The organism is Pseudoclavibacter sp. RFBA6, from assembly GCF_002931575.1.
In the GTDB taxonomy this organism is placed as follows: Bacteria; Actinomycetota; Actinomycetes; order Actinomycetales; family Microbacteriaceae; genus Pseudoclavibacter; species Pseudoclavibacter terrae.
The window spans coordinates 55797-241956 of the sequence record NZ_PSUA01000013.1 but is presented as its reverse complement, the minus strand read 5'-3'; the positions used below and the strand labels follow the sequence as shown (position 1 = coordinate 241956).

The 186160-nt window shown below is 67.9% G+C and carries 181 protein-coding genes, 1 tRNA gene, 4 pseudogenes and 2 riboswitches (1 of these 188 running past the window's edge); of the genes and pseudogenes, 131 read left to right on the top strand and 55 right to left on the bottom strand.

What is annotated here, in order from left to right; all coding sequences use genetic code 11:
• The first annotated feature begins 281 nt into the window (after positions 1-281).
• Positions 282-1361: a hypothetical protein gene (locus tag C5C17_RS14615; RefSeq protein WP_104254084.1), complete on the top strand. Its 1080-nt coding sequence runs from the start codon at positions 282-284 to the stop codon at positions 1359-1361.
• Positions 1362-1479: 118 nt separating this feature from the next.
• On the opposite strand, the gene C5C17_RS14610 is transcribed toward C5C17_RS14615, so the two are convergent.
• From C5C17_RS14610 to C5C17_RS14600, 3 genes are read right to left on the bottom strand one after another with little or no spacing between them, the layout of a single operon-like run.
• Positions 1480-2253 carry a DNA-formamidopyrimidine glycosylase family protein gene (locus tag C5C17_RS14610; RefSeq protein WP_104254083.1) on the bottom strand — a complete coding sequence of 258 codons (774 nt, stop codon included), beginning with the start codon at positions 2251-2253 and terminating at the stop codon, positions 1480-1482.
• A complete protein-coding gene (locus C5C17_RS14605; RefSeq protein ID WP_104254082.1) occupies positions 2240-2932 on the bottom strand; it encodes a pentapeptide repeat-containing protein in 693 nt (230 codons plus the stop codon). The genes C5C17_RS14610 and C5C17_RS14605 overlap by 14 nt, the downstream gene beginning before the upstream one ends.
• Before the next feature lie 30 nt (positions 2933-2962).
• Positions 2963-7885: a DEAD/DEAH box helicase gene (locus C5C17_RS14600; protein WP_104254081.1), complete on the bottom strand. Its 4923-nt coding sequence runs from the start codon at positions 7883-7885 to the stop codon at positions 2963-2965.
• 126 nt (positions 7886-8011) lie between these two features.
• Between C5C17_RS14600 and C5C17_RS14595 the strand changes: the two genes are divergently transcribed.
• Positions 8012-8191, top strand: coding sequence for a PspC domain-containing protein (locus tag C5C17_RS14595; protein WP_104254080.1), 180 nt, complete (start codon positions 8012-8014; stop codon positions 8189-8191).
• 22 nt (positions 8192-8213) lie between these two features.
• Here the strand turns inward: C5C17_RS14595 and C5C17_RS14590 are convergent, their stop codons facing one another.
• Positions 8214-8912: an alpha/beta hydrolase gene (locus C5C17_RS14590; protein ID WP_179556209.1), complete on the bottom strand. Its 699-nt coding sequence runs from the start codon at positions 8910-8912 to the stop codon at positions 8214-8216.
• 31 nt (positions 8913-8943) lie between these two features.
• On the opposite strand from C5C17_RS14590, the gene C5C17_RS14585 reads away from it, so the two are divergent.
• The 14 genes from C5C17_RS14585 to C5C17_RS14520 all read left to right on the top strand — a co-directional run bounded on the left by C5C17_RS14585 (position 8944) and on the right by C5C17_RS14520 (position 22500).
• Positions 8944-9480: a DUF4916 domain-containing protein gene (locus C5C17_RS14585; protein ID WP_104254078.1), complete on the top strand. Its 537-nt coding sequence runs from the start codon at positions 8944-8946 to the stop codon at positions 9478-9480.
• Between the two features lie 27 nt (positions 9481-9507).
• On the top strand, positions 9508-10044 hold the full coding sequence (locus tag C5C17_RS14580) for an EVE domain-containing protein (protein ID WP_104254077.1): 537 nt from the start codon (positions 9508-9510) through the stop codon (positions 10042-10044).
• Between the two features lie 91 nt (positions 10045-10135).
• Complete coding sequence (locus tag C5C17_RS14575) at positions 10136-10825, top strand: GntR family transcriptional regulator (RefSeq protein WP_258066229.1); 690 nt, start codon at positions 10136-10138, stop codon at positions 10823-10825.
• A 150-nt stretch (positions 10826-10975) separates the two neighbouring features.
• Entirely contained in the window at positions 10976-12175 is a 1200-nt protein-coding gene (locus C5C17_RS14570) for a branched-chain amino acid ABC transporter substrate-binding protein (RefSeq protein WP_104254075.1), read from the top strand.
• 57 nt (positions 12176-12232) lie between these two features.
• The gene (locus C5C17_RS14565) at positions 12233-13123 is read left to right on the top strand and encodes a branched-chain amino acid ABC transporter permease (RefSeq protein ID WP_068479389.1); all 891 of its coding nucleotides are present in this window, start codon (positions 12233-12235) and stop codon (positions 13121-13123) included.
• A 4-nt stretch (positions 13124-13127) separates the two neighbouring features.
• Positions 13128-14258, top strand: coding sequence for a branched-chain amino acid ABC transporter permease (locus C5C17_RS14560; RefSeq protein WP_104254074.1), 1131 nt, complete (start codon positions 13128-13130; stop codon positions 14256-14258).
• Complete coding sequence (locus C5C17_RS14555) at positions 14255-15256, top strand: ABC transporter ATP-binding protein (RefSeq protein ID WP_104254073.1); 1002 nt, start codon at positions 14255-14257, stop codon at positions 15254-15256. Before C5C17_RS14560 ends, C5C17_RS14555 begins: the two co-directional genes overlap by 4 nt.
• Entirely contained in the window at positions 15253-15963 is a 711-nt protein-coding gene (locus C5C17_RS14550) for an ABC transporter ATP-binding protein (RefSeq protein WP_104254072.1), read from the top strand. Before C5C17_RS14555 ends, C5C17_RS14550 begins: the two co-directional genes overlap by 4 nt.
• Positions 15964-16050: 87 nt before the next feature.
• On the top strand, positions 16051-17235 hold the full coding sequence (locus C5C17_RS14545) for an FAD-binding oxidoreductase (protein ID WP_104254071.1): 1185 nt from the start codon (positions 16051-16053) through the stop codon (positions 17233-17235).
• The gene (locus C5C17_RS18780) at positions 17232-17510 is read left to right on the top strand and encodes a (2Fe-2S)-binding protein (protein WP_104254070.1); all 279 of its coding nucleotides are present in this window, start codon (positions 17232-17234) and stop codon (positions 17508-17510) included. Before C5C17_RS14545 ends, C5C17_RS18780 begins: the two co-directional genes overlap by 4 nt.
• Positions 17507-18985 (top strand): NAD(P)/FAD-dependent oxidoreductase, encoded by a 1479-nt coding sequence (locus C5C17_RS19095; RefSeq protein WP_104254069.1) that lies wholly within the window; start codon positions 17507-17509, stop codon positions 18983-18985. The genes C5C17_RS18780 and C5C17_RS19095 overlap by 4 nt, the downstream gene beginning before the upstream one ends.
• On the top strand, positions 18982-19923 hold the full coding sequence (locus tag C5C17_RS14530; protein ID WP_104254068.1) for a dihydrodipicolinate synthase family protein: 942 nt from the start codon (positions 18982-18984) through the stop codon (positions 19921-19923). The genes C5C17_RS19095 and C5C17_RS14530 overlap by 4 nt, the downstream gene beginning before the upstream one ends.
• Before the next feature lie 38 nt (positions 19924-19961).
• Positions 19962-20969 (top strand): proline racemase family protein, encoded by a 1008-nt coding sequence (locus C5C17_RS14525; protein WP_104254067.1) that lies wholly within the window; start codon positions 19962-19964, stop codon positions 20967-20969.
• Positions 20970-20982: 13 nt separating this feature from the next.
• Positions 20983-22500: an aldehyde dehydrogenase (NADP(+)) gene (locus tag C5C17_RS14520; protein ID WP_104254109.1), complete on the top strand. Its 1518-nt coding sequence runs from the start codon at positions 20983-20985 to the stop codon at positions 22498-22500.
• A gap of 18 nt (positions 22501-22518) precedes the next feature.
• Here the strand turns inward: C5C17_RS14520 and C5C17_RS14515 are convergent, their stop codons facing one another.
• The 6 genes from C5C17_RS14515 to C5C17_RS14490 all read right to left on the bottom strand — a co-directional run bounded on the left by C5C17_RS14515 (position 22519) and on the right by C5C17_RS14490 (position 28099).
• Positions 22519-23847: an NtaA/DmoA family FMN-dependent monooxygenase gene (locus C5C17_RS14515; protein ID WP_258066228.1), complete on the bottom strand. Its 1329-nt coding sequence runs from the start codon at positions 23845-23847 to the stop codon at positions 22519-22521.
• 31 nt (positions 23848-23878) lie between these two features.
• On the bottom strand, positions 23879-24664 hold the full coding sequence (locus C5C17_RS14510; protein WP_181028620.1) for an energy-coupling factor transporter transmembrane protein EcfT: 786 nt from the start codon (positions 24662-24664) through the stop codon (positions 23879-23881).
• Positions 24661-26379 carry an ABC transporter ATP-binding protein gene (locus C5C17_RS14505; protein ID WP_104254064.1) on the bottom strand — a complete coding sequence of 573 codons (1719 nt, stop codon included), beginning with the start codon at positions 26377-26379 and terminating at the stop codon, positions 24661-24663. The genes C5C17_RS14510 and C5C17_RS14505 overlap by 4 nt, the downstream gene beginning before the upstream one ends.
• Positions 26369-26959, bottom strand: a complete 591-nt coding sequence (locus C5C17_RS14500) for an ECF transporter S component (RefSeq protein WP_104254063.1) — start codon at positions 26957-26959, stop codon at positions 26369-26371. Before C5C17_RS14500 ends, C5C17_RS14505 begins: the two co-directional genes overlap by 11 nt.
• Positions 26956-27597: a YkoF family thiamine/hydroxymethylpyrimidine-binding protein gene (locus C5C17_RS14495; protein ID WP_104254062.1), complete on the bottom strand. Its 642-nt coding sequence runs from the start codon at positions 27595-27597 to the stop codon at positions 26956-26958. The genes C5C17_RS14500 and C5C17_RS14495 overlap by 4 nt, the downstream gene beginning before the upstream one ends.
• A gap of 27 nt (positions 27598-27624) precedes the next feature.
• Positions 27625-27732: riboswitch (TPP riboswitch) on the bottom strand.
• 25 nt (positions 27733-27757) lie between these two features.
• Entirely contained in the window at positions 27758-28099 is a 342-nt protein-coding gene (locus C5C17_RS14490; protein WP_104254108.1) for a VOC family protein, read from the bottom strand.
• A gap of 122 nt (positions 28100-28221) precedes the next feature.
• Between C5C17_RS14490 and C5C17_RS14485 the strand changes: the two genes are divergently transcribed.
• Positions 28222-29376 (top strand): LLM class flavin-dependent oxidoreductase, encoded by a 1155-nt coding sequence (locus tag C5C17_RS14485; protein WP_104254061.1) that lies wholly within the window; start codon positions 28222-28224, stop codon positions 29374-29376.
• Positions 29377-29401: 25 nt separating this feature from the next.
• On the top strand, positions 29402-30769 hold the full coding sequence (locus tag C5C17_RS14480) for an NtaA/DmoA family FMN-dependent monooxygenase (protein WP_104254060.1): 1368 nt from the start codon (positions 29402-29404) through the stop codon (positions 30767-30769).
• 99 nt (positions 30770-30868) lie between these two features.
• Here the strand turns inward: C5C17_RS14480 and C5C17_RS14475 are convergent, their stop codons facing one another.
• The 3 genes from C5C17_RS14475 to C5C17_RS19005 are packed head-to-tail and all read right to left on the bottom strand — an operon-like array spanning position 30869 to position 33410.
• Complete coding sequence (locus C5C17_RS14475) at positions 30869-31888, bottom strand: RimK family alpha-L-glutamate ligase (protein ID WP_258066227.1); 1020 nt, start codon at positions 31886-31888, stop codon at positions 30869-30871.
• The gene (locus C5C17_RS14470) at positions 31885-33288 is read right to left on the bottom strand and encodes a M20 family metallopeptidase (RefSeq protein WP_258066226.1); all 1404 of its coding nucleotides are present in this window, start codon (positions 33286-33288) and stop codon (positions 31885-31887) included. Before C5C17_RS14470 ends, C5C17_RS14475 begins: the two co-directional genes overlap by 4 nt.
• Positions 33285-33410 (bottom strand): hypothetical protein, encoded by a 126-nt coding sequence (locus C5C17_RS19005; protein ID WP_258066225.1) that lies wholly within the window; start codon positions 33408-33410, stop codon positions 33285-33287. Before C5C17_RS19005 ends, C5C17_RS14470 begins: the two co-directional genes overlap by 4 nt.
• A 12-nt stretch (positions 33411-33422) precedes the next feature.
• Here C5C17_RS19005 and C5C17_RS14465 point away from each other — a divergent pair, with 12 nt between their 5' ends.
• A complete protein-coding gene (locus tag C5C17_RS14465) occupies positions 33423-33716 on the top strand; it encodes a hypothetical protein (RefSeq protein ID WP_146079190.1) in 294 nt (97 codons plus the stop codon).
• On the opposite strand, the gene C5C17_RS14460 is transcribed toward C5C17_RS14465, so the two are convergent.
• Positions 33711-34733 (bottom strand): NADP-dependent oxidoreductase, encoded by a 1023-nt coding sequence (locus C5C17_RS14460; RefSeq protein WP_104254058.1) that lies wholly within the window; start codon positions 34731-34733, stop codon positions 33711-33713. The genes C5C17_RS14465 and C5C17_RS14460 overlap by 6 nt on opposite strands.
• A 68-nt stretch (positions 34734-34801) precedes the next feature.
• Here C5C17_RS14460 and C5C17_RS14455 point away from each other — a divergent pair, with 68 nt between their 5' ends.
• Entirely contained in the window at positions 34802-35380 is a 579-nt protein-coding gene (locus tag C5C17_RS14455) for a TetR/AcrR family transcriptional regulator (RefSeq protein WP_104254057.1), read from the top strand.
• Positions 35381-35445: 65 nt separating this feature from the next.
• On the opposite strand, the gene C5C17_RS14450 is transcribed toward C5C17_RS14455, so the two are convergent.
• Both C5C17_RS14450 and C5C17_RS14445 read right to left on the bottom strand, forming a co-directional pair.
• Positions 35446-36246, bottom strand: coding sequence for an alpha/beta hydrolase (locus C5C17_RS14450; RefSeq protein WP_181028617.1), 801 nt, complete (start codon positions 36244-36246; stop codon positions 35446-35448).
• Positions 36247-36262: 16 nt separating this feature from the next.
• Positions 36263-36763: a GNAT family N-acetyltransferase gene (locus C5C17_RS14445; protein ID WP_104254104.1), complete on the bottom strand. Its 501-nt coding sequence runs from the start codon at positions 36761-36763 to the stop codon at positions 36263-36265.
• A gap of 200 nt (positions 36764-36963) precedes the next feature.
• Here C5C17_RS14445 and C5C17_RS18675 point away from each other — a divergent pair, with 200 nt between their 5' ends.
• The gene (locus C5C17_RS18675; protein ID WP_167516449.1) at positions 36964-37107 is read left to right on the top strand and encodes a hypothetical protein; all 144 of its coding nucleotides are present in this window, start codon (positions 36964-36966) and stop codon (positions 37105-37107) included.
• A gap of 28 nt (positions 37108-37135) precedes the next feature.
• Here the strand turns inward: C5C17_RS18675 and C5C17_RS14440 are convergent, their stop codons facing one another.
• The 3 genes from C5C17_RS14440 to C5C17_RS14430 all read right to left on the bottom strand — a co-directional run bounded on the left by C5C17_RS14440 (position 37136) and on the right by C5C17_RS14430 (position 40290).
• Complete coding sequence (locus C5C17_RS14440; RefSeq protein ID WP_104254056.1) at positions 37136-38593, bottom strand: HNH endonuclease signature motif containing protein; 1458 nt, start codon at positions 38591-38593, stop codon at positions 37136-37138.
• A gap of 112 nt (positions 38594-38705) precedes the next feature.
• Positions 38706-39221 (bottom strand): hypothetical protein, encoded by a 516-nt coding sequence (locus C5C17_RS14435; protein ID WP_104254055.1) that lies wholly within the window; start codon positions 39219-39221, stop codon positions 38706-38708.
• A 25-nt stretch (positions 39222-39246) separates the two neighbouring features.
• On the bottom strand, positions 39247-40290 hold the full coding sequence (locus C5C17_RS14430; protein WP_104254103.1) for a low specificity L-threonine aldolase: 1044 nt from the start codon (positions 40288-40290) through the stop codon (positions 39247-39249).
• A gap of 64 nt (positions 40291-40354) precedes the next feature.
• Between C5C17_RS14430 and C5C17_RS14425 the strand changes: the two genes are divergently transcribed.
• A complete protein-coding gene (locus tag C5C17_RS14425) occupies positions 40355-41383 on the top strand; it encodes a pirin family protein (RefSeq protein WP_104254054.1) in 1029 nt (342 codons plus the stop codon).
• Between the two features lie 35 nt (positions 41384-41418).
• Here C5C17_RS14425 and C5C17_RS14420 read toward each other — a convergent pair whose 3' ends face one another.
• The 4 genes from C5C17_RS14420 to C5C17_RS14405 form a co-directional block, all read right to left on the bottom strand.
• Positions 41419-42624: a mechanosensitive ion channel family protein gene (locus C5C17_RS14420; RefSeq protein ID WP_258066224.1), complete on the bottom strand. Its 1206-nt coding sequence runs from the start codon at positions 42622-42624 to the stop codon at positions 41419-41421.
• A 114-nt stretch (positions 42625-42738) separates the two neighbouring features.
• Positions 42739-43212 carry a SprT-like domain-containing protein gene (locus C5C17_RS14415; RefSeq protein WP_104254053.1) on the bottom strand — a complete coding sequence of 158 codons (474 nt, stop codon included), beginning with the start codon at positions 43210-43212 and terminating at the stop codon, positions 42739-42741.
• 8 nt (positions 43213-43220) lie between these two features.
• Complete coding sequence (locus C5C17_RS14410) at positions 43221-43793, bottom strand: hypothetical protein (protein WP_104254052.1); 573 nt, start codon at positions 43791-43793, stop codon at positions 43221-43223.
• An 86-nt stretch (positions 43794-43879) separates the two neighbouring features.
• The gene (locus C5C17_RS14405; RefSeq protein WP_258066223.1) at positions 43880-44773 is read right to left on the bottom strand and encodes a spermidine synthase; all 894 of its coding nucleotides are present in this window, start codon (positions 44771-44773) and stop codon (positions 43880-43882) included.
• Positions 44774-44858: 85 nt separating this feature from the next.
• Here C5C17_RS14405 and C5C17_RS14400 point away from each other — a divergent pair, with 85 nt between their 5' ends.
• Positions 44859-45323 (top strand): Fur family transcriptional regulator, encoded by a 465-nt coding sequence (locus C5C17_RS14400; protein WP_104254050.1) that lies wholly within the window; start codon positions 44859-44861, stop codon positions 45321-45323.
• A 64-nt stretch (positions 45324-45387) separates the two neighbouring features.
• Positions 45388-46884, top strand: a complete 1497-nt coding sequence (locus C5C17_RS14395; RefSeq protein WP_104254049.1) for a catalase — start codon at positions 45388-45390, stop codon at positions 46882-46884.
• A gap of 147 nt (positions 46885-47031) precedes the next feature.
• Here C5C17_RS14395 and C5C17_RS14385 read toward each other — a convergent pair whose 3' ends face one another.
• The 3 genes from C5C17_RS14385 to C5C17_RS14375 form a co-directional block, all read right to left on the bottom strand.
• On the bottom strand, positions 47032-47844 hold the full coding sequence (locus C5C17_RS14385; RefSeq protein ID WP_104254048.1) for a hypothetical protein: 813 nt from the start codon (positions 47842-47844) through the stop codon (positions 47032-47034).
• Positions 47845-48103: 259 nt separating this feature from the next.
• A complete protein-coding gene (locus C5C17_RS14380) occupies positions 48104-50635 on the bottom strand; it encodes a lamin tail domain-containing protein (protein WP_104254047.1) in 2532 nt (843 codons plus the stop codon).
• Between the two features lie 455 nt (positions 50636-51090).
• Positions 51091-51378: a DUF1540 domain-containing protein gene (locus tag C5C17_RS14375; RefSeq protein WP_104254046.1), complete on the bottom strand. Its 288-nt coding sequence runs from the start codon at positions 51376-51378 to the stop codon at positions 51091-51093.
• Between the two features lie 428 nt (positions 51379-51806).
• Between C5C17_RS14375 and C5C17_RS14370 the strand changes: the two genes are divergently transcribed.
• The 53 genes and pseudogenes from C5C17_RS14370 (at position 51807) to C5C17_RS14110 (ending at position 97978) form a co-directional block, all read left to right on the top strand.
• Entirely contained in the window at positions 51807-55295 is a 3489-nt protein-coding gene (locus tag C5C17_RS14370; protein ID WP_104254045.1) for a DNA-directed RNA polymerase subunit beta, read from the top strand.
• A gap of 48 nt (positions 55296-55343) precedes the next feature.
• Positions 55344-59222 carry a DNA-directed RNA polymerase subunit beta' gene (locus tag C5C17_RS14365; protein WP_104254044.1) on the top strand — a complete coding sequence of 1293 codons (3879 nt, stop codon included), beginning with the start codon at positions 55344-55346 and terminating at the stop codon, positions 59220-59222.
• A gap of 126 nt (positions 59223-59348) precedes the next feature.
• The gene (locus C5C17_RS14360) at positions 59349-61154 is read left to right on the top strand and encodes a hypothetical protein (protein WP_104254043.1); all 1806 of its coding nucleotides are present in this window, start codon (positions 59349-59351) and stop codon (positions 61152-61154) included.
• Positions 61151-61639 carry a hypothetical protein gene (locus C5C17_RS14355; RefSeq protein WP_104254042.1) on the top strand — a complete coding sequence of 163 codons (489 nt, stop codon included), beginning with the start codon at positions 61151-61153 and terminating at the stop codon, positions 61637-61639. The genes C5C17_RS14360 and C5C17_RS14355 overlap by 4 nt, the downstream gene beginning before the upstream one ends.
• Positions 61640-61658: 19 nt before the next feature.
• Positions 61659-62177 (top strand): hypothetical protein, encoded by a 519-nt coding sequence (locus C5C17_RS14350; protein WP_104254041.1) that lies wholly within the window; start codon positions 61659-61661, stop codon positions 62175-62177.
• A gap of 262 nt (positions 62178-62439) precedes the next feature.
• Entirely contained in the window at positions 62440-62814 is a 375-nt protein-coding gene (rpsL, locus tag C5C17_RS14345; protein WP_068479306.1) for a 30S ribosomal protein S12, read from the top strand.
• Positions 62814-63284, top strand: coding sequence for a 30S ribosomal protein S7 (gene rpsG, locus C5C17_RS14340; protein ID WP_104254040.1), 471 nt, complete (start codon positions 62814-62816; stop codon positions 63282-63284). The genes rpsL and rpsG overlap by 1 nt, the downstream gene beginning before the upstream one ends.
• 54 nt (positions 63285-63338) lie before the next feature.
• Positions 63339-65453, top strand: a complete 2115-nt coding sequence (gene fusA, locus C5C17_RS14335) for an elongation factor G (protein WP_104254039.1) — start codon at positions 63339-63341, stop codon at positions 65451-65453.
• 120 nt (positions 65454-65573) lie between these two features.
• Positions 65574-66767, top strand: a complete 1194-nt coding sequence (gene tuf / locus C5C17_RS14330; RefSeq protein ID WP_068479300.1) for an elongation factor Tu — start codon at positions 65574-65576, stop codon at positions 66765-66767.
• A gap of 247 nt (positions 66768-67014) precedes the next feature.
• Positions 67015-69120, top strand: a complete 2106-nt coding sequence (locus C5C17_RS14325; protein WP_104254038.1) for an acyltransferase family protein — start codon at positions 67015-67017, stop codon at positions 69118-69120.
• A 408-nt stretch (positions 69121-69528) separates the two neighbouring features.
• Positions 69529-69837, top strand: coding sequence for a 30S ribosomal protein S10 (gene rpsJ / locus C5C17_RS14320; RefSeq protein ID WP_068479296.1), 309 nt, complete (start codon positions 69529-69531; stop codon positions 69835-69837).
• 8 nt (positions 69838-69845) lie between these two features.
• The gene (rplC, locus tag C5C17_RS14315; protein WP_104254037.1) at positions 69846-70499 is read left to right on the top strand and encodes a 50S ribosomal protein L3; all 654 of its coding nucleotides are present in this window, start codon (positions 69846-69848) and stop codon (positions 70497-70499) included.
• A gap of 6 nt (positions 70500-70505) precedes the next feature.
• Positions 70506-71153, top strand: a complete 648-nt coding sequence (gene rplD, locus C5C17_RS14310; protein ID WP_104254036.1) for a 50S ribosomal protein L4 — start codon at positions 70506-70508, stop codon at positions 71151-71153.
• The gene (rplW, locus tag C5C17_RS14305) at positions 71150-71449 is read left to right on the top strand and encodes a 50S ribosomal protein L23 (protein ID WP_068479290.1); all 300 of its coding nucleotides are present in this window, start codon (positions 71150-71152) and stop codon (positions 71447-71449) included. The genes rplD and rplW overlap by 4 nt, the downstream gene beginning before the upstream one ends.
• Positions 71450-71474: 25 nt before the next feature.
• Positions 71475-72314, top strand: a complete 840-nt coding sequence (rplB, locus tag C5C17_RS14300) for a 50S ribosomal protein L2 (protein ID WP_104254035.1) — start codon at positions 71475-71477, stop codon at positions 72312-72314.
• A gap of 11 nt (positions 72315-72325) precedes the next feature.
• Positions 72326-72607 (top strand): 30S ribosomal protein S19, encoded by a 282-nt coding sequence (gene rpsS / locus C5C17_RS14295; protein WP_068479286.1) that lies wholly within the window; start codon positions 72326-72328, stop codon positions 72605-72607.
• Between the two features lie 24 nt (positions 72608-72631).
• A complete protein-coding gene (gene rplV / locus C5C17_RS14290) occupies positions 72632-73015 on the top strand; it encodes a 50S ribosomal protein L22 (protein ID WP_104254034.1) in 384 nt (127 codons plus the stop codon).
• Complete coding sequence (rpsC, locus tag C5C17_RS14285; protein ID WP_068479282.1) at positions 73015-73773, top strand: 30S ribosomal protein S3; 759 nt, start codon at positions 73015-73017, stop codon at positions 73771-73773. The genes rplV and rpsC overlap by 1 nt, the downstream gene beginning before the upstream one ends.
• Before the next feature lie 2 nt (positions 73774-73775).
• Positions 73776-74192, top strand: coding sequence for a 50S ribosomal protein L16 (gene rplP / locus C5C17_RS14280; protein ID WP_068479279.1), 417 nt, complete (start codon positions 73776-73778; stop codon positions 74190-74192).
• Between the two features lie 2 nt (positions 74193-74194).
• Positions 74195-74524, top strand: a complete 330-nt coding sequence (rpmC, locus tag C5C17_RS14275; RefSeq protein ID WP_104254033.1) for a 50S ribosomal protein L29 — start codon at positions 74195-74197, stop codon at positions 74522-74524.
• Entirely contained in the window at positions 74524-74820 is a 297-nt protein-coding gene (gene rpsQ, locus C5C17_RS14270; RefSeq protein ID WP_104254032.1) for a 30S ribosomal protein S17, read from the top strand. Before rpmC ends, rpsQ begins: the two co-directional genes overlap by 1 nt.
• A gap of 39 nt (positions 74821-74859) precedes the next feature.
• Complete coding sequence (gene rplN, locus C5C17_RS14265) at positions 74860-75228, top strand: 50S ribosomal protein L14 (RefSeq protein WP_104254031.1); 369 nt, start codon at positions 74860-74862, stop codon at positions 75226-75228.
• A 3-nt stretch (positions 75229-75231) separates the two neighbouring features.
• Positions 75232-75576, top strand: a pseudogene (gene rplX, locus C5C17_RS14260) (50S ribosomal protein L24); the annotation flags it as partial.
• A gap of 125 nt (positions 75577-75701) precedes the next feature.
• Complete coding sequence (gene rplE / locus C5C17_RS14255) at positions 75702-76289, top strand: 50S ribosomal protein L5 (RefSeq protein WP_104254029.1); 588 nt, start codon at positions 75702-75704, stop codon at positions 76287-76289.
• 125 nt (positions 76290-76414) lie between these two features.
• Entirely contained in the window at positions 76415-76813 is a 399-nt protein-coding gene (gene rpsH / locus C5C17_RS14250; protein ID WP_068479267.1) for a 30S ribosomal protein S8, read from the top strand.
• A gap of 6 nt (positions 76814-76819) precedes the next feature.
• On the top strand, positions 76820-77356 hold the full coding sequence (gene rplF, locus C5C17_RS14245; protein ID WP_104254028.1) for a 50S ribosomal protein L6: 537 nt from the start codon (positions 76820-76822) through the stop codon (positions 77354-77356).
• Positions 77357-77358: 2 nt separating this feature from the next.
• On the top strand, positions 77359-77730 hold the full coding sequence (gene rplR, locus C5C17_RS14240; RefSeq protein WP_068479263.1) for a 50S ribosomal protein L18: 372 nt from the start codon (positions 77359-77361) through the stop codon (positions 77728-77730).
• A 32-nt stretch (positions 77731-77762) separates the two neighbouring features.
• The gene (gene rpsE, locus C5C17_RS14235; RefSeq protein WP_104254101.1) at positions 77763-78452 is read left to right on the top strand and encodes a 30S ribosomal protein S5; all 690 of its coding nucleotides are present in this window, start codon (positions 77763-77765) and stop codon (positions 78450-78452) included.
• Complete coding sequence (gene rpmD, locus C5C17_RS14230; protein ID WP_068479261.1) at positions 78452-78640, top strand: 50S ribosomal protein L30; 189 nt, start codon at positions 78452-78454, stop codon at positions 78638-78640. Before rpsE ends, rpmD begins: the two co-directional genes overlap by 1 nt.
• Positions 78637-79110, top strand: coding sequence for a 50S ribosomal protein L15 (gene rplO, locus C5C17_RS14225; protein WP_068479260.1), 474 nt, complete (start codon positions 78637-78639; stop codon positions 79108-79110). Before rpmD ends, rplO begins: the two co-directional genes overlap by 4 nt.
• A gap of 72 nt (positions 79111-79182) precedes the next feature.
• Positions 79183-80541, top strand: a complete 1359-nt coding sequence (gene secY, locus C5C17_RS14220; protein WP_104254027.1) for a preprotein translocase subunit SecY — start codon at positions 79183-79185, stop codon at positions 80539-80541.
• Complete coding sequence (locus C5C17_RS14215) at positions 80538-81161, top strand: adenylate kinase (protein ID WP_104254026.1); 624 nt, start codon at positions 80538-80540, stop codon at positions 81159-81161. Before secY ends, C5C17_RS14215 begins: the two co-directional genes overlap by 4 nt.
• A gap of 212 nt (positions 81162-81373) precedes the next feature.
• On the top strand, positions 81374-82546 hold the full coding sequence (locus C5C17_RS14210; protein WP_181028615.1) for an acyl-CoA dehydrogenase family protein: 1173 nt from the start codon (positions 81374-81376) through the stop codon (positions 82544-82546).
• 9 nt (positions 82547-82555) lie between these two features.
• Positions 82556-83728 (top strand): CaiB/BaiF CoA-transferase family protein, encoded by a 1173-nt coding sequence (locus C5C17_RS14205; RefSeq protein WP_104254024.1) that lies wholly within the window; start codon positions 82556-82558, stop codon positions 83726-83728.
• A 118-nt stretch (positions 83729-83846) separates the two neighbouring features.
• Positions 83847-84665, top strand: coding sequence for a hypothetical protein (locus C5C17_RS14200; protein ID WP_104254023.1), 819 nt, complete (start codon positions 83847-83849; stop codon positions 84663-84665).
• A complete protein-coding gene (locus tag C5C17_RS14195) occupies positions 84658-85032 on the top strand; it encodes a hypothetical protein (protein WP_104254022.1) in 375 nt (124 codons plus the stop codon). Before C5C17_RS14200 ends, C5C17_RS14195 begins: the two co-directional genes overlap by 8 nt.
• 19 nt (positions 85033-85051) lie before the next feature.
• On the top strand, positions 85052-86038 hold the full coding sequence (locus tag C5C17_RS14190; RefSeq protein ID WP_146079189.1) for a hypothetical protein: 987 nt from the start codon (positions 85052-85054) through the stop codon (positions 86036-86038).
• Positions 86039-86083: 45 nt separating this feature from the next.
• On the top strand, positions 86084-86923 hold the full coding sequence (gene map / locus C5C17_RS14185; RefSeq protein ID WP_104254020.1) for a type I methionyl aminopeptidase: 840 nt from the start codon (positions 86084-86086) through the stop codon (positions 86921-86923).
• Between the two features lie 131 nt (positions 86924-87054).
• Positions 87055-87276, top strand: coding sequence for a translation initiation factor IF-1 (infA, locus tag C5C17_RS14180; RefSeq protein ID WP_066056559.1), 222 nt, complete (start codon positions 87055-87057; stop codon positions 87274-87276).
• Between the two features lie 69 nt (positions 87277-87345).
• A complete protein-coding gene (gene rpmJ / locus C5C17_RS14175; RefSeq protein WP_008361054.1) occupies positions 87346-87459 on the top strand; it encodes a 50S ribosomal protein L36 in 114 nt (37 codons plus the stop codon).
• A 192-nt stretch (positions 87460-87651) separates the two neighbouring features.
• On the top strand, positions 87652-88026 hold the full coding sequence (rpsM, locus tag C5C17_RS14170) for a 30S ribosomal protein S13 (RefSeq protein WP_068479246.1): 375 nt from the start codon (positions 87652-87654) through the stop codon (positions 88024-88026).
• A 42-nt stretch (positions 88027-88068) separates the two neighbouring features.
• Complete coding sequence (rpsK, locus tag C5C17_RS14165) at positions 88069-88467, top strand: 30S ribosomal protein S11 (RefSeq protein WP_068479244.1); 399 nt, start codon at positions 88069-88071, stop codon at positions 88465-88467.
• Between the two features lie 149 nt (positions 88468-88616).
• A complete protein-coding gene (locus C5C17_RS14160; RefSeq protein ID WP_104254019.1) occupies positions 88617-89612 on the top strand; it encodes a DNA-directed RNA polymerase subunit alpha in 996 nt (331 codons plus the stop codon).
• 45 nt (positions 89613-89657) lie between these two features.
• Positions 89658-90224 (top strand): 50S ribosomal protein L17, encoded by a 567-nt coding sequence (rplQ, locus tag C5C17_RS14155; protein ID WP_104254018.1) that lies wholly within the window; start codon positions 89658-89660, stop codon positions 90222-90224.
• Positions 90225-90321: 97 nt separating this feature from the next.
• The gene (gene truA, locus C5C17_RS14150) at positions 90322-91245 is read left to right on the top strand and encodes a tRNA pseudouridine(38-40) synthase TruA (RefSeq protein WP_104254017.1); all 924 of its coding nucleotides are present in this window, start codon (positions 90322-90324) and stop codon (positions 91243-91245) included.
• A gap of 34 nt (positions 91246-91279) precedes the next feature.
• On the top strand, positions 91280-91609 hold the full coding sequence (locus tag C5C17_RS14145) for a hypothetical protein (protein WP_104254016.1): 330 nt from the start codon (positions 91280-91282) through the stop codon (positions 91607-91609).
• A gap of 192 nt (positions 91610-91801) precedes the next feature.
• Positions 91802-92245, top strand: coding sequence for a 50S ribosomal protein L13 (gene rplM / locus C5C17_RS14140; RefSeq protein WP_068479234.1), 444 nt, complete (start codon positions 91802-91804; stop codon positions 92243-92245).
• Positions 92246-92271: 26 nt separating this feature from the next.
• A complete protein-coding gene (rpsI, locus tag C5C17_RS14135; RefSeq protein ID WP_104242637.1) occupies positions 92272-92757 on the top strand; it encodes a 30S ribosomal protein S9 in 486 nt (161 codons plus the stop codon).
• A gap of 15 nt (positions 92758-92772) precedes the next feature.
• Positions 92773-94137 (top strand): phosphoglucosamine mutase, encoded by a 1365-nt coding sequence (gene glmM / locus C5C17_RS14130; protein ID WP_104254015.1) that lies wholly within the window; start codon positions 92773-92775, stop codon positions 94135-94137.
• A gap of 282 nt (positions 94138-94419) precedes the next feature.
• On the top strand, positions 94420-94677 hold the full coding sequence (locus tag C5C17_RS14125) for an HPr family phosphocarrier protein (RefSeq protein WP_104254014.1): 258 nt from the start codon (positions 94420-94422) through the stop codon (positions 94675-94677).
• Positions 94678-94782: 105 nt separating this feature from the next.
• Positions 94783-96330 (top strand): PTS mannitol transporter subunit IICB, encoded by a 1548-nt coding sequence (locus tag C5C17_RS14120; protein WP_104254013.1) that lies wholly within the window; start codon positions 94783-94785, stop codon positions 96328-96330.
• A gap of 77 nt (positions 96331-96407) precedes the next feature.
• Positions 96408-96842 (top strand): PTS sugar transporter subunit IIA, encoded by a 435-nt coding sequence (locus C5C17_RS14115; protein ID WP_104254012.1) that lies wholly within the window; start codon positions 96408-96410, stop codon positions 96840-96842.
• On the top strand, positions 96842-97978 hold the full coding sequence (locus C5C17_RS14110) for a mannitol-1-phosphate 5-dehydrogenase (protein WP_104254011.1): 1137 nt from the start codon (positions 96842-96844) through the stop codon (positions 97976-97978). Before C5C17_RS14115 ends, C5C17_RS14110 begins: the two co-directional genes overlap by 1 nt.
• Before the next feature lie 126 nt (positions 97979-98104).
• On the opposite strand, the gene coaA is transcribed toward C5C17_RS14110, so the two are convergent.
• Positions 98105-99055 (bottom strand): type I pantothenate kinase, encoded by a 951-nt coding sequence (coaA, locus tag C5C17_RS14105; protein WP_104254010.1) that lies wholly within the window; start codon positions 99053-99055, stop codon positions 98105-98107.
• 60 nt (positions 99056-99115) lie between these two features.
• On the opposite strand from coaA, the gene glmS reads away from it, so the two are divergent.
• The 10 genes from glmS to C5C17_RS14050 all read left to right on the top strand — a co-directional run bounded on the left by glmS (position 99116) and on the right by C5C17_RS14050 (position 109065).
• The gene (glmS, locus tag C5C17_RS14100) at positions 99116-100966 is read left to right on the top strand and encodes a glutamine--fructose-6-phosphate transaminase (isomerizing) (protein ID WP_104254009.1); all 1851 of its coding nucleotides are present in this window, start codon (positions 99116-99118) and stop codon (positions 100964-100966) included.
• Between the two features lie 6 nt (positions 100967-100972).
• A complete protein-coding gene (locus C5C17_RS14095) occupies positions 100973-101347 on the top strand; it encodes a holo-ACP synthase (protein ID WP_104254008.1) in 375 nt (124 codons plus the stop codon).
• Positions 101344-103227, top strand: a complete 1884-nt coding sequence (locus C5C17_RS19000; RefSeq protein ID WP_258066222.1) for an alanine racemase — start codon at positions 101344-101346, stop codon at positions 103225-103227. The genes C5C17_RS14095 and C5C17_RS19000 overlap by 4 nt, the downstream gene beginning before the upstream one ends.
• Positions 103217-103804 (top strand): tRNA (adenosine(37)-N6)-threonylcarbamoyltransferase complex ATPase subunit type 1 TsaE, encoded by a 588-nt coding sequence (tsaE, locus tag C5C17_RS14080; protein WP_374953921.1) that lies wholly within the window; start codon positions 103217-103219, stop codon positions 103802-103804. The genes C5C17_RS19000 and tsaE overlap by 11 nt, the downstream gene beginning before the upstream one ends.
• 10 nt (positions 103805-103814) lie before the next feature.
• The gene (gene tsaB / locus C5C17_RS14075; RefSeq protein ID WP_104254007.1) at positions 103815-104423 is read left to right on the top strand and encodes a tRNA (adenosine(37)-N6)-threonylcarbamoyltransferase complex dimerization subunit type 1 TsaB; all 609 of its coding nucleotides are present in this window, start codon (positions 103815-103817) and stop codon (positions 104421-104423) included.
• A gap of 44 nt (positions 104424-104467) precedes the next feature.
• A complete protein-coding gene (gene tsaD / locus C5C17_RS14070) occupies positions 104468-106018 on the top strand; it encodes a tRNA (adenosine(37)-N6)-threonylcarbamoyltransferase complex transferase subunit TsaD (protein ID WP_146079188.1) in 1551 nt (516 codons plus the stop codon).
• On the top strand, positions 106015-106551 hold the full coding sequence (locus tag C5C17_RS14065; RefSeq protein ID WP_104254006.1) for a hypothetical protein: 537 nt from the start codon (positions 106015-106017) through the stop codon (positions 106549-106551). Before tsaD ends, C5C17_RS14065 begins: the two co-directional genes overlap by 4 nt.
• Positions 106552-106691: 140 nt before the next feature.
• A complete protein-coding gene (locus C5C17_RS14060) occupies positions 106692-107321 on the top strand; it encodes a DUF4190 domain-containing protein (protein WP_104254005.1) in 630 nt (209 codons plus the stop codon).
• Between the two features lie 155 nt (positions 107322-107476).
• Complete coding sequence (locus C5C17_RS14055; protein ID WP_104254004.1) at positions 107477-108241, top strand: hypothetical protein; 765 nt, start codon at positions 107477-107479, stop codon at positions 108239-108241.
• 101 nt (positions 108242-108342) lie between these two features.
• Positions 108343-109065, top strand: a complete 723-nt coding sequence (locus tag C5C17_RS14050) for a hypothetical protein (RefSeq protein WP_104254003.1) — start codon at positions 108343-108345, stop codon at positions 109063-109065.
• Positions 109066-109076: 11 nt separating this feature from the next.
• Here the strand turns inward: C5C17_RS14050 and C5C17_RS14045 are convergent, their stop codons facing one another.
• Positions 109077-110267 carry a class I SAM-dependent methyltransferase gene (locus tag C5C17_RS14045; protein ID WP_104254097.1) on the bottom strand — a complete coding sequence of 397 codons (1191 nt, stop codon included), beginning with the start codon at positions 110265-110267 and terminating at the stop codon, positions 109077-109079.
• 138 nt (positions 110268-110405) lie between these two features.
• Between C5C17_RS14045 and groES the strand changes: the two genes are divergently transcribed.
• The 9 genes from groES to C5C17_RS14000 all read left to right on the top strand — a co-directional run bounded on the left by groES (position 110406) and on the right by C5C17_RS14000 (position 120969).
• The gene (gene groES, locus C5C17_RS14040) at positions 110406-110699 is read left to right on the top strand and encodes a co-chaperone GroES (protein ID WP_068479200.1); all 294 of its coding nucleotides are present in this window, start codon (positions 110406-110408) and stop codon (positions 110697-110699) included.
• Positions 110700-110816: 117 nt separating this feature from the next.
• Positions 110817-111755 carry an EamA family transporter RarD gene (rarD, locus tag C5C17_RS14035; protein WP_258066221.1) on the top strand — a complete coding sequence of 313 codons (939 nt, stop codon included), beginning with the start codon at positions 110817-110819 and terminating at the stop codon, positions 111753-111755.
• Between the two features lie 131 nt (positions 111756-111886).
• Positions 111887-113392, top strand: a complete 1506-nt coding sequence (gene guaB / locus C5C17_RS14030; protein WP_104254002.1) for an IMP dehydrogenase — start codon at positions 111887-111889, stop codon at positions 113390-113392.
• Positions 113393-113473: 81 nt separating this feature from the next.
• Complete coding sequence (locus C5C17_RS14025; RefSeq protein WP_104254001.1) at positions 113474-114598, top strand: GuaB3 family IMP dehydrogenase-related protein; 1125 nt, start codon at positions 113474-113476, stop codon at positions 114596-114598.
• Between the two features lie 92 nt (positions 114599-114690).
• Positions 114691-116535 carry a glycerol-3-phosphate dehydrogenase/oxidase gene (locus C5C17_RS14020; RefSeq protein ID WP_104254000.1) on the top strand — a complete coding sequence of 615 codons (1845 nt, stop codon included), beginning with the start codon at positions 114691-114693 and terminating at the stop codon, positions 116533-116535.
• Complete coding sequence (locus tag C5C17_RS14015; RefSeq protein ID WP_104253999.1) at positions 116535-117485, top strand: SURF1 family protein; 951 nt, start codon at positions 116535-116537, stop codon at positions 117483-117485. The genes C5C17_RS14020 and C5C17_RS14015 overlap by 1 nt, the downstream gene beginning before the upstream one ends.
• 5 nt (positions 117486-117490) lie before the next feature.
• A complete protein-coding gene (locus tag C5C17_RS14010) occupies positions 117491-118030 on the top strand; it encodes a DUF3817 domain-containing protein (RefSeq protein ID WP_104253998.1) in 540 nt (179 codons plus the stop codon).
• A 48-nt stretch (positions 118031-118078) separates the two neighbouring features.
• Positions 118079-119686 carry a glutamine-hydrolyzing GMP synthase gene (guaA, locus tag C5C17_RS14005; protein WP_104253997.1) on the top strand — a complete coding sequence of 536 codons (1608 nt, stop codon included), beginning with the start codon at positions 118079-118081 and terminating at the stop codon, positions 119684-119686.
• Positions 119687-120078: 392 nt separating this feature from the next.
• Complete coding sequence (locus C5C17_RS14000) at positions 120079-120969, top strand: hypothetical protein (RefSeq protein WP_258066220.1); 891 nt, start codon at positions 120079-120081, stop codon at positions 120967-120969.
• Between the two features lie 80 nt (positions 120970-121049).
• Here the strand turns inward: C5C17_RS14000 and C5C17_RS13995 are convergent, their stop codons facing one another.
• Both C5C17_RS13995 and C5C17_RS13990 read right to left on the bottom strand, forming a co-directional pair.
• Positions 121050-121928: a Bax inhibitor-1/YccA family protein gene (locus C5C17_RS13995; protein ID WP_104253996.1), complete on the bottom strand. Its 879-nt coding sequence runs from the start codon at positions 121926-121928 to the stop codon at positions 121050-121052.
• Positions 121929-122036: 108 nt separating this feature from the next.
• Positions 122037-122456, bottom strand: coding sequence for a DUF3054 domain-containing protein (locus C5C17_RS13990; protein ID WP_104253995.1), 420 nt, complete (start codon positions 122454-122456; stop codon positions 122037-122039).
• A 38-nt stretch (positions 122457-122494) separates the two neighbouring features.
• Here C5C17_RS13990 and C5C17_RS13985 point away from each other — a divergent pair, with 38 nt between their 5' ends.
• Complete coding sequence (locus tag C5C17_RS13985; protein WP_146079187.1) at positions 122495-123520, top strand: glycerophosphodiester phosphodiesterase family protein; 1026 nt, start codon at positions 122495-122497, stop codon at positions 123518-123520.
• 153 nt (positions 123521-123673) lie between these two features.
• On the opposite strand, the gene C5C17_RS13980 is transcribed toward C5C17_RS13985, so the two are convergent.
• Positions 123674-124633 carry an aldo/keto reductase gene (locus C5C17_RS13980; protein ID WP_104253993.1) on the bottom strand — a complete coding sequence of 320 codons (960 nt, stop codon included), beginning with the start codon at positions 124631-124633 and terminating at the stop codon, positions 123674-123676.
• A 59-nt stretch (positions 124634-124692) separates the two neighbouring features.
• Between C5C17_RS13980 and C5C17_RS13975 the strand changes: the two genes are divergently transcribed.
• From C5C17_RS13975 to C5C17_RS13955, 5 genes are all read left to right on the top strand, one after another.
• Positions 124693-127152 carry an ATP-dependent helicase gene (locus C5C17_RS13975; protein WP_104253992.1) on the top strand — a complete coding sequence of 820 codons (2460 nt, stop codon included), beginning with the start codon at positions 124693-124695 and terminating at the stop codon, positions 127150-127152.
• A gap of 165 nt (positions 127153-127317) precedes the next feature.
• Positions 127318-128487, top strand: coding sequence for an ADP-forming succinate--CoA ligase subunit beta (gene sucC / locus C5C17_RS13970; protein WP_104253991.1), 1170 nt, complete (start codon positions 127318-127320; stop codon positions 128485-128487).
• Between the two features lie 32 nt (positions 128488-128519).
• The gene (gene sucD, locus C5C17_RS13965) at positions 128520-129404 is read left to right on the top strand and encodes a succinate--CoA ligase subunit alpha (protein ID WP_104253990.1); all 885 of its coding nucleotides are present in this window, start codon (positions 128520-128522) and stop codon (positions 129402-129404) included.
• Positions 129405-129607: 203 nt separating this feature from the next.
• Entirely contained in the window at positions 129608-131542 is a 1935-nt protein-coding gene (locus C5C17_RS13960; protein WP_181028614.1) for an ABC transporter ATP-binding protein/permease, read from the top strand.
• Positions 131539-133374: an ABC transporter ATP-binding protein gene (locus C5C17_RS13955; RefSeq protein ID WP_104253988.1), complete on the top strand. Its 1836-nt coding sequence runs from the start codon at positions 131539-131541 to the stop codon at positions 133372-133374. Before C5C17_RS13960 ends, C5C17_RS13955 begins: the two co-directional genes overlap by 4 nt.
• A 277-nt stretch (positions 133375-133651) precedes the next feature.
• On the opposite strand, the gene C5C17_RS13950 is transcribed toward C5C17_RS13955, so the two are convergent.
• Entirely contained in the window at positions 133652-134017 is a 366-nt protein-coding gene (locus C5C17_RS13950; protein ID WP_104253987.1) for a chorismate mutase, read from the bottom strand.
• Positions 134018-134049: 32 nt separating this feature from the next.
• On the opposite strand from C5C17_RS13950, the gene C5C17_RS13945 reads away from it, so the two are divergent.
• From C5C17_RS13945 to C5C17_RS18995, 4 genes are all read left to right on the top strand, one after another.
• A complete protein-coding gene (locus C5C17_RS13945; protein ID WP_104253986.1) occupies positions 134050-135702 on the top strand; it encodes a DUF6350 family protein in 1653 nt (550 codons plus the stop codon).
• 63 nt (positions 135703-135765) lie between these two features.
• Positions 135766-136374, top strand: a complete 609-nt coding sequence (gene purN / locus C5C17_RS13940) for a phosphoribosylglycinamide formyltransferase (protein WP_104253985.1) — start codon at positions 135766-135768, stop codon at positions 136372-136374.
• Positions 136371-138032: a bifunctional phosphoribosylaminoimidazolecarboxamide formyltransferase/IMP cyclohydrolase gene (purH, locus tag C5C17_RS13935; protein WP_104253984.1), complete on the top strand. Its 1662-nt coding sequence runs from the start codon at positions 136371-136373 to the stop codon at positions 138030-138032. The genes purN and purH overlap by 4 nt, the downstream gene beginning before the upstream one ends.
• A 66-nt stretch (positions 138033-138098) precedes the next feature.
• Positions 138099-139400 carry a dimethylarginine dimethylaminohydrolase family protein gene (locus tag C5C17_RS18995; protein WP_258066219.1) on the top strand — a complete coding sequence of 434 codons (1302 nt, stop codon included), beginning with the start codon at positions 138099-138101 and terminating at the stop codon, positions 139398-139400.
• A gap of 61 nt (positions 139401-139461) precedes the next feature.
• Here C5C17_RS18995 and C5C17_RS13925 read toward each other — a convergent pair whose 3' ends face one another.
• Complete coding sequence (locus tag C5C17_RS13925; RefSeq protein WP_104253983.1) at positions 139462-139938, bottom strand: GNAT family N-acetyltransferase; 477 nt, start codon at positions 139936-139938, stop codon at positions 139462-139464.
• 86 nt (positions 139939-140024) lie between these two features.
• On the opposite strand from C5C17_RS13925, the gene C5C17_RS13920 reads away from it, so the two are divergent.
• The 4 genes from C5C17_RS13920 (at position 140025) to C5C17_RS13905 (ending at position 146335) form a co-directional block, all read left to right on the top strand.
• Complete coding sequence (locus C5C17_RS13920) at positions 140025-141242, top strand: NADP-dependent isocitrate dehydrogenase (RefSeq protein ID WP_104253982.1); 1218 nt, start codon at positions 140025-140027, stop codon at positions 141240-141242.
• 112 nt (positions 141243-141354) lie between these two features.
• Positions 141355-142353 (top strand): malate dehydrogenase, encoded by a 999-nt coding sequence (locus C5C17_RS13915; RefSeq protein ID WP_104253981.1) that lies wholly within the window; start codon positions 141355-141357, stop codon positions 142351-142353.
• Between the two features lie 16 nt (positions 142354-142369).
• Entirely contained in the window at positions 142370-144160 is a 1791-nt protein-coding gene (locus C5C17_RS13910) for a chromosome partitioning protein (RefSeq protein ID WP_104253980.1), read from the top strand.
• Positions 144161-144184: 24 nt separating this feature from the next.
• Entirely contained in the window at positions 144185-146335 is a 2151-nt protein-coding gene (locus C5C17_RS13905) for an anthranilate synthase component I (protein WP_258066218.1), read from the top strand.
• Between the two features lie 325 nt (positions 146336-146660).
• On the opposite strand, the gene C5C17_RS19140 is transcribed toward C5C17_RS13905, so the two are convergent.
• Entirely contained in the window at positions 146661-146921 is a 261-nt protein-coding gene (locus C5C17_RS19140; RefSeq protein ID WP_374953922.1) for an endonuclease domain-containing protein, read from the bottom strand.
• Between C5C17_RS19140 and C5C17_RS18990 the strand changes: the two genes are divergently transcribed.
• Positions 146847-147209 (top strand): hypothetical protein, encoded by a 363-nt coding sequence (locus C5C17_RS18990; protein ID WP_258066217.1) that lies wholly within the window; start codon positions 146847-146849, stop codon positions 147207-147209. The two genes, C5C17_RS19140 and C5C17_RS18990, sit on opposite strands and share 75 nt — an antisense overlap.
• Before the next feature lie 569 nt (positions 147210-147778).
• Here the strand turns inward: C5C17_RS18990 and purU are convergent.
• The gene (gene purU / locus C5C17_RS13895; protein WP_371030164.1) at positions 147779-148636 is read right to left on the bottom strand and encodes a formyltetrahydrofolate deformylase; all 858 of its coding nucleotides are present in this window, start codon (positions 148634-148636) and stop codon (positions 147779-147781) included.
• A 170-nt stretch (positions 148637-148806) separates the two neighbouring features.
• Here purU and C5C17_RS13890 point away from each other — a divergent pair, with 170 nt between their 5' ends.
• Positions 148807-150042 (top strand): MFS transporter, encoded by a 1236-nt coding sequence (locus C5C17_RS13890; RefSeq protein WP_181028612.1) that lies wholly within the window; start codon positions 148807-148809, stop codon positions 150040-150042.
• Here C5C17_RS13890 and C5C17_RS13885 read toward each other — a convergent pair.
• Entirely contained in the window at positions 150014-151006 is a 993-nt protein-coding gene (locus C5C17_RS13885; RefSeq protein WP_104253977.1) for a LysR family transcriptional regulator, read from the bottom strand. The two genes, C5C17_RS13890 and C5C17_RS13885, sit on opposite strands and share 29 nt — an antisense overlap.
• 82 nt (positions 151007-151088) lie before the next feature.
• Between C5C17_RS13885 and C5C17_RS13880 the strand changes: the two genes are divergently transcribed.
• The 5 genes from C5C17_RS13880 (at position 151089) to C5C17_RS13860 (ending at position 158716) form a co-directional block, all read left to right on the top strand.
• A complete protein-coding gene (locus tag C5C17_RS13880; RefSeq protein WP_104253976.1) occupies positions 151089-154562 on the top strand; it encodes a bifunctional proline dehydrogenase/L-glutamate gamma-semialdehyde dehydrogenase in 3474 nt (1157 codons plus the stop codon).
• A 378-nt stretch (positions 154563-154940) separates the two neighbouring features.
• A complete protein-coding gene (locus tag C5C17_RS13875; RefSeq protein ID WP_181028611.1) occupies positions 154941-155684 on the top strand; it encodes a helix-turn-helix domain-containing protein in 744 nt (247 codons plus the stop codon).
• A gap of 107 nt (positions 155685-155791) precedes the next feature.
• Positions 155792-156421: a Pr6Pr family membrane protein gene (locus C5C17_RS13870; RefSeq protein ID WP_146079186.1), complete on the top strand. Its 630-nt coding sequence runs from the start codon at positions 155792-155794 to the stop codon at positions 156419-156421.
• A 3-nt stretch (positions 156422-156424) separates the two neighbouring features.
• Positions 156425-156508, top strand: a riboswitch (ZMP/ZTP riboswitch).
• A 49-nt stretch (positions 156509-156557) separates the two neighbouring features.
• Positions 156558-157832 (top strand): serine hydroxymethyltransferase, encoded by a 1275-nt coding sequence (glyA, locus tag C5C17_RS13865; protein ID WP_104253973.1) that lies wholly within the window; start codon positions 156558-156560, stop codon positions 157830-157832.
• Positions 157829-158716, top strand: coding sequence for a bifunctional methylenetetrahydrofolate dehydrogenase/methenyltetrahydrofolate cyclohydrolase (locus tag C5C17_RS13860; protein ID WP_104253972.1), 888 nt, complete (start codon positions 157829-157831; stop codon positions 158714-158716). The genes glyA and C5C17_RS13860 overlap by 4 nt, the downstream gene beginning before the upstream one ends.
• A gap of 194 nt (positions 158717-158910) precedes the next feature.
• On the opposite strand, the gene C5C17_RS13855 is transcribed toward C5C17_RS13860, so the two are convergent.
• From C5C17_RS13855 to C5C17_RS13845, 3 genes are all read right to left on the bottom strand, one after another.
• A complete protein-coding gene (locus C5C17_RS13855) occupies positions 158911-160857 on the bottom strand; it encodes an amidase (RefSeq protein WP_104253971.1) in 1947 nt (648 codons plus the stop codon).
• 106 nt (positions 160858-160963) lie between these two features.
• Positions 160964-161239 carry a hypothetical protein gene (locus tag C5C17_RS13850; protein WP_104253970.1) on the bottom strand — a complete coding sequence of 92 codons (276 nt, stop codon included), beginning with the start codon at positions 161237-161239 and terminating at the stop codon, positions 160964-160966.
• A gap of 114 nt (positions 161240-161353) precedes the next feature.
• Positions 161354-162406: a MauE/DoxX family redox-associated membrane protein gene (locus C5C17_RS13845; RefSeq protein WP_104253969.1), complete on the bottom strand. Its 1053-nt coding sequence runs from the start codon at positions 162404-162406 to the stop codon at positions 161354-161356.
• Between the two features lie 77 nt (positions 162407-162483).
• Between C5C17_RS13845 and C5C17_RS13840 the strand changes: the two genes are divergently transcribed.
• Positions 162484-163626, top strand: coding sequence for an acyltransferase family protein (locus C5C17_RS13840; RefSeq protein ID WP_104253968.1), 1143 nt, complete (start codon positions 162484-162486; stop codon positions 163624-163626).
• Here C5C17_RS13840 and C5C17_RS13835 read toward each other — a convergent pair.
• Positions 163541-163972: a DUF1801 domain-containing protein gene (locus C5C17_RS13835; RefSeq protein WP_104253967.1), complete on the bottom strand. Its 432-nt coding sequence runs from the start codon at positions 163970-163972 to the stop codon at positions 163541-163543. The genes C5C17_RS13840 and C5C17_RS13835 overlap by 86 nt on opposite strands.
• A gap of 107 nt (positions 163973-164079) precedes the next feature.
• On the opposite strand from C5C17_RS13835, the gene C5C17_RS13830 reads away from it, so the two are divergent.
• The 3 genes from C5C17_RS13830 (at position 164080) to C5C17_RS13820 (ending at position 165073) form a co-directional block, all read left to right on the top strand.
• Positions 164080-164152, top strand: a tRNA-Lys gene (locus C5C17_RS13830).
• A 274-nt stretch (positions 164153-164426) separates the two neighbouring features.
• Entirely contained in the window at positions 164427-164795 is a 369-nt protein-coding gene (locus tag C5C17_RS13825) for a hypothetical protein (RefSeq protein ID WP_146079185.1), read from the top strand.
• Positions 164792-165073 (top strand): hypothetical protein, encoded by a 282-nt coding sequence (locus C5C17_RS13820; protein ID WP_104253965.1) that lies wholly within the window; start codon positions 164792-164794, stop codon positions 165071-165073. The genes C5C17_RS13825 and C5C17_RS13820 overlap by 4 nt, the downstream gene beginning before the upstream one ends.
• 407 nt (positions 165074-165480) lie before the next feature.
• On the opposite strand, the pseudogene C5C17_RS13815 reads toward C5C17_RS13820, so the two are convergent.
• From C5C17_RS13815 to C5C17_RS13795, 5 genes and pseudogenes are all read right to left on the bottom strand, one after another.
• Positions 165481-165654 (bottom strand): annotated as a pseudogene (locus C5C17_RS13815) (recombinase family protein); the annotation flags it as partial.
• A 293-nt stretch (positions 165655-165947) separates the two neighbouring features.
• Positions 165948-167006, bottom strand: coding sequence for a DUF998 domain-containing protein (locus C5C17_RS13810; protein ID WP_146079184.1), 1059 nt, complete (start codon positions 167004-167006; stop codon positions 165948-165950).
• A gap of 79 nt (positions 167007-167085) precedes the next feature.
• Complete coding sequence (locus C5C17_RS13805) at positions 167086-168720, bottom strand: MFS transporter (RefSeq protein ID WP_258066216.1); 1635 nt, start codon at positions 168718-168720, stop codon at positions 167086-167088.
• A complete protein-coding gene (glsA, locus tag C5C17_RS13800; protein WP_104254091.1) occupies positions 168704-169732 on the bottom strand; it encodes a glutaminase A in 1029 nt (342 codons plus the stop codon). The genes C5C17_RS13805 and glsA overlap by 17 nt, the downstream gene beginning before the upstream one ends.
• Before the next feature lie 241 nt (positions 169733-169973).
• Positions 169974-170432, bottom strand: coding sequence for a hypothetical protein (locus C5C17_RS13795; protein ID WP_146079183.1), 459 nt, complete (start codon positions 170430-170432; stop codon positions 169974-169976).
• Here C5C17_RS13795 and C5C17_RS13790 point away from each other — a divergent pair.
• Positions 170422-170682: a hypothetical protein gene (locus C5C17_RS13790; protein ID WP_104253961.1), complete on the top strand. Its 261-nt coding sequence runs from the start codon at positions 170422-170424 to the stop codon at positions 170680-170682. The genes C5C17_RS13795 and C5C17_RS13790 overlap by 11 nt on opposite strands.
• 333 nt (positions 170683-171015) lie before the next feature.
• A pseudogene (locus tag C5C17_RS13785) lies at positions 171016-171273 on the top strand (ester cyclase); the annotation flags it as partial.
• A gap of 161 nt (positions 171274-171434) precedes the next feature.
• Here the strand turns inward: C5C17_RS13785 and C5C17_RS13780 are convergent.
• Complete coding sequence (locus C5C17_RS13780) at positions 171435-172121, bottom strand: alpha/beta fold hydrolase (RefSeq protein WP_181028609.1); 687 nt, start codon at positions 172119-172121, stop codon at positions 171435-171437.
• A 243-nt stretch (positions 172122-172364) separates the two neighbouring features.
• Positions 172365-172793 (bottom strand): DUF6098 family protein, encoded by a 429-nt coding sequence (locus tag C5C17_RS13775; protein ID WP_104254090.1) that lies wholly within the window; start codon positions 172791-172793, stop codon positions 172365-172367.
• 272 nt (positions 172794-173065) lie between these two features.
• Here C5C17_RS13775 and C5C17_RS13770 point away from each other — a divergent pair, with 272 nt between their 5' ends.
• Positions 173066-173743: a DUF6766 family protein gene (locus C5C17_RS13770; RefSeq protein ID WP_104254089.1), complete on the top strand. Its 678-nt coding sequence runs from the start codon at positions 173066-173068 to the stop codon at positions 173741-173743.
• Between the two features lie 39 nt (positions 173744-173782).
• Positions 173783-173980 carry a hypothetical protein gene (locus C5C17_RS13765; protein WP_104253958.1) on the top strand — a complete coding sequence of 66 codons (198 nt, stop codon included), beginning with the start codon at positions 173783-173785 and terminating at the stop codon, positions 173978-173980.
• Here the strand turns inward: C5C17_RS13765 and C5C17_RS18665 are convergent, their stop codons facing one another.
• Complete coding sequence (locus C5C17_RS18665; RefSeq protein WP_181028608.1) at positions 173981-174148, bottom strand: hypothetical protein; 168 nt, start codon at positions 174146-174148, stop codon at positions 173981-173983. It lies immediately after the preceding gene.
• Between the two features lie 235 nt (positions 174149-174383).
• Between C5C17_RS18665 and C5C17_RS13760 the strand changes: the two genes are divergently transcribed.
• Entirely contained in the window at positions 174384-174719 is a 336-nt protein-coding gene (locus tag C5C17_RS13760) for an ATP-dependent DNA ligase (protein ID WP_258066215.1), read from the top strand.
• Positions 174720-174787: 68 nt separating this feature from the next.
• Here C5C17_RS13760 and C5C17_RS13755 read toward each other — a convergent pair whose 3' ends face one another.
• Both C5C17_RS13755 and C5C17_RS13750 read right to left on the bottom strand, forming a co-directional pair.
• A complete protein-coding gene (locus C5C17_RS13755) occupies positions 174788-175042 on the bottom strand; it encodes a hypothetical protein (protein WP_104253956.1) in 255 nt (84 codons plus the stop codon).
• A 943-nt stretch (positions 175043-175985) separates the two neighbouring features.
• The gene (locus tag C5C17_RS13750) at positions 175986-177179 is read right to left on the bottom strand and encodes a glutamate--cysteine ligase (protein WP_104253955.1); all 1194 of its coding nucleotides are present in this window, start codon (positions 177177-177179) and stop codon (positions 175986-175988) included.
• A 130-nt stretch (positions 177180-177309) separates the two neighbouring features.
• Here C5C17_RS13750 and C5C17_RS19090 point away from each other — a divergent pair, with 130 nt between their 5' ends.
• The gene (locus tag C5C17_RS19090) at positions 177310-178779 is read left to right on the top strand and encodes an ornithine decarboxylase (protein ID WP_308471315.1); all 1470 of its coding nucleotides are present in this window, start codon (positions 177310-177312) and stop codon (positions 178777-178779) included.
• A 60-nt stretch (positions 178780-178839) separates the two neighbouring features.
• Positions 178840-180615: an N-acetylglutaminylglutamine amidotransferase gene (locus C5C17_RS13740; protein ID WP_104253954.1), complete on the top strand. Its 1776-nt coding sequence runs from the start codon at positions 178840-178842 to the stop codon at positions 180613-180615.
• Between the two features lie 746 nt (positions 180616-181361).
• Here C5C17_RS13740 and C5C17_RS13730 read toward each other — a convergent pair.
• The 3 genes and pseudogenes from C5C17_RS13730 to C5C17_RS18975 all read right to left on the bottom strand — a co-directional run.
• Positions 181362-182075, bottom strand: a complete 714-nt coding sequence (locus C5C17_RS13730; protein WP_104253952.1) for a GAF and ANTAR domain-containing protein — start codon at positions 182073-182075, stop codon at positions 181362-181364.
• Positions 182072-182779, bottom strand: coding sequence for a GAF and ANTAR domain-containing protein (locus C5C17_RS13725; protein WP_181028607.1), 708 nt, complete (start codon positions 182777-182779; stop codon positions 182072-182074). Before C5C17_RS13725 ends, C5C17_RS13730 begins: the two co-directional genes overlap by 4 nt.
• A 282-nt stretch (positions 182780-183061) precedes the next feature.
• Positions 183062-183247 (bottom strand): annotated as a pseudogene (locus C5C17_RS18975) (IS30 family transposase); the annotation flags it as partial.
• Positions 183248-183307: 60 nt separating this feature from the next.
• Here C5C17_RS18975 and C5C17_RS13715 point away from each other — a divergent pair.
• Positions 183308-183790: a helix-turn-helix domain-containing protein gene (locus tag C5C17_RS13715; RefSeq protein WP_104253950.1), complete on the top strand. Its 483-nt coding sequence runs from the start codon at positions 183308-183310 to the stop codon at positions 183788-183790.
• Positions 183757-184623: an IS3 family transposase gene (locus C5C17_RS13710; RefSeq protein ID WP_146079182.1), complete on the top strand. Its 867-nt coding sequence runs from the start codon at positions 183757-183759 to the stop codon at positions 184621-184623. Before C5C17_RS13715 ends, C5C17_RS13710 begins: the two co-directional genes overlap by 34 nt.
• Here C5C17_RS13710 and C5C17_RS19135 read toward each other — a convergent pair.
• Both C5C17_RS19135 and C5C17_RS13700 read right to left on the bottom strand, forming a co-directional pair.
• Entirely contained in the window at positions 184620-184955 is a 336-nt protein-coding gene (locus C5C17_RS19135) for an IS30 family transposase (protein WP_104253948.1), read from the bottom strand. The genes C5C17_RS13710 and C5C17_RS19135 overlap by 4 nt on opposite strands.
• On the bottom strand, positions 184927-185550 hold the full coding sequence (locus tag C5C17_RS13700) for an IS30 family transposase (protein ID WP_181028606.1): 624 nt from the start codon (positions 185548-185550) through the stop codon (positions 184927-184929). Before C5C17_RS13700 ends, C5C17_RS19135 begins: the two co-directional genes overlap by 29 nt.
• A 228-nt stretch (positions 185551-185778) precedes the next feature.
• Here C5C17_RS13700 and C5C17_RS13695 point away from each other — a divergent pair, with 228 nt between their 5' ends.
• Positions 185779-186160, top strand: the 5' portion of a protein-coding gene (locus C5C17_RS13695; protein ID WP_104253946.1) for a recombinase family protein. Its footprint extends 263 nt past the window's final position; only the first 382 of its 645 coding nucleotides appear in the window; it begins with the start codon at positions 185779-185781; its stop codon lies off the right edge, out of view.

Genomic DNA, 186160 nt, shown 5'->3' with positions numbered 1-186160 from the left:
CCGCATCCCACGCCCGCCCCCGCCCCTGAAGCGCAGAGTTGTGAGAAGGTGCTGCTCCGTTGCGGAGCAGCTGCACTTCTCCATACCTGTGTTTCGCGCGGCAGCGCAGCGTCGGCCAGGGCAAGGATCAGCGTTGTGGGAGAAGGCTCCTGCGACCCCGCAGAGCGACACCTCGCCACAACTCTCTCGGGACCGCGGCGGGTCGGACCGGGACCGCCGCGGTTCTCCACAAGCAGAGAGAACGCTCGTCTCAGCGCCCGGAACCCTCATAGCCTCGAGCGGTGGATGCAGGCAGCAGGAGCGGTGCGGGCAAGGCCAGCCGACGAGGCGACGACGCTGGGCGCGCAACGGGACGCGAGCCGCGCATCCCATTGCCGAGCGAGCTTCGGTACTCCGCGTTCAGCGTCGCGGAGGCTCGCGCCGCGGGCGTCTCCCGCGGACGCCTCAGGAACCGGACGGAGGGAAGGCCCTTTCACGGCGTGCGGGTTCCAGAGGTCCCGAGCGCTCCGGGAGAGATCGATCGCCTGCTCGGCCTCCACGGCGCCCGCGATGAGTTCGAGGCGCTCACCGAGCGGATGCGGGACCTCGACCGCAGCTATCTGCCGATCATGTCCGCCGTTCGGGCGTTCGGCGGTGTCTCAGCGGCGCGTCTCTGCGGCCTTCCGCTGCCGCTCCGTCTCCTTCGGGACCCGACGGTGCATGTCATCGTGCCGAAAGGCCGAAATCCGCCGCGGGCGAGGGGCGTCTCGGCGCGATCCGTTCCGGCGAGGTTCTGGAGCGTCCAGGCATTGCGCGGCGCCAGCATCGCGGCACCTGAGCTCCTGTACTGCCTGCTGGCACGCGACCTGAGCGTGCGCGAACTCGTTCAGTTGGGCGACGCGCTGGTCTCCGAAGCAGGCAACTATCCTGGCCGCACGCTGCCGTGGGCGCTCACGAGCAGGGAACGGCTGGTTGCGGCAGTCGACGCGTGGGCGGGATGCGCGGGGGCGGCGCGACTCCGAGCCGCCACGGGGTTGCTTCGGGATGGCGTCGAGTCGCCGTGGGAGACGGTGACACGTCTCGTGCTGGTGGAATCCGGGTATCCCGAGCCTGCGGTGAACTTCCAGCTCATGTCGGGGATGCGCAAGATCGCTCGCCTCGATCTCGCCGATCTGCGCGCGCGCATCGCGTACGAGTACGACGGGGACGGCCATCGGAAAAACAAGCGCCAGTGGCGTCTCGATGTCACGCGCAGTCGCGAGATCCAGGGTGAGCGCTGGAGTCACGTCCGCCTCACGGTGGCTGATCTGGAGCCGGCCGCCGGTTTGGAGACATTCACGTCCTACGCGCACCGGCTCCGAGCCGAGCGGCTTGCCGGATGACGTGCGCGCGGGGATCAGCGTTGTGGCAAAGCGTCGTCAGTGTTCAGCGGAGCTGCAAATACCCACAACTCTGCAGAGGGAGCGGGTGCGGGTGCGGGTGCGGGTGCGGGCGCGGCGCTCACGGCGCGGGCTGGCAGTTGGGGCACCAGGCCGCGACGCGCTCCCTGCCCTGAAGGCCGCGGCGGATGCGTGTTCCGCAGCGCAAGCACGGTTTGCCGTACCTGCCGTAGACATACGTTCGCTTCCCCGGGCGCAGGTCCCCGGTCGTCGTCCGCTCCACCCGGTCACGGTTCGCGACGATGAGCTTGTGGCCCAGCTCGACGAGCCGGTCGAGGTCGCCCGCCCCGGAGACGGGGGTGTGCGGGTGCAGGCCGCGCAGGAACAGCAGCTCGGTCACGTACACGTTTCCGAGGCCCGCGAGGTTGCGCTGCTCGAGGAGCGCGCCGGCCAGTTCCGCGTCCGGCTCGCGCCGAAGGTTCGCCACCGCGAGGGCCGCATCCCAGGAGTCGCCGAGCAGGTCGGGGCCGAGGTGGCCGACCGCATCCTCCTCGTCGTCGCGCGACAGCATCTCGACAACCGGCAGCTCGAAACCGACGGCGGTTCCGGCGGCGGTGCCGAGGACGACTCTCGCGAGGTAGTCAGGGCGGGGCCACCTCCCACCGAGCTGCACGAGCTGCCAGCTGCCGTCCATGCCGAGGTGCGTGTGCAAGGTGTGCTCGCCCATGCGCGTCAGCAGGTGCTTGCCTCGCGGCACGACCCCCTCCACGGTGAGCCCGGTGAGGTCGAGCGCCGCGTACTTCGGGACCCGCAGCTCGAAGCGGGTCAGCTGCCGGCCGGCGAGGGCGCGGTTCAGGCGGGTCGCTGCGCGGTAGACGGTGTCACCTTCCGGCATCACGCACCTCGATGCCGAGGTGTGCCGCGAGGTGGGGAGCGAGGGCGTCGAGCTGGGAGGGGGTCACCGTGACGCCGCGGAGCCCCTCGAGACCGGTGACGGTCGAGAACTCGAGGCCGCGCAGGTCGACGTGCTCGAGGCGTGCGCCCGTGACGTCGAGGATGCCGGTGCGGCTCTCCGTGAACGCGACACGCTTCGCCGTGGCGCCACCCAGGTCGATCTCGTCGAACGCGCAGTCCGCGAACCGCACGTCGGTCAGGGTGGAGCCTCGCAGGTTCACGTAGCCGAGACGATTGTCGCGGAACTCGACGTTCTGGAAGTCGCTCTCGTGGAGGTCGGCCGAGCCGAGACGCGAGGCCGTCCACGAGACGGAGCGGAACGACTGCCGCTGACCCTCGACGACGGGCACTTCGACGCGCTCCAGCACGCACTCGCTCACCCGGCCCGAGTGGAGCAGGAGCCTGCGGGCGGTGAGCCCCTCGATCCGGCACTCGGAGAAGGTCACGCCGGCGGCGTCGATCTCCTCACCCTGTACGTCGACGAAGTGCTGCAGCTCGTGGACCCGCGCTGTCGCGAAGTCCGCCGCTCGCGCCTCGTCGAGTTCCGGCAGGAACGGAGCCTCGATTCTCGCCTCGGTGCCGCCTGTCCTGTTTCCTCGTCGTCCGCGTGCTGCTGCCAATTCGTTTCCTTTCCGTCGTGGTGTTGGGGGTCAATTGCCGGGGCGCATGCGCAGTCCGCGGGTCGTGAGCGAGAACCCACCCTCCTGCAGCATGCTCGCGAGGGGCGTCTCGAGCACGAACGTGCCATCGACGCGCTCGATCACGAGGTTCGGGATGCGTGCGCGCCGAACCGTCTCGGCGAGCGAACGGGCGGCCGCGCGGAGCACGTCGTCCGAGTCGGTGAAGGTGAGCAGCGTCTTTCCGCCGCGTTCGACATACAGGGCGAGCTCCCCGTCGACCATCGTGACGAGCCCGCCTGCCTTCCTGCCTGGCCGGTGCTTGGTCTGCGACTCCTCGGCGTCCGGCCAGGCGAGGGCCGCGCCGTACGGGTTCGCGGGGTCGGTGGCGGCGAGCGTGAGCGTCTGGAAGTGCTTCTCGGCGTCGAGCTCGAGCGTGAAGCTCCGCAGGCGGTCGACGGCGCCGACCGTCGAGAACTGGGCGGCGCCGAGCTTTTCGATGAAGTACCCGCGCCTGGCCTTGCCGGATTCCTCGAAGCGAGCGAGGACGCGGTACACGAGGGCGAACCCACCGAGCACCTCTTCGGCCATGACGCTGCCCCGGGTCACGATGCCGTAGCGATCGAGGAGGAGGTCTCCGATGGCGAGGCCCCGCTCGGTGGCGTCGCTCACGCCGTTCAGCCCGAGGGTCCATCTGCCGCTCGTGTGCGGCTGGGAGGGGGCGGGGCGCTGGGATGCGAAGGCGGATGCGGTGGGGCTGCCGGTGGAGTCGCTCGGCGCCATGGCGACGCGGCCGCGGTAGAGCCTGCCGCGGGCGGCGCGGCTCGGGGCTCGGTGCGCGGAGGTGCTGGCGGAGCCGGGACCACCGGAGAGGAGGGCGCGCAGCGGCGCGAGGGTGTCGTTGGTCACGCGTCCCTGCCAGACGAGCGCCCAGAGGGCGTCGGAGAGCTCGCGGTCGCTGATCGACTCGGGTTCGAGCATCAGGCGGACGTGCCTCGACAGCTGGGGGAAGAAACCGGGGCCCGAGCCGGCGAGCGCGTCGAGGAGGTGCCGGCCGCGCGCATCCGGCTCGCCCTCGGGCTGGTCGGGAAGCGTGAGGTGCGCCGTGTCCGCCAGGTGCAGGCTGATCCATCCATCGCTCGAGCCGATGGCTCCGTGCCCTCGCCACAGCACCTCGCCGGCTGTTGTGAGCTCGTCGAGCATGCTGGGGTGGTAGTCCCGAACCCGGGCGGGCAGGATGAGCGTCTCGAGTGCGGATGCGGGGACGGGCACTCCCGCGAGCTGGTCGATGACGGTGATGAGGCCGTCGATGCCGCGCAGGTCGCCGCCGACGTGCTGCCAGGCTGGCAGGAATCTGGCGAAGGCGGAGTGGTCGACCGGTTCGATCTCGCTGCGGAGCGCGGCGAGGGAGCGGGCGCGCAGTCGTTTGAGCACGGTCTCGTCGACCCACTCGGAGCCCTCGCGGTCCGGGCGGAACTCGCCCTCGACGACGCGGCGGGCCAGCTCGAGACGGGTGAGCGCCTCACGCACGACGGCCTGCCCGGTGCCGTAGCGCTCTGCGACTTCGGCGACGGAGAATGGCCCGTGCGAGCGTGCGTAGCGGGAGACGAGATCGCCGACCGGGTCGTCGACGGGGTCGATGAAGGCGACGGGGACACCGATCGGCAGTGCCACCCCGAGCGCGTCGCGGAGCCTGCTGGCGTCCTCGATCGCGGCGATGCGCTCGACGCCGGCGATGCGCACACGGAGGGCGCGCTTGGCGCTGATGAGCTCCGCCGCGTACTGCTCGGCGACCTCGATGCTCGCGCCGGGCCGTGCCTCGCCGGCCGCTTCGCTCTCCTCCCGTTCCTCGTCGTGCTCGCCGGCCGGCGCCTCGTGCTCGTCGGTGCCCCGAAGGTCGTCGCCGAGCAGACGCTCGGCGATCTCCTCGACGCTGATGGGCCCGAGCACACGCAGCAGGTCGGCGACGCCTTCAGCATCGCGGGCCCGCCGGTCCGGTGCCGTGCGCTGCAGCTCAGCCTCGAGTCTGGCGATGACGTTGGCGTCGAGGAGCTCGCGCAGCTCGACTCGACCGAGCAGATCTGCCAGGAGGCTCGTGTCGAGTGCCAGCGCGGCCGCCCGGCGCTCCGCGAGTGGGCTGTCGCCCTCGTACATGAACGCGCCCACGTAGCCGAACAGCAGCGTTCGCGCGAACGGCGAGGCCTGCTCCGTGGTGACGTCGACGAGGCGGACCTCGCGCCCGGCGATGCGCTTGGCGAGATCGACCAGCGCGTCGAGGTCGTAGACGTCGTGCAGCACCTCTCGAACCGCTTCGAGGATGATCGGGAACGTCGGGTACTGCTTGGCGACGTCGAGCAGCTGTGCCGCCTTCTGTCGCTGCTGCCAGAGCGGGGAACGCTTGCCGGGGTTGAGCCGGGGGAGCAGCAGCGCCCGGGCCGCGGCCTCGCGGAAGCGCGAGGCGAAGAGCGCGGAGCCGCCCACCTCGCGTGCCACGATCTGCTCGATCTCGTCGGCTTCGAGGGCGAACAGCTCGGCTCCGGGCGGTTCGGCGTCGCCTTCGGGGATGCGAACGATGATGCCGTCATCGCTCGCGACGACTCCGCCGTCGAGTCCGTACTGGTCCCGGATGCGCGCGGCCACGATGAGACCCCACGGCGAGTGGACGGGGGAGCCGTACGGGGAGTGCAGGATGATGCGCCAGTCGCCGAGCTCGTCCCGAGTGCGCTCGACGATGAGCGTGTGGTCGCTCGGCACCTGCCCCGTCGCGTCCTGCTGCTCGCGAACGTAGGCGACGGCGTTCTGCACGGCGTTGTCGTCCATGAGCGTCGAGAGCGCTTCGGGCACGCGTCCCTTGGCGGCGATCTCGCGGGTGATGGCGCCGATGGCCTGTCCGAGCTCGGAGGGGCGTCCGAGTGCGTCGCCGGTCCAGAAGGGCAGTCGCCCCGGCTGGCCGTAGGCGGGGGTCACGAGGACACGATCGAACGTGATCTCGGCGATGCGCCAGCTCGTCGCGCCGAGGGCGAAGATGTCGCCGACTCGCGATTCGTAGACCATCTCCTCGTCGAGCTCGCCGACGCGGCGCGGGCCGCGCTGCGCGTCGGCGTCTTCGGACCCGGCGAGGAAGACCCCGAAGAGCCCTCGGTCTGGGATGGTGCCGCCCGAGGTCACCGCCAGCCGGGCGGCGCCCGGTCGGCCCGTGAGCCGACCGAGATCGCGGTCCCACACGAGGCGGGGCCGCAGCTCGGAGAACTGGTCGGACGGGTACTTGCCGGAGAGGAGGTCGAGCGTCGCCTCGAACAGGGGGCGCGACAGCGAGGCGAACGGGGCCGAGCGGCGGACGAGGTCGAACCACTCCTCGACGTCGAGGTCCTCGATGGCGGCGGCCGCGATGGTCTGCTGGGCGAGCACGTCGAGCGGGTTGGCGAGCACGCGCATCCGCTCGATCTGCCCCGCCACCATGCGGGAGGCGAGCACGGAGGAGTGCAGTACGTCTGCCCGGTGCTTGGGGAAGATCGTGCCCTCCGAGGTCTCGCCGACCTGGTGCCCGGCGCGGCCGACCCGTTGGAGGCCGCTCGCGACCGACGGTGGCGACTCGACCTGCACGACCAGGTCGACGTCGCCCATGTCGATGCCGAGCTCAAGGCTCGAGGTCGCGACGACGCAGCGCAGCGTGCCGCTCTTGAGCGCGTTCTCGACCTCGGCGCGAGACTCCTTCGAGACGGAGCCGTGGTGGGCGCGTGCAAACGACAGCGGGGCGCCGGCGGACTGGCCTGCCTGTCCCATCGCCTCTGCAGGCGGCCGCTTCGGGTCTGGCTTGGGCTTGGCACTGTGGTCGCCGGAGGACCAGCGCACACCGGGTGCCGCGGCACCATACGGGGCGTCGTCCTGGGCGGGATCGCTCGACGGGGCGTCGACCGCCGCGCGCTCCTCCGCGATCTCGTTGAGCCGCGCCGTGAGCCGCTCGGCGAGTCGCCGTGAGTTGACGAACACGATCGTGGAGCGGTGCGACTCGACGAGGTCGGCGATGGACTCCTCGATGTGCGGCCACACCGAGCCGCTCTCTTCTGCGTCGACCTTCGGATCCCGCAGGGTCCCCGCGGCGGCACCCGCTTCGAAGTCGGCGAACGGGTCGGCGTCGCCGATGGCACCGGATGCGTCGGCGGAGGTCGGCGTGGCAGCCCCTGCCCTGGTCATCCCGATGTCGCTGAGGTCTTCGACCGGGACGCGCACCTCGAGCTTGAACGTCTTCGTGCTCGGCGGCGCGACGACCTTGACGGGCGCGTTGCCGGCGAGGAAGCGCGACATCTCGTCGAGCGGACGCACGGTCGCCGAGAGTCCGATGCGCTGCGCCGGCTTGTCGAGGAGCGCGTCGAGCCGCTCGAGCGTCAGCGCCATGTGGGCTCCGCGCTTGCTCGAGGCCACGGCGTGCACCTCATCGATGATGACGGTGGTCACGCCGGTGAGCGTCTTCCGCGCCTGGGAGGTGAGCATGAGGTAGAGCGACTCTGGCGTCGTGATGAGGATGTCAGGAGGGTTGCGCAGCTGCTGCCTGCGCTCGGCGGGGCTCGTGTCGCCGGAGCGCACGCCGACGCGGATGTCGGGAGCGACGGCCCCGAGCCGCCTCGCCGTCTGCGTGATGCCGACGAGCGGCGAGTGCAGGTTGCGTTCGACGTCGACGCCGAGGGCCTTGAGGGGCGACAGGTACACGACTCGGGTGCGACGCTCGGCGTTCGGCTCCGAACTCTGCGCGCCGCGTTCGGCGGCCAGCTGGTCGATCGCCCAGAGGAACGCGCTGAGCGTCTTGCCCGAACCGGTCGGTGCCACGACGAGCGTGTGGTGGCCGCCGGCGATCTCGCGCCAGGATGCGTCCTGCACGGCAGTGGGGCCGACGAAGGCGCCTTGGAACCATTCCCGCGTGGCGGGTGAGAACGCATCCAGCGCGGTCGATTTCGGCATGGGGACAACAGAACCACACACCACCGACATCAGCCTCCAGGAGGACGGGATCAACCCCGCGGAGGACGATCATTCAGCCGTGATGGGCGAAGCTGGACGCACCACATTCTGAAGGAGTGATCTCACATGAAGCGTCTTGTCCGCCCCCGCCGGGGCCGCATGATCGCCGGTGTCTGCGCGGGTATCGCGCAGCGGTTCGGCTGGTCGCCGTTCGTCGTCCGCCTGCTCACCGTCCTTTCGGTCCTCATCCCGGGCCCGCAGGTCATCATCTACCTGGCGCTCTGGCTGCTCATCCCGAACGACTAGCGAGAACGGCCTGAGACGAGAGCTACTCGAGCACCCGCTCGAGGAACGCCGCCATGAGCGGCAGCTCCGTCTCGGACACGGCGTGACCGAGGCCCGCCTCGACGTACTTCTGGACGTCGGCGTGGGCCTCGAGCCATGCCGCCGTGTGCTCGACGGCGAGAGCGGGGATGACGGTGTCGGCGTCGCCGCGCCCCCAGAAGACCGGTGGACGCGTCTGGGCGAGCTCGGCATCCCCCGGCAGCGTGCCGACGGCGACGAGCCCGGAGATGAGGAGTGCGCCCGCGAACGAGCCCGGTCGCTGACGGAGCGCCTGCATGGCGACGATGCTGCCCTGCGAGTAGCCGAGCAGGGCGATCGGCGCGCCTGAGGTGAAGACGCCGAGCCCGTCGAGCAGCTCGAGCAGCGCTGATGCCGCGTCGTTCGCGCCGCGCTCGAGGCTCAGCTGCGCGTCGGCATCCACGGCGACTTCCCCGGTCATCGGGTCGGCGAAGCGCAACGGGAACCATTCGCGCCCGCCCTCCGGCTGGATGTGCGGGGCAGGCACCGAGACGTAGCGGTAGCCCTGCGGCAGCTGGCCGGTGAGGCTCAGGATGTCGGTGCCGTCCGCGCCGTATCCGTGCAGGCCCACGACCAGAGGAACCCTGCTCGTGGCCGCCGTCTCGGCGTCGCCGCCGCGCCAGAGGAGTGTCGTGGGGTCGATACCTGTGGATGCAGTGCTCACCCGGGAAACATACATGGTCCACAATGGGGTCATGACGGTGCGCACTCCTGATCCTGAGTCCGGCTGGATGAACGACGACGAGCTCGCGCTCGTCAGGCGTCGCGTGCCGATGCTGTATGTCGAGGCCATCCCGGTGCGTGTCGACGCCGCGGGGAAGGTCGAGCATCTCGGTGTGCTGCTGCGCGCGGACAACCAGGGCGTCATGACGCGTTCGTTCGTGTCGGGGCGGGTGCAGTACGGCGAGTCGATCAGGGATGCGCTGCTGCGGCACCTGGAGAAGGACCTCGGCACGATGGCGTTCCCTGCGCTGCCGCAGGCGCTCGCGCCGTTCACGGTCGCGGAGTTCTCTCCGATGCCAGGCTCCGGTCTGTTCGATTCGCGGCAGCACGCGGTGGCGCTCGAGTTCATCGTGCCGGTCGCGGGGGAGTGCAACCCGCGCCAGGATGCGCTCGAGATCACGTGGCTGACGCCGCAGCAGGCACTCGACCCCGATCTCCTCGAGGAGCTCGAGGGCGGGCGCGGCCAGGTGCTGCGGACTGCTATCGGTCACCTCGGCCTCTGGCCCTAGCCTCAACCCCTGCCGGGCGTCGTTCCCATGGCCATCCGCTACTGGCTCGTCGTGCAGCCCTTCGATCGTGCCCTCGCGATGGTCGAGGGCGGCTTCGTGCAGGCCCCGTGGGGTGCGCTCGAGGGGGTCGCGCAGATGGGGGTCTCCGACGGCGTCGTCATCTACTGCCCGCGCGAGGCGAACCCTGACGGCGAGCCCATGCGCAGCGTGGTGCAGGCCGGGTACGTGCTCGACGAGGAGCCGTACCGTGCTGGCGGTCGGGGTTCGTCGCCGTGGCGCCGAGAGGTGCAGTGGATGCGCGAGGCGCGACCCGCGCCCATCCGCCCGCTGCGGGAGCTCCTCGACCTGACGCGCAACGACAGGTACTGGGGTGAGCGATTGCGAGCCGGCTGGCTGGAGCTGTCCCGTCGCGACTTCGAGATCTTCGAGGATGCCGTCAGGCGGCCGTCGCCCGAGCCGAGTGCGTTGGGGATGGGCCTCATTCGCGACACCGGCCTCGCTCGGGCTGCGGAGTCATCCGGGGTCGAGCGGGACGCTGAGGACCCGTACGCGACAAGGTTCTGACGGCGCAACGGCAGAACATGTGACACATTAGTGAGTGGGCGTGATGGACACCGCTGAGGTGAGCTTACGCGTCTCGACCAGAGTGAGCTCGATGAACGGGGTGCCCATGATCGACGCGTTGGACTTCAGGCCGGCCGCGCAGCAGTCGAACCTGCGAGCCACGATCGAGGACTCGGTCGCCGCGGCCATCGTGTCCGGCGGGCTCGCGGCGGGGACCCTCGTCTCCGTGCCGGCGCTCGCGGCACGCTTCGAGGTCTCGGCGACTCCGGTTCGCGAGGCCATGCTGAACCTCGAGAAGCTGGGCTTCGTGGAGCCCGTGCGGAACAAGGGCTTCCGCGTCACGCACGTTTCTGTGGAGGAGCTTCGGCAGATCGTCGAAGTCAGGCAGATGCTCGAGGTGCCCGTCGTCCGGGAGCTCGCTGCCGATTTCCCTGTTGCACCTCGGACCGAGCTCCGTGACCTGGCGACGCGGATCGACGCCGCGTCGGCGGCAGGCGACCTGCCTCTGTATCTCGCTGTCGACATCGAGTTCCACGAGCGGCTGCTCAGTCTGTCTGGCAATGACCGGCTCGTGTCGATAGTGACCGCGTTGCGGCGACAGACGAGGCTCACGGGGCTCACTGAGATGCTCGGGTCCGAAGAGCTCACCGCTTCGGCGCGCGAGCACGCCGACCTCCTCGTGCTGCTCGAGGCCGGCAAGGCGGATGAGGCTGCCGAGCTCATGCACCGCCACATCGGCCACGTCGTCGGCTGGTGGGCTGGCCTACCCGAAGAGGCTTAGCAAGCCCTCCACACAGCGAAACACTTTGTAACAACTGTGTTTCAAGGGTGTTGAAAGGTCTTCTGCGGTCGTCCGCCGAACAGTAATGTGTGACATCCCATCACCGGAGATGGTCCGGCGATTCTGACGTCTGTTCGGAAGGAACTCACCATGACTGCACGTCGTTCCACCAGCCCTCGGGGTGCTGGCCTCTGGAAGAGGGTGCTCCTGCCTGGAGCCCTCCTCGCAACTGCCGCACTGGCCCTGACCGGATGCTCCGGAGGTGTCGCCGGAGGTGGGGACACCGCGTCCGAGGACGGACCGATCAAGCTGGGACTCGCGGCCCCCTTCTCGGGATCCGAGTCGGCCTTCGGCCCATACATGGAGAACGGCGCGAAGATGGCGATCGACGAGCTCAACGAGGCCGGTGGCGTCCTCGGCCGCCAGCTCGAGCTCGTGACCGCCGACGACGCCTGTGACGCGACGAGCGCTACCGCCGCGGCGAACAAGCTCGTCACCGACGGAGTCGTCGCCTCGGTCGGCGGCTACTGCTCCGGAGCGACGCTCCCGACGCTGCCGATCTTCAACACGGCCGAGATTCCCATGGTGATCCCAGCGGCCAACTCGAACCAGCTCGTCGCGGCCGGCCTCGACAACGTGTTCCTCATCAACGGAACCGGCACCCAGCAGGCGCAGGCCATGCTCAAGTACGCCGAGAAGCAGGGCGTGAAGACGCTCGCGCTCGTCGACGACAACACGGACTACTCGACGGACCTCGCGAAGTCCGCCTCCGAGCAGGCCAAGGAGCTCGGTATCGAGGTCGTCCTCGAGGAGTCCGTCAACGCCGGTGAATCCGACTACGCGGCCAACGTCAACAAGGTCGTCTCGGCGAACCCGGACATGATGTATTGGACCGGCTACTACCAGGAGGGCGGCCTGATCACGCAGCAGCTGCGTGCCGCCGGCTACACGGGCAAGGTCATGGTCGCCGACGGCTCGGTCGACGCGAAGTTCGCTGAGATCGCCGGCAGCTCCTCCGAGGGTGTGCTCGGCACGTTCACGCAGACCCCCGACATGCTCGAGGGCGCAACCGAGTGGATCGACGCCTACACCGAGAAGTTCGGTGCGGCCCCCGGCCCGTACTCCACGCAGAGCTACGACGCCGTGCGCGTCGTCGCCCAGGCGATCGAGGATGCAGGAAGCACTGAGGGGCCCGCGGTCATCGAGGCGCTCAACGCGCTCGACGGCTTCGACATCTTCTCCGGCCCCCTCACCTTCACGGAAGAGGGCACGCTCACCGAGGGCGGATTCGCCATCGTCACCGTCGGACCCGACGGCACCTTCATCCTCGAGGATGACCTGAAGAGCTAGTCAGCCACGGCGGGCGGGGAGGGAACTCCCCGCCCGCTTCTGCAGTCAGGAACCACTGTGATTCAACTCATCATCGACGGGCTCTTCGTCGGATCCTTCTACGCGCTCGTCGCGCTCGGCTACAGCATGGTGTACGGCATCATCAAGTTGCTCAACTTCGCGCACGGCGACGTCTACATGGTCGGCGCGTTCGCCGGCCTCACGATCTTCTCGGCCTTCTCCGGCCTCGCCGGGGGCGGCATCCTCTCGATCCTGCTCGTCATGCTGCTCGCGATGATCTTCACCGGCATCCTCGGCGTGACGATCGAGCGGGTCGCCTACCGCCCGCTGCGCTCGAGCCCTCGACTCGCGGTGCTCATCACCGCGGTGGGCATGTCGTTCATCCTCGAGTACGGCGTGCGCCAGATCTTCGGGCCCGACCCGAAGGTGTACCCGACGCGTCTCGAAGGCGAGACGCTCGACCTCCTGGGCGGCCGCATCACGATGCCGCAGATCGTCATGATGCTCGTCGCGGCCGCCCTCATGTTCGGCCTCAACACCTACATCATGCGCTCGCGCGACGGGCGAGCCATGCGCGCCATCGCGCTCGACCCGACCGCCGCGCAGCTCATGGGCGTCAACGTCAACAAGGTCATCTCGCGCACCTTCTTCATCGGCTCCGCCCTGGCAGGCGCCGCCGGCGTCATGGCGGGCGCCTACTACGGCACGATCGACTTCCTCGCGGGCTTCGTCATCGGGTTGAAGGCGTTCACGGCAGCCGTCATCGGCGGCATCGGGAACCTCTACGGCGCCATGCTCGGGGGTCTCGTGCTCGGCCTGCTCGAGGCGTTCGGCACCCACTGGCTCGGCGGCGAGTGGCGAGACGTGTTCTCGTTCGCGTGCCTGATCCTCTTCCTGTCCTTCAGACCGACCGGCATCCTCGGTGCCCGCGTCGTGGAACGGATGTGACCCCATGACCGACATCAGACTCCAGGCGCCTGCGCCCACCGTCGAGCGGCCGACACCGCGCACCGGCATCCGGAACCCGAAGACCTTCATGAACCTCGTGGGGCTCGTGCTGTTCCTCTTCGCGTTCCTGCTGCCGTTCATCAACGCGACGCCGTACGTCATCTCCATCGGCACCTCGGCGATGATCTACATCATGCTCGCGATGGGCCTCAACATCGTCGTCGGCTACGCGGGCCTCCTCGACCTCGGCTACTACGCCTTCTTCGCGGTGGGCGCGTACACGGCCGGCGTGCTCAACACGCTGCTGGACATGCCGCTCATCGCGACGATCCCGTTCGTCATCGTGGCGTGCATCCTCGCCGGGCTCATCATCGGCGGGCCGACGCTGCGCCTGCGCAGCGACTACCTCGCGATCGTCACGCTCGGCTTCGGCGAGATCATCCGGCTCACGGCCAACAACCTCGAGGTCACGGGCGGCCCATCCGGCATCTCCGGCATCGACACGTTCGAGTTCTTCGGCTGGTCGTTCGCCGACGGCCTCACGGTCGGCGGTATCGAGTTCAACGGCAAGATCCTCCTGTACTTCCTCTGCGTCATCATCGCGGGAGGTGCCGCGATCATCGCAGCCTCCCGGCTCGGCAAGGGCAAGATGGGGCGCGCCTGGCGCGCGATCAAGGACGACGAGGACGCAGCCGAGGCGATGGGCGTCAACACGTACACGACGAAGCTCGGCGCGTACGTGCTCGGCGCGGTGTTCGGTGGCCTCGCCGGCGTGCTCATGGCGGCCCACCAGACGGCCATCAGCCCGACCTCGTTCGTGTTCCTCAACTCGGCGCTGCTGCTCATGGCGGTTGTGCTCGGCGGCATGGGCTCGATCCCGGGCGTCATCGTCGGTGCCCTGCTCGTCTCGCTGCTGCCCGAGATCCTCCGCGACTTCTCCGACTGGCGCTTCCTCGTCTTCGGCGTGCTGCTGGTGGTCATGATGATCTTCCGGCCGCAGGGCATCTGGCCGGCGACGGCCATCCTGCCGTTCCTCAAGTCGCGCGCCAAGGGCGAGCCGCCGTCTCCCAAGGACGGGTTCTCGGCCCATGAGGCGCCGGACGCCAACATCGACCTCTCGAAGGAGCAGGCATGAGCCAGGGTTCAGGCACGGGTGAGGTCTACGGGACCGCGCCCATCGATGTGCCGAAGACGGAGTCGGTGACCGCGGTCGCCGAGGAGTTCAGGCGGGCGCACTCCGGGGAGCCGCTGCTGTCCGTCCGTGACCTGCGCCTGCAGTTCGGTGGTGTGAAGGCCGTCGACGGCACGTCGTTCGACGCGTACGCGGGCGAGATCATCTCGGTGATCGGCCCGAACGGCGCTGGCAAGACAAGCGCGTTCAACTGCATCACGGGGTTCTACCGGCCGACGTCGGGCACGATCACGTTCGACGGCGTCGACATCATGCGCAAGCAGCCGTCGACGATCACGCGCCTCGGGCTGAGCCGCACGTTCCAGAACGTGCGCATGTTCCGCGACATGTCGGTCATCGACAACGTGAAGACGGCGATGCACGCGCGCATCCGGCAGAACGTGTTCCAGACGATGCTGCACACGATCGGCTACAAGAAGATCGAGGCGCAGGCGCTCGAGGATGCACGTGGCTGGCTCGACTTCGTCGGCTACTCGCTCGACGACGACCTGCTCGCGTCGCAGCTGCCCTATGGCGAGCAGCGGCGTGTGGAGATCGCCCGCGCGCTGGCCACGCAGCCCAAGCTGCTGCTGCTCGACGAGCCCGCGGCCGGTCTTAATCACAACGAGAAGCAGGAGCTGATCTCGCTCATCCGCAAGATCAGGCACCTCGGGGTCGGCATCGTGCTCATCGAGCACGACATGGGCCTCGTGATGGAGATCTCCGAGCGCGTGATCGTGCTCAACTTCGGCCGGGAGATCGCCGACGGCCTGCCGGAGGACGTCAAGAACGACCCGAGGGTCATCGAGGCGTACCTGGGGGTCGAGGACCCGGAGGACGAGGTCGCGGAGGAGGCCGGCGGGGAGCAGGTCGACGCTCCTGAACGGCCACGCACGCTCCGCGACCGGATCGACGAAGAGGACATCGCGGAGCAGGGCTCCGCGGGGGAGGAACGGTCATGAGCGCTGAACTCGAGGTGAAGGACGTCGACCTCTTCTACGGGCGCGTGCAGGCGCTGCGGGGGCTGTCGATCGAGGTGAACGAGGGCGAGGTCGTCTCGCTGCTCGGCAACAACGGCGCGGGCAAGACCAGCACGCTCACGATGCTCTCCGGGCTCGCCAGGGCCAAGAGCGGCACGATCACCTGGCGCGGCAAGGACATCTCGAGCGCCAAGCCGTGGGATCTCGTGCGCGACGGGCTCATCCACGTGCCTGAGGGGCGTCGGATCTTCTCGACCATGTCGGTGCACGAGAACCTCCTGCTCGGCGGCTACCAGGTCAAGGACCCGAAGGTCGTGGCCGATCGTGTCGAGGAGTGCTACGAGCTCATGCCGCGGCTGCTCGAGCGGCGCACGCAGCAGGGCGGCACCCTGTCGGGTGGCGAGCAGCAGATGGTCGCGATCGCGCGAGCGTACGTCGGCGGCCCGAAGCTGCTGCTGCTCGACGAGCCGTCGATGGGACTGGCGCCGCTTGTCGTGAAGCAGGTGATGGAGCTCATCGGGCGCATCAACGAGCGTGGCGCGACGGTGCTGCTCGTCGAGCAGAATGCGCGGGCGGCGCTCAAGGTCGCGCACCGCGCGTACGTGATCGAGCACGGGCATGTGACGCTCTCCGGGCTCGCGTCCGATCTGGCGAAGGACAAGGCGGTCATCGAGGCCTACCTGGGCTGACCACGACCTGGCCCGTCCCGGATGCGGGGCGGGCCAGGCTTGCACGACCGACTGGTGTGTGACATATTACTGGCAAGGAGGTGCGGGATGAGCAGCTACGACGTCGTCGTGATCGGCGGTGGCATCGTGGGCGCTGCCTGCGCGGCTGAGCTCGCCGGCCGAGGCCGGCGCGTGGCGCTCGTCGAGCGCGGTCGCGTCGCGAGCGGCACCAGCGCGCACTGCGAGGGCAACCTCCTCGTCTCCGACAAGGGGCCCGGCGCTGAGCTCGAGCTCTCGAAGCTCGCGAATGCCGCCTGGTCCACGCTCTCCGGCAGCTTCCGCGACGAGCTGGGCGACGACTTCCCAGGCATCGAGTTCGAGGCCAAGGGCGGCCTCGTCGTCGCGACGACCGATGGGGGAGCGTCCGCGCTCCTCGACTTCGCGGCCACGCAACGCACCGCCGACGTGGCGGCCGAGCCGGTCACGATCCCGGAGGCGCGCAGGCTCGAGCCGTGGCTCACCGATCGCATGACCGCAGCCGTCTGGTACCCGGGCGACAGCCAGGTGCAGCCGACCATCGCGACCGAGGCGCTCGTCGCCCTCGCGCACCTGCGCGGGGCGAGCATCCTGGAGCACCACGAGGTGACCGGCGCCCTCCGCGACGGCGGCAGGCTCGTCGGCGTTCGCACGACTGCGGGAGACGTGCGCGGTCGTGACGTCGTCGTCGCCGCCGGACCCTGGTCGGGTGAGGTCTCGGCGCTCCTCGGCGCACCGCTGCCCGTCCGGCCGCGACGGGGCGTTGTGCTCGTCACAGCGAAGATGCCGCAGCGGGTGTTCCACAAGGTCTACGACGCCGACTACGTCGGTGCCGTCGGTTCCGGCGACGTCGCCCTCATGACCTCGAGCGTCGTGGAGTCGACACCGGGGGGCACGGTGCTCATCGGCTCGAGCCGCGAGCAGGTCGGTTTCGACGACGCGTTCCGCGCCAACGTGCTGAGCGAGCTCGCGAGGAAAGCCATCTCGATCTTCCCGTTCCTCACCGAGACGGCGATCATCCGCAGCTACTCGGGGTTCCGCCCGTACATGCCCGACCACCTGCCCCTCATCGGTGCCGACCCACGACTTCAGGGTCTGTGGCACGCGACGGGCCATGAGGGGGCCGGCATCGGCCTCTCGCTGCCGACGGCCACGCTCATCGGCGACCTCATGGACGGGGCGCCGACGCAGATCGACGCCGCCCAGTTCGCTCCGTCTCGACCGACCCTCGCTGCAGAGTTGGAGGCCGTCGCATGAGCGAACGTGCAGTCCGGGGCGACGGGGTCGAGAAGCCCGTCCGCATCACGGTCGACGGCGAGCCCGTCGAGGGCGTCGAAGGGCAGAGCATCGCGGGCGTCCTCCTCGGCTCCGGCCGCGTGGCCTGGCGCGAGACGGCCGTCGCAGGGAAGCCCCGCGGCCTGTTCTGCGGCATCGGGGTGTGCTTCGACTGCCTCGTCACCGTCGACGGGGTTCCGGACGTGCGCGCTTGCCAGCGTCGAGCGTGCGATGGGGACGAGGTGAGCTCGCAATGACCTCGACGCAGCCTGGACGGCGCCACGTCGCCGTCGTCGGCGGGGGACCAGCTGGTCTCGCGGCCGCAGTGGCCGCAGCCGAGCACGGCGCCCGCGTGACGCTCATCGAGTCGGGTCGCGAGCTCGGCGGCCAGTACTGGCGACACCTGCCGAGCGACCGCGACGGTCACGGGCAGGCCGCTCTGCACCACGGCTGGTCGACATACCAGGACCTTGAGCGTCGAGTTCGCTCGACCCCCGACATCACCGTGCTGGCCGAGACCAGCGTGTGGGCCGTGGATGCTGCGGGGGGTCACGGCCCCGGCCTCGGCATCCCGACGCTCCAGGTGCTGACCGGTCCTGCGGATGCCGCGACACGCGTTCCGTCGACGCTCGGGCCGGACGCCATCGTCATCGCGACCGGTGCCCACGACCGCACCCTCCCGTTCCCGGGCTGGGACCTGCCCGGGGTCTCCACGGGCGGGGCTGCCCAGGCCTTCGCGAAGAGCGAGCGCATCGCGGTCGGCGGCAACGTCGTCGTCGCGGGTGCCGGCCCGTTCCTGCTGCCCGTCGCCGCGTCCCTCGCGCAGGTGGGTTCGCGCGTCATCGAGGTCGTCGAAGCCAACCGCATCCCGCGCCTCGCCTCCGGCTGGCTGCCCAGGCCGTGGCAGCTGGCCGGTGCGCCGGGCAAGGTGAGCGAGCTCTTCGGCTACGTTGCAGGTCAGCTGCGTCACCGCATCCCGTACCGCGTCGGCGAGGCCGTCGTGGAGGCTCACGGCGACGGCCGAGTCGAGCGCGTGACGATCGCCAGCGTCGACGCCCAGTGGCGGCCGATCCCGGGTAGTGAGCGGCAGGTGGCCTGCGACGCCGTGTGCGTCACCCACGGGTTCACGCCCCGCCTCGAGGTCGCGATCGCAGCCGGCTGCGCGCTGGGTGACGACAGATTCGTGGTCATCGACGAGTCGTGCGCGACGAGCGCGGGAGGCGTCTACGCGGCGGGGGAGGTGACCGGCATCGGCGGCGTCGACCTCTCGCTCGCGGAGGGGCGAGTCGCGGGGCACTGCGCCGCCGGCGGTTCGTCCAGGGACGCGCAGGTCAGCGACGCTCAGCGCAAGCGCGCGGTCTTCGGCGCGTTCGCCGCGCGCATCGATGCCGCCCATGGAGTGCGCCCGGGCTGGCAGGACTGGCTTCGCGACGACACGATCGTGTGCCGATGCGAGGAGGTCACCGCGGGCCAGCTCCGCCGGAAGGCGGCCGCCACCGGCTCACGCAGCCTGCGCTCCCAGAAGCTCGCCACCCGCGCCGGCCTGGGCATCTGCCAGGCACGCATCTGCGGCCGCAGCGCCGAAGAGCTGCTGCAGGCCGCGACAGGCTCAACCGGTGAACTCGACGAGGGCATCGTCGACCGCCGCCCCATCCAGACCCCCATCCGGCTCGCAGAGCTGGCAGGCATCTCAGAAGAGCAGCACCCCCCGACAGGAAGGCAAGACCCATGACCGAAGCAGCTTCCACCCACCTCGACCTCGGCGGCGTCGTCGTCGCGACGGCCCTCCCCTACAAGGAGGACGCCTCGGCACCCGCCGGTCTCGCCGTCGACTACGACGCGTACGCCGAGCACTGCAACTGGCTCATCGAGAACGGCTGCCGGGGTGTCGGCCCGAACGGCTCGCTCGGCGAGTACTCGTCCCTCACCGACGAGGAGCGACGCAAGGTCGTGCAGGTGGCCGTCGAGACCGTCGGCGACCGCGGCATCGTCGTCGCGGGCGTGCACGGACCCGGCTGGCACCAGGCCCAGCACTGGACGCAGCTCGCAAAGGAGGACGGCGCCCACGGCGTGCTCTGCCTCCCGCCGACCATGTACCGCTCGGCGGACGCCGACGTCGTCGAGCACTTCGCGAAGGTTGCGGAGGTCGGCCTGCCCGTCATGATCTACAACAACCCGCTGGACACGAAGGTCGACATCACGCCGAACCTCGTCGCCGAGATCGCGAAGATCGACGGCATCGTCGCCGTCAAGGAGTTCTCCGGGGACGTGCGGCGCGCGTTCGAGATCCAGGAGGCCTGCGAGGCGGCCGGGTCGAGCATCGACATCATCGCGGGCAGCGACGACGTGCTCTTCGAGCTCATGATCGACGGCGCGACGGGCTGGTTCGCGGGCTACCCCAACGTGTTCCCCGCGGAGGCCGTCGCGATCTACGACAACATGGCCGCTGGCCGCTACGTCGAGGCGCGCGAGATCTACAAGAGCCTCATCGCCGCCTTCCGCTGGGACTCGCGCCCGGAGTTCGTGCAGGCCATCAAGCTCGGGATGGACATGGTCGGCCGCAACGGCGGGCCCTGCCGTCCGCCGCGCGCGGCGCTCACGCAGGCCATGGAGGCGCAGGTGCGCGCCGACACGCAGCGCGCCCTCGACGCCCTCGCCGCCCTCCAGTAGGGTCGCACCTTCCACTCCACAGCCTGAGGTCAACTGACATGCGAGCATCACGAGTCATCTCCGCCGTCGACTCCCACACCGAGGGGATGCCGACCAGGGTCGTCACGGGCGGTGTCGGGGTGATCCCCGGCGCGACCATGAACGAGAAGCGCCTCTACGTGCAGGAGCACCGCGACGACCTGCGCACGTTCCTCATGCGCGAGCCGCGTGGGCACTCCGCCATGAGCGGGAGCATCCTGCAGCCGCCGACGCGACCCGACGCCGACTTCGGGGTCCTCTACATCGAGGTCTCCGGTCTGCTCCCGATGTGCGGGCACGGCACGATCGGGACGGCGACGGTGCTGGTCGAGACGGGGATGGTCGAGGTGCAGGAGCCGGAGACGGTGATCCGGCTGGATACGCCGGCCGGCCTCGTGATCGCTCGCGTGGAAGTGTGCGAAGGACGCGCTGTTAGCGTTACCATCGAGAACGTGCCCAGCTTCTGCGAACGCCTCGACGCCGTCGTCCCGGTGCCGGAACTCGGCATCGACGCGCTCCGATACTCGCTGGCGTTCGGCGGGAACTACTACGCCATGGTCGACCTCGACGACCTCGACCTGCCGTTCGACCGAAGCCGCAAGGACGACATCCTGCGCGCCGGCCTCGCCATCATGGACGCGATCAACACGCACGACGCGCCCCGGCATCCGACGATCGAGGGCGTCGACCACGTCCACCACGTCGAGTTCATCGCGCCGGGCTCCGACGCGGTCCACTCGCGGCACGCCATGGCGATCTACCCCGGCTGGTTCGACCGTTCGCCGTGCGGCACCGGCACGTCCGCACGCATGGCGGAGCTGCACGCCAGGGGCGAGCTGCCCCTGCACACCGATTTCGTCAACGAGTCGTTCATCGGCACGAGCTTCACGGGCCGGCTCATCGACGAGGTGCAGGTCGGCGACCGCGCAGCCGTGATCCCCACCATCACGGGTCGCGCGTGGATCACCGGCATGGGCCAGTACCTGCTCGACCCGACAGACCCGTTCCCCGCAGGTTTCGAATTCTAGATTGGACTCATCGATGAGCACACCCACCCCGCACACCAGCGACGCCGAGCTCGAGCAGATCCTCGCGGCGGCCGCGCTCGCCGCCCCGGTCTGGGCGGCGACGCCCCCGGCCGAACGTGCGTCGGCGCTCATCGCGGTCGCGGACGCCCTCGATCAGGCGGCCGGGGAACTCATCCCCATCGGCATGCGGGAGACGGGCCTCGCGCAGGCGAGGCTCACGGGCGAGTTGAAGCGCACGACCGTGCAGATCCGCCTCTTCGCGGACGTCATCCGAGACGGCGCCTACCTCGACGTGCGCCTCGACGAGGCCGACCCCGACTTCGTGCTCGGCCCGCGGCCCGACGTGCGCCGGATGCTCGTGCCCGTCGGCGTCGCCGTCAACTTCTCCGCCTCCAACTTCCCGTTCGCCTTCTCGGTGGCGGGCGGTGACTCGGCCGCGGCGCTCGCGGCGGGCTGCGCGCTCATCGTCAAGGGCCACTCCGGTCACCCGGAGCTCTCGGTCGCGACGGCGCGCGTCGTCGAAGACGCGCTCCGCGCGGCCGGAGCTCCCGACGGGGTCTTCGCGCTTGTCCTCGGGCAGCAGGCCGGCGTCACCGTGCTCGAGGACGACCGCGTCGACGTCGGCACCTTCACGGGGTCGATCCGCGTGGGCCGCCTGCTCGCCGACAAGGCCGCTGCCCGCCCCCGGCCCATCCAGTTCTACGGGGAGCTCGGAAGCGTCAACCCGGTCTTCGTGACCGCTGCAGCGCTCGCCGAACGCGGCGAGGAGATCGCGGCAGGCTACGCCGCTTCCGTCGCCGGCTCCGCCGGTCAGCTGTGCACGAAGCCCGGCTTCCTCTGGGTGCCCACGACGGATGCCGCCGACGAGCTCGAGCTGCGCGTCTCGCAGGCGGCCGAGCAGGCCCCCGAGCACCGCCTCCTGAACCCGAGCATCGGCCGGGCCTACGTCCAACGCCGCGCCGACGTGCTCGCGGCCGACGGCGTGCGCGTCGTCGCCGAGGGCACCGTGCGCAGCGACGACGATGGCAACGTGTGGGCGACGCCGACGATCGTGGCCGTGCCCGCGAGCAAGCTCTCGGCGGGCGACGAGACACTGCTCGACGAGGTCTTCGGTCCGTTCTCCGTCATCGTCGAGTACGACGACGAAGCCTCGCTCGCGCCCAGCCTCGACGAGCTGTACGTCGGCAACCTCACTGGCACCGTGCACGCCGCCGCGGGGGAGCAGTCGCCAGCGCTGTCATCGCTCGTCGCAGGGCTGGCGAGGAAGACGGGACGCGTCCTCTTCGGCGGGTGGCCCACCGGGGTCGCCGTGACACCGGCCATGCAGCACGGCGGCCCGTACCCGGCGACCTCGAACGACACGTCGACCTCGGTCGGCACCGCCTCCATCTCCCGCTTCCTGCGAGGCGTCGCCTACCAGGGCGCGCCTCAGGAGGCCCTGCCCGAGCCGCTACAGGACGCCAACCCCTGGGGCGTGCCGCAGCAGCGCGCGGTAGCAGGACAGTCGGCGAGCTGGGGCTCGCAGCGCTGAGCTCTGCGCCGTGCGGCCTCACCGCTGAGCGGCGAGACGCGAGCGGAGCGTCGTCGGCCTCGCGCCGGCCGAGGGCGCGTCGGGTGCTTCCGAGGCTGCGAGGCGCCCGCGTCTGCGCAGCTCCGGGACGACGTGCTCGACGAAGTCCTCGAACGAGCCGGGCAGGATGGCCGGGGCCACGACGAAACCGTCGGCGGCTCCGGCATCCTGCCACTCGCACAGCTCCTCGGCGACGGCCTCGCCGCTGCCCGTCGGTGACGGCGTCAGCTGATCGAGCGACTGCCGCAGCGCCAGGTCTCGGACGCTGAGCCCCTCGCGTCGGCACACAGCGGCGAGCATGTCCTCGAAGCCGTCGCTGCCGGTCGCGCCGCGGTGCCCGGCGAGGAAGTCGGCTGCGGGCTCGTCCAGTCGCAGCGTCCCGGCGTCCGCGTGCAAGAGTCGGGCGAGTGAGCGCAGCGCCGATGGTTCATCGATCAACGAGAGCAGCGCATCCCGAGTCCTCGTTGCATCGATCATCGTCGATCCGGCGACGGGTTGGATGGCCGCGCATACTCGCAGCTCGTCAGGGTCGCGCCCGGCCGAGCGTGCGCGCTCTCGCAGCTCCGCCCTGATCGCGCGAGTGCCCTCGATTCCGTCGGCCGCCACGAAGACCAGCTCGGCCCACTTCGCCGCGAACTCCATCCCACGAGGGGAGGCCCCGGCCTGCATGAGCACCGGATGCCCCTGCGGGCTCCTCGGCAGGCTCAGCGGGCCGGGAGGTGCGGCGCGCTCGCGTGGGGCTGGGGTGCGCGCGACGCGGCAGGGGTCCGCGAACAGGCCCGTCCGCTCGTCCCGCACCAGCGCGCCAGGTGCCCAGGTCCTCATGAGCTCGAGCACCTGGCTGACGACCCGGTCGGCTCGGTCGTAGCGCTGCGCCTTCGGCGGGATGCGCTCGAGGCCCATGTTGCGTGCCTCGGCGTCGGTCGTGGAGGTCACGATGTTCCAGGCCACTCGCCCTTCCGAGAGATGGTCGAGGCTCGCGAGCGTTCGCGCGATGACGTACGGCGGCAGGAACGACGTCGAGACAGTCGCGCCCAACCCGATTCGAGAAGTGGCACCGGCGACCACGCTCAGCACCGTGAGGGGATCGAGGGTCACCGCCCCCTTGCCGCCGCTTGCGAGTGTCGTCGCCACGTCGCCGAGCGCGTCCTCTGGCACGGCGAGCGCGTCCGGGAGGAACATCAGGTCGAAGCCGCCTCGCTCGAGCAGGCGTGCGATGTCCACGTACGAGCGCGCGCGCAGCCAGTCGCGGCCGGAATCGGGGTGCCGCCAGGCAGCGGCGTAGCGGTGCGTGGGCGGATTCACCATGCCGACGAGCGTGAGCTGGCGACGCGTCCGCTCAGACAAGCGACAGTCCCGTTCCCGCGGCCGCGCCGGCCGCCGCCGTGAGCGTGAACGCCGTGAGGACGATGCCGGCGAGGGCGGCGTCTCGCGCATCCAACGCGACAGGGCGCCACACCGTGCGAGGGCCCGCGCCGAGTCCTCTCGACTCGAGTGCCTGTGCGATCCGCTCGCCTGACCGGATCGAGACGACCAGCAGCGCGAAGGCCGCCGAGCCGAATCCCGTGGGGCCTGTTCGGGGCATGCCGTCCCGTCCGAGGGGTGCCCGCACGGCCTGCGCGGCGCGGATGCTCAGCCATTCGCTCGGCAGCAGCTGCAGGAGTCGGAACCCGGCGAGCAGGGCGTACGCGAATCGCGGGCTGAGCATCGCGTGCTGGGTGAGGCTCGTCATGAGCTCGCGAGGCGGGGTGCTCGCGATGAACGCGATCGAGAGCATGCCGATCACGGTGGTGCGGAGGGCGAGCGCGACGCCGATGGCGAGGCCTTCGCTGGTGAGCCGAACGGGTAGATCGGGGAGGAGCTCCGTCCCTGGACGGCTGAGGGCGTTGACGGTGACGAGACCGACGCCGAACGCCACGAAGGGCACGGATGCGGCGAGCAGCTGCAGCGGCCCGAGCCGCGTCGTCGTGAGCACGGCGACGACGGCGAGCATCGTCAGCACGCCGAGCGTCACCGGGTTGAGGACGAACAGCGTCGCGAGGGAGCAGGCGAACAGCACCGCGAGCTTCACGGTCGGGTTGCGGCGCTCCAGGTACCGGCCCGCTGGCCGAGTCGTCCCGCTCACGCGGCCACCTGCACGGCGGCTTCGTCGAGCCTGCGGAGGATCCGCCGCGCGTGCGCTTCCGGGAGATCCTGCTGGACGAGCCAGGCGAGCAGCGGTGTGCGCTCGAGGCCCGCAGCTTCCAGGAGCGCGGGGTCGCGCAGCAGCTCGAACGGCGTCGTGTCGGCGAGGAGTCCGCCGTCGCCGAGCACGAGCACGCGGTGGGCATGCGCGCACACGGCCCGAAGCTCGTGGCTCGAGAAGAGCACGCCGCATCCGGACGCCGCCGTGCGCTCGAGCTCGCGCATGGCCGCGATGCTCGAGCGCCGGTCGAGGCCGAACCCCGGTTCGTCGGCGAGGAGGAACGGCCGGTCGTGCGCGAGCATGGCCGCGATGCTGAGCCGCCGCTGCTGCCCGCCGGAGAGCCGGTAGGGGTTGTGGTCGAGGTAGTGAGCGAGGTCGAAGCGCTCGACGAGCTCGCTGACGCGTTCGGTGTCGCCGGGCCCGAGCCCGTGCTCCATCTCCCGCCGGAGCGTGGTCTGCGCGAACTGGTGCTCGGGGTTCTGGAAGATGAGGCCGGGGCGCGGGCCGTGGATGGTCCCGCCAGCCGGTCGTGCCAGGCCGGCGAGGGTGCGCAGCAGGCTCGATTTGCCGCATCCGTTGCGCCCGAGGAGCGCCACGACCTCGCCCGCGCGGAGTTCGAAGCTCACGTCGCGGAGCACGGCGCCGCTCCCAGCTGCGGCCGCGGCAGCAGTGCGCCTCCGCCTCGGCGCCCCTCCTGCGACGACGTCGAGCGACTCCACGCGCAGGGAAGGACCGCAGGCCGCGCTCGATCCTGGGGGCGTGGTGGTCGGGGGTGGTGCGCCTTCCCCGAGCGTGGCTACCGCTCCGGCCACGGCCCTGTTCCGGAGACCGCCGCTCAGCCCTGTCGTGGCGGTGAGCTCAGCTTCGAGCGGCAGCCAGCATCCGGACTCCTGGAGTTCGGCCGCGTTGTCGAGCAGCACCTGGGCAGTGGCTCCGTCGTGGGCGATGACCCCGCCGCGGCCGACGACCACCGTGCGAGCGGGCAGACCCGCGATGCCGCGAGCCCCCGCGAACTCGTCGAGGCGGTGCTCGACGAGCACGACCGTCGATGCCTGCGCGGACGCGGCGTCGATGGCTCGGCGGACGGATGCGATGCCCTCCGGGTCGAGCATGGACGTGGGTTCGTCGAGCACGAGCACCCTGGGCCGGGTGACGACGGCCGCGGCGAGCGCCACCCGCTGCGTCTCCCCGCCGGAGAGCGTCGCCGACCGCCGGCCGGCCAGCGAGGTGGCTCCGACGAGCTCGAGCGCCGCCTTCACGGCAGGCCCGATCGACGGCCGCGGCCACGCATGGTTCTCGAGCGGGAAGGCGACCTCGTCAGCCACGTCGGGGAGGCACACCGACGAGGCCGGGTTCTGCGCCACGACGGACAGGTTCCGCGAGATCCTCGGCACGTCGTGCTCCTGCGTGTCCAGGCCGCAGACGCGCATGGTCCCGCTCACCTGGGCTGGCACGGCGTGGGGGATGACCCCGCTCAGCGCCTGCAGCAGCGTCGACTTCCCGGAACCGGACGGCCCGATGACCAGCACGTGCTCACCCGGCGCGACCCGCAGGTCCACCGGCCCGAGCCCGTCGCCCGAGGAGTGGATCACCTCGAAGTCGTGTGCCTCGATATCGAGTCCGGAGCTCTCCGTGGGCGAGGCGTCAGGCCGCACGGCGCACGGCCACGGGCTTCGTGTCCTGCACGATCGCGAAGTTGTCGAGCACGCCCGTGCGCACGAGCGAGTCGACGAGGAGCTTCGCGAGGAGCCCGCCGAGGATGATGCCGGACGCGAGCTGGATGCCGAAGCGCAGGAAGAGGATCTCCTGCCCGTACCAGCCTGAGCGGAACGCCGAGTAGAAGAACACGAGGCCAGCACCGAGCGCCCCGGAGATGGCGTACCGCAGCCAGCCGTACTTCTTGTACCGGCCGATCGCGAACGGCAGCTCGCTGCCGATGCCCTGCAGCGCGGCCGCGACGAACAGCAGCGGGCCGACCGCCGAGCCGAGGAACACGACCTCGATGACCGAGGCGAGCACTTCAGCGATCACGCCGACGAACGGCCGCCGGATGATGGCGATCGCGATGGGCGCGACCAGCAGCCAGCCGCCGAAGAGGAAGTGCTGGGCGAGGTCGCCCGCAGGCCCCATCGCGATCGAGAGCGCCGTCCAGGCCTGCACCAGCGCCCAGTAGAGGAAGCCGAAGACCGTGCCGAGCACGACCATGAGCACGATGTCGCGCAGCTTGAGGCTCATGCGTGCGCTCCCGTCTCCGCGCCCGCCGCGTGGCTTGGGCTGTTGAGCGAGACCGTGAGGTGACTCGTGACGTGCTGCACGTGCGCGCCGACCCCAGCCCAGGCCGCGACGACGGTCTCCAGGACCCGGCCGAGGTCCCCGCTGAGCTTCGTGACGAAATGCTCGGACGCCACGAAGGTGCCGCTCGCCTTCGCCGTCTCGATGGCGGCGTAGATCTCCCGCATGTGGTCGGGCGTCCGCTCGTCCGATCCGACGTCCTCGAGCGGGTAGAGCGCCCATTCTGCGCTCGCGAAGCTCCCAGTGTGGCGACCGCGGGGCGCATCCACCCGCCGAGGGCCCGCCCCGCCCGGCAGCTCGCAGATCGCCTCACCCGGGCAGCCGCGAGAGAGCAGCACCTGGACGGAGGCGTGCAGTCCGGTCGCCGCCACGTGCTGCGTGAGGTCGGTGAGCCAGCGCAACAGCGCCTGCTCGTCGCCGCCCGCGTACGTGCTGACGTCACCCGTCTCGAGGATCAGCCCCGTGGAATCGGCGGCGTGCACCGCAGCGAGGATCACCTCGACGTAGCGGTCGGACATGACCGAGAGGGTGACCCTCGCCCCCACCCCGAATGCGAGTGGGTCTCGAGTGATGGATTCCATGTGCGTGCCTTCCGTCGGAGCGTGACGGCACGGGTGAGTCGACTCCCTTCGCTGGCATTACCCAGATCAGGTTCAACGGTCGGAGTTCGAGTACTCCCTCTCAGCCCGACTCATCGGGCTCCCGTGCACGGCCACACTGTAGCCCCGACGGTGCGCGCGGCTAGCTCGAGGCGCCCGTGAAGACGACGTGATTGCCCTCCGGGTCGAGCACCTGGAGGATCTGGAAGTGAATCGCGTCTTCGATCCCGCCGTGCTCGATCTTCGCCGCGTCGAGCCGCCTGGCGACACTCTCGAGGTCGTCATCGTTGAAGACCACGGTGGATTTTCCAGAGCGACTCGAGTCGGCCCACAGCTGGAGGCCGGCCTCGCTTGTGAAGTGCCACTCCAGGAGGCCCGGCATCGGATTCTCGTCAGGACCCCGTCCGAAGAGCCTGCCGTAATATTCCGTAGCCTGAGCCAGGTCCGACACGGTGATCTGCGCGAGTACGCCCTTGATAGCCATGCGTCCCAGCATGCGCGACAAGGGTGCGAGGACCCTCAACGAACATGTCCCCGCGTTTCGACGCGTAACGGGCCGCGACGGGCGCCGTGGACCGAACTCGGGGCGCGGCCTAGCGTCGCACCATGACGAACCCCAACCGAATCCACCTCGGCGTCGCACTCGATGGCGCCGGCATCCACCCGGCGGCCTGGCGGGAGCCGAGCGCTCGCCCAGACGAGCTCTTCACGCCCGAATACTGGGTGGGGCTCGTGCAGCTCGCCGAGCAGGGCCTCCTCGATTTCGTCACCATCGAGGACTCGCTCGCGCTCCAGAGCGGCGAGTTCCTCCGCCAGGACAACCGGACCGACGAGGTCAGGGGTCGCCTGGACGCGCTCCTCATCGCCTCCCGCGTCTCGCCCGTCACGGAGCACATCGGCCTCATCCCGACTGTCACGACGACGCACACCGAGCCCTTCCACGTCTCGAAGGCCGTCGCAACCCTCGACTACACGAGCCTGGGCCGCGCGGGCTGGCAGGCCCGTGTCTCGCCCGGTGCGGAGCACTCGCACTTCGGTCGTCGGGATGCGCCGCTCGTCGGCGAGCTCTTCGCGGAGGCCAACGACTTCGTCGAGGTCGTGCGCAGGCTCTGGGACAGCTGGGAGGATGACGCCGAGATCCGCGACGCCTCCACCGACCGGTTCCTCGACGCGGCGAAAGTGCACCGCATCGAGTTCGAGGGCAAGTGGTTCAGCGTGCGCGGACCGTCGATCACGCCCCGGCCCCCGCAGGGGCAGCCGGTTGTCGCCGCGCTCGGCCACGCGGAGGTGCCGTACGAGTTCGCGGCAGCCAGCGCCGACCTGCTCTTCGTGACGCCGACCGACGTCGCCTCGGCCGTGCGCATCCTGAGCGAGGTGCGGGCCGCAGAGAAGAAGGTCGAGCGGGACGGCGAGCTGTCGGTGTTCGTCGACCTCGCCGTGTTCCTCGACGGGCCGGAGGAGACGGGGTCCGCCCGCCTCAACCGCCTCAACGCGAAGGGGCGCGCGCTCGGAGAGCCACCGGCGGTGTTCGCGGGCTCAGCCGAGGAGCTCGTCGAGCACTTCGAGACGCTCGCCGGCCTCGGCTACGACGGCTTCCGCCTGCACCCTGGCGTCGTGACCGACGACCTGCCGCGCATCGTCGCCGACGTCGTCCCGCTCCTGCAGCGCAAGGGCCTCTTCCGGGAGAGCTACGAGCAACGCACCCTGCGCGGCCTCCTCGGCCTCGAGACCACCGTGCCCAACCGCTACGCCGCCATCTAGACCCGAACCGGATCAGGAGATCACCATGACGAAGAAGCAGATCATCCTCGCGGCCTACGTCGGCGGGGTCAACGAGCACACGCTCTGGGAGCACCCGGAGGCGGGCAGCCAGATCGAGTTCTCCACGTTCAAGCGCGTGGCGAAGAAGGCCGAGGCCGGGAAGTTCGACTACTTCTTCCTCGCCGAGGGCCTCGCGCTGCGCTCGCGGCTCGGCGAGATCTTCGACCACGACATCTCGGGGCGGCCGGACACCATCCCGGTCCTCGCCGCCATCGCGGCCGTGACCGAGCACATCGGCCTCGTCGGGACCATCAACGCCACCTTCAACGAGCCGTACGAGCTCGCTCGCCAGTTCGCGAGCCTCGACCACCTCTCCGGTGGACGTGCCGGCTGGAACGTCGTGACGTCGTTCGACGCGTTCACGGGCGCGAACTTCCGCCGCGGGGGCTTCCTGCCGCACGCGGAGCGCTACGAGCGGGCCGAGCAGACCGTCAGCACCGTCCGGGAGCTGTGGGACTCCTGGTCGGCGGATGCGATCGTCGCGGATAAGGAGACCGGGCAGTTCCTCGACTCCGCCGACGAGGGGCGGTTCGGCGTGGAGACGAGCCAGTTCGACATCAGCGGGCGCTTCACGGTGCCCCGCAGCCCGCAAGGGAGGCCGATCATCGTGCAGGCTGGCATCTCTCCGCAGGGCAGGGACTTCGCGGCAGCCAACGCCGACGTCATCTTCTCCCCATACTCGCGCCTCGAGGAGGCACGCGACTTCTACGCCGACATCAAGGCTCGAGTCGAGGGCTTCGGCCGCGACCGTGACGACCTGAAGATCCTGCCGCAGTCGAGCTTCGTGCTCGGCGACACCCACCAGGAGGCGCAGGAGAAGGCTCGCTGGGTGACGGAGCAGCAGCTCAGCCCGCGCACCATCCAGGTCCGCCTCGAGCAGGTCTGGAACCGCGACTTCTCGGACATCGACTTCGATGGTCCCCTGCCCGACTTCGATCCGGATGGGGAGAGCGCGCCCATCATCGAGGGCCGCGCCTTCACCTACGGCGACCGCCTCGCCACGGTCCGCAGATGGCGCGAGAAGGCTCAGGAGAACGGATGGAGCATCCGCGAGTTCGCCCGCAACGAGCTCGGCGGTGTGCGCTTCGTCGGCACCGCCGCCCAGGTGGCTGAGGAGATCGACGACTTCGTGCAGAACGACGGCTCTGACGGGCTGGTCATCGGCTCGCACCTCACGCCTGGCGGCATCGATGAGTTCGTCGACCAGGTCGTGCCGATCCTGCAGGAGCGCGGCTCCCTGCGCGAGGAGTACACGGGAACGACCCTGCGCGACAACCTCGGAATCCCCGTGCCAGAGCGAGGAACGCGGGCCCCGAGCGCGTTCGCGGTCTGATCCAGAAGAAGCCCAGCAACGAAGAGGTGGCCGCCGGAGATGAACTCCGGCGGCCACCTTTCCGCGTGCCGTGCCGTGCCGTAGCGTGAGCGGCCGGGCTCACACGTCCGGGTATGTCTCCCGCAGGACGCGCCCCAGGTAGGCCGCGATGGCCCCGGGCCCCGAGCCGTCGGCGACGCGCTCCACATCGGCGTTGTAGTTGGTGTTCGTGTTGATGTCGTAGACCACCTGTCGGCCGTCCTCGGTCTCGATGAACTCGATGCCGGCGATCTCCAAGCCGATGTCCTTGGTGAACGCGACGAGGCGTTCGACGAGGTCGTCGTGGCCGCCCTGGCGCAGGGAGAAGATCGACGTGCCGGGTTCGGGTGCCAGTTCCGCGCCAGGGGGAACGACCGGGCGACCCGTGTCGGGGTCGATCGCGCACGCATCCGCTGGGCACAGCTGGAAGCCGCCGTGGATGGTGTCGGCCGCGATCGAGTAGATGTGCTCGCCGCCGACGATCTCGACGCGCGTGATGAATCCTCCGGCGGGGCGCAGATACTCCTGCAGGAGCGTGATGCCGTCGAGCGGCTCCTCGAACTCGGGGGAGTCGAGGTAGGCCTCGAAGTCGGCGAAGTGGTTGAAGCGGCGCACGCCGAGGCCCTTGCCGCCCTGGTTGTGCTTCGTGATGAACGGGGTCGGGAAGTCGCGCGCCGCATCCCGCAGCCCCTGCCTGCCGACGACCGCGAGGGTTCGCGGGGTGTCGATGCCGGCCCGGCGCAGGAGCGTCAGCTGGTCGACCTTGCTCACCTCGAGCTCGATGGCGCGGCGGCCGTTGACGGTGCGCCGGCCCGCGGCCTCCACCCAGTTGAGGACGGAGCGCGCGTAGTCCTTCGAGAGCGCGTGATCCCTGGTGTGCGAGGAGGCGCTGATGCGTGACCAGAAGATGCCCTCCGGCGGGAGCGCGTCGATGTCGATGACACCCTCGACCAGGCGCCATTCGACGACGGGAACGCCCGCTGCCTCGAACGCCGCCTGGAACGGCGGCCACCACTCAGGGTTCTCGTGCAGCGCGTAGACGACGGGTGTGGCTGCGACGGGTTGCGAGGAGATGGACTGGGATGAGACCGGTGTGCTCAAGAGAAGAATCCTTCGACGTCGAGTGCGCCGCCAGCCGCGTCGAAGTCGGCGCGGGCCGCGGCACGGAGGTTGGGGTCCGCGAGGAAGTCGGCGGCGACGAGCGCGAGGCCGGAGCTTGCGTCGGCGATGGCGGTGCTCGCGGCGTCGCTCGTCGCGTACTCGGCGAACTCGCGCGTGTGGAGGCTGACGTCCGGTGGGCTGATCGCGATGACCGGGTGGATGCCGGGCACGCGCACGCTCACGTTGCCGAAGTCGGTGGATGCGGCGAGGTGCGAGGGCACGGACGCCTTGGTGAGCACGCGACGGCCGCGAGCCTCCTGATGCACGGCCCACCGCTCGGAGAGCGGCGTGTTGTAGCGCAGCGGCATCGTGAACGGCAGCGGGTCCCACTCGACCTCGACTCCCGTGCCGGTGGCCAGGGCGATGCCGTTGGCGATGTCCTCGAGGCGCAGGCTCAGCTCCTTCAGCGTCTCCGCGGCGTTCGAGCGCACGTAGTACTCGAGCTCCGCGAACTCGGGGACCACGTTGGGGCGCTGGCCGCCGTTGACGATGACGCCGTGGATGCGGTCGCCCGGGTACAGGTGCTGCCGCAGGAGGCCGGTGGCCTGGTAGTTCAGGTTGGCGGCATCGAGCGCGTTGCGTCCCTGGAACGGGGACGCGGAGGCGTGGGCGGGCACCCCGTAGTAGCGGACGCGCAGGATGCGCCGGCCGATGAAGGGCTGGTCGGTGACGTCGTAGCCGAAGGGATGGATCATGATGGCGGCGTCGACGCCGTCGAACGCGCCCGCGCGGGCCATGATCTCCTTGCCGTTTCCGCCTTCCTCGGCGGGTGTCCCGTAGAGCACGATCCGGCCCGCCGGGAGCGCACGGGTTCGGCTCGCCTCGACAAGAGAGAGGAACGCGCCCACGGCGGAGGCGGCGATGATGTTGTGCCCGCAGCCGTGGCCCACGCCGGGGAGGGCGTCGTACTCGGCGAGGATCGCGACGGTCGGCGCATCCTGTGCCGCTTCGCCGACGACCAGCTCGGCGACCAGTGCCGTGTCGAGCCCGAAGGCACCCACCTGAGCCGTGACGCCGTGCTCGGCGAGCAGCTCGGCGATATCGGCGACGCTCTGCGTCTCCTCGAATCCCTCTTCCGCGTACTCGAAGATGCGGTGGGAGAGCTCCACCAGCTCGGGCTGCAGCGACTCGGAGGCGGAGCGGATCGCGGAGGTGTCGTCACCGGATGCGCCGTCGTGGGCCGAGGTGATGCGCGGGGCAGCGGCGGCCGCGATGGCGGTCTCAGCAGCGACGAGGTCCAGGTAGGTGCTGCTCGGCGTCGTGGGGGACGCGCCGACGCTGATGCCGCGGGTGGCCCCGGATCCTCGGGGTGCGCTGCTCGGGCCTGCTGCTTCGCTCACGTGGTGTGCTCCTTGCCGCCGGGGGCCCCGATCGGGCCGTCTGCATCCATCGTGCCTCGATTCTTCGGGGCGTGCCTGACCGTGTCTTGGTTGCCGTCGTGGGCCGTAACGTGAATCTCCATTACAGTGGCTGCGTGATGTTCATCGTCGGTGCCGTGCTGCTCGGGCTCAGCCTCGCGCTCACGACCTGGGCGCACCTTCTCGTCGGCAGGGCTGGTGCCGGCCGCAGGCTCCCGATCTTCAGGGACCCGCCGGGAACTCCGAAGCTGGCGAGCTGGCTGCGGATGGGCGGGGCGCTGCTGGCCGTCGTCGCTGCAGGCCAGCTGTGGCACGTCATCGGGCTCGCCGCGCTGCTGCCGGTCGCGCTCGTGCTGTTCGTGCCCGGACTCATCGCGCATGCCCGGCATGAGCGCACGCTGCAGTCATGACCGGGCGAGCCTCACGACCATCTTGCCCGTGTTGGCTCCGCGCATCATGTCGAGGAACGCCTGCACGGTGTTGCCGAGGCCGTCGACGACCGTCTCGTCGTAGGTGATCTCGCCCGCACGCAACCACTCCGCCATGAGCGGCTGGAATTCGCCGGCGAGGTGGCCGTATCCGCCGACTGTGAACCCCTCGAGGCGGAGGGAGCGCTTGATGATGTTGGCCATGTTGTCCGGACCCGCCGGCTTGTCGTTGTCGTTGTAGGTCGAGATGGCGCCGCACAGCGCGGCTCGGCCGCCTCGGTTGAGGACACCGAGGGCCGCCTCGAGGTGGTCGCCCCCGACGTTGTCGAAGTACACGTCGATGCCATCGGGTGCAGCCTCGGCGAGCTGCTCCCGCACGGGCCGCTCCTTGTAGTCGAAGGCGGTGTCGAAGTCGTACCTCGCGGTCAGGAGCTCGACCTTCTCGGCCGACCCCGCGGATCCGATGACGCGTGCGGCACCGAGCTTCCGCGCGATCTGACCGACCGCCGTGCCGACAGCCCCGGCAGCTCCAGAGACGAAGACGGTGTCACCCTCCTGGAGTCCTGCGATCGCCGTGAGGCCGACGTAGGCGGTGAGCCCCGTCATGCCGAGCATCGACAGGTACAGCGAGAGGGGGACGCCGTCGATCTCCTCGATGATCCGGAACGACGAAGCATCCTCCTGTGCGACATCACGCCAGCCGAAGGCATGCAGGACGTGAGCGCCTACGGGTACGGCGTCGCTCGCAGAGGCGACCACGACGCCGACCGCGCCGCCGGTGAGCGTCTCGTCGAGCGCATATGGGGGCACGTAGCTCGGCGCGTCCGTCATGCGGCCGCGCATGTAGGGGTCGACCGAGAGGTACAGGTTCTCGACGCGCACCTGGCCGGGCTCAAGGGCGCCGTACTCGATCTCGACGGTGCGGAAATCCTCTTGGGTTGGCCACCCCTCGGGTCGTGCGGCGAGTTGGATCTGGGTGCTCGTGGTGCTTGACGTCATCGGGTCAGGCAATCACGGCCGGCTGATCACTATGTCCGTAGTGCTGTTACTACGCCTATAGTAGTCCGGTGTCCTCCACGCGCGATCGCTCGCTGTCTGCCGCCCTCGAGCTGCTCGCGTCCGGCGGCATGCGAGCCCTCACGCACACGCGGGTGGACGCCGAGGCGCGGCTGCCGAGGGGCTCCACCTCGAATCACTTCCGCACGCGTCAGTCGCTCATCGAGGGGGTCATCGAACGGCTCGACAGGAGCGACTACGCGGAGTGGCTCCTCACCTACGAGTGGGGCGAGCCGAGTGTCGAGCGGTTCTGCGTCGCGATGGATGCGGCCGTCGAGTCCATGACGGGGCGGGGGCGGATTCAGACGCTCGCCCGCTTCGCGCTGCTGCTTGAGGGAACTCACAATCCCTCGGTCGCCAGAGCCATCCAGGTGGGGCGCGACAGGCTGCGCGGCTGGGCGGCGGGGGCGGTGGCGAGCCTCGGCGTGAGCGAGCCTGAATCCCGTGCCTCTGCCCTGGTCGCGTTGATCGACGGCGCGGTGCTGCATGAACTCGCTCGGCCCGCTGTGGGCGACCCCAACGAGCGCCTGCCGGACGACCGCGGGATCGACGTGCGACTGGCGGTGCGGCGACTGCTCACGGAGGGCTGACTGCAACTCGGAAGCCGGGTGATCAGCTCGCGCGGGGGCTGCTGCTGGTCAGGCGTGGGTTGAGGTCAGCTCGCTGATTGCAGGTCTGCCGCCCAGTCTGACGTGGCGGTCGCGATCTGCTCGCGCCCCTCCGCGTCAGGGATGGTCGCCGTCCCGTCGCCGGACTGCGGGCCGTAGTTGCCGAACATGGCGTGGTTTGCGCCGTCGATCTCGAGGGTCTCGGCGTCCGGAGGGAGCAGTCCGCGTGCGTCGGAGGCTTTCTGCGGGGTGGTCAGTCCGTCGGCGCTCCCGGTGATGCTGAGGACGTCGAGCGAGGTGTCGGCCGTGAGGTCGTTGGCGCAGTAGCTGCCGAAGAGGAGGAGGCCGGCCACGTCGGGCGAATCAGCGAGCTGGCAGGCGCGGACGCCGCCGAGGGAGTGTCCGCCGACGGCCCAGGTCGAGATGTCGGGCGCGGCGGTCGAGTAGTCGTCGACGGTGCGGGTGTCGAAGAAGGCGAGGTTGAGGAGGGGCTGCGGGATGACGACGGTCATCTGCTCCTCGGTGACGAGGCTGGAGAGCTTCGCGGCGTAGGCCGCTGGCTCGACTTTCGCTCCGGGGATGAAGATGAGCCCGGTTGTGCTCGCGGCTTCGGTCGGGCTGAGCACCAGCGACCCATCGACTTCCGCGACGGTGATCGCCGGGTCGTCGGTGACGGACGCGAGCGGTTCGGGCTCGGCGGCCATGACGCCGACGTTCGCCCAGATGAGGAACGCGGCGATTGCGGCGACGAAGACGCCGGCGATGATGGAGAAGCTCCAGATGAGCGTGCGCCGGAGCCGGCTCCGCTTGGGTCGACGCGGCGGCTGGTTCGGGGGAGTTGCTGGCACCTTGCGAGAGTACTCCTCAGGCGCTGGTGCGGGCGTTCCTGGTGTCGCTGGTGACGGGCTTCTCGAACGCGAAGACGGGCAGGTCGAAGGCGGGGATGCGCCGCTCGCCGCCTTCGAAGCCGGAGGCGCGGTAGAGGGCGACCGCCTCGGGCTGCCGTGACCCGGTGGTGAGGAAGATGCGCGTGTAGCCGAGCTCGGCTGCGGCGATGTCGAGTTCGCGGAGCACCTGCTGGGCGAGCCCGCGGCGGCGGTGCGAGCCTCGCGTCCACATGCGCTTCACTTCGGCGGTGGTGGCGTCGTAGCGGCGGATCGCGCCGGCGGCGACGAGGAGGTCGCCGTCGAGGATGCCGATGAATGCACCGTCCGGGGCGAGGAAGTCGCTGACGGGGTAGGCGCCGATGTCGTCCTTGTAGAACTCCCCGTACCTGGTGCGGTATTCCTCGTCGAGGGCGTCGAGCACCTCGGCGACGTCGGCGGAGGTGATGTCGAGGCGGCGGGCGGTGAGCGCGGATGTCATGCGCACATGGTGCTCCGCATCGCGGCGTCTGGGCTCGCGACTGGCTGTCAGGTGACGCCGTGTTTCGTCCGGCGAAGCACGGTGTCGTCTCGTGTACTCGTCTTGCGGTGACTGCTTCCGGCCTGGTTCGTGCGTTCCTACGCTGACGCAAGAGGTTTCGTGATGGGGGCGAGGAATGGCGACGAACGAGAGGGCAGCAGATGAGCATTTCACTCCGCACCGAGGGCAGCGCCACGATCGCCGTGCGCCTGCAGAGGCTGTTCTCGCAGCTTTTCGTGTCTGAGCGGTCGGGTGTGGGCGAGCAGAGGCTCCTCCTTCGCGGCGTCGGCATCGAAGAGGTGTAGACGAGGTCGGCATGTGCGTCGGCTCGCGTCAGAACGGCGGAGGATCGTTGCTTGGGTCTCGTTCCGTGTGAAGTTCGGGTGGCACGGCGGTCGCGGTCGAGGGGTCGGTCGTGGATGCGACTTCGCTCTGCGGGGTGATTTCGGCTGTCGGCACGAACCGAACGCCCTGCCGCTCGGGCCTGTCAGCCAGGACTGTTCCGCCTGGCGTCTTCCACTCGACGACTCCGTTTTCGAGCTGGTCGATTGACCACGGTGTGGCGTGGCGCATGACGTGGTGGAAGACGCAGAGGTGTTCGAGGTTCCCGAGGCAGGTCTTCCCACTGTGCTGCCATTCCTGAGTGTGGTCGATCTGGCAGGCGCGGGCTGGGAGGCGGCAGCCCGGGAAACGGCAGTGGACGTCGCGGGCCGCCAGGAATCTGCGCATGGCCGCGGTCGGCGTGTACGCGTCGACTGCCAGTACGGTCCCCGAGATCGGGTGTGTCAGAATCCGCATGAACATCGGTGCCGTTGCCGCCATGCGCTTGGCTTCGTCGATCGGCACGGGTGAGAGGCCGTCGAGGAGCGCCGGGGGATGGCCGGGTTCGCGTTGGTCGGCGAGCAGGGTCGTTGCTGGGATGACCAGGTTCACCGTCGCCTGGACGCCGTTGGCTGCGGTTGTCGAGGTGGGGTCGCTCGTGAGGAGCTGGTCGCAGACGAGGTCGGCGCTGACTTCTCCGAGTGTCCTCTCGTCGGGTTCTGACTCTGGCGCTTCGCCGGCGGCAGCGGCGGCCTTCTCGGTCTTGACGCGTGCCCGCAGGACACGCGCCGCCTGCTTGCTGACTCTGTCGCGAACGGCGGTGAGCAGGAGGAGCGACCCTCCGACGTGCAGCACCCCGTGACCATCGCCCGCGTCGGTCACCGAGACGAATCCCTTCATGCGCGTCTTCCGTCGACGCTCCGCGAGCGGGACCTGCGTGAGTTCTTCCGCGATACGAGCGGTTATGCGCCTGAGCGCAGCCTCCGTGAGGATCTGTTCGCTCACCTGGTCGAGGGCGATCTCGACGAAGCGGGCGCGGAGCGAAGCCTGCTCGGCTTCCACCTCGTGGGAGATGAGAAGCCCTGACGAGACGATGGCGTCGAGGTGGTGGCCGGAGATGCGCCCGTCTGCCACTGCATCCACTGCGGCGGGGAACTCCCGTACGGCGTTCCACGACCCGGCGAGCTGCCGGATCACAAGGCTGTGCTTCGCCTGCACGTCGAACGAGATCTCCGCCGAGATCGAACGGACGTGCATGCCCATCTCGGGGTGGCCGTCGGCAAGGTCGAGGAGGTAGCCGAAGTTGTACGCGCGAGCCTCGAGCAGGATCCCCTCAGCGTCGATAGCGCGCCTGGCTGACTCGATGCGGGCAGTCTCGGACAGGATCGCAGCGCGTTCGGCGGCGATGGAGGCTGGGTCGTTGACGTCGAAACGCCACCGCTCCTCGAAGCTCGCTGCCGGCTGGTACATGGGTCAACCCTAGCAGTAGTAGAATCTAATTACTAGGAATAGTCAGTAACTTTCTCGCCTCACGATTCAAGGCTGCGCTGCTCCGATGACAGATAGAGGGGACTCGCGCCCGCTAGGAGAGCTGGCGCGCCACGAACCCAAGCGCGGCCGCCGTGTCGACGATCTCGGTCACGGATTCCCGCGGCACGACGACCAGCGGGTAGGCGTCACTGTCCTCCTCGAGGAACACGAGCGCGAGCCCGGCGGGCGCAAGCAGCGCGTCGGCGGCGGCGGATGCGGTTGGCACATCCCCGTCCACGTCTCCGATCTCATCAGTGTCGAGACCCAGGCGAACGACCCGCGGGACGCCGGCGAGGGCGTCCGCGAGTTCCATGGCGGTGTCGTCGGCGTGGAGGTACGCGAGGGCGCCGCAGTCATCGAGCGCGTCGATGAGGGCGCCCCAGGCCTCGTCTGCGCCGTCGTCCTCCTCGACACCGCCCTCGTCGGTGTCTGCCCGATCGTCGTCGCCGTCATCTTCTTCGCGGTCATCGTCGGCCCCGCCGCGCAGCGCCTCCTGCACGCTCGGCCAGATCTCAGGGTCGTCGTCGATGAGCGTGCAGAGGCGTTCCCAGGCGGTGGAGTCAGTCACGGCCTCGAGGGTACTCGCCCGGGTCCTACGCGCCCGCGACGGCCGCGATGAGCCCATCCACGTCGCCGTCGGTGGTGTCCCAGGAGCAGAGGAAGCGCACGAGGCCCGTGGAGGCGTCCCAGGTGTGGAACGCGTAGCGCTCGCTGACGCGCTCGGCGACCTCGCCCGGCAGGATGGCGAAGACGCCGTTTGCCTGGCGGGGGAGCGGCACCGAGCAGCCGTCGATGGCGGCGATGCCGGCGGCGAGGCGAGCGGCCATGGCGTTCGCGTGCTCGGCGTTCTCGCGCCACAGCTCGCCGCCGAACAGCGCGAGCAGCTGCGCTGAGACGAAGCGCATCTTCGATGACAGCTGCAGGTCGATCTTCCGAGCCTCTTCGACGCCGTGCACGGCCTCCGGGTTGACGACGACCACGGCCTCGGCGGCGAGCGCCCCGTTCTTGGTCCCGCCAAGGCTGATGACGTCGGCCCCCGCGGCGCTCGAGACCTCGGCGAGCGTGCAGTCGAAGTGTGCGGCGGCGTTCGAGAGGCGTGCGCCGTCGACGTGCAGCCACATGCTGTTCGCGTGGGCGGCATCGGCCAGGGTGCGGACCTCGTCCGGCGAGTATGCGGTGCCGACCTCGGTCGCCTGGCTGATGCTCACGGCGAGCGGGGTCGCGCGGTGCACGTCGCGCCGGACGCTCGCCGCTCGCTCGATGTCGGCGGGGGTGAGCTTCCCGTCCGGGGTCTCGACGGTCAGCAGCTTGACGCCGCCGACCCGCTCGGGTGCCGCGTTCTCGTCGGTGTTGATGTGCGCGGATGCTGGGCACACGACGCCGCCCCAGCGGGGGACCATCGACTGCAGCGCGACGACGTTGGCACCGGAGCCGTTGAAGACCGGCAGGCCGATGGCTGTCTCTCCGAAGAGCTCGCGACACAGGTTCTGGAACGCCGTCGAGTAGGGGTCGGCCCCGTACGCGCCGACGTGCCCGCCGTTCGCGGTGACAAGCGCATCCAGCACCTGCGGGTGGGCGCCCGCGGCGTTGTCGCTCGTGAACGTGCGGATGCTGGGATCGTGCAGCTGCGAAATCACCGATCCATTCTCGCGCACGCCACGGCTCGATGAAAACTCACGTGTCCGCGTCTACGCTCGGCTCATGAGCAACGCCGAGGCGAACCCAATCGAGGCGCGGCTGCAGGACGCCTACGAGACCGGTCAGGTCATCGCGGGCATCGAGCTGCTGCTGCCCCGCGAGGTGCCGCTCGGCGGCCCCCGCTCGCTGCCCGTCCTGCGCTCGGTCCCCAACAAGTACCGCCATTTCATCGGGGCGTGGTGCTTCATCGACCACTACGGCCCCGTCGACCTGCCGTCGGATGGCGGAATGGATGTGGCCCCTCACCCGCACACGGGCCTGCAGACGGTGAGCTGGCTGTTCTCCGGTGAAGTGCTGCACCGTGACTCGATCGGCAGCACCCACGAGGTCGCACCCGGTGGCGTCAACGTCATGACGGCGGGCGCGGGGATCGCGCACTCCGAGGTCTCGCCGACGCGTTCGAGTCGCGCACCGGTGCTCCACGGGGTGCAGCTCTGGATCGCGCTGCCCGCCGAGCAGCGAGGCATGGCACCCGCCTTCGCCGGCCTGGATCGTTGTCCCTCGATGCAACTCGAGGCGTCGACGGGGGCGGAGGGGCGCGTCGAGGCGACCGTCTTCCTGGGCGAGTACGCCGGCCTGCGCTCGGACGCCCCAAGCTTCTCCCCGCTTGTCGGCGTCGAGCTCGCGTTCCCTGGCTGCTCGGAAGCGGAGCTCGCACTGGATCCGGCCTTCGAGCACGGTGTGCTGGCGTGCTCACCTGGTATCACGGTCGATGACGTGGAACTCCCCGTGGGCGCCGTCGGCTACCTGCCCCCAGGGACCGAACGGACCATCGTGGGCGCGGCGGAAGGCGGACGCGCGCTGCTGCTCGGAGGTGTGCCCTTCGAGGAGGAGATCGTCATGTTCTGGAACTTCGTCGGGTCCTCGCACGAGGAGGTCGCGAAGGCTCGCACAGCGTGGGAAGCGACCAGGGGATCGCGGGCACCCGGTGCGCGCTTCGGCGCCGTCGACAGCCACGACGGGAAGACGCTCGCGGCCCCGGCTCTCCCGGCCGTGCGACTCAACCCCCGCGGTCGAACGCGCGACGCCTGAGACGCACGGCCCGGGGCCTCTGTCCCGGCGGAGCCTCAGCGATCGCGATCTTCCGCATCGATGATGGGGATCGCGTTCGTGAACACCGACGCCCGCTCCTGGGCCTCGACGCTTCCAGTGAAGAGCCCAGAACCTCCCGCGCTGGTGTCGTCGCTGCGGGTGTCCTCTTCCCGTGACGCACGCGTTGCTGCATCATCTTGGGCCGCAGGCTCGGTGATGAGCACCCGCTGCACGGGCAGCGCTGACGGCATGGTGCGCTGCAGCCAGGTGACCATGGCCTCGCGCACGAAGCACCGGAGGTCGAACAGGGTCGGCGCATCCACCGCGGTCACGAGGATGCGGATGCGGACGAGCCCGCCCGTGGCCTCGGTCACCTGCAGCACCTGCGCGCGGCCATCCCAGAGGTCGGTCTGCGTGAGCACCTCCGCGAGCCGCTCGCGCATGAGCGCCGGGGAGACGCGCCAGTCGACGTCGAGCTCGACCGAGCCGAGCAGCTCGCTGCCCTGCCGTGTCCAGTTCTGGAAGGGCTGCGTCGTGAAGTAGGTGCATGGCAGCACGAGGCGCCGGTCGTCCCACAAGTTCACAACCACGTAGCTCAGCGTGATCTCGCCGATCCGGCCCCACTCGTCCTCGACCACCACGACGTCGTCGACCCGCAGAGCCTCGCTGAACACGAGCTGCAGGCCAGCGAAGATGTTCGCGAGCACCGACTGTGCGGCGAGACCGGCGACCACGGACGCGATTCCGGCCGAGGCGAGGAGGCTGGCGCCGACGGTGCGGACGGCCGGGAACGTCAGCAGGATCGCACCCAACGCGATGATCACGATGACGGCGACCGCCAGCCGCCGCAGGATCAGGGTCTGGGTGCGGATGCGGCGCGCGACGCGGTTGTTGGCCACGTCGATGCGGTTTCGGCCGAGCGTGATATCGGTCGAGAAGGCGACGAGGCCGGCCATGAGCCAGGCTCCAGCAGCGATGACGCAGATCGTGAGCGCGTGGTAGATCACCTCGCGCCATGAGTCCTCGCCCGAGGCGGGGAACGCCACCGCGACGGCGATCCACAGCGCGATGATGAGCACGACGACGCGGAAGGGCCGCCGCGTGTGCCGCACAAGCGGTTCGGGCCAGCGCATTCGTTTCGCGACCAGGCGGATCACGAGGGCGACGGCGGCGGTCAGGGCGACCGCTGCGGCGACGGCGAGAGCGAGTGAGATGACAAAGGCGAGCCAGGGATCGAGCACGTTCCTCCTCGGGGGTGGAGGTCCCTCCCGGTGCGGGGAGGGCCGGAGCAGCCACGCTAGTGATGGAGTCTCCGTGCTCCCTGGCTTGTCACCAGGCGAGGAGGCGCAGCGGCGTCAGCTTCTGCGCTCGGCCTCCGAGCGCTCCCGCCATCGGATGAGGAACCTCCGGTCGAAGGAGGGCGCGCAGCGCAGGCAGGAGACGAGCCTGCCCTTGGTCGGACGACGGAAGCGCAGCACCTCGTGTCCGTTCGGGCAGACGCCCACCCACTTCGCGAACTCGGACGCGACTTCGCCGTCGTGCGTGCGCCCGCCGACGTACCCCAGCTGGTCGGCGATGCGCTTCCACTCAGGCCCGTGGCCGGCCTTATGGCCTGCGACCGCGTGGGCGACCTCGTGCAGCAGCGTCTGGTGCACGGTGTCGTCGTCGTAGCGGGCCGACAGGTACCGCGACACGGTGATGCGCCTGTCGCGGAAGTTGCAGGCTCCCGCCCGCTTCTTCGCGTGGTCGAACCCGAAGCTCCAGCTGTCGTCGAGGTGCATGCGGATGAGGGCTTCCGCCCAGACCTGCACCTTGGCCAGGTCGGCCACCGAGCCGCCTAGGAGTCGATCGAGGTGATCGGTTCGCTCAGTTCCGAGGAGGGCTCCTCGTCGCCCTCGAGGATCGCCCGGGTCACACGGATCGCGAACTTCGACGACTGCAGCTGGTCGGCAGCCACTCCGCGAGCGAGGCGCAGCTCGTGGGCCCGCTCGAAGTCGACGAGCGCCTCCGTGTACTCGCGCTGCTCGAAGCGCACCTTGCCGCGGTGCTGGAGCGCGAAGGCGGCCAGTTCATCCCATTCGTGGGTCAGCGCCTCGTCGACACAGCCGGTCAGGTCCTGGAGTGCGACGTCGTGCTTGCCCTGGAACTGCTGCACCTGCGCCTTGCGGACGCGCGCCGCGAGGGCGTCCTCGCGGGCGCCGGTGAAGCGCGACTGGCGGTACGCGGTCTGCGCCGTGTCGAACGCCTCGTCGAGGCGGCCGAGCATGCGGAGCAGCGCGACCTTCTCGTTCAGCGCGGTGAGGGATCGCAGCACAGCGATCTCCGCGAGGCGAGCCTCCGCGGCGTCGACGTCGATGCGCTCGCGGAGGGTCTCCGGGTCGTAGCCGAGGATGATGGGAGCGTCTGACACCCCAGCAGGTTAGTCGCAGCGGCGGCGGTTTGGGTGCATCCCTCGCCGGGTTGTGGACAGCGGGTCCGATCAGGCGTCGGCGGGGGTCACCAGCCGCCCTGCCTGCGCTCGCGGAAGAGGCTCTTCCCCGGCAGGGGGGACGCGGTCGCCGATGCGTCCCTGGCCGGCTCGGCACCGCGGGTGAACTCGCGCACGGCCGCGCCTCGAACGACGACGGCCGGCGGGAAGCCCGATGCAACGCGCCGCTCGAGACCAGGCAGTGCGAGCGCGTCGACGGATCGGGAGGCGACGGCCGCGATGTTGCCGAAACGCCGACCCTTCAGCATGGCGGGGTCGCCGACGAGGGCGACCTCGCCGAACACCTCGAGCAGGGTCGCGACCTCGGCTCGGGCGAACGCGAGGTCGTGGCCGTCAGCGATGTTCACGAGCACCACTCCGTCGGCGTTGAGGAACGGTTCGAGCTCGGCGAAGAACTCCACGCTCGTCACGTGAGCCGGGGTCTGCGCACCCGAGAAGATGTCGACGACGATCGCGTCGACGGAGCCGAGCAAGCCGCGGGGCAGTCTGCCGAGCTGCTCACGAGCATCCCCGTAGCGGACCCGGATGCTCGCTCCGGCCGGAAGCGGCACGACCTCGCGCACGAAGTCGACGAGTGAGCGCTCGAGCTCGACGACCTGCTGTCGTGAGCGGGGCCGGGTGGCGTCGACGTAGCGCGGGATGGTGAGCGCCCCCGCCCCGAGGTGCAGGGCGGTGATAGCCGCTGACTCTGGGAAGGCGAGGTCGAGGACGTAGCCCATGTGCCGGATGTACCCGAACGAGAGCTCGCGCGGGTCGAGTGGGTTGACGGCTGACTGCGGCGTGCCGTCGACGATCAGGGTCCACTCTTCTCCGTCGCGCGAGAAGCGGGCCTGGGCCCCTGAGTCGAGCTTCACGCTCTGCGGGCTGGAGCTGCTTGGGGTCTTCTCGCTGGCTGACGGCACCTGGCAAGTCAAGCAGAGACACGCTGGGTTCGAGCAAGGGTCACCTTGTTTGGAATCGTTCAAAAGAACGGGCACGATGGGTTGCATGACGATGAGCGCCGAGCACGACGTGGGCAAGCGACGCGACGCCGCCTTCTGGCGTTCGGCGCTGCGCGATGCCGGACTTCGCGTGACGCGCCAGCGCGTGACGGTGCTCGAGCTGCTCGACGCCGACCCGCACGCGTCGGCCGAGCGGATCTTCGCCGCCGCGACCTCGCTTCGCGCCGAACTCGGCTCGCTCACCCTGCAGGCGGTCTACGGGATCCTCGACGACCTCGGACGCACCGGCCTCGTGCGTCGATTCGACGCGCCCCGCACCGCTGCCCGCTTCGAGACACGCATCGGCGACAACCACCACCACGCGGTCTGCGACGAGTGCGGGCGCATCGAGGACATCGACTGCTCGGTCGGCGAGGCGCCGTGCCTCGTCCCGGACGCGCCGAACGGCTTCGCCGTGCACACCGCGGAGGTCGTCTACCGCGGCGTCTGCGCCGACTGCGCGCCACGCTGACCCGCGTCGGCGCACCCAGACTCACCCCCAGTTCACAGCCCAGCTGAATCCGAAGAGGAGCGTTATGACTGACTACATCGACCCGACAGTCCCATCCACCGAGACCAACGGCCGTCCCACGGAAAGCGACCGGAACTCCCTGAGCGCAGGCGCAGACGGCCCGCTCATGCTGCACGACGTTCGCCTCGTCGAGACGCTCGCGAGCTTCAACCGCGAGCGTGTGCCGGAGCGCAACCCGCACGCAAAGGGCGCAGGCGCCTTCGGCACCTTCACGGCCACGCACGACGTCTCGCAGTACACGCGCGCCGCCGTCTTCCAGCAGGGCGCCGAGAGCGAGACCCTGCTTCGCTTCTCGACCGTCGCGGGTGAGCAGGGCTCGCCCGACACCTGGCGCGACGTGCGCGGCTTCTCGCTGCGCTTCTACACGAGCGAGGGCAACCTCGACGTCGTCGGCAACAACACGCCCGTCTTCTTCCTGCGTGACCCCATGAAGTTCCCCCACTTCATCCGCTCGCAGAAGCGCCTCCCCGACTCGGGCCTGCGCGACAACACCATGCAGTGGGACTTCTGGACCCTCAACCCGGAGACCGCGCACCAGGTCACCTACCTGCTCGGCGACCGCGGCCTCCCGCAGTCGTGGCGCCACATGAACGGATACGGCTCGCACACGTACGCGTGGATCAACGCGGCCGGCGAGCGCTTCTGGGTGAAGTACCACTTCATCTCCGAGCAGGGCGTCGAGGTCCTGTCGAACGACGAGGCAGAGAAGCTCGCGGGCTCGGACGCCGAATACCACCGCCGCGACCTCTTCGAGGCCATCGGCCGGGGCGACTTCCCGCGCTGGAAGCTCAACGTGCAGGTCATGCCGTTCGAGGACGCGAAGACCTACCGCATCAACCCGTTCGACCTCACGAAGGTGTGGCCGCACGCCGACTACCCGCTCATCCCGGTCGGCGACCTTGAGCTCAACCGCAACCCGGAGAACTTCTTCGCGCAGATCGAGCAGGCGGCCTTCTCGCCCTCGAACCAGGTGCCAGGCACCGGGATCTCGCCGGACAAGATGCTGCTCGGCCGCGTCTTCGCGTACCCGGACGCCCAGCGCGCCCGCATCGGCACGAACTACCAGCAGCTCGAGGTGAACCGGCCGAAGAACCCGACCAACTCGTACACGTTCGACGGCAACATGACGGTGTCGCACTCCGGCGCCGCGCCGGTCTACGCGCCGAACTCGTTCGGGCGCCCGTACGCCGACCAGACGGGTCCGGTCGAGAACTCATGGGAGACCGACGGGGACCTGGTGCGCAGCGCCTACACGCTCCGCGCTGACGACGATGACTTCTCGCAGGCTGGCACCCTCGTCCGGGAGGTCTTCACACAGGACCAGCGCGACCGTCTCGTCGAGACCGTCGCCGGTGCGCTCGAGACCGTCATCGAACCCGTCCGCTCGAACGCGTTCCAGTACTGGGTGAACATCGACCCTGAGATCGGTGCGCGCATCCGAGCCGCGGTCGAGGCCAACGCCGTCGACAGCGACCCAGCGCCAGTGGGCGTCGGCCACTAGGAGCAGCAGCGGGGCCGCTGCCCCGCAGACGAGCGTGCCCCCCTCGAGTGCTTCACTCGAGGGGGCACGCTCGTTCGCGTTCGCGTTCGCGTTCGCGTTCGCGTTCGCGTTCGCGTTCGCGTTCGCGTTCGCGAAGGCGACAGGTGGTCAGGAGGCGCGCCAGTACCCGCAGTTGCGCGACTCGAACGTGCTGTCCTTGGCGTCGATCGTGACGACGATCTCGGCCTGGGTCTTGTCGTACGACGTCTCGATCCATTCGCCCTTGTCGTCGTAGCGGAACCAGCGGCAGTCGTCGCTCGGTGTCTCGGGCTTGTAGGTGCCAGGCTTGATCTCCTCGCCGACCTTCCAGACGCCGTCGTTGAAGCGCGTGCCGTCGTTGCCGGCGGTGACGTTGGCCTCGTAGGTGTTCAGGGAGGTCCTGGCCGACTCGGCGTCCGGGTGCTCCGGGCAGAGGATGAGGGCGGCTTCGAGCTGCGACGATTGCTCGTCCGTCGAGATGCCAGGGGAGATCGCGAAGTAGAACCCCGGGGTCGCGCAGAGCGCGTAGACATCGGCGAGGCGCACGTCGTCTGGGGCCGCATCCTTGTCGTCGTCCGTGGCGGCCTGGCCGAGGGCGTCGAGCGCCTTCTGCTCGGTCTCCGAGAACGTGGTCCCGCCGTTCGACTTGCCCGTGCAGCGAGTGACGTCGTCGCCGAGCGCCCAGATCTCGGTGAGGTCAGAGGGGGCTTCGGCGAACGTACGAGTGTCGGCCATGCGGCAGGCGTACCTGACGGCGAACGCGCCCGTGTCGGACGACTCCGAGGGGGTCGTCTCGGTGGGCGCACCGGACGTGCCCTCCGAGGTCGAGGTCGTCTCGACTTCTGGCGTCTCACCGCCGGACATCTGCCCGACGAGCGCGCATCCCGACAGCATGAACAGGGCGGTCAGCGCGACAGCTGACGTGCGCACGAGCTTCTTCACGAGGTCTCCTTCATGGCGAGGGCATGACACGGCCGAGGCTGGGGCGGCGCGCTTCCTCGCGATCCGACGAAGCCGACCGTGCTGGAAGACACGCTAACGGAACCGGGGTGCCTGGGGGTGGATGCGGGGGAGGACTCCCCGCCGGGAGTCGAGGAGATGGGGCGCCCGGGAGAAGGGGGCTAGGGAGACGGGAGCCAGGGAGACGGCTGAGGGCAGGGGCTCGAACGCCCCTGCCCTCAGCGGATGCGTCTCGGTTCGCTTACGCGTCGCGGCGGCGCGTGAGCGCGAGGCCGCCGAGCGCGAGTGCGGCGAGCGCTGCGAGCGTCACGAGGACGAGGTGTTCCGCACCGGTCGTCGCGAGGGCGCCTCCATCCGCGCCGCCGGCCGCAGAATCGGGGCCGTTCCCGTGCGCTGCCCCGTCACCCGGTACCGTGCTCGCCCCCGGTGTCGTCGTCCCGCCCGGAGCGACGGTCGCGCCGGGGGTCTCCGTGCTGCCGGGGGGTTCCGTGGTGCCGGGGGGCTGTGTGGGCGCGGGCGTCTCGATCGGGGCGCACGCGATCGAGCCCTGCTTGAGTGCGTCGGTCTGCACGCCGTCTTCGAGCCAGTAGGCGGCACGGGTGCCGTCGATGCAGGTCTCGTTCGCCGCGATCGTGAACCCCTCGTTGTTGGTGTCGGGGAGACCGGCGGGTCGGGCGACGTGCGTCACGGTGTATCCGGCTGAGCCGTCCGCAGTGCCGAAGTGGAAGAGCGCGCTCGTGCCGCCGCACCCGTTGTCGCACATGCCCCAGAGGGTTTGAGTGGATTCGTCGTAGTCGAGGGCCATGACGCCGCCGAGGCCGGACTCGAGGGTCGCCACGCGGGCCGCGCGGCCGTCGTCGAAGAGCGCATAGGCGTAGACGCCCGCGGTCTCCTCGACGGCGACGAAGAACAGGCCGTCGGCGCCCGGGTAGTTCGCCGAGTCGTAGGGGGCGCCCGTGTTCTCGTCGAGCAGCTTGCCCTCGAGCTCGCTGTCCGCGACCCACTCGATGGCCTCGATGCCCGTGTTGGCACCGACCTGCGGCAGACTCGCCGTGAGGTCCCATTCGGTTGTCGCGACGACGTCAGCGCCGGTCGCATCGCCGAGGTTGACCTTCAGGATCGTGTTCTTGTTGGTCGACTTGTCAGCGTTGTCGCGCTCTGAGCCGACGTAGACCGATTCGGGCTGGTCTGCCGATACCGTGACGCCCTCGGCGTCGGGGCCAGCGGCTGACGGGTTGTCCGCGTCCGCCTGGAATCGGACCCGCTTGGGCGCCTCCCAGCCTGCCGCGGGGGAGACGCTGCCGTCGCTCGCGACGTCGAAGCGGTACAGGTTGCCTGTGCCGTTGTCGACGGCCCACAGCGTGCTGCCTTCTGGCGAGTACTGGTAGTCCAGCCCCGACATGTCCTCGCCGAGCGTGATGCCGCCCGCGATCGGGGTGACCTCGGGTGAGCCGTTCCAGGGCTCGGCCTCCGGCGCGGTCGGCACGGGCGTCTCGACGGGTGCGTCGGAGCACGCGTTGAGCGCGCCCTTCGTCGACGCGGTCGTCGCGCGGAAGTCGCCGTCGCCGTCGGCGCAGCGCGCCCAGCTCACCTCGACGTGGTCGATCCACGTCGTCGTGTCGACGATGGTCCCTGCTGCGTCTGCGAGCGTGGCGCTGTCGCCGCTGCCGAGCCCGAAGCCGAGGAGGCTCTCCTCGTAGACGAAGAACTCGCCGGGTGCGAGCACGGTCGCGGCCGGCGCGGGCGCCGGGGTGTGACCGGCGTTGTCATCGACGACCGTCCAGCCGGAGATGTCGACGGTGTCGGCGCCGCGGTTGTAGACCTCGACCCAGTCGCCTGGCGTGCCGCCGTTCGACTCGACCTCGTTGATGACGACGGGCGAGGTCGGCGCGACGCCCGTGAAGAGGTTCTCGGCGCCCTTGGTCGGCTCGGAGGTCTCGGTGAATGCCCCGCTGCCGTTCGGGGAACGACCGTAGCTCGTGGCCGCGTGCTGAGTCCAGGAGTGCTCGTCGACGACGGTCGTCCCGTCAGCGGCGAAGAGCATGGCGCTGTCGCCGCCGCCCAGGCCGAAGGCGAAGTCCGCCTCCTCGACCACGAGATAGGCACCCGCCTGCAGCGTCGTGCCCTCGGGCAGCATGAAACGGTGCGTCTCGTCCTCCGGCGAGTTGTCGGTGAGGACGTAGCCGCTGAGGTCGATGGCGCCGGCCCCGGGATTGAACAGCTCGACCCAGTCGCCGGGCGTGCCGCCGGACGATTCGATCTCGTTGATGACGACGGTGCCGGTCGCGGCCTCGCCATCGTTGGCAGCGGCCTTGCTGCTCGTGGTCGTCTGGACGAAGTCGCCGACGCCGTCCGGGAGGCGTGCGTAGCTCACGTCGGCGTGCTGTGCCCACGAGTGGGCATCCACGGGAGCGCCCGAGGCGTCGAAGATCCGCGCCTGGTCCTCCTTGCCCAGCCCGAAGCCGAACTGCGTGTCGTCGACGACGAGGTAGGCGCCAGGCTGGATGCTCGTGCCGGCTGGGAAGCGGAAGTCGCGGGCGTCGTCGTTGTCCTTGACGGCCCAGCCCGAGAGGTCGACGGGCGCGTCACCCGTGTTGGCCAGCTCGATCCAGTCGGTCGTGTCGCCGTTGGACTCGACCTCGTTGATGACCACGCCGCTCGCGTGTGCCGTGGGGGAGGGAGCTGCGCTCGCCGACAGCGGGGCCGCGAGGGCCGCGCTTCCGCCGATGATCAAGGCGACAGCTGCCGCCAGTGGTGTTCGTTGTGCTTGCACGCACGCGCTCCTCTGCGCTCGGGGGGACGAAGCGACGTGCGCTCAGGGTGAGCACATGCGCCGCGGTCATCGAACCCGGGGCGGGTGCCTCACCGGTAGCGCGGACCTGAACGGAGCAAGAACAAGGTGCGGCCTGCGGGTCGCGGGCCGTGCGGGGGAGCGATCTGCCCTGACACGTCTGACGACGGGAGTGCGAACGCCCTGCCCTCAGACCGAGTCTGGCCTTCCCGGCGAGATCGTCATGCCCTCGGTGTCAGGACCGACGCATCAGGCTTGTCCGCGTCCGCTCGGGATTGCACTCGCTTCGGCAGCTCGAGACACCGGGTCGGCGCTCGCACCCGTGCCGGGTTCCCCTCGCGAGACGAATCGCGAATCGTCGTCCTCGTCGACGGGAAAAGCGAGGCGCCGACCTCCGGTGGAGGTCGGCGCCTGGCAGAGCAGCTGCTCCGGGGCGATCAGGCTGCCTCGTAGGTGAGGCAGTCCGCGGCGTCGTTGCCCTGGGCTCCGACGCGGATGGCCGGGGCGCTGCAGGTCAGGTCCTTGTTGAAGCGGCAGTCTGCGGCCTGGCAGGCGCCGACGCCTGCGATGACCTTGTCGAGGCCGCCCTTGCGGTCGAGGGGGATGAACGTGGCGCAGCCCTCGTCACCGTCGATCGTCACAGCGGGCGCGTGGCAGCCGTCGTGGTTGAACGAGCATCCGGCGACAGAACAGGTGCTGACGTTGGGGAGATCGAGCAGTGTCATGATGTGCCTCCGTAGGTGGGTTGCCTCAACGGTAGGAGCACGCAGGCCCGGTATTCAAGCCGACACTGGACTCGGTCGTGTCTTTCTGATAAGGGGAGGTTCGCCTTGCTGAGTGGAGCCTTGCCTGCCTCCACGCGCACCCGGCGAGGCCCAGCCGAGCCGCGTTATACCTGAGATTTCAGATTGAGGCAAGGTCGGGGTAGACATACCACCAATCGGCGCATACACTCGATGTTTGCGCTTCGTCTCACCATGCCTTCATATTGCGGTCGGCCTGGCAGTGCTTCTCTCACCAACATCTTCGCGGGTCGTCATCGACCGCGTCCGTTGATGATGGGCACGCCTTGTACATCGTGAAACGTGGCGGAACCTCACCGACGACACTACTGGCATCTCGCGGAATCCGCGGGATCGTGGAGGGAACTTCCTTGGCTGCTGCGCGCAACGCATCTCCGACGCCTACGACCGGTCGGAATGCACGCCGACTCTCATTCGCGAAGATCAGCGACACACTCGATGTGCCAGATCTCCTCGCTCTGCAAACCGAATCCTTCGACTGGCTCGTCGGCAACGACGCCTGGAAGCAGCGCCTCGCTCAGGCGCAGGCTGAAGGCCGCACCGACGTCGCTCTCCGCTCCGGCCTCGACGAGATCTTCGAGGAGATCTCTCCGATCGAGGACCTCGGCGAGACGATGCAGCTGAGCTTCACCAACCCGTACCTCGAGCCCGAGAAGTACTCCCTCGAGGAGTGCAAGGAGCGCGGCAAGACGTACTCCGCGCCTCTCTACGTCGAGGCCGAGTTCATGAACCACCAGACGCTCGAGATCAAGACGCAGACCGTCTTCATGGGCGACTTCCCGCTCATGACGAGCAAGGGCACGTTCATCATCAACGGCACCGAGCGTGTCGTCGTCTCGCAGCTCGTCCGCAGCCCGGGCGTCTACTTCGAGCGCACCCCCGAGAAGACCAGCGACAAGGACGTCTTCTCGGCCCGCATCATCCCGAGCCGTGGCGCATGGCTCGAGTTCGAGATCGACAAGCGCGACCAGGTCGCCGTTCGCATCGACCGCAAGCGCAAGCAGTCCGTCACGGTCTTCATGAAGGCCCTCGGCCTGACGACCGAGGAGATCCGCGAGCAGTTCGCCGGGTACGAGTCCATCGAGCTCACGCTCGAGAAGGACGACATCCGCACGAAGGAAGATGCCCTCAAGGACATCTACCGCAAGCTCCGTCCGGGCGAGCAGGTCGCCACGGAGGCCGCGCGCGCGCTCCTCGACAACTTCTACTTCAACTCGAAGCGCTACGACCTCGCCAAGGTTGGTCGCTACAAGATCAACCGCAAGCTCGGCATCGAGTCCGCGATCAGCGAGTCGGTTCTGACCGTCGAGGACATCGTCTCGACGATCAAGTACCTCGTCGCGCTGCACGCCGGCGACGAGAAGTTCGATGGCAAGCGGAACGGCGAGCCCGCCGACATCCGTCTCGACGTCGACGACATCGACCACTTCGGCAACCGCCGCATCCGTGCGGTCGGCGAGCTCATCCAGTCGCAGGTCCGCACCGGACTCAGCCGCATGGAGCGAGTCGTGCGCGAGCGCATGACCACGCAGGAGATCGAGGCGATCACCCCGCAGACCCTGATCAACGTGCGACCAGTCGTCGCCGCGATCAAGGAGTTCTTCGGAACGTCGCAGCTCTCGCAGTTCATGGACCAGAACAACCCGCTCGCGGGACTCACGCACAAGCGTCGCCTCTCGGCCCTCGGGCCCGGCGGGCTCTCGCGTGAGCGCGCAGGCGTCGAGGTCCGTGACGTCCACCCGTCGCACTACGGCCGCATGTGCCCGATCGAGACGCCTGAAGGCCCGAACATCGGTCTGATCGGCTCGCTCGCGACGTTCGCCCGCATCAACGCCTTCGGCTTCATCGAGACGCCGTACCGCCGCGTCGTCGACACCAAGGTCACGGAGCAGGTCGACTACCTGACCGCGTCCGAGGAAGACGAGTTCGTCGTCGCACAGGCAAACGCGCCCATCGGCGCCGACGGTCACTTCGTCGAAGACGAGGTCCTCGTGCGTCGTAAGGGCGGCGAGGTCGAGCTCGTCCCCGCCGGCGAGGTCAACTACATGGACGTCTCCCCGCGCCAGATGGTGTCGGTCGCGACGAGCCTCATCCCGTTCCTCGAGCACGACGATGCGAACCGCGCGCTCATGGGCGCCAACATGCAGCGTCAGGCCGTCCCGCTCGTGCGCAGCGAGAGCCCCGTCGTCGGAACCGGTATGGAGGGCTTCGCAGCCATCGACGCCGGTGACGTCATCACGGCGAACCGCGCGGGCGTCGTGCAGTCGGTCTCGGCCGACCACGTCGTCCTGCAGCTCGACGAGGGCGGAACCGAGTCCTACTTCCTCCGCAAGTTCGACCGCTCGAACCACGGCACGTGCTACAACCACCGCGTTGTCGTCTCGGCCGGCGAGCGCGTCGAAGAGGGAATGGTCATCGCGGATGGTCCTGCGACGGAGAACGGCGAGCTCGCGCTCGGCAAGAACCTCCTCGTCGGCTTCATGCCGTGGGAAGGCCACAACTTCGAGGACGCCATGATCCTCAGCCAGAACCTGGTGAAGAACGACACCCTCTCCTCGATCCACATCGAGGAGTACGAGGTCGACGCTCGCGACACCAAGCTCGGCAAGGAAGAGATCACCCGCGACCTGCCCAACGTCTCGCCCGAGCTCCTCAAGGACCTCGACGAGCGCGGCATCATCCGCATCGGTGCAGAGGTCCAGCCGGGCGACATCCTCGTCGGCAAGGTCACGCCGAAGGGCGAGACCGAGCTCAGCGCGGAAGAGCGCCTGCTGCGTGCGATCTTCAACGAGAAGAGCCGCGAGGTGCGCGACACCTCGCTCAAGGTTCCTCACGGTGAGGCCGGCACGATCATCCAGGTCAAGGTCTTCGACTCCGAGGAGGGCGACGACGAGCTCGGCTCCGGCGTCAACCAGCGCGTTGTCGTGTACATCGCGCAGGAGCGCAAGATCACCGAGGGCGACAAGCTCGCTGGCCGTCACGGCAACAAGGGCGTCATCGCGAAGATCCTGCCGGAAGAGGACATGCCGTTCCTCGCCGACGGAACGCCGCTCGACATCGTGCTCAACCCGCTGGGCATCCCGAAGCGCATGAACTTCGGCCAGGTGCTCGAGACGCACCTCGGCTGGGTCGCGAAGACCGGCTGGAAGATCGAGGGCGAGCCCGAGTGGGCGAAGAACCTCGTTCCCGAGGCCTACGAGGGAACCCCGGGCGTCAAGCTCGCGACCCCCGTCTTCGACGGCGCGACCGAGGAAGAGCTCACGGGCCTCCTCGACTCGACGCTCAAGACCCGCGACGGCGACCGCCTCATCAACTCGACCGGAAAGACCGTCCTGTTCGACGGCCGCTCCGGCGAGCCGTTCCCTGACCCGATCTCCGTCGGCTACATGTACATCCTGAAGCTGCACCACCTCGTGGATGACAAGATCCACGCGCGTTCGACGGGTCCGTACTCGATGATCACGCAGCAGCCACTCGGTGGTAAGGCGCAGTTCGGTGGACAGCGCTTCGGTGAGATGGAGGTGTGGGCGCTCTACGCGTACGGCGCCGCATACACGCTCCAGGAGCTCCTCACCATCAAGTCCGACGACATCGTCGGACGCGTCAAGGCCTACGAGGCCATCGTCAAGGGCGAGAACATCCAGGAGCCGGGTATCCCCGAGTCCTTCAAGGTTCTCCTCAAGGAGATGCAGTCGCTCTGCCTGAACGTCGAGGTCCTCTCGGCTGACGGCACCGCGCTGAGCCTCCGCGACAACGACGACGAGGCCTACCGGGCCGCCGAAGAACTCGGCATCAACATCTCCAGCCGCTTCGAGTCCTCGTCCGTCGACGAGATCTAAGCCTCCCCGACACGACGAAGACTCATTCTTCACAAGGAGACAACAGCATTGTTGGATGCAACCAAGTTTGATGAACTGCGCATCGGCCTAGCCACGGCAGATGACATTCGCAAGTGGTCGTACGGCGAGGTCAAGAAGCCCGAGACCATCAACTACCGCACGCTCAAGCCCGAGAAGGACGGTCTGTTCGGCGAGCAGATCTTCGGCCCTTCCCGTGACTGGGAGTGCGCCTGCGGCAAGTACAAGCGTGTCCGCTTCAAGGGCATCGTGTGCGAGCGCTGCGGCGTCGAGGTCACGAAGTCGGCTGTGCGCCGTGAGCGCATGGGCCACATCGAGCTCGCGGCTCCCGTCACGCACATCTGGTACTTCAAGGGCGTTCCGAGCCGTCTCGGCTACCTGCTCGACATGGCGCCGAAGGACCTCGAGAAGGTCATCTACTTCGCCGCGTACATGGTCATCTCGGTGGACGAGGAGGGTCGTCGCGACGACCTCAGCGGTCTCGAGAGCGAGATGCGTCTCGAGCTCAAGAGCCTGAACGACCAGAAGGATGCGGCCATCGCGGCTCGCATGCTCCGCCTCGAAGAGGAGCTCGGCGCTCTCGAGACCGAGGGCGCCAAGGCGGACCAGCTTCGCAAGACGAAGGACGCCGGCGAGAAGGAGATGGGTCAGCTCCGCAAGGGGTTCGACGAGGACATCACCCGCGTCGAGCGCGTCTTCGAGTCGTTCAAGAACCTGAAGGTCGGTGAGCTCAAGCCGGAGGACACCGACTTCCACGAGCTCGTCGACCGCTACGGCGACTACTTCGAAGCCCACATGGGTGCCGAGTCGATCCAGAAGCGTCTGCAGAACTTCGACCTCAAGGCCGAAGGCGAGCTGCTGCGCACCCAGATCGCGGAGGGCAAGGGTCAGAAGAAGATCCGCGCCATCAAGCGCCTCAAGGTCGTCTCGTCGTTCCTCGCGACGGGCAACAGCCCCGCCGCGATGGTCCTCGACGTCGTCCCGGTCATCCCGCCGGAGCTTCGCCCCATGGTGCAGCTCGACGGTGGCCGCTTCGCGACGAGCGACCTCAACGACCTCTACCGTCGTGTGATCAACCGCAACAACCGCCTCCGTCGCCTGCTCGACCTCGGTGCTCCCGAGATCATCGTGAACAACGAGAAGCGCATGCTTCAGGAGTCGGTCGACGCCCTCTTCGACAACGGTCGCCGCGGCCGCCCGGTCACGGGTACCGGCAACCGCGCTCTCAAGTCCCTCAGCGACATGCTGAAGGGCAAGCAGGGCCGCTTCCGTCAGAACCTCCTCGGAAAGCGCGTCGACTACTCGGGCCGTTCCGTCATCATCGTGGGACCGCAGCTGCGCATGCACCAGTGCGGCCTCCCGAAGCAGATGGCGCTCGAGCTGTTCAAGCCGTACGTCATCAAGCGACTGATCGACCTGCAGCACGCGTCGAACATCAAGGCCGCCAAGCGCGCCGTCGAGCGCGCGAAGCCCGAGGTGTGGGACGTCCTCGAAGAGGTCATCCGCGAGCGTCCGGTGCTGCTCAACCGTGCACCCACGCTCCACCGCCTGGGCATCCAGGCGTTCGAGCCGCTCCTCGTCGAGGGCAAGGCGATCCAGCTGCACCCGCTCGTCTGCGCGGCGTTCAACGCCGACTTCGACGGCGACCAGATGGCCGTCCACCTGCCGCTCTCGGTCGAGGCCCAGGCCGAGGCCCGCGTGCTCATGCTCGCGTCGAACAACATCCTCAAGCCGTCGGATGGCCGCCCCGTCACCCTGCCTTCGCAGGACATGGTCGCGGGTCTGTACCACCTGACGACGCTGCAGGACGACGTCGAGGGCGCCGGACGAGTCTTCTCGTCCACGGCCGAGGCGATCATGGCGTTCGACCAGGGCTCGCTGGACCTCAACGCTCCGATCAGGCTGCGCCTCACGGGCATCACGTTCGAAGAGGGCAAGGCTCCTGAGGGCTACGTCCAGGGAGAGACCGTGCTCGTCGAGACGACGCTCGGCCGTGCTCGCTTCAACGAGCTGCTCCCGTCCGACTACCCCTACGTCGAGGACACGATGACCAAGGGACGTCTGTCCGGTGTCGTCAACTACCTCGCGGAGCGGTACTCGAAGGACGAGGTCGCCGAGACGCTCGACCGCATCAAGGACTCCGGCTTCTACTGGGCTACCCGCTCGGGCATCTCGATCGCGCTGAGCGACCTCGTGACGCCCGACTCGAAGCGCGAGATCGTCGAGCGCACCGAGGCCGAGGTGGCCGAGCTGCGCAACGAGTGGCAGGTCATGGGCGCGATCTCCGAGCAGGAGTACCGCGAAGAGGTCATCAAGAAGTGGGAAGCCGCAACCGCGCTCGTCGCCGACGAGATGCAGGCGGCCTTCCCGTCGACCAACTCCATCCACCGCATGGTCACGGCAGGCGCAAACGGCAACTGGCTGCAGGTTCGCCAGATCGCCGGCATGCGTGGCCTGGTCGCCAACCCGAAGGGTGAGACCATTCCTCGCCCGATCGTGCACTCGTACCGCGAGGGCCTGACGGTTGCCGAGTACTTCATCTCGACCCACGGTGCGCGCAAGGGTCTGGCCGACACGGCTCTCCGTACGGCCGACTCCGGCTACCTGACGCGTCGACTCGTCGACGTCTCGCAGGACGTCATCATCCGTGAGGACGACTGCGGCACCGCTCGCGGCCTCGACATCCAGATCGCCCACATCACCGATGGTGGCGAGATCGTCGTCGACGACAACGTGGAGAACGCGGTCTACGCCCGCAGCATCTCGGTCGACGCAGTGGACGCCGACGGCAACGTCGTCGCCGCTGCCGGCACCGACATGGGTGACGTCGTCATCGACCAGCTCATGGATGCAGGCATCACCGAGGTCAAGATCCGTTCGGTCCTCACGTGCGAGTCCAGCGTCGGCGTCTGCGCGGCGTGCTACGGCCGCTCGCTCGCCACGGGCAACCTCGTCGACATCGGCGAGGCCGTCGGCATCATCGCGGCACAGTCCATCGGCGAGCCGGGTACCCAGCTCACGATGCGCACGTTCCACTCCGGTGGTGTGTCGAGCGCTGGTGACATCACGCAGGGTCTGCCGCGTGTCCAGGAGCTCTTCGAGGCCCGCACCCCGAAGGGCGCATCGCCGCTCGCCGAGGCCGCTGGTCGCATCGAGATCCAGGACACCGACAAGTCGCGCAAGATCGTCCTCATCCCGGACAACGGCGACGAGCCGCACATCTACCCGGTGCTGAAGCGCGCTGAGCTTCTCGTCGAGGACGGCCAGCACGTCGAGCACGGCCAGCAGCTGCACGAGGGTCCCATCGACCCGAAGGACGTGCTGCGGGTCAAGGGCGCTCGCGAGGTGCAGAAGTACCTCGTCAGCGGTGTGCAGGGCGTCTACCGTTCGCAGGGTGTGCCGATCCACGACAAGCACATCGAGGTCATCGTCCGCCAGATGCTCCGCAAGATCACGGTCATCGACCACGGCGAGACCGACATGCTGCCGGGTGAGCTGGCTGATGGACAGCGCTTCGCGTCCATCAACCGCGCAGCCGTCATGTCGGGCCGCAAGCCCGCGACCGGCCGTCAGGAAGTCATGGGAATCACGAAGGCGTCGCTTGCGACCGAGTCGTGGCTCTCGGCCGCTTCGTTCCAGGAGACGACCCGCGTGCTCACGCAGGCCGCCATGGAAGCGACGACCGACCCGCTGGTCGGCCTCAAGGAGAACGTCATCATCGGTCGCCTCATCCCGGCTGGTACTGGTCTCACCAAGTACCGCGAGATGTCGGTCGAGCCGACCGACGAGGCCCGCGCAGAGCGGTACCCGTTCGGTGCAGACGAGGGCAGCTTCGACGAGAACGACCTCACGTTCGTCGACTTCGAGGCCTTCTCGAGCGATGACTTCGGCGGTTCCAACTTCAGCTAGCCCTGAAGTCGCGTCGGCCCGCCGACGCGCCAGTGCGAACGCCCCCACCCGTCACGGGTGGGGGCGTTCGCGCGTCTGCGGCTTGTCACCGGGAAGAAGCGAGCCTGCGGCCCTAACGTGGGCTCCATGAGTGACGACACGCGCGCGCCTCGCCAGCCCTCGGATGACGGCCACGAGCCGGAAGCTGGCGGCGGAGCCGGCGAGAACCGAGAGCTTCCCGACCCCCAGGATCGGCTGGAGGCCGCGCTCGCTCGCAGTCGCGGCATCGGCGAGGACGGCGAGGTGCCGCCCGGTGAGGTGCTTGCGGGGGATGACCTCGCGTTCGACGGCCGAGCAGAAGCGCCGACGGACCCGGCGCTGGCGCCTCAGGAAGACGTCAGGGTCGCCTTCGCTGACCCCCTCGCGACCGACGGCACCGACCCGAACGCCACGGTGGGCCTGGATCGGGATGAGCTCGCGGCCGTACTCGCTGACGGACCGCGTCCAGACGCGCCCGCAGCTGTAGCCGGTGATCTCGAGCGGAGCACGGATCTCGAGCAGGGCACGGAGGCCGACAGCCAGCCCGAACCGATGTCTGACACAGGTCCAGCAGCGCCGGAGGCCGACGCTCATGGCCAGGCCGGACCAGAGGCTGCTTCTGCGTCGGCGGGCGTGCCGGTCGTGGAACGTGAGAGCGCCGAGGAGGACGACGTCGCGGACTTCCCGGTGACCGAACCGGTTCCCGCCCAGGATCTCGCAGCCGACGCGCTCGGCGCCGCTTCGGTCTCGGCCATCACCGTGGACGCCACCGGATCTGCCACCGCTCCGGACGAGGAGCGGGAGTCCCCGCGTCGCACCCTCGAGATCGACCGCACAGCCGCCCGCGTCGCCGCGACAAGCGCAGTGCAGGCATCGATCCAGGCGCCGGCCGATCCGGACCCGTCAGACGACCATCAGGACCTCGACGGGACCACGCCGGTCGCCGGGGAGGTCACACGTGCGGACGTCGTCGTCACGGAGACCGTCACGGAGCAGCTCGCCGAGGACGGGGAGACCGTGGAAGCGGTCACCGTGACGGAGCGCGTGGACGTCCTCGACGATGCAGACGCCGCAGCCGTCACCCACGCGTCGACCGATGGCGCCGCTGACGCTGACGCTGACGCCGACGCTGACGCAGGCGCTGACACTGACGCCCGGACGGACGCAGCGGAACATCCTGAAGCCGCAGGGGCGCTCACGACGACGCACGCGGGCGACGAGCCCGGAGAGACCGACTCCGTCAGGCCAGACGCCGACGCGCCCTCCACGCAGGCAGGCGATGACTCGACGTTCGCGCCACTCCGACTCTCCGCACCGACGGACAGCGACGATCTGGCCCCGGTGAAGCCGAAGAAGCGCGGGAACCGGATGTTCGCGGTGTTCGTCGCCCTGGTCGCCTCGGTGGTCTTCGCGGCCCTGTACCTGCTGGCCTTCGCTCTTTTGCGGACCGCGTTCAACACGGGACTCGACCCCATCGGCGAGGCCTCCGAGTTCGCGATCACCGCGGCCTTCACGGTCCCCGTCACGGTCTTCGCCGCATTCGGCGTGCTGTGGGCACTGATCGTGAACCGAGCCGGCTGGTGGGCCTACGTCCTCGGCGGGTTCCTGGCAGCGGTGCTCGTCGCAGCCGGCTACTACTTCGGAGCGGCGCTCCAGCAGCACCTCGCCGACGGGCTCCCCATCACGAGCATCCAGCTCGACGAGGTGCTCGCGAAGTTCAGGGCCTCCGAGCACCTGCTGTCCGCGCTGGTGGCTGCGATCGCGGCGAGGGAGGCCTTCACCTGGGTGGGCGGTATCGCCGCGGCTCGGGGACGACGGGTGTCGCGAGCGAACCGGAGGGCGAAGCTCGCCTATGAGAAGCGCATGGCTGAGCGCTCCGCAGAGACGGCGGACGCGAACGGGGTGGCCAAGTGAGTGAAGCCGAGCTGCGCAGGCTCACGCTGCCGAGCGACGAGTTCCCGGCATTCCCCGAGGTGGCGATCGACGTGCCCGCTGGCTGGGAGCCGCTGCAGTGGGCTGGCGCAGTGCTCGGTGCGCGGCACCTCGTCGCGACGAACGGCTTCAACCCGAATGTGCTCGTCACGATCGAACGGTGGCCCGGCACCATCTCGCACGAGGATGCGCTGACGGTGCTGCGACAGCGCATCGCGCAGGGTGGCGGTAAGGAGCGCGTCGCCGAGTCCGCCGCGGAACCCGAGCTCATGCACTACGTCGAGTCGACGCAGCGGGATCCGAGGCTGGGCGGGCTCGAGGTCCGCTCGAAGATGGTCGTGCTGCACCGCGGGCCTCTCACGGAGATCGTCACTGCGGTCGGGACGAGCACGGCCGCCCAATCGGCGCATGTCGGCAAGGACATCGCGGCGATCGTCCGCGGACTCCGGGTCGAGCTCACGGCCTGACCTGGACGGCAGCGGTCCCATGATCGAAGGCTACGACGCCGAGCTCCCTCCCGACCCGGGTTCGTCCTGGGGGAGAGCCGTCACGTGGGGAGCCGTCAGCAGTCTCGTCTTCGCCTCGCTGGTCATCGCGGCCTGGGGGTTCGTGTCGCTCGGCCTGGACCGTGACGTCATCGACCTGCCCGACGTGAGCGTCCTCGTGGCTCCGCTCGCCGTGGCGGCTGCAACGGTCGTGGTCGCCGCCACCGTGGCGCTGGCGCTCCGCAGGCGGCACCAGGGCAGGCAGGGGGCGCTCTGGCTCGCCGCCCCCGGCAGCATCCTGGCCTGGCTCGCCTTCGCGATCGTGGCCGGCATCGTGGCCACGGGGTCACGACCGGAGGCTGGGAACCCGGACGCCCTCTCACCGTTGCCGAGTCAGGTCGCCATCGGGCTTTCCGTGGGTCCATTCGGGCTCGTGATCGTCCCCCTGGCGGTGCTCGTGGTGGTCGCGGCGGTGCTCTCGACGTCACGCCCGACGCGGCCCGGTCGGGGTCCCGCTTGACCCTGCAAAACTGACGGGGTAGGATTTTTCGGTGCGCGCGCCCTGTCGCGCCCAAAACCGTGCGAACGCTGAAACTGCGAAGAATCTGCAGCGAAGCGCGCAACTGTAAGCAACGCCAGTCGCCTCGGCTGCCACCGCTTCACCAACCAGCGATACCAGAGATTTTGTACCGCCGGTCGGTTATCAAGAGGCAAACAGTGCCTCGTAGGCACAGGAATCGTGCTTACCACGATCACGCAGTACAAAACCAAGGAGATTATTCGTGCCAACAATTCAGCAGTTGGTCCGCAAGGGCCGCCGCCCCAAGGCGTCGGCGTCCAAGACGCCAGCCCTGAAGGCCAACCCTCAGCAGCGCGGGGTTTGCACCCGCGTCTACACCACGACGCCCAAGAAGCCGAACTCGGCGCTCCGTAAGGTCGCTCGTGTCAAGCTGTCGAACGGCACCGAGGTGACCGCCTACATCCCAGGTGAGGGCCACAACCTCCAGGAGCACTCGATGGTGCTCGTCCGCGGCGGTCGTGTGAAGGACCTCCCGGGTGTGCGGTACAAGATCGTCCGCGGTGCACTCGACACCCAGGCAGTGAAGAACCGCAAGCAGGCTCGCAGCCGTTACGGCGCGAAGATGGAGAAGAAGTAATGCCACGTAAGGGTCCAGCCCCCAAGCGCCCCGTGGTCGCCGACCCCGTGTACGGCGCCCCCATCGTCAGCCAGCTCGTCAACAAGATCCTGCTTGACGGCAAGAAGGGCCTCGCAGAGCGCATCGTGTACGACGCGCTCGAGGGCGTTGCCGCCAAGTCGGACCAGGACGCAGTCGCGACCCTGAAGAAGGCGCTCGACAACGTGCGCCCCACGCTCGAGGTCCGCTCGCGTCGCGTCGGTGGCTCGACGTACCAGGTGCCGGTCGAGGTCAAGCCTCACCGTGCCAACACGCTCGCACTGCGCTGGCTCACGAGCTACGCGAAGAACCGTCGCGAGAAGTCGATGACCGAGCGCCTCACGAACGAGATCCTCGACGCATCCAACGGCCTCGGTGCCGCGGTGAAGCGCCGTGAAGACACGCACAAGATGGCCGAGTCCAACAAGGCCTTCGCGCACTACCGCTGGTAATCCAGCAGCTGGTAGCCCTCACCACTCTCGCTTCAATCCTTTCGGAGGACACCCGTGGCACAGGACGTGCTTACTGACCTGAACAAGGTCCGCAACATCGGCATCATGGCGCACATCGATGCCGGCAAGACGACAACCACCGAGCGCATCCTGTTCTACACCGGTGTCAACCACAAGCTCGGCGAGACGCACGATGGCGCCTCGACGACCGACTGGATGGAGCAGGAGCAGGAGCGTGGCATCACGATCACCTCGGCTGCCGTGACGTCGTTCTGGAAGAAGAACCAGATCAACATCATCGACACGCCCGGTCACGTCGACTTCACCGTCGAGGTGGAGCGCTCGCTCCGCGTCCTCGACGGTGCCGTCGCCGTGTTCGATGGCAAGGAGGGCGTCGAGCCCCAGTCGGAGACCGTCTGGCGCCAGGCCGACAAGTACGACGTTCCGCGCATCTGCTTCGTCAACAAGATGGACAAGCTCGGAGCCGACTTCTACTTCACCGTCGACACGATCGTCAACCGCCTGGGCGCGAAGCCGCTCGTCATCCAGCTCCCCATCGGCGCTGAGAACGACTTCATCGGCATCGTCGACCTCGTCGAGATGAACGCCAAGGTCTGGCCGAGCGACTCCAAGGGTGACACCACCCTCGGTGCCGCTTACGAGACCCAGGAGATCCCGGAAGACCTCAAGGAGCGCGCGGAAGAGTACCGCACGAAGCTCCTCGAGGCCGTCGCCGAGACCGACGACGAGCTCATGGAGCGCTTCTTCGCTGGCGAGGAGATCTCGATCGCCGAGATCAAGGCCGCCATCCGCAAGCTCACCGTCACGAGCGAGATGTACCCCGTGCTCTGCGGCTCCGCATTCAAGAACCGCGGCGTCCAGCCGATGCTCGATGCGGTCGTGGACTACCTCCCGTCGCCGCTCGACGTTCCTGCCGTCATCGGCATGAACCCGCGCGACGAGTCGGAGGAGCTCACGCGTCGTCCGAGCGCCGACGAGCCGTTCGCTGCTCTGGCCTTCAAGATCGCCGTGCACCCGTTCTTCGGTCGCCTGATCTACACGCGCGTCTACTCGGGACACGTCCCGTCGGGTGCACAGGTCGTCAACTCCTCGAAGGGCAAGAAGGAGCGCATCGGGAAGATCTTCCAGATGCACGCCAACAAGGAGAACCCGGTCGAGTCGATGACCGCGGGACACATCTACGCCGTCATCGGCCTCAAGGACACCATGACCGGTGACACCCTGAGCGACCCTGACAAGCAGATCGTCCTCGAGTCGATGACCTTCCCGGAGCCCGTCATCGAGGTCGCCATCGAGCCGAAGACCAAGGCCGACCAGGAGAAGCTCGGAACGGCTATCCAGAAGCTCGCCGAGGAAGACCCGACGTTCCGGGTCATGCTCGACCAGGAGACCGGTCAGACGGTCATCAAGGGCATGGGCGAGCTCCACCTCGACATCCTCGTCGACCGCATGAAGCGCGAATTCAAGGTCGAGGCGAACGTGGGCAAGCCCCAGGTCGCCTACCGCGAGACGCTCACGAAGGTCGTCGAGAAGTTCGACTACACCCACAAGAAGCAGACGGGTGGCTCCGGTCAGTTCGCAAAGATCCAGATCAAGCTCGAGCCGCTTGAGATGGACGCGGACAAGACCTACGAGTTCGTGAACGCCGTCACCGGTGGTCGCGTTCCTCGTGAGTACATCCCATCCGTGGATGCTGGCATCCAGGATGCGATGCAGGTCGGCGTCCTCGCCGGCTACCCGATGGTCGGCGTCAAGGCGTCGCTCCTCGATGGTGCTGCGCACGACGTCGACTCCTCGGAGATGGCGTTCAAGATCGCGGGCTCGATCGCGTTCAAGGAAGCAGCTCCCAAGGCCGGTCCCGTCATCCTCGAGCCGCTCATGGCGGTCGAGGTCCGTACTCCTGAGGAGTACATGGGCGACGTGATCGGCGACCTCAACTCGCGCCGCGGCCAGATCCAGTCGATGGAAGATGCCAGTGGTGTGAAGGTGGTGCGTGCACTCGTGCCGCTGTCGGAGATGTTCGGATACATCGGAGACCTGCGCAGCAAGACCTCTGGTCGCGCCGTGTACTCGATGACGTTCGAAACGTACGCCGAGGTCCCCAAGGCTGTTGCCGAGGAGATCATCCAGAAGAACCGGGGCGAGTAGCCCGAACCTGTTCGGGTGACGCAGCGCGTCGCCCGAGCGGGTAACATTCATCACTGAAAACCCGGAAGTCATTCTGCGTCATTCGCGGACTGGCACCAACGACGTCCTAGGAGGACCACAGTGGCTAAGGCCAAGTTCGAGCGGACCAAGCCGCACGTAAACATCGGAACGATCGGTCACGTCGACCACGGCAAGACCACGCTCACCGCAGCGATCTCGAAGGTGCTTGCTGACAAGTACCCTTCGGCGACCAACGTGCAGCGTGACTTCGCGTCGATCGACTCCGCTCCGGAAGAGCGTCAGCGCGGTATCACGATCAACATCTCCCACGTCGAGTACGAGACGCCCAAGCGTCACTACGCTCACGTCGATGCTCCGGGTCACGCCGACTACATCAAGAACATGATCACGGGTGCTGCGCAGATGGATGGCGCAATCCTCGTGGTCGCCGCAACCGACGGCCCCATGGCTCAGACGCGTGAGCACGTGCTGCTCGCGAAGCAGGTCGGCGTGCCGTACCTGGTCGTCGCGCTGAACAAGGCCGACATGGTTGACGACGAGGAGATCCTGGAGCTCGTCGAGCTCGAGGTTCGCGAGCTCCTCTCGAGCCAGGACTACCCCGGCGACGACGCACCTGTCGTTCAGGTCTCGGGCCTCAAGGCGCTCGAGGGCGACGAGAAGTGGGCCGAGAAGATCGTCGAGCTCATGCAGGCTGTCGACGACAACGTGCCGGAGCCCGTCCGCGACAAGGACAAGCCGTTCCTCATGCCCGTCGAGGACGTCTTCACGATCACCGGTCGTGGAACCGTCGTCACGGGTCGCGCCGAGCGTGGCACGCTCTCGATCAACTCCGACGTCGAGATCGTCGGCCTCCGCCCGACCGTCAAGACGACGGTCACGGGTATCGAGATGTTCCACAAGCAGCTCGACGAGGCGTGGGCCGGTGAGAACTGTGGTCTGCTCCTTCGTGGCACCAAGCGTGAGGACGTCGAGCGCGGTCAGGTCATCGTCGCTCCCGGTTCCGTCACGCCGCACACGAACTTCGAGGGAACCGCATACATCCTCTCGAAGGACGAGGGTGGCCGTCACAACCCGTTCTTCACGAACTACCGCCCGCAGTTCTACTTCCGTACCACGGACGTGACCGGCGTCATCACCCTGCCCGAGGGCAAGGAAATGATCATGCCTGGTGACACCACGGACATGACCGTCGAGCTCATCCAGCCGATCGCCATGGAAGAGGGCCTCGGCTTCGCAATCCGTGAGGGTGGCCGCACCGTCGGCGCCGGCACGGTGACGAAGATCAACAAGTAAGCTTCCAGCTCACTGCAGAATGGGGTCGGACCTTCGGGTCCGGCCCCATTCTTGTTTTCTCGGCGTCCGAGCGGATCGCGAGTGCCCGCGGGTCGACTCGGCGGCTCACCGATTCGGGAACCGGGTTAGAATCAGACGCCGTGTGACGAGCGAAGCTCCGCAGCCTCTCGATTCCCTCCGATGAGCTCCTCGACGCACCGAGCGGAGGAACGCCCACCGCCTCAGCGCAGCCCCAGGAGCTCGACGAATGTCCGTACGCGCAGAACGCCCCACGAGCGCGAGCGCTCGGCCTGCGCCGAACCGCTACCGGACCGACATCCAGGGCCTGCGGGCGATCGCATCCCTCCTCGTCGCGTCGTTCCACATCTGGTTCGGCACCGTCTCCGGCGGCGTCGACCTGTTCTTCGTCCTCGGCGGGTTCCTGCTCGCCACGACGCTTGTCGGGGAACTCGAGCGGCGGGGGAGCATCCGAGCCTGGCAGTACGTGAAACGCACGGCGACGCGCCTGTTCCCGATGGCGGGGCTCGTCCTCATCGTCGTCGCTGTCGTCCTCCTCCTCACTGCCCCGGCGCTCTCCTTCCAGCGGAACGTCACCGACCTCTTCGCCGCCGCCACCTACTGGGAGAACTGGCGACTCGCCGGGGACGCGACCGACTACATCGCGGCTGGCCACGACAAGTCAGCGGTCCAGCATTTCTGGGCCATGTCGGTGCAGGGCCAGGCCACGCTGATCCTGCTCGGGTTCGTCCTCGTGCTCGGCGCCGTCGCGAAGCTGGCGAAGTGGCCTGTGCGGCGCGTGGCCGTAGCGGGGTTCGCGCTGCTCACCGCCGCCTCCCTCGCCTACGCCCTCAACGGGGTGGCGGTCGACCCCGTCCCTACCTACTACAGCACGTGGGCTCGCCTGTGGGAGTTCGGGATCGGGGCCGTCGCGGCGCTGGTCGTCACGCGGATCCACGTGCCGAAGGTGCTCAGGGCGATCCTCGGCAGCCTGGGGCTCGCCCTCGTGCTCAGCGCAGGTCTCCTGCCGAGCTCCTGGCCGTATCCGGGACTCATCGCGCTCTACCCGGTCGGCGGGGCGCTGCTCGTCCTCGTCGCCGGCGCATCGGGCGAACCCGCCGGGGGCAACCGGCTCCTCACCTGGAGGCCATTGGTCTGGCTCGGCGGCTTCTCCTACGGCCTGTACCTCTGGAGCTGGCCGATCCTCAAGCTGTTCGTCGAGGTCTTCCCGGACCGGGCCGAGCCGGTCTCGTTCTTCGACGGGCTCCTCCTCCTCGCGGTCTCGATCGCCATCGCGTGGGCGACCTCCCGCGGCCTCAAGCTCCTGGGGAGGATCAGGAACCCGCTCGCGCAGATCGATGCGACTGCCCCGAAGTGGAAGCCGAATCCGAGGCTCATCACCTCCGTCACCGTTCCCCTGGTCGCACTTGTCGCCTTCGTCGGCGTCCAGATCGCTCCCCAGGTCCACGAGGACGCCATCGAGGCGATCGAACTCGCGCCGGCCGTCGACAACCTCGACGAGCTCTCGGCGGTCATCGCGGACGCGATCGCAGATCCCACCGTCCCGGACGGGAGACTGCTCACCGGGGCTGAAGCGCGCAGCGAGGAGTGGGAACTCGACGACTGCGTGTCGGTCGCGTCGGATGAGGCGGTCGATCGCTGCGCGTACGGAAGCCCGGATGCAGAGCGCGAGGTGTGGATCGTCGGGGATTCCCAGGCCGTGACGTGGGCGCCAGGGTTCCGAGAAGCACTCGGCGAGGACACGAAGTTGCAGCTCATGGGGCTGTCGATGTGCCCGTTCACCTCCGGAGCGGGACTGGACAGCATCGACCACTACCGGGAGACGTGCGAGGGACACAACTCCTGGGTCGTCGAACAGGCGGCCGAGCGACTCCCGGACGTCGTCGTGGTCACGTACGGCGCCTGGTGGGTCGGTGACGGATACGAGGACCTCGGTGATGGCGTCGGAGCCGACCTCGGACGGGGCAGCAGCGACTACGTCCGAGCCCTCACCGATCTCGGCATCGAGGTCGTGTGGCTCGATTCGGTGCCGCCGACGCAGGCCCTCGACGAGTGCATGGAGGCGTCGACGGTCTCGGAGGCAGCGCGTGCGTGCGAGACGCCGTTCGGCGAGGAGCGCCAGCAGCGCGTCGACGAGCTGGCGACCGTGATGGGGGAGTCCGGTGCCGATGTGGTTCCCACGACCGCCTGGTTCTGCGACCTCGACCTGGCGTCGTGCCCGAGCGTGGTTTCCGGGACGCCTGTCCACAGCGATCCGACGCACATCGGCAGGCAGTACTCGCTGTACCTCTCGAAGGTCATCGCTGACCGAGTTCTGGCCCCGCACGGCTTCTGAGCCAGCGATCTCGAGGTCGCGACACGCCCGGGTTGCAAGAACAGGTCCGTCCGGTCTAAACTCGGTGAGTTCAGTATTTCGGGGCCCGGCGCTAGTCGTGTGTTCGAATCACTGCCCGGAGAGTGCATAAGCGCCCAATGTCTTCAGACAGCAGTCGGAAGACAGACGGAGTGTCGCAAGACGCCCAGCGCGCAGCTTAGGCCACCGGCAGCAGAGCAAAGCTCCGGCCAACGGACAACACCTCACCGAGGTCGAGTCCGGAAGGCCGTCCATCAGCTTGAGTACACTCCTGTGCTCCGAGCAGGTGAACTTGACAGAAAAACAGTGGTGCGAATCCCGGCGTGAAGACGCCACGGGGTTGCATGCGAAGCCGCAATGGCGGCACGTCATTGAGAGAGAGAGTCAACCATGGCGGGACAGAAGATCCGCATTCGACTGAAGTCGTATGACCACGAGGTCATCGACAGCTCGGCGCGCAAGATCGTCGACACCGTAACCCGTGCTGGCGCCTCCGTCATCGGTCCGGTGCCCCTGCCTACCGAGAAGAACGTGATCGCCGTGATCCGTAGCCCTCACAAGTACAAGGACAGCCGCGAGCACTTCGAGATGCGCACCCACAAGCGTCTGATCGACATCGTCGACCCGACGCCGAAGGCCGTCGACTCGCTCATGCGTCTCGACCTTCCGGCCGACGTCAACATCGAGATCAAGCTCTAGGGAAACACATGTCTACCGCTACCAAGACGTTCAAGGGACTGCTGGGCACGAAGCTCGGCATGACCCAGGTCTGGGACGCTGACAACCGTCTCGTCCCCGTCACGGTCATCCAGGTGAGCACCAACGTCGTCACCGAGATCATGACCGTCGAAAAGAACGGCTACGAAGCCGTCCAGATCGCCGCAGGCGCTATCGACCCGCGCAAGGTGAACAAGCCGGCCGCCGGCAAGTTCGCAGCAGCGGGCGTCACGCCGCGCCGTCACATCACCGAACTCCGCACCGCTGACGCAGCGACGTACACGATCGGTCAGGAGCTCGGCGCAGACACGTTCGAGCCCGGCACGAAGATCGACGTCGTCGGCACCAGCAAGGGCAAGGGCTTCGCCGGTGTCATGAAGCGTCACAACTTCTCCGGCGTCGGCGCATCCCACGGTGCCCACAAGAACCACCGTCGCCCCGGCTCCATCGGTGCCTCCGCGACCCCCAGCCGTGTCTTCAAGGGCACGCGCATGGCTGGCCGGATGGGTGGCGACCGCGTCACCGTCCAGAACCTCACGGTTCACGCAGCCGACGCCGAGAAGGGCATCCTCCTCGTCAAGGGTGCTGTCCCCGGCCCCAAGGGTCGTCTCGTTTTCGTTCGCAACGCAGTGAAGGGGGCCTAGTTTCCTATGGCAACCAAGATTGACGTCACCGACGCAGCCGGCAAGAAGTCCGGCACGGTCGAACTGCCTGCCGCCATCTTCGACGCGCAGACCAACGTCCCGCTGATCCACCAGGTTGTCGTCGCACAGCGTGCAGCTGCTCGTCAGGGCACGCACAAGACGAAGAACCGTGGAGAGGTTTCCGGTTCAGGCCGCAAGCCGTTCAAGCAGAAGGGCACCGGCCGCGCCCGTCAGGGTTCGGTCCGCATGCCGCAGCACAAGGGCGGTGGCATCGTCCACGGGCCGACGCCGCGCGACTACTCGCAGCGCACCCCCAAGAAGATGATCGCAGCAGCCCTCATCGGCGCACTGAGCGACCGCGCACGCGGTGGCCACCTGCACATCGTCGACTCCCTCGTCACGGGTGAGAAGGCTTCGACCAAGGTCGCGGCAGCAGCAATCGCGAAGGTCGCGGCGGGACGCAACATCCTCGTCGTCCTCGACCGCAGCGACGAGCTCAGCCTCCTGAGCGTGCGCAACCTCCCGGCGCTCCACGTCCTGTTCGTTGACCAGCTCAACGCCTACGACGTGCTCGTCTCGGACGACATCCTCTTCACGAAGGCTGCCTACGACGCGTTCGTCGAGAGCAAGACCAGCAAGGAGCAGGGCGCATGAGCGCAAACAACAAGGACCCGCGCGACATCATCTTCGCGCCGGTGATCTCCGAGAAGAGCTACAGCCTGATCGACCAGGGCAAGTACACCTTCGAGGTCGACCCTCGTTCGAACAAGACCGAGATCAAGCTCGCCATCGAGCAGATCTTCGACGTCAAGGTCGACAAGGTCAACACCTTGAACCGCACGGGCAAGACGCGCCGCACCCGCTTCGGGCTCGGCAAGCGCAAGGACACCAAGCGCGCCATCGTCTCGCTCAAGTCCGGCACCATCGACATCTTCTCGAACGCCGGTTAATCGAGAGCACAGAGGACGAATTCACATGGCTATTCGCAATTACAAGCCCACGACGCCTGGCCGTCGTGGAGCCTCGGTGTCCGAGTTCACCGAGATCACGCGCTCGACTCCTGAGAAGTCGCTGCTCCGCCCCCTGACCAAGTCGGGTGGCCGCAACAACCAGGGACGCATCACGACTCGTCACATCGGTGGTGGCCACAAGCGCCAGTACCGCGTCATCGACTTCCGTCGCAATGACAAGGACGGCGTGAACGCCAAGGTCGCTCACATCGAGTACGACCCCAACCGCACCGCTCGCATCGCGCTGCTGCACTTCTTCGACGGAACGAAGCGCTACATCCTGGCTCCGAACAAGCTCAAGCAGGGCGACATCATCGAGTCGGGCGCTGGCGCCGACATCAAGCCGGGCAACAACCTCCCGCTGAAGAACATCCCGACCGGTACGGTCATCCACGCCATCGAGCTCCGCCCAGGCGGCGGCGCGAAGATGGCCCGTTCGGCCGGAGCTTCCGTTCGCCTCGTCGCGAAGGACGGCCCCTACGCCCAGCTGCGTCTGCCGAGCGGCGAAGTCCGCAACGTCGACGTGCGCTGCCGCGCGACGATCGGCGAGGTCGGCAACGCCGAGCAGTCGAACATCAACCTGGGCAAGGCCGGCCGCAAGCGCTGGCTCGGCGTTCGTCCCACGGTCCGTGGTGTCGTCATGAACCCGGTCGACCACCCGCACGGTGGTGGTGAAGGTCGCACCTCCGGTGGACGTCACCCGGTGAGCCCCTGGGGTAAGCCAGAAGGCCGCACCCGTCGCCCCAACAAGGAGAGCGACAAGCTCATCGTCCGCCGTCGCCCTGCCGGCAAGAAGCGTAAGTAGGAGATCAGAAGATGCCTCGCAGTCTCAAGAAGGGCCCCTTCGTCGACGAACACCTCTTCCAGAAGGTGGTCAAGCAGAACGAAGCTGGCTCGAAGAACGTCATCAAGACCTGGTCGCGCCGATCGATGATCGTGCCGGACATGCTCGGACACACCATCGCCGTGCACGACGGTCGCAAGCACATCCCCGTGTTTGTCACCGAAACCATGGTCGGCCACAAGCTCGGCGAGTTTGCACCGACCCGCACCTTCCGTGGACACGAGAAGGACGACAAGAAGGGTCGTCGCCGCTAACGCGGCGACGTGAAGGAGGAAAATATGGTGGAGTCAACCGCACGCGTGCGGCACATCCGCGTCACCCCTCAGAAGGCTCGTCGCGTCGTCAACTTGATCCGCGGCAAGCAGGCGCTCGAAGCGCTCGCAATTCTGAAGTTCGCACCTCAGGGTGCCTCTGAGCCGGTCTACAAGGTCGTTGCATCAGCAATCGCCAACGCACGAGTCAAGGCAGACAAGGACAGCGAGTTCCTTGACGAGCGCGACCTCTACATCGCCAAGGCGTTCGTAGACGAGGGTGCAACCCTCAAGCGCTTCCGTCCGCGTGCACAGGGACGAGCATTCCGCATCAACAAGCGCACAAGCCACATCACGGTTGTGCTGGCGACGCCGGAGCTCGCCGAGGCCGAGAAGGGGAGCAGCAAGTAATGGGCCAGAAGATCAATCCGTACGGCTTCCGTCTCGGAATCACGACCGACCACGTCAGCCGCTGGTACGCAGACTCGACCAAGCCGGGTCAGCGCTACAGCGACTACGTCAAGGAAGACATTCGCATCCGCGAGTACCTCCAGAAGTCGCTCGACCGTGCAGGCGTCTCGCGTATCGAGATCGAGCGCACACGTGACCGCGTTCGCGTCGACATCTACACGGCTCGCCCCGGCATCGTCATCGGACGACGCGGAGCAGAGGCCGAGCGCATCCGCGCCGACCTCGAGAAGCTCACGGGCAAGCAGATCCAGCTGAACATCCTCGAGGTCAAGAACCCCGAGGCTGACGCCCAGCTGGTCGCGCAGGGCATCGCCGAGCAGCTCTCTGCTCGCGTCGCCTTCCGCCGTGCAATGCGCAAGGGCCTCCAGGGCGCTCAGCGTGCAGGTGCCAAGGGCATCCGCATCCAGGTCTCTGGCCGCCTCGGCGGCGCGGAGATGAGCCGCTCGGAGTTCTACCGTGAAGGACGCGTTCCGCTGCACACGCTCCGCGCCAACATCGACTACGGCTTCTACGAGGCCAAGACCACCTACGGTCGCATCGGTGTCAAGGTGTGGATCTACAAGGGCGACATGACCAACAAGGAACTCGCCCGCGAACAGGCCAACCAGAAGTCGTCCCGTGGGGACCGTAACGACCGCTCCCGCCGTGGCCCGCGCCGCGACAACGAGAAGCAGGTCGCCGCAGGAGTTGAGGCGTAACCATGTTGATTCCACGTCGAGTCAAGCACCGTAAGCAGCACCGCCCGGACCGCAGCGGCATGTCGAAGGGTGGCAACACCGTCTCGTTCGGCGAGTTCGGCATCCAGGCGCTCACGCCGTCCTACGTCACGAACCGTCAGATCGAGGCAGCTCGTATCGCGATGACCCGCCACATCAAGCGTGGCGGCAAGGTCTGGATCAACATCTACCCGGACCGCCCGATGACCGCTCGCCCCGCCGAGACCCGCATGGGTTCCGGTAAGGGTGCAGTCGACTCCTGGGTCGCGAACGTCAAGCCCGGCCGCGTCCTCTTCGAGGTCGCCGGCGTCAGCGAGGAGCTCGCTCGCGAGGCCCTCACGCGCGCCATCCACAAGCTGCCGCTCAAGGCACGCATCATTTCGCGCGAGGAAGGCGAGTAATCATGGCGATTGGTACCAAGGAGCTCGCCACCACCGAGCTCGACAACTTCGAAGACGGACGTCTCGTCGAAGAGCTCAAGAAGGCGAAGGAAGAGCTGTTCAACCTGCGCTTCCAGGCCGTGACCAACCAGGTCGAAGAGCGTGGACGCATCCGTCAGGTCAAGCGCGACATCGCGCGCATCTACACGGTGATCCGCGAGCGTGAGCTCGGGATCCGCGCAACCCCGGCCCCGGTCGAGAAGCCGGCCAAGAAGTCGAAGGCCACGAAGGCTTCGAAGAAGGCCGAAGCCCCTGAGGCTGCGCCCGAGGCTGAGAACGAGGAGACCAAGTAATGGCTGAAAGCACGACACAGCCCGAGGCAACGGAAGAGGCGCACGAGCGCAACTACCGCAAGACCCGGCGCGGCTACGTCACGAGCGACAAGATGGACAAGACCATCACCGTCTCGGTCGAAGAGCGCGTCAAGCACCCCCTCTACGGCAAGGTGCTCCGCCGCTCGAGCAAGGTCAAGGCGCACGACGCCGACAACCAGGCCGGCATCGGCGACCTCGTCCTGATTGCAGAGACCCGTCCCCTCAGCGCTACCAAGCGCTGGCGCCTGGTCGAGATCCTGGAGAAGGCGAAGTAGGCCTCGCCTCTTCGACCGCTCAGCGAAGGAATTTGACAGATGCTTCAGCAAGAATCCCGAGTCCGCGTCGCCGACAACACCGGCGCCAAGGAACTCCTCACGATCCGCGTACTCGGTGGCTCCGGCCGCCGCTACGCGGGAATCGGTGACGTCATCGTCGCGACCGTCAAGGACGCGATCCCCGGCGGAAACCTCAAGAAGGGTGAGGTCGTCAAGGCCGTCATCGTTCGCACGATCAAGTCGACCCGTCGTCCCGACGGCTCGTACATCAAGTTCGACGAGAACGCAGCGGTCATCCTCAAGGGTGACAACGAGCCGCGTGGCACTCGAATCTTCGGACCGGTCGGTCGCGAGCTCCGCGACAAGAAGTTCATGAAGATCGTGTCGCTCGCGCCGGAGGTGATTTAACCCATGGCAACGATCCGCAAGGGAGACCTGGTCCAGGTCATCTCAGGCACGAGCCAGGCCCGCGGTGGAGACCGCGGCAAGCAGGGCGAAGTGCTCGAGGTGCTCCGCGACGAGAACCGCATTCTCGTCCAGGGCATCAACTTCGTGACCAAGCACGTTCGCGTCGGACAGACGCAGCGTGGCACGAAGACGGGTGGCATCGAGACCGTCGAGGCCCCCATCCACATCTCGAACGTCGCACTCGTCGACCCCGAGACCAAGCAGCCGGCTCGCACCGGTGTGCAGGTCGAAGAGGTCACGAAGGACGGCGTCACCAAGACGGTGCGCACGCGCGTCTTCAAGCCCTCGCGTCGCGCAGCCAAGCCTGCCAAGGCAGAGAAGGCCCCCAAGGCTGACAAGGCCGAGAAGTCCGAGAAGAAGCCCGCGACGAAGGCCAAGGCTGCCGCACCGAAGAAGAAGGACGACGAGTAGATATGACTGACATCGCCACGGAGGCTGGCAAAATCCAGCCCCGTCTCAAGCTGAAGTACCGCGAAGAGCTCAAGGCTCAGCTGCAGGCAGACCTCGGCGTGAGCAACGTCCACCAGGTTCCGGGTCTCGTGAAGATCGTCGTGAACATGGGTGTTGGCGAGGCAGCTCGCGACGGCAAGATCATCGAAGGTGCCATCACGGACCTCACGGCGATCACGGGTCAGAAGCCCAAGGTCACGAAGGCCACGAAGTCCATCGCACAGTTCAAGCTGCGCGAAGGCCAGCCGATCGGCGCGCACGTCACGCTGCGCGGCGACCGCATGTGGGAGTTCCTCGACCGCCTGCTCTCGCTCGCTCTTCCCCGTATCCGCGACTTCCGTGGTCTCAGCGACCGCCAGTTCGACGGCAACGGAAACTACACCTTCGGCCTCACGGAGCAGGTAATGTTCCATGAGATCGATCCAGACAAGATCGACCGCACACGCGGTATGGACATCACCGTCGTCACGACGGCGAAGAACGACGAAGAAGGACGTGCCCTCCTGGGCAAGCTCGGCTTCCCGTTCCAGGCCGGTCTCCAGCAGAACTAGTCTGAACACCCGAGGGTCACGGCAGCAGCCGTGACCCCATCGGGCTGTTGCAACCGCAACCGCCCGTCCACCACAGGTCGCGGGGCCGTGTACGGCCCCGCGAAACCAGGCGAAAGGCACTCATCATGACGATGACAGATCCCGTCGCAGATATGCTGACGCGACTGCGCAACGCGAACTCGGCGCACCACGACTCCGTGTCGATGCCGAGCTCGAAGCTCAAGTCCCACATTGCCGACATCCTCAAGCGCGAGGGCTACATCACCGACTGGACAGTCGAAGATGCACGAGTGGGCCAGACCCTCACTCTCTCGCTCAAGTTCGGTCCGAACCGCGAGAGGTCGATCGTCGGCATCAAGCGCGTCTCCAAGCCAGGTCTTCGCGTCTACGCGCGCTCGACCGAGCTGCCAAGCGTCCTCGGCGGCCTCGGCATTGCCATCCTGTCCACCTCCTCCGGTCTCCTCACGGACCGTCAGGCCGAGCAGAAGGGCGTAGGCGGAGAAGTCCTCGCCTACGTGTGGTAATCCGTCATGTCACGAATTGGTCGTCTCCCGATCAGCGTCCCAGCTGGCGTTGACATCAAGATCGACGCGCAGAACGTCACCGTCAAGGGCCCGAAGGGCGAGCTCGCGCTCGTCGTCGCCAACCCCATCGAGGTCAAGCTCGAAGACGGTCAGGTTCTCGTCACGCGTCCGAACGACGAGCGTGAGTCCCGTGCACTGCACGGCCTGACCCGCACGCTCATCAACAACAACATCATCGGCGTCACCGAGGGCTACACCAAGAAGCTCGAGGTCGTTGGAACCGGTTACCGCATCGTTTCCAAGGGCACGGGCGTCGAGTTCGCACTCGGCTACTCGCACCCGATCAACGTCGAGCCCCCGGCGGGCATCACGTTCCAGGTCGAGGGCAACAACAAGCTCACGGTCGTCGGAATCGACAAGCAGGCTGTCGGCGAGGTCGCAGCGAACATCCGCAAGCTCCGCCTCCCCGAGCCCTACAAGGGCAAGGGCGTGCGTTACGAGGGCGAGCAGATCCGCCGCAAGGCCGGAAAGTCAGGTAAGTAACCATGGGACTCGGAACTCGAGGAAAGAGCAAGCAGGCAGCGACCCGTCGCCGCCACGTCCGCCTTCGCAAGAAGGTCTCCGGCGACGCGCAGCGTCCCCGTCTCGTCGTCACGCGCTCCGCGCGTCACGTCTTCGTCCAGGTTGTCGACGACACCAAGGGCATCACGCTCGCATCCGCATCCACCATGGAAGCTGAGCTGCGTGCGTTCGAGGGCGACAAGTCCGCAAAGGCGAAGCGAGTCGGCGAGCTCGTCGGCGCACGCGCCAAGGACGCCGGCATCGAGAGCGTGGTCTTCGACCGCGGCGGCAACAAGTACGCCGGTCGCGTCGCGGCCATCGCTGATGGAGCACGAGAGGCAGGGCTGAACCTGTGACCGAGAAAATCGACACCAACACGCCCGACAACATGACCGACACGCCCGTTGAGACGGCCGCGTCGAGTGAGTCGGCACAGCGCGAGGGCGGCAGCGGACGCGACAGCAACCGTCGCGGCGGCGGTCGCGGCGAGCGCGGACAGGGTGGCGGTCGTGACCGCAACTCCCGCGACGACAAGAGCCAGTTCCTTGAGCGCGTCGTCACTATCAACCGCGTCTCCAAGGTCGTCAAGGGTGGTCGACGCTTCGCGTTCACCGCGCTCGTCGTCGTCGGAGACGGCAACGGACTCGTGGGCGTCGGCTACGGCAAGGCCCGTGAGGTCCCCCTGGCCATCTCCAAGGGCGTCGAAGAGGCGAAGAAGAACTTCTTCCGCGTCCCGCGCGTCCTGAAGACGATCCCGCACCCCGTGCAGGGCGAGGCAGCAGCAGGCGTCGTCCTGCTCCGTCCCGCCGCTGCAGGTACCGGTGTTATCGCCGGTGGCCCCGTCCGCGCCGTACTCGAGTGCGCGGGCATCCATGACGTCCTGTCGAAGTCGCTCGGCTCGTCGAACACGATCAACATCGTGCACGCGACCGTCGCGGCCCTCAAGCAGCTCGAGGAGCCGCGCGCCGTCGCAGCTCGTCGTGGCCTGCCTGTCGACCAGGTCGTCCCGCAGCGCATCCTGCGTGCCGAGGCCAACGCGGCCAAGGCAGCAGCCGAAGCACAGAAGGTTGGTGCCTGATGGCCGCGAGTCTCAAGGTGACCCAGATCAAGTCCAAGATCAGCGAGAAGCAGAACCAGCGCGACACCCTGCGCTCGCTCGGCCTCAAGCGCATCGGCGACACCGTCGTGAAGCCGGACAACTCGGTGAACCGCGGCTACGTCAAGACTGTCGCTCACCTGGTCTCAGTTGAGGAGATTTCCGAATGAGCAAGAACGAGAACGAGAAGGACGTGACCTCCGAGCCGCAGCTCAAGGTCCACCACCTCCGCCCCGCTCCCGGCGCCAAGAAGTCCAAGACGCGCGTCGGTCGCGGTGAGGGCTCCAAGGGCAAGACCGCTGGTCGCGGCACCAAGGGGTCGAAGGCACGTACCACCGTGCGCATCGGCTTCGAAGGTGGCCAGATGCCACTGCACATGCGTACGCCGAAGCTGCGCGGGTTCAAGAACCCGTTCCGCGTCGAGTACCAGGTCGTCAACCTCTCCAAGCTGGCTGAGCTCTTCCCCGAGGGCGGCGATGTCACCATCGCGAACCTCGTGGCAAAGGGCGCGGTTCGCAAGAACGAGCCCGTCAAGGTGCTCGGCAATGGCGAGATTGCGGTTAAGCTGAACGTCGCGGTCGACAAGGTCTCCAGCTCAGCAGAGCAGAAGATCGTTGCTGCCGGCGGTTCCGTCAAGTAGTAACTCCAAGCGGGGGTCGGCGGTTGCCGACCCCCGCTTGTCTCTTTCACGAGAAATGAAAGCAGGAACGTAGTGTTCAGTGCCGTCGCACGAGTGTTCAAGACTCCGGATCTTCGTCGCAAGATCCTCTTCACGCTCGCTATGGTCGCCATCTACCGGATCGGCACCACGGTTCCTGGCCCCTTTGTGAACTACGTCAACGTGCAGCAGTGCCTCGACACTGGGACGCAGATGGCCGGTCTCTACGACATGGTCAACCTGTTCTCCGGTGGTGCGCTGCTCCAGTTGTCGATCTTCGCGCTGGGCATCATGCCGTACATCACGGCATCGATCATCACGCAGCTGCTGCGTGTGGTCATCCCACACTTCGAGGCACTCCACAAGGAGGGTCAGGCTGGCCAGTCGAAGCTCACGCAGTACACGCGCTACCTGACGATCGCCCTCGCGATCCTGCAGGCCACGACGCTCGCCACAGTCGCGAAGTCGGGGACGCTCTTCGGCACAGGCAACGCAGCCTGCGAGAACGTGCTCAACATGCTCAACGAGTCGGCTGCGACGCCCGAGAACGCCGTGATCAACATGGTCCGCATCGTGCTCATGGTCGCTGCCATGACCGCCGGCACCGCAGTCATCATGTGGATGGCGGAGCTCATCACGGAGCGCGGCGTCGGCAACGGCATGTCGCTCCTGATCTTCACCTCGATCGCCGCGTCGTTCCCCTCCGCGTTCGGCGCCATCGCGGCGGGAACCGGTGGCATGACGACGCTCGTCATCGTCATCGCGATCGGGCTCCTGATCATGATGGCCGTCGTGTTCGTCGAGCAGTCGCAGCGTCGCATCCCGGTGCAGTACGCCAAGCGCATGGTCGGGCGCCGCACCTACGGTGGCAACAGCACGTACATCCCCATCAAGGTGAACCAGGCAGGCGTGATCCCCGTGATCTTCGCCTCGTCGCTGCTGTACCTGCCCGCGCTCGTCGCGCAGTTCAACCAGCCGGCGGCGGGGGAGACCCCGCCCGAGTGGGTCACCTGGGTCATGAACAACTTCACGACCGGAGACCACCCGCTCTACATGGCGGTGTACTTCCTCCTCATCATCGGCTTCACGTACTTCTACGTCGCGATCGCCTTCAACCCGGAGGAAGTCGCAGAGAACATGCGCAAGCACGGAGGCTTCGTGCCCGGTATCCGCGCCGGTCGACCCACCGCCGAGTACCTCAACTTCGTGCTGACGCGCATCACGTTCCCCGGCTCCCTGTACCTGGGTGTGCTCGCGCTCATCCCGCTCATCGCGCTCTCCACCGTCAACGCGAACGCGAACTTCCCATTCGGTGGCGCCTCGATCCTCATCGTCGTCGGTGTCGGGCTGGAGACGGTGAAGCAGATCGATGCTCAACTCCAACAACGCAACTACGAGGGGCTTCTCCGATGACACATCACGACCAGACCTTCCGCCTGCTCATCGTCGGACCTCCGGGGGCTGGCAAGGGAACCCAGGCCGTCGGCATCGCTGAGGCCTTCGGCATCCCCGCCATCTCCACGGGCGACATCTTCCGTGCCAACATCAAGAACGGCACGAACCTCGGCATCCAGGTTCGGGAGATCATCGAGAGCGGCAACCTCGTTCCCGATTCCCTCACGAACGAGCTCGTGCGCGACCGCCTGACCGAGGCAGACGCCGCGGCCGGCTTCCTGCTCGACGGCTACCCCCGCACCCTGGAGCAGGTCGCCTTCCTGACGCAGCTGCTCGCGGAGCAGGGCACCGCGATCGACGCGGTCATCGAGCTCAAGGTCGAGGTGGACAGCGTCGTCGAGCGTCTCCGCCGTCGTTCGCTCGAGCAGGGTCGCGCGGATGACACGGAAGAGGCCATCCGCCACCGTCAGAACGTGTACCTGCAGGAGACGGCGCCTCTTCTCGAGACGTACGCAGCGCGCGGCGTGCTCGTGAGCGTCAACGGCTTCGGCACGGTCGAAGAAGTTCGCAACCGGATCTTCGCCGCCCTCGAGCAGCGTGGCCTGCGTCACCCGCTGCACCGCTTGAGCGGCAAGTAGGCACGACACCGCACCGCAACGTAGGACCCGCCGGGAGGAAACTCCGGCGGGTCCTTCGTGCTGGGGGCCGATCGCCCACGGCGGCCCTCGTCCCGGGCTTTTCGTCCCTGGTTCACCGCTGATCTTCTCGGCTAGCGTTGCGCTGTACGCCTCCCAGTCGGGAGGCGCTGCATGAACCCTGCAGACAAGGTTGTCCAGGAATGGAGACGCGTATGCCCTCGCCGTCAGCTGAGCCACATGACCTCGTCGATTTCGACGTGCTGCTGAATGAAGAGGAATTGGCGTTGCGTCGACGGGTGCGATTCCTCGTGGACGAGCACGTGCGGCCGCGCATCGCCTCCTGGTACGAGGATGCTGAGTTCCCGATCGACCTCGTGCCGGTGCTTGCGAGCGAGGGACTGCTCGGCATGCACCTGAGCGGGTACGGATGCGCCGGACGCAGCGCCGTCGAGTACGGGATCGCGGCCGCCGAGCTGGAGGCTGGCGACTCGGGGATCCGCACGTTCGTCTCCGTGCAGGGCTCTCTCGCGATGAGCGCGATCTGGAAGCACGGCAGCGAGGACCAGAAGAACGAGTGGCTTCCGCGCATGGCGGCGGGCGAGGTCATCGGATGCTTCGGTCTGACCGAGCCCGAGGCTGGATCTGACCCGGGGACCATGCGCACCTTCGCCCGGCGGGACGGCGACGACTGGGTTCTCAGCGGGGCGAAGAGATGGATCGGCCTGGCGTCGCTTGCGCAGATCGCAGTCATCTGGGCGCAGACCGACGACGGCGTCCGCGGCTTCCTCGTGCCGACCGCATCCGCCGGCTTCTCGGCGACGCCAATCGGCCCGAAGCTCTCGATGCGCGCCTCCGTGCAGTGCGACATCGTCCTCGACGAGGTCAGGGTGCCTGCCGATGCCATGCTCCCGGGAGCACGCGGGCTGCGCGGGCCGTTCGAGTGCCTCAACGAAGCCCGGTACGGCATCGCGTGGGGCGTCATGGGGGCGGCTAGGGACAGCTTCGAGGCGGCACTCGCCTACGCGGGGGAGCGGCACCCGTTCAACCGTCCGCTGTCCGGCTTCCAGCTGACCCAGCAGAAGCTCGTCGACATGGCTCTCGAGATCAACAAGGGCTTCCTCCTCGCGCTCCAGCTGGGACGCCTCAAGGATGCCGGGCGCATCCAGCCGCATCACATCTCCGCTGGCAAGCTCAACAACACGCGTGAGGCGATCGCCATCGCACGTGAGGCACGGACTGTACTCGGCGGCAACGGCATCACCCTCGACTACTCTCCGCTGCGTCATGCGAACAACCTCGAGTCGGTGCGCACCTACGAGGGGACGGACGAGATCCACACCCTCGTGCTCGGCAACAAGCTGACCGGCATCCCGGCCTTCAGGTAGGAACGACCGATGCTTCCGGATCCCGAACATGACGGTGTGCTGAGCGGGGTGCGGGTCGCGGACTTCTCGCGGGTGCTCGCGGGCCCGTACGCGACGATGATGCTGGCCGACTTCGGCGCGGACGTCATCAAGATCGAGCCACCGGGCGGTGATGAGACGCGCGCCTGGACGCCGCCGGTCGATGCGCGTGGGCAGTCGACGTACTTCGGGGGAGTGAACAGGGGCAAGCGGTCGCTGCTGCTCGACCTGACCGACGCCGCTGACCTCGCGACGGCGAAGCGCCTCGCCCTCGAGGCTGATGTCGTGGTCGAGAACTTCCGGCCCGGAGTCATGGCGCGCTTCGGTCTGGACTACGAGACCGTGCGCGGTGAGAACCCGTCCGCCGTGTACTGCTCTGTCACGGGATTCGGCACCGTTGGCGGTGCAGCGATGCCCGGCTACGACCTGCTGGTGCAGGCCGTCGGCGGCCTCATGAGCATCACGGGGCCGGTGGACGGAGAGCCGAGCAAGGTCGGCGTCGCCCTCGTCGACGTGCTGACCGGGTTGAACGCCGTGACCGGGATACTCCTTGCGCTCCGCGAGCGGGAAAGAAGCGGCGTCGGGCAGCGGGTCGAGGTCGATCTCATGACGAGTCTGCTGTCGGCGCTCGCAAATCAGGCGTCGAGCACGCTGGCGACGGGTGAGGCTCCTGCGCGGCTCGGCAACGCGCACCCGAGCATCGCGCCGTACGAGCTGTTCGACGCTCGGGACCGGCCACTCGTGATCGCCGTCGGCAACGATCGTCAGTTCGCGTCCCTCGTCGAGACCTTGGGCTGCTCGGAGCTGGCCACCGACGCCCGCTTCTCTTCGAATCAGCTCCGCGTGCACCACCGGTCGGAGCTCAGAGAGCTGCTGGGCGCCCGACTTGGCGAAGATGATGCCCGCGACTGGGTGCGGCGTCTGACCGACGCTCGGGTTCCAGCCGGTCTGGTGAACGACGTCGCGGAGGCGTTCGCCTTCGCGGAGTCGCTCGGGCTCGAGGCGGTCCTCGAGCTGACGGACGAGGAAGGAGAGCGTGTGCGGTCGGTGGCGAACCCCATCCACCTCTCGTCGACACCCGCGCGCTCCGCCGGGCCGCCGCCCGATCTCCCAGCGGAGGGGGAGAGGACCGTCTGGCACCAGGAGCGCGTTACTGAACCGTGACGTGCGGACGCGCAGCCTTGCCGAAGCGTTGTCGTCTGGTGACCGGAGAAGCCCGGGCCGCCCACTAGCGTCGTTCTGGTGCGCCACATCAGGGGCACCGGGAGGTCGAGGTGCATGCATGACAAACGGTTCTGCACCGCAGCGGAGCAGCGCTGAGGACGCGGCGATCCTTGCCGCAGCTGGCGTCGTGGCCGTCGTGGGCGTGCTGACCGCGGTCGCGCTGTCAGAGGCGTCCCCGCTCACGGCGGTGCGTGACGCGCTCGTTTCCGACAGAGCGGTATCCGGCGCGCTCTTCGCCTTTGCCCTGGTGACGGCGGCGTGCATCGCCGCCCTCTCGCTCCGCCGGCGACGTGTGAGGGACGCGCGACGCCGAACGTGGATCACAGCCGCTCTGTGCCTCGTCGCGGTCGCGGGAAGCACCACGCTTCTTGTTGCCCCCGCACGCCACGCCGGTGAGATGGCGGCGTCGGCTCAGCGGGTCGACAACGAGCGCGCGGTAGCCAGCTGGGAGCAGTGGGGGATCGGCGGCGAAGAGACGACGACGGTCCTGACCCAGAACGAGCTGGAAGCGGACTACAGCGCTCTTGTCGATGCGCTCGTCGATGTGCTTGCCGACCCGGTCACCGAGGACTCGCAGTTCCCGCTGCGCGCGCAGCCCAACCCGCAGGGCTGCGGGGACTACGCGCATCCGGGGGTCAGGTACGAGAACGTCTTCAGCTTCAGGACAGCTGACGACGCCGCGAGCTGGGCGGCCGTCGAAGCGCTCGTGCGCAGCGAAGGCTTCTTCGTCGAGGCGACCGTGGACACGCTGGTGGCCAGCGGCACCTACCATCCCTCGGTGTCGTTCGTATCGCTGATGGGGCCGGATGAGACCCTGCCGGGCGAACCGTGGCTGACCCTCACCATCTCGGGGAAGTGCGGCGTGGCCGATGACTGAGCTGCACGCGCCACCGAGCGCCCCTGCTTGCTCGCTCGCAGAGAAGCCGCAACCGTGGCCGCTGGCCACCGTCGTCCTGGTCTGCGCCGCGATCAGCTCGCTCGCGCCGCTCGTCGCGATCACGTTCCCGTTCGCGACAGCGACCGGCGACCTGCCGGCCGCGTGGCTCTGGATCCGCGGAGGGCTGCTCGCCGCCTTCCCTGCCCTCATCTTCGCCGTGGCCGTCGGCGGCTCGGTCCGGCTCGCGAGGATCCGGACGCGCGGGGCACTCGCCGCCGTCGTGGCCGCCGGTCTGCTGGCAGCGGCGAACGCTGCCTTCACAATCATCTGGTGTGCCGTCGCGGCGAGCCGGGCTGCTGGTGCATGACGTGCAGGAGGACAACACGATGGAGAGCTCAGACGAGCGCGCGGCCGAGGTTGGCGTGGACTCGGCGCGACCGGAGCCGCAACGTCAGCAGGGCGCCGGCGGCCGTGCGCCCAGTACGCCAGACCGCGCGCTGATCATCGGCCTGTACGCGCTTGCCGTTGCCGTCGTGCAGGTTCCCGTCTTCGCGGCTGTGATAGCGCTGAGCCCGTTCTCCTCCGTCGGCATGGCAATTCTCTCGCCCACGTACTTCCTCGACGGGATGGCCACGGCGGGGAGCTACGTGTGGGGAGCGATTCTGCAGGCGGTCCTGATCGTGCTCCTCGCTCTGATCCCCGCGCTGGTCGCCGTGGTGGTCTGGCTGCTGGTGGGCCGGATGCGCCGCGAGGGGAAGGCCGAGCAGGCTGGCCCTCTCTATGGGCCCCTGGCGATCTCGGCTCTATCGACGCTCGCCATGCTCCTGATCGCCGCCACTGTCGTGGTGAACGGTGTTGTGACCGCGTCCTCCAGCCTCTCCACCAGCTACGAGGGAACCTACGACGAGGCGGAGTTCGGGTACGGCTACGACGACACGTACGTCGAGCCGTCGCCCGCTGCTCCCGTAGTCCCGACGTTCTCGTCCTTGAGTGCCGACGAGGTGAAGGCGGCTGTCACAGCCCTTGCAGATGAGACCAGAGCGCTCGTGCCTGAACCCCTCGAGGACAACCCCGACTACGCGCAGTACGTGGGCGTCAATGAGGTCGCATGCGGCGATGAGGAGCATCCCGGGGTCCAGGCATGGGTCTCGGCGAGCTTCAGGAGCCCCACCGCCGACATCGACATGACCGCGGTCGAGGAACTCTGGACGCAGCACGGGCTGGTTGTCTCCAGGGACACCGAGTTCATCGCGGACAGCACCTCGGTGACGGGAGACGGTCTCGGCAGCGACGCGCTGGCCCTCGCAACCCTGGAGACGAACGATGGATGGCTGTACCTGTGGATCGACGGCGACTGCGTCGCCACCGGCTGAGGGTGGACACGGTCGCCGCCTTCACCAGGGTCGTAGACTCTCCTGATGCGCAAGAGCATCTACAAGACCCCTGCCGAGCTCGCAGCGATGGTCCCAGCCGGGCTGATCACGGCTCTCGCCCTCGACGCCGTCGCAGAGGCGATCCGGCCGGGAGTGACCACGCTGGAGCTGGACGCCATCGCGGAGAGGGTCGTGCGCGACAAGGGCGCGGTCCCGAACTTCGCGCTCGTCCCCGGGTACCGCCACACGATCTGCGCCTCCGTCGACGATGCGGTGGTGCACGGCATTCCGAACGCCGAGCCGCTCAGGGCAGGGCAGCTGGTCTCGATCGACGCCGGTGCCATGTTCGAAGGCTGGAACGGGGACTCCGCACGCACCTTCGTCGTTCCGGGCGACGGCGCGGACACGGCCGCGGTGGCGGATGGGGCGCGCCTCAGCGAGGCCTGCGAACGCTCGCTCTGGGCAGGTATCGCGAAGCTCGCGACGGCGAAGCACCTCGCCGAGGTCGGCGCGGCGGTCGAGGAATCCATCGAGCAGTCCGGCGACTTCGGGATCCTCGAGGACTTCGCGGGACATGGCATCGGGCGCAGCATGCACGAGGAGCCGACCGTGCACAACATCCGCGTGTTCGGCCGAGGGCCCGTCGTCAAGCCGGGACTCGCCATCTGCATCGAGCCGATGCTCACGCTCGGCGGGCCGGATGTGGTCATCGACGATGACGAGTGGACCGTGCGCTCAGCCGACGGAACGCTCGGCGCGCACTGGGAGCACACCATCCTCGTCCATGCCGGCGGCATCTGGGTCTCGACCGCCCACGACGGGGGAGCGGCGGGACTCGCGCCATTCGGCGTGGTGCCGGCTCTGCCAGCTGGCGCAGGAGTATAGACCGCACTTGCACTCCGCGGGAAGACCACCTAGAGTTGACGCTTGGTGTCTTTTGCGTTGCGATTTCGCGCGCGTCGTCACCGTCCATCCGCACGACCAGCGTGCATTCAATAGCAAACGACAGTGAGGCTATGGCCAAGAAAGACGGCGTCATCGAGATCGAGGGTTCGGTTGTCGAGGCATTGCCAAACGCAATGTTCCGCGTAGAGCTCTCGAACGGACACAAGGTTCTTGCTCACATCTCGGGCAAGATGCGTCAGCACTACATCCGCATCCTTCCTGAGGACCGCGTGATCGTGGAGTTGAGCCCGTACGACTTGACCCGCGGCCGCATCGTCTACCGCTACAAGTAGGCACGCTGTAAGGAACGGCTGGGCATGCGTATGCCCAGCACGAGGCCAGCGATCACAGAAGGAACTTCAATGAAGGTCAACCCCAGCGTCAAGAAGATCTGCGACAAGTGCAAGGTTATCCGCCGTCACGGTCGCGTCATGGTCATCTGCGAGAACCCGCGCCACAAGCAGCGCCAGGGCTAATCGCTCGGGGCTCCTCTCTCACGTGCGAGTCGCGCGTGAGAGATGCCCCTGAGTGCATCAGCACTCGACGTCACAACTGAATACGAAACAGCACCAGTAAGAACCGAAGGGCGTCGAGCCCGACGGGGACACCTTCGGACCGAGGCCGGGGCCCATCCGGTGCATCACACCTCAACCCACAGGAGAAATCCCATGGCACGTCTCGCAGGCGTCGACCTCCCGCGCGAAAAGCGCGTCGAGATCGCACTCACCTACATCTACGGCGTCGGCCGCACGAGCGCACTCAAGGCGCTCGAGGACACCGGCATCGACGGCAACATCCGCGTCAAGAACCTCGACGACGAGCAGCTCGTCCAGCTCCGCGACTACATCGAAGGCAACTTCAAGGTAGAAGGTGACCTCCGACGCGAGGTCGCAGCTGACATCCGCCGCAAGGTCGAAATCGGCAGCTACGAGGGTCTCCGCCACCGCCGCGGTCTCCCCGTGCGCGGCCAGCGCACGAAGACCAACGCGCGTACCCGCAAGGGTCCGAAGCGCACGGTCGCCGGCAAGAAGAAGGCACGCTAGTCGCCGCCGCGACAGCGCCCGCAGATTTCGTAGGAGAGAACATTGGCTACCCCAAAGAGCGCCGCTCGTAAGCCGCGCAAGAAGGACAAGAAGAACGTCGCAGTGGGCCAGGCTCACATCAAGTCGACCTTCAACAACACGATCGTGTCGATCACCGACCCGTCCGGAGCTGTCATCAGCTGGGCGTCCTCCGGTGGAGTCGGCTTCAAGGGCTCGCGCAAGTCGACCCCGTTCGCCGCTCAGCTCGCCGCCGAGGCAGCAGCTCGTCAGGCGCAGGAGCACGGCATGAAGAAGGTCGACGTCTTCGTCAAGGGACCGGGCTCCGGTCGCGAGACCGCGATCCGCTCGCTTCAGGCCGCTGGCCTCGAGGTCGGCTCGATCAACGACGTCACCCCCCAGGCACACAACGGCTGCCGCCCCCCGAAGCGTCGCCGCGTCTAGCCTCTCGTCCGCTGCGAGGCTCTCCCGCAAGGGAGAGCCTTGTGGCGGATGTTCGGCGTCCCCGCTCGAACTCCACACCCGGTCGACGACGTGCGTCGGCTGAATCGCCAAGTGTCATATAGCGGACACTTTGCCGAAAGGAACCCATAGTGCTTATCGCACAGCGTCCAACGCTCACCGAGGAAAGCCTCTCCGAGAACCGCTCGAAGTTCACGATCGGACCGCTCGAGCCCGGCTTCGGCTACACCCTCGGCAACTCACTGCGTCGCACCCTGTTGTCCTCCATCCCGGGGGCTGCAGTCACGAGCATCCGTCTCGACGGTGTCCTCCACAAGTTCACGACCATCCCTGGTGTGAAGGAAGACGTCACCGAGATCATCCTCAACATCAAGCAGCTGGTCGTCTCCAGCGAGCACGATGAGCCGATCACGGCCTACCTCCGCAAGACGGGGGCTGGCGAGGTCACGGCTGCTGACATCTCCGCACCGGCCGGTGTCGAGGTGCACAACCCGGACCTCGTCATCGCGACGCTGAACGACGACGCGAAGTTCGAGCTCGAGCTCACCATCGAGCGCGGCCGCGGCTACGTGTCGGCGACGCAGAACCGCAACGAGTTCTCCGAGGCCGGCCAGGTCCCGATTGACTCGATCTACTCGCCCGTCCTCAAGGTCACCTACCGTGTAGACGCGACGCGTGCCGGTGAGCGCACCGACTTCGACAACCTCGTCGTCGACGTCGAGACGAAGCCGGCCATCTCGCCGCGCGACGCCATCGCCTCGGCCGGTCGTACGCTCGTCGAGCTCTTCAGCCTCGCCCGCGAGCTGAACGAGCAGGCAGAGGGCATCGAGATCGGCCCAGCGCCGGTCGACGCGGTCCTCACCAACGAGCTGTCGATGCCGATCGAAGACCTCGACCTCTCCGTGCGCTCGTACAACTGCCTCAAGCGCGAGGGCATCAACACCGTTTCCGAGCTCGTCGCGCTCAGCGAGACCCAGCTCATGAACATCCGCAACTTCGGTCAGAAGTCGGTCGACGAGGTGCGCGACAAGCTCACCGAGCTCGGCCTCTCGCTCAAGGACTCGGTTCCCGGGTTCGAGGGCGCTCACTTCTACGGTGCCGGCGACGACACCGGCGAGTACGTCTAAACAGACCTGCCCGCCAGACCGACTTCACACGAAAGAGAATGACGAATGCCTAAGCCCAACAAGGGTCCTCGCCTCGGAGGCGGCCCCGCACACGAGCGCCTCATGCTCGCGACGCTCGCGGCCCAGCTGTACACGCACAAGCGCATCCAGACGACCGAGACGAAGGCCAAGCGCCTCCGCCCGCTCGCTGAGCGCCTGATCACCTTCGCGAAGCGCGGCGACATCCACGCACGCCGTCGCGTGCTGCAGGTCGTCACCGACAAGACCGTCGTGCACGAGCTCTTCACGGAGATCGCACCGCAGATGGCAGGTCGCGACGGCGGATACACCCGCATCATCAAGACCGGCTACCGCAAGGGCGACAACGCCCCCATGGCAGTCATCGAGCTCGTGCTCGAGCCCGTCACCCCGAAGGCCTCCGCAGTGAAGACCGCCCCAGCCGCGGCACCTGCTGAGCCCGAGGTCGAAGCGGACGAGGTCGAGACGGCCGCGGGTGACACCGAGGCGTCCGAGCCCACGGCCGATGGCGGCACGCAGCCGACGGAAGCCAACGACGCGGCAGCAGACGCCGCCGAGTCGGACACCGACGAGAAGGCCGACGACGCCAAGTAGTCGAACCTGACACCGAAGCCCTCGAGCATCCAGACGGAATGCTCGGGGGCTTCGTCGTGTCGCAGAGAATCGTGATCGAGTAAGGGAAGATGAGTTCATGGCGCACGGGCGAGACACGGCACGGTTCCGTCTGGACATCGCCTACGACGGAACAGCCTTCAGCGGTTGGGCCGCGCAGCCCGAGCTGCGCACCGTCCAAGGCGCGCTCGAGGACGCGCTCCGCCTCGTTGCCCGCGAACTGCCGCCCGGCCCGCTCCTCACCGTCGCGGGCAGAACCGACGCCGGCGTCCACGCCACGGCTCAGGTCGCGCACCTCGATCTCGATGAGCGTGCGATCGACAACGTCCGACGGCGGTCAGACGACGACATCGCCGAGATCCTCCTCCGCCGCACCAACGGTGTGCTCGGGCGTGACAGCGACGTCGTCGTCGCCCGCGTCTCACCGGCGCCGGACGGCTTCGACGCGCGCTTCTCGGCGATCTCACGCAGCTACGAGTTCCGCATCGCAGACCGACTCACGCCCCCGAATCCCATCGAACGGCACCGGACCGCCGTCGTCACCCGCGCGCTGGACGCTGGCCTCATGCAGGCGGCGGCGGACACCCTCGTGGGCCTCCACGACTTCGCCGGCTTCTGCAGGCCCCGTCCGAATGCGACGACGATCCGCACGCTGCAGCGGTTCGACTGGACGCGCGATGAGCACGGCGTGCTCCTCGCGCACCTCGAAGCTGATGCGTTCTGCCACTCGATGGTGCGCTCTCTCGTGGGCATGTGCGCTGAGGTGGGGGCCGGGCGCATCCGCATAAAGGACGTACCGGCGCTGCTCGAGGCGACTGAGCGAAGCAGCGCGTTCCCCGTCCTCTCCGCAAAAGGCCTGACCTTGACGGGGGTCGGCTACCCGCCCGAGCACCAGCTGCTCGAACGGCAGCAGGTGACGAGGGCGCAGCGCCCGGCGCTGCATCTGGTCGAGCCGCTGGGCGAGTCCACGAGCGTCGATGCGGGATCTACATCTCCCGACTGATTCCCAGGGTCTCGCGAGCGTTCAGACTGGATGCATGGTCGATCTCATCAGCTACGCGGCGCTGGCTCTGCCCGTCGCCGTCTTCATCCTGCTGAGCCTGACCTCGAAGCTCTGGCCCAGGGCCACTGCGGCCGGGGCCTGGACCGCGCTCGGAGTCGGCATCAGCGTCTCCGCATACGGCATCGTGAGCATGGCGATTCCCTCGCTCGACCCGACCGACCCCGACTTCTTCCTCGGATCCTTCCTCTTCGCTGCATCCCTGATCGCCGGGGGAGTCGGGACCATGCTGATCGTCGGCGTGTTCGGCGCGGCGGCGAGGTTCCGGACGATCCGCGCGCGCCGCCTCGCGCATGTGCCCGCATGAGATTGCCATCGGACGTTCGCTGACGTAAGCTACTCAAGTTGTCTGCACTCCGGTGTCGGCTTCGAAGTTGAGCCCTCGACTGTGACGTTCGCGGCTGAGCGTCCCTGGGACACGGTTCCCGGCACCTCATCCGCAACCATCACGACAGAGCGGGATTCACGACCTCCTCATTTCGACGAAAGGTGCACATTCATGCGCACGTACACACCAAAGGGCGGTGACATCACCCATGACTGGGTGGTCATCGACGCGACTGATGTCGTTCTCGGCCGTCTCGCAACCCACGCGGCAGCACTGCTCCGCGGCAAGCACAAGGCAACCTTCGCTCAGCACGTTGACATGGGCGACTTCGTCATCGTCATCAACGCTGAGAAGGTCGCGCTGACGGGCTCCAAGCTCCAGAAGAAGCTCGCCTACCGCCACTCGGGCTACCCGGGCGGCCTCACGGCGACCTCCTACACGGAGATGCTCGAGAAGCACCCAACGCGCGCCGTCGAGAAGGCGATCCGCGGCATGCTCCCCAAGAACACGCTCGGACGCGACCAGCTCAAGAAGCTCAAGGTCTACGCAGGTGCTGAGCACCCGCACGCAGCCCAGCAGCCGAAGCCGTACGTCTTCGACCAGGTTGCCCAGTAGCGGCCCGAGCTAGGAAAGAGAACACAGTGGCAACCATTGCAGAGTCCATCGAGCAGCCGCAGAGCTACTCGACCGAAACCCCAGAGGCAGAGGCGGCCGTTCAGGCTCCTCGTCCGGCGCTCACCGTTCCCGGTGCGGCTGTCGGTCGCCGCAAGCAGGCAATCGCCCGCGTGCGCCTCATCCCGGGAACCGGCACCATCACGGTCAACGACCGCGACATCGCCGACTACTTCCCGAACAAGCTGCACCAGCAGCTGATCAACGACCCGTTCACGATCCTGAGCCTCGGTGGCGCGTACGACGTCATCGCGCGCATCTCGGGTGGCGGACCTTCCGGTCAGGCCGGCGCCCTTCGCCTCGGCATCGCGCGCGCTCTGAACGAGATCGACCGCGAGAACAACCGCCCGGAGCTCAAGAAGGCCGGCTTCCTCTCTCGTGACGCTCGCGTCAAGGAGCGCAAGAAGGCCGGACTCAAGAAGGCCCGTAAGGCGCCTCAGTACTCGAAGCGCTAAGTCCAGACATTTCGAATGCCTAGGCTTTTCGGAACGGACGGGGTTCGTGGGCTTGCGAACGACCACCTCACGGTCGAGCTCGCCCTCAGCCTCGCCCAGGCCGCTGCCATCGTGCTCGCGACATCTGCTCGCGAGCACGGGCGGCGGCCTCGTGCTGTTTTGGCCCGCGATCCGCGGGTCTCAGGCGAATTCATCTCAGCTGCCGTCGCGGCTGGGCTCGCCTCCTCCGGGGTCGACGTGCTCGACGCCGGAGTCATCCCCACGCCTGCCGCCGCATTCCTGACAGCGGAGATCGGCGCCGACTTCGGCGTCATGATCTCCGCGTCGCACAACCCTGCGCCCGACAACGGGATCAAGTTCTTCGCGCGCGGCGGACGCAAGCTGGCCGACGACCTGGAGAATCAGATCGAGGCGCTGCTCGGCCGAGAGAAGCTCACGCCGACTGGTGCTGGTGTCGGGAGCATCGAGCGGTTCGCCGACGCGGAGGACCGCTACGCGCTCCACCTGCTGCGCAGCCTGCCGCTCCGCGAGGACGGCACTTCGCCGCTGCGGGGACTGCATGTCGTGCTCGACTGCGCCCACGGTGCGGCCGCGGGGGTCTCTCCCGAGGTCTTCACCGATGCTGGCGCGCAGGTGACGGTCATCGGCAACGCGCCCAACGGCCTCAACATCAACGAGGGCGTCGGGTCGACCCACCTCGGTGAGCTGGCGCGCACCGTGACCGAGCTCGGGGCAGACCTCGGCATCGCCCACGACGGCGACGCCGACCGCTGCCTCGCCATCGACGCTGACGGGAACGTCGTCGACGGCGACCAGATCATGGCGATCCTGGCCGTCTCGATGCGGCGACGCGGCGCCCTGCGTGAGGACACGCTCGTGGCGACCGTCATGTCGAACCTCGGCCTCAAGATCGCGATGCGAGAAGCGGGCATCCGCATGATCGAGACGAAGGTCGGCGACCGGTACGTGCTAGAAGAGCTCAACGAGCGGGGCCTGGCCCTCGGCGGAGAGCAGTCGGGGCACGTGATCCTCACCGACTACGCGACGACCGGCGACGGAATTCTCACCGGACTCCACATCGCGGCGGAGATGCGGCGCACGGGCAAGACCCTCGCCGAACTCGCATCCGTGATGCGCGTCTACCCGCAGGTGCTCATCAACGTGCCAGGGGTGAGGAAAGAAGACTGCGCCACCGACGAACCGCTGCAGGCCGCGGTCGCCCAGGTCGCCAGCGAGCTCGGCGAGACGGGACGGGTGCTGCTGCGCCCGTCCGGAACCGAGCCGCTCGTGCGCGTCATGATCGAAGCCGGGGAGCAGGAGACCGCGCAACGTCATGCAGAGGCGCTTGCCGCCGTCGTCCGCGAACGCCTGGCCCTCTGAGCCGGGCTCGCGAGGCACGCTACCCGCGGACATCAGTCAAGAACGGGGTTCCACTGCACCGAGACACGGTGCAGCGGAACCCCGTTCTCGTTCTGCGGGATTCCACTTGAATCTCCAGCCTTGCCCCTGGCACCCTCAGTGAGCCCTCCGCGAGGGGAGCCCACCTCGGTGTGCGAACAAAACAAAGCCCGAGGCAAAGTTTTGGTGACAATCTCGCATCTCGGGCTTCGCGCGTGGATAAGCTCAACACGCGGAAATCCCGCCAATCGTAAGGAGCTCTCCATGATCGAACGCAAGATCACCGTCGCCTCGGAACACGGCCTTCACGCACGTCCCGCAGCGCTCTTCGTGCAGGCAGCGACCGAGGCCGGCGTCCCGGTGACGATCGCGAAGGGCGACAAGAGCGTCAACGCGGCCAGCATCCTCGGTGTCCTCTCGCTTGGCGTCTCCAAGGGTGACGAGATCACCCTCTCCGTCGATGGTGACGAAGCCGTCGCCGACCAGCTCGTGGCTCTCCTGGAGACCAACCACGACGCTTGAGCCGCCGCGCGCGCTCCGGCCACTCGGCCAATTCTTGAAATCCGGGAACAGTCGCACTGACTTCTCCCCTCCGATCCCCGCGCATGGGGACTGCTTGGAGCAACAATGACTGCAGAAGCCACAACGACCGAACGCAAGGGCGCCCGGGTCGGCGTCCAGAAGTTCGGTGCGTTCCTCTCCGGCATGGTCATGCCGAACATCCCGGCGTTCATCGCCTGGGGCCTCATCACCACGCTCTTCATCGAGACGGGCTGGCTGAACGAGCTGTTCCCCGGCAACGGCCAGCTCTGGGGCACCCTGGGTGGCTGGGCGATCGACCCGGGCACCATCAGCGACGAGAACCCAGAGGGCACGGCCTTCCCCGGCCTCGTCGGCCCGATGATCACCTACCTGCTGCCCCTCCTCATCGCCTACCAGGGCGGCAAGATGGTCTACGACACGCGTGGTGGCGTCGTCGGCGCGATCGCGACGATGGGTGTCATCGTCGGCGCGGGAATCCCGATGTTCATCGGTGCCATGATCATGGGCCCGCTCGCGGCATGGATCATGAAGAAGGTCGACAGCATCTGGGACGGCAAGATTCGCGCCGGCTTCGAGATGCTCGTCAACAACTTCTCGGCCGGCATCCTCGCGATGCTTCTGGCTCTCGCCGGGTTCTTCGCGATCGCTCCGGTCATCACGTGGCTCACCGAACGCCTCGGCGAGGGAGTCGACGCACTCGTCAACGCCGGGCTGCTGCCGCTCGCGAGCATCCTCATCGAGCCCGCGAAGATCCTGTTCCTCAACAACGCGATCAACCAGGGAGTCCTCACGCCCCTGGGAGTCGCACAGTCGGAAGAGGCGGGCAAGAGCATCCTGTTCCTGCTCGAGGCGAACCCCGGCCCCGGTCTGGGACTCCTCCTCGCGTTCTGCTTCTTCGGTGTCGGGGTTGCACGCGCGAGTGCACCTGGCGCGGTCATCATCCAGTTCCTCGGTGGCATCCACGAGATCTACTTCCCGTACGTGCTCGCGAAGCCCGCTCTGATCCTCGCGGTCATCGGCGGTGGCGCGACCGGCGTCCTCACGAACGTCATCTTCGACTCGGGTCTCGTCGCTCCGGCTTCTCCCGGGTCGATCTTCGCGATCATGATCATGACGGCGCAGGGGAGCCACCTCGGCGTCATCCTGTCGGTCGTGTTCTCGGCTGGAGTCACCTTCGCGATCGCGGCTGCCATCCTGCTGAGCTCGCGCAAGAAGGACCTGGCCGCAGAAGCTGCCGGGGGCAACAGCTTCGCGGATGCTGTCGCGCAGACCGAGGCGAACAAGGGCAAGAAGTCCGACGCGCTGTCTGGTCTGGCCACGCAGGCCGGTGGTGACGCGGTCGACACCAGGGTGATCACCAATGTCGTCTTCGCGTGCGATGCCGGCATGGGCTCGAGCGCCATGGGCGCATCCGTGCTCAGGAACAAGATCAAGAAGGCCGGAATCGAGGGGATCAACGTGAAGAACGTCTCGATCGCGAACCTCGACGCAACTCCGGACCTCATCGTCACGCACCAGGACCTCACGGACCGGGCGAAGCAGAAGTCCCCAGACGCGATCCACGTGTCCGTGGAAAACTTCATGAACAGCCCCAGGTATGACGAGGTCGTGGCAAGGCTCGCCAACCAGTGAGCCACGCCATCGATTGACCCTCGGCCCCGAGCTGGAACACTCCAGCTCGGGGCCTCCTATCGAAAGGAACCGAAAAAATGGCAGAAGTACTGAGCCTCGACAGCATTCGTCTCGGCGGAACCGCACGAACGCGCGAGGAAGCCATCACGGAAGCGGGTGAGCTGCTCGTCGCAGCCGGTGCCGTGACGCAGGACTACATCCAGGCGATGCACGATCGCGAGCAGAGCGTCTCGACGTTCATGGGCAACTACCTCGCGATCCCGCACGGCACGAACGAGGCCAAGGACTCGATCCTCGGTTCCGCCCTGTCCGTGATCCGCTACGACGAGCCCATCGACTGGGGCGGAAACGAGACCCGTTTCGTCATCGGCATCGCAGGCAAGGACGGCGGCCACCTCGAGATCCTCTCCAGCGTCGCGATCGTCTTCAGCGACGAGGACAACGTGGACGCCCTCCTGAAGGCGGAGACGCCGGAAGAGCTCGCACGGCTCCTCGGGGACGTGAACGAGTAATGAAGGCAGTCCACATCGGTGCCGGCAACATCGGGCGCGGCTTCATCGGGCTCGTCCTGCATGAAGCCGGGTACGAGGTCGTCTACGCCGACGTCAACGCCGACCTCATCGGGGCGCTCCAGGCGGTCGACACCTACACGGTGCACGAAGTCGGTCCGTCCGCCAAGAGCCACGTCGTCGACCGCTTCCGGGCGATCAACTCGGCCACGCACGAGGACGAGGTCGTGCAGGAGATCGCGACGGCCGACGTCGTCACGTGCGCCGTCGGTCCGAACGTGCTCCGCTTCATCGCGCCCGTCATCCGCAAGGGCCTCGCAGCCCGCCCGGCCGACGCGCCGAAGCTCGCCGTCATGGCGTGCGAGAACGCGATCGGCGCATCCGACACGCTCAAGGGGCTTGTCCTCGACGGCGCCGAGGAGCTGGCCGACCGAGCCGTCTTCGCCAACACGGCGGTCGACCGCATCGTTCCCGAGCAGGCTGTCGAGGGGGTCGATGTCACCGTCGAGGACTTCTTCGAGTGGACGATCGACCGGACGCCGTTCGACGGTGCCGAGCCGAGAATCCCGGCCGCGCACTTCGTGGACGACCTCGAGCCGTACATCGAGCGCAAGCTCTTCACGGTGAACACGGGTCACGCGACGATCGCCTACCACGGCTTCGTCGCGGGCGCCACGAACATGCAGGATGCGCTCGCGCTTCCCGCGGTCGCGGCAGAGGTCGAAGCGGTGCTGGGCGAGACGAGCCGAGTGCTCGTCTCGCAGTTCGGGTTCTCGGAGGGCGACCACGCCGAGTACGTCGCGACGACGCTCTCGAGGTTCGCGAACCGTGATCTGCCCGACCAGCCCGCTCGCGTCGGCCGTCAGCCGCTGCGCAAGCTCTCGGCGAAGGAGCGCTTCGTGCGCCCGGCGTCTGAGGCTGCCGCGGCGGGGCTGTCGTACGACGCGCTCGTTCGCGCGATCGGGGCGGCTCTGCGGTTCGACTTCGAAGCCGACCAGGAGAGCGTCGAGCTGCAGCAGAAGCTCGCCACGCTCGACGCGGAGACGTTCACCCGCGAGGTCACCGGCCTCGACGGCGGCGCGCTCTTCGCGGCGGTGGTCGCAGAGGTCGAGCAGGCGCAGGCGGCACGCACCGCCTAGCGTCCGCACCACGCAGTCACGAAGCCCCTTCCGAGTTCGCTCGGGAGGGGCTTCGCGCTGTCCCATCGCCCAGCCATCCCCAGACTGCGACCAGGCGCCCCTGGGCTCGAGAACGAGGCGCCGGGCTCAGACCTTGCGGAGGAGGACGCTGCGCACGGTGTGGTCGCTCGCCTTGCGAAGCACCAGTTGCGCGCGGGAGCGGGTCGGCATGACGTTCTCGCGCAGGTTCGGGCCGTTGATGCGCGACCAGATGCTGCGGGCGTGCTCGAGGGCCTCATCGGTGCTGAGGTCGGCGAAGCGCCGGAAGTACGACCTCGGATTCGTGAACGCGCCGCGCTGCAACGACAGGAAACGCTGCTCGTACCACCGGGCGATGTCCTCAGAGCGCGCGTCGACGTAGATGGAGAAGTCGAACATGTCGCTCACGGCGAGCGAATGAGCACGAGGGGGCTGGAGCACGTTGAGGCCCTCGACGATGAGGACATCCGGTTGGTTCACGACGATCTCGGCGTCGGGGACGATGTCGTAGCTGAGGTGCGAGTAGAACGGCGCGCGGGCCTCCGCTGCGCCGCTCTTCACTTTCGTGATGAACCGCAGCAGCGCCCGCTGGTCGTACGACTCCGGGAAGCCCTTGCGTTCCATGAGGCCGCGGCGCTCGAGCTCCGCGTTCGGGTAGAGGAAGCCATCCGTGGTGACCAGCTCCACGCGAGGCGTGTCCTCCCAGCGGCGCAGCAACTCCCTGAGGAGGCGCGACACCGTCGACTTCCCGACGGCCACCGACCCGGCGACGCCGATGACGAACGGCGTGGATGCGCTGCGCTCGCCGAGGAAACCGCTGGTCGCGCGGTGCAGAGAGCGGGCGTTCGAGACGTAGAGGTTGATGAGGCGGGACAGCGGCACGTAGACGTCCCGAACCTCGTCCAGATCGAGGTGATCCCCGAGGCCTCGGAGGCGGATGAGGTCGGATTCGTCGAGCGTCATCGGGGTCGATGGTGCCAGGTCGGCCCAGTCCTGGCGGAGGATCTCGACGAAGGGCGAGTCTCCTCCGCTGCGCGGAATCTGACCAGTTGCGGACATAGAACGCGAGTCTAGTGCGGTGTCCGGCCCCGCATGAGCGGTGCCCCTAAGATGGCCCCTATGTGCGGAATTGTTGGTTACGTTGGTCCACGAGAGAGCCTTGACATCCTGATGGGCGGCCTCGCAAGACTCGAGTACCGGGGGTACGACTCCGCGGGTGTCGCGGTCATCGATGACGAGGGGCAGATCGAGACCCGCAAGCGCGCGGGCAAGCTGAAGGTGCTGCGCGAGGACCTCGAGCGCCACCCGCTTTCCGATGGCCACACGGGTATCGGCCACACCAGGTGGGCGACGCACGGCGGTCCGACGGACGCGAACGCGCATCCGCACCTCGCCGATGACGGCAAGCTGGCTGTCATCCACAACGGGATCATCGAGAACTTCGCCGAGCTCAAGGCTGAGCTCGTCGAGCTGGGCTACACGTTCAAGTCGGAGACGGACACCGAGGTCGCAGCCGTCATGATCGGCCACGTCTACCGCGAGGTCGGCAGCCTCGAGCAGGCCTTCCGCGCCGTGGTCCGGCGCCTCGACGGGGCGTTCACGCTTCTCGCGGTGCACGCGAACGAGCCCGGACTCGTCGTCGGCGCGCGTCTCAACTCGCCGCTGGTCATCGGCCTCGGCGATGGAGAGAACTTCCTCGGCTCCGACGTCGCCGCGTTCGTCGAGTACACGCCGCGTGCGCTGGCCGTGGGTCAGGAGCAGATCGTGCTCGTGCGTCCGGACTCGGTCGAGATCACGACGTTCGACGGCGAGCCCGCCACGGCAGAGGCCTTCGAGGTGTCGTGGGACGCGTCAGCCGCCGAGAAGGGCGGCTGGCCGAGCTTCATGGCCAAGGAGATCGACGAGGACCCGGAAGCCGTTGCGAACACGCTGCGCGGTCGCATCGTCGAGGGGCGTGTCGCAATGCCAGACCTCGACGCGCTCGGGGACGACTTCTTCAACGACATCCACCGCATCATCATCGTCGCCTGCGGAACGGCCGCATACTCGGCGCAGGTCGGCGCGTACGCCATGGAGAAGTGGGCCCGCGTGCCCGTGCAGGTCGAGCTCGCCCACGAGTTCCGCTACCGCGACCCCGTCCTCGACTCCCGCACGCTCATCGTCTCGATGAGCCAGTCTGGCGAGACGATGGATACCCTCATGGCGGTCCGCTACGCCATGTCCCGAGGCGCGAAGACGCTCTCGATCTGCAACACGCAGGGTGCGACGATCCCACGCGAGTCCGACGCGGTCGTCTACACGCACGCGGGACCCGAGGTCGCCGTCGCATCGACGAAGGCGTTCCTCGCCCAGATCACCGCGCTCTACCTGCTCGGCATCTACACGGCCACCGTGCGCGGCACGATGACCGACGAGCGCCGCGAGGAGCTCCTCACGGAATTTCAGACGATCCCAGAGAAGGTGCGCACCGTCCTCGGCGTCCGGGAGCGCATCCACGAGCTCGCGAACTGGATGGCCGACACCCGCTCGGTGCTGTACCTGGGCCGCAACGTTGGCTACCCCATCGCTCTCGAGGGCGCGCTGAAGCTCAAGGAGATCGCGTACATCCACGCGGAGGGCTTCGCGGCGGGCGAGCTCAAGCACGGCCCGATCGCGCTCATCGAACCTGGACAGCCCGTCTTCGTCATCGTGCCGAGCCCTCGCCACGACGACACGCTGCACCCGAAGATCGTCTCGAACATCCAGGAGATCCGCGCACGCGGTGCCCGGGTGCTCGCGATCTGCGAGGTCGGTGACGCGGCCGTGCTGCCGTACGCCGACGAGGTCATCGCGGTTCCGCCGACCGAGCCCTTCTTCGAGCCGCTCCTCGCAGTCGTGCCGCTGCAGATCTTCGCGATCGAGCTGGCGACGGCGAAGGGCCTCGACGTCGACCAGCCTCGCAACCTGGCGAAGTCCGTCACCGTCGAGTAGTCGAGCGTGATCGTCGGTATCGGAGTGGACACTGTGGAGCTCGCGCGGTTCGCGCGGGCCCTCCAGCGGGCGCCGCGCCTGCGTGAACGCCTGTTCACTCCCGCTGAACGGCAGCGGTCTGTGGCGTCCCTCGGTGCACGGTTCGCGGCTCGCGAGGCGGCGGTGAAGGCGCTCGGCGGGATCGGGTCGCTCAGCTTCCTCGATTTCGAGGTGGAGAGCGGCCCCGCGGGTCGCCCGGAATTCGCGGTGACTCCCGCGCTCCGTGCGCACCTCGACGCCGTTGGTGTCGACCACCTGCATCTCTCGCTCACCCACGAGCGCACGACTGCGACGGCGTTCGTCATCGCCGAGCGGGCTGCTGGCGCCGGAGTCGGCGCGTGACCGGCCCTCGTATCGACGTCGACCTCGATGCCATCCGGGCGAACGTGCGCGCGGTCGCCGAGCTCACCGGCACGCCCCTGCTCGCCGTCGTCAAGGCGAATGCCTACGGGCACGGGGCATCCGACGTCGCGCGGGCCGCGCTCGAGGGCGGAGCCGAGCGCCTCGGCGTCGTCGACCTCGCCGAGGCGTTCGCGCTCCGAGCGGCCGGCATCACGGCGCCCATCCTCGCTTGGATGCACGGGGCACGCACCGATTGGCTCGCGGCGCTCGGCGCCGAGATCGAGCTGGGCATCTCGTCGCTCGCGCAGCTTGAACTCCTGGATATCGGCCTTGGTCGCCTCGAGCATTCGGATCGCTCCGTGGTGGTGCATCTCAAGCTCGACACCGGCCTTGGGCGCAACGGCATCAGTGCGCTCGAGTGGGAAGCCGCGTTCACGAAGGCGGCCGAGCTCGAGCGGCGGGGCATCATCCGGCTCGACGGGCTGTTCAGCCACCTCGCGGGGGCGGGCCATGAGGCGGACGCCGCCCAGCTCACCTCGTTCGAGCGCGCGCTTGCGCTCGCTGGACGCTGCGGGCTGACGCCCTCCGTCCGGCATCTTGCCGCGACGGCGGGCTCGATGACGTTGCCGGAGGCGCGCTTGGATCTCGTGCGACTGGGCGTCTCTCTGTACGGGCTCTCGCCGTTCTCCGCGGGCGCCGACTGTCCCGTCGCCCTGCGGCCGGCGCTCGCGCTGAGCGCTCCCATCCGTGAAGACCAGCGGGGGTATCGGGTCGACGTCGGGCACGCCGTCGGGCTGCCGCCGGTTGCACCGGGTTCGCTGCTCTTCACCGACGATGCCGGCGTCGACTGGCGCCTGGTATCTGTGGATGCCCTGGAGCTGCGCATCGAGCCGGTCGACGCTGACGTCGCCGCCTCCGAGAACCCAGCCGAGCGTGACGAGGAGCGGCGCTTGCTGGTCATCGACGCGGATCGCTCTACGAGCGCCGACGACTGGGCGGCGGCGGCGGGCACCATCAACTACGAGGTCGTCACGCGGCTCAGTGCGCGCATCCCGCGACGTCCTTCCTCACTGGGAGGGGCGACGTCGGCAGGGGGTGCGGGCATCCCAGTCCGGACGGACGGTCTCGCGCCACGGCGGGAGCTCACGGTCGACGTCGAGCTACTGCGCACCCGCATGAGCGAGCGAGCGCGCGGCCTCTCGGAGGCGCTCGCCGAGGGGGCGGGGGCGCGTCAGGCGGCTCGGATGTTCAGCGTCGACGTCTCGGCGGATGCCTACGGTCTCGGTGCGCGACTCGTCGCCGATCTGACCCTCGAACACGGCCTCCTCCCGCTCGTCGCGACCTCGACGGAGCTCGCGCACGTGGGGGCGGCGGCACGAAGCAGCACGCTCGTCGACCACGAGCGCACGAGGGACGCCGGCACCCGCGCGGTCTACGGGTTCGACGGGCCGGGAGCGCACGCGGCGGTCTCCCTCGCGAGCGAACTGGTGCACGTCAAGCGCGTCGCAGCCGGGCATGGCGTCTCCTACGGCTACGACTGGGTGGCCGAGGAATCCACGATCCTGGGTCTTGTCCCGCTCGGTTACGCCGACGCCATTCCCCGCCGCGTCGCAGGCCGCGCCGAGGTCGTCGTCGGTGGCAGGAGGAGGCCGATCGTCGGACGAGTTGCCATGGACCAGGTGGTCGTCGACCTCCAGGATCAGGAGGCGTGGATCGGCATGCCCATCTCCGTCTTCGGTTCGGGCCCTCAGGACATCCACCTCGACGAGTGGGCCGCATGGTCCGGCGTCGAACCCCGGGCCTTCGTGGCGGCGCTGGGCACCCGCGTCGTGCGGCGAGCAGTCCAGGGGGACGGGAAGGTGGAAGCAGTTGGAAGATGACACGAGCGTGAGCGCCATCGTCGGCCTCGCCACGGCTGATGACATGGTTCGGGCTGGCGAGATCGTCGGCGGTCAGCTGGTGGCAGGCGACGTGCTGGTGCTCACCGGCCCACTGGGCGCAGGCAAGACGACGTTCGCTCGCGGACTCGGCGCAGCACTCGGCGTCCGCGGGCCGGTCACGAGTCCGACGTTCGTGCTCGCGCGCACCCATCCATCGCTCGCGGGCGGGCCCGACCTCGTCCACGTCGACGCCTACCGCCTCGGCCACCCTGCTGAGCTCGACGACCTCGGTCTCGATCTGGCTGCGAGCGTGACCGTCGTCGAGTGGGGGCGGGATGCGGTGCCGCTGGTGACCGATCGCTGGCTGGAGATCACCATCGACCGTTCGACGGCGTCGTTCCCAGCGGCACCTGCGGCCGAACGGCCTCGTTCGGAGGGGCCTCCCGACGATGACGCGGACGACGAGCCGCTCGACCCGCGCCGGCTGACCCTGGGCGTCCACGGGGCATGGGACCGACCCGTCGGTGAGTCGCTCGGGAGCGCGCTGCGCACCGAGTTCGGCGCGCCCGCCGCGTAGAATCGATCACATGCTCTTAGCGATCGACACGTCAGCGGGCACGGATGTCGCGATCGTCACCCCGCACGGTCGCGTGCTCGGTGAGCTTCGCAGCGCCGACACCCGTCACCACGCCGAGGCGGTCGGCGACGCCATCGAGACGGTGCTCGCCGAGGCGGGGCTCTCGCCCCAGCACATCACGCAGGTGATCGGGGGGATGGGCCCCGGCCCGTTCACGGGACTCCGTGTGGGTGTCGCCGCGGCACGCACGTTCGCGTTCGCTCGCGGGGCGCGCTTCATCCCGATGCCAAGCCACGATGCGGCGGCCCATGAGTGGCGTGCCGCGCATCCCGAGGCGAACGGCGACCTCCTCGTGTCGACGGATGCACGGCGCGGTGAGCTCGCCTGCTCCCGCTACGAGCGGGGCCTCCTCGTGGCGAGCTCGTGCGAGCTGCACAGGCCCGACGCCGTTCCCGGTGCCGCGCACCACTTCGACACGCGCACGATCTCGGCCGCTCACCTCGCCCTCGCGTGGCTCGATCGCGAGGCGCAGGGCCTCGAGGCCGAGCTGAACTCGATCGTCTACCTGCGTGGCGCCGACGCCGTTCCATCGAACGGTCCGAAGCGGGTGACCGGATGATGCGGGTCGCACTTCGCGAGGCATCCAACGACGACATTCCTGCCATGGTGAGGCTCGACGAGGCGGCGTTCCCGCTGGACCCGTGGTCGCCGTCCATGCTCGCTGGCGAGGTCAAGAGCCAGCACACGAGGTATGTCGTCGTCGAGGACGCGGCTTCGGGCGAGATCCTCGCGGCTGCGGGGGTCATGGCCCTGCAGGGTGGTGGGGAGGCGGATGTGCAGACGATCGCCGTGGACGAGCGTCTGCGGCGCGGCGGGTGGGCGACGCGAATGCTGGCGGAGCTGTTCGCCTGGGCCGAGGGGCGCGGCGCGAAGCAGGTGTTCCTCGAGGTGCGGGAGAACGGTGAGGCGGCCAGGTCCCTGTACTCGGGGCTCGGCTTCGAGGAGATCGGCCGGAGGCCGAAGTACTACCCAAGAGAGGGTGTGGATGCGATCGTGATGCGCGGCCAGCTTCCAGCGGTTCGGGTGTCTGCGGAGACGCGCGTCGCGGCGGGTTCGCGACGGGAGCCGCTTGTGCTCGGCATCGAGTCGTCGTGCGACGAGACGGGCGTCGGCATCGTCCGCGGTCGCGAACTGCTTGCCAACGAGGTGGCTTCGTCCATGGACGAGCACGCCATCTTCGGTGGCGTCGTGCCGGAGATCGCGGCACGCGCCCACGCAGACGCCATCGTGCCGACGATCGCTGCGGCCCTCGAGACAGCGGGGGTGGCGCTCGACGAACTGGATGCCATCGCCGTGACGCAGGGGCCCGGCCTCGCGGGGGCGCTCATGGTCGGGACGGCGGCGGCCAAGGCGCTGCACGTCGCCACGGGCATCCCGCTCTACGCGGTGAACCACCTCGTCGGCCATGTCGCGGCCGACGTGCTCCGCGACGATGTCGGCCAGCTCGAGCTGCCCGCCGTCGCGCTGCTCGTCTCTGGCGGGCACACCTCGCTCCTGCACGTTCGCGACCTCGTCGATGACGTCGAGCTGCTCGGTGAGACGATCGACGACGCGGCGGGTGAGGCGTTCGACAAGGTCGCGCGCCTGCTCCGCCTGCCCTACCCGGGCGGTCCGGAAATCGACAAGGCTGCCGCCAGCGGTGACCCGAGGGCGATCCGTTTCCCGCGGGGGCTGACCAAGCCGAAGGACCTCGAGAGGCATCGCTACGACTTCTCGTTCTCGGGCCTCAAGACCGCCGTCGCCCGGTGGGTGGAGGCACGGGAGGATGCAGGCGAGCCCGTGCCGGTCGCCGACGTCGCCGCGAGCTTCCGTGAGGCGGTCGCCGATGTGCTCACCGCCAAGGCGGTCGCCGCCTGCACCGAGCTCGGCGTGCCCCGTCTTGTCCTCGGCGGGGGAGTGGCTGCCAACGCGCGTGTGCGCGAGCTGGCCGTGGAGCGCTGCGCGGCAGCGGGGATCGAGCTGCGCATCCCGCCCCTCCGGCTCTGCACGGACAACGGGGCGATGATCGCCGCGGTCGGTGCGATGCTCTTCGCCGCCGGCAAGCCGCCGGCGCGGCTCGACTTCGCCGCGGATTCGACCCTGCCCGTGGCGACGTCCCGCGGGGTGCAGGTGGGGTCAGCAGTGGGGGATTCAGCAGGAGGGGGAATCGCGTGACGACACCTGAGCAGCCGAAGCTGCCGCCGCGAAAGCCGGTGGAGCTGCCGCCGATCGACCGCACGCCGGTCGAGGACACCAGCAACGCCGCCTACTCGGCGCTCACCCCGCGGACGACCGCAGACGGTCGCCCGTCGGAGGACGCAGACGTCGACACCCCCGCGGTCGCTGCGCCTGCCGCGCGCGCTCGGCGGATCGAGGTCGACCCGGCCGTCGCGCATGTCCAGGCCAACGCGACCGCGTCGGCATCCGCCCCCAGGCCGCAGACGTCAGAGCCCGCAGGTCTGGGCCTGAGCCGGATCGCGCTCGTCGCCTCCGTGCTGCTCTCGCTCACGGGCGGGATCCTCGCAGCTGCGCTCTCGGTCGCGGTGACGCCGTCTCCGCTCTGGCCCCTGTACATCGGTGCGAGCATCGGCGCGGTCGCCGTGCTGCTGGCTGTGCTCGCGCGTCGGCACCGCGGTTGGATCGTGGCCCTCGTGCTCGCGGCGGTGGTCGCCGTCGGCTCCGTCGGCTTCGCGTTCGTCGTCGCCTGAGGCAAGCCGAGAGCAGCGGATCGTCCTGCCGGCTGTGAAGTCATCCTGCGGGATGACGGCGCTCTGACCGCGGGGATGACGCTCCGCCAAGCCCGCGGCCGTACCGTTGGAGCATCCAAGACGCTTTGAGAGGAGCGGACATGACCTGGTCAACACCAGAAGGCCCCGGTGAGCGGATCCCCGCCCCGAACCTCGACGAACGTCCTGAAGACCGAGCCCAGGAGGTGCGCCAGGATCCGCTCGATCAGCGGGGTGCCGGCGCGTCCGTCCCACTGTTCTCGACCCCGGACGTCGCCTCGTCAGGCTACGATCCTCGGTTCCCGGCAGGCGGTACCAGTTCGGCGGGGTACGGCCAGGGGTACGCGGGTCCTGGGCAGGGGTACCCCGGCGACGGGCACCCCATCCCCGCACAGCACCCCGCCTATCCGGTCGCCCCGTACACGCAGGCCCCATACACGCAGGCCCCGTACGCCGGTCCGCGGACACCCGCGGCCAGCACGCTCACCCTCAGCATCGTCGCGCTCTGCCTCAGCGGCGGCTCGTTCCTGGTCGCGCTGATCCCGGTGCTCCAGTTCGTGTGGTGGATGGTCGGCATCGCCGGCATCGTGTGCGGTTTCATCGCGCTGCGCCGCGAGCCTCGCGGCCGCGCCCTCGCCATCACCTCCATCGTGCTCGGCTTCATCTCGGTCTTCGGGCTGCTCCTCCTCATCGTCCTCGCTCTGCTCTTCTTCGGCGGTATCGGACTCCTCGGCGGCCTCAGCTCCTACTGAGGTCCACACTCGACCCAACCTTGTGTGACGGTTCCCAGTCAAACCCTGGGAACCTAGGGTTTGACGGACGCCCGAAAGAGCACCCTCGCCTGCTCCACGCACGTGAACACCAGCCAACAACACCGCGAGATCGGTGAACCGGAAGGAGCTCCGCAATGAGCGACAGCAACCAGGTCCCAGGAGACAAGCCCAAGCTTCCCGACGACGGGAACACGCCTCCCCAGTACGAGGCGCCCGCCGCCTACACGCCTCCCGCGGAATCCGTGGACTACTCGGCGCCCTCCTCATCGGGCACGGACTACACGCCGCCTGCATCTTCGGGCACCGACTACTCGGCTCCCTCGTCTTCGGGCACGGACTACACGCCGCCTGCATCCTCGGGCACGGACTACACGCCGCCTGCATCTTCGGGCACCGACTACTCGGCTCCCTCGGCCGCGGGCAGCCAGTACACGCCGCCCGCCGCTTCCGGGTCGGTGAGCTACACGCCGCCGAGTGAGCCAGCTGCCGCGCCCAGCTCCGCTCCGTACTCCCAGGCGCCCTCAGCAGGGCAGGCGCCCGCGTACGGGGCCGCGCAGGGGCAGTCGCAGGGCCACAGTGCCACGCAGGGCTACGCGACTCCCGGCTACCCGACGCAGTCGGCGACGCCGAAGCGCACGCTCAGCATCGTCGGCCTCTCGCTCGGTGGAGTCGGCGTCCTGCTCGGACTCCTCGGCCAGTTCTACCTCGGCCTCCCGCTCGGTGTCGCTGGCCTCATCTGCGCGATCATGGCGAAGAAGCGCGAACCGCAGGCCGGAGCGATCCGCACCTGGGGTTTCTGGGTCTCGATCGCCTCGATCGTCATCTCGGCCATCGTCGGCATCATTTTTATTGCCGGCGCTGCGCTGTTCCTGAACGAGATGTCGGGATACGGATACTGATCACCAGCTGACAGAACCGGCCGGAGTGCGGGCGGAAGTCTCCGCCCGCACTCTAAGCTTGAGCAGCACCTGCAGCCTTGTCGACGACTGAGAAGGACACCATGTCTGACCCGAACGGCCCCCAGTACCCTCAGCAGCCTCACCAGGGTGGGCAGCCCCACAATGGTCAGCCCCAGAACGGGCAGGCGCCCTACGGGCAGCAGCCATACGACCAGTCCCAACAGTATGGGCAGGCGCAGCCGGGAGGGCAGCAGTTCGGTCAGCAGCCTGGCGGCTACGGTCAGCAGCCAGGCTATGGCCAAGGCGACGGCGGCTACGGTCAGCAGCAGCCCGGGTACTCGGGCTACGAGCAGCAGGCGCCGTCTGCCCAGCAGGCTCCCGCGCAGCAGGCCTACGGTGCACCTCAGCAGGACCAGTACGGGCAGTCGCAGTTCGGCGCACCGCCCCAGCAGGGACAATACGGCCAGCCACAGTACGGCGCGCCGCAGCAGGGGCAGTTCGGTTCCGCTCAGCAGGCGCCGTACGGCCAGCAGCCCGGTCAGCACTTCGGCGGGCAGGGCTACGGGCAGCAGCCGAAGGCGCCGGCGCCCGTGCTCGGCATCATCGCTGTCGCGCTCGGCGCGCTCTCGCTTCTTCTTCTCCTGCTCCCCGGGTGGGCCTACATCGTCTCGCTCGTCTTCGGCCTCGGAGCGGTCGGGCTCGGTATCGCCGGGCTCCGAGCCCCCAAGGGACTCGGGCGCACGCTTGCGGTCGTCGGGCTCGTCACCGGTGGCCTGGCCGTGCTGATCGCCCTCGCGACGCTCATCGTCGTCCTGACCGTCTGAGGCTCTGCCCGTCAGCTCAGACGATCAGCGAGGATGGCGACTCGCCTGTCGCCGATCCTCGTGAGGATCAGCACAGCGGAGCTGGCTCCCTTGAGCGCCAGCTTGCGCCGGAACTCTGCCGGGTCGATGTCGACGCCGCGCTTCTTGATCTCGAGCACGCCGATGTCTCGCTTGCGCAGCTCGCTCTTCAGCGATGACGCGTGCAGGGGAAGCACCTCGCGGACCGAGAAGGCGCTCGCGAACGGCGAGGGTGCGAAGGCGTCCGCCGTCATCCACGCGATGGTCTCGGAGATCATCGTTGCGTTGAGCGAACGCGCGAGGTCGCCGATGAGGCGAGCGCGGATGATCGCCGGGTCGGGCTCGTAGAGCACGGTTCCGAGCTCGCCGACCTCGGCATCCTGCACGTCCTCGCTGCTCGTGAGCTCGGACGCTCCCTGCTTGCCGATGACCAGCGCCGACCGGCGGATGCCCGCGCGCGCCGCGTCGTGCATCCACACCGTCGCCTCGACGAGGTCGCCGCCAGATGACACCCACTGCGTCTCGGCATCCTCTGGCAGGTACGCGTGGTCGATGCCGGGACCGAGCTTGATGCCGGTCGGGCGTTCGCGGCCGGCCTCGAACACGAAGTCGAGGGCTGGGCTCCAATCCGAGGGGTCGAAGTGCCGAGCGGTGCTTCCGCCGCTGGTCGTTCGCCGAGCCGGGTCGAACCAGAGGGCATCGAAATCTGCGAGGTCGACCTGCTCCGCCCGGCCGTGCTCGACCCGCGCGTTGGGGAACGGTGCGAGGTTGTGCGCGGCGATCGCCGCCGTCACCTCGTCGAGGTCGTAGGCCGTCACTTCGAGCCCGAGCGAGGCGAACGCCATCGAGTCGGCGCCGATGCCGCAGCCCAGGTCGGCGACGCTGACCGCGCCCGCCTGGCGGAACCGGTCAGCATGGTGGGCCGCGACCTGCAGCCGGGTCGCCTGCTGCAGGCCGGCGTCGGTGAAGAGCATCCGCTCGGCGAACGGCCCGAACTTGGCGAGCGCGCGACGCCGCAGCTTCGCCTGCGTTACCACGGCGGCGACGGTCGCGGGTGAGCCGCCGGCGGCACGGAGTCGCGTCACGAGCGCGAGCGCCTCTGCGGACGACGCGACGGCTGGCGCGTCGTCGAGCAGCGTCATCGCCTCGGGCGTGAGGAGGGCCAGGAGTTCGTCGCGCTGCACGTTCACTACGCTACCGGCGTACGCCCGGAGACGGTGCCGCGTTGCAGTCCTCGCCGGATCGCCCCTACACTCGGAGTTAGCACTCTCATGGGGAGGGTGCTAATTCTGAACTTCCTATCGCTGAGAAAGAGGTCAACCGTGTCGGTGAACATTCAGCCGCTCGAGGATCGCATCGTCATCAAGCAGGTCGAAGCCGAGCAGACCACGGCTTCGGGTCTTGTGATTCCGGACACCGCCAAGGAGAAGCCCCAGGAGGGCGAAGTCGTTGCAGTCGGCCCCGGCCGCATCGACGACAACGGCAACCGCGTGCCGCTCGACCTGGTGGTCGGCGACAAGGTCATCTACTCCAAGTACGGCGGAACCGAGGTCAAGTACGGCGGCGAAGAGCTGCTCGTGCTCTCGGCTCGCGACATCCTCGCGAAGATCGTCTAGTCTCCAGCTCCACAGAGACTGCCAGGTCCTTCTGGACTGACTGGCTCGCAATGGCGTCCACCTCCGGGTGGGCGCCATTCGTGCATCCGGCGGTCGGCGCGGGCGTACGATCGCGAGGTGACGGAATCTCCTCGGTCCGGCCTCTGGCTGGCGTTCAGCGCGTACGCGCTCTGGGGGTTCATGCCCCTCTACGTCGTGGCGACCGCTCCGACGACACCTGTCGAGCTCATCGCGTGGCGCATCATCCTGAGCGTCGTGTTCTGTCTGCTCGGCGTGCTCGTCATGCGCGCGTGGCGCCCCTTCCGGGAACTCATCTCGAAGAAGCGGGTCGTGCTCGGCCTCGGCGTGGCGGGGGTCCTGGTCTCCGCGAACTGGCTCTTCTACGTGCAGGCCGTCGCCACGGGGCACACGCTCGATGCCGCGCTCGGCTACTTCCTGAACCCGATCGTGTCGGTTGCGCTTGGGCTCGTCTTCCTCCGCGAGAAGCTGCGCCCGCTGCAGTGGGTTGCGGTTGGCCTGTCACTCGTCGCCGTCCTGGTCATCTCGCTCGGCTACGGTCGCATCCCCTGGCTCGGCCTCGGCGTCGCGCTGACGTTCGGGCTGTACGGGCTGGTGAAGAAGCGGGTCGGTGTGCAGGCGGATGCGCTGAGCGGGCTGGCCGTCGAAACCACCCTGATCCTCCCCATCGGAGCGATCTGTCTCGTCTGGACGGTCCTGTTCGGCGGCGGGATCACCTTCGGCACGGTGTCGGCGGTGAACACGGGCGTGCTCCTCTTCGCCGGGGTGGTGACGAGCGTGCCGCTGCTCCTCTTCGCCGCGGCGGCGCGACGCCTTCGCCTCATCGAGCTCGGGCTGATGCAGTACATCGCGCCGATCCTCCAGTTCGTGCTCGCCGTAGCGGTGTTCTCGGAGCCCATGCCGCTGGAGCGGTGGATCGGGTTCGCGATCGTCTGGGTCGCGCTCATCCTCTTCACGGTCGACCTCGTCCGGACGGCTAGACTTGGCGCCAAGATTCCCTCGGTGGCTGACCAGCTCGGTCCGCCGACACGGGGCTGAGGCCCGAAGGCCGCGGAGCGGGACGTCCCGGGAATGCGTCCGGTGCTCGCGCTGTTCCACCACCACTGAGCTGTTTCCCCACACACGCGGATGCCGCCGAACGGCGCATCCCAGATACCTCCTGGAGCGTAATGACCGAGTCGGACCCCTTTGGCTTCACCGGATTGACCTACGACGATGTGCTGCTGCTCCCGGGGCACACCGACGTCATCCCGTCTGAGGTCGATACGACGACGCAGCTCACTCGCGGCATCACCCTGCGCGTGCCGCTCGTCTCGGCGGCGATGGACACGGTCACGGAGGCTCGCATGGCGATCGCCATGGCGCGCCAGGGCGGCATGGGCATCCTGCACCGCAACCTGTCGATCGACGACCAGGTCGAGATGGTCGACCGAGTCAAGCGGTCCGAGTCCGGAATGGTGACGAACCCGGTCACGACGACGCCGAACGCCACCGTCGCGGAGGTCGACGAGATCTGCGGGCAGTACCGGGTCTCCGGCCTCCCCGTGGTCGACGAGGTCACCGGCAAGCTCGTCGGCATCATCTCGAACCGCGACATGCGCTTCGTCCCGGAGTCCGAGAAGCGGTCGACTCGCGTGCACGAGGTCATGACCGGTGAGGGCCTCGTGACGGCACCCGTCGGCATCTCCGGCGACGACGCCTACAAGCTGCTCGGCAAGCACCGTATCGAGAAGCTCCCGCTCATCGACGGAGAGGGCAAGCTCGCCGGCCTCATCACGGTGAAGGACTTCGACAAGAGCGACAAGTACCCGAACGCGACGAAGGACGACGCCGGGCGACTGCGCGTCGGAGCGGCCATCGGATTCTTCGGAGATGGCTGGGAGCGCGCCGAGCGCCTCGTGGCCGCCGGGGTCGACGTGCTCGTCGTCGACACGGCCAACGGCCAGTCCGCCGGCGTGCTCGACATGATCCGCCGCCTCAAGAGCGACCCGGTCCTCGGGCACGTGCAGGTCGTGGGCGGCAACGTCGCGACCCGCGAGGGAGCTCAGGCGCTCGTGGATGCTGGTGCCGACGCGGTCAAGGTCGGCGTCGGTCCCGGCTCCATCTGCACCACGCGCATCGTGGCCGGCGTCGGCGTGCCGCAGGTCACGGCCGTCTACGAGGCCTCGCTCGCGGCGACTCCCGCAGGCGTTCCGGTCATCGCGGACGGCGGCCTGCAGTACTCCGGTGAGATCGCGAAGGCGCTTGTCGCGGGCGCGTCGGCTGTCATGGTGGGCTCGCTGCTGGCCGGCACGGACGAGTCGCCAGGCGACCTCATCTTCGTCAACGGCAAGCAGTTCAAGAGCTACCGCGGCATGGGCTCGCTCGGTGCCCTGCAGTCGCGCGGCGAGCGCACGTCGTACTCGAAGGACCGCTACTTCCAGGCGGATGTCCCGAGCGACGACGAGCTCATCGCGGAGGGCATCGAGGGCAAGGTCGCGTACCGCGGCTCCATCCGCCAGTCGGTGTTCCAGCTCACGGGTGGCCTGCGCCAGTCGATGTTCTACGTCGGCGCTCGCACGGTGGCCGAGCTCAAGGCGAAGGGGCGCTTCGTGCGCATCACGCCTGCTGGACTGAAGGAGTCCCACCCGCACGACGTGCAGATGGTGTCGGAAGCGCCGAACTACCGTCGCTAGCTGTCGCAGTGGCGCGGTGCGTCGGGGGCTCCCCGCCGCCGCGCCGCAGCAGCGGGCACGGGGGAGGGCTAGGCTAGGCAGGTGACTGAGATCGAGATCGGCCGCGCAAAGCGAGCCCGCCGCGTGTACTCCTTCGACGATGTGGCGATCGTGCCATCCCGGCGAACCCGTGACCCGGAGGATGTCTCCATCACGTGGAAGATCGATGCGTTCACGTTCGACATCCCGCTCATCGCAGCCCCCATGGACTCGGTCATGTCGCCAGAGACGGCGATCGGCTTCGGCAAGCTCGGCGGCCTCGGCGTGCTCGACCTCGAGGGCCTGTGGACTCGCTACGACGACCCAGCCCCACTGCTCGCGCAGATCGCGGACCTGCCTGCGAAGCAGGCGACCGCCAAGCTCCAGGAGATCTACCGCGAGCCCGTCAAGGGCACGCTCATCAAGGAGCGCCTGCAGCAGATCCGCGAGGCCGGTGTGCCCGCGGCAGGTGCGCTGTCCCCGCAGCGGACGCAGCAGTTCATGAACGACGTCCTCGAGGCCGGCACCGACCTCTTCGTCATCCGCGGCACCACGGTGTCGGCCGAGCACGTCTCGCACAACCAGGAGCCCCTGAACCTCAAGCAGTTCATCTACGAGCTCGACGTGCCCGTCATCGTCGGCGGAGCCGCCACGTACACGGCTGCCCTGCACCTCATGCGCACGGGCGCCGCCGGCGTGCTCGTCGGCTTCGGCGGGGGGGCGGCGTCGACCACGCGTCGCGTGCTCGGCATCCACGCCCCGATGGCGACGGCCATCGCCGACGTCGCGGGTGCTCGACGCGACTACCTCGACGAGTCGGGTGGACGCTACGTGCACGTCATCGCGGATGGCGGCATCGGCACGTCCGGCGACCTCGTCAAGGCGATCGCCTCCGGCGCCGACGCGGTCATGATCGGCGCGGCCCTCGCCCGTGCGACGGATGCGCCAGGCCGCGGCTGGCACTGGGGTGCCGAGGCGCGCCACGAGAAGCTCCCGCGCGGAAACCGCGTGCAGGTCGGGCAGGTGGCACCCATGGCAGAGATCGTCGCGGGCCCCGCCGACAGCGCCGACGGCATCTCGAACCTCACCGGCGCCCTCCGCCACTCGATGGCGACGACCGGCTACTCGGGGCTCAAGGAGTTCCAGCGGGCAGAGATGGTCGTCGCCCCCTACACGCCGACGGCGTAGCCGGAGCCGCGGTCGGGCCGGCTGACGGCTCGGTCAAAGGTTGAGCGTTCAGACTTCCCCTACAAGCAGCAACTGAGAACGAGGAGCAGGTTATGGCGAACAGCGTCTCTCGAAGCGACAAGCTCGGCCCACAGGAACGTGCTGCGGCGATCGAGTCCCTCAAGACCAAGAACCTCGACGTGCTCGTCGTCGGCGGCGGCGTCGTCGGTGCGGGTGCCGCTCTCGATGCCGTCACCCGAGGCCTCAGCGTCGGCATGGTCGAGGCGCGCGACTTCGCCTCCGGCACGTCGAGCCGTTCGTCGAAGCTCATCCACGGCGGCATCCGGTACCTCGAGCAGATGAACTTCAGCCTCGTGCGGGAAGCGCTGCTCGAGCGCGGCCTCCTCCTGCAGCGCCTCGCCCCTCACCTCGTGAAGCCCATCCGCTTCCTCTACCCGCTGAAGAACCCGCTCGAGCGGTTCTACATCGGCGCCGGCATGCTCATGTACGACCTCTTCGCGAAGACCGGAGAGGTCAAGCCGGGCGTGCCCATGCACCGCCACTACACGCGCAGCCAGGTCGCGAAGATGTCTCCCGGTCTGTCCAAGAACTCGTTCTCGGGCGGGCTCACCTACTACGACGCTGGCGTCGACGACGCGCGGTTCGTCGCGGTCCTCGCCCGCACCGCATCCTTCTACGGCGCCCACGTCGCGCCGCGCGTGCGAGTCGAGGGCTTCCTCAAGGTCGGCCAGCGCGTCGTCGGCGCCCAGGTCGTCGACCTCGAGACCGGCGAGCGCTTCGAGATCCGCGCGAAGCAGGTCGTGAACGCCACCGGAGTCTGGACCGACGACACCAACAAGATGGTCGGCGAGCGTGCCTCCTTCCGGGTCCGCGCCTCCAAGGGCGTCCACCTCGTCGTGCCCCGCGACCGCTTCCAGTCGGCGTCCGGCCTCCTCCTCCGCACGGAGAAGAGCGTCCTGTTCGTCATCCCGAACGGCCGCCACTGGATCATCGGCACGACAGACACCGACTGGAAGCTCGACAAGGCGCACCCCGCCGCGACGGCCGCCGACATCGACTACATCCTGAAGCACGTCAACGAGGTCCTCGCCGTGAAGCTCACGCGAGCCGACGTCGAGGGCGTCTACGCGGGCCTTCGACCGCTGCTCTCCGGCGAGTCGGATGAGACCTCGAAGCTCTCCCGCGAGCACCTGGTGGCGCACTCCGTGCCCGGCCTCGTGCTCATCGCCGGCGGCAAGTACACGACCTACCGCATCATGGCGAAGGACGCGATCGACGCGGCAGCGGATGCGCTCGACGGCAAGATCCCCGCCTCGACCACCAAGGACATCCCGCTGCTCGGCGCCGTCGGCTACAAGGCCGCCTGGAACCGTCGCGGCAAGATCGCCCGCGCCTTCGGACTGCACCGCGTGCGCATCGAGCACCTCCTCAACCGCTACGGAACGCTGACGGACGAGATCCTCGACCTCATCCGCCAGAACCCGAAGCTGGCGGAGCCCATGCCAGGCGCCGACGACTACCTGCAGGCGGAGGTCACGTACGCGGCAACTCACGAGGGTGCCCTGCACCTCGACGACGTGCTCGCACGCCGCACCCGCATCTCCATCGAAGCGTGGGACCGCGGCATCTCCGCAGCTCCGGTCGCCGCGCGCCTCATGGCGGACGCACTCGGCTGGGACGAGGAGCGCACGCAGCGCGAGATCGACACCTACGTCGAGCGAGTGGCCGCCGAGATCGCGAGCCAGGAGCAGCCCGACGACGAGTCCGCCGACCGCATCCGCCTCGAAGCTCCCGACATCGATTCCGTCCTCGGCCACGCCGGCGACAACACGCCGTTCGGAACCGCCCCGGCCCTGCCGATGATCGAGGTCGACGAGACCGCGGACGTCGAGGCCGCGACGGTCAAGGCCGAGTCGAAGGACGCCCAGAAGTCCTGATGTACGAAGCTGCCCGCGCTCATCCCGCGCCGCCGTCGATGGGTCGAGTGCTCGTTCGCCCGAAGTGGTTGGGCGTGCTTGCCCTCGCACTCGTCGTCGCGTCGGTCTTCGCGTGGCTCGGGCGCTGGCAGCTTGAATCCGCGTTCCTCTCGCTCGAGCACGGCAGGACCGTCGCCCAGGAGGCGACGCAGCCGCCCGTGGGTCTCGGGGAGCTGGCGCAACCGCAGGAGCGGGTCGCAGATGCGGCCGTCGGCCGGCAGGTCACCTTCGCCGGCGTCGTGGACGCGCGGGATTTCGATGTCGTCGCCGAACGCCTCCAGGGGGAGCGGCTCGGCTACTGGGTGATCGGGCACGTGGCGGTCACGGACGATGGGGCCGGCGGGTCCGGCGCGGCTGACGAGGACCCAGGGCTTGCCGTCGCTGTCGGGTGGACGGACGACGAGGGGTCGGCGCGCGACCTCGCGACGAGGCTGCAGTCAGCGGCCGGCGACGGGGAGCTGGCGCTGTCCGGGCGGCTCGAGTACGGGCAGGCGCCGCAGGTCAATCGCGGCGACGACGCGCAGGCCCTCACGGCCATGGCGCCCACGCACCTCATCAATCGCTGGGCAGAGCCGGCCGCGCAGAACTACGGCGTCTACGTGAGCCTCGACGAGTCCTCGATGCTGGCCGTCCTCGGTTCAGCTGCTGGCGCCGGTGAGCTCGAGGCCATCACGCCGCAGGCTCTCGAGGCCCCGCAGCTCAACTGGCTGAACATCTTCTACGCCATCGAGTGGGCGCTCTTCGCCGGGTTCGCGATCTTCATGTGGTGGCGGCTCGCTCGCGACGAATACGAGAAGGAGCGCCAGGAGGCGGCTGAAGCGCCGAGCGTGCTCGCCGAGCAGCTCAAGCGCGACCGACTGAAGGCCATGCTCGACGAGCGAACGAAGGGCGAGGCCCTTCGCCTAGACTAGAGGCCATGCCTCACGACGCCCTCTTGAACGCCAACCCCGGTTTCCGCCGGGCGCTCCGCTTCTACCAGGTGACGGCGTACGTGACCGGCATCCTCCTGCTCCTGCTGTGCATCGAGATGTTCCTCAAGTACGCCTTCCACCTCGAGGTCGAGGCGTTCGGCCCGTTCGGGATCATCGCGCTCGTCCAGGAGGGCACGACGACCGCGCTCAACCTGAGCCTGTGGGTGCTCATCGTGCACGGCTGGTTCTACGTCGTCTACCTCGTCGCCTCCTACGTGCTCTGGCAGCAGATGCGCTGGCCCATCGTCTGGCTCCTCGCCATGGCGGCCGGGGGCGTCGTGCCGTTCCTGTCGTTCGTCACCGAATGGTTCATGTCGCGTCGAGCGAAGCGCGACCTCGTGCTGCGAGAAGAACAGCGACTCACCGCCGCCGGTGAGGAGCAGAAGCTCCGCGACTTCGAGGCGAGCCTGAGCGAGTCGGAGCGCGAGCAGCTCGAGAGCGACGTGCAGCAGTCACTCGCTGAACACCAGCGCCGCGCGAACTAGCGCGCCAACTTTCCCAGCCGCACTCTCCGCACCACCCGAAAGGTGTCCATGGCAACCACCGACCCGCAGGCCACAGCTCCGCAGCAGTCGACAGATCAGCGCCCAGTGCTCGTCGTCGACTTCGGCGCGCAGTACGCGCAGCTCATCGCTCGGCGCGTCCGCGAAGCGAGCGTCTACTCCGAGATCGTGCCGCACACCATCTCGGCCGAGGAGGTGGCCGCGAAGAACCCCGTCGGCATCATCCTCTCGGGCGGTCCCTCCAGCGTGTACGCCGAGGCGGCTCCGTCGCTCGACTCGGGCATCCTCGACCTCGGAGTGCCGACGCTCGGTATCTGCTACGGCTTCCAGGTCATGGCGACGCAGCTCGGTGGCGAGGTCGCGAAGACCGGTCGTCGCGAGTACGGCTCCACCGCGGTGAAACTCGAGGGTGGCGAGTCGAGCCTGCTCGACGGCCAGCCGGATGAGCAGACCGTGTGGATGAGCCACGGCGACTCCGTCGCCCGCGCGCCAGAGGGCTTCACGGTGCTCGCCACGACGGAGGACACCCCCGTGGCGGCGTTCCAGAACACCGAGCGCGCCCTCTACGGGGTGCAGTGGCACCCCGAGGTGCTGCACTCGGAGCACGGCCAGGCGCTCCTCGAGGGCTTCCTGCACCGGGCCGCTGGCATTCCAAGCGACTGGACCCCCGCATCGGTCATCGATGAGCAGGTCGCTCGCATCCGCGAGCAGATCGGCGACGCCAAGGTCATCTGCGGCCTCTCCGGCGGCGTCGACTCCGCAGTGGCTGCCGCCCTCGTCTACAAGGCCGTCGGCGACCAGCTCACGTGCGTGTTCGTCGACCACGGCCTGCTGCGTCAGGACGAGCGCCGTCAGGTCGAGGAGGACTTCGTCGACGCTATCGGCGTGCGCCTCGTGACGGTGGATGCACGCGAGCAGTTCCTCACGGCTCTCGCGGGCATCACCGATCCGGAGGACAAGCGCAAGACGATCGGCCGCGAGTTCATCCGCAGCTTCGAGCAGGCCGAGGTCGACCTCATCAAGGAAGCGCAGGAGTCGGGGGAGCGCATCCGCTTCCTCGTCCAGGGCACGCTCTATCCTGACGTCGTCGAGTCCGGCGGCGGCACCGGCACGGCCAACATCAAGAGCCACCACAACGTGGGCGGCCTGCCGGAAGACATGCAGTTCGAGCTCGTCGAGCCGCTCCGGACGCTCTTCAAGGATGAGGTACGCGCCGTTGGCCGCGAGCTCGGAGTTCCCGAGCCCATCGTCGCTCGCCAGCCGTTCCCCGGTCCGGGGCTCGGCATTCGCATCATCGGCGAGGTCACGCAGGAGCGGCTCGACCTGCTGCGCGAGGCAGACGCGATCGTGCGTCAGGAGCTGACCGCAGCTGGGCTCGACACGGAGATCTGGCAGTGCCCGGTGGTGCTGCTCGCCGACGTCCGCTCCGTGGGCGTGCAGGGTGACGGTCGCACGTACGGGCACCCCATCGTGCTGCGTCCCGTCTCCAGCGAGGACGCCATGACGGCCGACTGGACGCGCCTGCCCTACGACCTGCTCGCCCGCATCTCGAACCGCATCACGAACGAGGTCGACGACGTGAACCGGGTGGTGCTCGATGTCACGTCGAAGCCGCCGGGAACCATCGAGTGGGAGTAGTCCGCAGCGAGGGCTGACACGAGCGGGGATGCACACTGTGCATCCCCGCTCGTGCATTCTGTGCCAGATCAGCTGAAATCTGAGCAAGGTCGCGATGGCAGCGTTTCGGGGTCACCGCACGGAGGCGGTCGGCCCCTGTGGGGGTGCAAAGCACCGGGCAAATGTGCCCGGACACAAATGCCTGGTAGGGGTGATCAAAACCGAGGAGACGAAAGGTTTTCGGTTTCCGCGCCGGGGATTCCGGATTTCCGAATCGAGATTCCCTGGTGCCCGGACGGGGGAAAATGCCTGTTTGGTAGTCGAATCGAGGCTAGTGCCGCTCGTTGGGTGGTGGCATGGTTGTGGGGTTCCCAGATGTGCAACTTCACCTCCCCGCTCAGAGAGTTCGCGACATGGCACCACGTTTCCCAGCCGACCCGCTTCCCCAGGTACCCGCCGACACCGGGCTGATCTCGACGCCCCAGCGCGAGGACACGACCTCGGGCCACCTCGTCGACCATGAGCTGCTGCAGGACGCCGCAGGTCAGCTCCTCGAGACCGACCCCGAACACGGCCTCTCCGTCGAGTACCAGGGCCAATGGGCATCGGTGCGGCCAGGCGAGCGCATCGAGATCGGACGCGACGCGGACATCCGCCTCGACGCGAACCCGTTCCTGCACCGCAAGCTGCTTCGCATCGCCGCGAAGGACGGGCTCTGGTTCGTGTCGAACATCGGGACCCGGATGACGCTCAGCGTCGTCGACGGCTCGGGGCGCGTCCAAGGGCGACTGCTGCCCGGCGCGCACCTCCCGATCGTCTTCGAACGCACGAGCATCCACTTCTCCGCCGGCGAGCGCCACTACGAGGTCAAGGTGCACGCCGCCTCACCGGTGTACATGGATCTGCCGGGCGGACCCGGCTCAGTTCCGGAGGCCGCCGGGCGCGAGCTGACGCACCTCGCGTTGACCCCCGCACAGCGCCTCCTGCTGCTCGCGCTCTGCGAATCGGTGCTGCTGCGAGGCGAACACGGGCTCGGAGACATCCCCACGAGCGCTCGCGCCGCTGAACGCCTCGGCTGGACCGTCACCGCCTTCAACCGCAAGCTCGACAACGTGTGCGAGAAGCTCGACCGTATCGGCGTGGAAGGCCTCCGCGGCGGTGCTCGCTCGTACGCGACCAACCGGCGCGCGCGCCTCGTGGACTACGCGGTGCGCAACAAGCTCGTCGGCGAAGACGAGCTCTACCTCCTCGACGTCGATCCCGACGCTGGGTTCGACGACCGGACGCTGCCAGTGCGCCGGTAAGGCCACGCACCGCACGTCGGCTGCAAGAAGGGCCGCTCCTCTCGGAGCGGCCCTTCTTGTGCGCCAGCGGATGTGCTGCGCTAGTTGTTGCCGCGCAGGATGGCCAGCACGCGGATGATCTCCACGTAGATGAACACGACGGTGGAGACGAGGCTGTACGCGCCGATCCAGCCGTACTTGCGGGGAGCGCCACCCTCGACGCCGTTCTTGATGAGCTCGAAGTCCATGACGAGCATGTAGGCGCCCATGAGGACGGCGAAGATGCCGAGGATCACGCCGAGCGGGATGCCGAAGACCTCCATGGAGCGCATGCCCCACGGGCCGGCGGCGCTCTCGAAGCCGAACATCATCATGCCGAAGTTGATGAGCGAGAAGAGCGCGTAGCCGAGCATCGCGACGAGCACGATCTTGGTCATGCGCGGCGAGGTGCGGACCTTGCCGAAGCGGAACAGCACGAGGGTCACGGCGACCACGGAGAACGTCGCGAGGACCGCCTGCATGGCGATGCCCGGGAACATCCCCTCGAGGATCGAGGAGAGGCCACCGACGAGGAGGCCCTCTGCCGCGGCGAACGCGAAGATGAGGCCCGTCTTGGGCTCGCGCTGGAACGCGAGCACGAGCGAGAGCACGAGCGCGCCGATCGCACCGATGATCATGAGCATCGGCACGAACCAGGCGACAGCAGCCGCGACGAGCACGATGCCGAAGAGGCCAGCGGTCTTCGCGATGGTGTCCTCGTAGGACATCCGCTCCATCTGGTCGGGTGTCGCGGACGGTGCCTGGAACTGGGCGTTCAGCTGGTCGGCGGTGAGCGGCGCGGGAGGCTGCTGCCCATAAGCCGACGCGGACGGCGTGTTGCCGTAGGAGGGAGCGGTGGGCGCCTGGCCGAACTGTTGGCCGTGCTGCCTGCGTGCCTCCCCGTTGAAGTAGGGGTTGCGTTCTAGCGCGGAATTCGCCATGGCTGTCCGTGAGTCCGTTCTGTCTCGAAGGTCAAGATGCCCGCCAGAGACGGGGTTGCCGGGATTCTAACGAAAGAGTTCGTGAATACGACTTGGAGGTGTGCGCCCTCAGCGGACGGCGGTCCTCGCGTCGCTCGTCGAGCGGGCGTCGCGGCCGGTGCCGAGGAGCAGACGCGGCAGGAGGAGGAACGCGCCGAGCACGATGGAGGCGACGATGATGAAGGCGACCTCGGCGGTGTCGCCGATCGTGAGGCGCAGCAGCATTCCGCCGCCGACGGTCACGACCCACACGGAGACGCCGGCCGGGAACGGGCGCCAGGGCTTCCAGCGGAAGAGCGTCACGAGCACCCAGGCGAAAAGCAGGCCCAGGACGAACGGCCAACCCGTCGTCACGATTCCCGCGAGGGAGAGGCCCTCTGCGTGGCTCATCCGCCCGATGATCGCGAACACCACGACGAGGAGGAGATCGACGATGAGGGGGAGCGCGTAGCCGCCGCCAGCGCGATAGACCGAACGTGTTCGCCGCATGACACCAACCGTACGCCTGGGTCCGGCACACTGCGCGCGTGAACGCGCCAAACCAGCACAAGTGCCCCATGCTCATCGGCCACCGCGGTGCGCCCGCGTATCGGCCGGAGCACACGGCCGAGGGGTACCTCCTCGCCGTGCGGCAGGGCGCTGATGCGCTCGAACCGGATGTCGTCCCGACCCGCGACGGCGTGCTGCTCGTCCGCCACGAGCCCATGCTCGGGGCCAGCACCGACATCGCCGCACGCACGACCGAGTTCGGGCCCGCTCGCACCCTGTCGACACCGGATGGGATGCTCACCGACTGGTTCGCGCACGACTTCACCTGGGAGCAGCTCGGGTCGCTTCGGGCACTCGAGCGCATCCCTCGTATCCGCCCCGCCAACACCGTCTGCAACGGGACGTCAGCGCTGATGCGCCTTCGCGAGCTCGTCCAGCTGGTGGAGCACGAGCGGACCACGGCTGGAGCACGGCCACGCCTGGTGATCGAGCTCAAGCACGCCAGCTGGTTCCGTGGGCTCGGGTTCGATCTGGCGGCGCTGCTCGAACGAGAGCTGGCCGGGCTGTGGGGCTCACCCGCGCTCGAGGGCCTCGTCATCGAGAGCTTCGAGGGCGACGTGCTGCGCGACGTTCGACGGCGGGGGGTCGCGGCCGACGCATCGCTGGTCTACCTGCTCGAGAGCGAGGGTGTGCCGCATGATCGGCTCGCCCGGGATGGCGCCCACGCGCAGAGCTACGCGAGCGACCTGACGAGTCCAGGGCTGGATGCGGTTGCGGAGTGGGCGGACGGCATCAGCCCCAGCCACCTGCTGCTCGGGGTGCGCGACGAGGCCGACGCCGCGCATCCACAGGCTGGCCGGAGGCTGGTCGAGCGCGCCCACGCCCGCGGCCTCGCGGTGTACACGTGGACCCTGCGACCTGAGGACGTGTTCTTGCCGCAGGCTCTCGCGGGTCGCCCCGAGACGTACTGGCAGGGCATCCTGCGCACGGGTGTCGACGGCGTCTTCGCGGATGCGCCCGACCGCGTTCGCGCGCTCATCGATGCGCAGACGCCGCGCGCGTAGCGATCACACCAGCGCCCGCGCACAGGCATCCTCCCCTCCCCGCCTCTCCTCACCCGGACGAAACGTGCGAGAGATGCAGGTCCCCGAGGCCGGGAGCCTGCATCTCTCGCACTTCTCTGGCCGAGCGAGGGGCGAGCCGGGCGCTGACTGCGCCTAGGAGACCTTCGCGGAGACGCGGTCGAGCGTGCGCAGCTCGTCGTCCGTGAGCGCCAGCGTGAACGCGTCCGTGATGAGCGGCAGCTGCTCAGCGGTGCGGGCGCTTGCGATCGGGGAGACGACGCCGGGCTGAGCAGCGAGCCAGGCGAGCGCGACCGTTCCCGGCTGGGTGCCGTGAGCCTGCGCGATGTCCGCAACCGCATCCACGATCGCGTAGCCGCGGTCGGTGCGGTAGTGCTCCACGGAGCTCGCACGGGCCGAGTCGACCTCGACGTCCTTGCGGTACTTCCCGGTCAGGAAGCCGTGCGCGAGCGCGAAGTACGGGACGACCCCGAGGCCGGCCTCACGGGCCAGGGGCAGGAGCTCGCCCTCGATGTCACGCTCGAGGAGGTTGTACTCGGGCTGCAGGGCCGCGGGCTGGTGCAGCTGGTTGCTCTCGACGGCGGAGAGCCATTCGCGCAGGCGCGCCGGGGAGTAGTTCGAGACGCCGATGGCCTTGATCTTGCCGGCATCGACGAGTTCGGAGAAGACCCCCGCCGTCTCGGCGACGGGCGTCTCCGGGTCGTCTCGGTGCGCGTAGTAGAGGTCGATCTGCTCCACGCCGAGGCGCCCGAGGCTGTCGTCGACCGCGGCGCGCACGTTGTCGGCACTGAGTCCGGGCCGCTTGTCGTACTGCGCGACCTTGGTCGCGATGACCAGATCCTCCGGGCGGCCGCGCGAGCGGAGCCACTCGCCGATGATCGTCTCGGACTCGGCCCCGGAGTTGCCGGGGATCCAAGCCGAATAGACGTCGGCGGTGTCGATGAAGTTGCCACCCGCCTCGACGTAGCCGTCGAGGATCGCGAACGAAGCGTCGCGGTCGGCAGTCCAGCCGAACACGTTGCCACCGAGCGCGACGGGGGAGACGGAGAGCGTTCCGCCGAGCGCGCGGCGGGCGGGGGAGAGCTGCGTGGTCAAGGTGATTCCCTTCTAGCTGCCCACGAGATGTCGGTGGCCGCACCTACAATCAACGAGTCATGACGCTACTGCCACCAGTCTTCGATCCCTCTGAAAACGACCTCCTCGACGGACTCAATCCGCAACAGAAGGAAGCCGTCACCTACCGCGGCCCCGCGCTGCTCATCGTGGCGGGCGCGGGCTCCGGCAAGACGCGAGTGCTCACCCACCGCATCGCCGGCCTCATCGCCTCCCGTGAGGCGTGGCCGAGCCAGATCCTCGCGATCACCTTCACCAACAAGGCCGCCGCCGAGATGCGCGAGCGCATCCAGCACATCGTGGGCGGTGCTGCGGATGGCATGTGGATCTCGACCTTCCACTCGGCCTGCGTGCGCATCCTGCGCCGTGAGGCAGACAAGTTCGGCTTCACCACGAGCTTCACCATCTATGACTCCGCCGACTCGAAGGCGCTGATCAAGCGCATCGTGAAGTCACTCGAGGCCGACGTGCTCGGCTTCACCGTCTCGAGCGTCCAGTCGCGCATCTCGAAGCTCAAGAACGAGCTCACCGACGTTGACGGCTTCGCCCGCCAGGCGAACATGAGCGACCCCCGTGACGCGATGTTCCTCGACATCTACCGCCAGTACACGCAGTCGCTGCGCCGCGCCAACGCGTTCGACTTCGACGACCTCATCTCGCAGACGGTGTGGATGCTCCGCGCCTTCCCGGAAGTCGCGGCCCAGTATCAGCGTCGGTTCCGCCACGTGCTCGTCGACGAGTACCAGGACACGAACCACGCTCAGTACTCGCTCATCCGCGAGCTCACGAGGTCGGTCGAGCCACAGCATGTGCCGCACGACACCCGCATGGAGCTCGACGAGCGCGGCGGAATCCCCGGCGCCTCGCTCACGGTTGTCGGAGATTCAGACCAGTCGATCTACGCCTTCCGCGGTGCCGACATCCGCAACATCAGCGAGTTCGAGCGCGACTTCTCGAACGCCAAGGTCGTGCTGCTCGAGCAGAACTACCGCTCGACACAGAACATCCTCTCGGCAGCCAACGCCGTCATCCGCAACAACTTCGACCGCGTCGACAAGAAGCTCTGGTCCGACGGCGGCGAGGGCGCGAAGATCGTCGGCTTCACCGGGTTCTCGGCGCACGACGAGGCGCAGTTCGTGGCCGACGAGATCCACAAGCTCCGCGACGCCGGCCAGAGCTACAACGACATGGCCGTCTTCTACCGCACCAACGCGCAGACGCGTGCGCTGGAGGAGATCTTCATCCGCTCCGCCGTGCCGTACCGCCTCGTGGGCGGCACGAAGTTCTACGAGCGCGCCGAGATCAAAGACCTCATCGCCTACCTGACCGCCCTCGTCAACCCGGCCGACGAGATGTCGACGAGACGCATCCTCAACTCCCCGAAGCGCTCGATCGGCCCGGCCACGGAGACGGCGATCTGGGACTTCGCGAACAAGTACGGCATCACGTTCCGAGACGCCATGCGACGTGCCGGCGAGCTCGGGCTCGGCCCCAAGGTCACTGGCGCGATCGCTCAGCTCGCGAAGCTGCTCGACGACGCGACGGCCGGCCTCGACATCGACTCGCCGACCGGCCGCAAGACGGTCAGCCAGACGCTCAAGACCATCGTCAAGGGCACGGGGTACCTCGAGAAACTGCTCCAGACCGGCAACCCGCAGGACGAGGCGCGCGCGGAGAACGTCGAGGAGCTCATCTCCGTCGCGGCCGAGTTCGACAAGAACAACGCTGGCGGCTCGGTCATCGACTTCCTCACCGACGTCGCGCTCGTCGCAGCCGCAGACGACCTCATCGACGAGTCCGGCGCGGTCGTGCTCATGACGCTCCACACCGCGAAGGGGCTCGAATACGACTCGGTCTTCATCACGGGCGTCGAGGAGGAGCTGCTGCCGCACCGCATCGCCGCCGACGAGCCGGGCGGGCCAGCGGAAGAGCGGCGCCTGTTCTACGTCGGCATCACGCGCGCCCGCAAGCGCCTCCACCTCTCGCTGGCGATGATGCGCTCGCAGTTCGGCGAGACCGCGGCGTCGCTCCCGAGCCGCTATCTGCAGGAGATTCCCGAGGAGCTCATCGAGTGGCGGGTCTCACCCGGTGCCGCGGGCGGCCACGGCGGCTACGAGCAGCGATCTGTCACCTCAGCACGCAAGCCGCTCGGCAGCGAAGGCTACGGAACGGCTGGCGGCTACGGCAGGAGCTCCTCCGACGCGGGCAGCGCCGGCTTCTCCAGCGCGGTCCGCTTCCGAGACTCGGATGCGGGTCGAGAGACGGCCCCCAAGGCCAAGCCGAAGCAGAAGTGGATCAACGAGGTCACAGGGCAGATGCGCGACAACAGCGGCATGGAGCTCGCCGCCGGCGATCGGATCTCCCACGTCGACTTCGGTGAGGGCACGGTGCGCGCGATCCTCGGCAGCGAGGCGAAACGCATCGCGGAGGTCGACTTCGACAGCGCCGGGCGCAAGAAGTTGCTCGTGAAGCTCGCACCGATCGAGAAGCTGACCAACTGAGGCGCGCGCTGGCACTAGGCTGGACGACGGACGTGTTTAGCCGGGCGGCGGGCACACACTGCCTGCCGGCGATGCGGTCCGCTCTGCAAATTCTGAAGGCTCGAGCGCGAGAATCCGAAGGCTCGGGCGAACGAACGCGACGACGCGTCGCGGATGGGATGAAACGTGGATCTCTTTGAGTACCAGGCGCGAGATGTATTCGACGCCCACGGTGTTCCAGTTCTCCAGGGACTCGTGGCCTACACGCCCGAGGAGGCGAAGGCCGCAGCCGAGAAGATCGGTGGCGTGACCGTCGTCAAGGCACAGGTCAAGGTCGGCGGCCGAGGCAAGGCCGGCGGCGTCAAGCTCGCGAAGACCCCAGATGAGGCGTTCACCGCTGCGGAGGCCATCCTCGGCCTCGACATCAAGGGCCACGTCGTCGAGAAGGTCATGATCGCGCAGGGCGCGGACATCGACCAGGAGTTCTACTTCTCCGTGCTCCTCGACCGTGCCAACCGCTCGTACCTCGCCATGGCGAGCGTCGAAGGCGGCATGGAGATCGAACAGCTCGCCGTCGAGAAGCCCGAGGCACTCGCACGCATCGCCGTCGACCCCATCCGTGGCATCGACGCAGCCAAGGCGGAAGAGATCGCGCGCGCCGCGAACTTCCCGGAGGAGCTCGTCGCGAAGGTCGCCGACGTCTTCGTCAAGCTCTACGAGGTGTACAACCAGGAAGACGCGACGCTCGTCGAGGTCAACCCGCTGGTGCTCACCAAGGGCGGCGACATCGTCGCACTCGACGGCAAGGTCACGATCGACGAGAACGCCGAGTTCCGTCACGCAGACCACGTCGCGCTCGCCGAGGCAGCAGGCGGACTCGACCCGCTCGAGGTCAAGGCCAAGGCCCACGACCTCAACTACGTGAAGCTCGACGGATCCGTCGGCATCATCGGCAACGGCGCAGGCCTCGTCATGTCGACGCTCGACGTCGTCGCCGGCGCCGGCGAGAAGCACGGCGGACAGAAGCCCGCCAACTTCCTCGACATCGGAGGCGGAGCATCCGCTGAGGTCATGGCCGCCGGTCTCGACGTCATCCTCGGCGACGAGCAGGTCAAGTCGGTCTTCGTGAACGTCTTCGGCGGCATCACGTCGTGCGACGCCGTCGCCAACGGCATCGTGGGCGCCCTCAACACGCTCGGCGACGCGGCCACCAAGCAGATCGTCGTCCGCATCGACGGCAACAACGTCGAGGAGGGCCGTCGCATCCTCGCCGAGGCGAACCACCCCCTCGTGACCGTCGTCGCCACCATGGACGAGGCAGCCGACAAGGCCGCCGAACTCGCCGCCCGCGCCTGAGTCGCCAGAAGAAAAGCAGAGAAGGAACAACAATGTCGATCTTCCTCGACGAGAACTCCAAGATCATCGTTCAGGGCATCACCGGCTCGGAGGGCTCCAAGCACGCCACGCGCATGCTCGAAGCTGGCTCCAACATCGTCGGCGGCACCAACCCTCGCAAGGCCGGGCAGACGCTCGAGCTCGCGGGCAAGGAACTCCCCATCTTCGGCACCGTGAAGGAGGCCATCGAGGCCACCGGCGCCAACGTCACCGTCATCTTCGTGCCGCCGGCCTTCGCCAAGGACGCCATCATCGAAGCCATCGACGCTGAGATCCCGCTGGCCGTCGCCATCACCGAGGGCATCCCGGTCAAGGACTCCTCCGAGGCGTGGTCGCACGCGCAGAGCGTCGGCAAGACCCGCCTCATCGGCCCGAACTGCCCCGGCATCATCTCCCCGGAGAAGTCGCTCGCCGGCATCACGCCCGCGAACATCACAGGTGCTGGCCCCATCGGCCTCGTCTCGAAGTCGGGCACGCTCACCTACCAGATGATGTACGAGCTCCGCGACCTCGGCATCTCGACCGCCATCGGCATCGGCGGCGACCCCGTCATCGGCACGACGCACATCGACGCGCTCGAGGCGTTCGAGGCTGACCCCGAGACCAAGGCGATCGTCATGATCGGCGAGATCGGCGGCGACGCCGAAGAGCGTGCGGCCGAGTACATCAAGGCGCACGTGACCAAGCCCGTCGTCGGCTACGTCGCAGGCTTCACGGCCCCCGAGGGCAAGACCATGGGCCACGCAGGCGCCATCGTCACCGGCTCCGCGGGCACCGCTCAGGCGAAGAAGGAGGCCCTCGAGGCCGCCGGCGTCCGCGTGGGCACGACGCCCACCGAGACGGCCAACCTCCTCCGCGAGGTCTACGCGGCGCTCTAGCGAGCGAGCGGCCGGGCGACGCCAGGCGCCCCGCAACCAGCGCAGAGCAGCAGCTCTGCACACGACGAAGTGGGCTGCAGCCACGTGGAAGCACGGGCTGCAGCCCATTCGTCTCACCGCGAGTCGACGCCCCCGCGTCGCGTCGCGCGCGTGAACGTCCGCCGGAATCACGCCGTCGGGTCAGGATTCGAGACAGGATGCACGTGCCACGACCAGAGTCGGCCCCCGCACGACCGCATGGTCACACCGGCGCGCATCCGGGCGGGCAGTCCGGGACGCGCCCAGGCCCCGCGTCCGGTGGGCGCCCGGCCGGACCCGCCGGAGTCGCCGGAGGGCATCATAGCGACGGGTCGACTGGCCGCCCCGGCGGCCACCCGGGCGCCGCATCCGTCCCGCTTGACCCGCGGGTCGTCGCGGCGACCCCGAGGCCCCGCATCGCTGGGCCGCTGGCGCTCGGCTGGCTGCAGGCCCTCGCGCTCGCCTTCACGCTGCTGCTCGTTGGGGGAGTGCTCGACGGCGTCCTGAACGACGAGGCCCCGAGCCGCGGCACCGTCGCGCTGCTCGTGGTCCTGGTCCTCATCGCCTCCGCTGTGACCGCGGCCTCGACGATGCTCGTGCAGCGCAGCAAGAGCGCAACCGAACGCGCGCTCCGCCGCCTCCTCGTCGGCCAGTTCTTCACCATCGGGCCCCTCGCGCTCGGTCGGGAGCGCACAGGCTCGCTCGTCAGCCGCGCCACCGCATCCGTCGAACGCGCGGCCGCCTACCGCGCCGGCTTCCTCGGCCCCATCATCGCGTCGCTCACGACGCCACTCCTCGTCCTCGCGGTCATCGCCATCGCGATCGACCCGGTCACGGCCGGGCTCCTCCTCCTGCTCGTTCCGCTCATCCCGCTCATCATCGTCGGAGTGCAGCGCGCGTTCCGCTCCTCGACCGGCGCCTATCGGCGCAGCGCGGGTCAGCTCTCAGCGGCGTTCCTGAGCGCCATCCAGGGCCTCACCACGCTCACGCTCAACCGCGCCGCGACGCGCACGGGGGACGAGCTCCGGGTCCGCGGCGAGCAGAACCGGCGCAACGTCATGCGGCTGCTCGCTGGCAACCAGGTGCTGATCCTGGCCGTCGACGCCGTGTTCTCGCTCGCCATGATCACCGGCGCCGCCGCGCTCGCCGCGTGGCGCCTCGGCGATGGCGCGATCACGCCTGGGCAGGCAGTCGCGATCGTGCTGCTGTCGACCTTGCTGACGGGCCCGGTCGACATCGTCGGCCAGTTCTTCTACATCGGCATGACCGGACGAGGCGCGGAGCGCGAGCTGAGCGCGGCCATCGCGGCGCGGCCGAGCCGAGACGCGGGCGGCCAAGCGACGGATGCAGCCGCGGCCGCAGCTGTGCACGCCGCCCTGGAACTCCGGGGCGTCACCGCAGGCTACGACCGGGCGCCGGACATCCTCAGCGACTACTCGCTTCGCGTCGAGGCCGGTGAGCGGGTCGTCATCACCGGGCCGAGCGGTTCGGGCAAGTCGACGCTGCTGACCCTCGCCCAGGGTCTGCTCGCGCCTCGCGAAGGGACAGTGCTCATCGGGGGAGCGCTCGCAGGAAGCTCAGACGCGCGTGCCGAACTCGCCGTCGTCGAGCAGAGCACGTTCCTCTTCACGGGCTCCGTCGCAGAGAACCTGCGGGTCGCGAAGCCGGATGCAAGCGACGACGAGCTGTGGGCCGCACTCGATGCGGCCGAGCTGCGCGACGACCTCGAGCGTGCGCCGGGCGGGCTCGCGACGCAGGTCGGCGAGAGCGGACTCGCCATCTCGGGCGGCCAGGCGCAGCGTGTCGCAATCGCCAGGGCGTTCCTCCGCGATGCGAGTGTGCTGCTGCTGGACGAGCCGACGGCGCAGGTCGACCTGCGCTCCGAGCGCCTCATCACGCGTGCCCTCGCACGGCTGGCCGAGGGGCGGACCGTGGTCATGGTCTCTCACCGGCCGACGAGCATCCTCGCCGCTGACCGCGTCATCAGCCTCGGCGCCGCCCGCTCGGAGGGCCACGAAACTGCCAGCGGGCCGTCGCACTCCCGCGGGGTTGCGGATGAAACCTCGGCTCCTGGCCAGCACGGCTCCAAGACCGCCAGCGGAACGGGGGAGCACCGATGAGCACCGCGACCACTCCAGCGACGCAGCAGCGCGAGCCGGCGCGGCCGAGCCGGCCCCAGCTGGTCGCCTGGCTCCTGCGCCAGACGGCGCCGCTGCTGTGGCCGCTCGCCCTGGCGACCGTGCTGCGAGTCGTCGGCCAGCTGGCCGGCATAGCGATCCTCGTCGTCGCGGTGCTCGGGGTCTCCGGACAGCTCTCGCTCTCCGCCACCGTCGTGACGATGGTCGTCCTCGCGCTGGCGAAGGCGGTGCTGCGGTACCTCGAGCAGTTCAGCGGGCATTTCGTCGCGTTCGCGGCGCTCGCTCGACTCCGCGACCTCTTCTACGCACGCCTCGTGCCGCAGGCTCCCGCGGCCACAGAGGGGGCGGGCAGCGGCGAGCTGAGCGAGCGCGCCACCCGGGACATCGACCGCGTCGAGGTCTTCTTCGCGCACACGGCGCCGCCGGCTCTCTCTGCGGTGCTGGTGCCCGCCATCGCGCTCGCCTGGCTCGGCGGTACGCAGGACGCGATCCTCGCATCCGCCATCGCGCCATTCGTCATCCTCGTCGTGCTGGTCGTCCCAGCGCTCGGCGGCGGGGCGGGCTGGCGGGCCTCGCGAGACGCGGTCGCGGCGAAGGGAGCCGTCGCGCAGCACGTCAGCGACTCGGTGCAAGGGGTCCGCGAGGTGCTCGCCTTCGAGCACACCGCAGCACGCCTCGACGACATGGACGCGCGGAGCGAGTCCGGCGCTCGGTCATCGCTGTTCGCTGCCCGGATCTCCGCGGTCCGTGGTGCGCTCGTTCTGCTGCTCCAGTGGGGGTCCGTGCTGGCGGCACTCCTCGTCGGAAGCGCGGGCGTTGGGGCCGGTGAGCTGACCTGGTCCCAGTTGCTCGTCGCCCTCGCCGTCGCCATCGGCCTCTTCGTGCCGACCCGCGCCGTGGAGAGCTTCGTGACCGACCTCAACGCGTCGTTCGCAAGCGCCGCGCGCCTCTACGAGGTCATCGAGCGGCCGCCGATCGTGACGGATGCACTCGCGGAGCCCGGCGGAACCGGCCAGGCCGATTCCGCTCGGCAGGAGCACCGCGAGCATCCCGTGGCGCTCGCCTTCGATGGAGTCACGTTCGCGTATCCGGAGGGAGTCGGCTCGAATTCGGAAGCCCACGCCGCCCCCAGCCGGGTCGTCCTCGACGATGTCACCTTCGACCTGCGCGTCGGGGAGCACCTGACGGTCGTCGGCCCCTCCGGAAGCGGCAAGTCGACGATCGCCTCCCTCGCCCTCCGGTTCTGGGACCCGCTCGGAGGGGTGGTCTCGCTCCGACGCGGCGCCGGGCCCGAGCCGCTGCAGCGCATACCGCTCGACGAGCTTCGAACCCGGATGGCCCTCGTGCCCCAGCGCGCCTACCTGAGCGACGGCACGGTCGGCCAGAATGTGGCGCTCGCGAAGCCCGACGCGAGCGACGAGGAGATCCTCGCCGCACTGCGCGTCGCAGCGCTCGACGAGTGGGTCGTGCAGCAGCCGAAGGGACTGGACACCCCGGTCCGGGAACGCGGCGGAGGGCTCTCCGGCGGACAACGCCAGCGCGTCGCGATCGCGCGAGCCGTGCTGGCCGACCCGGAGCTGCTGGTGCTCGACGAGGCGACCAGCGCGCTCGACGCGGCCACCGAGCAGACCGTTCGCGAGCGCCTCGGCGAGTGGGCCGCCGGACGCAGCATTCTCGAGATCAGCCACCGCATCGACACGCTCGGCGACACCGACCGAGTGCTGGTCCTCGACGCCGGGCGCATCGTCGAGGTCGGCTCACCCGAGCGGCTTCGCCACGCGGGCGGCCCCTTCCAGCAGCTCCTCGAGCGCTGATCAGCCGCGCTGCATCGACGTCTGCACGCCGTGTGCGCGCTGTCCGTCTGCACGGCGAGCCGCCGCTCCGCGCGTGCGCCCAGCGGGTCACCGGTTGTCCTGGCCAACATCAGTGCAGAATCGCAGCGATTGCGGCTTGAGCGGCCGATTCGGGCTGTTATCGCACTGATGTTGGTCAGCCGTTCGCGGAATCGCCGCTGCGAGCGTGGCCAGGCGGCGTGATGACTGGCGTCGGAGAGATGCCTCCGCTCGCCCGCGGAACGATCCCGGACGTTGGTCAGGCCGAGGCTGGCGCTGGGTCCGGATCCGAGTCCGGCGCTGCGGCCGAAGCGCAGCCGAGGGTGGCCTCGCCAGCGTGCTCGCGCAGCTCGAGGTCGATGAACGCGCCGATCATGGCTCGGTAGGTGGCCTCGACGACGTCGGGTGATGCGTCAGCCGACTCGGCAAGCCCGCGCACCTTGGAGATGACCTGGCCGACGCGGGCGGGAGCGCGCACGGCACCCTGGTCCTGCCCTCGTTTCGCGACGGCTGCACGCTCCACCCAGCGCTGCCGCTGGCCGATGAGGGCAACGATCTGCGCGTCGAGGGAGTCGATCGCGGCGCGGATGCCGGTCATGTCGTGCGGGCCTGTTGATCCAGTCATTCCGGCAGGTTAGCGGCTATCGTCGGGGTGCTATGCCTCGCCCGATCACGTACCTGTACTCGGCCGTCGACGCGCTTGTCGCGGCCGCGGTCGGCCTCGGCGTCCCGCTGATCGCGGTCGTCGCGGTGCAATTGGCGACGGCTGGCTTCGGCAGTGATTTCCTCGCCGGGTTCCAGTACGCGGCCGCCATCTGGGCGCTGTCGCTCGGCGGCTTCGTGAACGCGGCGATCGACCCGAGCTCAGGCCTTCTGCCTGCTGGCAGCGAGGCGATTGCCTTCACGGTGCGCGTCATGCCGCTCGGCCTGACGCTCATCACCGTGTGGCTGGCTCGCGTGACGGGCGTGCGCATCCGTGCCGGTTCCGACATGGTCTGGCCTGGCCTCCTCTTCACGACGGCGGTCTTCTCCGCCTGTGCCGCCGGCGTCTCGCTCGCCGCGACCGGTCGCGGTATCGATATCGGCGTCGGGCAGACCACGATCGTCGGCGCCGTCATCTTCCTTGCCTCCGCGTTCATCGGAGCCAGGGCATGGCAGGTCGCCCCTATCGAGGCCGCCGTCTCGAGCCTCGAAGCTCGCGGCCACGCGCTGCTCACGCAGGGGCTCCGGGCCGCCGGCATCATGATCACCGGCGTGCTGGGAGCTGGTGCAGTCCTCCTCGTCATCGCCGTTGTGGTTGGCCTCGCGAGCATCCTGGCCCTGTTCCAGTCGCTGCCGCTCGACGTGACCAGCGCGATCGTCGTGGGCCTCAGCCAGCTCGTGATCGCCGTCAACGGCGTCGTCTGGTCGGCTGCGTGGATGCTCGGCACCGGCTTCGCGCTCGGCACCGGTTCGAGCGTCACCCCGACCGAGACCCTGGTCGGCCCGATGCCGGTCGTGCCGCTCCTCGGCGCGATCTCGGCCTCGCCGCCGCTGCTCGCCATCTCCGTCATCGCGGTGCCCGTGCTGGTCGGCCTCGCGGCGATGGTCGGCGTACGGATGCACGCGCCAGCTGGCGCCGCGCGCGGGGTGTGGTCGCGCATCTCGGTCGCGCTGGTCGCGGCCGGTGTCGCCGCTGTCGCTGTGGGAGTCCTGGCGCTCGCCGCGGGGGGTTCGGCTGGCCCCGGCCGGCTGGCCGATGTCGGGCCCTTCCCGCTGCTCACCGGAGCGAGTGTGTTCGGGACCCTGGTGCTCGGAGCGCTGGTCGGCGCGCTCGTGCCGCTCTCTGCCGAGGAGCTCGACGACGATGCGGATGAGTCCGACCGCCGCCGCGATGCGCGGGAGGACGACGAGCCGGCGGACGCGACATCGACGGCGAAGGCAACAGCCAAGACGAAGGCAGGGTCAAGCACTGCGAGTTCGCGCGCCGGTGCGAACGCCGCGAAGCGAGATGCGCCTGCAGGAGCTTCGACTGCACCGGCGTCGCCCGGGAAGGGCACGAGCGTCCAGGCCAAGGCGTCCGCCGCGAAGCGTCGCGCGTCCAGAGACAGCGCCGACGAGCGCCCCTGGGTGGCTGACGCCGTCTCGAAGCGCTTCGAGGACCCGGGTGAGAGCGAGAAGAAGCCGGGGAGCGTGCTCGAGGTGCGGGCCGACGACCCGCCGGCGGAACGCCAGACGTCGGAGATCCGCCGCGCCAAGCGGCTCAAGGTCGAGAACCCGCGCTACGACGACGAGCCAGACATCTACGCCGATATCGACATCGACGACTGACGATGCCGTGACCTTCGACGTCTCTCGAGATGACGGGAATCGCCACTCGACTAGACTGACCCGGTGCTCAAGGTAGTTGTCCTCATCTCCGGCGCCGGTTCGAACCTGCGTGCGCTGCTCGAGGCACTCCGGGCGTCCGCCGCTTCCGGTTCGCCCATCGGAGCCGAGGTTGTCGCGATCGGCGCGGACACGCAGGCCGCTGGCCTCTCGCTCGCGGAGGAGTTCCGGATCCCGTCGTTCGTCGTGCGGCCGAAGGACTTCCCCGACAGAGCGGCTTGGGGTGAGGAGCTGCTCGCGCAGATCCGTCGATTCGAGCCCGACCTGACGCTGCTCTCCGGGTTCATGCGGCTCGTGCCGCCTGCTGTGGTGGATGCGCTCGCCCCGCGCCTGCTGAACACGCACCCCGCGTACCTGCCCGAGTTCCCCGGCGCGCGCGCCGTGCGCGATGCGCTCGAGGCCGGCGTCGGCGAGACGGGCGCCTCCATCATCATCGTCGACAACGGCGTCGACACCGGACCGATCATCGATCGCGTCCGCATCCCCGTGCTCCCCGGTGACACCGAGGAGCTGCTCCACGCCCGCATCAAGGTCGCGGAGCGCCGTCTGCTGGAAGACACCGTCAGAGGCGTCGCCTCCGGCGAAATCGCACTCGAGGAAAGAGCCACCGCATGAGCACCCCCGCCTCCCACGGACCTTCCCACGGGTCGCTGACGACCCTCGAGCGCATCGAGCCGAAGCGCGCGCTCGTCTCCGTGAGCGACAAGAGCGGCCTCACCGAGCTCGCGGCCGGATTGAAGGCCGCCGGTGTCGAGATCGTCTCGACCGGATCGACCGCGAAGACCATCCGCGAGGCGGGCTTCGACGTCACCGACGTGCAGCAGGTGACCGGGTTCCCCGAGTCGCTCGACGGCCGCGTGAAGACGCTGCACCCCGGGGTGCACGCTGGCATCCTCGCCGATCGTCGCATCGATGACCACGTCCGCCAGCTCGAGGAGCTCGGCATCGCCCCGTTCGAGCTCATCGTCGTCAACCTGTACCCGTTCGTGGAGACGGTGGCATCAGGGGCGGATGCGCCTGCGATCATCGAGCAGATCGACATCGGCGGGCCGGCGCTCGTGCGCGCTTCGGCGAAGAACTTCGCCAATGCCACGATCGTGACGTCGCCCGCCGAGTACACGAAGGTGCTCGAGGAGATCGCCGGCGGCGGCGTCACGCTGTCGACGCGTCGCGCGCTCGCGGCCGCCGCATTCCAGCACACCTCAAGCTACGACCAGGCCGTCGGCGCGTGGTTCGTCTCCCACATCGCAGAGGTCGAGGGAGCAGGAGCAGGGGACGGGTCGACGGCGGCAACCGCCTCGGACACGCTTCCGACCTCGTTCACGCTCCAGGGCACGCAGCTCGCGACGCTGCGGTACGGCGAGAACTCGCACCAGGTCGCCGCCGTCTACGGCCGCGCTGACGGACGCGGCATCGCGCAGGCGGAGCAGCTCCACGGCAAGGAGATGTCCTACAACAACTTCGTCGACGCGGATGCGGCGCTTCGCGCGGCGTTCGATCACACCGCGCCCGCCGTCGCCATCATCAAGCACGCCAACCCCTGCGGCATCGCCGTGGCACCGGAAGGGCTCGCGCCCGCCGAGGCCATCGCTGAGGCACACCGTCGCGCGCACGCCTGCGACCCGGTCAGTGCGTACGGCGGCGTGGTCGCTGCGAACCGCGAGGTGTCGCCCGAGATGGCGAAGACGCTCTCCAAGATCTTCACCGAGGTCGTCATCGCGCCGAGCTTCGCGCCGGAGGCGCTCGAGGTGCTGAGCGCGAAGAAGAACATCCGCCTCCTGCAGCTCCCGGCGAACCCCGCCTTGGAGGAGCGCGAGGTGCGTCAGATCTCCGGTGGCTTCCTCGTGCAGAGCGCGGACCGCTTCGAGCCGAACGCGTCGCTCATCGAGGGATGGACGCTCGTGGCGGGTGCGCCTGCGGCAGGTCAGACCGTCGAGGACCTGGAGTTCGCGTGGCGGGCATGCCGCGCCGTGAAGTCGAACGCGATCCTCCTCGCCTCGGACGGAGCCTCCGTTGGTGTCGGAATGGGCCAGGTCAACCGAGTCGACTCCTGCCACCTCGCCGTCTCGCGCGCGGGTGAGCGCGCCGCCGGGTCCGTCGCCGCGTCCGACGCGTTCTTCCCCTTCGCTGACGGCCTCGAGGTTTTGCTCGAGGCTGGCGTCAGCGCCGTCGTGCAGCCGGGCGGGTCCATCCGTGACGAGGAGGTCATCGCCGCCGCCGAGAAGGCCGGCGTGACGATGTACTTCACGGGTGAGCGCCACTTCTTCCACTGATCCGCGCCGGTCTGCGTGTCGCGCAGGTCCGCCCGCACCCGCATCCGACTTTCACGAGAGCAGCAATTGAGCACCAACACCTCCCAACCCGTGACCCGCGTGAGCGAGCTCGACGGCGGAACACGCTTCAACGCGGCGCTGGTGAGCGCCATGGGGGTTGCGTTGGCGACGCTCCTCACCTGCCTCGTGGTCATGAACGAGCGCGACCTGACCCTCGTCCTTTCGCCGTTCACCACCCTCAGCAACACGTTCGACTTCTACTCGCTGCCGGTGCTGGTCCTGCTGTGCCTCGTCACGCTGGTGGGCTGGCTCGGGTGGCTCCGGAGCTGGTGGATCGCCGCGGTCGCCGGGTTCGTGCTGGCGCTGATCGCCGGCACGGTCGGGTACGTCGTGCGGCTCGCGACCGGCGGCGCCGAGTTCACCGGTGAGACCTGGTCGGCGATCTTCATGGAGTTCTTCGGACTCAACTTCGTGTTCCTCGTGTCCGCCACGGTGTACACGGCGATCATCGGGCCCGCCCTGTTCCGTCGGCAGGTCGCCGACATGCTCCGGGATGTGTCCGGCCGGGTCGCGCACGCCGGGGAACTCCGCCGGTTCTCCGAGTCAAACAGCAAGCTCGCGCTCGTCCGCATCCCCGCCGCGAACCCGCAGGATGCCCAGGTCACGTTCCAGGAGCGCGCCGAGGTCGATCGGGATCGTGCCAACGAGCAGTGGGAGTCCTATGTGGCGCTGCTCGATGAGCACGGCTGGGAGACGCGCGAGGTCCCTGCGGCCGAGACCATGCCGGATTCGGTCTTCACCGAGGACCAGGTGATCGTGCTCGGTGAGATCGCGATTCTGGGTCGCAGCGGCGCCGCGTCCCGGCGCGCCGAGCTGCCCGGCGTGCGCGCGGCTCTCGCCGAGACCGAGCTCGTCACGATGGAGATCGAGGCCCCGGCGACACTGGATGGCGGCGACGTGCTCCTGGCCGGCGATACGGTCTACGTGGGTGCCTCCACGCGCACCAACGCCGAGGGCATCCGCGCGCTCCGCGAGATCGCGCTCGACCTCGGCTACCGGGTCGTCGCGGTGCCCATCAAGGGGGCGCTGCACCTGAAGACGGTCGCGACGGCCCTGCCGGACGGCACCGTCATCGCGTGGACGCCGGCCCTCGAGCAGCCGTCGCTCTTCGGCGGCTACATCGAGGCACCGGAGCTGCTGGGAGCCAGCGTCCTGCCGCTCGATTCCGAGACCGTTCTCGTGTCAGCGGCGGCCCCGGCGACGGCGAAGCTCGTGAAGCGCCTCGGCTACAACGTGGTGTCCCTCGACATCTCGGAGTTCGAGAAGCTCGAGGGTGGAGTGACCTGCCTCTCGGCTCGCGCGTACTAGGCGGGAGCCGAGGGCAGCGACAGCTCGAGCCCGAGTCAGCGAATCACGGCATCGGCCCGCGTCACAGCGAGCCGGTGCCGTGGTCGTTGAGCACGCGCTCGCCGACGGTCTCGCCGTACTGGGTCTCGCCCGTGACGACGAAGCCCAAGCTGCGGAAGAAGTCGCCGGGCCCCAGGTCGCCCTCTTCCCAGATGGTCGTCACCTTGTCGAACCCGCGGCGTGCGGCCTCGTCGAGGATCGCCGTGACGGCGAACGACCCGACGCCGCGGCGCTGGAAGTCCGCGTCCACGTTCATGCGCATGATCGTGGCCCTGAACAGCTCGTCGGGGGCGTCCTCATCGAAGTTCGCCATGATGAAGCCCACGACCCGACCGTCGAGCACGACGACCCTGGGCCACGACGTCGTCTGGTTGACGTAGGCCTCCGAGATCGAGTGCGAGACGGGCGCGACGAACGCCTCCTGGCCTGGTTTCAGCGTGAGCGTGTTGGCGGCGACGATGTTGTCGGCGGACAGCTCTTCGATATACAGCTCGCTCATGGATGCAGAGTAGCGGTCCGTCTGAGTATTTCTCCGAATGCGTCCCCGGTAGGCTGGAGGCAAACCGCGCGCAGAAGGAGGACTTTATGGCGAAGATCAAGGTCGAAGGAACGGTTGTCGAGCTCGACGGCGACGAGATGACCCGCATCATCTGGCAGAAGATCAAAGACACGCTCATCCACCCGTACCTCGACGTGAACCTCGAGTACTACGACCTGGGCATCGAGAAGCGCGACGAGACCGACGACCAGATCACGGTCGACGCGGCTCACGCGATCCAGAAGCACGGCGTCGGCATCAAGTGCGCCACGATCACCCCGGACGAGGCACGCGTCGAGGAGTTCGGCCTCAAGCAGATGTGGCGCTCCCCGAACGGCACCATCCGCAACATCCTGGGCGGCGTCATCTTCCGTGAGCCCATCATCATCTCGAACATCCCGCGCCTCGTGCCGGGCTGGAACAAGCCCATCATCGTCGGCCGCCACGCATTCGGCGACCAGTACCGGGCCACCGACTTCCGCTTCGCCGGCGAGGGCAAGCTCACGGTCGAGTTCACGCCGGACGATGGCTCCGAGCCGCAGAAGTTCGAGGTCTTCCACTCGCCGGGCGACGGAATCGCCCAGGTGCAGTACAACCTCGACGCGTCGATCACCGACTTCGCTCGCGCGTCGCTCAACTACGGACTCACGCGCGGCTACCCCGTGTACCTGTCGACGAAGAACACGATCCTGAAGAAGTACGACGGTCGCTTCAAGGACATCTTCCAGGAGATCTTCGAGGCCGAGTTCAAGGACAAGTTCGAGGCAGCAGGCATCACCTACGAGCACCGCCTCATCGACGACATGGTCGCGGCTTCGCTCAAGTGGGAGGGCGGCTACGTCTGGGCCTGCAAGAACTACGACGGCGACGTGCAGTCGGACACCGTCGCGCAGGGCTTCGGCTCGCTCGGGCTCATGACGAGCGTGCTCACGACGCCCGACGGCAAGGTCGTCGAGGCTGAGGCCGCGCACGGCACGGTCACGCGCCACTACCGTCAGCACCAGCAGGGCAAGCCCACGTCGACGAACCCGATCGCCTCGATCTACGCCTGGACGCGCGGCCTCGCGCACCGCGGCAAGCTCGACGGCAACCAGGAGCTCATCGACTTCACGCAGGCGCTCGAAGAGGTGGTCATCGAGACCGTCGAGTCCGGCAAGATGACGAAGGACCTCGCCGCGCTCGTCGGCGAGGGAACCCCGTACCAGACGACCGACGACTTCATGAACTCGATCGCCGAGAACCTCGCCGCGCGAGTGTCCGCGTAAGCGACACCCACGGCACAGGGCGCTCGCCTCACAAGCCCCGCATCCTGCTTCGGCAGGGTGCGGGGCTTCTGCGTGCGGCCGGCTCCTGGCGTGCGGAGAATAGGGTGGATGCATGAGCACCTCGCCAGTCCGCATCACCGTCACGGGAGCAGCAGGCAACATCGGCTACTCGCTCCTCTTCCGCATCGCATCCGGCTCCATGCTCGGCGACACCCCCGTCGAGCTGCGGCTCCTGGAGATCCCGCAGGCCGTCAAGGCAGCCGAGGGCACGGCGATGGAGCTGGCGGACGGCGCGTTCCCGCTGCTGCGGTCCGTGGACGTCTTCGACGACGCCGATGCGGCCTTCGACGGCACGAGCATCGCGCTGCTCGTCGGCTCGATGCCGAGGCGCGACGGCATGGACCGCGCCGACCTGCTCGAGGCGAACGGCGGCATCTTGGCGCCCCAGGGTCGCTCGATCGGCGAGCACGCCGCTGACGACGTCCGCGTGCTGGTCGTCGGCAACCCCGCCAACACGAACGCCGCGATCGCGCGCGCGGCAGCCCCCGACGTGCCGGGGGAGCGGTTCACTGCCATGATGCGCCTCGATCACAACCGCGCCATAGCGCAGCTCGCGGCCAAGGCAGGCGTCGGCGCCGGAGAGGTGTCGCGCATCCACGTCTGGGGCAACCACTCGAACACGCAGGTGCCGGATGTCGACCACGGCACGATCGGCGGCGTCCCGATTCGTGAGCGCATCGCCGACGACGCGTGGATCGACGGCGAGTTCACCACGACCGTCGCGACGCGCGGAGCGGCCGTCATCGCGGCCCGCGGAGCCTCCTCCGCCGCCTCCGCTGCCTCTGCCGCGGTCGACCACGTGCGCGACTGGGTACTCGGCACGCCGGAAGGGGACTGGACGACGGCGGCCCTGCCATCCGAGGGCCACTACGGGATCCCCGAGGGGCTCGTCGCAGGCGTGCCGGTGATCTCGCGCGGCGGCCGGTGGGAGGTGGTGCAGGGCCTCGAACTCAGCGAGCTGACCCGGACGCGCCTCGCCGCGACCGTCGCCGACCTCGAAGCGGAACGCGATAGCGTTGTCCGTCTGGGATTCGTTCCGTCGCCCTCCTGAAGTGAGAAGAGCAGCAATGACCAAAGCCGAACCGGACGTCCTCGCACTTGAGGTGCTGATCCGTCGAGACGGCGTCGGCGAGATCCGGGAGGGCGGCGCCGTCGAGCGCATCATCGCGGCGGACGCCGACGAGCTTCGCTCGGAGATCATGACGCGCGTCGTCGACCGCGCGACGCGCGAGGAGATCGTGATCGACCTCCGCACGATCGACATCGACGGCGTCTTCCCTCTCCGCGTGTCCCCAGATGGCAGCCTCGTCGAGACGGGGGACGTCGGAGAGCTCGCACCAGGCGACGACCAGCTGACCGACCGACTCGCGCACGCCGAGCCAGCCCAGCCGGGCGGCTCGGCCGAGCCGGACGCCGACGGCGGCTACGAGGCCGCGACGGGCGCGAACAGCGACGGCTTCCTGCCGCAGGGCAACGTGCACGAGACCGTGCGCATCCCTCGAGTCGAGATGATGCACCATGCGCTCGATCACGAGTCCGACGACGACGGCGTGATCCCCGGACCGCCGCAGGGCGTGGCAGCCGAGGTCGCCCCCGCGCCGGAGCTCGACGACGAACGACACGACGCGACGCAGGGCGCGCCCGTGCCGCAGGCGGAGGCCCCACCCGTGTGGTTCGAGGACCGGATCGACGAAGACGGCCTCGAGGACACCCAGCCGTGGCAGCCGCGCTTCCCCCGCGACGCCCGCGCGCAGCGTGACCTCGACGAGCTCGAGAATGTCGAGACAGGACCGCGCGACATCATCCGACCCGGCCTGCCGCCCAGACCGACGAACACCGCACCAGTCGCCGCATCCGCCTCGGCAGGCACCGTGTCGAAGGCCGCATCCAGCACCGCCCCGGAGCGTCGCAAGAGCGACACCTCCGCGCCGACCCTCGCCGACCTCCTCGCCGACAAGCAGGCCGCGCCCGAAGCGCCCGCCCAGCAGGGATGGCGCAGCGCGCTGCGCGTCGGCACCGGAGGGCTCATCAAGCTCGGCCCCGGCGAGGCCGAGCGCATCAAACGCGACGAGATCCGCCGAGTGCAGCGCCAGTTCGACGGATCCAGGACCGTCGTCGTCATGAACCCCAAGGGCGGCGCCCACAAGACCACGGCCACGCTCATGATCGCGGCCACGTTCGGCGAGATCCGCGGCGGCTACACGCTCGCCTGGGACAACAACGAGACCCGAGGCACCCTCGGGTGGCGCTCGCACCCGGGCAGCCACCGCAATACGGCCGTGGACTTCCTCAGGCAGCTGCCGCGCTTCGAGGTCTCGGGAGGCGCGACCATCGCCGACGTCGACCGCTTCGTGCGCCCCCAAGGCGACGCCCAGTTCGACGTGCTCGCATCCGACGACGACGCGGCTTCGGCCGCCATCATCGACGCGGAGGCGTTCTCGCGCATGCACCGCACCCTCAGCCGCTTCTACCGCGTGCTCGTCGTCGATACCGGCAACAACATGCGCGCGAGCAACTGGGAGGCCGCCCTCGACGTCGCCGACCAGCTCGTGATCGTGTCCACCGCACGCGAGGACACCGCCGCATCCGCCGCCTGGCTCGCCGACGGCCTCCGAGAGCGAGGCTTCGGGGACAAGCTCGAGAACGCGGTCACGATCCTCTCGAGTCCCTCCGCGAAAGAGGACCAGGCGCTCACCGTGCGCCTGCGCCACCACTTCGAACGGCTCACCCGCGCCGTCGTTGAGGTACCGTACGACCAGGCTTTCGTCGGCGGCGGTGAGCTGAGCGTATCCAGCCTCAAGCCCGCGACGCGCGACGCGTGGCGCACCGCGACCGCCGCCATCGCGGAACGCCTCTGACCCGATAACAGACCTAGGAACCCAGTGCTCACGATCACCCACACCTCTCGTGCTGCCAGCCCGGACGAGATGGACGACATCCAGACCGGTCTCAACGACCGCTACGGCGTCGTCCTCTCATCCGGCGTCGAGTACCCGGGCAGGTACACGCGATGGGACATCGGGTTCATCGATCCACCGCTGATGATCGAGGGGCGAGGCTTCGCCCTGCGGATGCGCGCCCTCAACAGCCGGGGCGAGATCCCGCTCCGGGCGTTCACCGAGGCGTTCGAGCGCCTCGACGGCGTCGCGGTGCGGGTGCTCGCCGACGGCGAGGTCGAGATCGACGTGACCTCGCAGCGGGACGAGATCATCCCCGAAGAGCAGCGCACGCGGAGGCGTTCCAGCTTCAGCGTGCTGCGCGCCATCATCGAGACCATGCCGGACGACGCCCCCCACCTCGGCCTCTACGGTTCGTTCGGCTACGACCTCGTGCGACAGATCGAAGCCCTCGACGCCCCGAACGGCGGCGACCAGCGCGACCTCGTCGTCTTCCTGCCCGACTCCGTGCTCGCCGTCGACCGCCAGCGCGGCGACGCAACGCGCCACGACTTCGAGTTCTCCGACGGCACCACCACGACCGAGGGCATGCCACGCACACAGGTGCCGAGCCCCTTCATCGCACCCGCCGCATCCGCGCAGTCATCGCGCGACCACGAGCCAGGGGAGTACGCGGCGCTCGTCGAGTCGGCCAAGGCCTCCTTCGCCCGCGGCGACCTGTTCGAGGTCGTACCCGGTCAGGCCTTCCGTCGCCCCGTCCGCACCACCCCGGCCGACGTCTTCGCCTACCTGAAGCGCAACAACCCGGCACCGTACGGCGCGCTCATGAACCTCGGCGGGCAAGAGTTCCTCGTGAGCGCCAGCCCAGAGATGTTCGTTCGGGTCGCCGGCAGCCGCGTCGAGACCGTGCCCATCTCGGGCACCATCGCACGCGGTGCCGACGCGATCGAGGACGCCGACCGCATCCTCGAGCTCCTCAACAGCGACAAGGACCGCTCGGAGCTCACCATGTGCACCGACGTCGACCGCAATGACAAGTCACGCGTCTGCGAGCCCGGGTCGATCAAGATCATCGGCCGGCGCCAGGTCGAGCTGTACTCGAAGGTCATCCACACGGTCGACCACGTCGAGGGGCGGCTACGTCCCGAATTCGACGGGCTGGACGCGTTCGCGACCCACATGTGGGCCGTCACCGTCACCGGAGCCCCGAAGATCTGGGCCATGCGCTTCATCGACGAGCACGAGCGGAGCCCCCGCACCTGGTACGGCGGCGCCATCGGAGCGCTGCTCGCCAACGGTGACGTCAACACCGGGCTCACGATCCGAACCGCGATGATCCGCGACGGCATCGCCGAGGTCCGAGCCGGCGGCACGCTCCTCATGGACTCGACCCCCGCCGCCGAAGAGCTCGAGACCGAGATGAAGGCCTCAGCGCTGCTCGAGGCGCTCGACGCCGCCGCCGAATCAGCAGCCCCCGAGGTTCCGGCCGAGACGGCGCCCGCCTCGAATGGACTCGGCCACCGCATCCTCTTCCTCGACCACGAGGACTCCTTCGTGCAGATGCTGGCCGGCTACATGCGCGAGACCGGTGCGGAAGTGCGCACCGTGCGCATCCCCAAGGGCGGCATCGAGCGCGAGGAGATGGCCCGCATCCTGGACGAGCAGCAGCCATCGCTCGTCGTCATGTCACCAGGGCCTGGCGCGCCGAGCGACTTCAAGTCCTCCGAGCTGCTCGACGAGATCGTCGACCGTTCGCTGCCCATCTTCGGCGTCTGCCTGGGGCAGCAGGCCATCGGGGAGTACTTCGGCGCATCCCTCGGCCAGCTCGGGTACCCGCTGCACGGGCAGGAGCGCGAGGTCGTCGTCACCAATCCCGGTTTCCTGGACGCCCTGCCCCAGCGCTTCGTCACGGGCCGGTACCACTCGCTGCACATCGACCCCGCGACCATGCCGGAGAGCCTCGTCCTCGTCGCGTCCGACGACGACGGCATCCCGATGGCGATCCAGCACCGCGACCTGCCGATCTTCGCCGTGCAGTTCCACCCGGAATCGCTCATGACCCTGCGCGACTCTGCCGGGAAGCGCATCATCGAGGCCGTCATGGAGCGAATCCCGGCGCGCGTGCCCGCCGCCTGAGCCGCGTCCGTCATAGCGCGTGGCCGACTTCCGTGATGGGCGGGAAGATCTGGCGTGGTGGCGGGCATTGGGAGCGTTTTCGTCACGCAAGTCGGTCAGGGCAAGCGCCAGGCACGGATGCCGGGCGCCGTCACGTGTGCCTTGGGCGTCAAGAGGCCGTGGGCGGCAACGCCGCGGCGCGTTTCATTGGCAGCGGAGCACTCAGCGACGACCTTTGACGCCTGCCAACGGCACCCGCAGTAGACCGGCCGGTCCAACTTCCGTGATGGATGCGCGTGGCTGAGGCGCCCGGGGCCTGTTGGCGTCGTCTCGTCCCGGAAGCTGGTCAGGCACCGGGCCGTCTGCGTGAGCCCCGGACGTGGCTCCCTTCGGCGAGAAGTGCCCGCAGTGTGGCCTCGACACGCGGCCACTGGAACATCACCTGCTCGTAGGTCAAGCGCAGGACTCGGTATCCGAGCCTGTTCAGCACCAGGTCTCGGCGGCGGTCATTCCGAGAGTGCCACTCCGCGGAATGAAACTCCTTAGAGTCGCACTCGATGACGAGGCGATCGCCGACAAGCAGGTCCACATCACCGACGCCGACCACGTGAAACTGCGGAGTGACGCGCACGCCGCTCAGCTGGAGCCACAACCGGACGATGCTCTCCGTGCCGGATTGGCTCCGCGCATCCACGAATCTCAGCTTCTCGCGCGCGCTCACGGCGAGCGGGGCGGCCAACGCGGTGAGCGAGCTTCGCGTGATGAGGCGCGACTGGAGCGCCGAGTCGGCGACAACGACAAGGTCGCGTTCGGGGAGGCACAGGAGCGCGCATTCGAGAGCAAGATCGACGTCGTCAACCGCATGCTTCTCAAGCGGGCGAGCTTGATGGACTGAGGCTCGATGCAGGACCACTTCACCTGTGCGGGGGTTGGAAGACGTTGTGCGCGTGATGCCGAGTGCGCTCGCTGCGATTCGCACATGCACCCCGGAGTGAGGCGGAGTCCAGACTCCTTGCGAGCTGAGAGCCGTGAGGCAAGTGGCGCGACCGTGCAGGCGCACAGCTTCAACGACTGCGGCGGACGCGTCTGGCGTGGCAAACCAGCCAGGCGAAACCCGCCAGAAGGTCCCTTGTTTGAGCGACGCCTCTAACCCGCGGCGAGTTCCGCCCTCTGCATGCCATTCAGCGCGCGAGAAGACCCCTCCGTTTGTTCGCACGGGTGCTCTCGCAGTTGCTGGTTCTGGCATGCGCCCAGCACAGCGCAGATCTACCGACCCGTGAACAGGAAGCTGGCCTCCTGTGGAGTCGTCGCCATCCACAGCTCGCCTGCTGCGAAGTATGTGTCCAACTTCCGTGATGAGAGGCGAGCTCAGAGCGCCGGCGTGCCCGAAGTGGCCCATTCATCACGGAAGTTGGCCAGCAGCAGCAGCAGCAGCAGCAGACTGACCGAAGCGACCGGAGCGGGTCAGTGGAAGATGATGGTGCGCTGCCCGTCGAGCAGCACGCGGTGCTCGGAGAACCACTTCACGGCCTGCGTGAGGGTGCGCGATTCTTCGTCCTGGCCGATGGCCATGAGCTCCTGGGGTGCACGCGTGTGGTCGACGCGGACGACGTTCTGCTCGATGATCGGGCCCTCGTCGAGGTCGCTCGTCACGAAGTGCGCCGTCGCGCCGATGAGCTTGACGCCGCGGGCGTGCGCCTGGCGGTACGGGTTCGCGCCCTTGAAGCCCGGCAGGAAGGAGTGGTGGATGTTGATGGCGCGGCCGGCGAGTTCTGCGCAGAGCTCGGGGGAGAGGATCTGCATGTAGCGGGCGAGGACGACCAGCTCGATCTGCTGCTCCTCGACGACCTGCAGGATGCGCGCCTCGAAGGCCGCCTTCTCGTCTGGCCCGGTGACGGGGAGGTACTCGAATGGCACCTCGTAGAACTCGGCGAGGCTCGCGAGGGCTTCGTTGTTCGCGAGGACAAGCGGGACGTCGATGTGGAGGTGGCCGGAGCGTTGACGGAAGAGGAGGTCGTTGACGCAGTGGCCGGCTTTCGTCGCGAGGATGAGCGTGCGAACGGGGCGGCCGGCCTCGTCGAGGGAGACCTCGGCGCTGAAGCGCTCGGCGACGGGTTCGAGGCGGGCGAGGAGGTCCTCGCGGCTGGCGTCGGTGCGGATGTCGACGCGCATGAAGAAGCGACCGGTGTCGGTCGAGGAGAACTGCTGGAGTTCTTCGATGTTGCCCGCGGAGTCGACGATGGCTCCCGTGATGGCGTGCACGATGCCGGGCTGGTCTGGGCAGTTGAGGGTGAGCACCCATCGAGTTGCTTCTTGAATCACCACATCAGGGTAGCCGTCCTGCGCCTGAGGGGTAGACTTCACTGTGGTCGTGCGGATCGCTCGGCCCCCGGCGTGCCGGTACGCACGCAGTCGACTCCCTGGCGAGGTTTCCCGCTCGCCCGGAGTGCGCCGTTCGGATATTGCGAATGACTTCTCTCTCTGCTCCTGTGATGACGTCTGCCCCCAGGCTGCCGCTCGTCCCTCTGATCGCGCTTGCGTTCTCCACCTTCATCAGCGTGACGATCGAGATGCTGCCCACTGGCCTGCTCGAGCTCATGACCGTCGATCTCGGCGCGACGCGCGCGGAGATCGGCTGGCTCATGACGATCTTCGCGTTCACGGTCGTGTTGACGAGTACCCCGTTGACGGCGCTCACGAAGCGCGTGCCCCGCCACGCGCTGCTGGTTGTCGTCCTGGCGGTCTTCGCCGTCGGCTCCATCGCCTCGGCGTTCGCGCCCACGTATGCGTGGCTTGTCGTGACACGCGTGGTCACGGGCCTCGCCCATGGCGTGTTCTGGGCGGTGGTCGCCTCCTACATCTCGCTCATCGCACCGAAGGAGCTGCTGACGCGCGCGGTGTCGATCACGCTCGGCGGCGGCGCGATCGCCTACGTCCTCGGGGTGCCGATCGGCACCGCGCTCGGGCAGGCGTTCGGCTGGCGGTTCGCGTTCGGCTCGCTCGCGGTCGTGACGCTGCTCGTCGCGGTGCTGCTCTGGTTCCTGCTGCCGCGCGTCAACCACCTCGACGACTCCTATTTCACGCGGCCGATCGCGCTTCCGGACGACTCGGCCGAGGATGCGGTGCCTGCGAAGCGGGTCCGCTTCGCGCAGCGCTCGCTGCTGACGGTGATCCTGCTGTGCGTCATCACGCTCATCACGATGACTGCCCAGTACGCCTTCTACTCGTACATCTCGCCGTATTCGCTTGATGTCATCGGTTTCCCTGTCGAGACGTTGAGCCTCGTGCTCTTCGCGTACGGCATCGCATCGGCGGGCGGGACGGCGCTCGCCGGCGTGTTCTTCACGGCACGTCCGCGCGTCGGCCTCGCGACCGGCTACGGCCTCATGCTCATCGCGGTGACGCTGCTGCTGTTCGCGCACGACACGACGGTGGCGCTCGTCGCGCTCGTCATCTGGGGGCTCGGGATGGGCGTGCTGCCGCCGCTGCTGCAGTCGCGCATCCTGAATGCCGCGCCGTCTCGCCACCGCGACCTCTCGAGCGCGCTGTACACGTCGGGCTTCAACTTCGGTATCGGCTCGGGCGCGCTCGTGGGCGGTCTGCTGCTGGATGCTGCGGGTCTCGTGGCGCTGCCCGTGTTCTTCCTGGCGATGGTCGGGCTCGGCCTGGTGAGCGCGCTGGTGCTCGACGCGGTGCTGGCTAGGCGTCCGCTGCAGCAGACGAGCTGACGCCTGACGCGCTGAAGGCCGCCGGGGTCGCCGGGGTCGCCGCGGGCAGGGTGATGGCGGCGGTGCTGAGGCTTGTCGAGCTGAGGTCGTCTGCGACCCGCTGGAGGCCGTCGCGCACTGCGGCGATGGTCGGGGACGCCGCGCTCGCGGTTCGGATCGAGGTGAAGATCTCGCGCCGTGGTGCCCCGGCGAGGCTGAGGAATCGCACGCTGGGCGTGGAGTGGGCCCAGGTGAGGTCGTTGAGGATGCCGACGGCGTGGCCGGTCTCGATGAACCGCATCTGCGCCTGCAGGTCCGCGGTCTCGTAGCGCACGTCGGGTTCGAAGCCGGCGACGCGGCACTGCTGCTCTCCCCAGTGGCGGGATGCAGACCCTTGCGGTTCCATGACCCAGGCGAGCTGGGCTGCATCGGCGAGGGTGGTGACGGGGGAGTCGACGGGTACGGCGAGGCGCAGCGCGTCGCCGGTGAGGAGCCGTTGGTCGAGCCCGGGGTGGTGGGGTGCGGCGTGGCCGGGGTACTGCTCGGCGACGACGACGTCGAAGTCTCCCGCGAAGGTGTCGAAGAGCGCGGATTCCGGCTCGTGCTGCACCATCTCGATGCGGAGGCCGGGGTGCTCTTCCTCTAGGACGCGGAGGAGCGGCGGGATGAGCGTGAGGGCCGCGGATTGGAACACGGCGATGCGAACCGTGCCCACGGCGCGGCTGGTGGAGGCGAGGACCTCCTGCTCTGCGATCTCGAGTCGTTCGAGGATCTCGGCCGTGTGCCCTGCGAGGATCTCGGCCTGCTGGGTGAGCTGCACGCGGCGCCCGTGCTTGCGGAGGAGTTCGACGCCGAGCTCGGCTTCGAGGGCGGAGAGCTGCTGGGAGACGGCCGATGGCGAGAAGTTGAGCGCCTTGGCGACTTCGGCGAGGGTGCCACGGAGCTGCACTTCGCGGAGGAGTCGGAGCTTGCGTACGTCGAGCATGATTAATCATCACACGAACTGACGAAAACGCGTCAATTTCCTTCACTATACCTAACGGAAGTCGGGTGCCGATACTGGTCACATGACCGCCACCGAGACGCCTGTCTTCCCCACAGATTCCCTCACCGAGCTCGCGCCGGAGGCTGTCGCGCTCGTGCGCCGATGGCTGACCGAGGCGGCCGAGATCCCGGTGGACGCATCCGCCGCCCAGCTCGCCGGCGTGCTGAAGGACCCGCGGGGTCTGGACTTCACGGTCGGATTCGTTGACGGCGTGGTGCGCCCCGAGGACCTCAAGGTCGCGGCGCGAAAGCTCGGCGCGATCGCCGACCAGGTGCCAGGGTTCCTGCCCTGGTACATGAAGAGCGCCGTGCGGGTCGGTGGCGCGGTGGCGCCAGTCCTGCCCGGCGTCGTGGTGCCCGCGGCGCGCAAGGTCCTGCGGGACATGGTCGGGCACCTCATCATCGATGCGACCGACTCGAAGCTCGGGCCGGCGATCGACAACATTCGAGGCAAGGGCGTGCGGCTCAACATGAACCTGCTCGGCGAGGCGGTGCTCGGCAAGAAGGAAGCCGCGCGTCGTCTCGACGGCACGACGAAGCTCCTGGCCCGCGACGACGTCGACTACGTCTCGATCAAGGTCTCGTCGACCAGCGCACCGCACCAGCCGTGGGCCTTCGACGAGGCCGTCGCCGATGTCGTCGAGGAGCTGACTCCGCTCTACCGCCTCGCCGTGAACAGCCCGACGCGCAAGTTCATCAACCTCGACATGGAGGAGTACAAGGATCTCGAGATGACCATGGCGGTCTTCACGCGCATCCTCGACGAGCCGGAGTTCCTCAACCTCGAGGCCGGCATCGTGCTGCAGGCCTACCTCCCAGACGCCCTCGCGGCCATGATCCGACTGCAGGAGTGGTCGGCGCGTCGCGTCGCGCGTGGCGGTGCACCGATCAAGGTGCGGCTCGTGAAGGGGGCCAACCTGCCCATGGAGCGCGTGGAGGCGTCGCTGCACGGTTGGCCGCTCGCCACGTGGGGCACGAAGCAGGACTCGGACACAAGTTACAAGCGGGTCATCGACTACGCGCTGACCCCCGAGCGGGTGAAGAACGTGCGTGTGGGTGTCGCCGGTCACAACCTCTTCGACGTCGCGTTCTCCTGGCTGCTCGCCCAGCGCCGGGGCGCGACGGACGGCATCGAGTACGAGATGCTGCTCGGGATGGCGCAGAGCCAGGCTGAGGTCGTGAAGCGCGAGGTCGGCGGGCTGCTGCTGTACGTGCCGGTCGTGCACCCGCAGGAGTTCGACGTGGCGATCGCCTACCTCATCCGCCGCCTCGAAGAGGGGGCGAGCCAGGACAACTTCATGTCGGCGGTGTTCGAGCTCGCCGACAACGAGGAGCTCTTCGAGCGCGAGTCGCAGCGATTCATCGCGTCGCTCGACGCGCTCGACCGTGAGGTGCCGGCGAGCAACCGAGTGCAGGACCGCACCGCGGAACCGGACCCGTTGCCCGCCGACCGCTTCGAGGAGACCCCGGACACGGACCCCTCGCTGCCCGCCAACCAGTCGTGGGCGCGTGGCATCCGCGAACGCGCACAGGCGTCCACGCTCGGCACCGCGACCATCAAGGCGAACACGGTCGGCACCGCCGGTGAACTGGATGCACGTGTCACGCGTGCCGTCACGGGCAGCCAGTCGTGGGGTGCGCTGTCCGGCGCGGCGCGTGCCGAGATCCTGCACCGGGCGGGGGATGCGCTCGAGCGGCGCCGCGCCGACCTCATGGAGGTCGCCGCGTCCGAGGCGGGCAAGACCCTCGACCAGTCAGACCCCGAGATCTCGGAGGCCATCGACTTCGCGCACTACTACGCGGAACTCGCTCGCGGCCTCGACGAGGTGGACGGCGCATCCTTCGTTCCGTCGAAGGTCATCGTCGTGACGCCGCCCTGGAACTTCCCCGTGGCCATCCCCGCCGGATCGACCCTGGCCGCGCTCGCGGCTGGCGCATCCGTCATCATCAAGCCGGCGCGGCCCGCGGCGCGCTGCGGCGCGGTGATGGTCGAGGCGCTCTGGGAGGCCGGTGTGCCGCGGGAGGTGCTGCAGTACGTGCAGTTCTCCGACCGCGAGCTGGGCAGCGAGCTCATCAAGAATCCGTCGGTCGACCGCGTCATCCTCACGGGTGGCATCGAGACGGCCGAGCTGTTCCGCTCGTTCCGCCCCGAGCTGCCGCTGCTCGCTGAGACGAGCGGCAAGAACGCCATCATCGTGACGCCGAGCGCCGACTACGACCTCGCGGCGAAGGACGTCGTCGCGTCGGCGTTCGGCCACGCAGGGCAGAAGTGCTCCGCCGCCTCCCTCGTGGTGCTGGTCGGTCAGGCGCAGCGCTCGCGGCGCTTCCGCGAGCAGCTTCTCGACGCCGTGCGCTCGCTCACGGTCGGCTACCCGTGGGACGCGCCGTCGCAGATGGGGCCGATCATCACGCCGGCCTCCGGCAAGCTGCTCGACGGGCTCACGACGCTCGGTGCGGGGGAGCGCTGGGTGGTCGAACCTCGTCAGCTCGACGACAGCGGGAAGCTCTGGAGTCCTGGCGTGCGTGCGGGCGTGCAGCGCGGCTCCGAGTTCCACCTCGTCGAGTACTTCGGTCCGATCCTCGGCATCATGACGGCGGACACGCTCGAGGAGGCGATCGAGATCGTCAACGAGGTCGACTACGGGCTGACGTCCGGCATCCACTCGCTCGACCGCGGCGAGGTGGCGCAGTGGCTCGACACGATCCAGGCGGGAAACCTCTACGTGAACCGTGGGATCACGGGCGCGATCGTGCAGCGCCAGCCCTTCGGCGGTTGGAAGAAGTCGGTCGTCGGATGTACGACCAAGGCGGGCGGACCGAACTACCTCGTCGGCCTCGGAACCTGGGAGCGGGCTCGCGCGATCGAGGTCGACCCGGTCGCGAACGGCAGCGCGCAGACGCTCCTGGATGCGGCGGCGGCGATCGCGAAAGCGCAGCCGGCGGTGCTGACGAGTGGTGACACCGCGATGCTCCAGCGTGCGCTCGGCAGCGATGCGAGGGCGTGGGCTGAGGAGTTCGGGCGCGACCGCGACGTGCAGGGACTGTACGCGGAGCGCAACGTGTTCCGCTACCTGACCTTCCCGGGTGAGATGACGGTGCGGCTCGCCGAGGATGCACGCGTCGCGGATCTCCTGCGGGTGGTCGCGGCTGGCCTCGTCGCCGGAGCGCAGCTGCGGGTCTCGACGGGGGTCGAGCTGCCATCGGCGGCGAAGGCGGCCCTCGCGGGGGCTGGCGTGCGCACGCGGGCTGAGTCAGACGCGGAGTTCCTCTCCGCGGCGGGTTCGCTTCGCGGTGGGCGGATGCGCCTCATCGGGGGCGATGCGGTCGCGTTGGCCCGCGCCGTGGACGGCCGTGTGGACCTGGCGATCTACTCGGGAGCCGTGACCGAATCCGGTCGGGTGGAGATGCTGCCGTTCCTGCGGGAGCAGGCCGTGTCCATAACGGCGCACCGTTTCGGCACGCCGAACGCGCTCACCGAGGGTCTTCTCGCTCGCTGATGCTCGATCGCAGTGGAGGTCGCTGAATACCCCCGCGATTCTCCAGCCCGTCATATCTCGGTATTCTGATCCGAAGGTTGGGCAGGCTGGTGTCGGGGGTATTCAGTGCCGGGGAATGCACGTCAGGATGTCAGCGAGTGGCTCGGGAGGATCGCGCACTCGGGGGAGTCGTCAGGCTTCTTCTCCGCAGATGACGTAGACCCTGGGGCATTCGAGGAATTCCGCGGAGAGTCGGGTCTGGCCCAATTCACGGGCACTTCGATGACGATGGATGCCGCGGCGGGCGCGGATTTCCACGCGTACCTCCTGAATACGCACGTTGGAACCGTGCATCTCTTCGGCAGTCTTCGCCGGAGTTCCGGCTCGGGACGCGAGGGAGTGGATATCTCTCGCATCGAGAGCGAGAAGCTCGTCGTGCTCGGGATGATCCGCGGGTCGCTCAAGTTCAGAACCGGTGGCCTCTCGGGTGTGCTCAACCCGGGCGACGTCCTGGTTGTGAACTCGAAGCATCCGCTTGTCACGGCGAGCCTCGGCAGGATCGAGACGCTCGGCATGGCCGTGCCCCTCGAGGATGTCGCGAACGATGCGAGGATCACCCTGAGCGACCGCGCCGTCCGCCTGCCCGAGACGGCGCTGACCGCGGCCTTCCTGGCGTTCATCGGCCGCTACCTGGTGGAGGCGACGTCGAGCACCAGGGGCGGCCGTCGGTCACCGGCCGGCACGGAGCCCGTGCTCCACGACCTGCTGCGGGCTGTCCTCGTGCAGGTGACGTCCCCGGCGTTGACGCCCGCCCAGCATTCGATGCGGATGAAGGAGGCGGTGCGCGACCTCATCGAGAGGTACCACGTCATCCAGGGCTTCGACGCGGACAGCATCGCGCGCGCTCTGCACATCAGCAGGCGGAAGCTGTACCGCGATCTCGCCGACGAGGCCGACGGCATCGCGGGGCTCATCGCGGCACGCCGGGTCCAGTCGGCGGCCGCGCTCCTCGTCGAGCAGCCGCGGCGCTCGCTCAACGACGTGTCGGCTGCGGCCGGCTTCGGCGACGCCACGACGATGCGTCGACATTTCCTCACGCGACTCGGCGTGACACCCGCCGACTACCGCAAGGAACGCCCCTGACCGCGTAGCCTCATGTCTGCGGCTCCGGGCTCGCGCTGCGGCGGTCTCGCCGAGGCGCCGGGCGCAGCGCAGCTCCCTGTTCCCCCGTCACCGACAGAAGGATGGCCGTGGCCTCGTCGATTCACCGCCCAGCGCTCGTGACCGCGAAGATCGGGTTCGGTCTGCTCGCCTTCTCCTCGATCGTGTCGGAGATCGCGACGATCATGGAACGAGGTACCTGGGTGCCGGAGAACTTCTTCGCCTACTTCACGATCGAGACCAACATGCTCGTCGTGCTGTCGCTGCTGCTCAGCGCCGTCGCGACAGCGGCCAACGCGCAGGGTGCCAGGATCAACGCGTTCCGCGCCGCCGTCACGGTCTACATCCTCATCGTGGGCATCGGCTTCGCGCTGCTGCTCTCGGGCCTCGCCGACGTCGACTTCACCGCCGTCCCGTGGAACAACACCGTGCTCCACTACGTCATGCCGGTCGTGATGCTGCTCGACCTCCTCATCGACCGGCCGACGAAGCGCATCCGGTTCGGCACGGCGCTCATCTGGCTCATCTTCCCCGCCGGCTACGCGGCCTTCTCGCTCGTGCGCGGCAACCTCATCGGCTGGTACCCCTACCCATTCCTGAACCCCAGGGATCAGGGCTACGCGCCGGTTGTGCTCACGATCATCGGGCTCGTCGTGCTCGGGGTCGTGCTCACCTGGCTCGTGACGCTGCTCTCGCGGCGACCAGGCAAGTCGCGCTAGACTTCTGACGGCCGCGACTGGCGTTCAGGTGGGTCACCACCGGGGAGCGGCTCTTCGGGTTTCGAGCCGTTCGCCTGGGCTCGCCGGTTCACGACCACATGTTCGCCGTGCCATCCGGTTTTCTGAAGGAGCCTTCGTGACCGATACGTTCAATTCCCCACTGAGTGAAGTCGACCCCGAGATCGCAGCGGTCCTCGAGCAGGAGCTCGACCGCCAGCGCTCGACACTCGAGATGATCGCCAGCGAGAACTTCGTTCCGCGCGCGGTCCTCGAGGCCACCGGCAGCGTCCTCACCAACAAGTACGCCGAAGGCTACCCCGGTCGCCGCTACTACGGCGGCTGCGAAGTCGTCGACATCGCCGAGAACCTCGCCATCGAGCGCGCCAAGTCGCTGTTCGGCGCGGAGTTCGCCAACGTGCAGCCGCACTCCGGCGCAACCGCAAACGCCGCTGTCATGCACGCCCTCGCGCGCCCCGGCGACACCCTGCTGGGCCTGTCGCTCGACCACGGCGGACACCTCACGCACGGCATGAAGATCAACTTCTCCGGCCGCCTCTACAACATCGTCGCGTACGGCGTCGACGCCGAGACCTCGCAGATCGACATGGAGCAGGTGCGCGAGCTCGCGCTCGAGCACAAGCCGAAGGTCATCGTCGCCGGCTGGTCCGCATACCCGCGTCAGCTCGACTTCGCGAAGTTCCGCGAGATCGCGGACGAGGTCGGCGCCTACCTGTGGGTCGACATGGCGCACTTCGCCGGACTCGTCGCCGCTGGCCTCCACCCCAACCCGGTACCGCACGCGCACGTCACGTCCAGCACGGTCCACAAGACCATCGGCGGCCCACGCTCCGGCTTCATCCTGACCAACGACGCCGACCTGGCGAAGAAGATCAACACAGCGGTCTTCCCCGGCCAGCAGGGTGGCCCCCTCATGCACGTCATCGCCGGCAAGGCGACGGCGTTCAAGCTCGCGGCGACGGACGACTTCAAGGACCGCCAGGAGCGCACGCTGCGCGGCGCGAAGATCGTCGCCGACCGCCTCCAGCAGGCCGACGTGGCCGGCGCCGGCATCTCGGTCCGCTCCGGCGGAACCGACGTGCACCTCATCCTCGTCGACCTGCGCAACGCGGAGATCGACGGCAGGCAGGCCGAGGACCTCCTCCACGAGGTCGGCGTCACCGTCAACCGCAACGCGGTCCCCAACGACCCGCGCCCGCCGCTCATCACGTCGGGCCTGCGCATCGGCACGCCCGCACTCGCGACCCGCGGCTTCGGCGACGTCGAGTTCACCGAGGTGGCCGACGTCATCGCGCTGGCACTGCTCCCTGACGCGGACGTGCCCGCCCTGCGTGCTCGCACGAAGGCCCTCGCCGACGCGTTCCCGCTCTACCCTGGCCTCGGCGAAGCATGACCGCTGCCGCACTCGACGGCAAGAAGGCCGCGGCCGATATCAAGGCCGAGCTCCGTGAGCGCGTAGCTGCGCTCGCGGAGCGGGGCGTCGTGCCCGGACTCGGGACGATCCTCGTCGGCGACGACCCGGGCTCGAAGTGGTACGTCGCGGGCAAGCACCGCGACTGCGCCGAGGTGGGCATCGAGTCGATCCGCGTCGATCTCCCCACGGAGACCACGCAGGAGGAGCTCGAGGCGGAGATCGATCGCCTCAACGCGGATCCGGCCTGCACGGGGTACATCGTGCAGCTGCCGTTGCCGAAGCACATCGACCAGGACCGCGTGATCGAGCGCATCGACCCGTCGAAGGACGCGGACGGCCTGCACCCCACCAACCTGGGCCGCCTCGTGCTCAACGCCAACGACCCGATCGTGACACCGCTGCCGTGCACGCCTCGCGGTGTGATCGAGCTGCTGCGTCGCAACGACATCTCGCTGAACGGCAAGCACGTGCTCGTCATCGGGCGCGGCGTGACGGTCGGGCGGTCGATCGGCCCGCTGCTCACGCGCCGCGAGAACAACGCGACGGTCACCCTCACGCACACGGGAACGCCCGACATCGGAGTGCTCGCGCGCGAGGCCGACGTCATCGTGTCCGCGGCGGGTGTCGCGGGCATCGTGCGCCCCGAGTGGGTCAAGCCTGGCGCCGCGGTGCTCGACGTCGGCGTGAGCCGCGTCGAGGACCCGGAGACGGGCAAGTCGAAGGTCGCGGGCGATGTCGACCCCGGTGTCTGGGATGTGGCGGCCTGGGTGTCGCCGAACCCGGGCGGCGTCGGGCCGATGACGCGCGCGCTGCTGCTCGAGAACGTCGTCGAGCAGGCCGAGCGCCTCAACCCGGCGGTCTAGCGGTCGCAGCTCCTCTCAGCAGAGGGCCCGAGCAGTTCATGGAACTGCTCGGGCCCTCTGCTGTCGCTCGTGAATCCCTCGACGCCACGTCGAGGGCGGTGTTGTGGTCGTCAAGGTCGAGTCTTGACGACCACAACACTGCCTTGGGTAGGGCGTGCAGGGCCCGGAGCGGACTTGGGGTCGTCCGCTGCGGGCTACGCCTGGGAGCGGCGCTTGCGCAGTGCGGAGATCCCGAGCACCCCGGCACCGCCAGCGACGAGGGCCACGGCGAGCGTCACGAGCCACGAAGCGTCAGTCGCGCCGGTCTGGGCAAGGGTGGGCGTGCCGCCAGCCCCAGCAGTCGAAGTCGGTGCCGTCACGGTTGGGGCCGCGGATGATGTCGGCGCGACGGTCGTGCCAGGCATGGGTGCGGCGGTAGGTTCCGCCGTGGGTTCTGCCGTCGGCGGGGCGACCGTCTCGATCGGGCCAGTGGTTGCCGTCGGCGTGGGTGTCGGCAGTGCGATCGGCAGCTCAGGGGTCGTCGGAGGGGCGACTCGGTGCAGGGTCGCCTGCTCGTAGTCGTAGGACATTGCAAGGAGTGCGGCGTCCTGGCTGCGCGGTGCGGCGAGCTCGAGGCCGACCGCGGCGCCCGTCGACGTGAAGCCGGCCGGCAGCGACACCGTCGGGATGCCCGTGTTCGCGCCGAGGTCGCAGAACGTCGTCCCGGCCCAATCTGGCGTCGCGGAGGTGGCGCTTGTCGGCATCGCGAGCGCGTCGAGGTCGTTGTCGATGAAGAACTGGTCCATCGCGGCCTTGCCGGCATCCTGCTCTGCCACGGCGGCGTCGTAGGCCGCGTTCGGGATGTCCTCGTTGCTGAGGAAGGAGTCGATGTCGTCCTGCGTCATCGACGACTTCCCGTCGGCGATGACGTCGGCGAAGGTCAGCTCGTCAGGGTCGCCCGTGAGCTCGGCCAGGCCCTCTGGCCACGTCGCCGCCGTGCTGGCGAAGAACGAGTCGATGCTGGGGCGCATGTCGATCCAGCCGCCGCTCTTGAGCGTGCCGGTGAGGAACTCGCTTGTGAAGGCCGGCACCTCGACGACCTCGGCGCCTTGTGCGCGGAGGTCCTCGACGGCCTGGTCGATGAGGGCCGTCGTCTCCTCGAGGCCGGGGCGGTCGGGGTTCTCCTCGTAGTCCCATCGGATGTAGCCGATGCGCTGCCCTTCGAGGGCGGAGTCGCTGAGGCCCGCGACGTAGGAAGTGGTGTCCTGCTCGTTGGCGATGACGGTCTGCGGGTCGGTCGGGTCGTACCCGGCGAGCACCTCCATGAGGAGTGCGGCGTCGGTGACCGTGGTGGTCATGGGGCCGGAGACGTCCTGCCGCAGCGAGAGCGGCACGATGCCGGTGACGCTGGTCAACCCCATCGTGGGGCGGTAGCCCACGAGGCTCTGGTGGGCGCTGGGGCCGACGATCGAGCCGCAGGAATCGGTGCCGAGTCCGGCCGGTGCGAAGGCGGCGGCGACGGCAGCTCCGGTTCCGCCGCTCGAGCCGCTGGCGCTGTTCGCCTGGTTGTACGGGTTGTTGGTGCGCCCGCGCTCAGAGCTCAGCGTGTAGGTGCCGTGCCACGCGAACTCGGAGAGGTTCGTCTTGGCGATGATGATCGCTCCGGCGTCGCGGAGGCGCTGCACCGCCGTCGAGTCGAGCTCAGTCTGGTAGGTGTGCAGGGATGCGCTGCCCGCTGTCGTGGGCATGTCGAACGTGGCGTAGTTGTCCTTCACGAGGATGGGGACGCCGTGCAGCGGGCCGCGCTGGGTGCCGGCGGCGCGCTCGGCGTCGAGTTCGGCGGCCGTGGTGAGCGCCTCAGGGTTGGCGAGGATCACGGCGGCCAGGCCGGGCTGGTCGCCGTATGGGTCGTCGTAGGCGGCGATGCGGTCGAGGTACCGCTGTGTGAGGTCGACGGAGGTGGTCCGCCCCGCCTCGAGGAGCGCGAGCGCATCCGTGATGCTGAGGTTCACGACCTCTGGCGCTGCGGGGAGCGTGACCTCGGTGCTTGGAGCACCGAATGCTGACGGGGCGGTGAGAGCGGCGTTCAGAGCCAAGCCGGAGCAGAGGCCGGTGGCGGCGGTGATCTGGGCGATTCGGCGGAATGCGGGCTTGTGTGGCAACGGGGACCTTTGCGGGAGGGGACGACGGGGGTGTCGTCAGTCTCGGCCGGGCTGGTTTCGCTGCTGTTTCGAGCGTGTGTTGTTTTCCGCACATCCGGGGGGGTGTTCAGTCGCGGGTCGCGACGACCCTCGCGAGCGTGATGCGGGTCTGCTTCTTTGGCAGGGCCTTGCCTTCGCGGCGGTCCACGTACTCGGTCTCGCTGACGCGGAATGTGCGACCGGGGCGGTGGGGAGTGTGCAGGTCGGGGAATACTCCGCGGGCGACCTGCTCGAGCAGCTCGAGTCCTTCGGCCTCGCTGCCGACTGGCTCGGAGTACCCGAGCTTGGTGCCGACTGCGCTGATGCTCACGGTCTCCGTGATGACGACGTACTGCTCGCTCATGCTGATCCTCCAGTGCTCGGCCGGGGTGCATCCCGACACCTTCACGCTACGAGCCGGGAAGCGGCGGGCGCTTCCCCCGTACGGCGGAGTTGCAGCAGGATCTGGCCGAGCGGCTCAGCCCCGAGGCTGAGCCTGGCGCTGCGCGTCGAACGAGGCGAGCAGCTGCTCCACCCGCTCCGCGATGATCTCGCTGCCGTATTCGGGGGTGGATGCGATGGTGCCGTCGGCGGCGAGCAGGAGCGCCGCCGGGGTGGCTGCCACTTCGAAGTGGTCGCTGACGGCTTTCGCGCCGAAGTAGGTCGAGGGCAGCGCGCTGGGGTAGTTCTTCTTGATGGAGTCGCGGCTGGAGGACGTGGCGACGATGATCTGCGCGTCGTCACCGAGCTCTCGCGACCATTCGCCGATCTGGCTGAGCACGGGGCCGCAGGACCCGCATCCGACTCTCGCGAAGATGAGGACGGTCGTCTTCTGTGGGACGACGACGAGGTTGTAGAGCAGCTCCGGGGACCCGTCCCCCGAGACGAGCTCCAGGTTGTGGGGGATCATGTCGCGGGCGCTCGGATCGGTGATGAGGTCGGGACCCTGCTCGACGAGCTCGAAGTCCTGGCCAGAGGTTGCTCTGCTGTTCGCGGCGGAGGGAGCAGCCGGGGTCTTGACCAGGCCGGCGACGATGCCCACCAGGGCGACGACCGCGATCGCGACGAGCCACGTCCAGTCGCCGAGTGAGAAGAGCGCGAGCTGTGCCGGCACGCCGAGCGACATGCCCGGCAGGACGAGGGCGAGGATCGCTGCGAAGGTGAGGACGGCGTTGCGCCAGATCGTGATCTGGCTGACGGGTTGCGTGCTGAGGGCCCCGAAGCAGTTGCAGTCGACTGCCTGGCGTTTGGCGACGCTGCGTGCGACGACGGTGAGGTAGGCGGCCATCAGCAGGGTGCTGAGGCTGGCCGCGACGAGGTACGCGGGGCCGCTCAGGAGGAGGAGTGCTGCCCCGAGGATGATCTCGCCGATGGGGAAGGCGATGGCGGTCCAGGGTTTCCGGAGCGCGGCGGGTACCCCGAAGGCGGTGAACGACTGCAGTGTGCGAGAGCGTTGGGGGAGCTTCAGGGCGCCGCTGGCGATGAGGACGCAGGCGACGAGCGCAGGGAAGATCACGAAGGTGGAGAGCACTCGTTCATTATCGCCCTGGGGAGGGGCGTTGTCGTGCTGCGCTTGACCGGTGGCTCGCGGCGGTCGAAGATCGACCCATGCGCCTGAATTCTCTTGACGTGGTGCGCGGCTTCGCGATCTTCGCCATGGTCATCGCTCACACGGTCGTGTTCCTGGACGACCGGGAGCCTCGGGCGCTGGGTGTGCTGTTCCAGTTCCTGAACGATGCCGCGTCGCCGCTGTTCGCGTTGGTGATCGGTGTGACGGCCGGGTATCAGTTGCGTGAGGCGGCTCTCTGGGATGCGCGGCGGAAGAGCTTTTTCGCGATCTCGTGGGTGATCAAAGCCATCGTGCTGATCTTCGTCGGCTTGCTGTTGAGCATAAATTTCTCGGGGGTGCTCGTCGTGTTGGACTTTCTCGGCGTCATGATGCTCGTGGCGACGCCGTTCCTGTTCTTGCCGGCGGCCTGGTCGGTCGGTGCGGCGTCGGTCTTTCTCGCGCTTGCGCCGATTGTGAACGGCGCCGCCCGTGACTGGGCGCTCACTTCAGGCTTCTCTCCCACATCCAGGTTCGATCCGACGGTGCTGCTGCTCGATTGGACGGTGCTCGGTTCGGCGTATCGCCTGACGAGTCTGCTGCCGATGCTGCTGATCGGCTTGCTGCTGGCGCGCTGGCAGCTCGGCAGCGCACGTCGAACGGCGTGGGTGTTCGGCGGGGGAGCGGTGCTCCTGGGTGTCTCGCTGGTGGTGCGGCGTTGGGAGGAGGCGATGACGGGCGTTGCCCAGTCGGGGTCGTATGGCGATGAGGCTCGTGATCTCGGGTTGGCTCTTGTCGCGTATGCGGGTATCCAGCTGCTCAGTGATTTCTCGGGTGCGAGGATGCGCGCCTGGTTCACGCGGTTCACGAGGCCGCTCGCCGACATGGGCACGATGGCGTTCACCATCTACTGCCTGCATGTGCTGATGCTGACGGTGATCTGGTCGCAGCTGCTGCGTGGTGAGGAGAACTGGCTGGCTGGGCCGGGGCTCATCTATAGGCAGCCGCAGGGTGTTCTGACGATGATCGCGATCCTGCTCATCTGCCTGCTGTTCGCGGCAGTCTGGCGTCGTCTTCTGGGCGTGGGCCCGCTCGAACGGGTCATCGGGGTGCTGTCGCTCAGGCATCCCCCGGGAACATTGCTTGCAGGTCCTGTCGCTTCGACCAGGCGATCCGAACCAGCTCTTCAAGCACCTCGAGGTTGAGCGACGAGAAGCGGCCAGCCCAGATGCAGTCTTTGCCGAGCTTCACCTTGCCGAGCTGCTCGATGAGGCCTTCGGGGGCCCACGTCTGCAGGCCGTAGATGGACATCGACGCCTTGCGGGGCGCGAATCCGAGGATCATCGCATCGCCCGAATGGCCGCTCTCGTACGTGTAGTGGTAGCTGCCGTAGCCGATCATGGTCGGCCCCCACACGACGGCGTCCTCGCCCGTGACCCGATCCATGATCTCCTTCAGGATGCGAGCGTCCTCGCGCCGCCCCGCCGGCTCCGCCTGGTCGATGATGAGATCGGGTGAGACATCTGACGGCTTCGTCTTCGTTTCTGCCATGACGAGAGTATGGACCCGGCCACCGACAAGACGGGCCCAACGTCGCTGAACCCCGGTCACGATTCGCGATAGGATTCCCCACGGTCGCCGCACGCCAGACGACTGTGGGGCCTGTAGCTCAGTTGGCAGAGCATCGGACTTTTAATCCGCGGGTCGTGGGTTCGAGCCCCACCGGGCCCACCCATCCCTGTCGGATTCCGCGACTTGGCGCAGCGGCGCGTCGTCGTCCGTCTCGCCGCTCAGGAACGCCAGAGAAGTCTCCAGGCAGGTTGCGACTGCGACCACGCAACTGCGGCAGTCCGAGCGCGAGGGCGGCATGCCCACCGAGCAACTCCTCCAGCAGTGCCACGAGCTCCGCGTGGACCAGTTCACGCGGACCCTAAGCACGCTGCCACCGACGAACGCATTCAGGTCCCGCCCGGGCCCCTCCGCGATCGGCAAGCAGGAGACACCGGTGCGGACGCTGGATTGGCTGGATGCGGCGTACCAGTCGGAGCTCGCGAGCGTGCGACTCCTGAGCGACCTCGACGCACATCAGTGTTCGGACCTCTCCGGGCTCGTGCGCTTCTCCAGCAGCCTCGACCGTCCCGAAACCGCACCCTGGTCGACGTACGCGCACGGGTTGCAGGAAGAACGCGCGCGAGGTGGCCTCGCCGCCTACCTCGTCTCTCGGATTCCGGAAGTCGCGCCCGTGGCCCCCACTGTGAAGGCGCTGTCGGACGAGGTCCGCGCCTACGCGCACAACACCAGCCTGTCGCGGCTCGCGCTCGTCAACACAACAACCGCATCGAGCGCCGAGAAGCGGCACAGGTGGAAACGATGAACAACGCCCGTGGATACGGCATTCTGCAGTTCGAGCTCAACGGACCCGCTCGCTCCATCGCCATGGGTACCAAGCTGCTGCGAGGAGACGAGGCCGAATCGGACCGTCTCCGCGACGTTCTCCGTACGCCGTTCGCTCGAGCAGAGGAGCTACGGCAAGCGACGAGAGGCCTCGACCTTCACAAGCTCGCCAAAGCGTCGACGGGCATCCGGTTCCGCAATGACGCGCGGTCCACCGCGCCCACACCCGCTGCAGGGCACGCGGGAGTGTCCATGTAGTCCTTGTGCGAGCGCATGGGCTGGCTTCCCCGATCACCGGTGCAGCCGAACAACGACAATGCTGCCCCGGAACCACCATGGTTTCGGGGCCGCGCTGTCGATGTAGCGCGAATGTCGGTGCTGACCCCTGCGGCGACGTCATGGACGCTCTGGGGCATCGTTGATCACTCGGCCTTCGCTGCGATGGGCGAGCCGACGTGCCACTGTAGTGGCAGGAGCGCCATTTGGTGGCCGACCATCGCTCGCCTGAACGGCCGGCGGGACTGAGATCGAGAGGCTGGAGGCCCTGGGCGGTGGCACGCAGGGCCGCGTCCGCATGAGGTCGTTGGGGAGGTCGCAATGGGGCTCACGTGCGCTCGCGCTGACTACCTAACGATCAACGCGACACACGCCAGCCGCGCCACGACCTCCGCACGCTTGAGCAATCGCTTCATGCCCGCGTGCTCGATCGCGGTCCGACTCCCGGACGTCACGTCGGCGAAGACGTGGCGCTTCTGCACGCCGACGCCCATGAGTGCGTCGAGCTGAAGCTGCGCATCCTGAGACGCGGTACTGACGCGGGTATAGCCAAGGAACCCCACTCGGACAGTTTGCCTCGAATATTTCCTCGCTCATGGAGGCTGAGACGATTCACGATGAAACGAGTTTTTGCGACAAGTCGGGTCCCGAGTTCACGGGGGAGTGGTCGCAACATGAGCAAACTGCCGCGGTGTCTCGGAAACCTGCTATTTCTCGATACACGGCATCTGGAGGCTGCAATTGATGAGCGCTCTAGACAGAGCTTGGTCCGACATCGCGCGCGCGGTGCGTACTCCGCAGCAACCAACGCGTGCGCCAGATGCAGTCAGGAAGCAGAGCGACTGAGAAGTCGCGGTTAGCCGGGGCTTCGGTCTTGGCCTGCAGGAGGGGTCTCCGTACCGTAGGCGTCGGCCGCCCGAGTGAACACGATCAGCCAGGCGAAGAGCAGCCCCGCCGAGATGAATTCCATCCCGGCAAGGCTGTAGTAGCGGATCGGCTCCCAGAGCAGGATCGCGAAGACGATACCTGCCATGACGACGAGCGTGAAGATCCGGAGTTCTCTTGGTAGACCGTGAATGAACCGCAACGCTCCGAGTGCGAACGCACCGAATAGCACGACCATTCCAGCCGCGAAGGCGACATGTAGGGGCTTGTTGACTGCGTCAGGGACGAGCCCGACACCGATCATGCAGATACCGATGCCGCCCAGCAGCCAGGGGAGCAGGTGTATCCGAGCTCCCGCATGGAACCCTCGAGCGGCGAGCCCGAGATCGAAAGAACGCCCGGTATAACCGGCGAGGGTGGTGATCACGAGGCCGGTGACCATCAGGGCCAGGTTGAACCGATAGCCAGTGATGCCAGCAGTATTTCCGAGCTGCGAGAAATGAAGCTGCCACCATGACTCATCGGGAGAGCTGATCATGCTCGCGAACGTGCCCATGAACAGTACCGCGACCGCGAGAGCGGCGATCGCGATACCGGTCGTTCGGGCGCCGAAGAGTGATGCGGCGTAACTAGTCGCAGCCGCGGTGAAACCTACGAGAGCGCCGCCGCCCAGCGGATCGACGGTGAGGCCGCGGAAGCCGATCTGGAAGACTTGCGCGACCGCGATGACCACGAAGAACGTCAGCATGGCCACACCCGCAGCAAGCGCCAGCATATCGACGAGACGCTTCGCGATCGGAAGCTGTCTCCGCCAAGAAAGTACGGAGGGATCGGCGCCCACGTCGGGAATCGCATGCGTTGCGGCGAACGAGATCGCGGCGAGTGCGGCACTGATCCAACCGGCACGAGCACCCAGCGAATCCGGCCCACCTATCGGCAGATACTCCCCCTGTACGAGCAACGCAGTCACCGCGGCCGCGAGCACGAAAGAGGCGACGGCGACCCACGTTGCGCGCGACTCGTTGCGCAACGAGCTCCCGCGAGGCGACCGTGTTGCGTCGTCACCGTTTCGCAGTGAGGGAGTGTCTACTCCATGTGCTGGGGGACCGTTAGTCATCGGCGGGTGCTGGGTTCTGCGCGTGGATCTCGTGCGGCTTGTAGCGAGGTAGGCGTGAGGCGGGCAGGATCGCGATCGCGCTGATGCCCGCGAGGAGCAGGAAGCCGAGTTTCAGAGCACGGAGGCGTTGTTCCTCGTTGATTTGCGTCGCCTCTTCCACCTGCGCTGGGCTTGCGTCGGTCTGACCGAGCACTTCGGCAAGGCGATCGTTGGAGACGAAGTTGACGTTGTCGAGATCCACCTGGGAGACGAGGTTTTCGGGGAGCTCCGGATGTTCCAGGACTGCCCGGCCGACTCCGACGCTGAGGAGGCCGACGAGCAGCGCGCCGACGACCGCAGTGCCAACCGCTGAGGCGAGATTCTGCGTGCTCCCACGAAGGGATCCAACATCGCCAGCGAGCTCCGCGGGAGCGGCGGTGACGAGGACGTTGAACACAAGCGTGACGAGCGCGCCTTGACCGATGCCGAAGATGATGAGGCCCATGATTGTCGGGATGGTCTCCCAGTTGTTCGTGACGACGAACGCGAGCCAGATGAGCGCACCGGTCGTGAGGATGAATGCCGTGACGCCGATGGTGCGGGGACTGTAGCGCTTGTAGAAGCGAACCACGAGCGTCGCGGTGACGAACACTGTCAGGTTAAACGGCATCATGGCGAGCGAGGTCTCGAACGGGGTCCGACCCTGCACGATCTGGATGTATAGAGGGACCGTGAAGTTCAAGGCTGCCTCGAGCGCGACGACGACGAACATCGCGTAGACCGCGGCGCGCTCTCGTGATGAGCCAAGTACCGAGAGATCGACGAGGGGCACTTTGCCTTCGCGCATACGCCGCCTCGTCCAGGCGAAGAACAGCTGCCCGAACACGACGCCAAGGACGATGAGCATCGGAGCCGGAGAGAGCCCCAGGACCTCGAACGGCGCACCAGGATCGGCGAGGAACGCGCCCCAACCGTTGAGGTTGTTGAAGCCGAGCGTGATCAACATGATCGCAAGACCCACGAGAACCGACGCGACGAGATCGATCTTGATGCTCGCATCACCCTTGCGCGAGCGCAGTCTGAAGCTGAATGCGAACACGACGACCGCAAGGGCCAGCACGATCATGAACACAGGCCGCCAACCGACCAAAGTGCCAAGTGTGCCGCCGATGAGGAATGCACTGATGCCAGAGAGTGCTCGCGCTGACCCGAGCGAGCCGATCGCAGTCGCCTGCTGATCACCACGGTAGTTCTCGGCAATGAGGGCAACTAAGGACGGAACGATGATCGCTGCGGCTGCTCCCGCAAGACACTGCCCCGCGATCGCCCAGCCTATGGATGGAGAGAGGATCATCATCAATGAAGATCCAGCAAACACAACCAGCACGCAGCGGAAGATCAATACCCATCCGACCCGCTGTCCGAGCTTCGCTCCGGTCATCACGAGAGCCGCGACGACTAGGCCGTAGACGACAATCGTCGTGCTCGCCGCTGTCGGCGGCACTCCAAAGTCCGCAACCATGCCACCGATGGAGATGGGTAACGCGGCGACGTTGAAGGACATGAGGATCTGGGCCAGGAACAGGCCGACCATGGGTACCCACGACCGGCGTTCCTCGTGCTGGGTGACTTCAGGCGCGGTGGTCATTAGCTGCTCTCTCAGTTGGTGGGGTTGCGTGGGAAGCGAAGAGGTTGAGTCCGAGCGCGCGCGAGAGGTACGCGATGGCGCGCTGACCCCGAACGCTGTTCCCCGCAGAGTTCAAGCGCGGTGAGAAGGCACCAATCGCCCCCTTGCCAGGTGCCACGGCAACGATGCCTCCGGCAACTCCAGACTTTGCGGGCAGACCAATCTCGAACAGCCACTCACCCGAGCGCTCGTACATGCCGCTCGCGGCGAGCATAGACAGCGTGTCCCGACACACCTCGGGCGACACCACTTGCTCGCCCGTTACGGGATTCACACCGCCGTCAGCCAGTGTCGCGCCCATGACAGCCAAGTCGTGGGCGGTGACCAGCAGCGCGCACTGGCGTGTGTAGATGTCGACTGTCTCCAATGGGTCAGCGTTGAGGTGTCCGTAGCTCTCCAAGAGTCGCGCGATTGCCTTGTTCCGCGAGTTCGTGGCCATCTCCGATGCGTAGACCTCACCATCCATCACAAGCTGGCGTCCCGCGAATGCAGAGAGACCTGTCCGTATGAACTCCCACTGCTCGGCAGCAGTGGCGCCTGGCATCAGAGCTGTGGTGGACAGTGCACCTGCATTCACCATCGGATTCATCGGGTGACCGTCGTTCAGCTCGACAGCGATGACCGAATTGAACGCAAGCCCCGTGTTATTCACCCCTACGCGTTCTTTGACAAATGCGTGACCGTGCGCCTCGCACACCAGCGCGTACAGGAACGCTTTGGAGACCGACTGGATGGAGAAGCCATGGCCGCTGTCACCGATGTCATGCGTCGCGCCATTCACCTCGCTCACGGAGAGCCCGAACAGCGAGGGATCCGCGTCAGCAAGGATGGGAATGTAGTCCGCCACTTCCCCTTCATCAAGTCGGCGATACCGCTCGAAGGCTGCCGCCGTTAGCGACTCGACTTCACCCCAGGCAGGCAGATGACCTGTAGATACCTGCTGGTCGACGCTCTCAGACTCTGAAGTGATCATGAGGCGGTACCCCCTGTTCTTATGGACGCAGAGTATGCCCATACAGAAGCGACGCGCTACGTCTTCGCCCACCAGTTGCGAGACCTTGTGACGAGCGTGGCCCTACCGACCCCAGCGAGCCCAACGTTCGTTCGCAGCCCCCCAAAATCGCTCAAGCTGGCCCTCACCCCCCCCCGGGCAATTGGCTGGAGCCACGGTACTCACGCGGGCATCTCGAACTCAGAAACCGCATCGACGCAGGTCACAGCTCTGACAGGTCAGGTAGCCAGGGGAAATCCCGGGGATCGATGTCGCAGTACACGATGTCCGGCTCAGCATCGGCATCGCTGACGGAGATCTGCTCCGGCGCGGGCTCAATCAGCACCGATGTCGCCGGCGTGATCAGCGCAGACCTGCCAGACGTGCCGAGCTCAGGGATGCTCACGAACCCGCCACCAACACGAACCGCATCCAGAACGCGCGACCGCAACCCATCAAGCGCCGCCTGCGCGACCAGATACTCCCGCCCGCTGATCTCCACCAGGAAATCCATCCGCGCCTCCACTTCCTCCGCACACCCAGGGAACGGGAGGTTGGCTGGACTTTCCAGGTCCTTGACGAGCCGAGCCAGCAGGAGGTAGCTCTCGAGGCTTTCTCGCAGCAGCACGGGGTGGACGGCCGCGAAACCGTTGATTGCTACTGTCCCTGCGATGGGAGACAACGCGGAACAGATGCCGATTTTCGAGTTGCACGTCACCGAGCACGAACTGAACTACCTGAACATGCTCGTCCAAACCGACGCAGCCACCTGCCACGAGAAAGTCAAACAGCTTTCCAACGTCAGCGCATCCGACGCCGCTTCGATGTACGCAACAGATGCCGCAATCGCTGATGCTCTCGTGGAACGCATCGAGAACATCCTCGACCGCATCGACAAAGAAGCACGACCAGCGAATCTCGAGGAACAGTAACGCTCAGACAGGCCAGGAACGCTGGCCCCGCAGCTTCCAGGGGACTCCTCCTCGAACCTCAGTTGGAGCACCGCGCGTTCGGACACCCAAGCGAGCACGCAGCGGCACAAGCGGTCAACCGGACCCATCAAGACTCTGCCTCCGCCCTTGCGGGACAGGCCACACTCCGACCTGTCCGTGTAACGCTGAAGGCATGGCCGCACTGGAAGCGCGTATCGAACGCTCGTACCGGCACTACATCGCTGCCTGCAACTACCGCCAATTCGACGGCCTGGGCGAGTTCGTGACCGACGACGTCGTGGGAGTGCGTGAGGGGATCGGCGGTACACGGACGCGCTGCGTGAGATCGTGGTGGCGTTCCCGGACATCCATTGGTCCATCGAGGACCTCGTCATCGGACACTCGTCCCCCGCGGCCCGCCTCCGCGTGGCTGGCACGCACATGGGGCAGTTTGAGCAGCTCGCGCCGACCGGGCAGCGCGTCGACATCCAGGACCTTGCGATCTACCGCTATGAAGATGTCAAGATCACCCGCTGCTGGGGCGACCTCGAAGCTGTCCTGCGCGACACACTCCTCACCCGCGTTGAGTGACCCCGACCGCGCCCTTCAACGATCGAGCGAGCGCTGAGGTGCAGAACGAACGCGGACATCGGAAACCGGACACCTTGAACGACGTCAACGCCCCGCCCGATGACCTCGGGAGCACCGATGCCCACACCTCCGGCTCTGCGCGAGCTCACGATCCGCCCACTTCATAAGCGGCCCGTCGAGGCCGAGTCGCGTATCCGTGAGGCGAAGTCGCGCAGGGCTCGGTCCAGCACCGGGGCCGCGGTGTGCTGGACGACGTGGCCGTGGCCGGCAACCACCAAGAGTTCACCCGATGAGGCCTGTGTGAGGAGGAAACGGATCCAAGCGAGCGTGGCGATCGAATCCTGGCCACCACGAACGAGCAGCACCGGCGCCGACACGGAGCCGAGACGGTCCTCGATGCGATACGAGAGCATCTGCGGCAGCTGTCGGAAGTACCAGCCAGGACCGCACCGCCAGTAGTCCGTGAACACGATGTGGTTCACCTCTAGCGGCTCGCGAAGGCAATCCGCTCCGAGCATCAGGAGGTGCGCCCTGGTCGAGCGGTGCCGCGCGTGGGTGACAGGCCCGATGAGGACCACGCCGGCGGGAAGATTTGGACGAGTAACAGCGAGCTCCGTCACCCATTGCGTGCCCATGGAATGACCGACGAGCACCACACCCGTCAGACGCAGCGCGTCCACCACGCGGCCGAGCGCTTCGGCCATCTCGGAAACGCTCACCGAGCGGGGAGGTCGTGCGAGCGCCCCGAACCCGGGCAGGTCGATCGTGAGAACTCGGGCGTGCCGGGCGAGGGCCGCCTGTAGACGCGCAAAGTAGCGGTGCGACATGCCGATGCCGTGGATCAGCACGAACGTGCTCCCGTCGAGTGCAGTACCCGCAGCACGAATTTTGAAGTGAAGCCCGTCGACATCGATCTCTCTGACGGACGTCTTCAGCTGGTTTCTCCGAGACGGCATACACGGCACCTCCCGTTGGCGCACCCGAAGCGCGGGTGGAAGCTCTCCGCGTGACCACGGCCCCGCCAGTATCGACAGGGGTGCCCTCCGACTCCCGCGGGCGGTGCCTGACGGCGTTCAACGCCATGTCTCGCGCTACTCATCGCTCTCCGGGCCCTGCTCGGCGGCGAAGTGCATCTCGTAGCGATGCCGGGCTTCTTCGAGCAAGCACGGGGCGAGTCGGGCAACGGGCTCGATGCCATCCAGCAGGGGTTCGCAGTCCGGGCCGCGTCCCACGTGTCTGCCGCGCAGCACCCACGCGTATCGGTCCGGGTTCGATGCCGCCAGGTGCTCGTATTGGCAGAGCTGACGGGCGAGCCAGTCGTCGATCGGGCGTGTCCACCACGGCTCCGGATCAAGCGGGTTGACGGACAGGCCAGGCAACTGAAGCCCGCTCTCCGTGTCAAGGCTGCGCTGCTCGGCATCCTTCGCTGGCCCTTCCGAGTAGCGAACATGCAGTCCGGGACGCGTGGCGACGAGTGCTCTCAACGCCGAGAGCGCGTTCAGAACCGGAAGTTCATCCATGTCAAGACGGTAGGTGAGCGCCAAAGGGCGGCGCACGTGCTTGACAAGCCCACAACAACGCGCTGAGTGATCGCACAGCCGTACTACCGTGCCCGCGGCTATGGTCGACGCATCATCGGCGCTGCTACAAGCACATGACGGGAGTGTGGTCTCATGAGCCAGTCGGATAACGGTGAGACGGCAGGTATGCGGGTAGTGTTCTGGACCTGGCTGCTGCTCATCGGAGGCGGCCTCGCCGTGATGATCGTGCTGCCACTGGCAGGACGTTGATCGTGCAGCGCCGCATCCGTGACGCCGGTTTGAGCATTGCGTTTCTCGCGATCTTCTTCCTGGCGCTCGTCGGCCAGTCCATCGCTGGCCACGCCTACCTGAACGAGCAGCAGGCGCAGCACGGACTACCGTCTGTGCCGTATCTCGAGTTCGTGACCTCGTCGGACTTCATCGTGGACGTTGCCGAGAACTGGCAGTCCGAGTTCCTAGAGTTTTTCCTCTTCATCCTCGCCACTATCTGGCTCGTGCAGCGCGGATCCCCGGAATCCAAACAACCGGGCGACGGAGGCATCGGTTCCGACGCCGACCAGTTCGTGAAAGACCACGCGCGACCCGACTCGCCACGATGGGCGAAGGTTCGAGGCGTCCGCCTGTGGGTGTTCTCCAACTCGCTGCTGCTCGTGATGGGCGCGGTCTTCCTGCTGTCGTGGCTTGCCCAGTCCATCGCCGGACGGGTCGTCGCGAACGAGGAGAACGCACAGCACGGGAACGTCCCGATGACGTGGCTTGAATATGTGGTCTCGCCCGATTTCTGGAACCGATCCCTGCAGAACTGGCAATCCGAGTTCCTCGCCGTGGGAGCCATGGTCGTGTTCTCGATCTACTTACGCCAGCGCGGCTCGAGCGAATCGAAACCCGTCGGTACCCCACACCACACCAGCAGCGAAGAATCTGCATGACCGGCGCCCAGTAGCGTCCACGACACCGATGAGACTGGCGTGCCCTTCCACAGCGGGAAGTCGGCCGAGAGCAGCACGGGCTTGCTCGTGACGGACGAGAAGGGGAACCTCATCCCCGTCGGGGTCGACGGAGCGTACCCCGGAACGATTCGCTGGCACCACATCAGGCGGAACACGGCGAGCGTGCTGTGTGCCCCGTTGACGGTCTCGGATGCCGCGGAGGGCACGGCTCGCTAGTCAGATGAACGCGATGATCGCGACGCCGAGGCCAGTGCCGACGGTCGCGATGATTGCGCAGAGGGTCATGGTTTCTCGAGGCATCGCGGAGCGAGCGTAGACGTCCCAGTACTCGTCGCTGAGCCCTGGCGATCGTGATGGGTTTGGGGGAGGTGCGCCGTCGGACATGAGACTGCCTTCGCATCAGTGGGTGTGCGACTCAGTCTGTTGCGCGAAATCAGCGAACGTCAGGGGTAGAAGTCGAAGCAGAACTGTGATGCGCAGTGCGCGAGTATTTGTCCCTCGAAAGGTCTCCACCTACTCACATCGAAGACGGCCGCGCAATCCTCAACGGCGAAATGCCGCGGATTGCTACGGTCGAAGTCGGTATCCGATCGACGAGCGGGAGAGCACGAGCATGGGCATGCTGATCTACGACGGGACGTCGTTGCCGTTCGATGACCGAACCCTGACGCATTTGCAGATCGTGATCGTGCAGAAGTTCTCGCGCAACGAGGCGTTCCTCATGTCCTGGAAAGACTCCCCGTCGGTCGGGGACGGACGATCTGCGATTTGGCTCACCCCAACGATGCCATTGCAGTTCAAGTTCCTTGGCGGGAAAGTACCCACCATCGATCGAGACTGGCTAGAGCTGCTCGGCAAATCCGCGGAAAGCAGCACCGGACTGCTCATCACTCACGCCGACGGCAAACTCGCGCTCGTGGGCGCCGACGGCCCATACCCCGGCATGGTGCGCTGACCTGCACCCCGCAGTGCTGCAACAGCTCCCGGCCTGATCGCAACAGCGCGCAGAGAGGTGGCCGCGAGCTAGTACTTCTCGAAGTCCACGAAGGTCACGCCCTCTCCGTCCGCATCCAGGTCGTCCGCGTTGTCCTCGAGAATGTCGATCCTGACGCGAGTGGTGGGCGTGATCAGCACCTCGGGACTATCCGGACGATCCCCGACGATCACGAGCCGGCCGTGCGTGCGGACGGCGGCTTCGATCTCGGCGTGGATGCGCGAGATGGTCTCGGGATCGCGCAGCACGAACCGCTCGCTGTTGACGGTGAGAAGAATGGGCACGGACAGACCTCGGTTCCGCTCCACGGGAAGGAGCGTCGCAGCGGAGTCTCGCCAAGGGCGGTATTCAGCGGGCTGGCGAGCACACGGACCACCCTGAACCAGAGGTCAGGGCAAGGTCAGCGGGGTCTGGGCCAACACCGACGATCGTACGCCCCGAACCTCCGGGCACGGTCCTATCGCGACTGTCCTCAACATCGTGGTGCTGCTCCCGGTGGGTCGGTGCTTGGGAGTGGCGAGTTCAGTGCTGCATCAGACCGAGTAGTGCGGTCTTCTCCTCATAAGCAATATGTTCACTGCTGCCGGTCCGTGGATTCCGAGTCGGTTGGGCGGCGCTGGTGTGATCGGGACATCGGACCCTTCGAACCGGATGCGCTGAGAGCCGAGCCGACCACCGGACCAGGCAATGTTCTCTCCTGTCGCCGTGGGTGAGGCCCATCAGGTGAGAACGCGTAGCGCACGCAAGCTGTCGGCCGCGCGAAGCGGTTATCGCCTGAGCTGCCGGACTGGGGCTTGCGGGGGTTGGTGGGGCAGCGGTTGATTCGAAGGGGGGCATTCTCGGACGAGGTGGAGGCCGGCTGCTGAATGGTTGCTTTCGATGAGCGCTCGAACCCAGGCTTCGTTGAGCTTCGGGGTTCTGCTGCCCAGGAATCTGAAGCGGAGATCGGTGGTGGGGGTAATCCAAACTGATTCGCGCCCACCCAGCTCGTGCGCACGTTGATACGTGAAGGCGACGGTGTGCCCCGCGCGCAGGAGGCTCAGGATGGCGACTCGGAGATGCGCGAGCGACCGGTCTTCGATCTCTATTCCGTGGGCGGTGGACCCATAGTGCAGATATCCCATTGCTTCGCTCCTCGTTTCTCGTCCTCTCTGTTCAGGGTTCTCAATAGGGCCTGGGAATGCGAGGGGTAGAGGAAGCTGGTAGGGGAGTGGTACTCGAGTCCGGTCACATGGCGTGGGGTGCTGGCCTCAATGGTCCTGCGCCGGCCCGGGGGTGGACCGTGGCTCGCTGGTGCTGCGCGACCAGTCTCGAACCGGTTGCTTGAGACGGCGCGTGCGTGCGTGTGATTGCGCGCGCGACCACAGACTGCATCTCACCTTCGGCGAGGGCGCGTCGTTGGAGGTGAGCGCCGGTGCCCTCGCGCAGGATGCGGCGGACGGTCGCGTCCACCGTGCTCAGATCCCCGGTTTGCGTGAGTGCGGGGTGAACGTGGGCCATGAGCGCTCCGATGACGTCCTCCGCGGGCGCGGGGAGGTTTGAGCGGGGATGCACGAGGTCGCCGTCCAGTCCTGACAGGGCCGCCTTCCAGGAGGCCAATCGAAGCAGCGAGACGGAGGCGGCAGGCGGGGGTGTGCCCTCATTCCAGGCGCGAGCCGCGGTCTCGACCAGGGCTCGGATGAGTGCCGCCAGGGCGGCGGCATCGTCGACGAGCATGCAGGTATCCGCGACTCTGATCTCGACGGTCGGATGATTGCGGGAGAGGCGGGCGTCCGCGTAGAGCATGCCGCTGTCGATGATCACCTCCGAGGCGAGTTGCTGCGCTTCGAACGCGTCGTAGGCGTCGACGGACCCGAAGATCTCGGTCGGGCCAGCGCACGGCCACTCGTGCCAGACGATGGAGCGGTGGCTCGCGTGGCCGGTGTCGATGCCAGACGCGAATGGTGAGTTCGCGCTCAGCGCGATGAGCGCGGGCAGCCAGACACGGATGCGGTCGAGCACAGCCACGCCCTCTTCACGCGACGCGATCGAGACGTGGGTGTGCATGCCGCAGGCCAGGTTGTGACGGGCCGTCGCCCCGTACCGGCGCATCATCGTCTCGTATCTGGCCTTGCGAGTCGGGTGCGGTTGCACAGGGAGCGGGGATGTCGCGAGCGCAACGGCGCGCGCGCCGTGCTCTGTCGCGCAGGCATCCGCGTGGGCGCGACCGACCCGGATCTGCGTCGTCAATGAGGTCAGGGACGAGTGCGGCGCAGTGATGATCTCGATCATCTCCTGCTGCATCTCAGCGGCGAGCTCGATACCGTCCGGTCTCGTGTCCGCATCCGCGCTGGAAGCCAGGACCTGCGTTGCGACCGGATGTGGCACCCCGGTCCGTGCATCTACCAGGAGGAGTTCTTCTTCGACACCGAATGTTCGCATGGGTCATCTTCTGCGCACCGTTGGTGAAACAACACGGGCTTGAATTCTCAAACACGGACTCGTATGAGGCCGCGCATCACGGTGGCGCGCTCGTGTCAAGCCGAGATATTGAGAAGGGCCGAAGCCGAGGATGGAGGACATGGACCAGCGCCGCGCCCCAGTTCTCGAAGCCCTTGCTGAGCACCGGCGCCTCGAACGCTACGGCTTCACTCCACCCGGGCACCGGCAGGGGCTCGGCGTGAGCGCTGACACCCTGGAAGTGCTCGGGCTCGACGCCTTCCGCAATGATCTCGTCGCGACTTCCGGCCTCGATGATCGTTCATCCTCGGGGAACGTGCTTCAGGACGCGCAGGCACTCATGGCGGAGGCCGTCGGGGCGGAGCACGCCTTCTTCTCGACGTGTGGCAGCTCCCTGTCGATCAAAGCGGCCATGCTCGCGGTCACGCGCGGGCAGGGTGAGATCCTCATCGGTCGAGATTCGCATAAGTCGGTGACCGCGGGGCTCGTCCTGTCGGGATTGAAAGCTCGGTGGATCACGCCCCAGTGGGATGCGCAGCTTCACCTCGCTCATCCGCCGTCACCTGGGGAGGTCGAGCGGATGTGGTTGCGCTACCCGGATGCGAGCGCGGCCCTGATCGTGAGCCCCACGCCGTACGGCACGTGCGCGGACATCGCTGGTATCGCCGAGATTTGTCACAAGCGAGGGAAACCCCTCATCGTCGATGAAGCCTGGGGAGCGCACCTGCCCTTCCATGACACCCTCCCCACGTGGGCGATGGATGCGGGCGCGGATGTGTGTGTGGTCAGCGTGCACAAGATGGGGTTCGGGTTCGAGCAAGGCTCGGTCTACCATCTGCAAGGTTCGCTCGTCGATCCCGTGCGGTTGCAACAGAGCGCCGATGTGCTCGCAACCACCAGCGCGAGTGTGCCGGTCTACGCAGCCATGGACGGCTGGCGGCGGCAGATGGTGCGCGACGGGAGGGACCTGCTGGAGCGCTCGCTCGCTCTCACGCGTCGAGTGCGCACCGAGATCGAAAGCATCGAGGGCATTCACGTGCTCGAGGAGGAACTCCTCCATGAGGAGGCGTCACACGATCTCGATGTCCTACACATCATCATGGACCTGCAGCAGTTAGGCATCAGTGGCTACCAAGCCGCGGACTGGCTGCGAGCCGAGCGCCGGATCGACGTCGGCTTGAACGACCATCGCCGCATCGAGGCCACCTTGTCCCCGGCCGACAACATGACAACGACCGGACGGCTCCTCGATGCGCTCCGTGACCTGAGCACTGCGGCAGCAGACCTCCCTCACCCTCCCGAGGTTCTCGTGCCGAGCCCAGGCGACCTGGAGCTGGAAACGGTGATGCTGCCTCGCGATGCGTTCTTCGGTTCTGTGGAAGTTGTACCAGCGACGGAAGCTGTAGGCCGAATCTGCGCCGAGCAAATCACCCCATACCCTCCCGGTATCCCAGCCGCGCTGCCGGGTGAGCGCCTGACTCCGGCCGTGCTCGACTATCTGCGCAGCGGGGTCGGAGCCGGCATGGTGCTTCCAGACGCGGCCGATGCGACGCTCGAGACGATTCGAGTGGCCCGTGACTGAAACGCGGCCGCCCAGCTCTTCATGCCAGCCCCTGGCCGGGCTCGGGAATGCAGGCCAGGCATGTGCGGCATAGCTGGAGAGATCCGATTCGACGGCGCGACCGCGAGCCGGGCAGATGTGCGCGCGATCACCGCGAACATGGCATCCCGAGGGCCTGACGGGGAAGGCATGTGGAGCAACGGCTGGGCCGCACTGGGCCATCGCCGGTTGAGCATCATCGACCTCAGCCAAGCGGGAGCGCAGCCAATGGTCCGCGACGACCTCGCGCTCGTGTTCAACGGGTGCATCTACAACCACCGGCAACTCCGCACGCAACTCGCTGCGGTCCATCGCTTCACCTCCTCCAGCGACACTGAGATCATCCTCGCCGCGTACAAGCAGTGGGGTGTCGAGTTCGCGGAGCACCTCGTCGGCATGTTCGCGATCGTGCTCGTCGATACGCGCCGCGATCGCGTCATCCTCGCCCGCGACCGTCTCGGCATCAAACCTCTCTACGTATCCGCCACGAACGCGCGGCTGCGGTTCGCGTCGACCCTTCCGGCGCTCCTCGCGGGTGGCGACATCGACACGTCCCTCGACCCGATCGCGTTGCATCACTTCTTCAGCTGGCACTCCATCGTTCCCGCGCCTCGCACCGTGCTCTTCGGTGTACGCAAACTGCCGCCAGCCACGGTGCGCGTCATCGACCGCTCAGGCCGTACCGTCGATCGCGTCTACTGGCACCCCTCCTACGAGCGCCGCGACGAGCGGAGCCGCTGGAGCGACGAGGACTGGCTCGAGGCTGTGCATGCTTCCCTAACGACCGCCGTACGACGACGACTCGTCTCCGATGTTCCGGTCGGAGTGCTGCTCTCCGGCGGGCTCGACTCGAGCCTCATCGTCGCACTGCTCGCCGAGGCGGGATGCGAGAGCGTCCCGACATTCAGCATCGGCTTCGAGACCGGTCGAGGTGGGGAAGGCGACGAGTTCGTGTACTCGGACGCAATCGCTCACCAGTTCAGCACCGACCACCACCGCACACGTGTCGCTGACTCGGACCTCGCCCAGGCCCTCCCGTCCGCGATCGATGCGATGACCGAGCCAATGGGCACGCAGGACGTGCCAGCCTTCTACCTCCTCGCGCAGCAGGTCGCCGAGCACGTCAAAGTCGTGCAAAGCGGGCAGGGCGCGGATGAGGTGTTCGCGGGATACGCGTACCACCGCGACGCGACCACGGCAGCTGCGGACCCCACGGCTGACTTCCATGGGGCGTTCGCTGATCGGGATCACACGCAGATGGTTGAGCTTCTCGAACCAGGATGGGTCTGCGAGGAAGACGTCAGCCACGCACTGCTGCAGGCCCATCTGACGGCGCCGGGCGCCCAGACCGCAACCGATGCCGTCTTGCGCCTCGACACGCATCTGCTCATGCCAGACGATCCGGTCAAACGCGTCGACAGCATGACGATGGCATTCGGCGTGGAAGCACGCGTCCCCTTCCTCGACCACGAGCTGGTCGAGCTCATGGCAACGTGCCCTCCAAACCTCAAGACCCACGATGGCGGCAAGGGAATACTCAAACGTCTGGGTCGGAACCTGCTCCCCACTGAAGTCATCGACCGCCCGAAGGGGTATTTCCCGGTTCCCGTGCTCCACCACCTGGCCGGACCTGTGCTCGAGCTCGTCACCGAAACCTTGACTGCCCCTGAGGCCCGCCGCCGAGGTGTTCTCCGCCGCGCGTACGTCGAGCGGCTTCTCCGAGAACCAAACCGTCATTTCACTCCCGTCAACGGCAACATGCTCTGGCAGATTGCCGTGCTTGAGCTCTGGCTCCAGCGCCACGGCATCACGGCCTGACCTGGCAAGTCGCGAAAGTCCCCTGTCCCGGACGTGACGGGTTCGGTGTGGTGTCCTCGGAGACGGCTCTGCGCAGCACGCGATACCGCTTCAGGTGAGTCCTAGCAAGGGGCACTTTCTGCGCCGCGGGTCCGCCAGCCTGATGGGTGCAAGGTCCAGTGAGAACGGGGGAGTGATGCCCTATGCCGTACAGCGGAACGCCGAAGCACGGCCGCGACGCTCGTCACGCCATTCGCGACGAAGTTGCACGCCCGCGCCGACTCTGGGACGGAGACCTACGTTGTGCAGAGCTGGGTTCGCTGCTGACTCCTGGGTTGCTCGCCCTTGTCCTTCGGCACCATCCAGACAACGCGGTCTGGGCCGAACTCGTCCCGGAGCTCGTGACATCGGACGACAAGTTCGGGCGCCTTCGTCTCGTTGCTCGGCGAGGTCACACAGCGTTGGGGGCAATCGAACCCCGGTATGCGCGGCACGCTGAACCGCTGTTCTCAACCGTGCTCGACGAAGGCATCACGCACGGCATCGTCGCGTTCTCAGACATCGACGACACAGCGCCACGCGCCCACCTCACCATCGGCGCACGGCACCCCGTCCCTGTCTGGGACTTCCTGCCCCATCCCAGCCTGGGCCGATGACGTTCCCGATCAGAGACCCCGGAGGCGAAAAGTACGAGCGATCGAGGAGCACCTGCCCTCGGCACACGAGTCGGTGCCGGACGCGACATCGCCCCAGCACACGCCGATGCGTCAGATCGTGAGCATGCGCTTCACCAGATCTGCCGCGACCCGGGAGATGGAGAGGTTGTTCGAGCGCGCGTAGCTGCGGATCACCTCGAACCCTTCCTCCGGGGTGATGGAGTGCCGGTAGGCGACGACGCCCTTGGCCTGCTCGATGATCACGCGGCTGGTGAGCGCGTGCTGCAGTTGCTGGCGCACGGTCTCCGTCTCTCGGATCGCTCGCTCCTGCAGGATCCCGATCGTCGCGACGTCAGCGAGCGCACGGGCGGCGACGATGTCGCGCTCCGGCAGCTCACCCGCCTCGGCGCGCAGCAGGTTCAGGGTCCCCAACGTCGTGTCCCGCAGCCTCAGGGGAACAGCGTGCACCGACAGATACCCGTGAGCGAGTGCGCTGTCCTTGAACTGCTGCCACGCAGCGGGGGCGTCACGAACGTCGGCGAGGGACACGGTTCGGCCTGCCGTGAAGCTCTCGATGCAGGGACCGGCAGCAGCGGAGATCTGCATCGTCTCGACGACGCTGGCGGACTCGCTGGTCGACGCCACGATCTCCAGATCCCCGTGCTCGTCCGCGAGGAGGATCCCCGCAGCCGTCGTGTCCAACAGTTCTTGGCAGCGATCCACGAGCGTCTGCAGCAGATCGACCACGTCGTAATCGGCGACGAGCGAGTCCGCGAGAATCGCGAACGTCTCTAACAGCAGCGTTTCGCGGCGATCGTGGCTCATCGTCGTTCCTCGATCCCGGACGGCCCCATATGGAAGGCGATCCGTCCCCCGATGACGTCCTGCGCGACCTCCATCATCGAGCGTCCGGTCGCGAACGCGCGTCCCTGGATGACGAGCTGCGCCTCGTCCGGGGAGATGTCGAGCTGCGCGAGCACGATACCGGTCGCCTGATGGATCGCGCGACGTGAGTACCGACGATCCTCCATGGGTGCGTCCGCAACGCCATCGAGGGACAGGCGCAGGACTTGCTTCGCGAGCAGATCCGCAAGGATCGCCGCTTGCCGCACCTGCCTTGGGCTGAACCCCGCTGGTGTACTCGCGTACATGTCCACCGCGCCGATCGGGAGGTGTCCCACGAACATCGGGAACGCGAACAGTGCACCGACCCGCTCGCGCGAGACCGCATCGACGAACGCCGGCCACCGGTCTGCAGGGAGCGCTGTCATGTTCGGGGTCAGAACAGGCTTCCTCGTCGCGAGAGCGTCCCAGCAGGGGCCCTCACTCAAATCGAACTGCAGCTCATCGATCCGAGCCGCGAGGTCGTTCGACGCGGACACCGTCTCGTTTCCCAGGAAGTCACCGATCGTGGACACGGCCGCGCCCGTCACACGGAACGTCTGCAAGAACAGCTCCGCGGTGCCCTCGACGGACCGCACCGGCGACGACAACGTTTCCGCTGCCCGCTCGAAGGGTTGACGCCGCACGGTGGTCTCCTCAGCTCGACAACTCTGCTCTGGCACGAGCGTATGACGTCACGCTCCGAAACTCAGGACGTAGCCACACCGAACGAACAGTGGTAGCGAATCTGCAGCACGACCACACAGACCCTCGAACACGCCCGACCACCCCGTCTGCGTGTTGCAAAACTAACGGGTTTTGCGATGTCTCACGAGCGGTTGTACGCCGGGGGAGTGAGGCCCGGAAATCCGCGGCACGCGATTCTCGTAACTATGTGTCAGAAGTCGGCCGCTAGAGCCGCGGCGGATTCAGGTGGTGGTCGCAACACCGGACTGGTTAGATGCCATCGAGAGTATCTCGGTAAGCACCTCGACGGGCGTGCGGTAGCCGTGGCGCTTGCGTGGTCGCCGGTTAAGTTCTGCGGCTACGTTCTCGAGGATCCCGGGCCCGTGAAAGCTCAAGTCCGTGCCCTTCGGGAAGTATTGCCGCAGCAATGGAGTGGACCCCAGAAGTTGGACACCGCAATCAAGCGCTGTCCACGAAGGAGTCCACCCTTGTACACGCGAAGCACGCTGACGCGATCAGAGGCCGCGGCCGTAGTCGAGCTGTTCGAAGAAGGGTTCACCGCGAAGTCCGTAGCGCTCGCTCTTGACCTGGTCCCAAACCCTGTCCAAATGTTGTTCCAGCGATGGCAACTCCGAGGAGCAGGGGCACTGGTGACGAGAGAGCGTAGGCAGTATCCGTTCGAGACGAAACTCGAGATCGTTCGGCGCCACGTCGCTGGGGAATCCGGGCGGGCGCTCGCCGAAGAGTTTGACCTGCCCTCACCGACGACCGTCGCTAACTGGACCGTCATCTACCGACGTGATGGTGAGGACGGGCTGCGCCCGAAGAGGCGTGGTCGTCCTCCGCCTATCCAGCGGGATGCGCCCGATGAGGGCGAGTTGGAGACGCTGCGTGCGGAGAACGAACGGCTCCGAGCGGAGGTCGCGTATCTGGGAGAATTGCGGGCCTTGAGGTCACAGGAACGACGCTGAAAGTTCAGGCTGTCGAGGACCTCAAGGCGCACCACCCGCTCTCCCTGCTGCTCTCGATCGCAGAGCTCCCCAGATCAACGTTCTACGACCACCGGAAGCGACTCCAGGCCCCGGACCGGCACCACGATCTCAAAGAAGCCATCCATCGGGTCTTCGAAGACGCCAACGGCGCCTACGGGCACCGGCGTGTTCTCGCTGTCCTGCGAAGGCAGCAGCTGCGGGTGTCGAAGAAGACCGTCCTGAAGCTGATGCGCGCGCTCGGTCTGCACTGCAGGGTTCGGCGCCGCCGGCGCTACAACTCGTTCCGCGGCGAGGTCGGACAGGCCGCCCAGAACGTGTTGAACAGACAGTTCGCCACGAAGAGGAAGAACACCAAGTGGGCCACGGACGTGACCGAGTTCACGATCGGATCCTCCAAGATCTACCTGTCACCGATCCTTGATCTCTACGACAACCGCGTCATCTCCACCAGGGTGGGCCCCTCACCCAGCGTCAAGATGGTCACTGACGGGCTATGCACAGCGATCAACGACCTCGAACCGAGCGAGCGACCTCTGGTCCACTCTGATCAGGCCTTTCAGTATCGGCACGCCCTCTGGCAAGACACATTACGAGACGCTGGACTCACGCAGTCGATGTCTCGCAAAGGCACCTGCCTCGACAACGCTGCAATGGAAAGCTTCTTCAGTCACCTCAAAGAAGAGTGGTTCCGCATCCGAGAACCGCAGACCCTCACCGAGTTCCACGCAGGGCTCTCCGAGTACTTGACCTGGTGGAACTCGGCACGAATCCAGAAACGCCTCGGCTACCTCAGCCCCGACGAATACCGCTAACACGCCCTGACAAGACAGTAGGGTTCATATCCGAGTCCAACTTTCGGGGTCCACTCCAGCAAACGGTTGGTGTTCTCGTTCGAGCCGCGCTGCCAGGGCGAGTGCGGGTCGCAGAAGTAGATCGGCATGCCGGTCGCGAGGGTGATCTCTTGGTGACGGGCCATTTCTCGCCCTCGATCCCAGGTCACCGACCCGCGCAGCTGCTCAGGCGACGTCTTCATGGCCGCGATCATCGCGTCCGCGACAGTTCGCGACGTGTGGTCGCCAGGTAAGTGGAGCAGCATCACGAACCCGGAGGTCCGCTCAACGAGAGTCCCGATCGCGGACCTCATTGCCGTTGCGCCGAGGATGAGGTCTCCATTCCCAATGGCCCGGGACGGCACGGTCCTCGATCTCGGGCGGGCGGTCAGCGATCGTCACCACCTCTCTGAACCTGCTGACGCGGGGTCCGTCAGGGCGCCGGGGCCGCCGTATCGCGCGTCCCGTCCGCAGGTCCGATGCGAGCTCGGTCCGCAACGACCCGCGCCCCTGGACATACAGGGCCTGGTAAATCGTCTCGTGCGACACCTGCATCTCCGGATCATCGGGGTGCTCGAGCTTGAGCCGGCCCGCGATCTGCTCGGGACTGAACCGGTCGCCGAGCATCGAGACGACCTGTTGACGCAACGCTAACTCGTCGAGCTTCCGCGCTCTCGGCCGACGACTCCGAGCCCATGTCTGTTCCTGCGCGATCGAGGGCACATACCGATCCTTGAAGATGTTCCTTGCGAGCTCTCTGCTGATCGTGGAGGGAGAGCGTCCCAGGATGGCCGCGATGGCACGTATACCTCGCCCACGCGCGCGCTCGAAGGCGATCTCTTCCCGTTCACGCAGCGACAGCGACCCCGCGCGAGGCGTAGACGAACCCGATTCCAGAGTTGGCAGCACGTGCCGATCATCACGCAGCCACCGATGCGCGGTTGCCCGGGACACCCCCTGAAGCCCGAGCAGCGACCGCGATCGTCAAGCCAGCCCGCAACCCAGCCCAGAAGACCAACTTCACCCCCACCGGCAACGAAGGACGACCCATCGCCAACACCCCACAGAGCTCAAGGTGTTGCACTCACCACCTGAATCCGCCCGCGTTACCGACGTTGGTTTTGCGACAGGAGAACTGTGCCCAAACTCATCGGCTACGCCCGAGTCTCAACCCGCCGCCAGGACACCGACTGGCAAGAGGTCGACCTTCGAGGGGCCGGCGTTCGTGCCGACGATCTCTACGTCGACCGGGGCGCTTCAGGCGCACACGCATCGCGCCCTGCCCTCGACGCAGCCCTACGCTCCTTGGAGAGTGGCGACACCTTCGTCGTCACCACCCTCGACCGCCTCGGGCGCTCGACCGGCAACATGCTGACGCTGGCCGAAGAGCTGCGTGCCGAGGGGGTGGCGCTGCGCGTCCTCAACCTCGGCGGGGGAGACGTGGACACCTCGACACCGATGGGGTCCATGGTATTCACCGTGATGGCGACGCTCGCCCAGATGGAACTCGAGATCAAGC

What these genes read in the sequence shown, in the direction of transcription:
- C5C17_RS13925 (WP_104253983.1), bottom strand. Translation starts at nt 139,938, where the DNA reads ATGAGCGAGCTGTATATCGAAGAGCTGTCCGCCGACAACATCGTCGCC.
- C5C17_RS14395 (WP_104254049.1), top strand. Translation starts at nt 45,388, where the DNA reads ATGACTGACTACATCGACCCGACAGTCCCATCCACCGAGACCAACGGC.
- C5C17_RS14545 (WP_104254071.1), top strand. Translation starts at nt 16,051, where the DNA reads ATGAGCAGCTACGACGTCGTCGTGATCGGCGGTGGCATCGTGGGCGCT.
- C5C17_RS13850 (WP_104253970.1), bottom strand. Translation starts at nt 161,239, where the DNA reads ATGAGCGAGCAGTACGTCGTCATCACGGAGACCGTGAGCATCAGCGCA.
- tsaB (WP_104254007.1), top strand. Translation starts at nt 103,815, where the DNA reads ATGCTCTTAGCGATCGACACGTCAGCGGGCACGGATGTCGCGATCGTC.
- C5C17_RS13945 (WP_104253986.1), top strand. Translation starts at nt 134,050, where the DNA reads ATGCCTCGCCCGATCACGTACCTGTACTCGGCCGTCGACGCGCTTGTC.
- C5C17_RS14200 (WP_104254023.1), top strand. Translation starts at nt 83,847, where the DNA reads ATGACAAACGGTTCTGCACCGCAGCGGAGCAGCGCTGAGGACGCGGCG.
- C5C17_RS19090 (WP_308471315.1), top strand. Translation starts at nt 177,310, where the DNA reads ATGGAGGACATGGACCAGCGCCGCGCCCCAGTTCTCGAAGCCCTTGCT.
- C5C17_RS14495 (WP_104254062.1), bottom strand. Translation starts at nt 27,597, where the DNA reads ATGGAATCCATCACTCGAGACCCACTCGCATTCGGGGTGGGGGCGAGG.
- C5C17_RS13890 (WP_181028612.1), top strand. Translation starts at nt 148,807, where the DNA reads ATGACGTCTGCCCCCAGGCTGCCGCTCGTCCCTCTGATCGCGCTTGCG.
- C5C17_RS14375 (WP_104254046.1), bottom strand. Translation starts at nt 51,378, where the DNA reads ATGACACTGCTCGATCTCCCCAACGTCAGCACCTGTTCTGTCGCCGGA.
- C5C17_RS13920 (WP_104253982.1), top strand. Translation starts at nt 140,025, where the DNA reads ATGGCGAAGATCAAGGTCGAAGGAACGGTTGTCGAGCTCGACGGCGAC.
- C5C17_RS14580 (WP_104254077.1), top strand. Translation starts at nt 9,508, where the DNA reads ATGGCCATCCGCTACTGGCTCGTCGTGCAGCCCTTCGATCGTGCCCTC.
- purH (WP_104253984.1), top strand. Translation starts at nt 136,371, where the DNA reads ATGAGCACCCCCGCCTCCCACGGACCTTCCCACGGGTCGCTGACGACC.
- rplM (WP_068479234.1), top strand. Translation starts at nt 91,802, where the DNA reads ATGCGCACGTACACACCAAAGGGCGGTGACATCACCCATGACTGGGTG.
- C5C17_RS13910 (WP_104253980.1), top strand. Translation starts at nt 142,370, where the DNA reads ATGACCAAAGCCGAACCGGACGTCCTCGCACTTGAGGTGCTGATCCGT.
- C5C17_RS13835 (WP_104253967.1), bottom strand. Translation starts at nt 163,972, where the DNA reads ATGGCAGAAACGAAGACGAAGCCGTCAGATGTCTCACCCGATCTCATC.
- rplO (WP_068479260.1), top strand. Translation starts at nt 78,637, where the DNA reads ATGAGCAAGAACGAGAACGAGAAGGACGTGACCTCCGAGCCGCAGCTC.
- rpmC (WP_104254033.1), top strand. Translation starts at nt 74,195, where the DNA reads ATGGCGATTGGTACCAAGGAGCTCGCCACCACCGAGCTCGACAACTTC.
- C5C17_RS18990 (WP_258066217.1), top strand. Translation starts at nt 146,847, where the DNA reads ATGAAACTCCTTAGAGTCGCACTCGATGACGAGGCGATCGCCGACAAG.
- C5C17_RS13880 (WP_104253976.1), top strand. Translation starts at nt 151,089, where the DNA reads ATGACCGCCACCGAGACGCCTGTCTTCCCCACAGATTCCCTCACCGAG.
- rpsQ (WP_104254032.1), top strand. Translation starts at nt 74,524, where the DNA reads ATGGCTGAAAGCACGACACAGCCCGAGGCAACGGAAGAGGCGCACGAG.
- C5C17_RS14060 (WP_104254005.1), top strand. Translation starts at nt 106,692, where the DNA reads ATGACCTGGTCAACACCAGAAGGCCCCGGTGAGCGGATCCCCGCCCCG.
- C5C17_RS14490 (WP_104254108.1), bottom strand. Translation starts at nt 28,099, where the DNA reads ATGGCTATCAAGGGCGTACTCGCGCAGATCACCGTGTCGGACCTGGCT.
- rplW (WP_068479290.1), top strand. Translation starts at nt 71,150, where the DNA reads ATGAGCGCAAACAACAAGGACCCGCGCGACATCATCTTCGCGCCGGTG.
- C5C17_RS14120 (WP_104254013.1), top strand. Translation starts at nt 94,783, where the DNA reads ATGACTGCAGAAGCCACAACGACCGAACGCAAGGGCGCCCGGGTCGGC.
- C5C17_RS14360 (WP_104254043.1), top strand. Translation starts at nt 59,349, where the DNA reads ATGAGTGACGACACGCGCGCGCCTCGCCAGCCCTCGGATGACGGCCAC.
- rplB (WP_104254035.1), top strand. Translation starts at nt 71,475, where the DNA reads ATGGCTATTCGCAATTACAAGCCCACGACGCCTGGCCGTCGTGGAGCC.
- C5C17_RS14325 (WP_104254038.1), top strand. Translation starts at nt 67,015, where the DNA reads ATGTCCGTACGCGCAGAACGCCCCACGAGCGCGAGCGCTCGGCCTGCG.
- rplE (WP_104254029.1), top strand. Translation starts at nt 75,702, where the DNA reads ATGACTGACATCGCCACGGAGGCTGGCAAAATCCAGCCCCGTCTCAAG.
- C5C17_RS14125 (WP_104254014.1), top strand. Translation starts at nt 94,420, where the DNA reads ATGATCGAACGCAAGATCACCGTCGCCTCGGAACACGGCCTTCACGCA.
- C5C17_RS14400 (WP_104254050.1), top strand. Translation starts at nt 44,859, where the DNA reads ATGACGATGAGCGCCGAGCACGACGTGGGCAAGCGACGCGACGCCGCC.
- C5C17_RS13955 (WP_104253988.1), top strand. Translation starts at nt 131,539, where the DNA reads ATGAGCACCGCGACCACTCCAGCGACGCAGCAGCGCGAGCCGGCGCGG.
- C5C17_RS13820 (WP_104253965.1), top strand. Translation starts at nt 164,792, where the DNA reads ATGAACAACGCCCGTGGATACGGCATTCTGCAGTTCGAGCTCAACGGA.
- C5C17_RS14600 (WP_104254081.1), bottom strand. Translation starts at nt 7,885, where the DNA reads ATGCCGAAATCGACCGCGCTGGATGCGTTCTCACCCGCCACGCGGGAA.
- rplR (WP_068479263.1), top strand. Translation starts at nt 77,359, where the DNA reads ATGGGACTCGGAACTCGAGGAAAGAGCAAGCAGGCAGCGACCCGTCGC.
- rpsJ (WP_068479296.1), top strand. Translation starts at nt 69,529, where the DNA reads ATGGCGGGACAGAAGATCCGCATTCGACTGAAGTCGTATGACCACGAG.
- coaA (WP_104254010.1), bottom strand. Translation starts at nt 99,055, where the DNA reads ATGTCCGCAACTGGTCAGATTCCGCGCAGCGGAGGAGACTCGCCCTTC.
- C5C17_RS18780 (WP_104254070.1), top strand. Translation starts at nt 17,232, where the DNA reads ATGAGCGAACGTGCAGTCCGGGGCGACGGGGTCGAGAAGCCCGTCCGC.
- C5C17_RS14050 (WP_104254003.1), top strand. Translation starts at nt 108,343, where the DNA reads ATGTCTGACCCGAACGGCCCCCAGTACCCTCAGCAGCCTCACCAGGGT.
- rplC (WP_104254037.1), top strand. Translation starts at nt 69,846, where the DNA reads ATGTCTACCGCTACCAAGACGTTCAAGGGACTGCTGGGCACGAAGCTC.
- C5C17_RS14485 (WP_104254061.1), top strand. Translation starts at nt 28,222, where the DNA reads ATGACGAACCCCAACCGAATCCACCTCGGCGTCGCACTCGATGGCGCC.
- rpsG (WP_104254040.1), top strand. Translation starts at nt 62,814, where the DNA reads ATGCCACGTAAGGGTCCAGCCCCCAAGCGCCCCGTGGTCGCCGACCCC.
- C5C17_RS13885 (WP_104253977.1), bottom strand. Translation starts at nt 151,006, where the DNA reads ATGCTCGACGTACGCAAGCTCCGACTCCTCCGCGAAGTGCAGCTCCGT.
- C5C17_RS19005 (WP_258066225.1), bottom strand. Translation starts at nt 33,410, where the DNA reads ATGGAGATTCACGTTACGGCCCACGACGGCAACCAAGACACGGTCAGG.
- infA (WP_066056559.1), top strand. Translation starts at nt 87,055, where the DNA reads ATGGCCAAGAAAGACGGCGTCATCGAGATCGAGGGTTCGGTTGTCGAG.
- C5C17_RS13750 (WP_104253955.1), bottom strand. Translation starts at nt 177,179, where the DNA reads ATGCGAACATTCGGTGTCGAAGAAGAACTCCTCCTGGTAGATGCACGG.
- C5C17_RS14440 (WP_104254056.1), bottom strand. Translation starts at nt 38,593, where the DNA reads ATGTACCAGCCGGCAGCGAGCTTCGAGGAGCGGTGGCGTTTCGACGTC.
- C5C17_RS13760 (WP_258066215.1), top strand. Translation starts at nt 174,384, where the DNA reads ATGCTGATCTACGACGGGACGTCGTTGCCGTTCGATGACCGAACCCTG.
- C5C17_RS19095 (WP_104254069.1), top strand. Translation starts at nt 17,507, where the DNA reads ATGACCTCGACGCAGCCTGGACGGCGCCACGTCGCCGTCGTCGGCGGG.
- rpmJ (WP_008361054.1), top strand. Translation starts at nt 87,346, where the DNA reads ATGAAGGTCAACCCCAGCGTCAAGAAGATCTGCGACAAGTGCAAGGTT.
- sucD (WP_104253990.1), top strand. Translation starts at nt 128,520, where the DNA reads ATGTCGATCTTCCTCGACGAGAACTCCAAGATCATCGTTCAGGGCATC.
- C5C17_RS14530 (WP_104254068.1), top strand. Translation starts at nt 18,982, where the DNA reads ATGACCGAAGCAGCTTCCACCCACCTCGACCTCGGCGGCGTCGTCGTC.
- C5C17_RS14610 (WP_104254083.1), bottom strand. Translation starts at nt 2,253, where the DNA reads ATGCCGGAAGGTGACACCGTCTACCGCGCAGCGACCCGCCTGAACCGC.
- rpmD (WP_068479261.1), top strand. Translation starts at nt 78,452, where the DNA reads ATGGCCGCGAGTCTCAAGGTGACCCAGATCAAGTCCAAGATCAGCGAG.
- rplF (WP_104254028.1), top strand. Translation starts at nt 76,820, where the DNA reads ATGTCACGAATTGGTCGTCTCCCGATCAGCGTCCCAGCTGGCGTTGAC.
- C5C17_RS14110 (WP_104254011.1), top strand. Translation starts at nt 96,842, where the DNA reads ATGAAGGCAGTCCACATCGGTGCCGGCAACATCGGGCGCGGCTTCATC.
- truA (WP_104254017.1), top strand. Translation starts at nt 90,322, where the DNA reads ATGGCGCACGGGCGAGACACGGCACGGTTCCGTCTGGACATCGCCTAC.
- C5C17_RS18675 (WP_167516449.1), top strand. Translation starts at nt 36,964, where the DNA reads ATGAGCATTTCACTCCGCACCGAGGGCAGCGCCACGATCGCCGTGCGC.
- rplP (WP_068479279.1), top strand. Translation starts at nt 73,776, where the DNA reads ATGTTGATTCCACGTCGAGTCAAGCACCGTAAGCAGCACCGCCCGGAC.
- C5C17_RS14055 (WP_104254004.1), top strand. Translation starts at nt 107,477, where the DNA reads ATGAGCGACAGCAACCAGGTCCCAGGAGACAAGCCCAAGCTTCCCGAC.
- C5C17_RS14145 (WP_104254016.1), top strand. Translation starts at nt 91,280, where the DNA reads ATGGTCGATCTCATCAGCTACGCGGCGCTGGCTCTGCCCGTCGCCGTC.
- C5C17_RS14215 (WP_104254026.1), top strand. Translation starts at nt 80,538, where the DNA reads ATGACACATCACGACCAGACCTTCCGCCTGCTCATCGTCGGACCTCCG.
- rpsC (WP_068479282.1), top strand. Translation starts at nt 73,015, where the DNA reads ATGGGCCAGAAGATCAATCCGTACGGCTTCCGTCTCGGAATCACGACC.
- C5C17_RS13805 (WP_258066216.1), bottom strand. Translation starts at nt 168,720, where the DNA reads ATGACCACCGCGCCTGAAGTCACCCAGCACGAGGAACGCCGGTCGTGG.
- C5C17_RS14595 (WP_104254080.1), top strand. Translation starts at nt 8,012, where the DNA reads ATGAAGCGTCTTGTCCGCCCCCGCCGGGGCCGCATGATCGCCGGTGTC.
- rpsH (WP_068479267.1), top strand. Translation starts at nt 76,415, where the DNA reads ATGACGATGACAGATCCCGTCGCAGATATGCTGACGCGACTGCGCAAC.
- C5C17_RS13730 (WP_104253952.1), bottom strand. Translation starts at nt 182,075, where the DNA reads ATGAGCCACGATCGCCGCGAAACGCTGCTGTTAGAGACGTTCGCGATT.
- rplN (WP_104254031.1), top strand. Translation starts at nt 74,860, where the DNA reads ATGCTTCAGCAAGAATCCCGAGTCCGCGTCGCCGACAACACCGGCGCC.
- C5C17_RS14445 (WP_104254104.1), bottom strand. Translation starts at nt 36,763, where the DNA reads ATGACATCCGCGCTCACCGCCCGCCGCCTCGACATCACCTCCGCCGAC.
- C5C17_RS14460 (WP_104254058.1), bottom strand. Translation starts at nt 34,733, where the DNA reads ATGACGTCAAGCACCACGAGCACCCAGATCCAACTCGCCGCACGACCC.
- C5C17_RS14525 (WP_104254067.1), top strand. Translation starts at nt 19,962, where the DNA reads ATGCGAGCATCACGAGTCATCTCCGCCGTCGACTCCCACACCGAGGGG.
- C5C17_RS14425 (WP_104254054.1), top strand. Translation starts at nt 40,355, where the DNA reads ATGAGCAACGCCGAGGCGAACCCAATCGAGGCGCGGCTGCAGGACGCC.
- rplQ (WP_104254018.1), top strand. Translation starts at nt 89,658, where the DNA reads ATGCCTAAGCCCAACAAGGGTCCTCGCCTCGGAGGCGGCCCCGCACAC.
- tsaD (WP_146079188.1), top strand. Translation starts at nt 104,468, where the DNA reads ATGGTGAGGCTCGACGAGGCGGCGTTCCCGCTGGACCCGTGGTCGCCG.
- C5C17_RS13775 (WP_104254090.1), bottom strand. Translation starts at nt 172,793, where the DNA reads ATGGATGAACTTCCGGTTCTGAACGCGCTCTCGGCGTTGAGAGCACTC.
- C5C17_RS14555 (WP_104254073.1), top strand. Translation starts at nt 14,255, where the DNA reads ATGAGCCAGGGTTCAGGCACGGGTGAGGTCTACGGGACCGCGCCCATC.
- C5C17_RS14515 (WP_258066228.1), bottom strand. Translation starts at nt 23,847, where the DNA reads ATGGTGAATCCGCCCACGCACCGCTACGCCGCTGCCTGGCGGCACCCC.
- C5C17_RS13740 (WP_104253954.1), top strand. Translation starts at nt 178,840, where the DNA reads ATGTGCGGCATAGCTGGAGAGATCCGATTCGACGGCGCGACCGCGAGC.
- guaB (WP_104254002.1), top strand. Translation starts at nt 111,887, where the DNA reads ATGACCGAGTCGGACCCCTTTGGCTTCACCGGATTGACCTACGACGAT.
- C5C17_RS18665 (WP_181028608.1), bottom strand. Translation starts at nt 174,148, where the DNA reads ATGTCCGACGGCGCACCTCCCCCAAACCCATCACGATCGCCAGGGCTC.
- rpsE (WP_104254101.1), top strand. Translation starts at nt 77,763, where the DNA reads ATGACCGACACGCCCGTTGAGACGGCCGCGTCGAGTGAGTCGGCACAG.
- C5C17_RS14195 (WP_104254022.1), top strand. Translation starts at nt 84,658, where the DNA reads ATGACTGAGCTGCACGCGCCACCGAGCGCCCCTGCTTGCTCGCTCGCA.
- rplD (WP_104254036.1), top strand. Translation starts at nt 70,506, where the DNA reads ATGGCAACCAAGATTGACGTCACCGACGCAGCCGGCAAGAAGTCCGGC.
- glmM (WP_104254015.1), top strand. Translation starts at nt 92,773, where the DNA reads ATGCCTAGGCTTTTCGGAACGGACGGGGTTCGTGGGCTTGCGAACGAC.
- C5C17_RS13995 (WP_104253996.1), bottom strand. Translation starts at nt 121,928, where the DNA reads ATGGCGAATTCCGCGCTAGAACGCAACCCCTACTTCAACGGGGAGGCA.
- C5C17_RS13915 (WP_104253981.1), top strand. Translation starts at nt 141,355, where the DNA reads ATGAGCACCTCGCCAGTCCGCATCACCGTCACGGGAGCAGCAGGCAAC.
- guaA (WP_104253997.1), top strand. Translation starts at nt 118,079, where the DNA reads ATGGCAACCACCGACCCGCAGGCCACAGCTCCGCAGCAGTCGACAGAT.
- C5C17_RS19135 (WP_104253948.1), bottom strand. Translation starts at nt 184,955, where the DNA reads ATGAGGTCCGCGATCGGGACTCTCGTTGAGCGGACCTCCGGGTTCGTG.
- C5C17_RS14010 (WP_104253998.1), top strand. Translation starts at nt 117,491, where the DNA reads ATGCCTCACGACGCCCTCTTGAACGCCAACCCCGGTTTCCGCCGGGCG.
- C5C17_RS13950 (WP_104253987.1), bottom strand. Translation starts at nt 134,017, where the DNA reads ATGACTGGATCAACAGGCCCGCACGACATGACCGGCATCCGCGCCGCG.
- C5C17_RS14550 (WP_104254072.1), top strand. Translation starts at nt 15,253, where the DNA reads ATGAGCGCTGAACTCGAGGTGAAGGACGTCGACCTCTTCTACGGGCGC.
- rpsS (WP_068479286.1), top strand. Translation starts at nt 72,326, where the DNA reads ATGCCTCGCAGTCTCAAGAAGGGCCCCTTCGTCGACGAACACCTCTTC.
- C5C17_RS13990 (WP_104253995.1), bottom strand. Translation starts at nt 122,456, where the DNA reads ATGCGGCGAACACGTTCGGTCTATCGCGCTGGCGGCGGCTACGCGCTC.
- C5C17_RS14115 (WP_104254012.1), top strand. Translation starts at nt 96,408, where the DNA reads ATGGCAGAAGTACTGAGCCTCGACAGCATTCGTCTCGGCGGAACCGCA.
- C5C17_RS13840 (WP_104253968.1), top strand. Translation starts at nt 162,484, where the DNA reads ATGCGCCTGAATTCTCTTGACGTGGTGCGCGGCTTCGCGATCTTCGCC.
- C5C17_RS14570 (WP_104254075.1), top strand. Translation starts at nt 10,976, where the DNA reads ATGACTGCACGTCGTTCCACCAGCCCTCGGGGTGCTGGCCTCTGGAAG.
- C5C17_RS13790 (WP_104253961.1), top strand. Translation starts at nt 170,422, where the DNA reads ATGGGAGACAACGCGGAACAGATGCCGATTTTCGAGTTGCACGTCACC.
- C5C17_RS14480 (WP_104254060.1), top strand. Translation starts at nt 29,402, where the DNA reads ATGACGAAGAAGCAGATCATCCTCGCGGCCTACGTCGGCGGGGTCAAC.
- C5C17_RS14575 (WP_258066229.1), top strand. Translation starts at nt 10,136, where the DNA reads ATGAACGGGGTGCCCATGATCGACGCGTTGGACTTCAGGCCGGCCGCG.
- C5C17_RS14020 (WP_104254000.1), top strand. Translation starts at nt 114,691, where the DNA reads ATGGCGAACAGCGTCTCTCGAAGCGACAAGCTCGGCCCACAGGAACGT.
- rpsM (WP_068479246.1), top strand. Translation starts at nt 87,652, where the DNA reads ATGGCACGTCTCGCAGGCGTCGACCTCCCGCGCGAAAAGCGCGTCGAG.
- C5C17_RS13860 (WP_104253972.1), top strand. Translation starts at nt 157,829, where the DNA reads ATGACCGCTGCCGCACTCGACGGCAAGAAGGCCGCGGCCGATATCAAG.
- C5C17_RS14520 (WP_104254109.1), top strand. Translation starts at nt 20,983, where the DNA reads ATGAGCACACCCACCCCGCACACCAGCGACGCCGAGCTCGAGCAGATC.
- rplV (WP_104254034.1), top strand. Translation starts at nt 72,632, where the DNA reads ATGGTGGAGTCAACCGCACGCGTGCGGCACATCCGCGTCACCCCTCAG.
- C5C17_RS14190 (WP_146079189.1), top strand. Translation starts at nt 85,052, where the DNA reads ATGGAGAGCTCAGACGAGCGCGCGGCCGAGGTTGGCGTGGACTCGGCG.
- C5C17_RS14585 (WP_104254078.1), top strand. Translation starts at nt 8,944, where the DNA reads ATGACGGTGCGCACTCCTGATCCTGAGTCCGGCTGGATGAACGACGAC.
- C5C17_RS14560 (WP_104254074.1), top strand. Translation starts at nt 13,128, where the DNA reads ATGACCGACATCAGACTCCAGGCGCCTGCGCCCACCGTCGAGCGGCCG.
- glmS (WP_104254009.1), top strand. Translation starts at nt 99,116, where the DNA reads ATGTGCGGAATTGTTGGTTACGTTGGTCCACGAGAGAGCCTTGACATC.
- glsA (WP_104254091.1), bottom strand. Translation starts at nt 169,732, where the DNA reads ATGATCACTTCAGAGTCTGAGAGCGTCGACCAGCAGGTATCTACAGGT.
- C5C17_RS13975 (WP_104253992.1), top strand. Translation starts at nt 124,693, where the DNA reads ATGACGCTACTGCCACCAGTCTTCGATCCCTCTGAAAACGACCTCCTC.
- C5C17_RS14205 (WP_104254024.1), top strand. Translation starts at nt 82,556, where the DNA reads ATGCTTCCGGATCCCGAACATGACGGTGTGCTGAGCGGGGTGCGGGTC.
- C5C17_RS14350 (WP_104254041.1), top strand. Translation starts at nt 61,659, where the DNA reads ATGATCGAAGGCTACGACGCCGAGCTCCCTCCCGACCCGGGTTCGTCC.
- C5C17_RS14500 (WP_104254063.1), bottom strand. Translation starts at nt 26,959, where the DNA reads ATGAGCCTCAAGCTGCGCGACATCGTGCTCATGGTCGTGCTCGGCACG.
- C5C17_RS14210 (WP_181028615.1), top strand. Translation starts at nt 81,374, where the DNA reads ATGCCCTCGCCGTCAGCTGAGCCACATGACCTCGTCGATTTCGACGTG.
- C5C17_RS14000 (WP_258066220.1), top strand. Translation starts at nt 120,079, where the DNA reads ATGGCACCACGTTTCCCAGCCGACCCGCTTCCCCAGGTACCCGCCGAC.
- map (WP_104254020.1), top strand. Translation starts at nt 86,084, where the DNA reads ATGCGCAAGAGCATCTACAAGACCCCTGCCGAGCTCGCAGCGATGGTC.
- C5C17_RS14015 (WP_104253999.1), top strand. Translation starts at nt 116,535, where the DNA reads ATGTACGAAGCTGCCCGCGCTCATCCCGCGCCGCCGTCGATGGGTCGA.